The sequence below is a fragment of the Pseudomonas sp. AB39(2026) genome, from assembly GCF_059831485.1.
The window spans coordinates 1541416-1772101 of sequence record NZ_CP195212.1; the positions used below are offsets into that span (position 1 = coordinate 1541416).

A 230686-nucleotide genomic window follows, 5' to 3' on the forward strand; every position below is an offset into this window, starting at 1 on the left:
CAGCAGCAGGTCCCCGGTATGGCTGGTACCGCCGCCCCAGCCTACACGCGGTTTCTTGCCAGCGCGGTGGCGACCTTGCAGGTGAGCCCAGCGCTCGGGCGGTAACATGTTAGGAACCACCCGAATATCCTGGCTCATATCGCCCATCACCTCGGCCAGGGTCTGGGTCGAGACCACGAGCCGGTCGCACATCCCGATGCCGCGGCGTAGCGAGTCCTTGATTTCCTTGGCCACAAAGCGTTTGTGTTCGTTGGCGCCCGGCACATCCAGCAGGTAGTCGTCGATCTCGAACACGCGGTACGCCGAGGAGAACTGCTTGAAGGTAGTGATACCTTCTATGGCACGGGCGCTGAAGCGGCCCTGGAAAATCACGGCGTCAGGTTTGAACCGGCCTATTTCCGTCACGGAGGGCGCGCCATGGTAGATCAGGCCTGTTACCAGCTGCGCCCGCTCCAGCTCCTGGAACGGCTTGATCAGGCGGTAATGGCCCACCGCACCGGGGTTGATGGACAGCCCCAGAAGGTGGGGCCGCAAGCGCTGCTCGAATGGTTGCCAGGCCCCCTGTACACCTGCATCCAGCCCATAGCTGACGCTGTTAAGTGTCTGGTTGGGGTTGTAGGCGGGGTCTGCCAGCAGGCGCGGCAGCCAGCGTTGGCAAGCCTGGACGGCAGCGTCTTCGTAGCCAGGGCGTAGCTGAGGGATGTTCTCCAACGAGGCGCGATAGCCCACTATAGCCTCAGGGGTCCAAGCCACCAGCGAACCGGCATCCGCCGCACGCAGGCAGAAATCCACGTCGGCACAGTGCTCGCCAAACAGGCCGGTGGCCAGGCCACCCAGGCTGTCGAACAGGCTGCGGCGAACCATCATGCAGTTCAGGCTCACGGCACTGAAGTTCTGTGGCACCACCAGGCGTTGCAGGTAGCCGCGGGCCGTGGCGGACTCGCCAACAAAGGGCGAGCCGGCGATGCCACGCATGCCGAGTATCAGCCCGGCGTGCTCCACTCGACCATCCGCGCCCACCAGCTTGGCCCCGGTCACGCCAATTTCCGGTCGCTGTGCAATGGCCAGCATCTCGCCCAACCAGCGGTCCTCAAGGGCCTGGCAGTCCGCGCTCAGCAGTAGCACGTACTCCCCTCTCGCGTGCTCGGCCAGGGCATTGAAGCGTTCACCTTTCACACCACCCGCCGCGTGCTCCAGTACGCGAATGCGCCCTTGACCGATGTCGACCAAGGCCTGCAACCAGGCCCGGCTGCTGGCAGACTCGTTGGCCGTGGTGCCAATCAGAATTTCGTAATGGCTGTAATGGGTCTTGGCCAGCAGGCTGTCCAGGCAGGTTTGCAATTGCGTGGGGTTATCCAGGCTCAACAGCAGGATCGAGACCAGCGGCCGCTGCTCATGCAGGTAGTTCACGCGCAGAAAGCCGCCCACTTCGGCAGGTCGCCATTCGTAGGCCTGGCCCAGCCGGGCCAGGTGGTTGGCCACCATGGCCGTATGGCCTTGCACTACGCTGCTCTCGCTCAACCAGCCGGCATAAGGCAGTTGGGCATGCAGCAGCACTTCGGGAATGTGGTGCACGGCGGCCAAGCCAAAGTGTTCGGCCATGCGCAAGGCCAGGTCCGCGGCAGCCGTTTCCCCAGCTGAAGGGTCCAGCCCACCCACCTCGGCAAACCCCTGTCGGGAAAAGGCCACAGCCCGGCCTACGTAAGGGTAGGCGCGCAGCAGGTCCAGGTTGAAGTCGGGTTTGAACACAGGCTCTGGCGTGGCACGGTCGAGGCGGTCTTCGTCGGTGTAGCAGGCCTGAATGGCCTCGCGGGTAACGATGCGCTCAGCCAGCAGCAGCAATGCATGGGGCACAAGGGTGTCACCGGCTTCCAGCAGGTAGAACCAGTCAAAACCCTCCAGCTGCACCAGCAATTCGTTCAGCTGTACCGGCCAATCCTGGTGCAAGGGCGCGAACAGGTGCTCGCCCTGCATCTCCAAAGCTTGCTGTGTGCTGGACAATACCAGGCACCCGCACGCCCCATAGCGCTGGGCCGCCAGGCTGTCCAGGGTCGCCTGCACCCCGGTGTCGCCTTCACGCGCCAGGATCACCGGCAGGATCTGCGGCTTGTGGGCCCAGCCGTTCACTCGCTCCTCGACCAGTGCCTGACCCGCCTCCGAAAACGTTCGTTGGGCCAGCCACTCCTGGTACATGTGGGCAAAGCTGGTGGCATTGGCACCAATGTGTTCGGCCTGGGTCATCTTCTGCACCTGCAACAGGCGCATCATGGGTAGCTCGGCATACGGGCGCTTAGCCTCGGGAACAGGCGGCAGGGCCAGGTCCGCAATGCGTACAGACCCTGGCCATGGCGAACGCTCTCCGCCCAGCTGGCTGATGAGCTGGGCAATCACGGCATGCTCCAGCACCTGGCGTTTCTCCACGTCCAGGCCGCGGTACCGGGCGGGCTCCAGGCGCTCGGCGCACAGCTGCTGGTTGATGACCGCCAGGTGGCCGTGGCGCAGAATACTGATATACAACGCCAGGTCGAACGCCACTATCAGCTCGCTGTCGGGACTCGCGAGCATGGGGACTACACGCTTGAGGTACTCTCGCCGCAGCAGTGTTGTGCTAAGGCTGCCAATGAAATTGAGGGACCAGTCCTGGAAAAACGACAGCAGGTCCCCGCCTTTAAGCAAGGCATCGCCCGCCAGCAGGGATTGGTTTTCCACCCGGATCGGCAACATTACCCCATCCGGGTCTGCGAACCAGCGCAAGGCCGCGCAGATTCCGGCCTCCGGGTAGGCCTGCAGTACCTGGGCCTGGCGCGCCACCAATGACGGCAACAGCCAATCGTCCCCATGCAGAAACTTGACATAGGTGCCCTTCGCCTTGCCCAACGCCCATTCCACGTTCGCCGGGTAGGCCAGCTTCGTAGCATGAACCTGCACGCGCAAAGGGACGGTGGTACGGCCTTTGGCCTCTTCTACCAGGCGAGCCACTTCAGGGTCGCCCGAGCTGTCACTGACAATGATTTCCAGCGCAGGGTAGTTTTGCCCAAGGGCGCTATGAAGGGCACGGTAGAAATGGGTCGCACTGCTGACCAGGATGGCGATGGTGACCAGGGGTGTCGATTTCATGAGGAACTCGCCTGATGGCCACTGAAAACTGCGCGCGGCCAGAAAAATGACGGCATCGATGCCATTGGTCGCTTGTTGCAAAAGTGGTGCCGGTTAGGTGACGGAAAAACCGCCCCCATAAGAAAGCCGCCAGACCACGCCTGTTGAAACACAGGGCGATACTGGCGGCTCGGTAACGCGCATTAGGCCCCACACCAACAGGGCCACAGCGCAGCGAAGGTTACAACCGGTCGAACAGGTTCAGCTGCGAGATCTTGGCGAAGGACAGTTGGGCGGCCTGCAACATGGTCTGCTGCAAGGTCAACTGCGTGGTCGCTTCGGCCAGGTCGGTATCGCCGATCTGGGACTGGGTGGTGGCGTTGGCCGTGTGCAGGCTGGTGATCTGATCGCTCTGGATTTGCAGGGCGTTTTCCCGCGCACCAATGGAGCCACGCGTCACGTCCACACGGTTAGTGGCCGATTGCAGGTTGCCTACCGCAGACTCCAGCGAATTGCGCAGCTTGAGTTGCGCTGCCGGGTCGTTAGCGGTTGGCGTATTCAGGGCCACTTGCAGCTGGTTCAGCGTGTCCAGCACGTTCTGGGTGCTGTGGGTATTGGCACTGACCGTGAACTGGTCGCTGGTAGCTGGCGTGCCACTGATGTTGAAGGTCACGCCAGCGGTGGTCAGCGAACCGCTGCCGTCGTAGGCGCCGGTGGTAATGGGCTTGCTGCTATCGGTCACCGGCTGCGCGAACACCTGGTAGCTAGTGGCACTCGTGAACTTGATCAGCGCACCGTTGGTAGGGAAACCTGCCGTGTAGGTGGCAGCGTTCGTTACCGAACCGGCGGTCATCTGCGCCGTGGAGGTATTACCCGCCAGGCGGTTGGCCGTAATGGTGTCAGGCGTTGTCTTGAGGCTGAACGTACGGCCGGCCAGCACGGTGTCCGCGCTTTCAGTCTTGGCCACGTTGGTGTTCACCATGAAGTTCACGCCATACAGGCTGATGGTGTCACCGCCTTCCTTCGCAGAATTGTACGTACCCTTCCCGCCCGACTGCGCCGTGACGTCGTTGCCACTGGCATCCGTCAGCTTGTACTGGGTACCGCTGGTGAAGGTGAGCGAATAGGGTTCACCTTTGGCAAATTGAGTGTTGTAGCTGGTCAGCGAGGTCATTTGACCGGCCGATACCGTCAGTTTGCCATCCACGGTGGCAGGTGACACCTGAGTGGTCTGGGTACGGCTGGTATTGGTGGCCAGATCGAAGATGCTGAACCCCGAATCATTGGTCGCCACCGACAGGTTGTCAGACACCTGAAGGCTGAGCTGGGTCTCGTCGCCCTGGTAGGTGTAGCTGCCATCGCTGTTGAGCGAATACGGCTGCGTGGAAGTCTTGGACCCTGAGAACAGGTACTGGCCGTTGGAATCCTTGGTGTTGAGCAAGCCAAAGACGGTGTCCTTGATCTGGCCGATCTCACTGGCGATGGACGCACGGTCGTCGTCAGTCTGGGCACCGTTGCCGCCCTGGATCGCCAGTTCGTTGGCCCGCTGCAAAGCGGTGGTAATGTTGGCCAGCACACTTTCTTCAGACGACAGCGAGTTGGTAGCGCTGGTGATGTTGCCCTTGTACTGGTCCAGCACCGCGCTCTGCTGGCGAAGTTGCAGCAGCTTGGCCGCGCCCACTGGATCGTCCGCAGCCGTCTGGATACGTTGGCCGGAACTGATCTGGTTCTGCGTCTTGGCCGTGTCGGCAAAGTTCTTGGTGTAGGTGGCAGAGCTGTTGGCGAAGTACTGGCCAGTGGAAATACGCATGTCGTCCGCTCCCTTACAAGGCGTTGAGCAGGGTGGAGAAAACTTCCTGCGCAGTCTTGATGATCTGCGAGGACGCCGTGTAGTACTGCTGAAACTTGACCAGGTCCGCGGCTTCTTCGTCCAGGTTCACACCCGCCACCGAGTCCCGGCTGGAGGTGGCGGACTTGAGCACCGATGCGGTTGCCGTTGCATCACTGCTGGCCTGCGCGGCCTTGGCACCGACGTCTTCAACCAGCTTGGCGTAAGCGCCGGTCATGCTCACTCCGCCACCCGACTGGGTACCTACCGTCTTGGCATTCTGCAGGTTCAGTATGGCGGTGGCGTTGCGGTTGTCGGAGGCGCCATTGCTGTTGAAAGCAACGGTGTAACTGTCCTTGGCAGCCGGTGAGCCGCTGATGTTCATCTGGAAGCTGGCGGTCATGGCTTTGCCGTCAGCATCGAGCATGGCGGCGCCACTGTCGTCCAGCAAAGGAACAGCAACGTTCAGCGTGTTGGTCTGGTTGGGCACAATGGTGCCGCTGCCGATGCCCACGCCGCTAGCGTTGTACACCGTGTAGCCCTGGCTGCCATTGCTTGCGGCGTCGAACACCAGCTTCACAGGCAGGCCGTTCTGCAAGCCAGTCTGGGTCTTGGCCAGGCCCGTGCTGTCGTACACATCCAGCCGCGTGGTCAGCGTAGGCTGGGTCACGCTACCGGTACCGCTGTTGCCCGAACCACTGGTGGTGGCCAGCGGGGCTGCAAAGGCCAATTTGGATACGTCGGTCAACGTGGTGCTGATCTGGCCAGCGCCGTTACGCGTCGGGGTGATCGTGAAGCTATCGCCTTTGGTCAGGGCATTGCCTTTGAGCGCCAGGGTAAAGCCGTCGAAACTAGGTGCCGGGTCCTCATCCAACGTATGGCTACCCATGGAGGTGCCATCCGAACGGGTCACGGTGTACGTGTTGCTGTCAGAGAACTTCACACCGTAGTTATAGGCTGTGAGCTTGCTGGTATCGGTAATGGTGACATTCAGGTTGCCCGAGCCGTCGCTGTTCCTGGACGACGCCTGGCTACGGCCGGCAATGGCCGTGTCGGTGTTGATGCTGGAGAACAGGCTGGAGCCGAAGTTGCCATTGGCGTCCACGCCCTGCCCCAACTGGGTATTGACGGCGTCGCTGACCACTATGGCCAGGCGGCCGATTTCATTCTGGGCCGGTTGCAGCACATCGTTGCGATACCGCAGCAGGCCGCCGATCTGGCCGCCGCTGGCTACCGTGGTCACGTCGGTGCTGTAGCTGGCGTAGTTCACGGTCAAGCCATAGGCCGTGGGGTCGGCGACTGTGGGTTGAGCGGTCAGGGTATTGGCCGACGTACCTGACACCAACGCCTGGCCCGTACCCATGTACACGTCGTACTGACCGTCGCGCTGCTGTACGGTCACGCCTACAAGCTGGTTGAGCTGGCGTACGGCTTCGTCCCGGGAATCCAGCAGGCTGGTGGGGCTACCGGTGCCGCTGGCAGACACGATCTGCTGGTTCAGCGCCGCAATGGATTTGCTCAGCGTGTTCACCTGCCCCGACAGGGACGTGAGCTGGCTGTTCACGTCAGACATGGACGTGTTCATTTGCGTGGCGATGGTGTTGAAACGGTTGGTCAGGGTCGAAGCTGCAGTAGCCAGCAACTGGCGCGACGCCGTATCGCTAGGGGCCGCAGCGGCGGTCTGCAGCGAGGTAAAGAAGTCAGACAGCACCGACGTCACGCCGGTAGCCTTGTCCGACAAAAGCGAATCCAGGGTCGCGGCATTGGTAGACAGGGTGCTGGCTTCCGAATCCAGGGCGGTACTGCTTGATACCTGATTCTGCAGGTAGGAGCTGTAGATCCGACGCACTTCGGCCAGGGTGGTACCACTGCCCACGTAGCCTGCACCGCCAATGCTTTGCAGCGCGCCCGCCTGGGACACCGTGGACTGGCGCGAATAACCGGCCGTGTTCACGTTGGAGATGTTGTTACTGGTGGTGGTCAGTGCCGCCTGGCTGGTAGACAGCCCCGACAAGCCGATATTGATCAGATTCGCCATGGTTCAAGCCTTACAAAGTCGTGGATGAGCCGCTTGACGCGAAGTTCTCATAGCCCTGGAGCTGCTTGGCAATGGAGGCGATCTTGCTCGCGTAATGCGGGTCGGTCGCGTATCCGGCCTTCTGCAACTCTTTAACAAACTGTTCCGGGTTATCGGCCGACTTCACAACATCTTGATAGCGATCGTTGTTCTGCAGCAGATTGACCAGATCATGGAAGCTGTCGGCGAAAGAGTCATAGGCGCGGAACTGCGCCGATTCCTTGACTACCTTGCCACCTTCGTATTCGGCGGTAACCGCGCGCGTGGTATCGCCCTTCCAGCTGGAACCTGCCTTGATGTTGAACAGGTTGTGGGAGCTGCTGCCGTCGCCGTCACGCAGTACCGATTTACCCCAACCGGTTTCAAGCGCCGCTTGGGCCACCAATACTTTAGGGTCCACGCCAATGCGCGCGGCGGCTTCCTGGGCCATGGGCAACATGGTGTTGATAAAGTCGTCGTGGGAGGCGAACGCCGCCTTGCCCGGTGCCAATGGCACCTGTGCCAGCGTGCGGGTGCCAGTGTCGGCAGCCTTGGGCGCGGTGGCGTAATCCTTGGTCCAGTCGCCGTAGGCGCCTGCAGTCTCGGAAGCAACTGGGCTGTCCGCCGTGCTGGCGTTGGCATTGGCCACTGCCGTGGCGATGCTGCTAGGCGCAGTGGCGGGTACGTTGATACGGTTGTTCAGGTTCTGCGGGTGCAGCAGGTTCGCATGGGGCGCGTCGCCACGAACCAGCGTGTTGCGCGTGGTCGCTTCGGTCTCGCCCGGCACGATGCCCGCCAGCAGGCGGTCCACCGACTTGCTGGGCAAGGCCAGGCGACGCTGGTTAAGCATCGCCATGTCGTTGTGCGCTGACGCTGCAGCCGAATGGGCTTCGGCAGAGCCGTTGCGTACAGCGCCCATGGCGTGGGTGCTGCTGTCCGGGCGGGCGAAGGGGTTGGCGCCGGTATGGGAGGCATCCTTGGTCTTGGACAGCTGACGCATAAGCACGTCTTGCAGGCCGATGCCGTTGCCCGTATGGGACAGGCTGACCGACAACTGCTGGTCATACATGTCCTGGTACTGCTTCACGGCTTCGGTGTTCATGGGGTTGTCTTTGGCCAGCACATCGTTGGCCGAGCGCATGGATTTGAGCATCTGGCCCACGAATACCGATTCGAATTCCTGGGCCACCTTGCGCAGGTTGGCGTCGCTGTCGCGATCGCCCACCTTGAGCGAACTCAACCGGTTCAGGTCGGTATAGGCGCCGGAGTCTTTACCGGACGAAACACCCCCAGACGGCATGTCCATGCTGATTACCCTCAGATTACGATCAGGTCGGCTTGCAAGGCACCGGCCTGCTTCAAGGCTTCGAGAATAGCCATCAGGTCACTGGGCGCAGCGCCAACCTGGTTGACAGCGCGCACGATCTCATCAAGCGTGGTTCCGGGGCCGAACTTGAACATGGGCTTGGCCTCCTGTTCAGCGTTCACCTTCGAGCGTGGCACTACAGCGGTCTGGCCATTGGACAACGGTCCGGGCTGGCTGACGATCGGGTCTTCGGTGATCGTCACTGTCAAACTGCCGTGAGTCACTGCCGCTGGCGTAACCTTGACGTTCTGCCCGATCACGATAGTGCCGGTGCGAGAGTTGATAATGACCTTGGCCATGGCCTGGCCGGGGTCTACTTCAAGGTTTTCCAGTATCGACAGGTAGTCCACACGCTGGTTGGGATCAAGCGGCGCGGTCACCCGAACCGATCCCCCGTCCACTGCACTTGCAACTCCCGCGCCAAGTAATTCGTTGACCTTGTCCACAATGTGCTTGGCGGTGGTGAAGTCCGGCCGATTCAGGTTCAGGGTCAGGAAATTGCCTTGGTCGAAGCCACTGGGCACTGAACGCTCTACCGTTGCGCCGCCAGGAATCCGACCTGCCGAAGGCACGTTGACGGTGATTTTCGAGCCGTCCTTGCCTTCAGCGTCAAAACCACCCACGACCAGGTTGCCCTGGGCGATGGCGTACACGTTGCCGTCGATCCCCTTAAGGGGCGTCATCAGTAGGCTGCCACCGCGCAGGCTCTTGGAGTTACCGATGGACGACACGGTGATGTCAATGGTTTGCCCCGGCTTGGAGAAAGGCGGCAAGTCGGCATGGATCGCCACGGCCGCCACGTTCTTAAGCTGGGCAGAGCTGGTGCCGGCAGGTACTTTGATACCGAACTGGGCCAGCATGTTGTTGAACGTCTGCAGGGTGAACGGCGTTTGGGTGGTCTGGTCGCCGCTGCCGCTCAGGCCTACGACCAAACCGTAGCCGATCAGCTGGTTGCTACGTACGCCCTGAATGCTGGCGATGTCCTTGAGGCGTTCGGCGTGGGCACCGAGCGCGGTCAAGCACAACAGGGATGCCGCCACCAACTGCTTGAAATTCAACATGGTCATGCACACTCAGAAGGGGAAGTACGGGCTGGCGAAGAACCGATCCAACCACCCAGGCTGGCTGGCCTCTGCAAAGGAGCCGGTGCCGGAGTAGGTGATGCGCGCATCGGCCACACGGGTCGACGACACGGTATTGTCGGTTGCGATGTCATCTGCACGAATCAGGCCAGCAATACGTACCAGTTCCTGCCCGGTGTTGAGGGTGAGCCACTTCTCGCCACGGACCGAAATGATCCCGTTGGGCAACACATCGGCCACGGTCACGGTGATCGAACCGGTAAGGCTATTACCCTGGGCCGCCTTGGCGTCGCCGTTGGTGGTACGGTCCCCGCTGTAGCCGGCATCCAGGCCCAGGTCAGCACCACCCAAGGGGTTGTTGGTGGTGCCGCTCCCGCCAAACAGCGAGGTCAGGCCGATCTTGTTGCTGCTGCTCTTGGTCACCTTGGAGTTGGCGCTTTTGCTCGCCGACGTTCTCTCAGCCAAGGTGATGGTGATGATGTCGCCCACCCGGAACGCCTTGCGGTCGGTGTACAGGTTCTGGTCAAAGCCGGCCTGGTAGATCGAGCCGTTGTTGGACGCGGCTGGCAGCGGCGTACGCGGCAGCACAGGGGCGTAGTACGGGTCGTTCGCCTTGGGGGGCGGTGACATGCAGCCACTCAATGCGGCAGCACCGGCCAACAACAACACAGCAGACAGACGATTCATGACTCCAACCTCACGGTGTAACTGATCCTTCAGGCGTTTGAGCAAGCGTTTAGGAATGCGGCGATTACAGGTTCTGGGTGACGTACTGCAGCATCTGGTCTGCGGTGGAGATCACTTTGGAGTTCATTTCGTAGGCACGCTGGGTGGTAATCATGTTTACCAACTCTTCCACCGTGCTGACGTTGGAGTTTTCCAGGGTGTTCTGCAGTACGGTGCCAAAGCCGTTCAAACCTGGGGTACCCACGTTGGGCGCGCCGCTGGCTGCGGTTTCCAGGTACAGGTTGCCGCCGATGGATTGCAGGCCGGCCGGGTTGATGAAGTCGGCGGTTTGTACGTTGCCGATCACCTGAGCGGTGGCGCTGCCAGTGGTGGTGATGGACACCGTACCGTCAGTACCTACGGTGAAGGTCTGGGCTTCGGCAGGCACCGTAATGGCCGGCTGCAAGGCCAAACCGTTGGCGGTGACGATCTGGCCGTCCGAGTTCAGGTGGAACGTACCGTCACGGGTGTAGGAAATGGTGCCATCGGGCTGCATGACCTGGAAGAAACCACGGCCGTTTACAGCCATGTCCAGAGGCTGGTCGGTGGTTTGCAGGCTACCAGCGGTAAAGTTTTTCTGGGTGCCCACAATGCGCACACCGGTACCTACCTGCAGGCCTGACGGCAGTTCGCTGTCCTGGGTGGACTGGGCACCCGGCTGGCGTTTTACCTGGTAGAGCAGGTCCTGGAACTCGGCGCGGTCTTTCTTGAAACCGGTGGTGGACACGTTCGCGAGGTTGTTGGAGATGGTGGTCAGGTTGGTGTCCTGGGCAGCCAGGCCGGTCTTGCTGACATAGAGTGCTGGAAGCATGGGGTGTTCTCCTTCGGGCGGTGGCTAGGCCTGCGCCGGTGTGTCAAAAAAGGCAGCGTCAAGAAAGGTGTGGGTTACGACTAGCTTTGCAGGACCCGTGCCATTGCTTCATCGTCTTCCTTGGCAGTCGTCATCATTTTGATGTGCATCTCAAACTGCTTGGAAAGGGCCATCACCTGGGTCATCTCTTCAACCGCGTTCACGTTGCTGCCTTGCAGGAAGCCGGAGGTCATCTGTACCTGGCCATCCATGTCGGCCGGCTGGCCGCTTTTGGTATGGATCAAGCCGTCGGTGCCTTTGGTAAGGTCCGCAGCTTTAGGGTTCACGGTCTTGATACGGTCAACCACGGCCATCACCGAGGGCGCCTGGCCCAGGGAACGAATGCTGATGGTGCCGTCCTGGCCAACGTCGATCTGCTCCTCTGGCGGCACGGCAATCGGGCCGCCATTGCCCATCACGGCCATGCCGGTGCTGGTACGCAACACGCCCAAGGCATCCACGTTCAGGCTGGCACTCTTGGTGTAGGCTTCGGAACCGTCTGGGGCTTGCACGGCAATCCACCCTTCCCCGCCAATGGCTACGTCCAGGTCGCGACCGGTAGCGATCATCGGGCCGCCGCTCAGGTCAGTGGCCGGGCGCTCGGTCATGGCGTAGGCGCGCGAAGGCAAGGTGTCGCCGAACACCGGCATGGAGCGGGCTTGCTCCAGGTCCTTCTGGAAACCATTGGTGGACACGTTGGCCAGGTTGTTAGCGTGGGCCTTCTGCGCGAGGGCGTTCTGGCTGGCGCCGGACATGGCGACGTAAAGCATTTTATCCATGGTCGTCTCCTTGGCGGCAAAGGCCGCTGAGTAGCTGTGTACCAGAGATATAGCAATAGGCGGGCCAAGTTCTAAAAAAAGCCTTAGAAGGCTCTATTCAGGCACTTTCAGAGGTTCGACAGAATAATGGCGGAATAAAAATGGCGGGATCTCGACGGTGCCTGCTGTCGCTAACAGGCCGGCGACGTAGATTTACTGACAGCGAAACGGCGCCGCATGTGTTGGAGCTGGCGAAGTCGGCGAACCGGTTTGACGCTATTCCCGGGCTGTGCCCGGTCCTACAGGCGCTGCAAAAAGTGTGGGAGCTGGCGAAGCCTGCGAACGGGTTTACGCTATTCCCGGGCTGTGCCCGGTCCAACAAGAACCGCGCAGAGCTTTATCATGCCGCCCTACGGTCGGCACCCGGCGTTGTGGAACGGACCGGCAAACCGCTGGAAGGCTTCGCCTGGATTGTGCTGCAGGCAGACAAACTGCCCTGTGGCCAAGCTTTGGTATGTGAACCACGCTGCAGGCGCCGCCTCGGCAAGCCCACTGGTTAGGGTAAGAAACATCATGAACAGGTGAAGGCAGGTTTTCATGGCAACTCCAGACCAGGGGCGGCGGTGTTGCACGCCGCCCCCGTTGCATCAGGTCATTTGAATGATCGTCTGCATGATGGTGCTTTCGGTGGAGATGGTCTTGGCGTTCGCCTGGTAGTTGCTTTGCGCCTTGATCAGGTTTACCAGTTCGCTGGTCAGGTCCACGTTGGAGTCTTCCAGCGAGCCCGCTGTCAGGTTGCCCATGGTGCCTGTGCTCGGTGCGCCTACGATAGGCACGCCCGAAGCGGACGACTCGCGCCAGCCGGTAGCACCGTTGGGCGTCAGGCCTTGCACGTTAGCGAAGTTGGCCAGGGCCACCTGGCCGATGTTCTTGGACTGGCCATTGCTGTACGTACCGAAAATGTTACCGCTGTCGTCGATAGACAGGGACGACAGGCTGCCGGTGGCGTAGCCGTCCTGGGATTTGGCTGTAACAGCTGACGTCGTGTTGTAGGACGAGGTCTGGGTCATGTCCAGCGTTACGCCGCCAGTGGCTGCCACAGAACCGTTGCTCGCCATCACGCCAGCAGCGTTCTTGGCCGCAGGCACCCAGTTGGTCAGCGTGAACTTGCCGGTAGCATCTACCGTCATGTCGCTGCTGGTGGTACTTGCCAGGCTGCCATCAGAGTTGAACGTCATTTTGGCCGAAATAGGCGTAGTAGAGGCCGGGTTCGATGGGTTTACACCGTCGATATTGGCGTACATGGTCCAGGCGTTAGTGTCGTCCTTGGCAAAGTACTGAGTCATGGTGTGGGAGTTACCCTGACTGTCGTAGATGTCTGTGCTGAAGGTGTAGTTGTAGCTATTGGTGTCGCTGGCATCGAACGGCGTCACGGAAGGCACGCTGTTGCTGGAGTTCAGGTTCATGGTCTCGGTCACCGTGTCGGTGGCCTTGGGCGCCAGGGCAGAGGTGTCTACCTTGAGGGTGGTCAGCACGCCGTCAATCACCTGGCCATTGGAGTCGGTGCCATAGCCCATCAGCTTGTTCTGGCTGGCGTCAACGATGTTGCCATCCTTGTCGGTGCCGAAGGCGCCGGCGCGGGTGTAGACCTTGCTGCCGTTGTCGCTGACAACGAAGAAGCCATTGCCGTTGATGGCCATGTCCAGGCTGGCACCGGTGCTGCTGATGGTGCCTTGAGTGAACTGCTGGGAAATTGCAGCCGTGGTCACACCGGAACCCACGCCATTCTTGGAGCTGCCAAGGAACAGCGAGTTGGCGTACACGTCACCGAATTCGGCACGCGACTTCTTGAAGCCCGTGGTAGCCACGTTGGCAATGTTGTTGCCAGTAACGTTGAGGGCGGTGTTGGCTGCGTTGAGACCGCTAAGGCCGGTATTGAACGACATAGTGCTGACTCCAGTGCCGATAAGCCGGCTTACGATCCGATGGTTTTGACGTTGGCCAGCGATACGCTGGAGCCGTCCGACAGTTTGAGTTTCATGTCACCTGAGGTACTGCCGACCGTCACACTTGTGACGGTTGCCGGCAGGTACGTAGTCTGTGCAACTTCTTTGCCATCCACTGTGGCACTGGCGACAAATTTATAGGTGCCAGACGTAAGCGCCGTACCGTCGTTGCTCTTGCCGTCCCAAGTGAAACCGACGGTGCCTGCAGCCTGGCTGCCCAGATCGATGTTCTTCACCAGGTTGCCGTTGGCGTCATACACCTTCACAGTGGCGTCAGTGGTAGACGACGCCAAGTCAAACTGGCCGGACATCCCAGTGCTGGTATTCACGGTGGCCGTGCTGTTCTGGGCCAGTACCGAATGCCCCACCAGTGCCGAGGCTTGCAGTGACTGGGTAGAGGTGTAGTTGGTGGCGAGCCCGGACACCGTATCGTTCAGGTTGTTGATGCCTTCCACGCTACTGAACTGAGCCAACTGGGCGACGAATTCAGAGTTGTCCTGAGGGTCCAGCGGGTTCTGGTTCTTCATCTGGGTCACGAGCAACTGCAGGAACGTGTCCTTGCCCATGGTCTGGGTGCCGGTCTTGGACGTCGTGGACGTGTCGGCCTTGGTCTTGTCAGTGCCGGTAACTGCGTACTGCGAGAGTATCGAAGCGCTGGCGGCGTCAGAGGTAGTCGTCATGGTTTTTCCCTTACTGACCCAGCGTCAGTACTTTCTGCATCATGGTTTTTGCGGTGTTCATGATGTCGGCATTGGTCTGGAAAGACCGGCTTGCAGAAATCATGTCGGCCATTTCTTCAACAACGTTCACGTTGGGGTAGTACACATACCCGTCCTTGTTCGCCGCCGGGTTGTTCGGTTCGTAGCGGGGCTCCAGGTTGCTCTGGTCTTCAACGATGCCGGACACCTGAACGCCCTGCCCGCCATTGGCCTGGTCGTCGAACAGCGAGCTGCTGCCGCTGGTGCCGCCGGCCTGGTCGGCCAATACGGTGGCAAACACGGGATGGCGCGCACGGTAGGTCTGGTCGATGCTGGACGAGACGGTTTCGGCGTTGGCGATGTTGCTGGCGGTGGTGTTGAGGCGAGTGGTCTGAGCACTCATGCCGGTACCGGCAATGTTGAATACGCTGGAAAGCGACATGGGTTACTCCCCCTTGATGGCCGTGACCAGGCCACGGAATTTGTTGTTGAGCAGCGTGAAGCTGGCCTGGAAATCCACAGAGTTCTTGGCGTAGTTGGCTTGCTCGATCTGTGCGTCTACCGTGTTCTGGTCCAGCGATGGCTGGGTGGGTACGCGGTATTGCATGGTCCCGTCTTCGTCGCTCAACCCCTGGGCATCGATGTGCATGCTGTTGGTACGCTCAAGGCCAAAACTGCCGTGCTGAGCTTTGTCCGCCTGTGCAGCTAGCACAGACGAAAAATCTACGTCCCGTGCCTTGTAGTTAGGGGTGTCGGCGTTGGCCAGGTTGTTAGCCAATACTTCGGCACGCTGGGCGCGGAAGTTAAGCGCCTGCTCGTGTATGCCGAGTGCCTTGTCGAAACTGATGCCCATGATCGGTACCTCTGCGACGAAACTGTGTGTGCTGCAAGAGATATAGCAACTGCCGTGCCAAGTTTGTAAGCCCTTGTTTTAACTGGGCCTATGGCCCGAGGTAAAAATCTGTCGTCAGAAAATCGACTAGTTTTTTACGATGGCAAGCGGCAAACCCGCAACAGTGGCGCCAGAAAAAAATGTTTGGCAGAAAAGGGTGTGCAAAAGCTCGGCCAAGAGTGAGGCCGCTTGCCGCCGAAGGCAGAAGCCGGAAGCTTGCTTATGAGGGTGGCGGGGCATTCACAGAAAGCGCCCGCTCCCATAGAGGCTCCGCGGCAGGGAGCCTCTAATGTAGGAGGGTCAGATTGCCTGGTAGATGATGCCAGGGCTGCATTGGACCATCTTGTACTTCTCTGGCAGGCCATTAAGGGCCTCGGAGGCACCCAGGAACAGGTAGCCGCCCGGCTTTAGGGTGCTGTGGATACGGGACAGAATGTCCTTCTTCACTTCGGCCGAGAAGTAGATCAACACGTTGCGGCAGAACACCACATCGAACTTGCCCAGCGAAACGTAGCTTTCAAGCAAGTTGATAGGCCTGAAATCAATGCGGCTGCGAATAGGCGCCTTGACCGCCCACCGGTTGCCCGGTTTCACGTCAAAATAGCGTTGCAGGCGCTCCTGGGACAGGCCGCGACCGATGGCCAGGCTGTCGTACTCGCCGCTTTTGCAATTGAGCAGCATGGAAGGCGACAGGTCAGTGGCGGTGATCTGCACGCCGCCTTTGAGTGCCCCTGGGTTGGCCTGGGTGAACTCCTCGATCGTCATCGACAGCGAATATGGCTCTTGCCCAGACGAGCAGGCTGCCGACCAGATACGCAAGCGCTGGCCAGGGCTGGCCTTGATCATTTCAGGCAGCACCTTGTTCTTCATCACGTCGAAGGGGTAGGTGTCCCGAAACCACAAGGTCTCGTTGGTGGTCATGGCATCCACTACTTGCTCGCGCAGCCCGCCCCTGGGTTGAGTCTGAATGCGTTGCACCAGTTCGCCCAGGGTCTTGATACCTTGCTGTTCCATGAGCTTGTTGAGGCGGCTGGACACCAGGTATTGCTTGTTCTCGCCCAGCACAATGCCACAGGCCTTTTCCAGGAAGCCCCGGAACTGCTCAAAATCCAAATTTGCCGTAGCCAATGTCGCCGCCTCTGAAATTGTTCAATCTGCACCGTGCCGAAGCCCGGTCACCCTTTTGCATTGATGCGTTCGACCACGCGCGAGGCGAGATCGTCCGGCCGGAATTTGGCCAGGAAGTCATCGGCGCCCACTTTCTTCACCATCGCCTGGTTGAATACGCCGGACAGCGACGTGTGCAACACAATATGGAGCTTCTGCATGCGGGGGTCGCTGCGGATTTCGGCCGTCAGCGTATAGCCGTCCATTTCCGGCATTTCGATGTCGGAAATCAGCATCAGAAATTCTTCGTGCGGGTCCTTCCCTTCAGCCACCATGGCCTGGAGGTACTCCAGTGCCTGGCGCCCGTCATTAAGGGCGACCACCTCCACTCCGACCGTTTCCAGGCAACGGCTCACCTGCTTACGGGCCACTGAAGAGTCATCCACGGTCATCACACGCAGCGATACTGCTTTCTTGTGCACTTCTTCATTGACCACACCGCTACTGATCGCTTCGGACACTGGCGATACTTCGGCCAGAATCTTCTCCACGTCGATGATTTCCACCAACTGGTTGTCCACGCGTGCGACCGCTGTAAGGTAATGGTCACGGCCTGTGCCCTTGGGTGGCGGCTGTATGGCCTCCCAATTCATGTTCACGATGCGCTCGACCGAATGCACCAGGAAGCCCTGAATCTTGGTGTTGTATTCAGTGATGATCACAAAGGGGTCTTGTACCGCTTCCAGCGAGCGAGAGCCCGTAGCCATGGACAGGTCCAGGATCGGAATAGTCGCGCCACGAATATTGGCCACCCCACGCACCACCGGGTTGGACTTGGGCATCAACGTCAACTTGGGGCACTGCAGCACTTCGCGAACCTTAAAGACGTTAATGCCGTACAACTGCTTGCCGTTCAAACGGAACAACAACAGTTCAAGGCGGTTCTGCCCTACCAGTTGCGTGCGCTGGTTTACTGAGTCCATCACACCAGCCATATCAAACCTCCACCTTGTACTGTCGGCTCCTCGGCGTTTCGTTCAAGCCAGGCAAGCGCGCATTTTTGGCACGTCGCTTGCTCAAGCATAGCCATGAACGAGAAAACGCCATATTCACGACATCTGATTGCGACCCTGTACGGGTTGTTCGCCACCTTGTGTCTGTTAGCATCCGGGCGGCTGCTTGCCGACGACATCACAGCGCCCGAACAGCTTATCGGTGTGACACAAGGGTTTCTTGAGTTCACCGTGGAAGATTATTTAGCGACCAGCCAGACCGAAGGCCGTTATGAGATCGAAGTGGCGAACCTGGACCCCCGCCTGCGCATGCCCCAATGCGACCGGGAACTGACAGCCAAGCTCGAAACCCCTGCCATTCCGCTGGGCCGCGTGACGGTACGGGTACGCTGTGAGGGCGGCTCTCCCTGGACCATCTTCGTACCCGCTAGCGTCAAGCTTTATAGAGAGGTGGTGGTGGCCACACGCCCACTGAAGCGCGACACGGTGATTGCTGACGGCGATGTGGCCCTGCGGGAACGCGATGTCGGCCAGTTGAACCAAGGCTTTTTACCTAGCTTGGACCAAGCCATCGGCCAGCGGGTCGTCCGACCGACGGCCATGGACCAGGTGCTGGCCCCGGTGCAGGTGGAACAACCGGAGGTGATCCGCAAGGGGGACCAAGTGGTCATCACTGCACGCGCCGGCACCCTGGCTGTGAAAATGCCGGGCGAAGCATTGAGCAATGGCGGGATGAATGAGCAGATCCGCATCCGCAACCTGAACTCCCAACGCGTGATCAAGGCGCGCGTGACCGGGCCTGGACAGGTAGAGGCTGACATGTGACGCAAGGCCGAGCTAGCGGCCGGCCCCCGATTTTTCTACACTTGGCGCATGAACCTTGCCGTTGGGTTACTTTCGAAAAAAGGCCCTAAAGTTTTCCTATTCATGGTCGAAAACAAGGCAAGCGTCTTAATACCAAGGGGATTTATCATGGTTATCGATTTCCGGAGCGTCACAGGCTCCACTCAAGTCTCTAGCACTGCTCGCACGTCCGGCAGCAAGGCTGTAGGGGCTGTGGACGACGTCAAAAGCGTCCAGGGAACCAGCCAGGCAGGCGAATCCGTGCAGCTGAGCGATGTGGCACAGCATATGAAGAAAGTGACGGAAAGCCTGGGCACCGATGCACCCGTCAATGCCAGCCGCATTGCCGAGCTCAAGCAGAAAATCGCCGATGGCAGCTATCAGGTCGACAGCAAGCGCGTTGCCAGCAAGATGTTGTCCTTCGAGTCCTGAGACCCAATCCGGCTCACGCTTTGATACCCGAGATCCGCCATGCACGACACCACCTTGCTGCAGTTGATTGAAGATGACATCGCGCCGGCTGAACAGCTTCAAGCGCTGCTGCGCGAGGAGTACACGGCACTGCGCGGGCGGGACATGCAGTTGCTGGAAAATATCCTGGCACACAAGCAGTCCTTGATTGTGCAACTGGGCCAGCATGGCCGTCGCCGTAGCGAACTGCTGGCCTCTTTAGGCCTACCGCCGGATGCTGAAGGGTTGGCGCAGCTGGCAGAGACGTCGGTGTTGGGCAAGGTGCTGGTGGAGCGAGGCGAACACCTGGCGTCGATCCTGGCTGAATGCCAGGCAATCAACGAGCAGAACGGGCGCGCCATCCAGATGCAGCAGTTCGTGACCGCCAACCAGCTCAAGATTCTCAGCGGTGGCGAAACACCCTCCCTGTATACCGCCCGGGGTGCTACCGCCCGCCTTGCAACCGTGCGAGCCTTCAGCCAGGCATAGCGTCTGGTGACCCAGGCGCTGAATCGGTATACCTTGCCGTACGGCTGCCTGTTCCTTACTGCCTGGAGACCCGACTACTGTGTTCAATGCTTCGAGCGCAGATGATGCGCCGCAACCGCCCAAGGTGCTCACCACGCCACTGGAAATCCTGGCCAACCTCAAAGCGTTGATGGAGGGTCACGACCCTTTGATCGTGACCTTTACGGAGCATCAGCAGCGTTTCCAGAGCTATGTGGTAGAAGTGGACCGGGACAGCGGTACGTTAGCCCTCGATGAGCTGATCCCCCGCGATGGGGAACGTTTTCTGGCCAGTGGTGAGCCTTTCAAGGTGGAAGGGTTTCATGACGGCGTACGCATCGCCTGGGAGTCCGCTGGTATTTTCCAGGTGGTCGATAATAACCATGGCCGTTGTTATTGCGGGCCACTCCCCTCTCAGGTGGTCTATCACCAGCGGCGAAATGCCTTCCGTGCAGCGCTCAAACTGTCTCAACTGGTGGATATCGAGGTTGACGGCAGCAAGGCCCCTCAAGGGGTTCGGGGCAAGTTGCTCGACGTGTCTGCAACGGGGTGCAAGTTGCGCTTCGAGGGCAATGTCACCCAGCGGCTTCAGCTAGGCCAGGTGTACGAACGCTTCGCCGTCGCCCTGCCCTTTGGCGCCATCACTACCGCTGTGGAATTGCGTTACCTGCATTTTGAAGAGCGCCTGGATACAACGTTCGCTGGCGTGCGCTTCCATAACATGAGCGGGCTGGAGCAGCGCAATGTGGAGCGCTTCGTCAATCAGCTTCAGCGTGATGCGCGGCAATTCGACCGGGACGAATTCTAGGTACCGCGCGGCGCTGAGATGTGAGCTGCTTGCTGCGAGGGACCGCGCATAGCTCGGGAACCTGCTGCCTACGCCTACTCAATCCTTCATCTGATCATCCACAACCTGCTCATCCACCCGCGGGTCCAGCGCTGCCACCAGCGGTGAGCTGGTCATGTTGTCGGGCATGGGGATGTGATGCAGCGGTGCATCCTGCACCTGGTGCAGGTTGGTCACCGCGTTGGGCCGTACGCGCAGTACCAGTACCAATGCGAAGAAGGAAAAGAACAGGTACAGCGACTCGCTGCCAAAGAGCTTCATCAACACGCCGGCAGCCAATGGCCCGATACTCGCCCCCACGCCATAGGTAGCCAGCAGCATGGCCGTCAGCGACACACGGCGCTCGCCCTCTACGTGGTCATTGGCAAAGGCAACGGCCAATGGATACAAGCAGAATTGCAGCAGCGATACTACGAAGCCACCAAAAAAGAGTGCCTCCATGGGCAGGGTCACCAGCCGCGGTGCCAGGGCCATGACCAGTGCCAGCACGCATAGGGTGGTCGCAATGATACGAATGAGCTTACAGCGGTCATAACGGTCCGACAGCCAGCCCAACGGCCACTGCACCACCAGCCCGGCGAACACACAGCAGCCCATGAACAAGCCGACGGCTTCCGTGCTCAAGCCCTGCCCGGCCGCGTATAAAGGTGCCAGGCCATAGAAGGAGCCGATGATAAGGCCAGCCCCTAGCACGGTGGTAAGCGACTGCGGCACGCGCTTGATGAAAAAGCGCGGGTCCAAGGGCACCGAATGCAACGCTGCGGGGTGGATGCGCCGGGTAAGGGCCACAGGCACCAGGCACACGGCGAAGCACAGCGCGACCATCATGACCAGCTCCAGCCCCAGCTGTGGGTGCCAGACCAGTATCAACTGGCCCAGTACCAGGCCCAGGTAGGACGCAATCATGTAGCCGCTGAACACCAGCCCGCGCTGCTTTGCCTCAGCCTGCTCGTTGAGCCAGCTCTCGATCACCATGTATTGGCACATCATGCCCATGCCCACGATTAAACGCAGGAATACCCAGGCAGGGAGGTACTGCGTGAGGCCATGCCCCAGTACTGCAGCCGTCACGATACCGGCACAGGCGGTATAGGCCCGGATGTGGCCCACACGGGCGATCAGCCGGTGACCAACCTTTCCACCTAGCACCAATCCGAAATAGTACGCGGCCATGAGTGCACCAACCCAGAGGCCGTCCACCTTGTCCGCGGCCAGGTGTAGCGCAAGGTAAGTACTCAGCAATCCAGAGCCGATCAACATCATCAGCGCCGCGAAGTACAGGCCTCGAAAGTTTTTCCAGATCTGACGCATTGACCCTTGCAACTCCTGAAACAGATAAAGCGAAGCCTACCAACAGCCTTGGCCGGTCACGCCTGGGCGGCGAGAATACGTCGCTCCCAAGGGGTGATTTCATTCATGAAACTGATGAGTTCCAAGGTCTTGGTCGCGATGTAGCCTTCGATGAACGTCGCCCCGAACAGTTCCACTGCCAGCGCGCTCTGCTTCAGTCGCTTCAATGCGCTATCCAAGGTACAGGCCAGCGCTAGGTGTTCAGGTACCTGGAACTCGCCTTGAACCGCAGGCATAGGTTCCAGCTCATGCTCGATACCATGCAGGCCTGCGGCCAGGCTGGCCGCGATGGCGAGGTACGGGTTGGCATCAGCGCCTGGCAAACGGTTTTCCACACGCCGGGCTGCCGGTGCGCTGGCAGGAATACGCAAGCCAGCCGCACGGTTATCCTCGGACCAACAGGCGTTGTTAGGCGACGCGTAGGGGTGAAACAGCCGTTGGTAGGCATTGACGTTGGGGGCAAACAAGGCAGTAAGGTCGGCCAGTGCTGCTTGCTGGCCGCCAATGAAATGTCGGAACGTTGCTGTAGGCTGGCCCGCGTCATCGCTGAAGGCGTTGCGCCCTGTGTGGGTGTGAACCACGCTCTGGTGAATGTGCATGGAGCTGCCAGGCACATGAGCCAGAGGCTTGGCCATGCACACCGCGATCAGCCCGTGCTTGAGCGCCACTTCCTTGAGCAGGTGCTTGAACAGGAAGGTCTGGTCTGCCAACAGCAGGGGGTCGCCGTGCAACAGGTTGATCTCGAACTGGCTAACGCCCATCTCGTGCATAAAGGTGTCACGTGGCAGGCCGAGGGCGTCCATGCAGCGGTAGACCTCGTGCCAAAAGGGCCTCAACCCATTGTTCGAAGACACACTGAACGCTGAATGCCCGTCCTCCCGTCGCCCATCCAGCCCAACCGGCGGCACGAACGGTTGGGCGGGGTCCGGGTTGGGTGCGAATACATAGAACTCCAGCTCGGTGGCCACGACCGGCGCCAGCCCTTTGTCCGTATAGCGGCTGATCACGCGCTTGAGCTGGGCACGCGTGGACAGCGGTGAACCGCCCCCCTCTAGCTCTTGAGCATCACAGATGACCAAGGCCCGGGGCTGATCGCTCCACGGCAGGCGATACACGTGTGCCGGATCGGGGACCAAAGCCAGGTCGCCATCATCGCTGCCGTAGAAGCGCGCGGGCGGGTACCCGCCCATGATGCATTGCAGCAGCACGCCGCGGGCCAACTGCAAGCGGCGCCCCTCGGCAAAACCAGCAGCCGTCATCACCTTGCCACGCGGCACGCCATTGAGGTCTGGCGTGACGCACTCGATTTCATCCACGCCCGCTAGGGTGTCCTTGGCCAGCATCACGCACTCCTTGTAAGGTCGGGCGTTCAAAGCTCGCATCAGGCGTTAAAAATATCAAGCGCTGCACACCTGCGTTACAGCTGGCCTGCGAGGAAGGCCAGTAACGCGTGGTTGAACGTGCCGGGGTCGGTGATGTTATGGGCATGCCCCCCGTGAGCCACCGAATGCGCAACGCTGCCTTTGATCCCTTGCAGCAGATGCTGGGAACAGGTGGCAGGCACCAGCACATCATCCAGCGCAGCGGACACCAGAACCGGCACGGAAATGGCCCCCAGCCGGTCACTTACATCAAAGCGCCGCAGGGCACCAATGCGGGCTTTCATGGTGTCGGCGCCGGGAAAATGATCAAACGCGTGGTCCACTTCAGCCTGAACCCGTTGCGCGTGCTCGGCGGCCCAACTGGCGGGGTAGAGAAAAATCGGCTGGGCCTCCACATAGGCCCTGGGGCCGACATGGTCGAGCAGGGCCAGCCGTGCGTCAAAACACCGTGCCGAATGAGGGTTAGGGGCCGCCCAGGCGTTGATCAGTACAAGGCTGTTGACCCGCGCTGGCGCCTCCAGGGCCAACTGCAGCCCCACCAGCCCGCCCAAGGCGTGGCCTACCAGGTGACACCGCGCGATACCTAGCTCGTCCAGCACATGCTCCACGTCCTGTGCCATGTGCTTGATCTGGTAGTCGGGCGGCAGCGCTTGAAGGCTACGCCCTGTTCCGCGCTGGTCGTAGCAGATTACGCGGTAGCCGGCGCTCACCAAGGCCGGCACCTGTGCTGCCCAGTAACCGGCGGCGCCGCCCAGGCCCGAGGACAGCAGTACTGCCTCAGCAGCCGGGTCTCCGTGCACTTCGGTGTACAAGCGGCCTGTCATACTGGTTTACCGATATGGGCAACACTGGCAATTTCCACCAGGGCCTCGGGCTTCACCAGCCCCACCTGCACGCAATAGCGAGCAGGCTTTTCACCGGGGAAAAATTCGGCATACACCGCGTTAATGGCCGCGTAGTCTTCCCAATGTTTGAGAAACACATGGTTAAAGGTCACGTCCGCCAAGGTGCCGCCTGCCGTTTCCACGATACGCTGGATCGTTTCTAGCACATGACGTGTCTGGGCACCGGCATCGCCCACGTGAACCACGTTGTTCTGGCTATCGAAAGGCAGCGTGCCAGCCACGTAGAGAATGCCATCGGCCAAAGAGCCGGGAACGAAAGGCCCGATAGGGGCTGCGGTACCGGGCGGAATGATCGCTTGCTTGGGCATAGGGACTCCTGCGCTTATCGAGCGGCTTGAACAGTGCTCACAAAATCCTCGACGGTGGAGACCCACCCGAAGAAGCTTTCAATGTTATAGACAGCGCTGGCCTGAATAGCCGCACCGCCCAGTTCATGGGTGGCGTCCTCCAGCATTACCGCGAAGTACTCCAGGTGGAAGGCGTCACGCAGGGTGGATTCCACACACACATTGGTGGCGATGCCGGTAAACACCAGGTTCCTGATGCCGCGAGCGCGCAAGGTGCTGTCCAGCGTGCTGTTGAAAAAACCGCTGTAACGGGTCTTGGGCACTATCACGTCACCTGGCTGGGGAGCCAATTCCGGCACCAGCTCATAATCCCAGCCGCCCTTGGCCAGGAACTTGCCTTCCAGCTCGGGAAACTTGCGCATGGTTTTAAGCGCGTTGGATTTGTACCAGTTGGGCGACCCTGGCCCACCTGCTTCGGCATAGGCCGGGTCCCAACCGTTCTGCAGGTACACCACCGGCATGCCTGCACCACGCGCAGCCTCCAGCGCCGTCGCGATACGGACGATGACGCCTTGAGCGCCGGAAATGTCGAAGCCCGCCGAGTCCACATAGCCGCCAATGGACGCATAGGCATTTTGCATGTCCACCACAATCAGCGCGGTGTTGGAGGGATGCAGGTACAAGGGTTCGGGCCTTGCAGGGAGTGCCCAGGCCCCTTCCCCGGCAATTGTCGAGAGCCCAGCGGGTGTCGTGGACGTGAGGGTTGTGTTCAGGCGTACGGTCATGGTCATGCCCCCACGGCTTCAGTCAGGGGCTGCGCACTGGGTGCAACCTGCGAAGGCACCGGCGTGTCAGCGCTCAGCCGGCTTTTCATCAAGGGTTGAATGCGCGTGCCGAAGGCTTCCACACCTTCCACGAACTGGTCGAAGGTCAGCAGCACCCCCTCGGTGCCTTCCACCTGAGCCACCTCATCCAGCATGCGGGCCACACTGGCATAAGAGCCGACCAGGGTGCCCATGTTGATGTTGACTGCCGAGGTAGGGTCTGCCATTTGCCGCACGTTGGTGTCCTTGCCAGACGTCTTGTCTGCACCGCCCTGCACGCCTAGCCAGGCCACTGCTTCGGTGTCCACGCCGGCCTTGTAGTGCTCCCACTTGGCCCAGGCGGCTTCGTCGGTTTCGTCGGCAATGACCATCATCAGTACATACGTGCTGACGCAACGCCCGGTCACGGCGGTGGCCTCTATCAGCTTCTGGGCCGCTGGTGCGAAGGCCGTGGGTGTGTTCACACCCTTGCCGAAGCAGAAGTTGTAGTCTGCGTACTGAGCGGAAAAGGCCATGCCCGCATCGCTCTGGCCTGCACAGATCACTTTCATGTCTGCCTGCGGCCGAGGGCTCATGCGGCAATCATCCATGGCAAAATGATCGCCCTTGAAGTCGGACTGGCCGGTTTGCCACAGGTCTCGCAGCACCTGGATGTATTCGGACAAGTACTCATACCGCGTGCCGAAGAATTCATCACCGGGCCACAGGCCCATTTGTGCATATTCAGGCCGCTGCCACCCGGTCACCAGGTTCACGCCGAAACGGCCATTGGAAATCGAGTCGATAGTAGACGCCATGCGCGCGACGATAGCGGGCGGCATGGCCAGTGACGGCGCCGTGGCGAACAGCTTGATTTTATGGGTCACGGCGGCCAGGCCCGCCATCAGGGTAAACGACTCTAGGTTGTGGTCCCAGAACTCCGTTTTACCGCCAAAGCCACGCAGCTTGATCATCGACAACAGAAAGTCCAAGCCATAGGTTTCTGCCCGTTCGGCAATCTGCTTATTAAGTTCAAACGTGGGTTTGTATTGCGGTGCGTTTTCGGAAATCAACCAGCCGTTGTTACCAATGGGTATAAAGATACCAACTTTCATAGGTGCCTCCGGTTGAATCGCCTGCCCCCATGGCGCGACCCGAGATGAATAAAGCATAGGGCGGGCCAACTTTTAAAATCCTTTATTTATCAGTTTCTTACGAAAAACTGGATGATTAAATCAGACCATTTGGTCCGAAAAAGACCGTTTGAATCACTTTTCGCACTACGCTGAGGCGTCGACGCGCGTTTTCAGTGCGCATGGGGTTCATGGCCGGTTATTCACGGGTTAGGCAGCCTGTTACACTGCCGTACCTCTTGCGCACAGGACGGACTCGTGAACAGTGAAACGCCTCAGGAACCGGCCGCCGACCGTGGCAAGCCCACCCGAAAGATGAGCGAAAAGGCCCTTACGCGCCGCTTGCAGGTTGTTGAGAAAAAACGGGGCAGCATCATTCAGGCCGCCTTGGAACTGTTCTCGGTGTATGGGCTGCATGGCACTAGCCTTGATCAAGTGGCAAGCCTGGCAGATGTCTCCAAGACCAACTTGCTGTATTACTTCAGCAGCAAGGAAGACCTCTACGTGCATGTACTCGAACATGTGCTGGAGATATGGTTGGCCCCATTGCGGGGGTTCAGCGCCACGCAGAACCCCATTGAAGCCATTGGCAACTACATTCGGGTCAAGCTCGAACTGTCACGCGACCACCCTGCCGCCTCCAAGTTGTTCTGCATGGAAGTGATGCGGGGCGCCCCATTGATTGAGGCCCAATTGAGCCACCCTTTGCATGACCTGGTGGCCAGTAAGGTTGAAGTGATCTCAGCCTGGATCGAGGCTGGGCAGTTGGCTGCGGTTGATCCTTACCATGTGATATTCACCCTGTGGAGCACCACACAGCACTACGCAGATTTCGGCGCTCAGGTGCGCGCCGTCACTGGCAAGGACCTGAACGACCCGGCGTTCTTTGATCAAACCCTGGCCAGTATCCAGGCCCTCGTGTTCAACGGCCTAAGCCCTCGGAGGTAGGGAGCCTGCTGGAGAAGCCTCGGCTAGCGTATGCCCTGCCCCGCGCCGCTGCTTGAGCAACTGGTGCAACACGATGGCGCCAAACGTTGCCGTGCCTAGCCCGTTAAGGGCGAAACTGCCCACGTGCAGGGTGAAATCACCAGTCCCCAGCACCAACGGGATCGCTGCAACCAGCAAGTTGCGCGTATTGGAAAAATCAACTCGATTTTCGACCCAGATACGTGCCCCTGCAATGGCAATCAACCCAAACACCACAATAGAGGCGCCCCCCATCACCGGCACCGGGATGGCGTGCACCAGCGCGCCGAACTTGGGGGACAGCCCAAGCAGAATGGCGGCCACGCCTGCAACAATAAACAGTGCGGTGGAATACACCTTGGTGGCGGCCATTACGCCAATGTTCTCCGCATAGGTGGTCATGCCTGTTCCACCGACGCCGCCGCTGAGGACCGTGGCAATGCCATCACCTATAAACGCTTTGCCCACTGAGGCATCCAGGTTGCGCCCGGTGACCGAGGCAATGGCTTTGAGATGGCCGAGGTTTTCTGCAATAAGGATAACCACGACCGGTACGATCAACAGTGCCGCAGACCATGTGAACACTGGCGCCTGAAACGCGGGTATGCCGACCCAAGGGGCGGCACTTAGCCCCGACAGGTCTATGGGCTTGCCCAGGCCCATGCCATTGGCCAGCGCCCAATAGATCAACGAAGCCACAATAAGGCCGGCCAACAGGAGCATGCGTTGCAACAGCCCCCGGGTATAGACTGCAATAATCGCCACGCACACGAAGGTGACCAGTTGCATCCAACTGTCAAAGCTGGAGGCAGCCATGGTTTTGATGGGCACGCTGGCCAGGTTCAGGCCAATCACCGCCACAACCGTACCGGTGACGACTGGCGGGGTAATGTGCTCTATCCAGGCAACGCCTGCCGTCTGTACCACGATACCGATAGCCACATACACCAGGCCGCAGATCACTACACCACCGAGCGCTATGGGAATATTCAGGTTCGGGCCGCTCCCGGCATAGGCCGTAGCGGCGGATACGGCCCCAATGAACGCAAAGCTTGAGCCTAGAAAACTAGGGACCTTGCCTTGAGTTACCAGGAAAAACACAAGCGTGCCTACACCACTCATCATGATGGCCACATTGGGATCGAAGCCCATCAGCAAAGGCGCCAACAGCGTTGCCCCAAACATTGCAAACACATGCTGAATGCCTAACGCAATGGTTTGAGGCCAGGGCAGGCGCTCGTCAGGTGCAACGACAGTGCCGTGGTCTGCTTTTACAGACCATGAAAACGGATTGTTCATGCTGCGCCCACTCTGCAGTTGATTGTTCAAGCCGTTGAGCAGATTGCATGCCAGAACTCGAAATCGCTTAGCCGACAAGGACATGGAGGAGGCGCCGTCGCTGATTCAGACCTTCTGGTCCACGTTGGAGCACCTGCTCAGGGCAGTATGGAGCAGTGATGGTGCATGGTACGGCAGACGTCATTAGCCCCAGGCTATGCCCCGAGCGTTTGAAAACTGTGAAGGTGCAAGGCATAGCGGCTTGCAGAGGTGCACGCCTGAATAGCGTCCAGTGGAAAAGCGCTAGAAAAGGCGCAATCAAGAAAGGTAAATGCTGGTGTCCCCGGCAGGAATCGAACCTGCATCTGAGCCTTAGGAGGGCCCCGTTCTATCCGTTGAACTACAAGGACGCTGCCAGAACGCTTGTTGGCGGGCAATTCTGGAAAGGTGCCGGAGCGGGTACCGGCAAAGCGGGTGCAATTCTATCACCCCGGTCCGCTGGATGCAAACCCACAGGGCTGAGCAAGAAGAATAGATGAAGCGCTGCCACGAGCCGCCAGTGAAGGCACATTGCCTTAACCCAACTGGCTTTTTACCTCTTATTCGTGCAATCTGCACGGCAAAAGGCGTCAAACAATGCACATTGCACGGAAGCTTTTCGAGATAGAACGATTAAGTTATTGATTTATAACTAATTTACTAAATTTTACGGTTTGGCACATAGAGTGCTACTGAAGTGATGGCACCCGCCTTCGGTCAGCCAGCTATCACCTATTGGAGACATGGATGAACGCCGCCCTTTACCTCTTGAACGCTTTGGCCATGATTGCCGTACTTTCGTTTCATTTTTTAACCAGCTCTACAAGCGGCCAAGTGCATATCGATGTAAAGGACTGGGTGCAGCGCCCTGTGGCACAACGTGCCGGCATGCAGGACCATGGCAAGGCGCCCGCATTGATGACCCATGCGCCCGTGGACAGAGACCTGTTCCAAGGTGCTGGCAGCCGGCTTGATCGGTACACGTTCTGAGGCCCATTGCTATGTCCAGGTCTGCACTGCTGTTCCTAGCCTGTACGCTAGTATCCTTCCTTGCAGCGGCGGCTGTTCCTTATACCTTTCCTTCGGCAAGCAGCTTGTTGCTGATCGCAAGCCTTGGATGTGCCATATTGTTCGTGCTGGCGCTGGTGCGTGGGAAACGCATTCGGTTCAACCCTCAACTGCGTTGAGCTGCAGTCGGTCGATCAGTGCGATGAACGCCTCCACGGCTTCTCCTAACGTCGTAGAGTTGTCAACTTCATAGAGGGCCGCTGCGGTGCCTTGCCAAATGCTGTCTGTATTGGCTAACACGGCGTTTCGACTCAGCCTGTCGTCAATCTCGGCTTCGGTCTCCCGGCCTCGTACTACAAGCCGCTGCCGCAATACCGAGTCGCTTACGGTGACAAGCACAGGGAATAGCGTGGGATAACGGCCCAGCGCACTCTGCAGATGCCCCCTGGACCCGTTCATCAATACCCATCTACCTTTGGCCAAGGCCTGATCTATTTCGACGGGAATGCCGTACCGCAAACCGTTGGCCTCCCAATCCAGCGCGAAGCGCCCTTGGCACGCCATGTGCGCAAAAGCCTCCCGCGTCACGCCCAATGCCTGTTCGCCACTGGCTTCGGCAGACCGTGTGATCACTCTGCGTACCACGTCTATTCCACGCGCTGCGAGCTGAAGGCGTGCAGCATCGATCAGGCTGTCCTTGCCTGCTCCAGAGGCTCCCATCAGGTAGATAAGCCGACCTTGCCGCATTTCATCCGCCTTTCGTTCAAATACTCGCTAATAACCTAAATGCCACTATGCTGACAAGGGTATCCTATGCGCTAGCCTTTTATAGGGGTGTACTGCTGACAGGGCAGAAATGGCCAAGTGCCATTTTTCGGCGACTGGTCCACATTTCGGATTTTAGGTACTGGCGCCCGGTACACGCTAGGTTCAAAATTTGTCACAGAATTGGCGCCAAGGTTATGGCGAACTACAGGCATACTGCGCAACTAAACGGCTGTTTTGATGGAACGTTTGGTAAAAATGACTGTCGTACCCACATCCCGCGGCCCGCTCTAAGGAACCGCTCCCCTGAACTTAACCGGTTAACTATATGCGCCCAATGAAACAGGCAGTCTATTCCAGCCGCACGGCAGACAAATTCGTCGTTCGCCTTCCCGATGGGATGCGCGAGCGCATCGCCGAGGTCGCGCGCACTCACCATCGCAGCATGAATTCCGAAATCATTGCGCGACTGGAGCAAAGCCTCATTCAAGAGGGTGCGCTTGGCGACGAGCTAAGCATGCGCCTTGACAGCCCAGAGCTATCACTGCACGAGCGTGAGCTGCTGCAGCGCTTCCGTCAACTTGCCCACCGCCAGCAGAATGCGCTCATCGCGCTGATCGCACACGACGCTGAGCTGAGTGCTGACGCAGAAGCGTCCTGAGCAAACAATCCGGGCCACACAACAGGGTGCTGCACATGATGTGCACAAAAAAGCCAGCTTAACCGCTGGCTTTTTTTATGCTTGCGCCGACCCTCTCCTACATCAGGAATACGGTTGCCAAGCCCAGGAAGATAAAGAAGCCGCCGCTGTCTGTCATGGCTGTGATCATCACACTGGCCCCCATGGCCGGATCCTTGCCAAGCTTGGCCAACGACATGGGGATCATCACACCCATGAAAGCCGCCAGCAACAGGTTCAGGGTCATGGCAGCCGTCATCACCAGGCCCAATGACCAGCTGTGGTACAGCAGCCACGCCACCACCCCTATTACCCCACCCCACACCAACCCATTCAATACCGCTACGCTCAGCTCCTTTTTCAGCAACCGGCGGGTATTGCCTGTACTTACTTGGTCGAGCGCCATGGCCCGCACGATCATGGTGATGGTCTGGTTCCCTGAGTTGCCGCCAATCCCAGCTACGATCGGCATCAATGCAGCAAGGGCCACCAGGCGCTCTATGGACCCTTCGAACAGGCCAATGACACGCGATGCCACAAATGCAGTAATCAAGTTGATTGCTAGCCATGACCAGCGGTTTCGAAGAGAACGCCAGACTGACGCGAAGATGTCTTCTTCCTCGCGCAAACCTGCCATGTTCAGCACTTCGCTTTCGCTTTCCTCGCGGATAAGGTCCACCATTTCATCGATGGTCAACCGGCCGATCAGGCGCCGGTTCTTGTCCACTACAGGCGCTGATACCAAGTCGTAGCGCTCGAATGCCTGGGCAGCCTCATAGGCGTCCGCGTCCGGATGGAAGGTAACCGGGTCGTCAGCCATTACCTCGGACACACGCCTGTCTGGATCGTTGACCAGCAAGCGCTTGATAGGCAGCACACCCTTGAGGGCACCTTCCTGGTCGATAACGAAAACTTTGTCGGTATGGCCAGGCAGCTCACGCAACCGCCGCAGGTAACGCAGCACCACCTCAAGGGTGACATCCTCACGGATAGTCACCATTTCGAAGTCCATGAGGGCGCCGACCTGGTCTTCTTCGTAGCTAAGGGCAGAACGCACTCGCTCACGCTGCTGAGCGTCAAGGCTTTCCATCAGCTCGTGAACCACATCGCGGGGCAATTCCGGCGCCAGGTCCGCCAACTCATCGGCGTCCATTTCCTTGGCGGCCGCCAGCAGCTCATGGTCTTCCATGTCGGCGATAAGGGTTTCCCTTACGGCGTCCGACACTTCCAGAAGGATATCGCCATCGCGCTCGGCCTTGACCAACTGCCAGACCGTGAGGCGATCATCGAGTGGCAGTGCCTCCAGGATATAAGCGATGTCTGCAGAGTGGAGGTCGTCAAGCTTGCGCTGCAGCTCGACCACATTCTGCCGGTGGACGAGGTTTTCGACCAGGGCCTGGTGCTGCCCTTCCTGACGGTGCGTGAGGTCTTCCACGACACGCTGCTTGTGCAGCAGGTCGATAACCTGACCGAGGCGATCTTGCAGGCTTTCCTGCAGGTTTTTGACTTCGACTTCAGACATAGGTGTACTCCACTCCCAGTAGTGGACCACACCGGGAGATCAATCGAACAAGGCTATAGGGGCCAAACGCGTGTGTAAGGTTCTACTGGGTAAGTCCATGGAGGGAGTTCCGATGCCCCGGCGGGGCAGACGGCGGCAATGATACCTGCTCGCCAAGCGTTTTGGTTACTAAATTGTGGCTTTACAAAAGCTTGCCTGCGACGGAAAACGTTTATATCAGCTTTATGTGACGAAGCATCCCGCAACGCATGCCGCTGCCGAGCCTACGAAACCGCGCTACGCTTACGTTGCCAATCAGAAACAGGCGCCAGGGAGGCGACAATGGGCATACGGAGTACAGGCATCGGCTGGCTGACGCTTGCGCTGGTCGTGCAACAGGCACAGGCCAAAGTTACCGTACAGCGTTGTGCACACGAGCAAGGCGTGCCAACGTTCACACAGGGTGCCTGCCCTGGCGGCCAACCTGGCCAGCCTTATCGCGCCTGGAACGCACCGCCTGGAAGTGTGTTGCCCCCACAGCCAACCACACGTGCCAAGCCACACAAGCCAAGCCAGCCGGCTATCACGCCTGCCCGACCAGAACCCCAGGTGAAGGCGACCAAGCCTGCAACAGCCCCAAAAGCGCGAAAACGCAAGCCAGCCAAGTACACGCCATGGAAAAGCGTCAAACGCTAATACACACCGCTTAATTTAAAGCAAAAAAAACCCGCATCCGAGGATGCGGGTTTCGAAGATGGTGCACTCAGGAGGATTCGAACCTCCGACCGCTCGGTTCGTAGCCGAGTACTCTATCCAGCTGAGCTATGAGTGCAGGTTGGCGTTGTTGATCCAGTCTCCCCTGGATTCAGCGCTGCTGGAGCCGATGGCGCCAGCGCTTTCTGATATGGTGCACTCAGGAGGATTCGAACCTCCGACCGCTCGGTTCGTAGCCGAGTACTCTATCCAGCTGAGCTATGAGTGCAAGTTGGCGTTGTTGACCCAGCCTCCCCTGGGTTCAGCGCTGCTGGAACCAATGGCGCCAGCGCTTCTGAAATGGTGCACTCAGGAGGATTCGAACCTCCGACCGCTCGGTTCGTAGCCGAGTACTCTATCCAGCTGAGCTATGAGTGCATGTACTTTTCATGACGACCCGCCTTATGGCGAATCGCATTGAATAATGGCGGAGAAGGGGGGATTCGAACCCCCGACACCCTTGTGAGGTGTACTCCCTTAGCAGGGGAGCGCCTTCGGCCACTCGGCCACCTCTCCGCAACACGGGGCGTATATTAACCACGTTCTTTTCGGTTTGCAAACAAAAAAACGAAGAAAATTAAAGGCTTGGTTCTTTGGCTTTCTCCTTGTGTATTCGCTGGTAGATTTCTTCACGGTGAACGGTCACTTCCTTGGGCGCTTCTACGCCAAGGCGCACCTGGTTACCTTTGACGCCAAGCACGGTAATGGTGATTTCACCCTCACCGATCACCAGGCTTTCCGCACAGCGTCGAGTAAGAATAAGCATGCAAGCCTCCTATGGGCAGTACAGTTTGAAAAAAAGCGTCACAGGGGCATTGCCCTGTGCTTGCCAAGCACGGCACAGGTGTTGAAGGGCCTGCCCGCAAAATAAAAAAGGGCGCGGCCATGGCCGCGCCCTTTTTCCTGATGGCTTACTCGCCTTGGCGGGCAGACGCATCCAGATCGAATGCTGTGTGCAAGGCGCGCACTGCCAGTTCCAGGTATTTCTCGCCTATGACCACAGACACCTTGATTTCAGAAGTGGAGATCATCTGTATGTTGATGCTTTCCTTGGCGAGCGCCTCGAACATCTGGCTGGCAACCCCTGCATGGGACCGCATGCCCACCCCTACAATGGAAACCTTTGCGATGTGGGTGTCACCTACGACTTCGCGCGCACCGATCTCTGCGGCAGTGGCCTGCAGTACGCCCAAGGCCTTCTGGTAGTCATTGCGGTGCACGGTAAAAGTAAAGTCGGTGGTGTTATCGTGCGAAACGTTCTGCACGATCATGTCCACTTCGATGTTGGCAGCACTGACAGGGCCCAGGATCTTGAACGCCACGCCAGGGGTATCGGGCACGCCACGGATGGTCAGCTTGGCCTCGTCGCGGTTGAAGGCGATGCCGGAAATGATCGGCTGTTCCATGGTTTCCTCTTCGTCGATGGTGATCAGGGTCCCGGGACCCTCTTGGAAGCTGTGCAGCACGCGCAGCGGGACGTTGTATTTTCCAGCGAATTCCACGGCACGGATCTGCAGCACCTTGGACCCAAGGCTCGCCATTTCGAGCATTTCCTCGAACGTGATCTTGTCCAGCCGTTGCGCCTGGGCTACGACTCGAGGGTCCGTGGTGTACACCCCGTCCACATCGGTGTAGATCTGGCACTCATCAGCCTTGAGGGCCGCCGCAAGGGCTACCCCAGTGGTGTCGGAACCCCCGCGGCCCAGCGTTGTGATGTTGCCCTTCTCATCCACGCCCTGGAAGCCGGCAACCACCACCACACGCCCTGCTTTCAAGTCCTGGCGAATGCGCTGGTCGTCGATCTGCAGAATCCGCGCCTTGTTGTACGCATCGTCTGTAAGGATGCGCACCTGGTTGCCGGTATAGGATACCGCCGGCACGCCCCGCTTGATCAACGCCATGGCCAGCAGGCCAATAGTGACCTGCTCCCCGGTAGACACCACCACGTCAAGCTCGCGTGGCTCAGGCTGATCGGAGATCTGCCTGGCCAGCTCGATCAACCGGTTGGTTTCCCCGCTCATGGCCGACAGCACTACGACCAGATCGTGGCCTTGCTCACGGAATTTGCGGACCTTTTCGGCCACCTGTTCGATGCGCTCGATGGACCCCACCGACGTGCCGCCAAACTTTTGTACGATCAAAGCCATTTCAACGCCGCCTCACGCCCCACCAGGGCACCCATTAAACGTCCCGTGACCCCACGCCACGGCACACTGCCGTGGCGGCTCATCGGGTTTACACACCCTGTTCTGCGAACGGGGCTGCCAAGGCCAACGCCTGGTCCAGAGCGGCGATATCCACGCCGCCGCCCTGAGCCATGTCCGGCCGACCGCCCCCCTTGCCACCCACTGCAGCGGCGGCCTGTTTCATCAGGTCGCCTGCCTTGAGCCTGGCCGACAACGTTTTGGTCACACCGGCAACCAGCACTACTTTTTCCTCGTGCACGCCGCCCAGCAGGATCACGCCCTCGCCCAGCTTGTTTTTCAACTGATCTACCAGCGCCAGCAAGCCTTTGCCGTCTACACCGTCCAGGCGCGTAGCAAGCACCTTCACGCCCTTGACGTCCACCGCGCTGGCCAGCAGGTCGTCACCCGCTGCGCTGGCGGCCTTGGCTTGCAGTTGCTCCAGCTGCTTTTCCAGCTGGCGGTTGCGTTCGATCACGGCCTGAAGCTTGTCCAGCACATTCTCACGGCTGGCCTTGAGCAGAGAAGCGGCCTCTTTGACCTGCTCCTCAGCCGCGTCCAGCGCCTTGAGCGCCGCTGCGCCGGTCACGGCTTCGATGCGCCGCACGCCAGAGGCCACGCCGCTTTCGCTGATGATCTTGAACACAGCGATATCGCCCGTGCGCTTGGCATGAATACCGCCGCACAGCTCTACCGAGAAGTCCCCGCCCATGGTGAGCACGCGTACCCGGTCACCATATTTTTCGCCAAACAGGGCCATGGCGCCCTTCTGCTTGGCACTTTCGATGTCCATTTCCTCGATCTGCACAGGCGTATTGCGACGGATCTCGCGGTTGACGATATCCTCCAGCGCCTTAATCTGCTCGGGCTTTATTGCTTCGAAATGGCTGAAGTCGAAGCGCAGGCGCTGGCTATCCACCAACGAGCCTTTCTGCTGCACGTGGTCGCCCAGGATCTCGCGCAGGGCTGCATGCAGCAGGTGCGTGGCGGAGTGGTTCAGGGACGTCGCCTGCTGCAGGTCGCCCTCGACCTGGGCCTGCACGGTTTCCCCTACTTTCAGGCTACCCAGGGCGATGATGCCGTGGTGCAGGAACGCGCCCCGGGATTTGGTGGTGTCACTGACCTGGAAACGGCTGTTACTACCTTGCAAGGTGCCTCGGTCACCCACCTGGCCGCCGGATTCCGCATAGAAAGGCGTCTGGTTGAGGATGACGACACCCTCCTCCCCTTCAGCCAGTTCCTGCACGGCCTGGCCCGCCTTGTACAGGCCGATCACCCGGCCTTCGCCGTCGTGGGTGGTGTAACCCAGGAACTGGGTGTCTTCCTCAACCTTCACCAGGCTGTTGTAATCCAGGCCAAAGGCACTGGCCGAGCGAGCGCGTTCGCGCTGGGCACTCATTTCGCGCTCGAAGCCGGCTTCGTCCAGGGTGAGGTTGCGCTCACGGGCGATGTCACCGGTGAGGTCCATGGGGAAACCATAGGTATCGTACAGTTTAAAGATGACATTGCCCGGCACCACATCGCCCTTGAGCTCAGCCAGGTCCTGCTCCAGGATCTTCAGGCCCTGCTCCAGGGTTTTAGCAAACTGCTCTTCCTCGCCTTTGAGCACGCGCTCGATGTGCGCCTGCTGGGTGGCCAATTCGGGGAAGGCCTGGCCCATTTCAGTGACCAGCGCCGCCACGATACGGTGGAAGAAGGCGCCCGTGGCGCCCAGCTTGTTCCCATGACGGCACGCACGACGGATGATACGGCGCAGCACGTAGCCACGGCCTTCGTTGGACGGGAGTACACCGTCAGCGATCAGGAAACCGCAGGAGCGGATATGGTCGGCCACCACCTTGAGGGACGGCTGGGCCTCGTTGGCGCAACCGATAGCCTGCGCTGCCGCTTCCAGCAAGTGCTGGAACAGGTCGATTTCATAGTTGGAGTGCACGTGTTGCAGCACCGCACTCACCCGCTCCAGGCCCATGCCGGTGTCCACCGAGGGCGCTGGAAGCGGATGCAACACGCCATCGGCGGTGCGGTTGAACTGCATGAACACGTTGTTCCAGATTTCGATGTAACGGTCGCCGTCTTCCTCGGGCGAGCCAGGTGGGCCGCCCCAGATGTCCGGACCGTGGTCGTAGAAGATCTCGGTGCAGGGGCCGCACGGGCCGGTATCACCCATGGTCCAGAAGTTGTCCGAGGCGTAGGGTGCGCCCTTGTTGTCACCGATGCGTACCATGCGCTCGGCAGGCACGCCTATTTCCTGGGTCCAGATGTCATAGGCTTCATCGTCGGTGGCATAGACCGTTACCCAGAGTTTTTCCTTGGGCAGGTTCAGCCACTGCGCAGAGGTAAGGAAGGTCCAGGCGAAGGTGATGGCATCGCGCTTGAAGTAGTCGCCGAAGCTGAAGTTGCCCAGCATTTCGAAGAAGGTATGGTGACGCGCGGTGTAGCCTACGTTTTCCAGGTCGTTGTGCTTACCGCCTGCACGTACGCACTTCTGGCTGCTCACTGCACGGGTATAGGCGCGCTTTTCCTGCCCCAGAAAGCAGTCCTTGAACTGGTTCATGCCTGCGTTGGTAAACAGCAGGGTGGGATCGTTGGCGGGGATCAGAGAGCTTGAGGCAACACGGGTGTGGCCTTGCTGTTCGAAGAAGCGGAGGAAGGCTTCACGGATTTCTGCGCTTTTCATAGGTTCTTCCACGGAGACGGCGGCCTGGGGCTCACGGCTTGGCGTCGAAACGACGGCAAAGGGCCGCATTATATCGGGCCAGCGGCCAGGGTACAGTGTGTTTGTACGATTGAGTCCATCAATTGGACGATTCCCGAGGGTTTTGCTGGGCGAAGGCGGCAAATACGCCAATCACCTTGTCTATCTGGCTGGCGTCCACGTCAAGATGCGTCACCAGCCTGAGGCGCGCGCTGGCCGTCAGGCGCACGCCATGGGCGGCGGCGACGTCACGCAGCAGCGCTGCCCGCGAACCAATGTCCACGTACACCATGTTCGTGTGTACGGGTTCCACGGTATAGCCTAGCTCAACCAGGCCTTCGGCCAGGCGTTCGGCATTGGCGTGATCGTCTGCCAGGCGCGCCACATGATGGTCCAGGGCGTACAGGCCGGCCGCCGCCAGGATGCCCGCCTGGCGCATGCCGCCGCCTACCATTTTACGTAGCCGGTTTGCCCGGGCAATGAACTCACGGCTACCGCATAGCACTGAACCTACCGGCGCACCCAGCCCTTTGGACAGGCACACCGATACGGAGTCGAAATGGCGGCTGATCACGCCTGCTGCAACATCTTGCTTTACCGCTGCATTGAACAGACGCGCCCCGTCCAGATGATGGCCAAGGTTGTGCTCAGCGCAGAAGGCGCTGGCTTGGGCCAGGTAGTCGAGGGACAGCACCTTTCCTTGCATGGTGTTTTCCAGGGCCAGCAGGCGGGTGCGTGCAAAGTGGAAATCATCGGGTTTGATTGCGGCGGCCACCTGGGCCAGGTCCAGTGACCCGTCGGCCTGGTTCTCCAAGGGCTGCGGCTGAATGGAGCCCAGCACGGCAGCTCCGCCGCCTTCGTACTTGTAGGTATGGGCCTGCTGCCCAACGATGTACTCATCGCCCCGCTCGCAGTGAGCCATCAACCCCAGCAAGTTACTCATGGTGCCACTGGGCACGAACAGCCCGGCCTCGAACCCCAGTTCCTCAGCCAGCCGGGCCTGCAAATGGGCCACAGTAGGGTCTTCGCCGTACACATCATCGCCTGTCTGGGCACGGACCATAGCCTGGAGCATGCCAGCGGTTGGACGGGTGACAGTATCGCTACGCAGGTCGATCAGGCTCATCAGCCTCTCCTTGTGGGTGCACCAAGGGTTATAGGCACCTTTCGAAAAAATCTAGCACGGGTGGCTCTAAAGATTCCCCTGCTACATTCAAGCGTGTTAAAAATGCCGCGCCGCCTTATGCGGCAACGTTCTCAGGGCGGGGTGCAATTCCCCACCGGCGGTAATGGCTTGACGGTAAAGGTTGGTGGCGCCACTCGCCACTCCTTATGCTTGTTAAGCCTAGCCCGCGAGCGCTCGTGTATACGAGGTCAGCAGACCCGGTGTGATTCCGGGGCCGACGGTTATAGTCCGGATGAGGAGAGAACGGGATGTTTGCCGGCGGCCCTTGCGGCTGCCTGTCCCTTCGCTCGCGTGCCCTGTTTATTACCATGAACAGGAGAGTCACTTCGTGCAATCAACTGCTTTTTCCCGTATCGCGTTCATCCAGGCCAGTTGGCACAAGGATATCGTTGACCAGAGCCGCCTGGGCTTTCTTGAAGGCCTGGCCGCGCTGGGTGTCGATGCCAGCCAGGTAGATGTCTTCGAAGTCGCCGGGGCCTATGAAATTCCCTTGCATGCAAAACTGCTGGCCAAGTCTGGCCGCTACGGCGGCATCGTGGGCGCTGGCCTGGTGGTGGATGGTGGGATCTACCGTCACGACTTCGTCGCACCGGCGGTCATTGACGGCCTGATGCGCGTGCAACTGGACACCGAAGTGCCCGTGTTTTCGGTCGTGCTCACGCCCCATCATTTCCACGAAGGCAAGGAACACCATGACTACTTCTTCCGCCACTTCCATCTAAAAGGCCAGGAAGCCGCCCGAGCGTGTGTGGATACCCTGACCAAGCTGCGAGACCTGCGCGGCATGGTTGCCGAGTAAGGGGAAGCGCCAGCCTTGGTTGCTGTGGGACTGGCCGCAGCCGAAGGCGGAGGCCGGAAACCTGTGGCATAAAGCGCTTCGCCCAGTTCGCAAGCTTCGCCAGCTCCCACACAATATGTGTATACCTGCAGGTTGCTGTGGGACTGGCCGCAGCCAAAGGCGGAGGCCGGGAACCTGTGGCATAAAGCGCTTCGCCCAGTTCGCAAGCTTCGCCAGCTCCCACACAATATGTGTATACCTGCAGGTTGCTGTGGGACTGGCCGCAGCCAAAGGCGGAGGCCGGGAACCTGTGGCATAAAGCGCTTCGCCCAGTTCGCAGGCTTCGCCAGCTCCCACACAATATGTGTATACCTGCAGGTTGGTGTGGGACTGGCCGCAGCCAAAGGCGGAGGCCGGGAACCTGGGGCATAAAGCGCTTCGCCCAGTTCGCAGGCTTCGCCAGCTCCCACACAATATGTGTATACCTGCAGGTTGCTGTGGGACTGGCCGCAGCCGAAGGCGGAGGCCGGGAACCTGTGGCATAAAGCGCTTCGCCCAGTTCGCAGGCTTCGCCAGCTCCCACACAATATGTGTATACCTGCAGGTTGCTGTGGGACTGGCCGCAGCCAAAGGCGGAGGCCGGGAACCTGCCGGCTGCAGGCGCCTACAGGCCTGAAGCGTCAGTGCACGGCACAATCACAAGCCCGGCCCTCAAGCCGTTCTGCACCTTGGGGTTGGGAAAAATGATACGTGCGCCCTGCTCTTCAATCACAAAGCGGGCGCCTTGATCTTCAGCCAGCACGTACCCCTCGGGCAGTTCCGAAAAATTCTCCACATCTGCGGGCAGGTTCATGCTGAACCCGTCGCTGTGCTTGATCACTTCCCGAGAGACCGTAAACAGCGACAGCCCTTCCAGGCTTCCCGCTTCGCTGCCCGGCTTGCGCCCTTCGATCAGCCCACGCAGGCAGGCGTCCAGCCGTGAAAGGTTCACACTGGCGTTCTGCCCGAATGGCCGCGCTTTGCCCAACTCCAGGGTGAAGGCCTCTGCCCCCAGGGTTTCGTAGGTGTAGGCGCTGAAGGTGATGCCTCGTTTGCGCTGTAGCAGCACAGCCTGCATACCCGCCTCACGAAGCGTTACCAGCTCGTCACGGGAGTGCTCGCGGCCTTCCTGCCAAGGGTAGAGCGCAAATTGTTCGATACGCGAGCCACGGATGGCCGTGTGCAGATCGTAGTGCAGGCGGCGGCGCCCTTCCTTGTTGAAAAAGCCCGCCGCCAGACGCTCCAGCTCGCAGGCGCGCAGGGCCTCGAAGCCACTGGACTGTTCATGGCGGCCATTGAACAGGCGGTTGATGTCCTGCTCGAGATAGCGCTCACCTCGGCGCATAGCCTCGGGGTTGCCAAACAAAAACAGTACCCGGGCGCGAGGCCTGAGCTGGTCCCGGGCGATGGCGTGAATCAGTTCGTCCAACAGCTCCATGGGCGCGGTTTCGTTGCCGTGGATGCCTGCCGACAGCAACAGGTCAAGGCTACTGTCACGGTCCTCGGCCGGGCGGACCTCCAGCGCTCCAGGGCCTAGCCAGCGCAGGCAAGTGCCGTTGACCGTCATCTGGGTTTTCTGTGTCGGCTCCCGGTCAGCCAGTGTCAGTTCCAGCAATTTGCCAAGCGACAGCATAGGCAGGCTCCCTCGCAGGGGTCAGTGGTGGCTGCAGTCCGGGCCATGGACATGGCCGTCGTCATCGCCCTCCTCGCCCTGCTCCGCCGGCTCCATTTCCAATTGCAGGCTCACCAGGTTGGTGGCCATGGGGCGTAGCAGCAGGTTGGCGTATTCAGTGGCACCGTCTTCCACATCCACGCCAATGAGCAATTGGTCGTTGCCCCCGATTTGAATCCATAGCTCCTTACCTTGCCACATGACGGCCAGGCGGGTGCAGGAGGTTTCCAATTGGGTGCCGTCGTTGTCTTCGAGAATCAGCCGGAGGGCATCTGACATGGTTAGGCTTTCCTGTTAGTTAAGTTGGAACGGGTAAACCGAGCCGAGCTGCAACAGCCGGGTCAGTTCATCCAGTGCGGTACGGCACTCTACCAGCAATTGAGGATCGGCCAGGTCGGCTTCGCTCAGGCGATCCCGGTAGTGGCGATCTACCCACCCCGTCAGCTGCTCATACAAGCTGTTTGTCATGATCACGCCTGGGTTCACCGCGCCCAGCTCCTGTTCGCTGAGGGCCACGCGCAGGCGCAGGCAGGCCGGCCCACCCCCGTTCTGCATGCTTTGCTTGAGGTCGAATACTTTCACCTCGGCAATGGCCGCATCGCTAGCCAGTAACGCCTCCAGGTACTGCCACACACGGGGGTTAGCGCGGCACTCCTCGGGCACAATCAGCAGCATTCGCCCATCAGCCCGGGTCAGCAACTGGCTGTTGAACAGGTACGAGCGCACGGCATCTTCGACAGCCACCTGGTCACGGGGCACCATGATTGCCTGGAATCGGCCGCCGCGGCCGGCCAGCTTGGCTTCCAGCTCCGCCATCACCTGATCGCTGTCGAGAAACGCATCCTGGTGGTGGAACAGCACCTCGCCATTGCCTACCGCGATCACATCGTTATGGAAGACGCCTTGGTCAATCACCGCTGGGTTCTGCTGTGCGTACACCGTACCTTCTTCGCTCAAGCCGTGCAGGCGCGCCACAGCCTGGGACGCTTCGAGGGTCTGCCGAGCCGGGTACCGCTGTGGTGCCGGACGCCGGCTATCGAACGCCGCGCGGCCGTAAACAAAGAACTCCACACCTGGCTTGCCATAGCCCTGGCAGAAGCGCGTATGGTTCGCTGCACCCTCATCACCGAACTGTGCCACCGCCGGCAAGGCCGCGTGATGGGCGAAATGCTGCGGGTTGGCGAACATGGCCGCCAGCACTCGGCTAGTGGTGGGGTGCTCGATACTGCGATGGTATTTGCAGTTGAGATTGGCGGCGGTGAAGTGTACCCGGCCATCGGCAGTGTCCGCGCTAGGGCTTACGGTGGCGGCATTGGCCACCCACATACTGGACGCTGAACAGCTGGCCGCCAGAAGCGGCATGGCCTGGTGGGCAGCCGCGGCTATCACGTCCGCATCGCTTCCGCTGAACCCCAGGCGGCGCAGCCCCGCGACGTCCGGGCGCTCCTGGGGCGCCAGCACCCCTTGCACAAACCCCATGTCGCTCAGGGCTTTCATCTTGGCCAGGCCCTGGCGCGCCGCTTCGCGCGGGTTGGACTGCGCCTGGCTGTTACTCTGGGAAGCAACGTTGCCGTAAGACAAGCCGCCATAGTTGTGGGTAGGCCCCACCAGCCCGTCAAAATTGACTTCAAACGCATTCATTTGGCTTGGCTCCAGCATGTGTGTCATGGCGTTACAGGGTGATGCCTGGGGTCAGGGACGATGGCAGGCTGACGCGCTCTGCCTCAAGGGAGGCAACGGGGAACGCACAGTAGTCCGCCGCATAGTAAGCGCTGGCACGGTGGTTACCTGACGCACCGACACCGCCAAAAGGCGCACTGCTGGCAGCGCCCGTAAGCTGTTTATTCCAGTTCACGATCCCGGCGCGGCTGTGCAGCCAGAACTGCTGGTAGCGCTCGGCGGAATCGGACAACAGGCCTGCTGCCAAGCCATAGCGGGTGTTATTGGCGTGCGCAATGGCCTCTTCAAAGCCCTGGTAGCGCACCACTTGCAACAAAGGCCCGAAGAGCTCTTCGTCCGGCCGATCTGCCACAGCAGTCACGTCCAGCAGGCCGGGCGTCAGCAAGGCTGCAGTTGTATCGGGCTGGGTCATGGGCAACAAGGGCGTGGCACCTTGGCTCAGCAATGCCGCTTGTGCAGCCATCAAGGCCTGGGCAGCGGCCAGCGATACCACGGCGCCCATGAAGGGCGCTGGCTGTGCATCGAAGGCGCCCACTTCAATGCGGCCTGCCACTTCCACCAACAGCGCCAGCAAGCGATCGCCCCATGGCCCCGCCGGCACCAGCAAGCGACGCGCACAGGTGCAACGCTGGCCGGCAGAAATATAGGCGGACTGAATGATGGTGTAGACGGCAGCGTCCAGGTCTTCCACCTCATCGACCACCAAGGGGTTGTTACCGCCCATTTCCAGCGCGAGGATTTTTTCCGGGCGGCCAGCAAACTGCATGTGCAAATGATTACCCGTGCGGCTGGACCCCGTGAAAAACACCCCATCGATATCGGCGTTGGCCAACGCCACACCCGTATCACGCGCGCCCTGAACCAGGTTGAGCACGCCCGCTGGCAAACCGGCGGCCTCCCAGCACTCTGCCGTCAGCGCGGCCACGGCTGGCGTAAGCTCACTGGGCTTGAACACCACGGTGTTACCCGCTAACAGGGCTGGCACGATATGGCCATTAGGCAGGTGCCCTGGGAAGTTATAGGGGCCGAACACTGCGACTACACCGTGGGGCTTGTGACGCAACACAGCATTGGCGTCGCCCAGCACGCTGTGCTTTTCACCCGTGCGTTCTTGGTAGGCTTGAACAGAGATGGCAACTTTGTTCACCATGCTGGTAACTTCGGTCGTTGCTTCCCACAGCGGCTTGCCTGTTTCCTCGCCAATGCAATGGGCCAATTGAGTAGCGCGGGCTTTCAACTGTTCAGCGAACGCCTGCAAGTAGCCCACGCGTGCGTCCAGCGATAGCAGCGCCCAGGCCGGGAATGCACGGCGCGCGGCAGCAACGGCCTGCGTCACCTGGCCGGCCGACGCCGCCTGGCCTTGCCAGAGCACGCGCTGGCCTACAGGGTCCAAGGATTGGAAAGTATCGCCTTCGCCGTCAAGCCATTGCCCCTCGATAAACAACGTATTCATGGCCGGGCCTCCGGGACCGTAGCAGGTGACAACGATACGGCGCGCACCTGGTCGCCTGCATGCAGGCGCAACCGGCGCGCGGTGAGCGGATCGACCACCAGGGTGCCCGCCGCCAGCCGCGCTGGCGCGGCGGTAATGCGGCAGTGCTCGAGCTCACGGTTGTGAATGAGATAGACCGGCGCGTCATCGCCTGGGGTGCCCACCGCCAGTACCAGCGCCTTGCTGTCTTGGACAGCGCGGATTTTCGTGGCTTCGCACTCCACGGCTGGGCCGGCATCGAAAATGTCCACGTAACCCTGATAGTTGAAGCCCTCGCCTCGCAGCATGGCCAGCGCCGGCTCGGTATCGGGATGAACCTTGCCGATCACGTCCCTGGCCGCTTCGGACAGGAAACAGCTGTACAGCGGAAACTTGGGCATCAGCTCGGCAATGAACGCCCGGTTGCCGACCCCGGTGAGGTAGTCGGCCTGGCTGAACTCCATCTTGAAGAAGTACCGCCCCAGGCTTTCCCAGAACGGCGACTTACCGGCCGCGTCCGAAATACCCCTCAGCTCTGCAATTACTTTGGCACCGAACAGCCCTGTGAACTCTGCCATGAACAGCAGGCGCGCCTTGGCCAGCAGGCGCCCGTGCAAGCCGGTACGCATGTCCTCGCGCAGGAACAGCGAGCACAGTTCGGAATTGCCGGTCAGGTCGTTAGCCAGAAACAGGGTGGGGACTTCCCGGTAGATATTCAGCTCTTTTGACGCACTGACGGTCAGGCCCACCCGGTAGTTATACCAGGGCTCGCGCTGGCCTACAGCGCCTGCAATGGCGGAGGTGCCGACTACGGTGCCGTCGTCGGTTTCAAGCACGAACAGGTAATCGGTATCACCCCGCTCCGCCTCGCCACGGAACGTTTTTTCCGCCCACGCGACACGCTGGGCCAGGCGTTCCTCATTGGCCGGCAATGTGGTCAGGCCGGGGCCCGTGCCGCGTGCCAGGTCGATCAGCGCGCTCAGGTCGCTGCTGCGTACGGGACGAACAATCATGCTATCTCCTCGGGCGGCTGCCTCATGGCGCCGCGTTCCGCAATCCTGTACCCGGCGTTACCCGCCGGGCCGACACGTGCCCTAAACGGCGACCACTCGCACGCTTGCATCCTCGCCCACCCCCAGACGATCAGCCACGGCCTGTGGCAGGCTCACGGGCTTGCCAGGCGCCCAGTCCAGCTCCAGCAAGGCAGCGCGATAGTCCTGCAACTGGCCGTTGGCAATCAGGTACGGGCGCCCGCCCGAAGCGGCTTCGTCGATGCGCACGGGCACCATACGGCTACTGGCAATGGACCTGATGTTCGACACCCGGGCATGCAAAGTGGGCCCCCCGTCGAAAATGTCGATGTAGTGCTCGGTCTCGAAACCCTCGCGCATCAGGATGTCGAAGGTGATCTGTGCCCGAGGGTGCACCTGCCCCATGGCCTCCTGGGCTGCGTCTGGCAGCAGAGGAACGTAAATAGGGTAATGGGGCATCAGTTCAGCCAGGAACGTGCGGCTTTTGAGCCCGCACAACCGTTCGGCAGCGGCGTAGTTGATATCGAAGAAATTACGCCCAATGGCATCCCAGAATGGTGAGTCCCCGTGCTCGTCGCTGTAGCCTACGATTTCCGTGACCACAGACTCGGCAAACCGCTCCGGGTGATTGGCCATGAACAGCAGCCGCGCCCTGGAGTTGAGTTCTGCCCAAGGGGTAGCCACCAGTTCGGGAATCACATAGAAGCTGGTGAGCAGGCTGTTACCGGTCAGGTCGTGGCACTGGCTGAGCACATGGATCTTGTTGTGTATCTTCAGCTCGCGGGAGGCATGTACAAAGGTTTCGTTGCGGAAACTGTAAAACGGCTCGGAATACCCAGCGGACGCTACGATTGCGGAGCACCCCACCAGGCAGCTGCGGGCAGTGTCTTCCAGCACAAAGAAATAGCTCTCTTCGCCATTGAAGCTGACCTCGGCGGCAAAGGAGGCTTCGGACGCCACGATCTTGTCGCGCAGGCGCTCCAGGTCATCTGGCAACGAAGTGACACCGATCGGGCTGTCCGCGGCAAGCCGTTGTACCTCGTCCAGGTCGGCCATTTGCGCAGGGCGCATCACGAGCATGGTGCCACTCCTTGAATAGAATAAATAAGGCGAGGCCATAGCCTCGCCGGTCAACCCCGAGGGATCAGGCCTTGCACAATTCAGCGACGGCCCGCTCGAAGCGATCGAGACCTTCGTTGATGTCCTCCAGCGCCACTACCAGGCTTGGGGCGAAACGCACCACATCCGGGCCAGCCTGAAGAATCATGAGGTTCTGGCGCTCGGCGGCGTTGAAGAAGTCCTTTGCCTTGCCCTTCCAAGGCTCGCTCAGCACGCAGCCGATCAACAGGCCCATGCCACGCACCTCGCTGAACACGCCGTACTGCTCGCCTATGGCACGCAGCCGCGTGGCAAAGTGCTCGTGGCGCACTTGAACGCCTTCAAGCACCTGCGGCGTATTGATCACGTCCACCACAGCCTCGGCCACCGCACAGGCCAGCGGGTTGCCCCCGTACGTGGTGCCGTGCACGCCAACGCTCAAGTGCTTGGCCAGCTCGTGGGTGGTCAGCATGGCGCCAATGGGGAAACCGCCACCCAAGCTCTTGGCACTGGACAGTACGTCGGGCGTCACACCGTATTGCATATAGGCGAACAGTTTCCCGCTCCGGCCCATACCGCTCTGCACTTCGTCGAACACCAGCAGGGCGTTGTGCTGGTCGCACAGGGCGCGGGCGCCTTCCAGGTAAGCTTTGTCGGCTGGTAACACGCCGCCTTCGCCCTGAATGGGCTCCAGCACCACTGCGCAGGTCTTGTCCGAAATGGCAGCCTTCAGTGCGTCCAGGTCGTTGTAGGGCACATGGGTAATGCCTTCGATCTTGGGCCCGAAGCCGTCAGAATACTTGGGCTGGCCCCCTACGCTGACGGTGAACAGGGTGCGGCCATGGAAGCTGTTGACGGCGGCGATGATCTCGTACTTTTCAGGGCCGAACCGATCATGGGCCACTCGGCGCGCCAGCTTGAAACAAGCTTCATTGGCTTCGGCGCCGGAATTGCAGAAGAACACACGGTCGGCGAAGGTCGCGGCTACCAACTTGGTAGCCAGGCGCAGTGCCGGCTCGTTAGTGAATACGTTGGAGACATGCCACAGCTTGGCAGCCTGCTCGGTGAGTGCACCGACCAGCGCCGGGTGCGCATGGCCCAGCACGTTCACGGCGATGCCGCCTGAAAAATCGATCAGCTCTCGGCCTGCCTGATCCCAGACGCGCGACCCATCCCCGCGCACAGGAATGAAGCCTGCCGGCGCATAGTTAGGGACCATCACCTGGTCGAAATCGGTGCGTTGCACCTGAGCGTGATCAGCGGACATCAGTGTCTCCTGAAGCGAAGCAGGCCGAGAGTGGCCAGCGTTGGGGGATTGTAAGGAGTGGCCGAGGCCTGGCCTTGTCGCCATGCGACAACTTGTTACAGCTGCATACCCCTTAATCAAGGGGTTTTCAGCAATGCGACATATAGCGTCACAAAGGCGCAGTCTAAAGGGCCGGGGGGGTTGGAGGAAGGGTTGGCGCTAAGTAGCGCCTGATCCTGCTGGTTGCCTTGGGTGAGGTCTGAGGCGGTGCAGATACCGGTAGGTTCCCGACCTCCGCCTTCGGCTGCGACCGGTCCCACAGCAAACAGCGTATGGCCTAGCCTCGCTCTGCCGAGACCGGGGCCAGCTCGAAAGGGCTGCCCGTGCGCCGCTGGTTACGGTCTTCGCGGGGCGTAGCGCCAAAGAAGTTGCGATAGGCACTGGAGAAGTGCGGCCCGGATGAAAACCCGCACGACAGCCCGATCTGAATGATCGACTTGCTAGTCTGCATCAGCATCTGCCGCGCCTTATTCAAGCGGAGCTCCAGGTAATACTGGCTAGGCACGCGGTTGAGGTACTGCTTGAAAATACGCTCCAGCTGGCGGCGGGATACGCACACGTGCTGGGCGATCTCATCGGTGGTCAGCGGCTCCTCGATGTTGGCTTCCATCAACAACACTGCCTGGGTGAGCTTAGGGTGGCTGGAACCCAGGCGGTTCTGCAGCGGAATCCGCTGGCGCTCGCCTCCTTCACGAATCCGCTCCACCACCAGCTCTTCGGATACCGCCCCAGCCAGTTCTGCACCATGGTCGCGCGCCAGCAGCGCCAGCATCAGGTCTAGCACGGCCAGCCCGCCGCAGGCGGTCAACCGGTCGCGATCACAATCGAACAAGTGGCTGGTGGCGATCACCTTAGGGTAGCGCTCGCTGAAGTCATCCTGCCAGCGCCAGTGCACCGAGGCGCGGTAGCCATCGAGCAGGCCCAGGTGCGCCAGCGGGTAGATGCCCGCCGACAAACCACCCACCACGCACCCACTGCGCACCAGTTGCTTGATAGCGCTGGCCAGGGCCGGCGGCGGATTGGCCGGGGGTTCATCGGCGACCAGGAACAGCTTGTCACAGCCCTCCAGGCGACCGGCCCATGGCACTCCCGGAAGTTGCCAGCTCTCCGGCGTATTACCGGGCGCTTCTGCATGGAGGAATACCCGCTCGTACAGCACATCGGGATGTACTTTGCCCGCGACAACGAGGGCTTCCTCGGCCAGGGCCAGGGTCAGCGCCTTGGTGCCGGGCCATATGAGAAAACCGATTCGCTGGGCGGTCATGTGAGCACTCGTGTTTGAAGGGGACGTCGCCTGCCCAGCTGAGGCAGGCACAACTGGGCGGCTTATTTGAGGCTACCTGACAGGAACTGGCGCAGCCGCTCGGACTGGGGGTTGGCGAGCACTTCACGGGGGTTACCCTGCTCTTCCACGCGCCCCTGATGCAGGAACACCACCTGGTTGGACACTTCTCGGGCAAAACCCATTTCGTGAGTCACGACTACCATGGTCCGGCCTTCCTGGGCCAGGGACTGCATCACCTTCAACACGTCACCCACCAGCTCCGGGTCCAGCGCAGACGTAGGCTCGTCGAACAGCATCACCTCGGGCTCCATGGCCAGCGCGCGGGCAATCGCCACACGCTGCTGCTCGCCACCGGACATATGCCCTGGGTAGGCGTCCTTGCGATGGTTCACGCCCACCTTGGTCAGGTAATGTTCAGCCTTAGCCTGGGCCTCTTTCTTGTCCATGCCCAGTACGTGCACAGGGGCTTCCATCACGTTCTGCAAGGCCGTCATATGGGACCACAGGTTAAAGTGCTGGAATACCATGGCCAGGCGCGAACGCAGGCGCTGCAGCTGCTTGGGGTCGCCGGCCTTGAGGCCGCCGCCTTTATTGGGCACCAGGGTCAAGGCTTCGTTGTTGAGCAGGATGCGGCCCGACCACGGTTGCTCAAGCAAATTGATGCAGCGCAGGAAGGTACTTTTGCCCGACCCGCTGGAGCCGATGATGCTGATCACATCGCCCGCCTTGGCTGCCAGGCTCACACCCTTGAGCACCTCATGGCTGCCATAGCGCTTGTGCAGGTCCTGTACTTCGAGTTTGTTCATGGTCGTTTCTCTGGAATAAGGCCGGGCGACAGCTGGGCCGCCCGGGATCGCGATCAGCCTTTGCGTGGTGACAGGTAAGCCAGCCAGCGGCGCTCGGCCAGCTTGAACAGGCGTACGAACACCAGGGTGATGCACAGGTAGATGACCCCCGCCGTGATATAGGCTTCGAAGGGCAGGTAGTACTGGGCATTGACGGTGCGGGCCGCGCCGGTGAGGTCCATCAGGGTAACGATGGACGCCAGGCTGGTGGTTTGCAGCATCATGATCACTTCGTTGCTGTACTGGGGCAGCGCGCGCCGAAGGGCCGACGGCAACAGGATGCGCCGGTACATCAGCGACCTGGACATGCCCATGGCCCGCGCCGCTTCGATCTCGCCGTGGGGCGTTGACCTCAGGCTGCCAGCAATGATTTCAGCGGTGTAGGCGCTGGTGTTGATCGCAAAGGCCAGGCAGGCACAGAAGGTGGCATTGGACAGCATCGGCCACAAGACGCTTTCGCGCACGGCCGCGAACTGTGCCAGCCCGTAGTAGATCAGAAACAGCTGCACCAGCATGGGGGTACCGCGGATCACGTAAGTGTAGAGCCATGCCAGCCCGCTGACCCAACGCCGGCTGGACACACGCATCAGCGCCAGTGGTAACGCCGCCAGCAAGCCCAGCAGCAACGAAATGCCCAGCAGCTTGAGGGTTTCCAGCAGGCCGCTGAGGTACAAGGGCAGGTTGGCCTGGATCACCGTGTAGTCGAAGATCATAGCTCTACCGCCCTCACGCCTACGGAATAGCGACGCTCCAGCCACTTGAGCAGCAGCAGCGACACGCTGGTGATGACCAGGTAAAGCACAGCCACAGCCAAGTAAAAGGTAAAGGGCTGACGGGTGGCGTCTGCCGCCTGCTTGGCCTTGAACATCATGTCCTGCAGGCCCACCACTGAAATAAGGGCGGTGGCCTTGGTCAGCACCAGCCAGTTATTGGTAAACCCTGGAATGGCCAGGCGAATCATCTGGGGCACCAGCACCCGGAAGAAGATCTGAACGCTGCTCATGCCATACGCCAGCCCTGCTTCCATCTGCCCCTTGGGAATGCCCATGAAGGCGCCCCGGAAGGTTTCGGACAAGTAAGCCCCGAAGATGAAGCCCAAGGTAAACACACCGGTCAGCAAGGGGTTGAGGTCGATGTAATCGTCATAGCCCAGCAGGGGCGCTACCCGATTGATCACGTCCTGACCACCGTAGAAGATGAGCAGGATCAGGACCAGGTCCGGAATGCCTCGGATGACCGTGGAATATAATTCGCCCAGCCAGGCCAGCGGCCGGATGGGCGACAGGCGGAACGCAGCACCCAACAGGCCGAGCACGATGGCCAGGGCCATGGACGAGAGCGCCAGTTGCAGGGTGAGGCCAACCCCTTCGAGGATGACGTCGCCGTAGCCGTTCAACATGCTCGCAAGCCTTCACTGTGAGCGCAGAGGCTCGGGCGGATAGAAACGAAACGGGGCCGCGCGCGGCCCCTTTCCAAGGACACGGCGGTATTACTGGCCGTAGATATCGAAATCGAAGTACTTGTCCTGGATTTTCTTGTATTCGCCATTGGCGCGAATGGCCGCGATGGCCGCATTGAGCTTGTCCAGGTCGGCTTTGTCGCCCTTGCGCACGGCGATGCCCACGCCATCACCGAAATAGTTGACGTCGGTAAAGGCCGGGCCTGCAAAAGCAAAACCCTTGCCCGAATCGGTTTTCAGGAAGCCGTCCTGCAGCAGGGTGGCGTCGGCCAGGGTGCCGTCCAGGCGGCCTGCTGCCAGGTCCAGGTAGATCTCGTTCTGGGAGCCGTAGGGTTTGACTTCCACGCCCTTGGGCGCCAGCACTTCACGGGCGAAGCGTTCATGGATAGAGCCGCGCTGCACGCCGATATTCTTGCCCTTGAGCGGGCTCAGGGAATCGTCCAGTGCAAAGCCTTCCTTCATCACCAGGCGGGCCGGGGTGTTGTAGTACTTATTGGTGAAGTCGACGGATTTTTTACGGTCTTCCGTGATGGACATGGACGACAGGATGGCGTCGATCTTGCGTACCTTCAGGGCCGGGATAAGGCCGTCGAATTCCTGCTCCACCCACACACACTTGACCTTCATTTCGGCACACAGGGCGTTGCCGATGTCGTAGTCGAAGCCCACGATGCTGCCGTCCGGTGCCTTGGACGCGAACGGCGGGTACGCGGCCTCGATGCCTATCTTCATAGGCTTTTCGTCCGCGGCGGCCGTGAACGACAGCACAGACAGCGCCAAGGCACCCATCAGGGCAAGCTTCTTCATGGGACTACTCCATCAGGGGCGAAGCGCGACAGCGGGGCAGGCGCGTTGCCAAGGACCAATTATGCTTCCAAAAGGGAAACGAGAGGGGGGCATTCTAGCGGTGAGCGAAGGCGGGAAATTTCTGAAATGCGACAACATGTTACAGAGGAGCCAAGCATGACCGCACGCCCTATTGACAGCAGGCACCTGAGATGCTTAGCGGCATTGTACAAAAACCAGAGGCTGTTGCAAGTTTCCTGCCTGGGAATCGAAATACCTGCAGCAGAGCACTCGCTTCGTTTAGCCGTTCCCTTCGGCTTTCCCTAGCCATACAGAAGTGTTTCCTACGGTTTCATTGGGGGCATTATCCAGTAACACCTGAACAGAGGCCACACAGCAAAAGCCCCGCCGTAGCGGGGCTGGATAAACGGCAGCAGCCAACCGTACCTAAGCGGCAGACATTTCCCGATGGGTATCGATCAAGTGCTGCACTACACCCGGGTCTGCTAGCGTGGAAATATCACCCAGCGCACCGTACTCGGCCGTGGCAATCTTGCGCAGTATGCGCCTCATGATCTTGCCTGAACGTGTTTTTGGCAAACCTGGCGCCCACTGAATCACGTCTGGAGAGGCGATCGGGCCGATTTCCTTGCGCACCCAGTTTTTCAACTCCTGGCGCAGGGCCTCGCTGGGTTGTTCACCATGGTTGAGCGTCACATACACGTAGATCCCCTGCCCTTTGATGTCATGGGGCACCCCCACCACGGCGGCTTCGGCGACCTTGGGATGGGCCACCATGGCACTTTCGATTTCTGCAGTGCCCATGCGATGGCCACTGACGTTCAACACGTCATCCACGCGCCCGGTGATCCAGTAGTAGCCATCCTCGTCGCGCCGAGCACCGTCGCCGGTGAAGTACATGCCACGGAACGTCTTGAAATAGGTGTCCACAAAGCGGTCGTGGTCGCCGTAGAGCGAACGTGCCTGGCCTGGCCAAGAATCCAGAATCACCAGGTTGCCTTCGGCAGCGCCTTCGATCAGGTTGCCCAGGTTGTCCACCAGCGCCGGTATCACGCCAAAGAAGGGCTTGGTCGCTGAGCCTGGTTTCAAGCCAATAGCGCCCGGAAGGGGGCTGATCAGCACACCACCGGTCTCGGTTTGCCACCAGGTGTCGACGATCGGGCAACGTTCCTTGCCCACGGTCTTGTAATACCAGTTCCAGGCTTCAGGGTTGATAGGCTCCCCTACGGAACCCAGCAGTCGCAGGCTGGAGCCGTCCGCCCCTTCAACGGCAGCGGTACCCTCGGCCATCATGGCGCGAATGGCGGTGGGTGCGGTGTAGAGAATGTTCACCTTGTGCTTGTCCACAATCTTGGACACGCGCGTGATGTCGGGATAGTTGGGCACGCCTTCGAACAGCAGTGTGGTGGCGCCATTGGCCAGTGGGCCGTAGACGATGTAGCTGTGGCCAGTGACCCAGCCTACGTCAGCGGTGCACCAGTAGATTTCGCCTGGGCGGTAATCGAATACCCGTTCGTGAGTGAGCGCTGCATACAGCAAATAACCCGCCGTGGTATGCAACACGCCTTTGGGTTTGCCGGTAGAGCCGGAGGTATACAGGATGAACAGCGCCTCTTCGGCACCCATCTCCTTGGGTGCGCAGGTACTGGAGGCCACTTCAAGCAGGGCGTGGTACCAGATGTCCCGGTGGCGGTTCCACTCGATGTCGCCGCCTGTGCGCTTGCACACGATCACCTTCTGCACGCTGCTGGTTTCAGGGTTGGTGAGCGCCCTGTCCACATTGGCTTTCAAGGAGGTCTTCTTGCCGCCGCGCAAGCCTTCATCCGCGGTGATCACCACCTTGGACTTGCAGTCGATAATGCGTCCCGCCAGTGCTTCAGGCGAAAACCCGCCAAACACGACCGAATGGATAGCACCAATGCGGGCACAGGCCAGCATGGCAACCACGGCCTCTGGAATCATCGGCATGTACAGGGTGACCACATCGCCCCGGTGCACATCCTGACCACGCAAGGCGTTGGCAAACTTGCACACTTCTTCATGCAGTTCGCGATAAGTAATCGTTCGGCTTTCGGAGGGGTCGTCGCCCTCCCAGATGATCGCCGGCTGGTCGCCGCGGGCTTCGAGGTGGCGGTCAAGGCAGTTGTACGCCACGTTGAGGGTGCCGTCAGCGAACCATTTGATGTCAACGCGGTGGTCATCAAAAGAGGTTTGCTTGACCTTTTCGAACGGCTTGATCCAGTCCAGACGCTGGGCTTGCTCGCGCCAGAAGCCGTCAGGGTTAACCACGGACTGCTGGTACATGGCCTTGTAGGTTGCCTCATCGGTGAGGGTGTTTGCCTTCACGTCAGGGCGAACGGGGTACAGGGAAGCCGCACTCATCTTTACGTTCCTCAGGGCAATCGTTGTTCTTGTTAGGGGGGTTGTACGCCAAAGCGCTGCCCTACAGCCATTCGACAATGGTAGTAAAAGGTTCGGACAGCAGCGTTGCGGCTTTATTGTTACGTATTTGGATAATACTGTTTCTTCAAAGCCTGCCTGTTATCACCACTTGGCGCGCGCCTAGAATGCACCCCGCCAGCAATGGCAAACCCGCTGAACAGCCCCCACGAAGGTCTGCTTTCACCCCTCCCTGACGAGACGCCCGCGATCCGGAAAACGGTCGCGCGGGCACGCTCGACCTTAAAAAAGGTAAGCCGAAATGACTCGCTTCACGTTCACCCTGTCCACCTGCATCGCGACCTTTGCCTTAGGCACAGTGTTGCCGGCCTTTGCCAAGGCGGACTCGGAAGAACCCGTGGTTGAACACTACACCTACGCTACCCCATTGGATGTCGCGCATGTGGTAAGCGTGGACCCAGTGCCCAACGTGTGCCAGGCAGTACCGGTGCGCATGACCTACGACGACAGCCAGGGCAAGCGGCATGTGATGGAATACGAGGTGATGGGCAACGGGTGTACGGACTAAAACACAGCCTTGTACCGTAAGGCCCTATAACGGCTCATCCGCATGCCGAGGGGCATTCAGGGCCTGCTTGTACAGCCGCAGGCTGAGCAACAGGCCGGCCGCCGCCGCCAGGGCCGCCATGAGGAAGATCGACGCAAACCCGAAGCCGGACGCCACTGCACCTGCGACCGGGCCGGTAAGGCCCAGCGACAAGTCGATGAACAGCGAATAGGCACCTACCGCCGCACCACGGCTGGCTGCGGGCACCAGGTTCACGGCCTCTACGCCCAGTGCTGGGAACACCAGGGAGAACCCGAAGCCGCTCAGGGCTGCGCCCGCCATGGCCCACTCCATGCTGGGGGCCACCCAGAGCAGCAGCAGCCCTAGGGTTTCCACTCCGAGGCATGCGATGGCCACACGAAAGCCACCCAGGCGGTTGATCATGCCGCCAAACAGTAGGCGAGCAAAAATGAAGCAGCTGCCGAAGATGGACAGGCACAGCGCGGCATCCCCCCAGTGCTGAGTCGCGAAATACAGGGTGATAAAGGTCGCGATGGTGCCAAAACCGATACCGCCCAAGGCCAGGCCACAACCGTGGGGCAATACCCGCCCCAGCACATGGATAAAGGGCAGGCGTTCGCCGCTCACGATAGGGGCCGGGACTTTGCGCCAGGCCAGGGCGATGCCCAAGGCTGACAGCAGCATCACGGCAACCCCCATGCTCCACAACCCCAACTGCCCCACCAGCCATACCCCGCCGGGCGCACCGATGGCCAGCGCCCCATAGCTGGCAATGCCATTCCAGGAAATGACCTTGGCAGTATGGGCCGAGCCCACGCGCCCAATGCCCCAGCCAATGGAACCGGAGCCCACCAGGCTTTCGGCCGAGCCCAGCACGACCCGGCCGATGAACAGGCATGCCAGGCTCAACCCCGGCATGGCCTGGAACCAGGCCGCCAGCAGCATGAATACACCACTGAGCCCACAGCCACCCAAGCCGATGATCACGGCTTTCTTGCTGCCTCGGTTGTCGATGAGGCGGCTGGCATAGGGCCGGCTAAGCAAGGTGGCCAGGTACTGAACGCTAATCACCAACCCGGCCAGCACCGCGCCGTAGCCCAGGTCGGTATGCACGAACCCGGGCAGAACAGCCAGTGGAATGCCAATGTTCAGGTAGCCGATGAACGTGAACAGTACGATGGAAACCACTTGCAGCGTGATTGCCAGGGGGTGCGGCGTAGAAGACATGAGCGGTGCCGTGGAAGCCATGAATGGGAAAGAGCCTAGCTGGCCGGACGCGTACCGGCATGGGCCGATTTCAGCCGGTACAGCACCAGTGATAGCGCGACCCACACCGGTATCATCAACACGGGCACGTGCATCCCCATGGCCCACATCACACCCAGGATCAATACCACAAAGGCCAGGCACAGGTAGTTGCCCGTCGGATACCATACAGCCTTGAACAGCGGTGCCTGGCCAATACGGTTCAAATGCTGGCGGAAGCGCAGGTGCGACCAGCTGATCATGGCCCAGTTGATCACCAGAGTGGCCACCACCAAGGCCATCAGCACCTCCAGCGCATCGTGAGGCATCAGGTAATTGAGCAGCACGGTAATGGCTGTCACCACTGCCGAGGCCAGCACCGCCACTACCGGCACGCCGCGACGGTCCAGGCGGGCCAGGGCGGCAGGCGCATCGCCCTGCTCTGCCATGCCAACCAGCATACGCCCATTGCAGTAGGCTCCGCTGTTGTAGACCGATACGGCTGCCGTCAGCACCACAAAATTGAGCACATGGGCGGCGGTGTCACTGCCTAGCAAGGCAAATACCTGAACGAAGGGGCTGGCGCTGTAGCCGTCCCCGCCCGCCCCCAGGGTAACCAGCAGGCTGTCCCAGGGAATAAGGGACAACAGCACAACCAGGGCGCCCACATAAAAGATCAGGATGCGCCATATCACCTGGTTGATCGCCTTGGGGATGACCTCACGGGGTTTGTCGGCCTCAGCCGCCGTGAAACCGAGCATTTCCAGCCCGCCGAACGAAAACATGATCAGCGCCAGTGCCATCACCAGCCCGTGCACGCCATTGGGGAAAAACCCGCCGTGTGCCCAGAGGTTCGTGACGCTGGCCTGCGGGCCACCGTGGCCGGAGACCAGCAACCAGGTGCCCAGGCCTATCATGCCCACCACTGCCACAACCTTGATGATGGCAAAGCAGAATTCAGCCTCCCCGAACACCCGTACGTTGGTCAGGTTTACTATCGTGACCAGGGCAAAGAAGCCTGCCGCCGAGACCCAGGTAGGGATCTCTGGCCACCAGTACTGGATGTACTTGCCCACTGCCGTGAGTTCGGACATGCCCACCAGCGTATACAGCAACCAGCAGTTCCACCCGGAGAGAAAGCCGGCAAACCCGCCCCAGTAGCGGTGGGCGAAGTGGCTGAAGGAGCCGGCCACCGGTTCTTCGACGATCATTTCCCCCAACTGGCGCATGATGAGAAAGGCAATGAACCCACACAGGGCATAACCCAGGATCATGGACGGGCCGGCAGACTTGAGCACACCGGCAGAGCCCAGGAACAGGCCGGTGCCAATGGCGCCGCCCAAAGCGATAAGCTGGATGTGACGGTTTTTCAGGCCGCGCTGGAAAGCGCCTGTGTCGCGAGGGTGGGAAGCGGTCAAAAGCGGTTACCTTGAAAACGATTACGCACCTTGCCCCGATCACGAATAGCAGGGTGCCATTTCACTACCGGTAGGCTGAAACACACTGCCCGGCCAAGGCCGGGCAGCGGGGGTTCAACGCTTGGCCGGACCTTTCGGAGCGCCAGCGGGCTTACCAGAAGGCTTGCCGGACTGACGACTGCTTGGCTTGCCGCCGGGTGCAGCGGAAGGCTTGCCTTCCGATGGGCGACGGCCATTGCCACGCACTTCGCTGGGGCGTTCGGCCACTACCGAACCCCGCGCAGGTGCTGGCCGTGGGCGCTGTTCTTCACGTGCCGCACGGGGTGCGCGCTCATCGGCGTCCGCTGCAGGGCGCACCTGGCGTACGCGCTCGTTACGGCCCAGCGGGCGCGCCGACTTGCGTTGCATACGTTCCAGCTTGTCCTTGGCCTTGGCGGTTTGCACCGGCATGGCCACCGACGCCAGCCCTACTTCAGCGGCCAGGATGTCCACTTCGTGTTGGCCCAGCTCACGCCAGCGGCCCATGGGCAGGTCCGAATTCAGGAACACCGGGCCAAAGCGCACGCGCTTCAAGCGGCTCACCACCAGCCCTTGGGACTCCCACAACCGGCGCACTTCGCGGTTGCGGCCCTCCATGACCACACAGTGGTACCAGTGGTTGAAACCTTCGCCGCCCGGCGCTTCCTGAATATCGGTGAATTTGGCCGGGCCATCTTCGAGCACCACGCCCTCCTTCAACCGGGCGATCATGTCGTCGTCCACTTCACCGCGTACGCGCACCGCGTATTCGCGGTCCATTTCATACGACGGGTGCATCAGGCGGTTGGCCAGTTCACCGTCGGTGGTAAACATCAGCAGGCCCGTGGTGTTGATGTCCAGCCGGCCGATGTTGATCCAGCGGCCTTCACGTGGGCGCGGCAGGCGATCGAATACGGTGGGGCGGCCTTCCGGGTCGTCGCGGGTGCAGATTTCACCATCGGGCTTGTTGTAGATGATCACGCGGCGCACGGTTTCGGCCGCTTCTTCGCGCTTGATCAACTTGCCGTCAACGGTAATGGCATCGTGCAGGTCTACCCGCAGGCCCAAGGGGGCCACCTTGCCGTTGACCTTGATGCGGCCTTCGCCGATCCAGGCTTCCACGTCGCGGCGCGAGCCTACGCCAATGCGGGCCAGTACTTTCTGGAGTTTTTCCCCGGCTGGGGGCAACGGCGCGTCAGCGGCGTCGATAACGTGTTCATTCATGGTTGGCACCTCCCGGTGGGTGGACGACACGGCGGCTTTCGCCGAAAAGGGCGCGCATGATACGCCCAAATGACGCTGCGGCGTAGCCGAGGTTACAAAGTTTCAGACCAGTGCCTTAGCGAGGCCTCTCGCTGTTGGCGTTGCTGTCGGCTTCAGGCGCCGCTTCGTCGGCCTCCGTGCCTGGTGGTTCAAGGCCTGGCATTGGCCCCGTATCTGGTGCCGAACCGAGTTCAGTATCCGGCAGTGGCTCAGTTAACCGCAGGTCATCGAAGTCTGTCTTCAAGCCTGCCTCCATGTCATCAAGTTCCAGCAACAGGCTGCGGAAGCTGGTTTCTTCGGCAGGCGCAGCCGCTCCACCCTCTACCACGCCCCCACTGGCATCGGCCAGTGCCTGGAGGTGCGCCGGCACGGGCGCGTCTTCGTCGTCCAGCAAGGGGGCAGGTTCAAGCTCGCGCAAGTCAGCCAGTGGTGGCAGCTCGTCGAGGTTTTTCAAATTGAAATGATCCAGGAATGCCTTGGTGGTCGCAAACATGGCGGGCCGGCCGGGCACTTCTCGGTGCCCTACCACGCGAATCCACTCTCGCTCCAGCAGGGTCTTGACGATGTTGCTGTTGACCGCCACGCCTCGTACGTCTTCGATCTCGCCACGGGTGATGGGTTGGCGATAGGCGATAAGCGCCAGGGTCTCCAGCATGGCACGCGAGTACCGCTGGGGGCGCTCTTCCCACAACCGCCCCACCCAGGGCGCATATCGCTCACGGATCTGCAGGCGGTAGCCGGAGGCCACTTCCACCAGTTCAAACGCCCGGTTGTCGCAGGATTTGCGCAGCAGGTCCAGCGCCTTGCGAAACACCGAAGGGCCTGGCCGCTCGGCCTCTTCAAACAGCTCGTAGAGCCTGTCCAGACCCTGGGGTTTACCGGAGGCGAGTAAAAAGGCTTCGAGCAGAGGCGCCAGCTCGCGAGGTTCATTCAGGTTCATGGGGGGCTCAGGTAGGTACGTTCAGTCTGCTCGCACCCGTACATGGATGGCAGCAAAGGCCTCATTTTGCACCAACTCAATCAAAGATTCCTTCACAAGTTCGAGAATGGCCATGAACGTCACCACCACACCCAGCTTGCCCTCGTGCGCCGCGAACAGGTCGATAAAGGGTACAAAGGCACCCCCTTTGAGCTTTTCCAACACCTCACTCATACGCTCTCGGGTAGACAGCGCCTCACGGCTTACCTGATGGCTTTCGAACATGTCGTTGCGCCGCATCACCTCGGCCATGGCCAGCAGCACTTCCTCCAGGGCAACGTCCGGTAACAGGCGCCTGGCCTTGGCCTGGGGCGCGTCCAGTTGTGGCACCTGAATCTCCCGGCCCACCCGAGGCAGCGCCTCGATACCCTCGGCCGCGGCCTTGAAGCGTTCGTATTCCTGCAGACGGCGAATCAGTTCGGCTCGGGGGTCGCCCTCCTCTTCCTCGACGTCTGCCGAACGAGGCAACAGCATGCGGGACTTGATCTCTGCCAGCATGGCCGCCATCACCAGGTACTCGGCCGCCAGCTCCAGCCGAATGGTTTTCATCAGCTCCACATAGGCCATGTATTGCCGGGTGATATCGGCCACCGGTATATCCAGCACGTCGATGTTCTGCTTGCGAATCAGATACAGCAGCAGGTCGAAGGGCCCCTCGAAGGCTTCAAGGAAGACTTCCAGCGCATCCGGCGGGATGTAGAGGTCCTGGGGCAGGTCGGTAAACGCTGCGCCATATACCCTGGCCGGCTGTGGCGTGTCTGTGGCCGCTACCGCCTCGGCGGCTGACGTCATGCGCCCGCCTCGAAAGGCGTGGGGTCGCCACACCCCACCCGCACGACCTGCGGGTCATTGCTGGAGAGGTCGACCACGGTAGAGGCCGCACCGCCGCCAGGGCCGCCGTCGATGATCAGGTCCACCTGGTGCTTGAGCCTTTCACGCATCTCGTCGATGTCACTCATGGGTTCTGTGTCACCGGGCAGAATCAGGCTCACGCTCATCAACGGCTCACCCAGCGCCTCCAATAGCGCTTGGGCAATGGGATGCTGCGGCACCCGTAGGCCAATGGTACGGCGCTTGGGGTGCAGCAGCAGCCGCGGCACTTCACGGGTAGCGCTGAGGATAAACGTGTACGGGCCGGGCGTATGAGCCTTCAGCAACCGGAAAGCGGCGGTGTCCACCTTGGCGAACAGGCCCAGCTGCGACAGGTCGCTGCACAGCAGCGTGAAATTGTGGCGATCATCCAGCTGGCGCAAGCGCCGAACACGCTCGATGGCCGATTTTTCGCCAATGCGGCAGCCGACTGCGTAGGACGAGTCAGTGGGGTACACCACCACACCGCCTGCGCGAATGATATCCACGGCCTGCTTGATCAGCCGTGCCTGGGGTGTTTGCGGGTGAATCTGAAAGAACTGGCTCACGTGATAGTCCTGATCATAGGCCTGCGCGCTCATTTCCAAAACGCTCCCACAGCAACGGCAGGTCTTGCGGAAGCGCGCGGTAGCTGCCGATTTCTCCCCAGTTGCCGGGCCCATGGAAATCGCTGCCTCCACTGGCCAGCAGCTTGAATTCCCGAGCCAGGATGGCGAGGGTTCCTGTTTGTTCGTCCGCCTGCTGACCATTAACCACTTCCAAGGCATGGCCCCCGGCCTGCTGATAGTCGGTGATCAGGCGCCGACGCTTGCTTCGATTGAAATCATAGTGCATCGGGTGAGCAAGGCTTACCCAGGCGCCTGCACGGCGCAGGGTGCGAACGGTGTCTTCGAGGGTGGGCCAATGCTGCTTCACGTCCCCGATCTTGCCGGCACCCAGCCAACGCTTGAACGCGGCCTGCCTGTCCGGTACCCACCCTTTTTGCACCAGGTAGTCGGCAAAGTGCGGTCGCGCCGGTGCATTTCGGCTGTCGCCCAAAGCCGCCTGAAGCGCACGCGCGCCCTCCAGCGCACCGGGCATGCCCTTAGCCGCAAGCCGACGGTCGATTTCCTCGGCCCGTAGCCAGCGACCGGTATGCAACGCCTCCAGCGCTTCGGATAGCTCAGGCGCATCCAGTTCAAACCCGTACCCCAGCACATGGATGGTGGCCCCGCCCCATGTGCAGGACATTTCAACGCCGCTGACCCACTGCATACCCAGGTCGGTGGCGGCTGCATGGGCTTCGCTCAAGCCATCCAGGGTGTCGTGGTCAGTGAGCGCAATCAGCTTCACGCCCTGCGCATGGGCCCGGGCGACTACGCTGGCCGGGGCCAGGGCGCCATCGGAGGCCGTGCTGTGACAGTGCAGGTCAACATTCATGGGCGACACTTTCGAGTTCAGGAAGGTTTGCTATTATGCCGCCACATCCTGCGCCTGGCTGCCATTGTGAAACAACTGATCGACTTTATTCCGTTGCTGCTGTTCTTCGTGGTCTACAAAACCGACCCCCGCACCCTGGACATCGCCGGGCACAGCATTGCCTTTGGCGGTATCTTCAGTGCGACCGCCGTGCTCATCGGCAGTTCGCTGCTGGTGTATGGCATTCTCTTCCTTCGCCAACGCCGGCTGGAAAAAGGCCAATGGCTCACCCTGCTAGGGTGCCTTGTGTTTGGCGGCATGACCCTGGCCTTCCACAGCGAAACCGTCCTCAAATGGAAAGCGCCCGTGGTGAACTGGCTGTTTGCCCTAGCGTTCCTGGGCAGCCACTTCATCGGGGACCGTGTGTTGGTTCAACGTATCATGGGCCACGCACTTACCTTGCCAGAGCCGGTGTGGAAACGCCTGAACGTGGCCTGGATCGTTTTCTTCGTGGTGTGCGGCGCGGCCAACCTGTTCGTGGCCTTTACCTTCGAACGGTTCTGGGTCGACTTCAAAGTATTTGGCAGCCTGGGCATGACCCTGCTGTTCCTGGTAGGCCAAGGCATTTACCTGTCGCGCCACCTCCATGACCAAGCCCCTACCCCCAAGACCAAGGACTGACATGCTCTACGCAATCATTGCCACAGATGTAGAAGGGTCACTGGACAAACGCCTGGCCGTACGCCCGGCACACCTGGAGCGGCTGCAGGCGCTGCAGGCCGAAGGCCGCCTTGTGCTGGCAGGCCCTCACCCGGCCATCGACAGCATCGACCCTGGCAGCGCCGGCTTCAGCGGTAGCCTGGTGGTGGCTGAGTTCGACTCACTGATCGTTGCTCGGGAGTGGGCCGAAGCGGACCCCTACAGCACGGCAGGCGTGTATGCGGACGTGACGGTAAAGCCGTTCAAACAAGTTTTCCCAAGCGCCTGATTGACCATGAGCGATCTGCTGCTAATAGACGACGATGTGGAGCTGTGCGAGCTGCTGGGCAGTTGGCTGACCCATGAAGGTTTCCAGGTACGCGCCTGCCATGATGGGCGCAGCGCGCGCCTGGCCCTTGCCCAATCAGCACCCGCTGCGGTTGTGCTTGATGTGATGCTGCCCGATGGCAGTGGGCTGGAGCTGCTCAAGCAGTTACGTGCCGAGCATGCCGAGCTGCCGGTCGTGATGCTTTCGGCACGAGGAGAGCCCCTGGACCGCATTCTTGGCCTGGAGCTGGGCGCAGACGACTATGTGGCCAAGCCGTGCGACCCGCGTGAACTGACTGCGCGCGTTCGTGCTGTACTACGGCGTACGCACCCCACAGCCACCACCACCCAGATCGAGCTGGGCGACCTGACCTTCAGCCCAGCTCGCGGCGTAGCTAACATCGACCAGCACGCCATCTCCCTTACCCTGTCGGAAAGCCGGATCCTGGAGGCACTTCTTCGCCAACCCGGTGAGCCACTGGACAAGCAGGAGCTGGCGCAACTGGCCCTGGGCCGCAAGCTGACCCTTTACGACCGCAGCCTGGACATGCACGTAAGCAACCTGCGCAAAAAAATCGGCCCCCACCCCGATGGCCGCCCGCGCATTGTAGCCCTGCGTAGCCGAGGCTATTTCTATGCCAGCTGACTGTCAGCAGGCTGCTTACGGTGTTTACCGAGTCTTTACCCAGGCCTGACTGCCCTTGACGCTGCCGCCCGTACACTGAGCCCATCCGGTAAACGACCGGCAACGAACAAGGAGCTACACCATGCGCAAGACACTGACCGCCCTGCTGTTCGCAGCCACCCTGCCCACCCTGGCCATGGCCGCCCCTGAAGGCCCACTGCCAGGCCCTGAAGATGGCCCGCGTGAAGGCCCAATGATGATGCATCACCGTGGCCCAGGCCCGCTCGAACGCCTGGACCTGACCCGTGACCAACGCGACCAGGTACGGCAACTGATGGACGAGCAGATGCAGCACCGCCGCGAAATCACTGACACGTACCTGGACAAGCTGTCGGCCAGTGATAAAAAGGCCATGCAGGACGCAATCGCCACCAATGAAACCAAAACGCGCACCAGCATCCGCGCCCTGCTCAAGCCTGAACAGCAGAAAACCTTCGACGACCTGAACAAGGTGCAAGACCAGCGCCGCGCCGAGTGGGCCGAGTTCCAGGCCTGGAAAGCACAGAAAGCCCAGAAAACCCAGTAACACCAAGTTCCGCCAGACCCGGCCACTGTGCCGGGTTCTGTCTTTTCCGGGCGTGTATCAACACACATGAGGTCCCCCCTTGCGTTCACTGTTCTGGCGAATCCTGGCGAGTTTCTGGCTGGCAATCACGTTGGTGGCCGGCTTGTCTGTGCTGATGGGGCATATACTGAACCAGGATGCCTGGATTCTCAGCCGGCACCCGGCCCTCAAGCATTTTTCTCAGACGTGGACCAAGCGCTACGAAGCCCAAGGCGCCGACGCCGCCGAGCAACTGCTAGAGGACCACAAACGCGAGTTTCATGTGGACACCCAGGTGCTGAACGAGGCTGGAGAGGCTGTGGTGCCTGGCACCTTCCCCCGCCGTGCCCAAGACTTCGAGGCCCGTCAGAGCCACGATGACCGGCAACTGCCCTGGCGGCGGCTTACCACGGAGTACACCAGCCCTACCACAGGCGATACCTACCTTTTCATCTACCGGATACCCCATCCGGAATTGGATGCCTGGCACCGGGACAGCCTGTTCTGGCCCATTGGGGCTCTGGGTATAGCGCTGGTGGTGCTTACCGTATTCAGCCTGCTGGTGACACTGTCCATCACCCGCCCCCTGCAGCGCCTGCGTGGTGCTGTCCATGACCTGGGCCAGGCGACCTACCAGCAGCATACCCTGGCGCAATTGGCCGGGCGGCATGATGAATTCGGCGTGCTGGCCAATGACTTCAATCGCATGGGCGCACGCTTGCAAAGCCTGATCAACAGTCAGCGTCAGTTGCTGCGGGATGTGTCCCATGAGCTGCGCTCCCCGCTGGCGCGCCTGCGTATCGCCCTGGCCCTGGCCGAGCGCGCCGACCCTGCAGAGCGTGAGCGCCTCTGGCCGCGGCTGACCCGCGAGTGCGACCGCCTGGAAGCGCTGATCAGCGAAATTCTGGTGTTGGCCAGGGTGGACGCCGAGCAGACCAGCGCAGAGCAGGTTGCACTGGAGCCACTGGTAGCAGGCCTTGTTCATGACGCTCAGGTCAGTTCGCCGGAGCAATCCATCACCTTGGCCATTGCGCCTGGGCTGACCCTGCGCAGCTGGCCCATCCTGCTGGAACGTGCCATCGACAACCTGGTGCGCAATGCCGTGCGCTTCAACCCGGCCGGTGAGCCTATCGAAGTCAGCGCTGCAGTAAGCGGGAGCGAAGTGGTTATCACAGTGCGTGACCATGGCCCAGGGTGCCCGCCAGAACATCTGGAGCAATTAGGGGAACCGTTCTACCGTGCACCAGGCCAACCTGCGCCCGGCCATGGCCTAGGCCTGGCTATCGCCCGCCGCGCTGCCGAGCGCCAGGGTGGCCGGCTTGTGCTCGGCAACCACGACGCCGGCGGCTTTGTGGCACGCCTTGAATTACCCTTGGTACCGCCCTCGGCGGCGTGACTAGCCGCTTATTGGGGGCTGGCAGGGCCAGGCCACGACGCCACGAACCCTTGGGCTGAGCTACGGCTGGCTGGCCGTATGTCATGGGCGGGAGTACCCAGGTAGATGAAACCGATGATCTGTTCATGCTCGGCCAGCCCCAGGCCTGCGGCAACAGACGGCGCAAAGGACAGCTCACCGCTGCGCCACATGGCGCCGAGGCCTTGGGCATAAGCCGCCAATAGCAGGCCATGCACAGCGCACCCGGCAGTGAGCACCTGCTCGGAAGCCGGCACCTTGGGGTGAGGCTGTACGACGGCAACGGCCACCACCACCAAGGGCGCGCGCAAGGGCCCCTTGCGAGCTTTTTCGATGGCAGCCTCATTGGCGACGTCCTTGGCCGCTGCGGCCTGTGCAAGCAGCTCACCCAGAGCATAACGGGCATCACCTTCCACCGTAAGGAAACGCCAGGGGCGCAACTGGCCATGGTCCGGTGCCCGCATGGCCGCCTCGAACATAAGTTCACGCTGCGCAGCGCTGGGTGCGGGGTCGATAAGGCGGCTGACAGAGACACGCTCAAGCAGGGCTTGAAGAGCTTGCATGGGGCACTCCTGTAGGTAACGGTAAACCAGTCTACCGTTTACACCACACTGCTCGCAGGTAAAATATCCGGCCCTTTTCCCCCAGCGTGCGCTTAATGTCACTGTCGACCCTTCGCGTTATCGGCTTCATCATTGGCATCTTTCTGCTCACGCTGGCGGTCGCCATGGTCATTCCCATGCTCACCCTGGTGCTGGCCGACCGTACCGAAGACCTGCACAGCTTTCTGTGGGCCAGCCTGTTGACCTTCTTGTGCGGCCTGGCGCTGGTGATCCGAGGCCGCCCTGATCAAAGCAACCTGCGCCCACGCGACATGTACTTACTGACCGTCAGCAGTTGGGTACTGGTAGCCGTCTTCGCCGCGCTACCCTTTCATTTCACTACCCACATCAGCTACACCGATGCCTTCTTTGAAAGCATGTCGGGCATCACCGCCACGGGGTCAACGGTGCTGAGCGGGCTGGACACCCTGTCGCCAGGGATTCTGATGTGGCGCTCGCTTTTGCATTGGCTCGGCGGCATCGGCTTTATCGCCATGGCCGTGGCCATCCTGCCACTGCTGCGCATTGGCGGTATGCGTCTGTTCCAGACCGAGTCCTCGGACCGCTCGGAAAAACTGATGCCCCGTTCTCATATGGTGGCCAAGTCCATTGTGTTGGTATACGTAGGTATCACTGTGCTGGGTACGCTCGGGTTGTGGGCGGCGGGGATGGGCCTGTTCGACGCCGTCAACCATGCCATGTCGGCCATTTCCACCGGTGGGTTCTCCACCTCCGATCAATCCCTGGCCAAGTGGCAGCAGCCTGCTGTGCACTGGGTGGCGATCGTGTTGATGATCCTGGGTAGCCTGCCCTTCACCCTGTATGTGGCCACCGTGCGCGGCAATTACCTGGCACTGGTACGGGATGCGCAGGTGCAAGGCTTTTTGTCGCTGCTGTTGGCGTGCTGGCTGGTGCTTGGCGCCTGGTACTGGTACGCCACCGGCCTGCCTTGGTACGACGCCTTGCGCCATGTAGCATTCAATGTCACATCGGTGGTAACCACCACAGGGTTTGCATTGGGGGACTACAGCCTGTGGGGCAACTTCGCGCTCATGTTCTTCTTCTACCTAGGCTTCATTGGCGGGTGCTCGGGCTCTACGGCAGGTGGTATCAAGATTTTCCGGTTCCAGGTCGCCTACATTTTGCTCAAGGCCAGCCTGAACCAACTGATTCACCCGCGCGCTGTCATCAGCCAGCGTTACAACCGCCACCGGCTGGACGAAGATATCGTGCGGTCGATCCTGACGTTTTCCTTCTTCTTCGGCGCAACCATCGGGTTGATTGCCTTGGCGCTGGGCCTGCTGGGCCTGGACTGGATGACCGCCCTGACTGGCGCCGCCAGTACCGTGTCGGGTGTGGGCCCTGGGTTGGGAGACACCATCGGGCCAGCAGGCAATTTTGCCCCGCTGCCTGATACCGCCAAGTGGCTGCTGTCGTTTGGCATGTTGCTGGGGCGCCTGGAGATCATCACCGTGCTGGTACTGTGCATGCCCGCGTTCTGGCGGCATTGAGCACTGCCTTGGCATTGGCTATGCTCCGTGCAGCACACAGGAGCAACAGCGAGAAGCCTTATGCGCAATGCCAGCGATTTCGCCAGTTTTTCCGAGTTCTACCCTCACTACCTGGCCGAACACAGCAATGCCACCAGCCGGCGCCTGCACTTTGTAGGCACTAGCCTTGCCATTGTGTTTGTAACGTACGCGTTCGCGACCCTTAACCCCTGGCTGCTGCTAGCGGTGCCCGTGGTCGGCTATGGGTTCGCTTGGGTGGGGCACTTCTTTTTCGAACGCAACCGCCCCGCCACCTTCAAGCACCCGTTGTACAGCCTGATGGGCGACTTTGCCATGTTCCGCGACCTGATCACTGGAAAGCTCGCTTTCTAGATAGTATCCAGCAATGCCCGTGCAGCCACCCGCGCCGCCTCGTCACCCTCTTGCAACACCTCATGCAGCAGCCAGCTGGCCTCCTGAGGCTGGCCCTGGGCGATAAGGGCGCGCGCCTGGTCCAGGCGATCTGCACCCAATGCCTGGCTCTCGATGGCATCGAAGTCGATACTCAACTCGTCCAGGTCCGGCAGGTCGTCTATCTGAAGGTCATGCTCGCTCAACGCTGGCAGGTCCGACGGCTCATCCGCGAAACGTTCGAGAAACGCGGCATCGAGGCCGTCGTCTACGCTGCCCGCCGGGGCCAGAGGGTCCTCAGCAAAATCACTGAGAAACTCCTCTTCCGGTAACTCCATCACCTCAGGCAGCTCACGCAGGTTGGAGAAGAACAGGCTTTCATCCATAGCAGGCGTATCAGCCACGGGAGGCTGAGCACGGACTGCCGCAGGGGTAGGCTCGAACGGGTCCATGGAAGACCAGTCTGCATCCATGGCAAGGTCTTCCAGGTTTAGCTGAAACTCGTTGTCCTGCCCCTCTACAGGCTTTGACTCGGGCCGGGTGGCCTCGATTGGGCCGTCCAGGTCGCCAAGGGCATCGAAGTCAATGTCCAAGTCGGATGCAGAGGCCTGCGCCGGCAATGCATCCACTGTCTCGGCCTCAAAAAGCGGAATGTCTTCGGCTACGTCCTGAGCGGGAGGCTCGGATCGGCGATCAGCTAGGGCGTTGGCAACCAGCGCGCCGCCTGCCGCGCCCGCTGCCAATGCCACGGCGGCGGAAGCCAGTTTCGGGAAACGGGAACGGGTTTGGTCCAGCACCGCATCCTGCTCTCCACTGGCCCGAAGCGCGGCCTCTTCCTCTGCGTAGGCATGGGCATTGCCTTGCAATCCCAGCACTTCCAGTATGCGCAGGCGCAGGTCACGCCGCTCCGGCTGGCGCTGCAGCCCCTCGCGCAGCACACCCAACGCCTCGTTGAAACGGCCATAAGCGATGTAGATACTGGCGGCGTCCAGCGCATCGGTGGTGGGCGGCTGCTCCCGACGCGCCACAGCAGGCGGAGCAGACGGCCTGTCGGCAACAGGTTCCAGGGGCGCGGCGGTACTGGCTGCAACCGTTGCGGGTAACACTGGCGCCTCAATCACCGGGGTGCGCTGCCGGCGCCGTTGCAGCCACCAGGCAACGATCAGCAGCAGCAAGGCCAGCAGTGCGCCGAGCTGAAGCAGCCAGGTAAGGTCGTCCGTTTGGGGCGCAACCACCATCGGTGCAGGCGTTACAGCTTGCGTGTTGGGAGGCGAGGTATTGGCGGTAGTGACCGCAGCAGGCGTAGTGACAGAAGCCGCTGCGGGCGCGGGCGCGGGCGCTTCAGTCACCGGGTTGGCTGGGGCAGAGGCTGGAGGCAGGGCTTGTGCTGTACTGGCTGCCGCCGGGGCAGACGACGCTGCACGTGCTGCCGCGATGGCTTGCGCCTCGGCCAGCCGAGATTGCAATTCGGCCAGCTGCTGGTCTTTGCTCTTGCGGTCTTCTTCAAGCCCTTGAAGCTGGGTTTCCAGGTCGTCTACCGATTGTTGCAACTGTTTGTTCTGGGCCGCCGTCGCCGTGAGCTGCTCCCCCGCAGAGGCCGCGTCAGGCGAGCGATCACCGCTGCTGGACGCCTTGCGCGCTGCAGCAGGGGGCACCGCCGGCGCCGAGGCCTGGGTTGGCATGGGCGCAACAGAAGACACAGGCTCGGGACGTGCATTGGTAGGCACCAGGGGCGGCGCCAGGGCCACCGTGCCGGGCGGGTCCAGTAGCACGGTATACGTTCGCAGCAATTGGCCGCTGGGTTGGGTGACCTGAACAATGAAGCTCAGGTAAGGCTCCACTACCACTTTGCTGGACGTGACGTGAATGACCTTGTGCCCGTTGCGAAACAGCGGGGTGAACCGCAGGTCTGTCAACAGAAAGGTGCGCTCGATACCTGCGCGGGCAAATTCTTCTGGCGTGCCGAGGCTGACGGAAATGTCACCCTCGTCCAGCCCCTGGGTATCGGACAGCAGGATGTCTGCATTGAACGGCTGGTTCAAGGCCGAGTGAAGGCTGATTTCACCCAGGCCCAGTGCGCTCGCCAGCCCGGACCACGCCAGCGCGCACCCGCCTAGCAGTGAGTAGAGCGCCAGGCGGTTGGCCGAACAGGGCGCGGATCGAGTAACAGGGGTAAAACGCTTGCGCATGAGCATCCCTTGGGAACGACTTCCACAGCCTTCCTTATAGCCTGAGGCCAGCGAAACTCAAAGCCCGACGGCAGTGCCGCCCTCAGGAACGTTTTTCAAGATTATCCAGTACCCGGGCATGAACGGCCATGGCGGTGGCCAGATCCTGTTCGCTGATCCCCGTAAACAGTTCAGCCCTGAGTGCATTGGCAATGGTTTCGATCTGCTTGATCAAGGGCAATGCAGACTCGCTCAGGCTGATCTGCTTGGCCCTGCGATCTTCGACCACGGCCTGACGTCGAACCAGCCCCTGAGCCTCTAGGCTGTCGAGCAACCGTGCCAGGGTGGGCCCTTCCACCCCTACGCTGGTAGCGAGTTCGCGCTGTGTGGGGGAGGTGTCGAAGCGGGCCAGGTGCAGCAACACAAGCCAACGGGCTTGCGACAACCCAAGGCCGGCCAGCCGGCGATCGAGCTCGCCACGCCATCCTCGGGACAGCTGCGCCAACTGCATGCCAAATCGGTGTTGGTCAGTCAAAGACATAAGTGACTCATAACGAAAACACAATTATTAGCGAGCTAAGCATGGCCGATAGGCCTTGGCAAGCACCGACCCCAGTCAAATCCATCCTGAACGTTTCTGCCTCGCCCGTTGAATGAAGGCGCACTTATAACTCGAACTCCGACTGCAGGGCGGCACGTACGCAGTACAGCACACCCTCCGGTACGCGCCCTTGGAAATGGGGAGCGATTTCACTAACTGCAGGCAACTCGCCTTCCCCGTCCAGAAAGGCGTCCTGGACTTCACTCAGTAACGCTTCGGGCAAGTCCAGCGCTTGCTCTAGTGACAACTGCTGGGCCGTAATCGCCTCGGCCAGCAGGGCATAGACATTCTTCTCTGTGCATTTGAGCTGCCCAGCAATCTGCGCAGGCGTCATACCTGCACGGGCCAGGCTCACCAGTTCATGGCGTATGTCCATTGCAGGTTCTGGGGCGGATGCGCTTGCGCCGCCAGCCAATACGTCCAAGAAGGCTGCGCCGTAGCGTTCGAGTTTGCGTGCGCCTACACCGCTGACACGGCCCATGTCCGCAAGGGTGGTGGGCTGGCTGCGCAGCATTTCCAACAGGGTTGAATCCGGGAAGATGACATAGGGCGGTACACCGTGCTCTTCGGCCAGGCGCCGGCGCAAGGCACGCAAGGCCTCCCATTGTTCGCGCTCTTCGCCACGGACCAGTTGGCTGGCAGGGCTGCCGCCGCTGGTACGGGTAGCCGCTTGAGGTTTAAGCTCCTTGCGCAGTTCAAGGGTCACTTCGCCACGCAGCAGCGGCCGGCAGGCATCGGTGAGGCGCAGGCCGCCAAAGCCTTCAAGGTCCATATCAGCCAGGCCACGCGCCACCAGTTGGCGGTAAAGCGAGCGCCACTCACTCTCGGAGCGACCCTTGCCTACGCCGAACACCGCCAGGCGTTCATGACCGGCGTTTCGCACTTTCTCGTTGTCGCGGCCCAATAGCACGTCTACCAAGTACCCTACCCCATAGCGCTGGCCGGTACGGAAGATCGCGGACAGCGCCTGCCGGGCCGGCTCCGTCGCGTCCCAGGTCTGCACACCGTCCACGCAATTGTCGCAATGGCCACAGGGCTGGGGCAGGTCTTCGTCGAAATAGGCAAGCAGGGCCTGGCGGCGGCAGCGGGTTTCCTCACACAACGCCAGCATGGCATCAAGCTTGTGTTGCTCTACTCGCTTATGACGTTCATCGCCCTCGGAGTTCTGCATCATCTGCTTGAGCATCAGCACGTCTTGCAGGCCATAGGCCATCCAGGCATCGGCGGGCAAGCCGTCGCGGCCACCGCGGCCCGTTTCCTGGTAATAGGCCTCCAGGGACTTGGGCAAATCCAGGTGAGCCACGAACCGGACGTTAGGCTTGTCGATACCCATGCCGAACGCGATGGTGGCGACCATGATCAGCCCTTCTTCGTTGAGAAAGCGCTTCTGGTTGGCGGCGCGCGTCTCGGACGGCAAACCTGCATGATAGGGCAAGGCTGGAAAGCCCTGCTCAACGAGCTGCGCCGCCACCTCGTCCACCTTCTTTCGTGAAAGGCAGTAGACGATACCCGCATCCCCTTTGTGATCGCCGAGGAACGCCAGCAACTGCTTGCGCGGCTGCTCCTTGGGCACGATCCGGTAAAAAATGTTGGGGCGGTCGAAACTGGACAGGAAACGCTCGGCGTCATGCAGCTCTAGGCGATTGACGATTTCTTCTCGGGTACGCTTGTCTGCCGTGGCCGTGAGGGCAATGCGGGGTACATCGGGGAAGAGGTGGGCCAACTGGCCCAGCTGAAGGTATTCAGGGCGGAAGTCGTGCCCCCATTGTGAAACGCAGTGGGCCTCATCGATGGCGAACAGCGCGACGTTCAATTGCTGGAGAAAGCTGAGCATACGCGGCTGTACCAGCCGCTCGGGCGCCAAGTACAGCAATTTGATTTCACCCTGGCGCAAGCGCACCGCCAGCTCCCGTTGCTGGTCGTTGTCCAGGGTTGAGTTCAATGCAGCGGCGGGCACGCCCAATTCATCCAGGGTGGCGACTTGGTCGTCCATCAGGGCAATCAAGGGCGAGACCACAATGGTCAGGCCGTCGCGCAACAACGCTGGCACCTGAAAACACAGGGACTTGCCGCCCCCGGTAGGCATGAGGACCAACGCATCGCCACCACGGGCGACGCGCTCGATAATCGCGCCCTGGCGCCCTCGGAAGCTGTCGTAGCCGAAAACGTCCTTGAGAACACGTTGTGCCTGTTCGAGCATGCATCACTCCAGAAATCGCGGAAACAGCCGCCCGCGGGTCGCAAAAATGTCGGGCAGTATACCAAACCCCCAGTGCCCAGCGCTTTTCCCTGGCCGGTGGTGGCGCTCACCCCGGTTCAGCGCCTAGAATTGCGCATAGTCATTTATCCCAAGGTAGCCCTACATGTCTTTCGCCGAGCAACTTACCCGCCTGCAAGTGTTTCTGGATGCTGACGAGCTCCATGAAGAGGCGCTGGACTACGTCGCGGCGCAGGGCTATCTGACCGCGCTGTCCATGCTGACCAAACCGGTACCGGAGCGCGAGTGGATCGACGCGTTGTTTGCCGAGGAGCCCCAGTACGCCGATGCTGCCGAACGCGAGGCCATCGAGGGCACGCTGGTGCAACTGCAGGCGCACATTGCCCGCCAGCTGGCCAGCGATGAAGAATTCGAGCTGCCGTGCGACCTGGACCTGGGTGAAGACCCGGATGACTCTGAGCTGCGTGGCTGGTGCATCGGCTTTATGGAAGGCGTATTTCTGCGCGAGGAAGCCTGGTTCGAGACGGCGGAAGACGAAGTGAGCGAAATGCTGCTTCCGATCATGGTGGGTTCAGGGTTGTTCGATGAGCAGCCGGAATTTGCCGACATCGCTAGCGACGCCGACCTGCAACAGGACATGGTGGTACAGATCCCTGAGGCCCTCACTGCCCTCTTCCTTCTGCACCAGGCGCCGGATGAGAAGCCTGCGCTGTTGAAGCCGCGTACGCACTGACCTGACTCGCTCCAGCCAGGTACCGCAGAGTAAGCGGTACCGTAGGCGCTAGGTTGTGCCTGCACTTGGTTGGAAGGGTTGGTGGGACGTGGAGGATCGGCTATTACGAAGGCAATATTGCTCCACTGAGCTAAGCGTTGAGGCCACCTAGGGACAATGCGTTAGGCCATACGCGACACCCTTGGTAGTGCGAACTCCGGGGGTTGCCCTTGAGCGGTTTTGACTTGCTACTGGTGACACCATGTCATTTACGCTCCTCAGCCCCCTTGCGTCCTCTACCATTCCCCTCTCGGTGTGTGTGATGCGCCAGACGGCTTCCTGAAATCGGCGGTTTCTTCAGGTAGCGGCCCAAGTAATTCACCGTCTTTCGCCCGTTTTCCGTCTTCTTCGACAGATAAATGTGCCAGTGCTGGCCGCCCGCGGTGCGCACCAAGTGTCGCCAGTCACTTTCACAGGTGATATGCGCCAGCAGGTGTTGCACAGGTATTTGACGTGGGGAAAGCGGTCGCTGCCGCAGGTGTACTGCTTCAGTCCCAGGATCAAGGTGCCACAGGCCAGCATCTTGCTCACCGACTCCCCTTCGATCACGCGCAGACCGCCGGCCTCCAGCAAATCTGCCTATCAGCCATTGGCTGTGAACAGGCTTTTCAAAAGGTGGGGCTTGAAACTTGCGCGCATGGGCATGTTAAGCAATAGGCGCTATATGTTTTCTGCTTCGGTAACTTTGATCTTATCAATCGCTCGGGCTTCACTTTACTCCTGCCTTAGCCTTGTTGAGGTTCAAGTAGTGCGGCTTCATCGGCTTGCGCCATCGAATCTCGAAGGGAGCGTGCCCCGGCGTAGCTGCACCGGAATTGCTCATACGCCCCCAGCGGTATTTGCACTGGCTGCATTCATTCTCTTTCTTTCATTTTCATGTGACACTATATTTTTAAGTTGAGACGTAGTTAGATCCGAAAATTGCATAGCTATGTGCAGGTATGAATAACCCTGTTCACGTAACGCGGTTACCTGATCTTTAACGTCTTGGCTTATCTTCGTGCGTTTACGCCGTGCTGTATCCTGCGCAAGGTCAGCTGGAATGGTTTCACCTGCCGGTGCACTTATCGGCAAGGGGACGGGCCTATGTCTGACAAGGCTACCCGCATGCGCAAAGATCGGCCCTTGTTGGGGTGGCATATCAGCTGCGTGTCTATCTAAAGCATCATCCCGTTCAGTACGCTGGTTATCAAATAGAACCTGGGCCTGCAGTAACGCGTTTTTACGCGCGGCATCATGCACAGGTGCTTCGGGCCTCTGAGCCTGTTGTGCTTTGGCGGCACGCAGATCAGCAGCTATCCTGGACCATGGTTGCCCAAGTAAGTGCCTTTGAGCTATTTGGTTAACAGTATGTTGACGGTTTCTCTCAGGCGTTTGCGGTTGGCTAGGGGCGATGGAGCCAGCGTTAACCGCCTGTGACGCTAAGTCATGCTGTGGAATCGGCTCAGCCATAGGGCCTTTAGCAGTGACAGCGGCGGTGGTTGTGTTGGTTTGCAGGGAGGGAACGTGGCGTCCATCGCTGCCTGAAAAGGCCTGCGAATTACGGCGTTTTGTGCCTTTGCTAATGCCTGGATTACTCACGTACAACGACAGGTTGGTGGGCTGACTGGAGTGCTCTCCAGGTACCTGTAACTCAGTAGGCACCGCGGTAATGGCACCCTTTGGCTGCTCCTCTCGAGGTTTGTGCGTTTGCAGGGCAGGAGGCTCGAAATAGGCCTTGCAATAACTGTGGCTACCCTTTTCGCCACTGATCACTATAGCGGCTAAAGTACGCGACGGGGTCAGCGCGCAGGTGACCATCATCCGCTCAGGAAGGTTAAGATTTTGGGGCAAATGCGTCGACGTCAAGTAATCCGTTGCACCTATAAGGTAGGAGTAGAGGCCGTTCTTATCTGGGGCCTCTGCCAGGGGGTCTTTCGGCATGTCTGCATGAAGTGCAGCGTGCAGGAGCACCGCTTCGGTTTCAGAGAGTGACGACATGACCTTACCGATGTGGTAGTCAGCATCTCCGACCCGTAAGTGAGTGGCTAAAGAAGACAGCAGGCCCTGCGTCGACGATGTTACCTGCGTAACCGCTTCAGCCGGGTGCTTGCCCCCTGCCGCTGAGGCTACTTGATGAAGGGGAGAAGAAAGTAAATGTATAGGTGTCATGGCTGCCTTTTCATGTTGAGGGTAACGCATCCGGAATAGGCGGACCGATGCTGTTGGGTGGCTCAACAGCGCTAGTTGGTTCCGTCATACCTAGTACCCGTGGCGCGTTGAACGCAGTCACACGTGTCAGCCCTGCAGCGCCCTACCTTGATGGCAGGAACCAGGCAGGCGATCGACTTCTTCAATACTCAACACAAACCCATAGGCGCGTTCAGCCACTCGTCCAGTGGCGTGCGGGTAGGCGCTTGCACGCAGTGAAAGCCCCAGCCTTTCGCACATGAAGCGGATAAGGGCTTACACGAGATTCAGCCCTTCCAACATGGACCTTACCGTGAGAGGCAGCTCGGGGAGCAAATGCATGGAAATCTCCTTCGGATACTCCGTTTAGTGGTGGATAGAGAAAACGAAAAAAACCGTACGCTAAGCGCTCGGTCTGTGAGGTTGAGGCCATAGAGAGTGACGCTGAGGCGTCAAAAAATGCAAAAAGCGGCCCTACCCTGACGCAAAGCGCTTAACCCGCCTGACGCCCGGTTGATGTGTACTCCAATTGGACACAGCCCAGGCGGTGTAAGGGATTGTCTTACTATCACAACGCTTAACGTACGGTTTTTCCGTTTTCTGCAGGCTCACCTTGATGACCAACGCGGCCACCTATGCCGTGGAGCGAGTCTTTCGTGAGGGCTACCGTTACAGCAAGGCTGAGGTGCTGCTGCTGGACCTGCTGCAACCTAATGCGTACACCAAACTAAATTATTTGTTAGCCCGTAGCCTTGCCGCTCTTGTCAATCTGGGGTACACCTCAAACCGGCGTTAGGATTCTCACTGGCACGGCGTCAGATTAAGGCCGCTCTTAGTCGGGCGCGCTTGCCGCCCTATGGGCTGATTACCCGAGGCACCGCCTCCAATGCTCGGCGATGCAGGCGTTCATGCAGTCGGTGAAGGTGCAACAGTTAGGCTGATACGTAAGGGTGGTAAAAGCGAGTTGTTGGTTGCTAACCAAGCACCTCATGGAACCTTCTACAAGTCAGGCCCACTTAGCGAGTCTATTCACTCGTCAGGTGCGGTCTAATGACCTCCATCAATCGATCCAACAGCATTCCCTGCACGCCCTTATCAACGGCCGAAGAGCCTACTACCGCCCTCCTTCAGGCTCCGCGCGCACGTTCGCAATCAGCGCCTCCCCAAACTACACGGCCAGATGCGCCTCCCGCCAGGCCTAGGGCTAATTCGTTCCAGGGGCTCACAGCCGCCCGCCTAATAAACGGCTCGGCCCAGCAAGCTACCCCAGGTAGCGCTCCCCGGTTGTTGACAGGCGCGTGGAAAGATGCCAACGCCGATGTCCTAAACGTTGTAAGCAGCCACTTGCCTACGCAGGATAAACTGGCACTTTCCCGCACTGGCGCTCAGATAAATAACATGCTGCATAGGGATCTGAACAAGGTTCCTGAAGATATACGCAAGGCATGGACGGCTTTTAGCAAAGGTACAAACAACACCCAAGACCTTGAGATATTGCTTGACCACTTGTTCGGACCAAGTGCTAGCGAACCCAATAAGCCGACACCCACCGCCCTGGACAAACAGGCTATTCTTGCCCAATTCAACACGCATATGGACGCACTAAAAAAGCCCGGCTCGCCAAATATAAAACCTCTCCAAAAACTATACGACTCGCTTGAAAATCCGAGCACGCACGATGCTCAGACCACCTTGGATTTAATCGACTGCCTGTTCAAATATGGCTTTGGCAAGCTACCAAAAACGGACCACTTACCCGAAATTTCAAACATAATTAACGCGCTCTTGAAAGTTGCTGAAGAAAACTCTACCCCACAGGCTTTAAAGCATCCGGATCATCAACAGGCCAGGCAGGCTACTATTTATAAGCTTCAGGCTGAAGCTGCGGAATCACTCGAACAAGTTAAGCACCAGAGCGAGTTAACGGTCCGTGACGTTTTGCCTCTACTCCTGGCGTTGAAAAAAATTGAAAAAATCAGCGCTTCGGCCCTTTAGTCGTCACAGCGTGGGCAAGGCTTATTAAACATTAGCCCGCTGGGCCTACAGCTCGGTGGGCCGCAGCCGATAGCGCGACATACCCTCTCATGAGTATCCGCGCATGTTGCTACGTCCGCCATTGCTGATGCGCTCAACCTAGTAAACGTCGTTCTTGATGATGTGAATATGGCGTATCCGGGATTTGATATACGCTTCGAGATCGAGGGTACGTCATGACAAAGAGAATAGGGCAGCGGCCACTGAAGAGTCTGAATAGCTGCGGCCTAACCAGAGCCGCCAGACTATAGTTTGCAAGCCCCCTGTCCGCTTTTGGCCGTTAGCTGCACTGCGCGAACCTGGCAGCCTGCGGCTGCAAATTGATCTATGCCCGCTCCAGGGCGTTTACGTCAGCTGCCTGTTAGCCAGGCATGTGGTAGACATACACCGGCCCAGCGATATTCCACAAGACATTCTCTAAATATCTGGGTTTGATCTTAGGCTTTGCAGTATCGCGCCTAGTTGCTCAAAAGCCGTTCATCCAATGCCTTCATCTCATCCTGCTCCCATTGACGGGATGGAGTACTTGGCCTTGGGTTAGGGCCGCGTTTCGCTCATTAGCAGAACAGCGCGCCAATTCATTTTTGGCTTCACCGTCATAACCTAAGGAATGGACAAGCGCGATAACGTGTAACCCCACCAAAGCAGTTATAGAGCAGGTCATTTCCAATACCATTTGAATGCTTAGCCGAATGGAATAATCTAGACTTGGCATTGGCCTTATTTTATCTATCCATTATGCTGCTGAGCGGCTTATTATCAATACAAGCCAAGCGAACGTCGCTCCAAAATAGGTTGGCGCTTAGCCCGAACTTTTCCTCTCTAGCAAGTAGACTCATATTCACTTGCCCATTTTTGTGATCTTCTAAAAGCCTGTCCATTTTCTCCATATCAAGATTTAAATAGCTGTGATAGCCCCCGACCTGCAGGCCTATATCATTCAGATATTCATCTTTCACACCCTCCCAATCCACTTCCACACCCATCCGACTAGCGATCGCACTAACAGATTGCCAATTTCTTTCTATCGCAACCATTGCCCTATGGTAGTCTCCTCGGGCCGAAAGATTTGAAAAATGACCAGCTTCTTCGGGCTGAACAGGATCCCCCACTACTGCCGAACGCATATTCCCAAGCAGATGTGTAGAGAATTCGTGCACTAGGCGAGTTATGCTCTCGGCCAAGCTTTGACTACCAACCAATGATACTTGCGCCTGCGTTTCTGTATAGGGATTAAGGTTTTTGTCCTCAAAGTTAGGATGTATCACAATAGTTTGTCCATTCACTCCCTCTTCAAGATCTGGATCTTTGAGCAGGTTAACAGCATCGAAGTCGGAATAAACTTCACTACGTATAAGGCTGGCACAGTGCTTTAAAACTTCAAATTCTCCATGATCAAAACTGTCGTCGCAATTTTCGACCTTTAGCGGCACAAGGCTTAATGGCTTATTGAAAGCCGATCTGATTTGTGACATCGCACTTTTAAAATGCATACGTGCTTGGACCAATTCATTATTCAACGCCCAAGATCCAGACGGATTTCGCAGATAGGCAGCTTTGCGAGCAGCCGAGAACTGCTGCTGCAACAGTTCAATTTGGCCATCTGCAGAATGATTAAATGTTGGGTTTGATGAACCATACACAGCAGAGCTTGATGTACTGGGTATTCTGTTGAACATTTAAAACCTTTTTAAAATTTCATTTTTGCATTTAAAATAAACCATCCTATCCAACCGGGCCCAGTATGAATAACGCACGATGCTTGGCACAGGTCAATTCGCTCGGATGTTGGCCATGTTAGTGGCAACAGGGTGAGGCTGGTTCCAATCATGAAAAATTAGTCTAGCAGGCGTGAATCTCACCTCGTTTCTTGATAGATAGGGGCAATGGCCTACTCGAGTAAAAAAATCGGGCTAGAATGCTTGGTATCCCAATAATAAAGACACTAAGCTTTGCAAGATAAAAGGGATTGCGCCATTCATCGTTGATTATCGATGTTGTAACCCTGTAGCACTCAAGCCTCGCCCCCCTCAAAAACCTGTTCACGGCTAAGCGTTGCTGGGCAGGTTTACGTGAGGCCGGCGGTCTGCGCCAGATCGAAATGGAGTCGGTGAGCAAAATGCTCGCCTGCAGTACCTCGAACCTGGGCATGAAGCATTACACCTGCGGCAGTGAGCGCTGCCTGCATGTCAAATACCTGTGCAATATCTGCCACTGCCGGGCCTGTCCGTCGTTTGGCAAAAAGGCCACCGATCAGTGGATCGCTGTCCAAAACAACCGATTGATCTTGCCCACGTCCAGTGGATACCCCGTTAAGCGATACACTGCAACGAGGTGAACCATGGCAAGCCAGGCTAAAACGATGAAGCACACCCGTACTCGTGCATAACGACCGTGGCAGCCAGTATTGCTCGGCGGCCTACCAGCACTTGATCGTCGCCCACCAACTCAGATGCAGCATGCGCCAAGGGCAACTGCTACGACAACGCCTGTGCAGAGAGCTTCTTCCACAGTTTGAAGGTCGAATGCATTCATGGCGAGCGATTCAGCAGTCGTGCTGAAATGCGTGAAGCCGTGTTTGAATACATCGAAATCGACTACAACCGCCAGCGTCGTCATAGTACGCTGGGGCACATCAGCCCGCATGCCTACGAGGCTCGGATGAGTGCTTAAATCCGTGTCCACTGATGCTGGGCAGGATCAGACAAACCCTGGAATTGCAAATGTCACCTGTAAGCGCGGGGCTGTGCTGCTCGCCTATAGCAGGTTTGGGTGATCTAGAGGTTTGTCAGCAATTTGTTATGAATGTTTGGAGGAAAGACCCAGCCTCACGTGCGGGGTAGCTCACCCTTTAATAAATTGGAAGCTAATTAGGGGTATGTACTAAGTGCACTGGCGGGATAGGGCCCTCTTCACCAAAAGGCTTTTTAAAAGGCCCGTAAAACTTGGCCACTGCAAAAGGCGAGTTTGGATTTTGATTTGGGAAATTTTTCAATAGCGTCTTAAGTTTGTCAGGCGAATCACAGCGTGACGCTAGCCAATTGATGTAGCCCCCGTTTTTCACCACACCGCGACCATAGTCTGCTTCTATCAAAAAGCGTGATTGATATTTCTTAACAAAATCTCTTTTTTCAGCCGACAGGCTAGCGAGGCTGATTAAACTTTCAGGCGTATAAGCATCATTCAAGAGGTGCAGATGAGCTGCGACAAAATTCATTCCCATTGGAGACAAGGCCAGGAATTTAGCTTCATGAGTGTTATATACTTCCTCAGTAAATGTCGACCTGATGCGGCTACCATGTTTTTCCAAAATGGCATGTTTTTTAAAGTTGTCAACCTGCTCTTCTATCTTCTTGTCGCTCAGCTTTTCTGCCAGCCACCGCTTTTTATTATCTTCAATGAATTTAGCGACCGGCGACGCGCCCGAACCTATTGACTTTTGCAGCGAATCGCTCGTGACCTCTCTCGTTTGCCGGCTGGAGGCCAACAAGGCCAAATTGGTTTCTTCCTCTTCTCCTTTGAAGTACGCCTCTTCGGCGATGATTTTCTGCAATTCATTGGGCAAATCGATTAGGGTTTTTCTCGGCTCATGGAAACGCCTAAAAATGTGAAGCGACTTTTCTTCGTCGCGCTTTTTCGGCACGGTATAAACTTCTACGCTGTCGACGTATTTGGAGGCTTCACGATTTTTCTTCGCTTTTACGCATACCTCGAACGTCTTATCTTTCCCATTTTTCTTGAGGGTTTTCAAGTACGTATGGCATTGAATTTCCGAACTCCCCTCACCATGCACTTCACTTTTAATATTCTTCAGCTCTTCCGGCTCGAGCGTGAGCAATCGGTTCACCGTGTCATTTTCTTTTTCAGTGATTTTTCTGTTTTTATCATGGGCCGTTGCCGCCATGGGCCCGAGCCTGATGAACGCCCCTCCGTTGAGTAGGAACCTATTAGGCTGCCTGACTCGCGGCATCTCGCCGGTTCCGTTGGGTTGAGAAGGGGGGGACGACTGGCTGACTTCAGGAAGCGAGGTCGATATGGAGTTTATGAATGATTTGAAGGATAGTTTCATAACGTGACGTTCCTGGTCGTGAACGTGTTGGGTGAATTATTACCATTTAAAGGGCCTAGGCTCTTCACGAACGGTCAGCGAACGATGATCGAGCTCAGGCTGGCGGGTGTAGTGCGATAGGGTGAGGATGCTGGGGCTTGCAGGCTTGCCACCACCACTGGTTGGCCGTTATTAACTGGCGCGGTGTAGTTTCGGGCAAAGCTACCTAATGGGAGTGGACTCATCGCTGGCTGAGCCTGTTCTGGGAATGTTAGCGGTCGAGATGGACGACCTGGATCCGGGTAGGTGGTCAGAAGGGCTTAGGAGGTTCCGAAAGCAGTCCAGGCACATGGGCAGGCATACGGCTCTAAAGCGGACATAGACCGATTTGCAGCCGCAGGCTGCCAGGTTCATCTGCAGCGACATTGGCGTATAAATGCCAAGCGCCGCCAGCAGGCACTTGGCATCCTCCTTCAATCGCTGGCTTTTCCCTTCCCTTTTGAACGAGTTATGATGTTCGCCAGGTCGGTCGTAGCAAGCTGATAATCGAGAAATTCTTCTGCTCGCCTTTTGTTTCGTTGCTCATCCAAACCTGTCTGGTCCTGTAAATTCAATGATTCATATAGCGACCCGAGCATATCTGTTTTTAATGCCGCGACTGTTTTTTCCGTGCATAGAATTTCTCCGTCTTCGTCCGGCTCATGGAAATCGGCCAGTGACAGTTCCCCATCAGCAAGCTTGTCACCTATTACGTTCTTGATGAGCGCAGCAGCCTTGAGTTTGATGACGTCCTCGGTGATGTAGATAGTTTCCGCGTCACGGAGGATTTCACTCATCACGTTGGTAATTTTGTTAAAGGCACCAGCATTGCAAATGGCAAGATCACGCGGGTCGCCATCATCCTCTAAGTGATCGTGAGTGCCTTTCAAATTGTATCCGCGCTGTATCTCATAAAGTGCCTGCACGAACTTTTCGCGGGCTGTCTCATCGGTCACCTGCTCATGGCGGTTTTCCGGATCGCGTGTGACATGCCAGCACGCCGTTAAGTAATCCTTGGTAGAAATGCCGGAGTGCGGGTCTTTGACGTCCATGGTGAGAGCTGCACCACTCAATCCCCGCTTGGCCGCATTCACTGGAGCTGTGAAGTACTGCCGGTGGGGATGCTCTTTGCCGAGAGCTTGCACATACTGCACTAGGCCTCCCAAGGGGGCGTCCAGCCTTGCCTGTAAACCGTCAGGAACTGGCACAGAAGGTAGCGCCATGATGTAGTCACTCAACCGTTCGAACTCTTCGGGGAACTTTGCACCGGCCGCTTTGGCGATAATCCGCTGGGCGCTTTTTGATGAAGAAAGATGCACTGACTGCTGATGAGTAGTTTGCTGACCATCAATCCGCCCGTTGCCTTCACCTGCTGGGCGAATATCGATATAGATATCGCGGTTTTCGCGGATATGCTGTGGCAAGTCGCGATAGCGGGCAGCAGTGCCACGCAGCTCAAGCGACCTTAAATTCGGCATATGGTCAAGGAAACCCGCAGGAAATCCGCGGAAACGTCCCGCACCGATCAGATCAAGGGTTACCAGTGACGGAAGGCGCATATCGCCCGGAAATTTTTCAAAACTTGTTGCGCCACGCAACGACAGGCCAATCAGATTGGGCGCTTTGAACTGGCGACCGAATTCCGTAAAGTGTTCTTGGTAGTGCAGATTCAATTGCTGGAGGCTCGGAGCAGAGAAGTTATTACCGATACGTCGCAGGCCGCCGACAACCTTTCGCGAGCCGTCTCCTGCCACCAAGTTATCGAGCGACAAATCAAGTCGGCTCAGTTTTTCCGCAACAATGTAATCGCCTAGCTCAGTGAAATGTCGAGGTGTTCCTAGCCACTTCAGATTATTGCAGGTCAAATTATTTCCCAGGCCGCGCGCACCCGCGAATAATTCTTTGGTGAAAGACTCGCCATGTATCCACTCGGACTCCCGTAATATCTCGTCTTTGTCCAGGTGGCCTGCGCGGGTCATATCGGCAGGCTTACGCTGATGAAAATCTTGGAAGAAATCTACATATTCGAACGGCTGGTCAGGGCTGGCGACTAAGTCTTTTTTGATTAGACCTTGCTGGTCGAAAGCTTCTCTTATCATGTTTTGCTGCTGTAGCCACTGTTGTCGCAAATTTGCGATGTTCAGCGGCACATTTGATGAGGACGTCATAACGCGTCGAGGCTGCTCGAAGCGACCCAGAAACCGGGGAAAATGCGTGCGCGGATTCTTCAACTCACACCGTAATGCCTGTCCATTTAGAGAAACATGAAGTAGGACTAATACATCCTCAGGGTGCCCATGGGTAGGCGATTTGGAAGGCGTTTCGAACGTAATCAATTGGGAAGGGTTGTTCGCAGTACCCGCTGGTCGGACGGTCAGATTTGTACGTTGCTCAGCATTCAGCACGTGAGCAATTTGCGCAGCCGCGTTGGGAGTCGCAACTAACGGGTCAAATGTCACATCAACGTTACGGTTGGCAATAGTAAAGGTAAGCCGGCGCGGCATATCTGACGCTTCTTCCTGGTCAAACTCAGAAACATTACTACCGTGGGTACTGATCGATGGAGCATTTAAGTGGGTGGGGATGGGGCGAAGCATATTGATTATAACCCTGCTTTATGAAATGGAGCACTAGAGAGCATGTTCAATGCATCCTGCATGACGCCTAATAAGTGGTCGGGCTCCAGCTAAGGTCCAGAGCATGGCTGATTGGTCGCCAGGACCTATGTTCCTTAGGGCGCGCAGGTACAGATGCATATGCGCACTTTGCTTAATTCTGCCGATTGGCGACCTAAGGATGGTCTGAATTAGCGGCGTTTTGCTGAGGAAAGATCGGGCATTCCATCGCATTCCCCTGAAAACCGCCCGAAAATGTCAAAACGCCTCGATTTCAAGGCATCTAGCGGGCTTTTCAGCCCGGTTTGCCCTGTTACGGGCGTACCTCACCCAAACCCATCAGCCGCTTTCGCACCATCCACAGGTTCGACAGCGCGAACAGCGTGGTCAGTTGAGCCGTGTTTTTCATCAGCCCACGAGACTGCGTTTTCACATAGCCAAACTAGCGTTTGATCACTCGAAACGGATGTTCGACCTTGGCCCGGGTTTGCGCCTTAGCCCGCTCGATACGCCGCTTGCCTTTGTGAATCAGACTACGTTTGCTCAGCTTTGAATAGGTGCTGCGCCGCGCTGCTACCTGCCAGATCACCGGCCGATCAGCATGCTCATCGCGCTTTTCGACCCCGGTATAGCCGGCATCGGCGTACACCGCGTTCTTTTCACCGTGCAGCAGCTCGGCCACCTGGGTGACGTCAGGCACATTGGCAGGGGTGCCGTGCACGTGATGCACCAGGCCCGACTCGACATCGGCGCCGATGTGCGCCTTCATCCCGAAGTAGTACTGATTGCCCTTCTTGGTCTGGTGCATCTGGGGATCGCGCTTGCCGTCCTTGTTCTTCGTCGAGCTGGGGGCGTGGATGATCGTGACATCCACAATGGTGCCCTGGCGTAACGATAGGCCTTTGTCCTGCAGATAGCCGTTGATGACTTGGAGGATGCCAGCCGCCAACTGGTGCTTCTCCAGCAGGCGACGGAAGTTGAGGATCGTGGTTTCATCGGAAATGCGCTTCAGCGCCAAACCGGCAAACTGAGGCAGGATCGTGGTCTCGCACAGCGCTTCCTCCATTGCCGGATCACTGTACCCAAACCAGTTCTGCAACAGATGGACCCGCAGCATTGCCTGCAAGGGATAAGCCGGCCGTCCACCTTCGCCCCTGGGATAATGGGGCTCGATCAGCTTGAGCAAGCTCTTCCCAGGCACCACCTGATCCATCTCGATCAGAAACAACTCCTTACGCGTCTGCTTGCGTTTGCCAGCGTACTCAGCGTCGGCGAAGGCCACCTGCCGATCCAACTGAGTTCTTTGCAGCAGACGTGCTGATGCGTTACATGAGTGCCACGCGTAATAGCCACTACGCGCAATGCGCAGCACGCGACACATGGCCTTGATCGAGAACTCCAGGGTATGAGCCTGCATGAAGGCGTACTTTACTTGAGGTTCCTGGCAAAGTACGCGGCGGCCTTTTTTACGATGGCCAGCTCCTCCGCCTGCTCAGCCAACTGCCGCTTGAGCCGTGCATTCTCGTCGGCAGGCGATTGCTCGCGCTCGTTACTGTCCTTGGCTTGATGCTTCCTGTTTTTCCAGCCGTAGAGCTGCGACGCATGAAGGCCGAGCTGCTCGGCAGCCTGTTTGACGCCGACCCGGCCAGCCAAGGCCAGCGCTTACATCTTTGTAGGTTTGGGAATGACGAGTACGGGTGTGTTTCATCGTTTTTGCCTGGCTTGCCATGGTTCACCTCGTTGCAGTGTATCGCTTAACGGGGTGTCCACTGGAAGTGGGCAAGATCAGTGCAAGATTGGGCCGAAAGCCTGGACACCGAAGCACTGCTGCCGGTACCGCGCTGATGGAGCTGCAGTGGACCAGTAAGGCGGTGTCGGATCTGGCGATGCTGTATGAGTTTCTGGCCCTAGTGAACCGCCCTGCTGCAGCGCACACCGTGCAGCAGCTAACGGCGGTCCCGCTTACATTGCTCACGCACCCACGTATTGGCGAGCGGCTGGACGAGTTCGCGCCGCGTGACGTGCGTCGCCTGCTGGTAGGAGGGTATGAAATTCTGTATGAGATCTCAGGTGCCACTATCTACTTGCTACAACTATGGTATAGCCTAAAACACCGCTGAGGGGGCGTTACGTTCGATCTGTCGTCGATATTTACCGTTACAGTAATAGCTATAGAGTATCTTTCACCTGGAAGGCTGTTTCAAAGTTGTAGTGATGGTGACCAATAAGCGCAAAACACGAAATTATTCGAATCATTATGCAAATCAACTAGCTACTTAAGATCATAAGGATTTTTGGTTAGAACTATAGATGTATAATTTCTGATTTATTCTAGCTGGAGATATCGATAGCAAGCTAATTATAATAAATTATCGAAAATCTGAAATTTGCGTATCAATTTTTAAAAAAAAGTGTGAGATTACCTCATGTGCGTCACGTTTTGTGTCATAACCGATGCCGCACTGGCATTTTGATTTCATGCGCCTTTGGAATCAGTCCGGGCAAGAATATGTTAATTTCGGTTATTATACTGTGCGGTAAAAGTGAAAAAGCTAGATTTATCAAAGAAATGGACAATTCTGAAAAAAATTGGACAATAATTTTCTTTACTCGTCCTGCGCAGGTTGTTAGCTATTTAAAAAAATTCCAAGCCGATCTGATTATCATCAGCATGGCTCGAGGACGATTCAAAAAAATAGAAAATTTCTCTATTTTTTATGACGCTGTTTCCCTTGTACCTATTCTTATGAATGGCAAGGAGCAGCAAAGAGAGTATGCCGACGCCTTCATCGCCACCGGAGCGCAGGGTTTTTTCTGTTCTAGTTCGAACAACCGGGCAGTTAATGCCCAAATAGTTAATGACTTAATCACTCGTTTTCGTTTGCATAGTAAAATTTATAGGAAAAGCGCCCGAGCGGAGGTTATGCTTAACGCCATCAGTGACGGAGTCATTGGTGCGGATTTGGAAGGTAATGTTGATTACATCAACCCTGCGGCAGAGGTTTTAACTGGTTGGCCAAAAAATCTTGCTAAAGGGAAACCAATCACACAGGTAATGCCTATTAAAGTCGATGATTCCTTAGGATATGAACCCCATCCAGTACAACTGTCGTTGCAAACCCATTCTCCGGCCGGGCTAAGTGCAGGAGCAATTTTAGTTACGCGTGATGGGCATCAAAGGGATATTGAAGATTCTGTGGCTCCCATCTTCGATTATCGAGGCAACATAGCAGGTGCGGTGGTCGTATTTCACGACGTTTCAATAGAACGTGCTATGAAGGTAAAAATGACCTATTTAGCAGAGCACGACTATCTTACCCAGCTTCCCAACCGATTACTATTTCAAGATCGTCTGTTGCAAGCAATACGCGTTGCGAAGCGATACCATCAACGGTTGGCAGTTTTATTTCTTGATTTAGACAATTTTAAACACATCAACGATTCTCTAGGGCACGCAGTAGGGGACCAACTGTTAGTCGCTGTATCTTTGGCCATTAGTAGGAGTATTCGTGCTTCGGATACAGTAAGTCGCCAAGGTGGCGATGAGTTTATGGTGCTATTATCTTCGCTGCAAAAAGAGGATGATGTTGGAATAATTGCCCAAAAAATTCTCGAAGCAGTCTCGCAGGAGCATCAGTTAAACGAATATATGCTTTACATCTCGGCGAGTATCGGGATAAGCTTTTTCCCTTCAGATGCTAGCGATGCTGAAAGCCTTATAAAACATGCGGATACGGCACTTTATGAAGCCAAACTGAAGGGGCGCAATTGCTACCAATTCTTCTTGCCTAGAATGAATGAAAAAGTCGTAGAACGTCAAGTTATTGAGGCCGATCTACGCGGAGCACTAGAGCGTAAAGAATTCATCCTGCATTACCAGCCCAAGGTGGATTTACGTACTGGAAAAGTGACTGGTGTCGAAGCATTGCTGCGCTGGTTTCATTCAGGTAAAGGGATAATTCCGCCTTCGCGATTCATTGGAATTGCTGAAGACAGTAAATTAATTATCCCACTTGGCGAATGGGTCTTACGCAGTGCCTGCCAGCAGATCCATCGATGGAGCGAGCAAGGCATTAATAATATTTGTGTGGCTGTTAATGTATCTGTTATCGAACTATCACAACCAGATTACATAGAAAAAGTTTTGGCAATTATAAAAGAGACTGGTATTTCACCAAGCTCCCTACAGCTTGAGCTAACTGAAAGTGTATTGATGTCCGACCTTACGTATAACCGTGAAATTCTCTCAAATCTTAAGAGGGTAGGATTAACTTTGGTGCTCGACGACTTCGGCACTGGATATTCCAGCCTCTCTTATTTGGCACAGTTGCCATTCGAAATTCTGAAGATCGATCAATCATTTATTCGGGACCTTCACGCGCGTGAAGATAGCTTGACAGTAGTTACTGCAATATTGGCAATGGGTAAAAGCTTACACCACACTGTGGTCGCCGAAGGGATCGAAAAATATTTAGAATTAGAATTTTTACAAAGAATCGGTTGTCAAGAGGGGCAAGGGTATTTATTTAGTCAGCCTTTGAGCGAGAGTCAAATTACCAAATTACTTCTTCAAGGTAGCTTGAATTTTTCAATAGTATCTTCGCCTAAATGACGCGTTGCCAGGGTTTTCAAGGCAGGTGGGCCGCATAAACTGAGTACAACACCTGTGTCTCCGTAAGGTGCCGCGATGCCTTATACCGAACTCAGCATCGAAGAACTTGTGGCCATCCAGTATCAACGCCTTATTCAGCGCGAAATTGCTCGCCTGATCGAATGTAGTCCCTCGACCATCAGCCATAAGCTGAGGCGGAATAAATCTCTTCTTCGAGGCTATGCGGCTTGTGTAGTGGTCAATTGATCCCGGACACTGCGTTAAGTTTTCCTCGGCGACCGCAGGTGCTAACCCGTCATTGAACTGATGTGGTCTCGCCAGTTGTACTACTGCATTAGGTACCGGCCGATGGGCGGTCTCAATGACCAAGTGCAATACCCAAAAGGTAAGGTGCCGCATTACCACTCATTACACCTATCTGACCGTCAAGAGCGTGTCAATCTTATAATCATGCGCCTTGCAGGGCTCCTTGCTGCGTGCAATAGCCGCCGTGCCAAGACCCCATCCAAGTATGCTAGCGAGAAGTGCGTCGCCAGCCTGATCCAGGCTATTACGATGCTACCGTTGCCGGGCCAAGAGCTTGCACCTTGAAGCATGTACCGTGGCGCAGGAAAATCCTCGAGCCCGATTCTGAGTTTGTTTCAGGTGCTACACAGCCTTTTGGCCAAAGGCTGGTCTCCACAACAGATTGCTGCCAAACTCAAATATTAGTGGCCTGATAATCCCAGGGGCATGTGACTCACGAAACCATTTGCCTGACGATTTATGCGTACCCGCGCGGCGAACTCAAATGACAGCAGCGCCCTTTGGCGTGTCTTCTGCCGCTGTCTTGGCGCTTGCCCTTAAAGCAGCAAATACAGCTTTGTAGGACTAAGCAGAACGCAAGAACGGGGCCCAGCCTGCTTTCATGACTGATCGGGCTCGGTATTCAAGTACCAAGGCGACAGGTCGATAATGCAGTATTGATCCCATTGAATCTGTGACCCCAATGAAAGTAGCCCACCGCCTCTTTATCATCGCCGCGTGCGCCTGCGCCGGTCTGATCGCCATTGCGTTATTTGCGCTCAATACCCTGCATAACACCATGCTGGAAGATCGCCGCCGCGAGATCCATACCGTTTTGAACCTGGCCAGCAAACAGGTTGAATACTTTCAGGGGCTTGAAAAAGCTGGCACGCTGACAACCGCTGCGGCCCAGGCACGTGCTGTGGAGGCGCTGAGCGCCTTGCGCGATGGCAGGAACGCTTATATCTGGGCCAGGACGGAAGGGGCCTTGAGCTTGGTCCATCCCAACCCGGACCTCATTGGCAAGATTGACGTAGGCGCCACGCTGCCCAGCGGCAAGACCGCCTGGCAGAACTACCTGGATCACCTGCGCAGTGACCGTTTCGCCTTTTTTGACGACAAGGTGGCACGGCCAGGCCAGACCCAGCCTGTAGACAAGATCAATGGCGTAACCCAGGTCCCGGGTTGGAACTGGGTAATGGGCTTTGGGGTATATGCCGATGACATCAGTGAAGCGTACTGGCAGCTGGTGTACAAGTTCCTCTCTATCGGAGTACTGGTGCTGCTGGGCGTAGTCGCTATTGCCTGGCGCATGTCTCGCAGCATCTACAGCGCCTTAGGCGGCGAGCCGCAGCAGGTAGCCGAAGTCACAGGGTCGATTGCCAACGGCGACCTGCGCCAGGTGATGGGGGACAGTTACCCGGCTGGCAGCCTGATGGCCGCCGTGGCCCGCATGCAAACCGGCTTGCGCGGCATGATCGTGGACATCAAGCAGGTGGCAGAGGAACTTAAAGGCACGTCGTCTAGCCTGGGCGAGCAGATGCAGCATATCGACGATGCCTCTCAGCATACCTCAGAGGCCACGACGCTTACGGCAGCCGCCGTGGAACAGATGTCAGTCACCATCGACCAGATTTCCAGCAATGCCCGCATGACTCAGACCAACTCTGAACGCTCCACGTCGTTGGCTATCGAGGGCGAGCGTCTGGTCAGCGAAGTCACAGGGGCTATCGCTGAAGTGTCACAACAGATCACAGCTGCATCAGGCCAGATCAGCGGGCTGGTTGCGCGCGCCGACGAGATCGACAGCATCACCAGCGCCATTCGCAACATTGCCAGCCAGACCAACCTGCTGGCGCTCAACGCGGCCATTGAAGCGGCACGCGCTGGTGAACAGGGCCGTGGGTTTGCCGTCGTCGCCGATGAAGTACGCCACCTTGCCCAGCGCACCGCCCAGGCGACCGAGGAAATCACGGTCATGGTGGCCGACATCCAGAACGATACGGGCTTGGCCGTGAAAGAAATGCAGGCCATCGAACCCAAGATGAACGCTGCAGCGGGGCTGGCCAAGGAAGCGGCAGCCGCCTTGCGCGACATCAGCACCGAAGCGGCTGCCACCTTGGCTCAGGTTCGGGAGATGGCCTCGGCCACATCAGAGCAAAGCCAGGCCAGCAGCAGCGTGGCCCAGAACGTGGAACGCATTGCGGCCATGGTCAGTGCCTCGGCCGAATCAGTAACCATCGCCAACGTGGACGTGAATGCGGTGGTGTCTTCCAGCCGCACATTGAATGACTCCACTGCGCGCTTCAAGCTTTAGCATGAAGTGATCTGGATTTTGTGAATTTTTAAGTGAGTCATTTTAACTGGTTGCTGCCCTCACGGAGGGCAGCTATGGGTCCGATTGTTGCCGGTCACGACCTAGAAGGAGACTTAAAGCCGAAGCCTGGCAAAGTTTCCGAATCGGAACCTCCCCTACAGCTCCACGGCAAAGCCCTTAACACCCAGGCCTTCGGCAAAGCGTCCGACCGCTGTCAAACTCGCCCAGGTGCGCAATGCCTCGCGCCTGGAGCGCACGGGCAGCCAGCGGCTGCCGGCACCGCCTAAGCGAATAGCCAGGGTCCATTTCTCGTCGTGCCGACTGACGAGCACCTCACGCACGGCCCCGGCCTCTAGCATGGCTTGCAGGGCGTCCTCATGAATTCCAGAGCGCATCACGTTAGTCTTTCCATCTGCTTTAATCTGAATGCATTGATTCGTTTGAAGCGCGGCGCGTGCACTGCTGCAGAATCAACGCCAGTGTTTGCCAAGGGTATTTGGTAAGTGTGGTGGAGGGGCTTTGACAGGACGCCCTATGGGGAAACGGCTCGTCAGCTGAAACCAGCCGTTGCTTATGCTGGCATTCGCGGCAGACCACGTCATGCTCACTGATTTGCCAGCACAGCATCCATTGCTCATAGGCGCGCTCAGTCTCAATCTCGCTACCTTGATTCGTCATGACCCAGCCCCCGAATGATCCTACAAGAGCGGTTAACGGTAGACCACAACCGGGGGTACTGGCGGCCAAAGGTCAGCAAAAAGCCCGCCGGAGCGGGCTTTTGTGCGGGGGTCGATTTACCAATCTACCGATTATGTGAAGCCTTAGACCTGTTGTGTCTATATAACAGCCCCGGTACGCTGCTGCGCCTTCTTAGGGACATACTTGGCGGGTGAGCCGTCTGTTTCAAGGCAGAAACTACGCTAGCGTGCTTTATTTTCCGTTGTCTGAGCCGACCCCGATTACTGAGTAAGCCAATTAGATTGGCTTACTCTACGAAGGAACCAAAAAAATCAAAAAACCACTAAGTCGGTTGAATTAACCTCAAACTGGTACATATATGAGTGGAATAAATAACATTTCGGGTTCTTCTACTACCCCTATCCAACGAAGCCCAAGCCAGGAATCTGAGCCGGCGCGATTAGTCATAAGAACTACTGATGAAGCTAGAAATCATTGGAATATGATCACAACCCCGTCATAAGCGACAGATGCGATGGCACACCTTTCGGAGCAAGCAGAAGGGGGCCACATAGACGAGCAGAGCTATCGGGTATTAGCGAATACACTGCAGGATATCTATAACAGCCTTAAGACTAGCGAAGCTGCTCAGGCACAAAGAGCACACCTCCCAGTACGCCCCCCACCGTCTCTAGCGCTGAATACCCAGACCCTGGCTGCACTACAACAATCTGGCGTCACTGCCCAGGACCTGGACCGTATAGCAGCAGGCGCTAATAGCCCACCCAGTGCCTTAACACAGTTACTTCAACGATTTCAACAAGATCAAGAAAGACGTGAATAAAACTGTTAATTGGGCAGCAACAGTACAGCCGCCAGTAGCCCCTGCTCAAGCTCGAGCCTGTTTCGATCCAGTTATCGGAGGCGGTTGAGTAACCAAAATTGGCTTCAACGGCTGAGTGAGTTCTAATAATTATAACTCACTCAGACAAGCTACGCGTTATTTCAGCATATGACGTAGCTACTTGGGGCCGTACCACCCTGCCACGAGGTAAACCACATAACGTGCGTTATATTTTGGAGATGCGCAACGCTGGCAAGAACGTCTGAAAGCAAAAAACCTCAGGGCTTTCGCACCTGGGGCTTTTGCTGAATCTCTATATCGGCCTGTCCTTTCGCTTTCGCTTTCGCTTATCCCGCTCACTGGCTAGGAGAGGTTTTCACCTCCGAACTGGCTAGGCGCCTAGGGATCCTCCGATTAAGTCAGGTTTTTTTTGCCTGGAAAGCCTACGGGAGCCCTGTATATGCTGGGGATGGACTATATTCTCCTGATATAGGGGTCGTCTCAGAATTCGGAAAATAAAGCACGCTAGCGTAGTTCCTGCCTTGAAACAGCCGCCTCTTCCGCCAAGCATGTTTAGTTGAAGTACACCTCAACTAAACGTCAGAAGAGACACCAAAAAGCGTCAGATTAAGGCCGCTTTTGGCCATGTCTGACGCTCCTGACCCAGGTTCTTAGGCTTCAACCTGACAGGTTTGCTCTTAAAGTGCTTTATTTTCCGAATTCTGAGGCGACCCCTTTTTGCCGCACGAGGGACAGGCCCGGCAGTGACACGTGTGGCACAGGTATTTGACGTGCGGACATTGGTCACTCCCACAGCGGTAATGCTTCACGCCCAGGATCGAGGTGCCACAGGCCAGCATTTTGCTGACCGACTCCACTTCGATATCCCGCAGACCGCCGGTCTCCAGCAAACCTGCCCAACAGCCGTTGGCCGTGAACAGGTTTTTCAAAGGGCGAGGTTTTAAATATACTGACATATAGACGCTAGACAACAACTATTATATAACTTAAATATTCCAAAAAGGTGAGTTTGGATTTTGAAGATGAGAGATTAGTTCTTGATGCCATTGATCAGTAGGGATGGGATTATCGCTATCACTGCCACTATCGCTATCATTTATGTTTTTTTCATCTTCTACCTCATCCACATAGCTATCTAAAAAATATTGCTTTAAATTATCAGGAACTTTCGATAGCGCAGTTTTTATAGCTTTATGGAAAAGATTATCCTCGTTAGGTGGTGAAACTATAATATTGTGATCTTGGTCTTCGCTGGTAGATTCAATATTAGTGCTAGCAGTACGAAGATCAGTTAAAGCATGTAAAAACAACTCATGAAAAGCAGTATATGCGATCATGCCATGCATTTCAAAGTCATGTTCCCATTCGATTTCAGAAATGAGACCAACTGAAATCTTTGATTTGTTAGCGTTGGATAATGTATGTCCACGATCCATTCCTGTTTCTCGAACGTAAAAATCAAATTCAACTTTGTTAAAATTACAAGGAAACGAATTACCTATTGCTTTAATAGCTAACATGCACATTTGTTTTACTTCTTTGGGCGGATTTCCTAGGAAGCTTACCTCTGCTTCAACACCGTCATTGTGCAAGCCATAAAGTGCCTTACCACTTATAGAATGAAATTTTGAGATTGACGGGTTTTCTAAATTTTTAAATTTTTTTTGTAGTTTCATTTCATGTTCGGTATGACCAAATAATTGTTGGCCCCGCATGTTTATCTCTTGCTGTGAAAGCGGCCTTGCGCTAGCGGAGGCCGATGCGCTGGCTTGAGCGCCTTGAGCAGCTGTAAGGTAGGTCTGAGTTGATGATAGGCCCATATGTTGCCCAGGCCTGCTGGGCGGGAAATGCGATGCTGGCTGTTGCGCAGCACTCGAAACATGGCCCTGATCTTGGTGTGCTGAAGCTTGTGCGGCGCCCCCAGTTGTTCGAGTAGCGGCCTCTTCAGTGGGTGCCGGGTTATTCCACCACGCGTGGTTTACCATAGATGGTGGTAAATTGATGCCTGACATGTTCAAATTCCATCGATAATTTGATCAACTGAGTGGTGAAAAAGCAGACGTGGTTCCGAGTATTAGAATTTCGACGCCAAGTAAAAACCCTGCTTATGCTCGCCCCTGGCGACCGTACATTGATACGGTCGAGGCTAACGGCTAGCCACTTGCGAGGGCGGGACAGGCAGCATGGGCCTGAAGTAGGCATGGACCGATTTGCAGCCGTAGGCTGCCAAGTTCGCCATCGCTGGGTAGCCTGCACCGATGCGTTTCCCTGGAGCGATTGTTTTGGCAGGTTGCGCTATGTGGTGTACAGCCCCAGCTACAGCGGTGACCTGCTGGTCTGTTCTTTTGACCTGGAAAAGCCGCACTGGTGGAGTGAATCCCTGGAAATGGGCGTCAGTGGGGTTACGCATTGGCGCCTGGCCAGGCCGGATGAACATGAGTCCAATGTACTAGAAGGGCCAGCGCCCGTAGCATCAGAGGTTGATGTCCTTGACCTGGTGCCATTGCGCAACTGGTGGAACTGGTATCGTCAGAACAAGCGTATAACGGCTGAACACTGCGACGTATTGTGTGACTGACACTCTCCAAAAGGAACGAGTACATGAAAGCGTGGATCGGTTTGATTACAATATTGGGCTTGATAGCGGGCTGTGCAAATCATGAACAGAAAGCAGCGGAGTTGGCTGCGAGTGATGATGCCCAATGTCAGTCTTATGGGGCAAAGCCAGGTACGGATGGCTATCTTCATTGTCGGCTTACGTTGAGTGAGCAACATGCGCAGGCCGATCAAGCTAAGAAACTGCGTGCAGTACAAATGCTACAGAATTATCAAGCGCCTCGAACAGCTCAGCCGCTGCCGGTCAACACTTATCAGTTACCCACTCCAGTAAACTGTACTTCTACTGCCTTTGGCCAAACCGTAAATACTACTTGCCGATGAGCGTATTAACTTAGGATGGTTAGCATGAATCCTGATTTCAGGCTCAATTTCTATGGCGAATAACACGGCTGATGTACGCATCCAACGCTGGAAGCGCTGGTGGGACGTTGACGACCCTTATGTGCGTTGCACGCGATGTGATGCCCAGCAGCTGATCGAGGACGCCGGACAGCCTTTCAATCCGCTGCACTCCATTGATTGTCCCCTACGCAGTGACCTGCCCCAGCACCCTTGGCTTGCGCTCAGGGCGCTTCTACAAGAATGGCAGCAAGAGACTTCAGACGAGGCCGGTCCTCGCTACTGAGCAGCCAGCGAGCCGCTAGCAGTAGTGTCAGATTCAGGAATCCAAGGCGATGACCGGCAAGGAAAAATCTTGCCGAACCTCAGTCCGTGCAATACTGTAAAAATGTACAGTATAAAACCTGAATCAACCTGACGCCGCCTCCGAGCGGTTTTGACCGGCTACTTGCGGTGACACTATGTCCTTGACCATCCTCGGCTCGCTTGCGTCCTCTACGATCCCCCTACCGTTATTTGCCTGCCGCGTCCCTGCAGGTTTCCCCTCGCCTGCTGCGGATCACCTGGAAAAGCACATTTCCCTGGACGAACTGTTCGACATTCGTGCCCCGCACATCTACCTGGTGAAGATCGAAGGCGACAGCATGAACGGCGCCGGCATGTTTAGCGGCGACCTGGTGATTGTGGATCGAGGCCGCGAGGCCAGGCATGGCGATATCGTGATTGCGGCTCTGAACGGCGAGCCGGTGTGCAAGCGATTGCACCACAGGGGCCGTGAGCTAATCCTCCAGTCAGAGAACGCGGCCTACCCGGCGCGCTACGTCCTGGAGAGCGACGAAATGACGATTTGGGGAGTGGTTCGCTACAGCGTGCGCGACCATGCCTACGCCTAAGCCCACCTTTGCTCTGGTGGACTGCAATTCGTTCTATGCATCGTGTGAAAGGGTTTTCAGGCCTGACCTGGCCAAGACACCGATAGTCGTTCTTTCGAACAACGATGGCTGTGTGATTGCCCGCAGTTACGATGCCAAACCCTTCGTGAAAATGGGTGCGCCTTATTTTCAGATCAAAGACACGCTACGGCGGCACGGCATCAAAGCTTTCAGCAGCAATTATGCCCTGTATGGTCAAATTTCTGAGCGCGTAATGACCTTAATAGAATCAATGGCTTACGCGTCAGAAATCTATAGTATCGACGAAATTTTCTGTGACCTGACCGGCCAGCCTGGTGACCTCACGGTGCTGGGCCGCTCGATCCGCGAGCGCGTGTTGAGGTCTACGGGCATTCCAGTCGGTGTAGGCATCGCACACACCAAGACTCTGGCCAAGCTGGCCAATCACACGGCAAAACGCCTGCAGCAGCACATAGGCGGTGTGGTGGATATCTGCGACCCGTTCAAGCGTGATTGGGTACTGCGCAATACAGCGGTATCGGAAGTGTGGGGAGTCGGTCGCCGTCTAACCACTCACCTGCAGACAATGGGTATCCAGTCGGCCATGGACCTGGCCAAGGCTGATCCTGTAATGCTCCGGGCCAAATTCAGCGTTGTCCTGGAGCGCACTGCACGCGAGCTGGCCGGCGTATCCTGTCTTGGCCTGGACGATCCCGACCCACCCAAGCAGGAAATCTGCTGCAGCCGCATGTTCGGCAAACGGCTCACCGAGCTGGCCCCGATCAAGGAAGCCGTGGCCACCTACACAGCGCGTGCAGCTGAGAAGCTGCGCGCTCAGGGTTCGATGTGCAAGAAGATGCGCATCAGCATCAAGACCGGCATGTTCAACCCGGATGAGGCCAGGTATGCGAATGGTGCTCTTGTGGAGCTGCCCTACCCTACGCACGATACGTTGTTGATGACCAACGCAGCCACCTATGCCGTGGAGCGAATCTTTCGTGAGGGCTACCGCTATAGTAAGGCAGAGGTGCTGTTGCTGGACCTGCGACAACCTGGCGAGTACACCGACGACCTGTTTGCCATAACCCAGCCGAAAAAATGCCAGCAGCTGATGGACACTGTGGACAGCATCAATGCTCGCTGGGGCCGGGGTACCTTGCGGGTTGCCACGGTACCTGCCGAACCGGATTGGGGCATGCGCCGCGAATTCATGAGCCAGAGCTACACCACGCGCATCGACCAGTTGTGGAGCGTGAGCGCGCACTAGCTCTATTTCGTATATGGCTAGATGGGCTATTCCCCACGGACGCTGGGTTGCAGCTGCGGCAATCGACTATGCGCTGCCTGAGCTAGCCAACCGCTACAACGTGGCCCCTATGACGAAATGCCCGGTGACCCGTGCCGATGCTGTGGGTGTCCACTTGAACGCCGTTAAATGGTGTGGAGGCCTTTCTGGGCAAAGGTAAGCGGCCTGATTCGATCAATGCCAGGATCGAGACGGTGGCTATCAGCAACCTTTTCTAACAGATGTAGCCATAGGAGCGGGCCCTTTCCCACGATTGACTTGGGTGCACACAGGGCTGGATATCGCATGATAAGACGCCTGGATATTACCCGCGTGCAGATGCCAGCGGCATCACCTCGCTGCTAAAATGCGATAGTTTTGAGTGGTCTATGCTGGATGCTTCTGTTTACTCGCTTCTTCTAAAGCGGACTCAATGTGCAGCTAGACAATAGACCGCTTTTCCTTCGCCATTAGACAGGCCATGACAACTTTTTCAGCCAGTGGCTGAAGGGAATTTAGATTGCTTCAGAATGAAGTGAGTCTGCTTTCACGCGAGGCGCTTGAGGCAGAGGTACGGCAATGGCGGGCAGAGGCCAGTCAATTGACTCAGGATAAAGCTCGGGAAATCGCCGTTTTTGACAGCGCAATCGAGTTTGCCATGGTGGTGATGGATCGCGACGGAGTCATCACAGCCTGGAACAGCGGCGCAGAGCGCATCATGGGCTGGACGGCCGAGGATATGCGCGGCCAAGACGCTTCACGCTTTTTTACGCCTGAGGACAGAGCCGCTGGACGTGCTGCCTACGAGATGGAGATGGCGCTGCGCGACGGCCGAGCCACGGATGAACGCTGGCATGTGGGAAAAGACAATACACAGTTCTGGGCTTCCGGCGAGATGATGGTGCTGCGCGATGCCAGTGAGGCACATATCGGCTTCATCAAGATTTTCCGCGACCGAACGGACGAGCACCTGGCTGGTACAGCCCTTGAAGACAGCAAGCGATTAGTACAACTGGCTCAGGAAGCCGGCGGTGTTGGCCTGTTCTCCGTAGATTTGGCCAGCAACGTGCTTACCGGTACCCCGGAGTTTTTTCGTCTGTATGGCCTTGAACCCAATGACTGCTATCCGGCAGAGCAGGTTGAAGCACTGATCATTCCCGAAGATGCCGGCCTTGTTTCAACTGCTGAGGGTAGGTTCAAGGGGGAATACATCCCCGATGTCGAGTACCGCATACGACGGCCTGACACGGGCGAACTGCGTTGGCTCAACCGTACTGGAAAAATGGAACATGACGCGCAGGGACGTCCGGTGCAGTTCGTGGGAGCGGCCCGTGATATCACCGTGCAGCGCAAAGCCGATGAAGCGCGTCAGGCCAGCGATGCACGTTACCGGACGTTGTTTGATGCCATTGACGACGGGTTTTGTGTCATTGAGTTCCTGGATGGCCCTCACGGCCCCTTGAGTGACTATACCCATGTCGAGGCCAATCCTGGCTATGAGCGGCAGACGGGTATTGCAGGCATTGTTGGCCAAACCATCCGAGGCCTGGCCCCGGACGAAGCACAGGGCTGGATCGATCTCTACCGGCAAGTCCTAGACCATGGGCAACCGCTTCGTTTCGAGCGTTATTTTGCCGCTGCAGACCGTGATATCGAAGTGTCGGCCACTCGTGTAGAACCCGGCACTAAAAAGCAGGTTTCACTGGTATTTCGCGACATTACAGGCCGGAAAAAGGCTGAAAAAAAAGCTCAGGAAAATATCGAACGTGTACAGCTTGCGTTAGCGGCCGGAGCTATTGTCGGCACCTGGTTCTGGGACCTGCAGGCCGATAAATTCACCGTGGACAATGCGTTTGCAGAGGCTTTTGGTCTGGACCCTGCGTTGGGCAAGGCCGGTATTCCGCTTGCCCTAATTATCGAAACCGTCCACCCCGACGATAAAGAAGGGTTGCTGGCCGCTATCAACGAAGTCGTGACACGGGGAGGACATTATGCCCATCAATACCGTACACGTCGTGCGGACGGTCGCTACTATTGGCTGGAAGCCAACGGCCATGTGAATCATAGCTCAGACGGCACGCCGCTGACGTTCCCAGGCGTCTTGCTCGATATCAGCGAGCGCCGAGCTGTAGAAGCAGAGCGGGACCGTGCGCTCACGGCCCTGCGCGCACTTGCCGATACCCTTGAGGAGCGTGTGGAGGAGCGCACACAAGAGTTGCAGAAGTCCGAAGAACAATTGCGTCAGTCGCAGAAGATGGAGGCCGTAGGGCAGCTTACCGGTGGGCTGGCTCACGACTTCAACAACCTGCTGGCAGGTATCATCGGTAGCCTTGAGATGATGAATACCCGCTTCGGTCAGGGCCGACTCAAGGACATCGACAAGTACATGGTAGCGGCCCAGGGGGCTGCGAAACGTGCAGCGGCTCTAACCCACCGTCTATTGGCCTTCTCACGTCGTCAGACACTTGATCCGAAAACGACTGATGTCAATGTGCTGGTCGATGGCATGCTTGAGCTCATCCAGCGTACGGTGGGGCCTAGCGTGGACATCAAGGTGGTCGGTGCTGCTAATTTGTGGCTGGCTCAGGTCGACCCGCCACAACTGGAAAATGCCCTGCTGAACCTCTGCATCAATGCGCGCGATGCCATGCCGACCGGTGGTTTGATTACCATCGAAACGTCCAATCGCATCATTGATGAACAAGGTGCTCTACGCCAAGGTATGCCCAAGGGGCAGTATCTGGCATTGAGCGTTTCTGACACTGGTACCGGCATGTCACCGGCGGTGCTCGCCAAAGCCTTCGATCCTTTCTTCACAACCAAGCCTATCGGCCAGGGCACAGGCCTTGGGCTTTCGATGATCTACGGGTTCGCAAACCAGTCCAATGGCCAGGTGCGAATCCATTCAATCGTAGGCGAAGGTACGATAGTGTCGATCTTCCTTCCTCGGCATCACGGGAGTCTTGAAACCGAGGAAGAGACGTCCAGCCTGCACCAGGTGGGCCATGCCCAGGTCGGTGAAACTGTTCTTGTCGTCGAAGATGAGCCGACAGTGCGTCTGCTTGTTACCGACGTATTGGAAGACCTTGGTTACACAGTCATTGAAGCAGGCGACAGTGTCGGTGGTTTGCGTGTACTGCAATCGAATGCAAAGATTGATTTACTGGTTACCGACGTAGGGCTTCCAGGAGGCCTGAACGGTCGTCAGGTAGCTGACGCAGGCCGCATCAAGCGGCCAGGGCTTAAGGTACTGTTCATCACAGGCTACGCTGAGAATGCCTTACTCAGCCAGGGCCAACTTGAGCCTGGCATGTCCGTGCTGACCAAGCCGTTTGCGGTAGATGCCCTGGCAGCGCGGATTCAGCAATTGTTGGGAACTGGGGCCTGATATCGGCTTGGGAGAGGCGGCTAACGCGTTTCTCAAGCCCTCCCACGCGTTTTAAGGAAGGCGGTCTTGTACTGTGGCCAATAGGACCTCGAGCGTCCAGGGCTTGGGTATAAAGACAGAGTAAGCGGGAATTCGCGTATTTCCAGTCTTTTGATACCCTGAGGTCAAGACGACAGGCACCTTTGGCCAACGGCTCCAAACGATGCTGGCCAGATCCCATCCATCCAAATGCCCAGGCATACGCACGTCTGTCAAGATCAGATCAACCTGCTCGGTGTGCTCCAATAGACACAGGGCAACATCCGCACAGGAGCAGGCGAAGACCTCAACGGGTAGTTCAGCCAGGGCATCGGTAATTACCATGCGCAGGGTCGCATCGTCCTCCACCACAACGACATTCGTCATCGTTTCTATCTCTGGAACACAATTAAGCTAGAGCCAATTTGGACGAAAATAGTTTCAAAAAAAAAGGAAGTTACCGACAGACAACAGATAGGATAAAGTCCGAAATATATTTTACTAAGATGAGCTCGCAAAATGCTGTCGTGCAAAATATTTAGTCGTAGTGTCTAGATTAAGCTAGGTCATTAGCTCCCCATCCTTTGTGAGGTAGACTTGTCGTCTTAGGATTAACGCTACCCGCAGCAACGAGTGATATTCATGATCAAGGATGGCTTGCCTTCCCCTAAAACGATTGTAGTTGTCGAAGACGATGATCTGCTGCGCAGCCTGATGGTCGATGCCATGGAAGAGCTGGGCTACAGGGCTGCAGAGTTTAGCTGTGCAGATGATGCCTTGATGTTCATGCTCGGCCGCGCACGCGAGGTCGCGTTAGTGTTGACCGATTTGACCCTACCCGGCCAGCTGAATGGATGTGAATTGGCGGAGATGGTGCACCAGCGCCACCCTGCTCTCCCTGTGATTGTCACCACCGGCTATCTGGATGCGGACCAACACTTGAGTCAATGGATAACATTTTTACCTAAACCCTGGTCGATGGAAAGTTTGGTGACCACGGTTACCCGACTATGCGCTGTACCGGTTCTGCATGAAGAAAAATTCGCTTCGCTGTGAAGAAAATGGCTAGCCTGTGTAAGGCTACTCCACCTTTCTGTAATAAATGGCTTTCAGACGCTAGTCGCATAGCGTCATAAAAAATAATGCTGCAATCGCCTTTGGGGTTTCTCGCATTTATCCCTATTCCAGGCTATACATTCAACCTTCGAAGGAATGCGCATGACCTCACTTACTGAGGCACTGGATAGCCTGGACCCTCCTGTTAAACATGAGCTTATAATCGAAGCTGATAGCGCGTCACTGCTGCTGTATGATCCATTGGTACCAGCGTTTGTGCAGAGGAACCTGCATGGTTACGAATTTCATAACCCTGCACAATTTCGTATTATTGTGCTTTATGCCGTAAATGAACTGCGTCGAAAGGGCTCCCATGCTGAACTAACGATTCTGCCACCTTGGGATTCACTTTAAATTAGTGGGTCGGTTGCCTTATACTTGCCACCTCATACACCAGTCAGGAAACTTTATGTCTCGTCTTGCTGAATACCGCGCTTTAGAACAGAAATTGGCTGCTCAACTCGCCGAGCTTGAGAGCATGAAAAACGATGAAGGGTTAAAGCGCGAAGTCGAGTTTGAGCGCAAGCTACGCGAGCTGCTGGGTGAGTACAGCTACAGCCTCAGGCACATCACCGCAATTCTCGATCCCCAATCAACAAAACGCACGGTGGTAGAACCTGCAAAAAAAAGCCGTAAGGCCCGTACTGTAAAGCGCTATAAAAATCCTGATACCGACGAAGTCGTAGAAACCAAAGGCGGTAATCACAAGATCATCAAGGCGTGGAAAAGTGAATACGGTGCCGAGACGGTGGAAGGTTGGCTCGTATAAAGAGGCTGAGGGTAAGCTAGTAAGCAGAGGGGGGCCAATGCGTCGTTTCCTGATTGAAGAATACGAGACGATTAGCGTGGAAGTATTACGCGCCAATCGCGATCAGATATACGTCGTTGATTTGACACTAGATGGCCAGGTCTGCACCGGTACCGGATGCGTCCTGGATGAGCCAAACACGTGTGGCATCCCTGTGCGCAAGGCTATTGTGAAAGACACTCACGTGCCTTTTTCTGATCAGGAAATAGAACGGGAAGCCTTGCTTCAGGCCCTCCGTAAGCTCTACCGCATGGCCTCTGGTCGCACGCTACGGGTACCTCAAGCGGGTATTGGAGCAGGCCCACAGGGGCTTGCAGCCCATAGCCCTCGTATCTATCGCGACCTCTGTCAGATACTGGCAGACCATTTTGGATATAGCCACCCGCCGAGTACGCATACACCTGCCACCTCAATTAGCGGCAGCTGTGGGGCATCCCATCACGAGCTTTTTACAGAAGTGTGTAAGCGGGGCGGGTTTTACATGACCCACCTGGTTGCTGAGAAGTACGGCCTGACCCTGGAGCAGCTGAAGGCGCACTGTCTGATGGCTGGAAGGGAGCTGGATGCTCAAGGCAAGCTATTTCCTTTCCACTTGCCGATCTATCGGTGGGCGAATGGTGAATAACTGGATTTGACAACGTCGCGCGACGTTTCCATGGCCCACCTGAATCAATAGGCCAGGAGTTATGGTAAACCTACCATCCCGAACATCGTTGCAGGTGAGCAGTTACCGTGCCTGGTGATAGGCCGTTGTCGACCCGTAGCTGCCGTTCGGTGCAGACGCCCATCAGCTAAAAACAGACCTTAAGCATGTCTACAACTGACTGAGCACGTCCAGGACGCCTTAAGGGAAAATACTGGCACATCCCCAACCTTGACGTTTTTATCTGCACCCAGGAAGCTCAGAGCGCGAATAGATCAGAAGGGTGTTTGCAAGTCAGAATTCGTATATTTGGTCAGTGGAGCATTGCATGCAGGAACGGGAATTTGCTGTGGTTCGGATAGATCAAATCCATGAAATCGTATTGCCAATTATAAGAGATCGACTACATGCGTTCGGGTTTGAGGTTCAGAAACCATTGCATTGGCTACGTAGCTCAGACGCTCCTATTCGCCAGGTTTTCTGCCTGAAGCAATGGAAAGGCGGCGCGCTGACACCAGCATGGGGGCTGTCATTGGATTTCGTACCCCACGTTTCCGGCAACAACGTCAAATGGCACAAAACGCTGAAGTCCGCGCAGCTTGATTTGACTTGGGATGAGCGAAATCCGGCCTTTGATATCCCCTATTGTTATGGACCTAAAATCATTGCCAGCAAGGCTCCTGAGGTGCTGAGCACTGCCATTACAGAGGCCGAATCGTTCTGGGAAAAAACTCATCTGATTTCCGATCTGCCGAGTGCCTTCGAGCGAGTCAAAAAACACCTGTCTTCGGGAGGGCTTGGCTTCTACAACTATGTCCAACACCCTCTCGCCTACGCATTTGTCTTGGCCATGAACGGCAATCCGCAAGCCGCTGAGCAAGAGTTTCAACGCTACCCTTCGCATGCTGCCGAATCGGTCAGGCAAAAACTGCACACACTGCTTACGGAGGCAGGGCAGCAGCGTGTGTAATAGCGAAATAGCTCGTTGTGCTATCGCACTCTGCGCTCCCCTGATTGCGGTCCAGGCTGTCCGCTATGGGTCGGTTGCGGCCTGTCGCCACCGGTTAGAACCGACCCTTAGCTGCCCTTCGGAACTGTTATTTTCTGGCTGTGGATTCGACGTGCTCACTCAGCGATCCGCCCACGACATAGAGTGCGCCGCCCACGACCAGAAACGCCGCCAGTACATAGAACATCGCTGCCGGCGGCAAGGTAGCCAGTGCAACCCCACATATTACGGGGCCCAAGGCACCACCGAGGTTGGAGAGGTTCTGGGCCGCGTAATACATCCCGCGTAGATGGGCCGGCGCGATGCGATCAATGAACATGTACTCGACGGGAAACACGATGATTTCACCTAGGGTAAATAGCAGCATGGCAAACGCCCAGACTGCCAGGCTCCCTGCTAGAGAGAAACCGACCAGCCCAGTGAAGAAGAGCGCCAGTCCGCCGACGAGCCACAAGGTCAGACGCCGTGGGTCGATGCATTTGCCTACCCAGTATTGCAGACCAATCACCGTGCAGGCATTCACCGCAAGCAGTGTCGTAATCGTCGAGTACACCTCCTGTGGGGCAGCGGTCACTACCAGGTACTGAGACAGGTAAGCTGTGAATTGGCCGAACACGACCGCACTGAGTACGCCTCCCAGTGTAAAGCACACCAAGCGGCGATCCTTAAGCAGCACCCTGCTGACCTGGGTAAAGGAAAAACGAGGTGCGCTCGAGGGCTCGCACGGCATTCCTCGGTCACCCTGGCTGGTATACAGGCAGAAGAAGGCAACACCCAGAGCTGCAGATACTAGGAACGGCAACTGCAGGCTGAAGGCCGCTAACCCTGCACCTATGAACGGCCCGACCGCATAGGCAATGTTGATCAGGGTATAACGCAGGGAAAATACACGGCTTTGGTCGTGAGCCGGTAGCAGCCTTCCAAAAGTTGCCTTGGAGGCAACGTCGATGACCGAATAGGCGAAATTGAACACGACCAAGGACAGGAAGAACAAGGCCAGGTTTGGCGCCAGGCACATGCCAATGAGCCCCGCTATAAAGCACCCGGTAAACGACAGGATCAGACGAAACGGCGCCAATAGATCGGTCAGGTAACCGCCATATAAGCTCAGCATCGACCCTGCGATGAGTGCGCAGCCGATCACTGTCCCTACCTCGGATACGCCCAGGCCGTAGTGGGAGGTCAGGTAGATGACGAGATAAGGCAGGATAATCGCTCGCCCCAGGGTTAGCAGCAGCGCGCTGGCCAAGAGCAGGTTTACGCTAACGGGATATTGCCGGAGAGTAGCAAACACTTATTGGATCCTTTCTAAATTTGATCCAGATGCTACAGCAGGTCAGCTCCTTAGAAAAGGGAGCTGCCAGCGGCAGGCTATCGTTCAATTAGTTATGACGGAACACCCCTTTCCGTTCGCGCAGCTACCAACGGCGTATCTGGTTGAATGGGACCTTTGCCACTGGCCGCAATGGGTCGGTTCTAACCGGTGGCGACAGGCCGCAACCGACCCAAAGCTGACGTTGACGAATACCGGCAATCGGACAGGTAGCCCGACAACCGAAGCAAAATATCCCATTGGCCCATGACCGCAAACTGATGCGGATACCGATTACATCGCTATTACGACCAGCTAGGCTTGAGGGCTAACTGCAAGGATGATTGAAAATGAATTGCGAACGAAGGACTCACACGAACATTTTAAGAAGTAATGGAATCGCCGCAGGCATCACGTTCATCCTCTGCGCCGTCTTTCTACTTTCCTTAGCGGATGCGTCTGTAAAATACTTCAGCCACTGGATGCCAATCTGGCAGTTATTTTTTGGAGTCTCATTCCTCTCGGTGCCCATACTCGGCGTATGGATGGTCAACGGAATAAGGGGTGGGACCTTAGTGGTTGGGTCCCTACGTTGGATCACGGCAAGGAGCCTGCTGCTGTTGATGATGTGGGTCGCCTACTACGCGGCGTTGCCACTTATCCCGCTATCTGTCGCCGCCGTGGCCATCTACACCACGCCTCTGTTCATCGCCCTTTTTGCGGCCTGTTTTGGCAATGAACGGCTCACTTTTCTTGGATGGTTGGCTGTTTGCCTCGGATTCGTCGGTGTGGCGACAGTGCTTCAGCCGGGTACAGACTTGTTCACAACAGCTGTGCTGTTACCTGTGCTCGGAGCGGTTTTCTATGCAATTGCCATGGTGGTCACACGGCAGCGCTGTCGCGAGGAACATCCCCTGGTCTTGGCATTCGCGCTCAACGTCGTGTTTCTCATTGCCGCTTGCGGTGGCGGAATAGTGTCGGTTTTATTTGAGGATTTTGCCGCTCAGGCGCCGTTTTTACTTTCTTCATGGCAACCTCTCGGCTGGCATGAGATTGGTTTTATTACCTGCTACGCGATAGCGTTGGTCACGATCAATACCGCGACCGCCAGAGCTTACCAATTAGCGCCCGCAGCACTAATAGGGACGTTCGACTATGCCTATCTCATTTTTGCCTGTTTTTGGGGCTACTGGTTCTTTAATGAGGTCCCCAGCGCGAGTACTTGGGGTGGCATGCTGTTGATACTGGTTGCCGGGTTGATGGTCTCGCGAAACTCGGCGTCTTAAGGGAGTCGGAGCACATCCTATTCCATGTGCCTAAATCCGGCCGGTCCTCCAAGGGCGGCATTGGGTCGGTTATGGACTGTCGTGACCGGCAGCATCCGACCCAGGCTGTGTGAAAACGCTGACCGAAAAATAGGAAACGCGTTCCTACGCAAAATCTGAGGCTAAGTGACAGGTGAGCAGACTCGAATTTCGAGTGGGAGCACGGTTTTGAGGCCAGTTTTCGACTGTCTGTACGTTCAAAAACGTTTTCACACAGCCTGGACCCATAGCGGACATTGGCTGCCGGTGGAGAGAGATCATCACCTTGTTTGTAATTGATAGCTCTAGGTAGCTATTAGTGATCCATGCTCTACTGCGAAACCTCTCTATGAAGCGAAGCCGTATGAAAGATATGGATATCTGCGTTGCCCAATACTGCTCAGTAGCTGGCGACCTCAACGCCAATATTGCTCGCCATGGACAGCTGATGCGCCAGGCTGCCGATCATGGTGTCGAGTTTCTGTTGTTTCCGGAATTATCGCTCACTGGCTACGAACCGACACTCGCGCGCAAACTGGCGCAGACGCCAAACTCACCGCTTTTGCAACCCTTGCGAGAGCTGGCGAAACAGTTAGAAATGACCACAGTGGTAGGCCTACCAGTGCTTCAGTCTGATAACGGCGCGATCATGATTGGAGCTATTGTACTGCGCAGCGATGGCTCTCAAGCCTTGTATACCAAGCAGCACCTTCATTCGGGCGAGGACGTCGTATTTAGTCCCGGCAATGGTGGAGCGTTGGTAAAGATTGGTGATGAGCATGTAGCGTTGTCCGTCTGTGCTGATTTTACCCATGCCAGCCATGCACATGCCGCTGCGCAAGCAGGAGCTGTCGTGTATGCCGCCAGTGTTTTGATCAGCGATAGCGGTTATACACACGATAGTGATGTGCTTCAAAGCTACGCTAGGGAACATTCATTTGGTGTGCTGATGGCCAACCATGGCAGTCCTTCTGGAGGCTGGTCCTGCGCGGGCCGTAGCGCGTTTTGGTCTCCAGATGGCAATTTGGTAGTGAGCGCAGCGGGCAAGGGCGACTGCCTGGTCATTGCCCGCCGAAGGGGAGGCGTCTGGCAGGGCCAGACTCAGGAGTGTTCTGAATCGGGTTAAGCCAATTCGACCTTTCGGACCACGACGGGTGGTGCGGTTCTAGCAGATTTTCGCATGCTGCTAATGTCCGCTCTGGGTCGGTTGCGGCCTATCGCCACCGGCAGCAGCGACCCGAAGCGGACGATCGCAACAAGCGCTTTTCGGCTAGAAGCAGACACCGAGTGCCTACGAATTCAGGGCCGACTCACTGTGCACCAGACTGTAGCGGCCAAATACCCTCCCGCTGTATCTGCTTCTATCTGAACATTGCCGGTTAGCATGCCTCCCTATCCGATGAGGTATTGCGCGATGCCAGACGCTACTAATCTCTTCCTATTCATTTTTTCTGCCTTGCTGCTGCTTATTGTGCCAGGCCCTAACATGGCAATCGTCACCAGCCATGCAGTCGCCCACGGCTGGCGAGCCGGCCTCGCGGCAGCACTTGGAATAACCCTGGCCGATATGCTCATGACCATCCTGGTTAGCGCGGGTCTAGGCGCGCTGGTGATGAGCTGGGCACCGGCGTTCGACTTGCTGCGGTGGACAGGCGCTTGTTATCTGATGTGGCTGGCTTGGCAAGCGTTGAAAGCTTCCTCTTCGGGTACTGACACTCAACCTACACAGGCTTCACTGCGGAAAATCTTTACCCGAGCCACGCTCAATAGCCTGTTAAACCCAAAAGCGCTGTTGTTCTTCATGGTATTTCTACCGCAGTTCGTCACCGTAGGCAGCAGCAGCGTCACGTTGCAATTGATGTTCTTAGGTCTACTGCTTGCGCTGATCGCTTTGATGTTTCATTCCCTCCTCGGATTCTGCGCCGGACGGCTTCATGGGCGCCTGCGCAAAGGCTTGATCTCCAAACGCCTGGGCTCTTATGGCTTCGCTGCGGTAATGGCTGCTATGGCAGCGCGATTGGTCTTTCTAAACCGGCCGGTCTAAAGACGCCAAGTCCGTCCGGGACCCTGAGTGGGCCATGAGGCGTGACTGACTGAGCCAGAAATACGCCACCCGGATCCTGATACCGATCCGGTGCGTGTGACCGACGTTTTCTCGTCAAAACTGACTTGGTCAATCAGGGCTTCGACGGTGCTGTTTCTAACGTATCTGCGTCACGACACCGACCGCTTTGGGTCGGTTGCGGCCGCTCCAAGCACTGCGGTCCGCTAGGAACGCGATGGGTGACAATGCAGTGACCGGCAAAGTGAGGTCTTACTGCCGGTCGGGCTGCCACTGAGGATATTTTGGCAGGTCTTCACCGTCGAGACACGCTACATCGTGCTCGGTCCAAATATGGTAAGCAGCTCTACCGCAAGGCATCTCATCAAGCGTAGCTACACGAACGATGATTACAGATGATCCTCGACGCTCGGCTGCCAAGTGAGCCCCACAGAGAGAACAGAAGTGACGGACCTTTCCTGGAGAAGATTCGAAAGCTCTTAGCGCTTCGATGCCCTGAGTCCACCTAAAATGCGGTTTGAGCACGCCGGCGGTAGAGACATAGGCAGCAGCATGAGTCTTGCGGCAGGTATTGCAGTGACAATGGCTTATCGGGGTATCGAGGCGATCGATCTCGTATGCCACCGTTTTACAGGCACAGCTTCCTTTCATGTCATTCCTTAGAGCACGAAAACCAAGCCCATAGTACGCCGTATGGTCCCTGCATCTGTGGAGCTTTGTGATGGGCAGCTTTGGGTCGATTTCTGCCTTTCACTACCGGCGAAAATCAACTCCTAGCAAGCGTCAGTCGCTGAGAAAGACTTTGGAACTCGTGGGAGTTGAAATGCGAGCAAGGCCTCAAGTGGCGATGTGAGAGCTAATCCCGAGGCGATGACCTCACCAGTTCGCGCAATCACATCAAGAGTCTCGTCTTTAAACGTAACTACCCAATGTCTAGCACTTGAGTATGGGCGGCTGAGGGTTTCTTCTGAGCCAATAATTTCGTTGAACGAGTAAGGCTGAAGGCCTGCAAGCACATAGGGGTGGCGTCCTAACCCCTCGTCCCCGATAGGCATAAGACGATGATCAATGAGTCCGGAAAAACGCACAATCGCAAGGCTTTCGTTCAAAGCCTGGAAGTAAGCGAGCCAAAGGTTGCCCGACTCTACCAGAAGAGCTGGTGATTCAGGGATGCCTAACTCGGGAGCAACGGCCCAGATTAAGGACTTAGCTCTATTCATGATTCCTCAGAAGCGTCAGAAAAGGAGTAGACGATACCATTGTGGTGCAATGACCGCTTCCGGCCGTTCGCTGCCTTCCATAAGAGGCAGCTTCTGGCCGGTTTCTGCCGGTGGCGAACGACAGCTATGGGTCGGTAGCGGCCTGTCGCCGCTGGCTGCTACCAGCCCAGAGTGAAGCTCGTCGTTGGGCGGCACCAATGGCCCGCCTCCAAAGAGGTGCATCTTCACGCTCCGCTTGAACCGACCCAGGTGCTTTGGATTTCGTAAACCAAGCTTGATGGCTCCCCTGGTACATCATCTAGCTCGCCACACCGATGCATTCCAGCCTTTTTCAAGACCTTGATCGATGCTGTGTGGTCGGGCCTGACGATGGCCCAGATATGCTCTAAACCATGCGTAGTGAAAGCAAAACTCAGCGCGTACCGCCCCGTCTCCGTAGCATACCCTCTCCCCCATACCTCGCTGGCAAAGCGGTAGCCAAGATTCAGTCTCAAATCACTTAAATAGCTGTAGTAGCCTACACCGCCGAAGCCTATAAGGTGATCCGGTGATGCTTTTTCAGCGATAGCCCACCATCCAAATCCATGTGTAGCCCAGTGCTCAATCCAAGTAGATAAGAGCACTTTTGCCTGAGCGTGGGTCTTCATCGGGCCTGCCGGGTTGAAACGTTGGGTCTGAGGATCGCTATAGATCTCGAAAAGACGATCAAAGTCGCTCACTTCGGGCTTTCTGTAGGTCAAGCGCGCACTAGAGGTAAGCATGTTGTATGGCTCATATCTGATGTGGGACATGCATATCATCACCAAGGAGGCTGCCTGTAAAAGCTGGTAGTAACCGAGGGTAGTGAAGGACAGCTACGGGTCGTTTGCAGCCGCTGGTGGACAGGCTCGTATAGTGACATTTCAACGTCAGATGGGCTAAATGTCGTGAAAAGCGTTAGTAATAAATAATCAAATAAAATCAATTAGTTACAAGTTGCTAACTGTTAGCATCATTCAGATACAATGATGGGTGCGTGATTGCCCGCAGTTACGATGCCAAACCCTTCGTGAAAATGGGTGCGCCTTATTTTCAGATCAAAGACACGCTACGGCGGCACGGCATCAAAGCTTTCAGCAGTAATTATGCCCTGTATGGTCAAATTTCTGAACGCGTAATGACCTTAATAGAATCAATGACTTACGCTTCAGAAGTTTACAGCATAGACGAAATCTTCTGTGACCTCACTGGCCAGCCTGGCGACCTCACAGTGCTGGGCCGGTCGATTCGCGAGCGTGTATTGAGGTGTACGGGCATTCCAGTCGGCGTAGGCATCGCACACACCAAGACTCTGGCCAAGCTGGCCAATCACACGGCAAAACGCCTGCAGCAGCACATAGGCGGTGTGGTGGATATCTGCGACCCGTTCAAGCGTGATTGGGTACTGCGCAATACAGCGGTATCGGAAGTGTGGGGAGTCGGTCGCCGTCTAACCACTCACCTGCAGACAATGGGTATCCAGTCGGCCATGGACCTGGCCAAGGCTGATCCTGTAATGCTCCGGGCCAAATTCAGCGTTGTCCTGGAGCGCACTGCACGCGAGCTGGCCGGCGTATCCTGTCTTGGCCTGGACGATCCCGACCCACCCAAGCAGGAAATCTGCTGCAGCCGCATGTTCGGCAAACGGCTCACCGAGCTGGCCCCGATCAAGGAAGCCGTGGCCACCTACACAGCGCGTGCAGCTGAGAAGCTGCGCGCTCAGGGTTCGATGTGCAAGAAGATGCGCATCAGCATCAAGACCGGCATGTTCAACCCGGATGAGGCCAGGTATGCGAATGGTGCTCTTGTGGAGCTGCCCTACCCTACGCACGATACGTTGTTGATGACCAACGCAGCCACCTATGCCGTGGAGCGAATCTTTCGTGAGGGCTACCGCTATAGTAAGGCAGAGGTGCTGTTGCTGGACCTGCGACAACCTGGCGAGTACACCGACGACCTGTTTGCCATAACCCAGCCGAAAAAATGCCAGCAGCTGATGGACACTGTGGACAGCATCAATGCTCGCTGGGGCCGGGGCACCTTGCGGGCTGCTACGGTGCCAATAGAGCCGGACTGGGGCATGCGTCGTGAGTTCATGAGCCAGAGCTACACGACGCGAATTGACCAGCTATGGACGGTTAAAGCTTGGTAAAGACCACAACAGCGTCAAAGCATTACGGCGTGATGGGAAGGCTCATATCGCTATCGACTGCTTGACCCTCATCGTTATAGGTTTATCAACCTCAAGCTTTTTCAACCCTGGCTGACCATCAGGACCCAACAGCTCAATCGAAAAATTGGAAACCTCTTTTTTGTCACAGGCTAATGCTGCCATTTTTGCTTCAAAAAGCTGTGTTTTGGAGTTGAAAGGAGCCGAAAAAGCGACTTCACACTTCATTGCTCTGAGCGCAATTTCAGCATCTTTATTAGAGTTCAGCGCCAAATCTTTGGCAAAAATCGTATCTGTTATTTGCCAAGTAGTAGCAGTAATGAGGGTTCCGGAATCGATCTTGGTCTTAGGTCCACAGCCTATGAGGGTGAAGGAGCAGACAGCTAGAAAAGCGGCTTTTTTAAAATGCATTGCCTGATAATCCATGTGCTGAAACGTTAGTCGTTAGGAGTGCAGAGCAGGTTGTTGACTTCAAGCTAGGACCATTCCCATAGCTCGCTAAAGTTAGTTAGTTATCTGGATGGATTGGAGTGCATCTGAGTCTAATACATTTTCAAGCATATAAAAATCTAAAAATAACTCTTGTTCGCCTTCTGCGTAGCTGGCTATTCTGTATTCTGGAAAAGTAAAATGTATGCCATAATTTCCAATGTTGAATAAGGAAAAGTATTCAAGCTCTGGTTTCGTACCGTTTGCCAGCCACTCCGCATTATAGCGCCCAGTTTTATTTAGGGCATCGCGGATAAAATCTGCAAATTTTGGTAAATTTTTAGAATCCCCTAGAAGGTATTCTAGGGTTACAGGACGGAAAGGCTTCAATATGTAATTTAAGACACGCGATTCCTTGTAACCATGTGGTTTACCTGTATGGTAAGCGTCTATGGTATATTTTATGCTGATTATCTTTTCGTCACGTCGTATTATACGATAATCGCCAAATAAACTAGCCCTGTTATTCATGATAACCTTGGACAATTCATCAGGATTTGAGTCCCAGTATTCTTGAGTTGCCTGAAAATTAGCTAGTAACTCCAGTCCCCAGGCTTCAATATTTCGGGATACAATCCGCTCGGTTGTATTAGGAAAGTCTGGGAAGTCAAAGTGGAAGGTAAAACCAGGTTGGCTGTCGTTATCTTCTTTCAACTGTCTCTTGTACTCGACAACTTCTGCTTGGAACATACCGTTATCATGCTTAAAAAATTCTTTGGCTAAATTATCTTTATAAATTTGCAGTGACTTGCGATCAATATCACCATTGTGGGCGCGACGGTGGCACAGCGGACATAACGCTATGAGGTTAGAGTACTCATGTTTTTTGCAGGTCTCCCAGGGCACAATGTGATGAATATCCAAATTCTTTTCTTTGCACCTTGGGATCGCGCATTGGTGGCTAGCCTCTACTAGTACTGCTCTTCTAATTTCAGCAGGAATGGAAGGTCTAGCCATATATTTTTCTCACCTTTAAATGGTTTTCTATTTATTCGCAGAATTCTAAATGCGTTTCTGTTTTTTTAATAAAAATAAAATTCAAAGCATAGCATTGATGATTATATAGAAAAACCTACGCATTTCTCCATCATTTGTTCACCGATTGGCTGCACCGTTTCTTCACGCCGAAGCCCTAGCACGGCTATATGGCTCAATAGCACTATCAGCAGCACCCCTAGCGTGGTCAGGCCAAGTGCGCTATAACAATACCCTTGCCTAGTGGTTGGTAAAATGCGCTGAAATCGCTGCTTAGGCTAGGAAACGCTTTTTCAGGTGACACGCCAACGCAGCGAGCGTACCACCAGACGAGACTCATTTTAGTAATCGAAATTACAAAAGTCGTGGATAGATTAAATCTAAATTTTGCGCCACTATAAATTTTCCCTAAAGCTGGTTCATATTATTTTAATTTATATGGAAAACCATGAGTACTCAAACAAAAAAGATAGCAATCGATAAAAAAATAGCAGAGTTACGTTCTAGGTTAGAATTTGGACATGCTGAAGGTGGCGACATTGAGGCCACCATGAGACTATTGACACTGCACAAAGCTTTGCTAAAGTTCAAGGAGGGTGATAATAGTGAGATGCTTAGGTACTTTCCGGTTGCTGCTATCGCTACTCTTGAATCCCATTTTAGGGCTACAGTCGCAACTATAGTAAATGAAGGAGGTTTGTATTTAGAAAGAGCTTTAGGCTTAATTGGCGACAAGATAAAGACCAGTGATGTATTGCTTATGATTCACAACAAAAGCCTTACCGTAGGGGATCTTTTAGGATACTCTTTACCCTTTAGTATGCTGTCTCATCTAGTTTCTGTATACGACTCCCTTTTAAATGAGGATTTTAAAAAATTGGCTGTCACCGTGGAGGATCCTTACCTCTCCCGTGTTGAAGGTCACGATTCGGAACCATTAGTTAAAGACGTTAATCTTCTCTGGCGCAATCTAGTGGAGATTTTTGAAGCAAGACATATTATTGCTCACGAGTCAGCTTCCCAATATAAATTCGACTATACACAAGCTTTTAAAGCGGTAGAAAGCGTTAAGCTGCTTATCTCGCTCGTGGATGCTGTGTTGTGGAGTACTGTTTGGAAGGATAAACCGCTTACTCAGCGCGAAATGAATATTGCTTCATTTGAAAATTATAAATCTGTTAGGATTGAGCTAGCCAGAGAAATAAGGATATTTCGATCAAAATATGATGATAAGAATTCTAGAGTTAATTTCAATAGGCTTCATCTGATGTGGAAAAGGTTTTCTTTTGAATGGGGTAATTTTAATGCAGATAGATTCCAAGGCGGCTCAATAAGACCACTTATATATTGTGATTGCATGTACACTTTGTTTAAACATAGAATTTATCAGATCCAAGATTTATTACCGTATTAATAATTTTAAGTTAGTTTTATATCACTTAAATAAGATGCGCTGTTAAAATTTCACAATTTTAATACTTCACCTTATAAGTAGGAGAATCCTCCGGCCGGTTCTGCCGCCGATCATAGATCCTGGTCGTACTGATGTTCGCATGGCCCAGCCAGGCCTGGACCTTGGCAATGTCTGCCTCATGCTCCAGGGCATTGGTGGCTGCTGTTGCCCGCAGGCCATGCACACCTAGACCGGCGACCTCGATACCGGCCTTTTTGGCATAGGCTTCGACTACTTTATAGACGCCATCAGCAGTAATGCCACCTCGATCTATGGGGCCGCGTAGCGGCAGGAATAGCGGGCCTTTCGGCGTGACCAGGTGATGCCCCGAGCGCTCCAGATAATCATGAATCCTGTCTGCCGCGACTGGATGCAAGGGTAGGTAGCGCACCTTGCCGCCTTTGCCGTGAATCAATAAATGCTTGATCCCGCGCCGCTCCAGCATATCGCTCACCCCCAGCTGCGCTGCCTCTTCACGCCGAAGGCCGTGGTAGAGCAGCACGGCCAGAATGGCCCGATCCCGCAGCCCTTTTAGGGTGGCCACGTCCGGTGCGTCCAGGAGCGCCTTGGCCTGGTGATCGCCCAGGGCCGGGGTCTTGCCTTCGTTGCTCTCGATCTTCGGCCGTTTGACCCCGTGCACCGGGTTGCCACCGGCCACCGCGTTGCATTCCAGCAGGTGGTCGAACAGGCTGGCCAGCGCCGCGAGTTTGCGCCGGATGGTGGCCCCGGCCAGGCCCCGGTGCTCCAGCTGGGCACGCCAGGCCAGAACATGGGAGCGTGTCACCACGCGAAACTCGTCTGCAGTGGCCAACCCTATAAAGGAACAGAAGTCTTCCAGGTCGTTTTGGTAGGCACGACGCGTTCGTGGGTTATCGATGTTGGCAAACCATTCGACGGCAGCCGGTACCGCGGCCAGGTGTTGGAACTCGGCCGCAGTCAATCGACGCTCGCTGTCCTCCTGGTGCACCGTTAGCGTGCGCATGACCCCTCTCCTCCCCCAAAACGCTTTTTTGACGCAGCCGAGTGAAAACTCTTGATAACCTATATTTTGCGCTTTTTCATCGGTACAGCCGGTAATCCATGAGAGGCTGACTGAACCTTGACAGGTACTTGGGGGATGCGTCGAGAGTTTATGAGTCAGAGCGATACCACACGCCTTGACCAGCTGTGGACGGTGAGCGCGCACTGACGTGACTCGCCTACACGAGTGAAATGTGAGAAAGTCGTTTTCTAAAGTAGGGGCGTACCACGCGGGTCTCGACCGACAGCTAACGGCTGGTTATTGCCATGATGGTAGGAAACCGCTAGTACCTGGCAAGTCTGCACTGGTCATATCTCTCGCGGAATGCCTTCACGAAGTAGTAAAGATTTGATCACTGATCGACTGCTCAACGATAAATAGGCAAGTGAAGCGCGTAGAGCTTGCCCTGCGCTTCCAACGTTCGTCCAGCCGCTGAGCAGTGAGCTTTCAATTGCTCAACCGTCAACCCATGCTTCTGCGCCACCTGATGAATCATGTAAGACCCTCGGCGACAAACTTCGGAAAAGAGGGTGTAGCTGTAAGCAGCATTGGCGCAGGTGCCTTCAGAGAGCGAGCTCGACCCAGGGGCCGGTTGCTGATAGCCAAAGTGGTCAGCCAATATCCCGCACAGTTCATGATGGATACGAGGGCTATGGGCTGCCAGGCCGTGTGGACCCGCGCCGATGCCTGCCTGAGGGATTCGCAGCTTACGACCAGAGGCCAATCGGTAAAGCGTACGAAGCGCTGCAAGCAAAGCTTCACGCTCCTCCGCCTGGTCCGAAAAAGGTACATGAGTACCCTTGAAAATCGCTTTACGCACCGGGATGCCCAGGACGTTCGGTTCTACCAGGACGTGTCCAAGATCAGCGCAGGCTTTGCCATCCAGTGCCAGATCAATAGCGTATAGCTGGTCACGGTCGGCGCGTACCACGTCTGCGTCAATCGTCTCGTAGGGTTCAATTATGAAACGACGCATTGGCATCCCCATGTCCCTCAGTAAGCTTCAGTTATGACTCTAACCAGGCCTCAACCATCTCTGAGCCATGCTCTTGCTTCCAGGCTTTGAGGGTACGGTTGTTACCGCCTTTTGTTTCAACGACTTCGCCAGTATCGGGATGTTTGTAACGCTTCACTTCACGCGCTTTGCGTGTCTTCTTGACTGGCTGGGCAGTAGCAGTACCCCTGGCGGCTTGAGGATCAAGGATCGCCACAACGTTGCGAAGGCTATAGCCATATTCGGCCAGTAGGTCGCGGAGCTTTTGCTCAAATTCGACTTCGCGCTGCAAACCTTCATCGTTTTTCAGGTTTTCGAGTTCGGCAAGTTGGGCGGCCAACTTCTTCTCTAAGGCGCGGAATTCAGCAAGACGTGACATAGTGCCACCTATATTGATAAGGGGACCACAGTTTAATATATAAACTGTGGCATGACTATACACAAATACCATTTGTAACCGTTGCGAGGTTTCAGATATCAGTGCCCACAGGAGCCTCTAGTTCCACGCAAGCCGCGCCAAGTAGCCATTGGCTGGCTCTCGAACATTATCGATCTTGTCAGCGCACGATAACAACACGATACCCAGGTAGTGGAATTCAGTTTTCAATATTCTCGAGCGATGGCCGATAACCTTTCACCAAAAGCTAAAAAATGGAGCTGTCGTGATTCCAGGGTACCGTCTTCGCTTTTATTGCCTCTTCGGCGCACTGTTCTGCTTGGGTGGTGCCTGGTTGGGGGGGCCACGGATTGAGCGAAGCCCTTGCAACCGCGCAATTCGAAACTATAACCGGTCCTCGTGGGCATAGAGTCACGGAGAACCTGGTTTTCGCAGATCCCCCGTGGCTTGCTTCCATAGGGATCAAGGCACCGGTTTATCTTCAGCTAAAATACTGATTTAAATAACGATTACGAATATCTGCAAAAATCTTATCCTGTTCATTAATAGGCTCACCACTCAGAAGTGGCGAGCTATTATTTTTCACATCAATACACTCTAGCGCTCTAGCATAGTTAGTAGAGCAGCCACGAAAATCCTGGCATCACTAAGCTCGATGTTTTCATCATCTGCTAAATTGCTGTGTTTTTCGATAAGACCTGCAATATTTGAGTGTATTTCATCGCTATCCTTTAAGTATTGATTAACCAGCCCTTGGGACTCTGCGGAGGGAAGCTTCTTGAATGGAGGAAGCTTTGGAATCGGATAGGATATATCCTTTTCTGCCGCACGTGCAATCATCCACGCTTCAACCTGTTGATTGACGCCCTCAGTATAAGCAGGCGCTTGATCAGTATCTATAACAGCCTGCGCATTTGAACGACCGAAACCAAGTACGGTCGCCAAAAACTCTTGATCATTATTGAATTCGCTACTACCTAACCGCTGCAGGTGTGGAATAACGCACTCGTCCAGCATTGCAGTGGAACTGCTCAGGTCAGAGACGCCAAACTTTTGAGCAAAAAAAGCTTTTTCCTGCTCTATAACACGTAGTAAGTTGCCCCTGTTAACTAAATATCCTTCTTGCTCTTCAGGAGGTTTCTGCGAGTTGCTAGAAATTGGCAGCAAATGGAAATTATCTTTTAATTGACTGCCTTGGGCAAGTAAGCTCATATCATGCCATATACCCTCCTCATCTACCCCTTCTAAAAGTTGTACTGGCTTCGACCCCCATACAACATGTCCAACGCCTTCGTTATCGAGCTGATGTGCTATATTGGTCACAATAGACTCATCGAGGTGATTAATTTTGTTCCATGCATTTGAAGAAATGCTCATTATTGGGGTAGATCCGGAGCTCGTTGGTGCGCCTCCAGAGATTGAAGCATGCTTAGGAAGCATCCAGACCTGCTCACCATTATCGAGATGAGTCCGCTTGAGCACGGCACATGTATCACCGGCTCTATTTTTTACCTCAAAACGCAAACTGTCACCCTTCATATATTCGCCCACGACTTTAGCTTTTTGGCCATCTGCTGTGAAGAACGGCACTGTATATAAATTTTTTTGCCAAGCCGCATCGGGGTCATGTCGAGAACTTTTCAATATTTCTTGATTTTCTCTGCGATTACTTACTTTCTTACCACCTTCATTTTTTTCAATTTTCATTGACAAGCTACTGGCTAGCAGAGAATTGGCGTGCGGCACTGAGCGTGGAGCGTCTGGCCTAGGAGGAACCAGCGGTTCAGATTTTTTTTCAAACTGAACATTTTTATTATTTTCAGGCTCCCCTACAAGGGCGTGACTCAGTAAAGTAGAAAATGTGTTGTTAATAGGATTCATTGAAAGTGCCTGTAGAGCCTAGTGAGCTCATTGTGTGTCCAGTAACGGCAAACGGTTCCATCATCGATATATTTTGTTAGCGGCAAAAACTGAGTGCAACACCTGGCCTTTCAGGTACGGTATACGCATGTCTTACCAAAAGCTCAGCATTGAAGAACGCATCACGATCCAGATTGGCCAACTCCAGGGCCTGCGCCAGCGAGCGACTGCTCGAATGCTTGATGCGCCGGTTCTTTATTGATGTCGAGCTGTGGGGTTGGGGGCGTTTGCAGTTCCGGCCACGGCATCACCTGGCCACGCCCCGGACTGTGTCGTTCGCCAGCGGCGTCAATCCGCGGGTAATCGATGATGCCATCTGGCTGAAGCTGGTTTGGGCCAGCCTGAACCTGACCCGTGCGGACCTGCTGTGCGAGATCCATTATCCGTTGGTCATGATCCAGGCCATCGCTGTCCTCTGGACCCATGCAGGGCTGCGCAAGAATGAGATTGCGCGTCTTTCCATCGACTGTGCGCAAGCACAGATACAGGACGTTGTTGAGGAGGGCCAGACCGTTCCGGCCGGCACCCTGTGCTACTTGCAGGTTCCCCCAAGCAAAACCTTCAAGGCTTATGTCAAACCCGTGGCTGCGGTGGTCAAAGACAAGATCGATGCCTGGTTACAACAGCGGCCTACTGAACAGGCGGCGTTGTGGGATGAGCGCACCGGCGAGAAGGTCCGCTACCTGTTCCAATACCGTGGCAAGCGTCTAGGTACCAGTGTGATCAACGACACCATCATTCCCATCCTCTGCACTAAGGCTGGTGTTCCGATTGCCGACATCCGAGGTCGCATCACCAGCCATCGCGGTCGCGCCAGCGCTGTAACGGCCCTGGCCAGCGTGCCGCAAGGCATGTCCCTGGTGGAACTCATGCAATGGTCTGGGCATAGCTCACCGACGTCGACCCTGCACTACCTGCGCATCCGCCCAACGCAGCTGGCCGCCGCCTTCGTCAAGGCCGACCAGATGGCCCACATGATTTCGTTGCTGGTCGACCATGATGTTATCGCCCGGCAGAGTGGTGATCCGTACCTCTATTACGACCTGGGCAATTCGTATTGCACTAACCCGTTCTGGAGCACCTGCGCGCATCGCATGGCTTGCATCGGCTGCGACTTCAACCTGCCCAAAGCCAGCGCACAGGGCCAGGCTTTGGAGAGCAAGGCGTCGGTCCGTCGGTACCTGGAAGAGGTGCCGCTGACAGCCGACGAGCGCGCCATCGTCGAGGGTGATCAGAAAAAGATCGAGGGCTTTATCCGCAAGCTGGAAGGGGTAACGGCGCTGGATGGGCATACCTCGCGGGGATAATGGCTCCCACCTCCAGCCCGAATTGAAACTGTTAGCAAAGAGTCGTCGGTGCATTGCCGCCCAGAAAAGGTACCCGCTGATCGCTCATGAAGATTTACATTCATGGGCGATCAGCAATAATCGGCAGCATCTGTAAGTTAGGATTAGTCTTTAATGCACAGGATGCTGAATAGAACAGTGAGGATTGAGCACCTGGGCTGCTGAGCTGACTGCTAATTTAGATCTAATGCTGCTATATATTTCAAAAGTTGCTGCGCGCGATTTCTATCTAAGTCAAAGAAAAACGGATTCTCCAAAGCTTGCTGGGCGGTGGGACGGTACAGTCTTGATGGAGACTGCATCTGGTCTATAAATGCAAAATACTGCATAGATTTTTCCGAGTTCACATCGATCCAGCGTGTCGGAAATTTCTTTGGTGCTGCAGGATCAGGGGAAATATCGCCTCCGACCATTTCCTCCAAGATTCTGCCTATGGAGAAAATATCGCTCTTCTCATCGAGTCTGGAGGGAATTTCCTCAACTCGACGCTCCTGCGTGCGCTCTATCCGAGTTCTCGAGTGATACCGAGTAGTAGGCGTTCTGAACTGATGTCGCTCGTTGAATTCCCACGTTGTAATCGGCACGTACTCTTCGATGGTCCGCTCTACCGGCACAACCGTTTCCACGCGCTCGGCTTCTACTTCTGGCGGTGCATACAAGGCAGTCGACATACCTGCTGGTGTGTTAACGGGTGTCCATCCCCCCCAGTCATACACCTTCAGACTGCCAGTAGCTTTCTCAATTGAAAAATTTCCCGGTTTGAAATCGCTATTTACCACACCTCGGTTTTTTGCATGCCGAGCCGTGAATAGCAGCTCAGAGGCTAATAGCATGTTTATTTGCCAAGCATCGTTTTCGGAGATAAGCCGTAGCGCGAGCGCGTGGTGTAGTTTGAATTTTACTTCGTTACCGTTCGGCCCGTTGATGTGATCCATGATCAATAATCGCCTGACGTCGCCAGGCGCGAACTCAAGGCTGGCAACACCATAGTGGGTACAGGTCCCTGTATCCTGGGTTGGATTGGAAATGCGGCGCAACCCTTCGCACTCGTGCATTAGGTTGTTATTCAGACCACCCGCTACGTGGGCGAATATCTCTTTCCCTACGAACTTCCGACCACCAGGAGTAGTGAGAAGGTGTACCGCTGCCGTGCTTCCCCGCGCTATTCCTTCCTGAAGCACGCCCAATTGGCGAATGCTGCAACGGTCCATGACCGGGTCAGGTAGGATGGGTGAAATAATGTCACTCCGCTCGAAAACAACGGGTGTATAACGAAGTTACTGCCGACGTTGCAGCTCATGCACAGCGTTCGGGTCAGTGTTAGTCCGCTGCCGCTGGTTACGGTAAAACTGTTGAAACTCTCCTGATTCGATAACATCCGAGTCTGTATACGAAGGTCGGCGGCGTGTAATTGGCGAGTCTGGCAGGTCACGAGACTCAATATATGAATTGGACAAAGAGGCCCGGCCGGATCTTCGGGAGAGCGGAGAGTCTGGATAATCGCTTCGTACCGAGCCTTCCGGAATTTCCGGGAATTCTGTAATCAGTCGCTGTAAACTCGCACTTGATGAATGGCGGCTGCTGCCGAAGGGTCTAGCGTCGCCAGTCCGGTTCGCATGGAACGAACCTGTTCCACTCCTCGGATAGGGAGCATACCTGTTGTGATTAATTTCTCGCGGATGAGAAAAAATTCGATTATTTACTGGTGTATTACCTCTGCTAGGCTCTCCTGAAATGCTTTCAGGCTCCTCTGTTAAAAACGAGCCTGAGGTAAACATTGGTGGCCTATTAGGGGGAATTCGGTTTCCAGACATTTTTTCTCCCGGGAAAACAGTCCAGCTATATTTCGCGCTGCGATCAGTTACCTATTAGGTCCGGCACTCGCAGTGCCGGATTGTTCGAATCGTACGCGTACGCTAGGAATAGGTATTAAATATACCTGCGTCGATAAGGTTAGTGGTGCCTATGTAAATCCGGTTCCAGATGCATTGAAAGTACCCGTAACACAGCTGGTTATAGCTTGGCCTCGGAGTGAAAGCCATGTTTGTATCGGTCAGCATCAGGCGGGGTTGTCAAGGGTTTAGCAGATCTAAAGATAGACTCCGAGCCCGCGAGGGACGGAGGAAAGGGATCGATAGCTAAGGCAATTGATGATGCTTTCGTGCTTAAGAACGGCTTCTCAACCAACACGGTCGTGGGCACACTGAGGTGGTGCAATTCACAAAATATGCGATGCAAGCGAAGCGTTGACGGAAGCACGCGGCAATTTGTTGCCTATTGCTTTTCCATTCCACATAAACGGCCAGATGTCAGAGCGCGTCATGACGATTATCGAAGGCATGGTCGCGGGCTCCGAGGTGTACAGCATTGACGAAATATTCTGTGACCTCACCGGCCAACCCGGTGACCTGACGGCCTTGGGCCGCTCGATCAGACAACGGGTGATGGCCTGTACCGGCATCCCGGTGGGTGTGGGCATTGCCAGGACGAAGACCCTGGCCAAGCTGGCCAACCACACGGCCAAGCGCTTACAGCAGCACACAGGCGGCGTTGTGGATATCTGCGACCCCTTCAAGCGTGACTGGGTGCTGCGCAATACCGCAGTGTCGGAGGTGTGGGGTGTCGGCCGGCGTTTGACTGCCCACCTGCAGGGCATGGGCATCCAGTCGGCCATGGACCTGGCCCAGGCCGACCCCGTGACCCTACGGGCCAAATTCAGCGTGGTCCTGGAGCGCACGGCCCGCGAGTTGGCCGGTGTGTCCTGCATGGAGCTGGATGAGCCCGACCCGCCCAAGCAGGAGATTTGCTGTAGCCGCATGTTCGGTAAGCGGTTAACGGACCTGCCCTCGATCAAGGAAGCGGTGGCCACCTACACGGCACGGGCCGCCGAGAAGCTGCGCGCCCAAGGCTCCATGTGCAAAAAAATGCGAATCAGCATACGCACCGGCATGTTCAACCCGGACGAGCTCAAATACGCAAACGGCGTCTTGGTCGAACTGCCCTACCCTACACACGACACGTTATTGATGACCAACGCGGCTACACAGGCCGTGGAGCGCATCTTTCGCGAGGGCTACCGCTACAGTAAGGCCGAGGTGCTGTTGTTGGACCTGCGGCAACCTGGCGAGTACACGGGGGATTTGTTTGCTGTGACGCAGCCTGAGAAGTGCGAGCAGCTGATGAAAACCCTAGATTCGATCAATGCGCGGTGGGGCCGGGGCACACTCCGCTCCGCTACCGTGCCGGTGGAACCGGACTGGGGCATGCGTCGTGAGTTTATGAGCCAGAGCTATACCACGCGGCTCGATCAGTTATGGACCGTCAAAGCGCAGTAGCGCGTCAGTAGAACAATGACAAAGGCAGGTACAGCATGTGCGGACGTTATTCGGTGTACGAGGCGATGGGCCACTACCTGCGCGAACTGGGGCCGGGCCAGCAGGTGATTGACTACGTGCCGCCTGAGCCGATCAACCGCTACAACGTGGCCCCTACCACGAAATCACCGCTGATCCATGCTGACGCCGAGGGCATCCGTCTGCAGGCGGTTAAATGGGGCTGGGCGCCCTTTTGGGCCAAGGGTAAACGGCCCGACCCTATTAATGCCCGGATCGAGACGGTGGCCACCGGCAAGTTCTTCAAGTCACTATGGCCGGCAGGCCGTGTCCTGGTACCGGCCAATAACTGGTTTGAATGGGTTAAAGACCCTGACGACCCCAAGAAAAAGCAGCCGTATTGCATCCGGCTCAAGAGCCAGGCACCGATGTTCTTTGCAGGCCTCGCCCAGGTGCATCCAGGCCTTGAGCCCCACGACGAGGACGGCTTTGTCATTATCACCGACGCAAGCGATGCCGGCATGGTGGACATTCATGATCGCCGCCCGGTTGTGCTGGGGCCTGACGCTGCCAGAGCCTGGCTTGAGCCTGACCTGGAAGCTGATGCAGCCTTGCACATCGTGCAGCAGCAAAGCCGGCCGGTGGCTGATTTTGAGTGGTACCAGGTAGACAGGGCCGTGGGTAATGTCAGGAATCACGGCAGCGACCTGATCGAACCTCTTACGTAATGACTAGAGCAGACTACTGGCAATAGCGTGTCCCTTTTTCTTGCCCTTCATCCAGTTCGACAGAAAGGCCCAAAAAATCGACAGAGAGTAGCCAGTAGGCTACAATTCAAGCCATGACGGATATCATCGAAAACACGATAAACACCACGCCTGAGTTTGATGATTGGCTTGATGGTGTGAGGGATGCCCAGGGCAAAGCGGCTCTATTAGCCCGTTTGGATCGAGCCAAGGCAGGCAATTTCGGTGATTGTGAGCCAGTGGGCGATGGTGTCAGTGAAATGCGGGTTTTTGTGGGGCCAGGGTATCGAGCTTACTTCGTTCGCACCGGCCGGACCGCTTACCTGATGCTTTCGGGTAGTAACAAAACGGACCAAAAACGCGCGATCAAGGAAGCAAAAGCGATCCTTGATGCACTGACGGGTAAAATGAAATGACTGAAGCGACATTCAACCCCGAGGATATGCCTATCCTCGATCTGAACACCTCCGGTACCAGCCGTTATGAAGCATCGCGCTTTCTTGACAGCCCAGAAGCAATCAGCGCTTACCTTTCGGAAAGCATGAAGGCAGATGACCCGAAATTGCTCATGCAGGCGCTTGCAGAAGTCGCAAAAGCGCAAGGTGTGAACAAGGTTGCTAAGGACGCTGGAGTCAACCGCGAAAGCCTTTATAAAACGCTCAAGGGTGGCGTTAAAACGCGATACAGCACGATTCGAAAGCTGATGGAGGCCGTAGGGGTAGAACTCACCGTTCGACCAATTGCCGCAAGGGCTCAGGCGGTTAACGGGTCGAGCGCGCAACCGCGAATGGCATCTAAAGCAGCCGCTGCAGAGTCTGCCGCTAAGCCAGCGGCTAAGATCCCTGTTAAGGGGGGTACGAAGGCTGCAACCAAGCTAAAGGCAACTACAAGACGGGCAGAAGGCAAAGTGCGTAAAACCCCACGTAAAGCCGAAGATCAAGCCCAAGACGTTGGCGCTACCGCGTAAAAAGCTCTACGCAAGCGCTAGCAGAACTAGAAAAAACGCACGCTAGGGGTGCCAATGAGCCGGTTCCTAATTGAAGAATACGAGACGATTGACGTAGACGTGGTACGCGCCAATTGCGACCAGGTGTACGCAGTTGAATTGACGCTGGACGGGCACGTCTGCACCGGTACCCTGTGCGTCCTGTCGGAGCCGAACACGTGTGGTATCCCTGTGCGCAAGGCCATCGTCAACGACACGCATGTGCCTTTTTCAGATCAGGAGACGGAGCGCGAAGCCCTGCTTCACGCCCTACGCAAGCTTTACAAACTCGCCTCTGGCCGAACGCTGCGGGTGCCTAAAGCGGGTATTGGAGCGGGCCCCTATGGGCTTGCAGCCCATAGCCCTCGTATTTATTGCGACCTTTGCCAAATACTGGCTGACCACTTTGGTTATCACCAACCGTCCAGCACGCCTACCCATCCCATGACAGGCAACTACGTCAGTGGGACATACCACCACGAGCTTTTCAAAGAGGTGTGCATGCGAGGCGGGTATTACATGATCTCCTTCGTTGCAGAGAAGCATGGTCTGACCCTAGAACAGCTGAAAGCACATTGCCTGATTGCCGGGAGAGAGCTTGATGCCCAGGGCAAGCTGTTCCCTTCCCACCTGCCGACCTATCGGTGGGCAAGTGACGAGTAGGTGAACCCGCAGTTCACATAAAAAAATCAAGGGGAATACTAAGGGGCGGCAAGCTAAACCCGAGCTGGAGGACGTTACGTGCGAGACGGCTTAGCGCCGTGACCCTATACGTCGTTTGGCAGGTACTTACCAAACTCTGCGTTCGATCAACGCTAGCCCTAAAGATATCTCTTGTAATAGAGAGTATTTTACCTTGTTTACCAGCCTGTCAAAAACCTGAGAATGCGTCGAGGAGGCGGATTGGAGCCTGATAACCGTGATAAAACTGCGAGCCCACCAGAGCAAGGAGGTAATGCCGCTGAGGAGCTAGCATATCGGCTCAGGCAACAAAAGCTGACCGCAGAATTTGGTCTGTTCGCCTTGAAAACTCATGTGACCGGCGCGTTATTGCAGGAAGCGACACGGGTATGCGCCGAAGGCATGTATACCCGGCTATGTAAGGTTATGGAATTCCAGCCAGAGCATGGGGACTTTTTGATGGTGGCAGGCGTAGGCTGGAAGCCTGGGTATGTAGGACACGCCAGGGTTGGTGCCGATCTCGACAGCCCTGCAGGTTATGCTTTTCAGACAGGCAAGTCTGTGATTTCCAACCATCTGGAAAATGAAAAGCGTTTCCGGACGCCAAAGGTCATGGCCGATCATGGTGTGAAGCGGGCCATCAACGTATTGATCCGCGTGGGCAACGAGCCGTTTGGCGTGCTCGAAGTTGATAGTCCGGTTGAGGGGCGTTTTACCGAAGCAGACGTGGTGTTCATCCAGGGCTTTGCAAATTTGCTTGGGGTCGCACTAGATCGTCACCACGCCGAAGGCGTTTTGCGAGCACATCAAGAACACTTAGGTCAGGCACTTGAACACCAGAACGTGTTAACCCAAGAAGTGAGCCACCGGGTCAAGAACAGCCTTGCGCTTGTAGCCGGATTGCTGCAATTACAAAGTCGTGCTTCCTCGAATCCAGAGGTGCGTACTGCACTGAGTGATGCTGAAGGCCGGGTCATGGCTATTGCCCAGTTGCACGATCGGCTATGGCGTACCAGCGACGTGCATAACCTGGATTTGAAAGAATTTCTTGGCAGTGTGGCTGAGAAACTAATGGACAGCGGGCCCTCCGGTGTTCTGATTTTTGACGTGCCGGCTGTAATGGTGCCTACCGATGATGCAATTCCGCTCGGCCTTTTGGTCAACGAGCTGCTGACGAATGCCCTGAAGTATGCGACGCCTCAAGAGCCGGGAGACATACGCCTTACGATAACCGCAATTGGCCCAGTTCTACGTCTTGAGGTGAGGGATCGCGGACCCGGCCTACCCTCAGGTTGGGCCGCTGAATCATCCAAGAGCCTCGGGATGAAACTGATTTTGCGACTCGGTCGCCAGTTGGGAGGCAAACCAGAATGGCAGAATGCTCTACCAGGTACGCGGTTTGTGTTGGAGTTCGCCCTCTAGGAACGTATAGCCGCTAGGCTCGGACCAACCGTGTATTAGACGCTAAAATTCCTGCAATTGCCCTTATCTTCGTTGAGCAGGCCCTTGCGCAAAGATAGATTATCCAGTGCGTGCCCAAGCGGGCATGCTCAACGTTCGGGCTATAGAGCATTTCAAGAGGCATATCAATGACTGGCACTACCTCAACGCGAGCTGTGAACCAGGCGGATAAAACGCATTTCGAAGCAGAGGTAGCCAGCCGCTTTGGCTTGGTGCCCAATTTCTTCCAAACTGCTCAAGACGCACCAGGTTTAATTCGGGAGCTGTGGGCTTTTGCCAAGGCAGGTTACCTTGATAATCCACTTCCTTCGGTGTTCAAGGAGCGCCTGTTTGTTCACCTTTCGCGGTTTTGTGAGGTGCGTTATTGCATTGTCAGGCATCTGGGGTTTTTGATCGGTCAGGGCAATCCATCCGGTGACCCCCAGGCTGTACCCAACACGATAGAGCAGGCCTTAACACTGCTTAGGCAACCTGCCATATTGACCGATACGCAGTTGGAGGGGGTCTACGCTCGCCTGGCGTCTTGGGACGCTTCCATGATTCCTTCAATGGAGTCTCAAGCAGAGCAGGATGTATTTGCTGCCGCAGGTGTCATGTTCGCCCATCCTGCAAAATCAGCCTCGGCTGCCAAGGCTTTACGTAAAGCCCTGGGCAGCGCTGAATTTGAGATCTTGACAGCCTTTCTAGCGTTCATCCGAACGGCTCATTATTGGACGTTGACGCACCCAAATCTCAACTTCGAAAGTGATATGGTCACGTTCCTGGACACCCATGAACAGCTATCGAGCCTCCTTCTGAGCACCTCGGATGCTGATCGATCCAGTATCGGCGTTCGTCTACATGAGGAACTCGTAGCGCTACGGCAGGAGCACGATGATAGAGCTGCGTTGCGTGAAGCACTAGAAGACCGTGAAACCGCTCAACGTCATCAACAATTGCTAATCAATGAGCTTAATCATCGCGTCAAGAATACGCTGGCGATTGTTCAATCCCTGGCCTATCAAACGTTGCGTGGAGCGGATATCCCTCAAGGGGTACGAGACGCCTTTACAGGTCGTCTCGTTGCGCTTGCTGAAGCCCATGACTTGCTGAACACCGAGAGATGGGAAAGTGCTTCGTTAAAAGACGTTTTGCTGCAGGCGATTGGGGCACAACTCCCCAATATTGATCCCCGCGTTCGGCTAAGTGGGCCTTCTCTCAAGCTTAACCCGAAGCAGGCGCTTTCCATTGCAATGGCTACTCACGAGCTAACGACGAACGCCCTCAAATACGGGGCATTATCCGTTGCAGGAGGGCACGTTGACATCGCTTGGCAGGTCTATCCCACCCCTGGTGAGCAATGGATGGAATTGACCTGGAAAGAATCGGGAGGACCGATTGTTACCTCGCCGGAACGTATGGGGTTTGGTTCCCGTCTGATTCAACGTGGGCTGGCCGACGAGCTTGATGGCGAGGCTAGCTTGCGGTTTGAGGAGAAAGGGCTTGAATGTACCGTTCGGGCACCCCTGAGGTTGGAATAACAGCGTGGCTCGCATTTACATCGTAGAAGACGAAATGTTACTGGCGATGCTGGTAGAAGACATGGTGAGCGATCTGGGCCACGAGGTTGTGGGCATCAGCCAGACCCTTGCTGCTGGGCTGTTAGCAGCCGAAGGCATCCAGTGTGATATGGCCATCCTGGATATCAACCTCAACGGAGAGTTGTCGTTTCCCGTGGCTAGAAAACTGATCGGCCGATCCATCCCCATCATGTTTGCAAGCGGGTACGGTGCTGCGGCACTCGAGCAAGACTTTCGTCATTTGACGATCATCAGCAAGCCATTTTCAATAGCTCAACTGGACAGTGCGATACAACAAAGCTTAGCGTAAGCTTGCTGCGGCCTTGATGGCTCGCCTACTGGTCAAGCCAGCCCTTCCCCTCAACGCGCCTTTGGACAGTGATCAAAGAACCGTGACTGATTCCCCGCGCAGCGCACAACACGAAGTACCGGATTTCGCCGAAGTCATAGAAGCGGTTGCAAAAATCGAAGCTGTGCCTTTAATCCTGGAAATGGTGAAACAGGCAACGGGCATGCGTTTTGCGGCCATTGCACTGGTGACAGATAAGCATTGGGTCGCCTGTGCTGTTGACGATTCGATAGATTTTGGCCTCATACCCGGTGCGCAGCTTGATTTGAAGTCAACGATTTGCCATGAAATCAGGCAACATCGAAAACCGGTCATCTTTACCCACGCCAGTAGTCATCCCATCTATTCACTGCATCACACCCCCAAGCTCTATCAACTGGAGAGCTACGTCTCTGTTCCCATCATTACCGCCGATGGAGAATTTTTTGGGACGCTGTGTGCAATAGACCCACTCCCTGCAAGCTTTGATGAGGCCACCATTCTGAAAACAATGGGGCTCTATGCTCAGCTCATTGCCATGAACCTCGATCTGTATAAAGGGCTTTTGGCCTCCGCAACAGCGTTAGCTATTGCTACAGAGGCAGGTGTGCAGCGTGAACAGTTTGTCGCAGTGCTAGGGCATGACCTGCGTACCCTATTGAGCGCTGTGCGTCTAAGCGCCGAGCTATTGGAAACGAGGGTTACTCATCCACGAAGTATCAAAATGGTTCGGGCCATACGCCAGAGCGCAAAGCGGATGGGCAGCCTTATCGAAGATGTGCTTGATTTCGCCCGTGGCAAATTGGGCGGAGGAATTCCCGTCAAGCCTTTGCTGACCGACGATCTCCAGGACCAGTTCGAGGCGGTGCTGATGGAGCTGAGGGTAGTGCATCCTGAAGCGCTGATCACAGAAGCGATGGACGTGCCCACAGGGCTCTACTGTGACCCCAATCGGTTGGGGCAGCTACTGTCGAACCTGGTAGGCAATGCCATCACACACGGTGCCAAGGGCTTGCCTGTCCAGGTTCGCATCACTACGGATGGCGTGAACCTGGTGCTCTCCGTTCATAACTCAGGTGTTGCGATCCCTGAGGAAGTGCTTCCTTCGCTCTTTGAGGCATTCAGGCGGCCCGAGGTGGGTCACCGGGAAGAGGGCTTAGGCTTAGGGCTCTATATATCAAATCAGATATGCATTGGCCACCATGGAGCGCTCGAGGTCACTTCGAACGATGTGCAAGGTACTGAGTTCGTTGCAACCATTCCCTGTTTGCTGAAATGGACCTAACTCGTCATTGCCACCTAGGCTTCGTCGTTCGACAACGATCCACGAATCCCCTTGGCGTCAGATCTCAGGCCGCATCGTCTAATCAACGATGCGCATAACGGGTGCTATGTTAAATCCAGGCAAAGACACCGCTTTGCAGAAATGAGTGTCTTTGTGGGCGTATTCGACGCGCTGGCCTGTTGCGGTGGTTCTAGGGGAGTAGCGATCACCGGAGGTTAAATTTCGTGCTTGTAATCAGCTCTGTAGATGACGGCCGGTATGCTGCGCGGTTGCTCATTTTTGAACGTAGGGCTAGGATTGTACCAGCCCAAGCCCCGTGGAAATCCAACGATGCACCAGCCTTTTCAGCTTGATAGCAACTATCCAGAAATCTTGGGAGGCAAAAGTGCGCGCCGCGACAGCCTTATGAGCGCTGTCAAACTGGCCAGTGCCGAAACCCTGGATGCTGCTTCTGAGCGCCTTAAAAACGCGATGAGGATTTCTGCAGGCGCACCACGTCGGCAACGTATAGCCCCACCAGCTTTTGCTAGATGAATCCTAACAATAATACGGAATACGTAACTTCCTTGCTTGATCCTTTTGAACGCTCAGAGCTCTTCTTATATTTCAAAGAGCGTCTTAAAGATGTGTACCGCTCCCCCGAGCGCGAAGCTATCGACACATATGGGTTAATTGTAGTGGGCGGTCAAGCTCTCTCCCTGTGGGCCCGACAGTATTTATTGGATGAATTAACAGGGGAAGAAATCCAATACGCTACCAGTGATGATCTAGATTTTATAGGAACTAACGAAGCCGCTAATTTTTGCGAAGAGCGAATGAAAGTTTCTTTCAGGCGGGCTTCACTTGATGATCACACACCTAACTTAGCCATCGCAGAAATTTCTTGGGATGACGATACAAAAATTGTCATTGATATATTGGATAGGATTGCGGGAGTAGATACGAAGGATATCTACCGTCACCTGGAATCAGTAGTTCTAGATAATGTTAGAATTGCAATTATTGATCCAATATCTTGCTTGCAGTCAAGACTTTTCAATTTGTACGCTCCTTGGTGTACAGACAGTAAACGTGAGTCAATTCGCGTTAACTTGGCAATTAGAGCTTCCCGTGCGTATCTAATCGAAATCTTACAGGAAGAGGGCTATTCTGGCATTAGGTTTTTGCTAAAACGCCTCTATAGGTTAGCGATCTCTATTCATGGGCGTAATGCTTTTTATGATTATGGTATAGATATACTTTTGGCGATACCTAGCGAATCTGAATCAATGCCGTCAGGGTTTATTTCCAAAGAGTGGCCACGACTAAAAAATGAGTTGCACGATAGACGCTTGCGAAAATCCACACATTGTCACCGCTTCGGTTTAGAGCCTCGCGGCAACGTGTTTTCTGGTAACTGAAAGAAAAAATTAGCCGTATGCATACGGCGACCTAATTACCGTGATCGTTGCGGGTTGTGATGGAGCGATAAGTTTTATTAATTTTTTGCCCTCGATGACTTTACAGGGAAAAAGTGGCTGGTGTGTTGGTGAGTCGACAGTTAACGGTTGGTTGATTTTGGTTTGCTTAATTAGAGAGAATTATTAATTCTATAATGAAACTGCAAGGAGAGTTGTGTGATAAAAGGCTTAGATAAGCTTCAGCGCGACTTGAAAGACGCTCAGATCGCGCTCCAAGAGCTAGACGGGGAGCTCTGTACTGTAAATTTTGACCCCTTCGATCCTGGCAGTATCGAACAAGCTGTCCAGCTTATAAATAATTCTATAGATGAGAGGTTAGGTGGATATGAATCCAACCCCCTTATTCAACCTCTCATTGATGAGATTAAAGAATCTTACCGGGCTCAACTACTTGAGCAGGCGGCAGAAAAGCGATTGATTGGAGATGGCGAATGAGCAACGCTGATATTTTTACTAAAATCAATAGCTGCATTTTAGATCTTCAGAACTCACAGCAACAGACGTTTGATGTGCCCCTTAAGAGACTCGGCCGTGTGCTTACCAGCCCAGAACTAGAATCAGTAAATTTTAATTTGATTCAAGGTGTTGATTTAGAAGGATTTTTATCGGATAGCGCCGAGACGGGAGGGGGGTTTGTTGGCAGTCACCGCTTGGCTTGGCCCGATGACGACTCAGTTAGGCTTGGTCTTACAATACTGCTAATTCAAAAGCTCGCAGCAGACCCTAGTTATGCTCTAAACTTTGGATTCCACTATTTCAGCACAGGCAGTAAAAAAATCATTGCTGGTTTTCATGCTTTTGTTTCTCAAGTGCTGATTCCCTTTGCTAGAGACTATAAAGCACATGTTCAAATAGGAGGCGCTGCACCAATGGAATATCTAACACCATCGAATAGAGTATTTATTGTTCATGGGCATGATGACGCTGCTCGCCATATGCTCGCAAGGTTTTTGGATAAGTTAGGTCTCGAGTCGATTGTGCTGCAGGAGCAACCAGACCGTGGCAGAACGATCATAGAAAAATTCGAGCAGGCAGCGCAGGTCGGATATGCTGTTGTCCTTCTGACTCCAGACGATGTCGGTTCGACGGCAAAAGGAGACTCACCATTTGCGAGAGCCCGTCAAAATGTAATCTTCGAATTGGGATATTTTGCAGGGAAACTAGGAAGGGGGCGGGTGTGCCTGCTTAGAAAAGGAGATGTTGAAATTCCATCGGATCTTTTTGGGGTAGTTTATACTGAGCTAGACTCCCACGGTGGATGGCAGATGAGGCTTGTACGAGAGATGAAGGAGGCAGGACTTGAGTTTGATGCATCAAAGCTATATTCATGATAGTGAACTTCACCGATTATCGAATGCGCAGTTATTGTTTTACTGTGTAGAGCGAATATTTATTCATTCGTTTTTTATATATGCCTCTCTGAGACTGTTCATTAGCGAAACGCTATCGGAACTTTCCGCAAGTCCAATGAAGGCCATATAAGATATTTGGATTGAGATTTTTAATAGATTTAGTACATCCCTTGTTTGAAAATTTGTTTCAATCCCCCTTTCGCTTATTCTTGAAAAAAACTGCTGGTTACCTCCGTGCGTGAAATTATGTAATTTTTTTATATTTCTATTAGAAAATTCGGTTAGTTCGCCAGATTTGAAATCTTCATTTTTTTCGATGTCATCTAGCATTTTATAGATTTTTGGTGGTTCTTTTCCTCTAGTAAATGCTTCTTTGTCTTTCTTCGATGCACAATGATATAGCCATGTGCCCCTCACGTAGCCTTCGAATTGAGGACGGAGCAGCGCGTATGCGGAACCGAATAGACCGTTATCAACCAATGTGTGTATAGCTTGATAGTGTTCAATAGAAAGATGCCATAAGGCTCTGCCAATTAAATTTTTATTTTTTGTATCTAACGCACCTGTGCCCGCTAACCTGTAAGATTCAATCATCCAGTTCTCAGATCTATCTATGATAGCTTGTAAATCTGGATGATGCCTGTAATCACTTGTTTGCATATTATTTCTCTTAGTTTTCTAGTATCGAACTTTATATGTTGGAGAATCCTCCGGCCTATTCTGCCGACGATCATAAATCCTGGTCGTACTGATGTTCGCATGACCCAGCCAGGCTTGCACCTTGGCAATATCCGCCTCATGCTCAAGGGCATTAGTTGCGGCTGTTGCCCGCAGGCCATGCACACCCAAACCAGCGACCTCGATGCCGGCCTTTTTTGCATAGGCTTCCACTACTTTATAGATGCCGTCGGCAGTAATGCCACCTCGATCTATGTGGCCGCGTAGCGGCAGGAACAGCGGGCCTTTAGGCGTGACCAGGTGGTGCCCCGAGCGCTCCAGGTAATCGTGGATGCGGTCAGCGGCCACCGGATGCAGAGGCAGGTAACGCACCTTGCCGCCTTTGCCGTGAATCAATAGATGCTTGATGCCGCGCCGCTCCAGCATATCGCTCACCCCTAGCTGCGCCGCTTCTTCGCGCCGTAGCCCGTGGTAGAGCAGCACGGCCAGAATGGCCCGGTCTCTCAGCCCTTTTAGGGTGGCCACGTCCGGTGCATCCAGCAGCGCCTTGGCTTGGTGATCGCCCAGGGCCGGGGTCTTACCCTCGTTGCTCTCGATCTTGGGCCGTTTGACCCCGTGCACCGGGTTGCCACCGGCCACCGCGTTGCATTCCAGCAGGTGGTCGAACAGGCTGGCCAGCGCGGCGAGTTTGCGCCGGATGGTGGCCCCGGCCAGGCCCCGGTGCTCCAGCTGGGCACGCCAGGCCAAGACGTGAGAACGCGTCACCACGAGAAACTCATCTGCAGTGGCCAACCCTATAAAGGAACAGAAGTCTTCCAGGTCGTTTTGATAGGCACGACGTGTGCGTGGGTTATCAATGTTGGCAAACCATTCGACGGCAGCCGGTACCGCGGCCAGGTGTTGAAATTCGACCGCGGTCAATCGACGCTCGCCGTCCTCCTGGTGCACCGTTAGCGTGCGCATGACCCCTCTCCTCCCCCAAAACGCTTTTTTGACGCGTGCAGGCTAAAACTCTTGATAACATATTTTATCACTAGTAATGGAAAACGCGTAGATTTTGCTCAAAAACGATTCAGAATGATCGCTTGTTAATCGTATAGAATCGGATTGATGCATTATGATTAAAAATGATTCACGCCGATTAGAAATGGAGAGCAATCAATCATGGTCACTGTCGCAAAAACACGTTCGGTCACCGCGCACGTTCCGGTCGAGCTGGCTGAACGCGTCGATGAAATTGCCGAGCGCCTGGAACGTTCGAAAAACTGGATCGTTAAACAAGCCTTGTACGCCTGGCTGGATCAGGAAGAAGAACGCAGCCGGCTCACCCGTGACGCGCTGCTCGATGTCGATGCCGGTCGTGTCATCGATCACCAGGCAGTGCAAGATTGGGCCGCGAGCCTGCAGACCGAAATCCCCCTGCCGGTACCGCGTTGATGGAACTGCAATGGACCAGCAAGGCCGTCTCGGACTTGGCGCGGTTGTATGAATGTCTGGCCCTAGTGAATCGTCCGGCTGCAGCGCGCACGGTGCAACAGCTCACCGCTGGGCCAGCTACCCTGCTGACCAATCCGCACCTTGGTGAGCGCCTGGACGAGTTCGGGCCGCGTGATGTGCGTCGGTTATTGGTAGGAGGGTATGAGACGCGGTATGAGCTCGCAGGGGGGACTATCTACCTACTGCGACTGTGGAATAGCGGTGAAGACCGCTAATTGCATACTGCAGGCGTTTAGAAGGCCGTATCAGAACTACCCTGTGCGGGCTTTTGGTTGGCAGCACGTCGTCGATTGCTACCCGGTTTGGCTACAGCTACAAACGACCCAGGATCTTGCTGGGTGCTAGGATGTTGCCCACATAGTGAATAACCCGCACATCCTGCCAGTTCACGAACAAACGGTCGCCATAGGCAGAATTGACGGACATCAGGCTAACGCCGTCGTCGTTCTCGAACAGTAGCTCCTTGACCATGCTCTGCCCATCCCTGGTACTCACCATTACATACTCACCCGGCACTAACCGATGATTTGGTTCGCAGATAGCCACCCAGCCGCTGCGTATGGCCGGCGCCATTGAATCGCCTTTTAGCCGGAGAGCATAGGCGTCTTCGTCCCTGGACCAGGTTTCCACGTGGCCATCACCACCGTCCAGTTCGAACCAAAAACCATCGGGGCCCAGCTGTGCAGTTCCCACAATCCCAATCCTTCGAGCTATAGAGGTGATCGGAGGGCCTGGCTCCACGTTCGGTTCCAGAGCGAGTGCCGAGGACTCTCCGCCGACCATCAGCCAAGCGACTGACACTCCAAGGCAGTCGGCAAGTGCAGCGAGACGGCTGCCCCGTGGGCCTGATTTACCCGCTTCCCACCCCTGTACGGCCTGAGGTGACACCCCAAGCGACCTGGCGAGTTCTGATTGATTCAGGCCTTTGTGTTCGCGCGCCTTGGCGATACGGCTATGCAATGTGTTCATGGCATCACTATACAACCTGTGGTTGTAGAACTCATTACAAAAAAATCTTGTATGTGACAATAATTTCTTGTAGCCTAAAGCAACTGAATAGAAACGTAAGCAAGCCACAGGGGGTTGCACATAGGTGATGACGGAAGACTCAGCACAAAACCTTGATCGTGAGCTAGCCGTAGTGCGAGGGCTGCGATACCGCAACCAAGCCTTAGAGCCGCTTCAATGAATAAGGGCTGCACGTCCCTGGATGCCATCTAGGCAAAGCCTGCTATCGCCGAGAGCCTTTTCATATGTTGAAAGAATGCAGATGTGGTCAGTGCAAACGATTGCTTGCCCGGATGGGCGAGTACTCCGAGCTCCAGATCAAGTGCTCCCGGTGTGGGACGCTGAATCATGTGAAGGCCTTGAGCCTCGAGCTATCGCCTTTGAGCGACAGCGGTGCCGTGTCCGTTACACGGTCAACTCAATCGACTCAAGGTAATCAACATGTCCAATAGCAGCTCTGCAATTGCCCAGCTTACCAACATTCCCTTGCTGGGGATCAACCTGGGCTCCGTGGCCAACGCCGGTCAGATCCTTCCCGGGCAGGCGGGTACCCATTACCGGTGGCCAAACCGCGACACCATCACTCATTGGGTCAAGAACCTGGGCGTGCGGCTGATTCGTTTTCCCTTCGAACTGCAGCGTGCCATCGACCTGTCAACGATTGACGGCCTGCCTGGCCAAGGTGCGAACCTGAATCAGGAATTCGTCAAGCGCTGGAAAGAAATGCTTGGCTGGATCTCCGAAGATTCGGGCGGCCAGGCCAAGATCATTCCTGACCCTCACCACTACATGCGCCTGCATCGCTATCAGACGGACGCCAACGGTCAACTGACCGGCAACCTCTATAGAAAAGAGGACGCTGGTAATCAGGAAGGCTGGAAAGTGACCGAGTCGGTCCTGATCAAGGACGGTAATTCTGTGGGGGGCGGCTCCTGGAGCGCCGTTCACTTGGCCAACTTCCACCAGAAGCTAGTGTCGGGTTGCGATGACCCGATGGTGCTGGGCTGGGGTCTGGGCAACGAGCCCTATTCTAATGGCGATACCACGGCAAAGGACTACATCACCTTGCCAGACCTGGAAACCCTGTACATCAACACCATGAACACGGTGCTCCAGGCGCTGCGCAACAGCTCCAAAAAACCGGTGTTCATCTGTGGGCTAGAGTACGCGACGGCCCAGGGCTGGGCCACGAAGTCGGCGAACCTGCAATCGAAGATAGTAGACCCCGCCAATGCCATTGTCTGGGAAGCCCATGCCTATGCAGACGTGGACGGCGGCTCGAGCGGTGCCTACAACGGGGACAACACCAAAATCTCGCCGACTGCACTGCGCGATACCATCGTAGGGCCGTTCCTCAACTATGCCAAAACCAACAAGATGGCGGCCTTTATCGGTGAGACCGGCATTCCCCCCACCGATGCAGGCCGTACTGCCCTCAAAAACCTGCTGGATAAAGCAAAAGCGGAAAAGGTACCGCTTACCCTCTGGGTAACCGGGCCAGGCACCGACGGTGAAAAAATGAGCCTCGAAGCCAGCAATCAGGCCGCAACGGTCACCATGGTGACGCCGTACTTTGCTGAGCGGCTGAGCCATTGGAACTACTCTGCTAGCTGAGTACTGACTTGCCCAGCAATCGTCCGCCCCCCTAAACCCCGTTAGCCTGCAAAGGCTTCCGGGGTTCTTGGTCATTAGGCCAAGCAATGCTTGCCACACACGCGCTTACGAAGCTTGCCTTGGCGTCCCGACTCTTCGTCGAGCGCCAAGTGCGAGTTTGAGCGTCACCCCACCACGTGGGTATCGGCCGGTGCAACGCCTACCAGTTCAACGGGCGTATCAGAGGTGTGCTCGGCCGTAGAGGGCGTGCTCGCAACGATCAGGTTGTCGGCGGTAAAGGTTTTGGTGAAAGTACCGACCAGGCCGATCTCGAAGCGTTGCCCGTCGGCATTCAACTCGTAGTCCTTGAGGTAGGTCTGGTCCAGTGTCTTGTCGTACACCAGCTTCAGAGTGCCATTGGTGCCGTCACCCAAGCCCGTGTAGCCCAAGGCCGCCACGTCGATCTTGTCATGGGCCACATCGAAACCCTTGATCAGGTCGGCGGCACCATGAACACTATCGCTGCTGTCCAGGTAACGGAAGGTGTCTACCCCAGCACCACCGGTCAGCGTATCGCCAGCACCGCCGCCAATAAGAATTCCTCCATCCTTAGGTGTATGCAGCGAATCCCAACTCGGCTTCCCGGTCAGGGTCTGTTCGGCATCGTTATGACTGTTATCACCGGCGAAGATAAAACCATCAGCATCTTGGTAAGCGATGCTACCGTGCCGGTTAGCCTGGTCTATGTCCACCTTGAAGCGGTTGCCCTGGGCATCGGCTTCAAAAGACTGCACCACGATATGCCCTACGGTTTTGTCATAGGCGTAATTCAGCGTGCCGTTATAGCCATCGCCCAGGCCAGTGAAGCCTAGTGCGGAAACGTCCAACACGTCCCCGCGGAACAGGTTGAAATTGCTGATAAGGTCAACGCTGGCCACACCCGAGGCGTCATTGACGAAACTGTCGCTGATCTGGTGATAGAGGAAGGTTTCGGTGTTGGTATTGCCGATCAGGTGATCAGCACCCGCGCCGCCGTCCAGTACGCTATCGATCTTGCCGGCGTACAGCGTATCGTCCCCGTCCAGGCCATTGAGCACGTATTGCTTGGTGCTGAAGCTGTAGTTTAGGGTGTCGTTGCCGGCCGTGCCGTCGTGGCGCAGTACAAAATTGTCGGTGCTTAGCTTGCCTTGATAATCGCCCGCCAGGCGTACCTCGAAGAAATTACCGCTGGCGTCTTTGTCCAGCGAGCGCAGGTAGGTGATATTCGAGGCGGCGTCATAGCTTACGGCCAGGTCGCCATTATGGCCGTTACCGATCCGCTCCAGGCCCAGGGCGGTCAGGTCCAATACGTCGTATTCGCTGAAGCTGGTAATCAGGTCGGAGTGGGAACCCTGGGCATTGGCGTAACTATCGGTAAGCGACGAGAATACGAATTTCACCCCGTATCCGTAGGTTTCTCCGCCGGTGAGAGTATCTACCCCAGCGCCGCCTATCAATGTGTCGCTGCCACTGTGGCCATCCAGGGTGTCATCCCCGGCGCCGCCGAGCAGGTGATCGTCCCAATACGTACCGGCAATTGCGTCGTCGCTTGACGTACCCGTGTAGGTATTGAACGAAGGCCGTTGGTGAAAATTAATTTGCTCATCCATCGCAGCTAGCAGCGCAGATTTAACGGTAGACATGACAGTTCGCCTGAACAGAAAGGAAATTGCCCATGGATGGACTTCTCGGCCCTTTCAGATGTAAGGGCTCACATCAATGAGCGCGCTTTATTAAAGCACCCTTCAGACGCCAGTAGGGTCCGAGATTTCCCATCAGTAGATCAGGTTTTTTCGATGCGGTGCCTTAGCCAGCTCACGGAATGCGCGCATTAGCTCCGAGGTGACTACTCCCCTTCCTGATTCACCTCTCAAAGCTAGAGCCTTCCTTCGCTTGATCTTTTTCGATAAGTCCACCAAGTGACCGGTTCTATGTTTGATAATGTCCTTTATCATACATAGGCCCCGGGAGCCGAGCATGGGACATCCTAGTAGCCTTCAAGTGATTGTTGGTTCCAGGGCCTGTGACACCCGTGCTTGAGCCGAGCGAAGCACGCCAAGTGCTGTACAGCACTGCTATCAGCGCGCCTACGGGATCAAACTTTAATTGGACTCACGGCGTTTTCATCTACACGTATCAATGCAGCGCTGGCCATGAAAGTTGAGGGTGTATATACGCAGAAGCGGCGGCTATGAGTACCTGCGCTTGGCCGGAAGCGTTGCGCTATCCGTACCCTTACTGCGCGAGAAGAACGTCGCGCCTACCGCCTAATTAGAGCCTTGCGACTAGAGCACCAAAAACAACACAGGCCTTGGCGAGCAATGCTCCCCAAGGCCTGCCTGTCTTACACCGTGCTGTCGACCTTCAGCGAATGATCGCCCAACAGCCCGTTGATGATCGCGGAGTTGTTCTGCAGGCCCACCACCGCACCGCTGGAATCGGTGCTGACGTTGTAGGCCTGCGCCACGTTCACGTGCTGCAGGTTGATGCTTTGAACCGTATCGCCACCCGGCGTGGTACTCACGTCAATGGTGCTGACCAGGCTGCTGCCGGTGCCGCTGACCTTGAAGCTCAACAGGCTTTCCAGCGAACCTTTGGCTGCATCGCCTAGCAACGAACCCAAGTCCAGCGTATCGGTCCCCAGTTGGAAGTCCGTTACGGTATCGGTCCCTTTGTCGCCAGCTTGCCATACGAAGGTATCAGCCCCTGCGCCCCCGGTGAGAACGTCGTTGCCAGAGCCCCCGACCAGAGTGTCTGCACCGCTGCCGCCGTACAGTTGGTCATTGCCAGCGCCGCCATTGAGCACCATGCCGCTGTCATTGGCGTGGAACACATCATCGTGTGCCGAGCCAATCAGCTGTTCGATACCGGTCAGGGTTTCGCCTGCCGCCCATCCGCCGGTAGTCCCGCCTTCGCGCAGGTCCACCGTGACACCACTAGTGGCAGCGGCGTAGCTAACCGTGTCGAACCCTGCACCGCCATCCAGCACTACCGTGTGGGCGCCAGGCAGCAGCAGGTCATTACCGTCACCCCCCTGAAGCACCACGCCGTCGTCACCTGCTACCAGCGTGTCATCACCGCTGGTGCCGGTAATGGTCTGCTCGGCATGCTCGGCCACAGCAACAGTGCTGGCATGAGCCACCTGAGTGTCTTGGGCTACGGCTACGGTTGCTACTGCAGCATCAGTTTGAGCGTGGCTGTAATCCACGGTCATCCCCAGCTGGTAAGCCTCGGTAGACGCCGAGGGCTCCACGTTGGTGACTTTCAGGTGGTAGGTGCCATCCGTAGCAGCAGTGAAGGCATTGCCTGTTACGGCGGTGTAGCTACCGTCATCCACGGCATAGCTGAGGCTTACAGCCCCGCTGGTGACAGCCGCAGAGTTGAGGGTGACCGACTCGCCCTGTCGCAGGTTAACGGTGATGGTGTCGCTGGCATCGGCCGTACCCGCTGCAGCCAGGGTCCCAGTGACCAGCAACATGGCCGTCAGGGCCAGGCTGTTGGCATAGAACTGGGACCGGTCCACTTCCAATGCACGCGCCGCCACGTTCAACGACTGCTGAGCCGTGGCCGTGAAGTCGGCGCCTGATGCGCTCAGCACGGTGCTGGACTGAGCTGTGGTGAACTGTGCCGCGGTGGCAGAAGCAGTAGCGCCTGGTGCGATATTGAAGGTAATGGTGGAGCCTGCCACGTCACCGTCACCGTCTATCACGGTGTACCCAACCGTTTGGGTAGCTGTGTCTCGGCTGCCTTCGGCGGTGGTGTATTTGTAGGCGCCTGTTTCCACGTTGATGGTGAAGGTGCCACCTTCCTGGGTTACTACGCTCAGGTTGCTGCTGGTGCTGTCGAAGCTCCAAGTTGCACCGGTGCCACTGGCGGCCACGGCACCTTTGCCGTCATAGCTGTAGGTGACGCCGTCTACTGTGATGCTTTGCAGATGGCCACCGTCCACACCGTATTTCACAGCATCGGCCAGGGTGCCAGCGGTGGAGCCGCTGCCCACAGTGCCATTGAGCACGCCTGACAGTTGCGACAGGTCCGTTACCACCACCGGCGGGATGTTAGCCCCCGTGGTGCCGTCATACGCGATCGGTGCCAGGTACACAGCCTTGGCGCTAGGGCCTACACCGATAGCGTGGGAGTAGATCTGGTTCTCGTTCAGGAACGATTGCCAGGCTGCCTGCTCTTTGGCGTCGATGCCGTCGCCCAGGTTCACATCGGTCTTGTTGCCCGACTGGCCGTTACCTGTTTTAGGGCGCTCGCTGGAGAGCGTGGGGTTGCCGTCAGACAGGAAATAACTCACGTTCTGTGCGTCGGCCAGCTTACCGGCAGTCGCCCAGGCCTTCTGTGCAGCATCCAGCGCGTAGTCGTAGTTGGTACCGCCGCCGGCGGTCAGGCTGTTAACGAAGGCACGCGCTTCGCTGACGCTCATCCACTCGCTGGCCACGTTTTCCTTGTTGTTGAAGGCTGCAACTTGCACCCTTACATCACCGCGCTCGCCATACTGGTTCAGCAGCTCACCCACGGCTTGCTTTTCCAGCTCCAACCGAGACAGGCCGTTCACGCGGGAGGACTGGTTCATGCTGTTGGACACGTCCAGCACCAGCAGAATGTTGGTGTTGAGCGCGCCGGAAGTCACACTTTCTGCCACAGGGGTGGCAATAGGTGCATCATCCTCGATGCGCACGTTCAGCCAGGCCCCACCAGTGTCACCGTCCGAGTCGGTGGCGATCAGATGGAAGTCTTCAGAGAGCTCGCTCTGCCCTACGTTGTGCTGCTGGGCTTCGCTCAGGGTATAGCTGTAGTTCACAACGCCGGTAGCCGCGTTGTAACCCGTGATGGTCAACGCGTTGCCCAGCTGGCCGATGATGGTTACCGGCAGGCCGGTAGCGTTGCCACCGATCACGTCTACGCCATCAATGGTCAAGGTGGCCAGGCCATCCTTGGCTTCGAGTGTGAAGCTGCCGGTGCGGGTCAGGGCGGCGGCATCGGGGTCGGTGCCCCCTGGCAGGTTGGCCTCGAACACGCGCTGTTCGCCACCGTCCACGCCCAGGTTGAAGAACCTGACTGGGTCGTCCAGGTTGGTGACGTTCACGGTCAGGTTGGTGCTTGAGGTATCACCGTCGCGGTCGATGACTTGGTAACCGAAGGTATCGGTCGCCGTCCCCACGGCCACGCCGCTGGCCAGCAGTGCCTTGTAAGCGGCGCTATTGGTGTCCAGGGTGTAGGTGTAGGTGCCGTCGGCGGCCAGTACCAGCGTACCGTAGGTACCTTGATAGGTGCCAGGATTGGTCACTGGGGAGGCAATGGCATCAGCGCCCAGCTTATCGTTGTCCAGCACATTGCCAGTGACGACGGTAGTAGTGTCGTTCACGGCCGTGGTGTCGGCGACGGCAATCGGGTTGTCGTCCTCGATGCGCACGTTCAGCCAGGCACCACCGGTGTCGCCGTCCGAGTCGGTGGCGATCAGGTGGAAGTCTTCGGACAGTTCGCTCTGCCCCACGTTGTGCTGCTGGGCTTCACTGAGCGTATAGCTGTAGGTGATCACGCCGGTAGTGGCGTCATAGCCGGTGATGGTCAGGGCGTTACCCAACTGCCCGGTAATGGTCACTGGCAGGCCCGTGGCATTGCCGCCAATCACGTCCACCCCATCAATGGTCAAGGTGGCCAGGCCATCCTTGGCTTCGAGCGTGAAGCTACCGGTGCGGGTCAGCGCCGCCGCATTGGGGTCGGTGCCTCCTGGCAGGTTGGCCTCGAACACACGCTGCTCGCCCCCGTCCACGCCCAGGCTGAAGAACCTGACCGGGTCGTCCGGGTTGGTGATGTTGATGGTGAGCGTGGTTTGCGAGGTGTCACCGTCGCTGTCGACGATCGAATAGCCGAAGGTTTCAGTAGCAAGGCCAACGGCTACACCACCGGCCAGCAACGCCTTGTAGGCGGCGCTTGTGGTATCGAGGGTATAGGTGTAGGCGCCATCGGCGGCCAATACCAATGTTCCGTAGGTGCCCTGATAGGTGCCGGGGTTGGTCAACGGCGAAGCGATGCCATCGGCACCTTGAACATCATTGGCCAGTACGTTGCCGGTGACCACAGTGTTGTCATCGCCCGCCGCCTGCGTGTCGGCCACAGCGGTAGGTACGTCATCCTGGATGGTGACATCCAAGGTGCCCGTAGCCGTAGACCCATCATTGTCCACGGCCGTTACGGTGATGCTTTCACCCAGGGCGTTGGCGCCGTTACCTGCTGGGTGTTCGGCATTCCCGGTGAGGGTGTAGGTGTAGTTCAGCACACCGGTGGTGGCGTTGTAGCCAGTAACCGTCAGCAGGTTGCCATCGGCGGTGGTGTAGGACTGCCCTACCCCTACCACCTGGCCGGCCCGTACCACTTCCAGCGTACCAATGACCAGGCTGGCAAGCCCGTCGGCTGCGGTGACGGTAAAGGTACCAGCCTGAACAAGCGCTGCAGCGTTCGGGCTGGAACCGTTGGCCAGGTTGGCCTCGTTCACGGTGATTTCGCCACCGCTCACGTCCAGGCCTGTCAGCACAACAGGGTTATTGGGCGGCGTAGGTATCGGCGTGTCTACAATGGGCGGTACATCCACGGGCGGCACGGTTACGGGCGGCGCACCAGCGCCTGCGTCCACGTCAACCAGCGGGGGCAACGTCGGGTCCGGAAACTCCGGGACAGCCATAAGACCTTCGGTCGGAAAACCGATCGTTGGATCTACCGCGCCGCCTACCTCAGTAAGCAGTACGAAGGAGTGGCTCCCACCACCGCTGGGCACGCCCGTGGCGCCGGTAGGCCCGGCAGCCGTTGGCTCAGATACTTGGGTAGGGTCCTGGCCCGCAGCGATAGCCTGCTGTAACGCATTTACGTCGTCCAGCGCAGTGACGCCCACGCGCTCATCGAGCACCTGAATATCGGGCGCTGCGTGGTGCAGCAAGCCTTCATTAAGGGCCAGGCTGCTGCCACGGCCGAGCGCAAGGTCTTGACCATTCTGCAAATGTACAGAAATCGCCCCCCCAACACCGGTGTCCAGTTGCTCGCCTGCGAACACGCGATCCCCTTCCACGAGGAGACGGCGGGTGCCATCGCCAGCAACTGCAAATACCTGCCCTACTACTTTACTGACGACACCGATCAAGGTTGCCATTGCCCACTCCTCCATTGCTTTTCAGCACCAGGCTGCTGCGCACAGGAGACAGAGGATGTACCCGGGAGTTCACAAGAAGATGGCAACTTGCTATCTTTTTGCGTGTCAAAGCCGCTGCAACCGGTAGACTGGCTGAACCTTATCAACCAGCTATGGTTCATAGCTGCCTCGTATCGAACATGTGAGCAATGTCACACTGTGAGTTACGGCGACAGAAAAATGTCACCTTCACGACTGCTCAAAAATCCTTATGGAGTACGCCCTACTAGCCCCTTGCCACACTAAATACCGACGCCCTAAAAATCGTCCCAAAGGCCCCGAATGTGGTCCTTTGCGCGAAAAAGGCGAGTGTACGATGGACTGGATCTGGTACGTCAACATAAGTTTTTTTGGGAATAAGCGTTATTCCAAAAGGTTCTTAGTTTCAGACAATTTTCACATCTGATCTGATGTTAGCATCCGCGAATTGGAATGATAAGAATATGCGCCAATAATTTGGCGACTGCCAACCTTCATAGGGACAGGGAGAAGTACATCGATGCGCATCTTAACCCCCATCTGCAGCGCCGTGTTATTGGCGATCGGGGCCATGCAGGCCCATGCCATGACGCTACAGGAGGCCATTCAGAGCACCGTGGATACGCACCCGGAGCTGCAGTCGAACATTAATAGCCGCCTCGCCGCCGATGAAGACGTTAAGGTTGCACGCGGTGCCTACCTGCCTAGCGTTGATTTTGTAGGTGGGTATGGCCGTGAAAACTCGGACACGCCTACCACACGTGCCCAGGGCGGCCACCACAAGGAACTGCTGACTTACACCACATCCGAACTGCGCCTGCGCCAGATGCTGTTCGACGGCTCCAGCGCCACGCGGGAAATTTCCCGTACCTTGGCGGTGTCCACGTCCCGTGCCTTCTATGTTCAAGGCGTGGCACAGGACCTGGCCCTGCGTGCCGTAGAAGTGTATCTGGAAGTGCTCAAGCGCCGGGAGCTGGTAGACCTGGCCAAGAACAACCTGCAAGCTCACTTGCGTGTGAACGACCAGATTGGCCTGCGTACCGAGCGCGGCATTGGCAGCACGGCGGACGCCGACCAATCCCGTGCACGTCGGGCATTGGCTGAGAACAACTACCAAACCGCCATGGTGGACCTGGCCGACGCCGAAGCTAACTTCTTCAGCGCAACCGGTCGCAACCCGGACGAACTGGACGCGCCTGCGACCATTCGTGGTGAATTGCCACCAGAAATCACCGACGCCCGCCAGTCGATGATCGACAACAACCCCTACCTGAAGTCGGCCCAGGCTGACGTACAGGCCGCGGAGCAACAATACGAAGGGGCGAAGTCACAGTTCTACCCTCGTGTAGATGCTGAAGTGGCTGTAGGCGCCAACGACAACATTTCAGGCGAAGAAGGCCATGCCAATGACTGGCGTGCCGGCGTTGCGGTCAGCTACAACCTGTTCCGTGGTGGCAGTGACAAGGCCCGCCTGCAGGCAGACGCACACCGTATCAACCAGGCCATGGACATTCGCAACAATGCCCTGCGCAGTTTGAACGAAAACATGTCGCTGGCCTGGAACGCCATGCTCAACGCTCGCCAGCAAGCCCCGAGCGCGCGTGAGTATGCCGAAACCACCACCCGTGTACGTTCGGCCTACCAGAACCAGTTTGGCCTGGGCCAGCGTACGCTGCTGGACTTGCTGGACAGCGAGAACGAACTGTACAACGCCAACCGCCGCTACACCGAAGTACGCTACACCGAGGAATACTCGATGTACCGCGTACTGGCGAACATGGGCATGCTGTTGCCGAAGGCCAAGATCGTGCTTCCAGCCGAGGCCATTGCGGGCTCAGATGTGAAAAGCGAAGCTCGCCTGCCGGACATGCGCTAAGCACGTATCCCATGCCTAGCCTTAGCATGCGCTGGCCAGTGAACCTGTGGTAACAGGGTTCGCTGGCTGCGCCAGCTCCCACAAAGCCATGTCAAATTGGCACTGTGGGACTGGTCGCAGCCAACGGCGGAGGCCGGGAACCTGCACGCAATGCTACTGGTAGACTCCTTCTGTAGAGCCCTCCCCTCTACACCAGCGTTTCATCCACCACCAGTACCACCTTGCCTGTTATCTGGTTTGTGGCCAGTTCAGCAAACGCTTCTTCCGCCTCGGCGATGGGGAAAGTTGCCGCAATTTGCGGGTTGAGGCGCTTTTCGGTAAACAGCGGCAATACTTCCTGCCCCAGCTCTCTGAGCAGTTCAGCTTTGAAGGCATCATCGCGGCTACGCAACGTTGAGCCGATCAGCTGTACGCGCTTGCCCAGCACTAACCCCATGTCCAGCTTCGCGTCACGCCCACCCATGGTGCCGATCAGCACCCACCTGGCGTCCTGAGCCGCTACTTGCAGGTTGAGTTCAGCATAGTTGCCGCCGACCGGGTCCAGGATCACGTCGAACGGCCCCAGGTCCTTCAGCGCGGCCAGGCCATCGCCTCGCAGCACCCCGCCCTGTGCGCCCAACGTTTCGCAGTAGGCCAGGCGGTCTGCCGAACCCACTGTGACCCACGTAGGGTTGCCGAACGCCTTGCACAGTTGGATGGCAGCCGAGCCAATGCCACTGGCGCCTGCATGCAGCAGCACCTTCTGGCCTGGCTGCAACGCCGCCAACTGGAACAGGTTCAGCCACACCGTGGCATATACCTCAAGAATACCGGCCGCTTCGATAAGCGTGAGGCCCTCAGGCACAGGCAGCACATGACGCGCATCGACCACGACCTCTTCTGCCATGCCACCCCCGGCCAGCAGGGTGCACACGCGATCCCCTACAGCGAGGGATACCACCCCTGCACCTACTTCACTGATAATGCCTGCGCACTCAAGCCCCAGGATTTCGCTGGCGCCAGGCGGTGGCGGGTAGTGCCCCGCCCGTTGCAGCAGGTCGGCCCGATTGAGCCCTGCTGCTGCTACCCGTATACGCACTTGCCCTGCATCGCAGGCCGGTGCCGGGTAGTCGGCCCACTCTACATGTCCTTCAACGCCTTGCAATGCTTTCACGCTACCTCCATAGTTGGCTCGAACTCAGCCCCGCGTGATGACGTGGGGTTTTTTGCATAATGTGACTCAAGTACCCTGCCCTTGCATGAACAGGATTTAATGTAGCGGCGCCGGAACCGGTCCATTCAAAGACGGCCTAATATGCGTGATCAACTGTCCCCTCGTCGAATGAGCATGAAGCAACTATTCCCCGTAACCGCCCTGGCGTTAGGCTTGAGCCTGAGCCTGCTGTCAGCCCCAGGCTTTGCGGCCAATAGCTGGAACTCGCTTCAGCCCGACCGTGACGAGGTGATCGCCAGCCTCAACGTCGTCGAATTGCTTAAACGCCATCACTACAGCAAGCCGCCGTTGAACGACGCCCGTTCGGCTATCATCTATGACAGCTATATCAAACTCCTCGATCCCTCGCGCAGTTATTTTCTCGCCAGTGACATCGCCGAGTTTGATAAGTGGAAAACCCAGTTCGACGACTTCCTTAAAAGTGGAAATCTTGACCCCGGCTTTACCATCTACAAACGCTACCTGGATCGCGTGAAGGCGCGCCTGGACTACGCCCTGGACCTGTTAGGCGATGGCGTGGACAAGCTGGACTTCACCACCAACGAAACGCTGGAAGTGGACCGCAAGGATGCCCCCTGGCTGGCCAGCACGGCCGACCTGGACAACCTGTGGCACAAGCGCGTGATGGATGAAGTGCTGCGCATGAAGCTGGCCGGCAAGGACGCCAAGCAGATCCAGGAAACCCTGACCAAGCGTTACAAGAACCAACTCGCACGGCTGGACCAGACCCGTGCCGAAGATATTTTCCAGGCGTACATCAACACCTTCGCCCAGTCCTACGACCCGCATACCAACTACCTGTCGCCGGATAACGCCGAGAACTTTGACATCAACATGAGCCTGTCCCTGGAAGGGATCGGCGCAGTGCTTCAAAGCGACAATGACCAGGTGAAAATTGTGCGCCTGGTTCCGGCAGGCCCTGCAGACAAGACAAAGCAGGTCGCTCCGTCGGACAAGATCATTGGTGTAGCCCAGGGCGACAAGGAAATGGTCGACGTGGTCGGCTGGCGACTGGACGAAGTGGTTAAGCTGATTCGTGGTGCCAAGGGGTCTGTGGTGCGCCTTGAAATCATTCCTCACACCAATGCGCCAAACGACCAGACCAGCAAAATCGTTGCCATTACCCGCGAAGCGGTGAAGCTCGAAGAGCAGGCAGCGAAGAAGTCAGTGCTCCATCTGAACCAGAACGGTCACGACTACAAGCTGGGTGTAATCGAAATTCCCGCCTTCTATCTTGATTTCAAGGCCTTCCGTGCCGGTGACCCGGACTACAAGTCCACTACCCGTGACGTGAAAAAGCTGCTGAGCGAACTCCAGAAAGAAAAAGTGGACGGTGTAGTGATCGACCTGCGCAACAACGGAGGCGGGTCGCTGCAGGAAGCTACAGAGCTCACCAGCCTGTTCATCGAAAAGGGCCCTACCGTGCTGGTGCGTAACAGCGACGGTAAGGTGGACGTACTTGAGGATGAGAACCCAGGTGCCTTCTACAAAGGGCCACTGGCCCTGCTGGTCAATCGCTTGTCTGCTTCAGCCTCGGAGATTTTCGCAGGGGCCATGCAGGACTACCACCGCGCCTTGATCATTGGCGGCCAGACCTTTGGCAAAGGGACCGTTCAGACCATTCAGCCGCTTAACCACGGTGAATTGAAACTGACCTTGGCCAAGTTCTACCGTGTTTCCGGCCAGAGCACTCAACACCAGGGTGTACTACCGGACATCGCCTACCCTTCCATCATCGACACCAAGGAAATCGGCGAAAGCGCCCTCCCTGAGGCCATGCCGTGGGACACGATCAAGCCTGCCATCAAGCCGGAAACGGACCCGTTCAAACCCTTCCTCGCCCAACTCAAGCTGCTGCATGACAAGCGTGCCGAGGGTGATGCCGAGTTCGCCTACATTCGTGACCGCCTGGCATTGAGCCAGAAGCTGGCGGAAGAGAAAACCGTGAGCCTGAACGAAGCCACCCGGCGCGCCGAGCACACGGACATCGAAGCCAAGCAGTTGGCCTTGGAAAATGCCCGTCGCAAAGCCAAGGGCGAAGAGCCGCTCAAGGAACTCAAGAAAGAAGACGAAGACCCTCTGGCCGGTGCACCGGATGATACAAAGCCCGAGGACGACGCCTACCTGAGTGAAACAGGGCGTATCTTGATCGACTACCTGCGCTTGAACACCCAGGTTGCGAAACACTAAGGCTCTGCCCTTTCTCTACGCTATGCGTTGTGAAGCACCAAAAGACCGGCCCTGAAAAGGCCGGTCTTTTGCTGTCGGCTACACCAAGCACAAGCGTGCAGCGTAGCTTCGCTAAGGCAGACCTTTCGCCAGACTTTTAGAAAAGCAGATTCTTAATCAAGGGCCGCCTGAGTGGTAGCCCGGTAGTCGTACTCGAACACTCGAGCCACCTCCGACGCGTGCCAGGAAGCGGCGGCCGTGCCATCGGCCGGGCCACAAAAGCGCCCCAGGCGTTCCACACATTCAAAAAAACCAGGGCGAGGCAGGCGGCTGGCACCTTGGCTGATGACCAAGGAGCTGCGCAAGGGTTGGTCAGCACGCGCGTCCAGCATCGCCAGGTGCTCCAAGGCGGCAGTCAGCGTCTGCATGGCGGGGGTATTCAATTGGAGCCTTTCGACCAGGGCACGGTAAGTCAGCAAGTGACGCTGCCTGCGTGCCATGTCCAGTTCCTCTAGTAGGTCCTCCCAGTGTTGTCGGCTGATTTTCATGTTCACTCACCGCCCTCCTGTGCTGATAGTCATTGCCACGCTACTGAGTAGCTTAGCAGCGCAGCTGACAGCATACCCTGAGGCCAGCGGCTCATGACGTGTTGCACCCTGTCATTGGCGGCGCAGGTACTCCCCTTCCAGCGGTACGCTTTGCTCAGGCACCCTTTCCACAACGCTCAGCACTTCCGGGGACTGCTCTGAGCGCCAGGCGCGAAAGGCGTTGAGCTCTGTCTGGAGTACTTTCATGACCCAACCCAGTACGGCAATATCGTCCAGCATCCCCACACCTAGCAACCAGTCTGGAATAAGGTCGACGGGGCTGACAAAGTACAGCAGGCCTGCCACTACCGAAAGAATGGCCTTGCCGCTGATAGCACGGTATTCACCCCGCCAGTAAGCCAGGCACAGCGCCTGTAGCAGGGCGATGTCTTCCTTTACTTGCCCCAGCCGCTTTCCCCTGACCTTGCGTGCCACAGCAAGGGCCAAAGCCGGTAGCCGGCCCCGTGCAATCAGGCGCTCAGCCAGTGGAAGAAATTGAGTAAAGCCCAAGGGTGCCTTCATGTAGCCTCCGTGTAGAGCATGGGAAGGATATCCACAATATTTGTGGATAACCATGTGAACAGCCGAGCAAAACCGAGCTGTGGGCCCCAGTACAAAAGGGCTGAAGTCGAATCGGCGTTTTTTCGTTCACTTGCAAGGTTGAAACACGTACCTATCAAGGCTCACGCCCTAATGCAAGCGCTCTGTATAGGACTTGGCGCCTGCTCCAGGGTTCGTTTCTGTAGCAGCGCCACACAAACGACAACGCCCCGACGAGGCGGGGCGCTGGCTGGGTGAAACCCGGTATTACTTCTTGGCAGGTGCCTTGGCGGGCGCCTCTTCAGCCGGTGCGGCTGGCTCGGCGTCATCCGCGTCTGCCGGAGCAGCCTTGGAAGGATCCTTAATGCCCAGCAGTTCCAGGTCGAACACCAGCACCGAGTTGGCTGGAATGGTTGGGCTTGGGCTTTGAGCACCGTAAGCCAGGTCGCTAGGAATGAACAACTTCACTTTTTCGCCCACATGCATCAACTGCAGGCCTTCCACCCAACCGGGGATCACGCCGCTGACAGGCAGGTCGATGGGGCTACCACGGTCCACGGAACTGTCGAAGGTTTTGCCGTCGATCAGCTTGCCCGTGTAATGCACAGTGACCACATCGCTAGGCTTGGGCTGCGGGCCGTCGCCCTTCTGGACAACCTGGTACTGCAAGCCGGACGCTGTAGTGACCACGCCGTCCTTTTTGCCGTTTTCTTCAAGGAATTTCTTGCCCGCTGCCAGCGAGTCTTCGCTCATCTTGGTCATGCGCTCTTCTGCGCGCTTTTGCAGCGCTGCGAAGGCCTCGACCAGTTCGTCATCCTTGAGCTTCTGCTCTTTCTTGCCAACGGCGTCTTCGATACCCAAGGCCACGGCCTTGGAATCCAGGTCGTCCATACCTTCCTGAGCCAGGCTCTTGCCCATGTTCAGGCCGATCCCGTAGGAGGCTTTCTGGGCGGGGGTTTTCAGCTCGACGCTGCTGGTCTGCTTGTCGCAACCGGCGAGAACCAAACCTACCAGGGCGATCGCAGCCGCCAACCGATGCTGTTTCATGCTGTTTCCTTGTGAAGGGCGCCACGTGAGGGGCGGTCAAGTCAAGCCGCGAGCTTAGCAGGCGGCCCCGACCAATGGCTATGCCATAGGAGAGGGAAAGATCGGATAAGTTCACGTTACCAAAGGCATTTTACGGTTGCAGGTGAAAGTTCGTTTACGTAGCGGCAACTGCTCAGGCCGACCGATACTGGGAGGCCACTTCGCGCACCACCGCACACAGCCATTGGCTTGGAAGCGACGAGGGCAGTGCGGCGTTGGTGCAGATACCCACGGAACCGCCCGGTTCATCCACGCCCAGCGCTAACTCGCAGAGGGCGCCTTGTTCAATATCCAGATGAACAGCATCACGGGGCGCCACCCACACCGCATCGTTGCTTTGAACGTAGCGCCGGCTCAATGCAGGCGACAGGGTTTCCAACCGCTGCACCGAAGGCGGAATGCCGCATTGCACGAACAGGCTGTCGGCATGTTTGCGAATAGTGGTGCCGGCCAGCGGGAGTACCCAGGGGTACAGTGCCAGGCGTGCCTTGTCCACAGTGCCCAGGGCAAGCAACGGGTGGCCAGGGCGAACGGCAAGGGTCATGGCCTCGCTGTACAGGTGCTCGAAGGCCAACCCGTGGATTTGCGGATTATCCGCCATGCGCCCGATCACCACATCCAGCTCACCCACGTGCAGCTGGCCCAACAGGTAAGCCCCTGGGCCGGTAGCCACGCTTACTACCAAGGCGTGATGGCGCTCGTGTAGCAGGCTGACCACCTGCGCCATGAACTGGCTTTCCACCGTCGACAAGGCGCCCACCCGTACCTGAGGTGGCTCGTGGTCGTTATCCCGAAGGCTGACTACCCCTTCGCGCAGCGCCTGCACACAAGGCCCAGCGTGCCGCATGAACCGCACCCCGGCAGCAGTGAGGGCGACCCCGGCCTTGTTGCGTTCGAACAGGCGGGCTTGGAGCAGCTCTTCAAGCTCCTTCAAGGTCTTGGAAATAGCCGGCTGGCTCACCGCCATGGCTTCGGCCGCCTTGGCGAACGAGCCTTGGCGAGCTATTTCCAGGAAGCACAGCAGGTGGCGAAACTTGATGCGGGTATCGAGGTTCATGGCGCTTTAGCGTACCGGCGCGGCTGGTAACGCGCGCCCGTTGAAATCACATTGAGGCTCAAGCCTTCTCCTGTGCCCAGTCCGTCACCAGGCGGTACCCGACCGCCAGCAAGGTGGGGCCCAGGAACAGGCCTATGAACCCGAAAGCCAGCAAGCCGCCAAACACGCCTAGCAGCACGATCACAAGGGGCAGGTCGCCGCCTCGGCTGATCAGGTAGGGTTTGAGAACGTTGTCCACACCGCTGATCACGAAGGTGCCCCACAGGCCGAGGAACACGGCCATCCCATAGTGCTCCTGCCATACCAGCCACCCTACGGCCGGTACCCAGGCCAAGGGTGGCCCCATGGGGATCAGGCTAAGCAGGAACGTACAGAAGCCCAGCACCAACGCACCTGGAATGCCGGCGATCATGAAACCGATCAGCGCCAGCGCCGCCTGGGCCGCCGCTGTGCCGATCACGCCATTGACCACGCGCTGAACAGTGTCGGCCACCAGGTCCAGATAGTAGTGGCCGCGCTCGCCCATCAGGCGCTCCAGCAAGCGGAGCACGAAGGCCGAGAGGCGAGGCCCGTCCCGATAGAAGAAAAAGGTGAACACCAGCGCCAGTGAGACCTCAATCAAGCCGCTGCCCAACCGGGCGCTGCGCGCCAGCAGCCAGTTGCCCATCTGGCCCAGGTAGGGCCTCAGCCCTTGGAAAAACGCAGCGCCCTGGGCATCCATGGTGGCCCACAGGCGTGACAGCCGGTCCCCGAACAGCGGCACGTTTGCCAGCCAGGCCGGGGGCGGAGGCAGGCCCTCCAGTTGAACGTCCCGGACAAAGGCCGTAGCGTCTCGCACATGGTCGGCCAGGTTGAAACCCAGCCATACCAGCGGCAGCAGCACCAGCAGTACCCACACACCTGTGAGGATGGCAGCCGCCAAGGTGGCACGGCCACCCAGCACGCGCGTCAACCAGCGCATCAGCGGCCAACTGGCATAGGCCAGAATGGCGCCCCACAGCAACGCCGAAACAAACGGCAGCATCACCCACGTGCAGGCCACCAGCAGCAGTAGCAAGGCAAGTTGCATCAGCAACCGGTCCGTGCTGATCATCGAACCACCTCCATGTGCAAGCCCTCGCCGTCCGGGGTGCCCAAGCTCAATCGGTTTGCCCGCACGCCAGCGGCCACCAGCGCAGCCAGCCATTGGTTGGCATCAGGCCCGGCCAGCCGTACGCGCAAGGTGCTGTCCAGGTTAAGGGTGCGGCCCAGCAAAGTCACCCAGTCCGGAGTGGGCGGAATAGCCAGGTCCGGGAAGGCCAGCTCGCCAGCATCACGCAGCTCTCGAAGCAGGGTGCCGGAGGTAGGCAGTATCGGCCCTAGTGGAGCCTGTGGCGTAAGGATCTCGGCATGCAGGGCCACGCGGCGATTGCCCCGCAGCACGCAATAGACAGCCACCAGGGTATCGGTATCGCCTTGCGCTTCGCGCACCAGCAAGAAGGCCTGCTGGTCATCACTGCCCAGCAGGCGGGTATTGGCGAAGATGTCATTGGACCACAGGTTGCTTTCGCCGCAGTCGCGCCCCTCGCACCAGAACAGCACCTGCGTGGTGGGGCTGCGCAGGGCCTGACGCGCGACCTTGAATACGTCACGGGCATTGCGCTCCGGGGGCAGTTCCCAGGTGCTGGACACACGTTCGCCGTGCACCTGCAGCCGGGCATCCAGCCGCAATGCACCGCCAATACGGCGCAGTGGCCCCAGCGGGTACAGGCGCTCGCTGGCCTGGGCCGGCTGGTGGTCCAGCAGTAAGGCGCCTTCAGGTTCCAATGCGGCTAATGGCGCAAGGTCCAGCTCAGCGGCCGTGGCGTGACTGGTCAGCCCGATTGCGCTAGACAGGAACATAAGGCAAAACCGTTGGCGGACGCATCGCCAAGCGAGTGTGAAGCATGGATACGGCATCGGGGACTCCCTGGTAACCGGCCAAGCGTCGGCAGTCCCCGCCCCTAAGTCAAGGCAGAGAAAAGAAACTATTGATACAGGCTGCTACAAGCGCAGCGCCTTGCTCATCGTCCAGGTGCAAATGATGGCGCCCCGGCAAGCGCACCTGCGTGAACGGCAAGCCTTCGAATAGGTGGCTACGCTCTACAAGCAGGCCTTGTTCAGCCAGTATCAGAAGCGTGGGGCATTGCACGTGCCGAACCGCCTCCAGTGCCTGGGCCGTCTCAAGCCGCACGGGAGAGGTCAACGTCAGCCGGTTGTCACTGCGCCAGGTAAAACCGCCTTCCACCGGCATCAGGCCGCGCTCGGCCAGTAGGCTGGCCGCGCTGTGCGTGACTGAAAGACGGCTGGTGGCGCGAGCACGCACGGCCTGCGCGCGATCAGCATACAGGGGCTTGCGACGCGTGCCCTGTACCAATTGCTCACGCAAGGCCTTGCCCAGTCGCTCGGCGGGGTTGTGCGGAGGTGCGTCGGGCGACACCACCCCTTCGATCAAGGCCAATTGTTCCAGGCGCTCAGGCAAGGCCGCCGCCAGTTGCGCCGCGACAATGGCGCCCATGGAGTGCCCTATCAGGGAAAAACGTGCCCACCCCAACTGCTCGGCCACCTGCAGCACGTCACGGGCGTATTCCCAATGAGGGTAGCCACTGCCGCCCGGGCGGTGCTCAGACAGCCCATGGCCGGCAAAGTCCAAGGCCAGAATGCGCAGGCCTTCCAGGTGAGGAGCCAGCCGAGCGAAGGTGTTGGCGTTGTCCAGCCAACCGTGCAAGGCAATGACCGGCCTGCCGTCCATAGGGCCATAAAACCAGCCGGCCAGTTCGATAGTCTCCAGGCACAAGCGCACCTGTTCAAAGGCTTCAGCCATGGTGAGAGGCCCCTTCCTGCCAGCGGTGTAATACGGTAAGCACATGCTCGGCTGTTTCGAGCGGATGCTCCATGGGAAACAGATGCCCACCGGGCACTGAGTGAAATTCGCCACGCGCCAGGCGGCTGACATAGCGGGCATGATGGCGCCGAACCACGGCGCTGGCTTCGCCACCTAGTAAAGCCAGGGGCAGTGTGAGCAGGTGCGGCGGGCTGGGGCTCACATGAGGCACGCTACGGTAGATGCTCAGCTCGGTATCTGGTTCGAACGCCAGGCGCCACGCCTGCCCTTCCGCCACCAGGCCATGCTCAAGGTAGGCTTCCAGGCATTGCGGGGCAAAATGCCGGAACAGGGCTTTATGTGCAAAATAGTCGCGGGCCGCTTCACGGCTTGCAAAGCGTTCACGGCGCCCCTGAGTACGCCCTGCCGGGGTGATGTGGTCAATAAGCCCCAGGCGCTTGGCAGACTGGATCAGCCACCGATCGCGCCGGGTCAGCAACGGCGAATCCAGCAACACGAGCCCCTTGTACAGCTCAGGGTGGCGTAATGCAGCGTGTAGGTGCAGCAGCCCGCCCAGGGAATGGCCCACCCCCCACACAGGCGTAGGCTGGGCGCGTATGGCCTGTAGCAATTCGTCAACCAGCAGTGCCCAGTTGTCCTCTACCGGAAAACAGGGATCATGCCCGTGCTGCGGGAGGTACTGCACGCAGAACGCCGTCGCCAGCTTTGCCAACAGCGGCGCATAGGTGCCCGAGGGAAAACCATTGGCATGGGCGAAGAACAAGGTATCGGGCATGAAAGCAGCTCGCTAAACGGCTCAGGCCTTGGGTGGCTTCTGCCCCAGTGGCATTACCGCTACGGTGAGCCGGGAGATGCAGCTGGGCTTGCCTTGGTCGTCTACCAGGCGGATATCCCACACGTGGGTGCTGCGCCCTATGTGAACCGGCCTTGCTGTGGCGGTCACGCGCCCGCTGCGTATGCCCCGCAGGTGGTTGGCGTTCACCTCCAGCCCCACACAATAAAAACGTGCGGGATCAAGGCACAGCACGCTGGCCGTAGAGCCCACACTCTCGGCCAGGACCACAGAGGCGCCTCCGTGGAGCAAGCCGAACGGCTGATGGGTACGGGAATCCACGGCCATGCTGGCTGTAATGAAGTCCTCGCCGAACGCTTCGAAACGAATATCCAGCAGTTCGCCAATGCTCCCTTTCTGGCTGGCGTTGATAGCTGCAAGGTCCGGCAAGGTATGCCACAAGCTCATGGGTTAACGCTCCTTTAGTGGCTGTGCTGCAGGCTGCGCAGCGTCATAAGCCCGGCAAGCGGCGCGGCGCCCTCAAAGCGTGCCAGGCTGGCAGTGCCCATGGCATAAGGTGACACACGCTCTCCTCTGTCCAGCAATCCCAGCAGCATGCCTACCAACGGCTGATGGCTGACCAGCAGCACGTTGTGCAACCCCAACCGGTTCAGCTCAGTGATCACATCATCCGGATCGCTGTCCGGGGTGAGCCAGCTTACCGTGTGCAGCTCTGCTGGCACCTCAAGGGTTGCTTGCACCAGTTGGGCAGTTTGTTGTGCACGGGTATAGGGGCTTGCCAGTATTCGCTGAACAGGCTCCCCCGCCAGGTTCGCAGCGCTGCGCAATACCTGCTCTCGCCCACCTGCGGTCAGGGCTCGGGCCGAATCAGGCGCTGTATTGGCCGCTTCACCATGGCGTAGTATCCATACGGTGGTAGTGCCTTGGCTCATACCGGCGGTTCCTGGTCATGTACGGTCCCTGCCGGGCCAGGGGCGGGGGTAACGGCAACTGGCGCAACAGGTGCCTGTGACGCTGCAGGGCGGTCCTCTGAAGGGGCGGACGTAGGCCAGCTCGAAAACGGCCAGGGCTTGGTTTCGGTATGAAAGCTGCCGAATTGGCCAATCTGTGCCAGGTAGCGGCTGAGGCTGTCGCCGAAGCTCATGAGCGCGGCATTGGGGGCCCCATAAACCAGGCGACATATCAACTGCAGTAGTACCAGTGCGCCCAGTATGAACTGCGCGATGTACCAGACCAGGGCGAACAGCAGCATCCAGAGAATGCGCAGCACGATGGATTCCTGATCTGGGCTGAAGCGGGGCGGAGTGTTCATGACGGGTTCCTCAAATGAAGCCGGTAGCAGGGATGAAATCCACATCTGTCTTGGGCTCGCCAGCCATCAACAGCTCGATGACCTGCTCAAGGGTGCGCCCCTCGAACAGAATGGCGTGCAACCCGGCGACAAGAGGCATATAGACACTCAGCTGCGCGGCCCGGGCCTTGAGCACCTTGAGCGTATTCACACCCTCTGCCACCTCGCCCAGACGTGTCACGGCTTCGTCCAGGCTCAGGCCCTGCCCAAGGGCAAAGCCCACTTGATAGTTTCGGCTCTTGGGAGACGAGCAGGTCACAATCAGGTCCCCTACCCCAGCCAGCCCCAGGAACGTCATGGGGTTCGCGCCCTGACTTACGGCAAACCGGGTCATTTCTGCCAGCGCGCGTGTAATGAGCATGCTGCGGGTGTTTTCACCCATGCTCAACGCCGCGGCCAGGCCAGCGATGATGGCATAGACGTTTTTCAACGCGCCGCCCAACTCGACACCAAAACGGTCGCTGCTGGCGTACACCCGGAAGCGGCGACCGTGAAGCGCGTGCTGCACAGCCGTGCACAGCGCCTCATCAGCACTGGCCACGACCGTGGCCGTCAATTCGTGCTCGGCGATTTCGCGCGCCAGGTTAGGGCCTGAGATCACCCCCAGCCGCGCCTGAGGTACGATTTCTTCAAGGATTTCGCTCATCAGCTTGAAGGTGCCCGCTTCGATGCCTTTGGTAAGGCTTACCAGCATTTTGCCGGCCAGCACAGGCGCGTGGGGCGCCAGCACCGTGCGCAGCGCGCTGGAAGGCAAGGCAACGAACAGCAGCTCAGTACCCGCCAGCACCTGAGCCAGGTCGGTGACGGGCTCTACCAACGGGTGCAACGGCACGCCCTTGAGGTAGCGGGGGTTCTCCCGCCGGGTTCGCATGGCCTCGGCCTGCACCGGATCGCGCATCCATTGCCATACCCTGTGGCCGTTTTCACCTAGCAGGTTCGCCACTGCGGTGCCAAAGCTGCCGCCACCGAGTACGGCGATCGGTTGCTGTTCAGACATAAGACCTTCCATTGGAACCTTGATAAGCAGGCGTTCATTATACGGAGCGCCCGTGCCAGGGCCAGCCCTGGTGTGACTGATCCGGCAACACCGATTATCGCCCGATACCTGCAAGATAGCTGGCAGTTCTGGAAATGTTACAGATCCCGCGTAATATGCCCGCTTCCCTGTGATGCCAATAAAAAGCGATCAGCATGCCGCACGCCGCCGCCGAGTATTCTTGCCAGTGAACCTCCGATGGACGGGGGACATTCATGCCAGGACGCAACTCATCAGCCTGGGCCCCGCCCTGCTGTTGACGCTGCTGCTCATTTTCTTCTTTACCTTTGTACGGATCCAGGACCTGCGTCAGGAAATGACGCATACCGGCCAACTGATTGCCAACCAATTGGCCCCTGCGGCCGAGTACGGTGTGCTTTCGGGCAAGACCGAGGTGCTTGATGGGTTGCTGCGCGCCACGTTGAACAATGCTCACGTGCGCTTCCTGGAGATCCAGGGGCGTGACGACAGCGTTGTGATCTACCTGGAACAACGCTCGGACGGCCGCACGTCCACACGGCCTGCCCAGGTATTTCAAGCCCCCATTCGTCTTCAACACTACCTGGGCGCTGATGACGCTCACGATACTTCAACCCTGCATACGGACGACTACTTGGGCCGGGTGGTCGTGGGCATGTCCGATGATGTGTTCAACCAGCGCCAGCAAGAGATCCTGCTCAAGGCAGGCGTGCTGGCGCTGTTTACGCTGGTGGTGACTTTTCTGCTGGCCCGGCGCCTTTCACGCGGGCTATCCCAGCCGATCCGAGACATGGGGGCTGCGGTAAAAGCTATACGCCAAGGCGACTTCAAAGCCACGTTGCCTGTAGAGGTCAACAGTGAGCTGGGCGCACTGTCGCAGCACATCAACGACCTGGCTCAAGGGCTTGAGCAAGCCAGCCGCGAGCAACGCGAGGCCATGCAGCAGTTGATCCAGACACGAGAGGAGGCCGAGCGGGCCAACAATGCCAAGACGGAGTTCCTGGCCATGATGAGCCACGAACTGCGTACGCCCATGAACGGCGTACTGGGCATGCTTCAGTTGCTGGAAACCACCCGGCTCAACGACGAGCAGCATGAATATGCCGCGCTGGCTACGCAGTCCACTGAGCATTTGCTCAAAGTGATCAATGACATTCTCGATTTTTCCCGTATCGAGCGCACAGGCCTGGAGTTGGAACACATACCCTTCAACCTGGCCGAGCTGTTTACAGAGTGCGTTCACTCTTTCCAGCACAGCGCCCAGCAGAGTGGGCTGGCGCTCACCCTTGACGCCGACTCGGAATTCGCTGAATGGGAGGTGTCCGGGGACCCTACCCGCATTCGCCAGGTACTGGTCAACCTGATCGGCAATGCCCTGAAATTCACTGAGCACGGCAGCATATGCCTCCAAGCCCGCTGCCAGGTGCTGGACGAGCGGTTGATATGGCTCAGTTGCAAGGTGATCGATACCGGCATTGGTATCGATCCCGAAGAAATCGAACGCATGTTCGTGGCCTTCCAGCAAGCTGACAGCTCTATTTCAAGGCGCTATGGCGGTACCGGCCTAGGCTTGCCGATCGCACGCAACCTGGCCGAACGCATGGGTGGTAGCTTGCGCGCCAGCAGCAATGGCGGGCACGGCTCGGTATTTGCACTTGAAATGCCGCTAGCATTGAGCCAGACACCGAAGCAGGCCAAGGAGAAGCCAGCCCCTGCGTCCCGAACCAACGGCGCAGCCAATGGTCAGAATCATCACGTTTTGCTGGTCGAGGACAACCCTGTCAACCAGACCGTCATTGAGGCCATGCTCAGAAGCCTGGGGTATGAAGTGAGTGTAGTGGCCGATGGCGAGCAAGCGGTGGACAGTGTCCGGGCACAGCGCTTCGATGCCGTTCTGATGGACTGCCGGCTGCCGGTGGTGGATGGCTACGAAAGTACCCGGCGCATTCGTCGCTTGCCAGAGCGCCATGGCCTGCCCATCATTGCCTTGACGGCCAACGCCTTGCTGGGTGATCGAGAGGCCTGCCTGGAAGCTGGCATGGATGACTACCTTGCCAAGCCGTTCAAACGCACCGACCTGCAGCAGTTGCTTCAACAATGGCTGGCATGAGGGGCGGCTGCCCAAGCCTGCCAAGCAGCAGGCAACGGTGTTACAGTGCAGCGGCTTGCGGTATGCGCCTTTCAATGTAGCGTGCCCCAAGCCACATATTACTGAACGGGCGGTGGGCAACCCTTTGCCGCCCTGTGACTTTAACCACGACGCATTAGTCTATGACTAGGCTGCCGGCCTGGGAACCTGCCCTTTTTTGCCGGCCGGGATGATTTGCCCCCTGCCAAGGCAGGGACCACTGAGGAGCTCGCATGACCAAACAACACGCCTTTACTCGGGAAGACCTGCTGCGCTGCAGTCGCGGCGAGCTGTTCGGCCCAGGTAACGCGCAATTGCCCGCCCCTAACATGCTGATGGTAGACCGCATTGCCCTCATCAGCGAGGAAGGCGGCAAATATGGCAAGGGTGAATTGGTCGCTGAGCTGGATATCAACCCTGACTTGTGGTTCTTCGCGTGCCATTTCGAGGGGGATCCGGTCATGCCCGGTTGCCTGGGCCTGGATGCCATGTGGCAGCTGGTCGGCTTCTTCCTCGGCTGGCAAGGCTTGCCAGGGCGCGGGCGCGCGCTGGGTTCAGGCGAGGTCAAGTTCTTTGGCCAGGTACTGCCTACTGCGAAAAAGGTGACCTACAACATTCATATCAAGCGCGTCCTCAAGGGCAAGCTGAACATGGCCATCGCCGATGGTTCGGTCAGCGTCGACGGTCGCGAGATCTATACCGCCGAAGGCCTTCGGGTCGGCGTTTTCACGTCCACTGACAACTTCTAAGGGTTATTTGCATGCGCCGCGTCGTTATCACGGGTCTAGGCATCGTTTCATGCCTGGGCAATGACAAAGACACCGTTTCCGCCAACTTGCGCGCAAACCGTCCCGGCATCCGCTTCAACCCGGAATACGCCGAAATGGGACTGCGCAGCCATGTTTCCGGCTCGGTAGACCTCAACCTTGAAGAGCTGATCGACCGCAAGGTCTTTCGCTTTGTAGGCCATGCTGCCGCCTATGCCTACCTGGCCATGCAGCAGGCCATCAAAGATTCCGGCCTTTCCGAAGACCAGGTGTCCAACCCGCGCACCGGCCTGATTGCCGGTTCTGGTGGGGCTTCAACCCTCAACCAGATGGAAGCTTTGGATATCCTTCGCGAGAAGGGCGTGAAACGTGTAGGGCCGTACCGGGTTACCCGCACTATGAGCAGCACGGTGTCTGCCTGCCTGGCTACGCCTTTCAAGATCAAGGGCCTGAACTATTCCATCGCCTCTGCGTGTGCCACCAGTGCGCACTGCATTGGCGCGGCCATGGAGCAGATCCAGCTGGGCAAGCAGGACGTAGTATTCGCGGGGGGCGGTGAGGAAGAGCACTGGAGCCAGTCGTTCCTGTTCGACGCCATGGGCGCATTGTCGTCTCAATACAATGACACCCCTGAAAAAGCCTCCCGCGCCTACGACGCCAAGCGTGACGGCTTCGTCATCGCCGGCGGTGGCGGTATGGTAGTAGTCGAAGAGTTGGAGCATGCCTTGGCCCGCGGCGCGAAGATCTATGCCGAAGTTGTAGGTTATGGCGCCACGTCCGATGGCTACGACATGGTTGCGCCAAGTGGCGAAGGTGCCATCCGCTGCATGCAGCAGGCCCTGGCGACCGTCGACACGCCGATCGACTACCTCAATACTCACGGCACGTCCACGCCGGTTGGGGATGTGGCGGAAATCCGCGGTGTTCGTGAAGTTTTCAAGGACAAGGCGCCTGCCATCAGCTCCACCAAAAGCCTGTCGGGTCACTCTTTGGGCGCTGCAGGCGTTCATGAGGCGATCTACTGCATGCTGATGATGGAAGGCAACTTCATCGCCGGTTCTGCCAACATCGAAGAGCTGGACTCTGAGGTGGCCGACATGCCGATCCTGCGTGAAACGCGCGAGAACGTGCAGCTCAACACGGTGATGAGCAACAGCTTCGGCTTTGGCGGCACCAACGCCACCTTGGTGCTCAAGCGCTGGGAAGGTAAGTAAGGCGCTGCAAGCTGCAAGCTGCAAATGGACCCTCGCTTCGGCGGGGGTTCGTTGTTTTAGGGCCTGATCACTAGCAGCCTAGGCCAGGGGCCGTGAGCCTAATGAATTGGGGGTAGACTGGGGTTTCTTCTTTATCGGAGCTTCCCATGGCCATCGCCCAGGTGATTACCCCCCGGCAGGAAAACGTTGGAGGCCAGCCTATTCTGCGCCCGCTACCTTCCCCGGGATGCCGCAGCGTCGGCCCCTTTGTCTTCTTCGATTACATCCTCCCCCATGACTACCCGCCCGGGCAGGGCATGAACATTCACCAGCACCCCCATATAGGCCTTTCTACGCTCACCTACCTGTTCGAGGGTGAATTGCTGCACAGGGACAGCCTGGGTTCCGAGGAGCGTGTACGCCCTGGCGATGTGAGCTGGATGACGGCTGGCAATGGCATTGCCCATATCGAACGCACACCCGATGACCTGCGGGGCGCTGGAAGCCGCCTGCATGGCCTGCAAGTGTGGCTCGCGATGCCCAGGGGCAAGGAACAGGATGCTCCCACCTACTACTACTTCGAAGCGGATGAGCTGCCCTCCAGAACCGAGCATGGGGCGCAGATCACCGTGGTAGCCGGGCACGGGTTTCGGCTGATATCACCCGTACCGGTTCACAGCCCTACCCTCTATGCCATCGTCGAGATGCAACCGGGTAGCACCCTGCTGATCCCGGACGAGCACACTGAACGTGCCGCGTTTCTGCTGGAAGGCGATGCACGGCTAGGGGCAGACGCGTTGGGCGCACACACGCTAGTGGTGCTGCAAGAAGGCCTGGAATCGAGCCTGACCACAACCCACGGGGCCCGGCTGGTACTGGCAGGAGGTGCAGCACTGGATGGGCCACGGCGCATGAATTGGAACTTCGTGGCCAGCGACCCCGCCCTCATCGAACGCGCCCGCGCCCGGTGGGCAGTCGGCGATTGGCCAGAAGTGCCAGGGGAAGCCGGGCGAGTTGAATTACCTGGCCCGGCGAAGCGCGATTAAAGTGCTGGCTTGAACACTTCGTTGAACAGGTTGTACATGGTCTGGAACGCGCGGTCAGAGACCTTTTTATCGTACATCTGTTTGCCTGGGGTGTTGGCTTCAGGGTCAGTGAACGAGTGGTAGGCCCCACCGTAGCTGATCAGTTGCCAATCGACCTTGGCAGCATTCATTTCTTCAATGAACGCAGGCAACTGTTCAGAGGGCACCAGCGGATCAGCATCGCCATGCATGGCCAGTACTGCACCCTTGATGTTGTTGGCATCGGCCGGGTTCGGCGTGTCCAGAGTGCCATGGAAGGATACGGCTGCCTTGAGCGGCGCACCATCACGGGCCAGGTCCAGCGCACAGCAGCCGCCGAAGCAGAACCCGAAGCTGCCCAAGTTGGCAGTGTCCACGGAGGCAAGGCTTTGGGAGGTCAGTTCGGCCAGCGCCGCTTGCATGCGGGTGCGCAGCAGGCCACGGTCGTTCTTGATCGGCATCATGGCAGCCAGGGCTTCATCGGCATTTTGCGGGCGCACAGCCTGCCCATACAGGTCAGCCAGCAACACTACGTAGCCTTGGGAGGCTACCGCTTGGGCAATGCGCTCGGCGCCCGCGGAAACACCCATCCAGTTAGGGGCCATGACCAGCCCGGGGCGTGGCGACTTGATGTCTGCATCAAACACCAGCCGGCTTTCGAAGGCGGTGCCATCTATGTCGTAGCTCAACGACTCAACAGTAATGGTGCTCATGGAGTGCTCCTGGATATCCCCAAAAAAAGAAGCCCGCCAAACCGGGTGGCAAGGCGGGCTTTACCTACGCAAGCGTTAAGCTGACAACTCGATCAGCAGCTTGTTCAAGCGCCGGACGTAGGCCGCTGGATCTTTCAGGCTGTCCCCTGCCGCCAACGCGGCCTGGTCAAACAGGATATGGGCAAAGTCCGCAAAGCGATCTTCATCCTGTTCGTGGTCCAGCTTGTCCAGCAGCGGGTGCGCCGGGTTGAACTCGAAGATAGGCTTGGTATCTGGCACCTTCTGGCCACTGGCTTCGAGGATCTGGCGCATCTGCAGGCCCATGTCATGCTCGCCAATGGCCAGGATAGCAGGCGAATCAGTGAGGCGATGGGACACCCGCACTTCGCTAACGCTGTCTCCCAATGCACCCTTGAGGCGCTCGACCAACCCTTCTTTGTCCTTGGCAACGGCCTCTTGGGCCTGCTTGTCTTCTTCGCTGTCCAGCGTACCCAGGTCAAGGTCGCCACGGGCCACGTCGGTCAGGGTTTTGCCGTCGAACTCGGTGAGGTAGCTCATCAGCCACTCGTCGATCCGGTCGGTGAGCAGCAACACCTCAATGCCTTTTTTGCGGAAGACTTCCAGGTGCGGGCTGTTCTTGACCTGTGCGTAGCTGTCACCGGTAAGGTAATAGACCTTGCTCTGCCCTTCCTTGGCGCGTGCCAGGTAGTCTGCCAGGGAAACGCTTTGCTCGCCGCTGTCATCATGGGTAGACGAGAAGCGCAGCAGGCCTGCGATTTTTTCCTTGTTGGCGAAGTCTTCGGCCGGGCCTTCCTTGAGCACCTGGCCAAAATTCTTCCAGAAGCCTTTGTATTGCTCGGGTTCGTTTTTCGCGAGCTTTTCAAGCATGTCCAGCACACGCTTGGTAAGGGCCGTTTTCATCGAATCGATGATGGGGTCTTTCTGCAGAATTTCACGGGAGACGTTCAACGACAGGTCGTTGGAATCCACAACGCCTTTGATGAAACGCAGGTACAGCGGCAGGAAGGACTCGGCCTGATCCATGATGAACACACGCTGCACATACAGCTTCAAGCCGCGCGGGGCCTCACGGTGGTACAGGTCGAACGGTGCACGTGCCGGGACGTACAGCAGCGAGTTGTACTCCAGCTTGCCTTCAACCTTGTTATGGCTCCAGCTCAGCGGGTTCTCGAAGTCGTGACCGATGTGCTTGTAGAACTCCTGGTATTCCTCGTCCTTGATCTCGGTACGTGGGCGGGTCCACAAGGCGCTAGCGCGGTTGACCGTTTCCCAGGCTGGCTCTGCGGGCGCTTCTTCGCCTTCGGCGGCCGCTTGCTCCTTGGGCAGTTCGATCGGCAGGGCGATGTGATCGGAGTATTTCTTGATCACGTTGCGCAGGCGCCAGCCATCAGCAAACTCAGCTTCATCGGCTTTCAGGTGCAACACAATGCGCGTGCCGCGCTCGGCCTTCTCGACAGTGGCCACTTCAAAGTCGCCTTCACCTCGCGAAGACCAGTGCACGCCCTCATTGGCGGGCGCACCTGCACGGCGGCTGAACACGTCTACCTGGTCTGCAACGATAAAGGCCGAATAAAAGCCCACGCCGAACTGGCCAATCAGGTGCGAATCTTTTTTCTGGTCGCCTGTAAGGTTCTTCATGAAGTCGGCTGTGCCGGACTTGGCAATCGTGCCCAGATGCGCGATCACATCCTCACGGCTCATACCGATGCCGTTGTCATCGATCGTGACAGTGTTCGCGTCCTTATCGAAGGTCACACGAATTTTCAGCTCGGCACCGCCTTCCAGAAGCTCAGGCTTGGCCAGTGCCTCGAAACGCAGCTTGTCCACCGCGTCCGACGCGTTGGAGATCAATTCGCGAAGGAAGATCTCCTTGTTCGAGTACAGCGAATGAATCATGAGGTGCAACAGTTGCTTCACCTCGGTCTGGAAGCCCAGGGTTTCCTTTTGAGTTTCCACACTCATCGATCTAACTCCAATGCTGGTTGGCACAAGCCGCGAAGGCGGCACGGACGGCCCGGCTTAAGGGCGGGATGAGCAACAGATGGGGATGGGGGCTGAGGGTTTCAAGGCCTGGGCCTTAGCAGAACATGCAGACTGCAAAGGTTGAACTTAACGAAGCCCGTTGCGCTCGAAGCCACGTGATGATCATCCATAAGGAGAAACACCCCATGCAAAAGACTTTCGCTTACGCCCTCATGCTGGCTGCAACCTTGGGCTTGGCCGCTTGCGACAACGCTTCGGACAAAGCTAAAGACGCTCAAGACCATAAAGAAAATGCTCAAGAGCAAATGAATAAAGCTCAAGACCATGCCAACGACGCAGCTAAGGAAAACGCCAAGGCCAACGCTGACGCTGCTGAAGCCCAGAAGAAAGCCATGCAGGAAAGCACCCCGGCCAACGGGAATGCGCCAGCTCCGGAAGCTGCTCCAAAACAATAATTAGTACCCGGCCTGCCCTGCGACCTGGCTCCCTGCGCTATACAGGGGCCAGGTTCAACTCAATGCCTGCTCCACCGCGGTGACCAACCGCACCATGTGCTCCGGGCCATATCGCTGGTCGATGGGCAACGGCAACATGCACCGGGCCCATGCCCTGGCTACCTCACACTTACCGCCCGCCTCCAACACATCCTTCCAGTATGTTGCCAAGTAGATGCGCTGGCGTGCCAGCTCGCTGCGTACTCGATCTGCCTGCTCGCCCTGCTCCAGCAGCAGCGGGTAACACATGGGCGCCAGCCCAGCGTGTACCGGTACCTCAAACTGATTCAAACCCTTCAGTGCGCTGTGCACCTGCGCCAGGTTCGCTGATCGACGCTGTGCGGTAGTGGTGTAATCAATACTGCTGAGCCACCGTGCTGTCAGTGACGACATGCCCTGCGGCCCTTGCTCACGGATGCCTGCTTCTACTTGCGCGTAGGCCGCATACCACGCCTCGGGGCCATCTTCGAGCCGCCCCAGCAACGCAGCAAAACGCCCTTTGCTTGGCGTGGAGGGCAATGGCTGCAAACCTGCGGGCGCGTTGAGCAGCCACCCGCCATCAGGTACACCCAGGAATTTGCGCGGTGAATAGAGGGTAGGAACGCCGGTATGGGGCTTGGAGAACAGGGCCTGAGCGTGGTCGGCAATCAGCTTTCCTGGGAAGCGCGGCAACAGCTCCTGCTCAATGAAGCCTGCCTTGTAGCCAAAATAGTTGACATACAGCAGGCGCTCGGCTTCGCTCAACTCCGGCAGGCCAACAGGTTCCAGGTGCTCATCCAAGCAATAGCGCTCAATACCCACGCCGCTACGCTGTGCGGCTTCGACCATGGTGCCGCAGGTGTACCAAGGGATGTACACGCGCCGCACACCGCCTTCCCCCAACAGGGCTTCGAACGCATAGCGTGCGCTGTTGTAGCCTAGGGCCGAGGGGTAGAGCTGACCTCGAAAAGGGGTTTCCAGCTCGAAGTAACCACCTATTGCGTCGTTCATGGGGCTCACTGATATATAGGCCAACTGGCCGCAGCAGCCTAGCATTGGCGACTGCGGCCAGTAAGGCCTTTTACAACACAAAGCCCTTGAGGATCAGCCCCGCGAGCGCGCCTCTTGGCCCGCCATCAGGCGATCGCAGAACACTGCAATGCCCAGAGCAACCACAGAGGGTATCAACCAGGCCAGGTTCTGCTGGCTCAAGGGCAGGTCGGCCAGTGCCGCCGGCAGATGCTGCGCCCAGGGCGTGGCTTTGAACGCATCAATGCAGCCGAACAGCAGCGCCACCAGGGTTACAGGTGCCACCACCGCCTTGGGCGAGCGCCATAGGCTTTGAGCGAAGCTCAGGGCAACCAGTACGATGCAGGGCGGGTAGATGGCGGTAAGAATGGGAATCGAGACCGCAATCAGCTTGGTGAGCCCCAGGTTGGATACCAGCAGCGAAAACGCAGCGAGTATCAGCACCAGAGTGCGGTAGGACCACGGCAGCAAGCCACTGAAATATTCTGCACAGGCGCAGGTAAGGCCCACAGCAGTCACCAGGCAGGCCAGTGAAATAAGCACCGCCAGGAACACGCTGCCCGTATCGCCAAAGGTGTGCTGCACATAGGCATGCAATACCTGTGCGCCATTGCCTGCACCGGAGGCGATAACGTGGCTGCCTGCCCCAAGACGGAACAGGCTGACATACACAAGCACCAGGCCAACCCCTGCAATCAGGCCGGCGATTACCGCATAACGGGTCACCAGGCGTGGGGATTCGATCCCCCGCGAGCGAATGGCGTTTACGATCACGATGCCGAACACCAGTGCGCCTAAGGTATCCATGGTGAGGTAGCCATTGATGAAGCCTAGGGAAAACGGCGCGGCCTGGTACTCAGCGGTCGCATCACCCACTGGCCCTGCCGGCGACAGGAAAGCGGCAACGCCCAGCGCCGCCAGGGCCAGGATTTTCAAAGGCGCCAGGAAACGCCCGACGGTGTCCAGCAGCCGGCCGGGATACAAAGACACCAGGGCGACTACGGCGAAATAGACCACGCTGTAGACCAGCAGCGGCATCGGGCCATCGCCGGTGAGGGGCGCCAGGCCCACGGTGAAAGACACCGTAGCAGTTCGCGGGGTAGCGAACAGCGGCCCAACGGCCAGGTAGCACACAACGGCGAGCAACGTGCCTGCAGCACGCCCAAGCGGGCTGCTCAAGGCATCGATGCTTCCGCCTACCTTGGCCAGGGCTACCACGGTTAGCACGGGCAGGCCGACCGCAGTAATCAGGAAACCAATAGCGGCAAGCCACACGTCTGGCCCTGATTGCAGGCCAACGATTGGGGGGAAGATGATATTGCCAGCGCCGACGAACAGCGCGAATGTCATAAAACCAAGCGCCAGGATGTCCTGGCCTTTAAGCACTTTCATGTTTACGGGACCATGCTGCAGGCGAACGAATAGAGGAGGAATATTCCCTGGGTTGCGGGAAAAGAAGCCACCGGGTTCGGCAGGCATATTCGAACAACCCTTGTGGGGTTGCCGGAAAGGAGCGCAGGATAGCGAATAAGGCTTGGGAATGCACCCATTCAGGGCAGGCGCGCGACCAGCGCCTCGCCGTTGGGCAGTACATGAAACCCGTAAATTTTTACCAGATGTAAACTAGACGGCGAAATGAAGGTCTATGATCGCAGATACTTGCGCCGCACCGTTTGGAGGATGTAACCATGGCAGCAGAAATAGTGGACCGGTTTCACGCACGGGACGCTGAAGGGCGGGTGTACCCAGTACATGCCTTCCAGAACGCAACGGTGCTGCCTGATGGCACTGTTCAAGAACCCCTGCTGACTTACAAGCTAGCCATTGGTGACCGAGTTAACCACTTGGGTGACGACCGATTCATGCTGGTGCAGAGCGGTGTAGAGATCACTCGCATTCCCTAAAGGCGGCTTAGCTCAAGCGCCTCCATGGTATACGCACTTATGTAAAGCCCCAGCTTAGGCCGGGGCTTTTTCATTGGGGCTGACTGCTTCCAACGTGCTGTTGAACATACTTAGGTTCTACCAACAGCGGATATAGCAGGCTTATGCCGGGTTACCTTCCTGTGCCCACAATGCCGGCGCACCCGCTGCCTTGGCAATGCGGGCAAGGTGTTCCACATGAGACGCCAATTCTGCTTCATTGGCTGCGATCACCCGCCCGGCAGGCCGGCTGAGCAACGGCCGGCGTACTTCGCTGCCGTGCCCACTGTCACCCTCTTCTCCTTCGCCGCTTCCGGCCAGTGACAAGGTGGTTTGGCCACCTGTCATGGTCAGGTAAACGTCGGCGAGCAGCTCGGCATCCAGCAACGCGCCGTGCAGCGTACGCTCGCTCAAGTCGATCCCGTACCTTTTGCACAGGGCGTCCAGGCTATTACGCTGGCCAGGGTGACGCGCGCGCGCTAATGCCAGGGAATCGATAACAGTGCAGTACTGGGTGAGGTCTGCCCGGTCTGCCTGGCCTAGCAAGGCGAATTCGTTGTTGATGAAGCCTACGTCGAACGCGGCGTTGTGGGCCACGAGCGTGGCCCCCTGAATGTACTCGAAGAATTCGTCCGCCACTTCGGCGAACCGGGGCTTACCCCTCAGAAACTCCGACGTTATGCCGTGAACACCTATGGCCCCTTCGTCGCTTTCCCGGTCTGGCTGCAGGTAGATATGGAAATTGCGCCCGGTAAGCCGCCGGCCTACCACCTCAACACAGCCGATTTCCAGCACACGGTGGCCGTCGGTCACCGGCATGCCTGTGGTTTCAGTGTCGAACACCACGATACGCTGAGCCGTCATTGGTGTTGTCATGACCTCACCCCCTGTTGACCCTGACGAAGCTGGCGCACCTCGCTGACACCGCGGTTGGCCAGGTCATCGGCCCGCTCGTTGCCATGGTGGCCGGTATGCCCGCGTACCCATTGCCAGCTGACCTGGTGCCTGGCCACCTGAGCATCCAGCAACTGCCAGAGGTCGGCGTTTTTCACAGGCTCGCGGGCCGCTGTTTTCCAACCGCGCTTCTTCCAGTTGGGCATCCACTGCTGAATCCCTTTCATCACGTATTCGGAATCCGTGACGAGGTTGACCTGGCAAGAACGTTTAAGCGCTTCGAGCCCGCGGATGGCGGCCATCAGCTCCATACGGTTGTTGGTAGTGGAAGGCTCTCCCCCCCACAGCTCTTTTTCCACGCCCGCACACACCAGCAGCGCACCCCAGCCGCCGACGCCCGGGTTGCCCTTGCAGGCCCCATCCGTGAAAATTTCTACGACATCGCTCATTGTTCAGCCTGTATCGAAACGTGAACCGCTTATTGACCGCCTTCACGCCTGTTGAGCTTGGCCAATGGCAGGGGCAGCAACTTGCCCATGGGCTCGCGGCGTGGCGGGCGCAAAGGACGCAAACCCACCACCAGCTTGCGCGCGACCAGCACGTAAAAACCGCCACCCACGCTCTGCCAACGACCCGCGACACGCTCCCAGCCCGCCATGCGGGCTTGCCAGGCAGGCGAGGCAAGCGGCGGACAATAGCACCCGAAACGCCTTTTCTCCAGTGCGAAACCCAGCAGGTTCAACCAGTCCGCGACCCGGGACGCCGAGATGCAGCGGGCCTTGCGTAATGCACCTTGGGAGAACGCACGGCGCGCGCCCCACGGGCTCCAGGGATTGATGCCAACGATCACCAGGTGCCCACCGGGGCGCACTGCCCGTGCGGCCTCGCGCAGCAAACCATGAGGGGATAGGGAAAAGTCCAGCCCATGCTGAAGCACCACCAGGTCTGCGGCGTGCTCCCCCAGCGGCCAGGCCTGCTCTTCGCAGGCGATCTGCACACCTGGCAATGGCGCACCCAGCCTTACATGGTGCTGGATGCGTGCCGCCACAGGGGGCGCTTCGGCGTGGGGGCCATAGTGCACAAGATAACCGCCGAAGAACTTTTCCAGCTCCGTGCATAGCACGGCCTGCTCCTCGCGCAGCAGCAACTGGCCCAACGGCCCTTCGAACCACTCCCTGGCCTGGCCGATGAGTTCGACCCATTGCTGATCCGCCTGTGCGAATGGCTTGACTGACATGGCTGCTCCCTCCGGGTTTCCCCTGTGCCCCTCCGGCCCTACTATGTGCAATCTACTTCAAAGCGTAGCGAACCCCGCCATGATACAGATCAATGCCCTGAGCGCATTCACCGATAACTACATCTGGCTGTTACAGGATGATTCGACACGCCGCTGCGCGGTGGTGGACCCTGGTGACGCCGCCCCTGTAATGCATTGGCTCGACGCACACCCTCAATGGACATTGACGGATATTCTGGTCACCCATCACCACCACGACCATACCGGTGGTGTGGTCGCGCTCAAACAGCGCACGGGCGCGATCGTGTCCGGCCCCGCCGGTGAACATATTCCTTCACTGGACCGGCGCCTGGAAGACAACGCTCGGCTGCAGGTGCTGGGCTTGGACCTGCGAGCCGTGCTGGTGCCAGGGCACACCGCTGGGCATATTGCCTTTATCCACGAAAGCCCAACCCAGCCACTGGTGTTCAGTGGCGACACGTTGTTTGCCGGAGGCTGCGGCAGGCTGTTCGAAGGCACTGCCGCACAGATGCATACGGCCCTCGGCAGGCTGTCGACCCTGCCAGACGAAACGCTGGTGTATTGCGCCCATGAGTACACCTTGAGCAACCTGCGCTTTGCGCACGCCGTCGAGCCTGGCAATACGGTGCTTGCCCAGCGCCTGGCCCAAGTGACCGAACAGCGGGCACGCCATGAAATCACTCTGCCCAGTACCCTGGCCATAGAGAAAGCGACCAACCCCTTCCTTCGAGCTGGAGAAACATCCGTTAAAGAAATAATGGAGCGCCGTGCGGGCACTCCGCTGGAGAGCGAGGCCGCTGTCTTCGCCGCTATCCGTGCCTGGAAGGATGTGTTCTGACACCCCCCTCCACACCAGGGGATTGTTTTGAAAGGTTGACCATCCACCACCCCCTTTCTAGAATCCCCGCACATTTTTGCCCGGACATCCCTGCCGCCAATGTCGCTTCTCACGCCTGCCTCCTCGTCTTCCCGTGCCCTTACACGGCTTGCCCAAGCCATAGCGCTGACTGCATCCGCTGCACTGGCGGGGTGCCAGAGCGCGGCCACGGTAGACGAGGCCCCCACTGCAAAGCCTGCCTCTGCGTTGATGAAGCGGGCCAGGCCAAAGCCGGTGTTCCAGGCGGCACGCGACACGCACCAGGCACCCTTGGACCTATGGACCCGCATGCGGGACGGCTTCCAGTTGCAGGACGGCGTGGACGTCAACCCGCGCGTAGAACAGCAACGGCTTTGGTTCGTGAGCAACCCCCAGTTCCTGCTGGGCTCCGCCGACCGCGGCAGCCTCTATCTGCACTACATCGTAGAGCGCCTCGAAGAGCGCAACATGCCCTTGGAGCTTGCGCTGCTTCCGGTGATCGAAAGCGCCTACAACCCTTTGGCACTGTCCCGCGCCAATGCAGTGGGGCTATGGCAGTTCATTCCGTCCACAGGCCGCTACTTCAACCTGCGCCAGACCAACCTCTATGACGGTCGCCAGGACGTTACCGCGTCCACCACGGCCGCCCTGGATTACCTCACCAAGCTGCACGACATGTTCAACGGTGACTGGCTGCTGGCCCTGGCGGCCTACAACGCAGGCGAAGGCACCGTCAGCCGTGCCATCGAGCGCAATGAAAAGCTGGGCCTGCCCACCGATTACTGGAACCTGCCCTTGCCGCAGGAAACCCGCGACTACGTCCCCAAGTTGCTGGCGTTGTCCGAAGTGGTTTCCTCGCCCCAGGCTTATGGCGTGGACCTGGAACCCATTGCCAACCAGCCCTATTTCAAGGTGGTCGAGGTCAACACCCGGCTAGACCTGGCACGGGTTGCCGCGTTGGCGGACATCGACGAAGACGAGCTCTACCAGCTCAACCCTGCTTTCAAGAAACGCATGACCCTGGACCGCCCGCAACACCTTCTAGTGCCCACGGCCAAGGCCCAACTGCTGGCCGACAGCCTGTCTGCCATGAAACCCGAACAATTGATGTCCCTGAGGCCTCGCGACAAGGTCTTCGAGCAAGTCGCCAGTATTGCACCGGCACCGCGGCGTAATTATCGCGTGCGCTCCGGGGACAACCTCTCCTCCATCGCCAAGGCCAACAAGGTCAGCGTGAGCGAGCTCCAGCGCTGGAACAAGCTCAGTGGCAAACGCCTCAAGGCCGGGCAGATGCTGGTGATGCAAGGCGGCGCAAAGCCCAGCAAGGCGGTTCAAGCCGCGCAGGCCCGCCGCACTACCCAGTACACCGTGCGCAAAGGGGATTCCTACTCCTTGGTGGCCAAGCGGTTCAATGTGCCTGCACAGCACCTCAAGCGCTGGAACCCTCGGGTGGGCAAAGCCCTGCGCCCTGGGCAAACACTGACTGTCTACGTGGACCGGTAACAACGCAGCCTTGGTGAGGCCGCCGCCTGCGCGGACTTCCCCGTCCGTGGTAAGGTAGCGCCTGGCCACTTCGAAGCTGTGACCTGATGCGCGCTCTTCTTCTCCTGCTGCTGGGCTTGGCCCTCTCTGGCCCTGCCCTGGCCACGCGCATCGAAAGCCATGGCTACGCGCAATTTGGTACCCTCAAATACCCTGCCGGCTTTACCCACTTTGGCTGGGCCAACCCCAATGCGCCCAAGGGTGGCACGCTGCGGATCATGGCAGCGGGCACGTTCGATACCCTGAACCCCTACACCCTCAAAGGCACAAGCCCCACCGCCACCGCCAATTTCCTCCAATATGGCGTTAGCGAGCTAAGCGAGCCGCTGATGGTAGGCACAGGGCAGTATGATCCGTCGGGCGACGAGCCTACCGCCAGCTATGGCCTGATTGCACGCACGGTGGAATACGCCGATGACCGCAGTTGGGTTGTTTTCAATCTGCGCCCTGAGGCGCGCTTCAACGATGGCCGGCCGGTTACAGCGGCCGACGTTGTGTTTTCCTACCAGACGCTGCTCAAGCAAGGGCACCCCCAATACCGCACCAGCCTTCAGGAAGTACAGCGCGTGGACCTGCTCGGCCCGCACCGCGTGCGCTTTGTGTTCAAGCGGGCCGGCAACCCACTGCTCATCCTGCGCCTGGGGGAAATGCCCGTGCTCGCTCGCCATTACTGGCATGGACGGGACTTCCAGGCGACTACCTTCGACCCCCCTGTTACCAGCGGGCCCTACCGCATCACCCAGGTGGTTCCCGGTCGGCGGCTGGTGTTTGAGCGTAACAGGCAGTGGTGGGGCAAAGACCTGCCCGTGAACCAGGGCAAATACAATTTCGACCGTGTAGAGGTTGAGTTCTACCGCGACAGCAATGTGGCGTTCGAAGCGTTCAAGGCGGGCGAATTCGATATTTACATCGAGCACCAGGCCAAGAACTGGGCCAGTGGGTACAGTTTCCCAGCGGTGGCCGAAGGACGAGTGATCCGGCAGGACATCGCACACCGTATACCCACGCAAACCCAAGGGCTGTTCATCAACACGCGCCGGGCGCGCTTCAGTGATGTTCGGGTGCGCCAAGCCCTGGGGCTGCTGTTCGATTTCGAATGGACCAACCGCACGCTGTTCAGCGACGCCTACCAGCGGGCAGCGAGCTACTTCCCCAACAGCGATTTCACCGCCAAAGGCATACCCGCTGACCAAGAGGCGCTGCTGCTTTCCCCTTGGCGCGAGCAGTTGCCTCCCAGCCTGTTCACCGAGCCCTTCACGGTGCCGCATACCGATGGCAACGGCCTGCCACGGGACGCCCTGCGCACCGCCATGGGGTTATTGACCGATGCAGGTTGGGTATACCGTGATGGGCAATGGCGCAACCGCCTGGGCCAGCCGTTGCAAGTGGAATTGCTGCTGGTGAACCCCTCGCTGGAGCGCATTCTGGAGCCCTACGTGGAAAACCTGGCACGCATGGGCATCAACGCGCAGTTGCGCACGGTGGACCGGGCACAATACAAGCAACGCCTGGACCAGTTCGACTTTGACATGGTTCTCATGACCTTGCCGCAGACCCTCAGCCCAGGCCTGGAGCAATGGCAATACTTCCACTCCAGCCAAGTAGGCATCAAGGGGAGCAAGAACTACGCCGGCATTGCAAACCCTGTAGTGGACCGCTTGCTGGAGCAGTTGCTGGCTGCCCATAGTCGAGAAGACCAGGTGGCTGCGGCGCGGGCGCTGGATCGGGTACTGCTGTGGCAGCATTACATGATTCCCAACTGGTACCTGGCTTATCATCGCCTGGCGTACCGAAACCGTTTCGCCTTTCTGCCTACACCGCCTTATGCGCTGGCCTTGAACACCTGGTGGCTCAAGCCCGTGGAGATCGACCGATGACGCTTCACTCTGCCCTACCCCGGCTAGCCTGTACCCTGTTGCTGGTGGCAACCGGAATAGCACGCGCGGGCAACGAACATGCCATTACGCTATACGACGAGCCGCCTCGTTACCCGGCTACGTTTACGCACTTCGATTATGTGAACCCGGATGCCCCCAAAGGCGGCACCTTCCGGCAAGCTGCCATCGGCGGGTTCGATAGCCTTAACCCTTACATCACCAAGGGCATCCCGGCCGATGGCCTGGGCCAGTTGTACGACACCCTGGCAGTGCAAGGCCTGGATGAACCCATGACCGAATACGGCCTGGTAGCCTCCCGCATCGAGAAGGCCCCGGACCACACGTGGGTACGCTTCTACCTGCGCCCGGAAGCGCGCTTCCATGACGGTCACCCGCTGCGTGCCGAAGACGTGGCCTTCAGCTTTACCGCACTCACGACCCAAGGCGCGCCGTTCTACCGTACCTACTATGCCGACGTTGCCCAAGTGGTCGTAGAAAACCCGTTGCAGGTGCTGTTCAAGTTCAAAAGCAATGGCAACCGTGAGCTTCCACTCATCCTTGGCCAACTGCCCATATTGCCTAAACACTATTGGGAAGGCCGGGACTTCGAACGGGGCAACCTGGATATTCCGCTTGGGGGCGGCCCCTACCGTATTGCTTCTGTGCAGGCGGGCCGTTCCATACGGTATGAGCGCGTGAAAGACTACTGGGCCAAGGACCTGCCGGTGAACCGCGGGCAGTACAATTTCGACGCCTTGGTTTACGACTATTACCGCGACTCCACTGTTGCCCTGGAAGGCCTGAAGGCTGGCCAGTTCGATTATTGGCAGGAAATGATCGCCAAGAACTGGGCCACGGCCTATGACGTGCCCGCTGTGAAGGAAGGCCGCCTGGTGCGCGAAGAACTGCCCAATGGCAGCCCTACGGGCATGCAAGGGTTCGTGTTCAACCAGCGGCGCCCTCTGTTTACGGACATAAGGGTGCGCCGGGCCTTGGCGTTGATGCTGGATTTTGAATGGACCAACAAGCAGTTGTTCAATGGTGCCTACAAACGCAACACCAGCTTCTTCGAAAATTCTGAAATGGCCGCCAAGGGGCTACCAGACGCGGCAGAGCTCAAGTTGCTGGAACCCTTGCGTGGGCAAGTCCCCGCTGAAGTGTTTACCCAGCCGTGGGAGAACCCGGTAACCGATGGCAGTGGCATGATCCGCGAGCAGCAGCGCGAAGCCTACCGGCTGTTGCAGGAAGCCGGCTGGCGAATTCAGGACGACCGAATGCTAGACGCTCAGGGCCAGCCTGTGGTGATTGAATTCCTCGTTGCCCAGCCTGACTTCGAGCGCGTGCTGTTGCCCTACAAGCGCAACCTCAAGGACCTGGGTATCGACCTTGTATTGCGCCGGGTAGACATGTCCCAATATGTGAACCGCCTTCGTTCCAGGGATTTCGACATGATCGTTGCCAGCTTTCCTCAATCAGCGTCTCCAGGCAACGAACAACGCGGCTATTGGTCCAGCGCCGCCGCCGACAACCCCGGCAGCCGGAACTTCATGGGCTTGAAGGACCCGGCCGTGGATACCTTAGTGGACGGCTTGATCAACGCCGATTCACGGGCCAGCCTGGTCACCCACGCCAAGGCACTGGACCGGGTGCTGTCCTGGAATGCGATCCTGATCCCCAACTGGCACCTGGATACCTGGCGGGTCGCATACTGGAACCGCTTTGGCCACCCTGCCCGGCCACCGCGCTATGACATTGGCTTGAACACCTGGTGGGCCAAGCCGGCCCCGGAGGCGCACTGATGCTCGCCTACCTGATACGGCGCCTGCTGCTGATCGTACCCACGCTGTTTGGCATCCTGATCATCAATTTCGTGATCATTCAGGCGGCGCCGGGCGGGCCGGTCGAGCAAATGATCGCCAAGCTCGAAGGCTTCGAGGGGGCTACCAGCCGCATCGGCGGGGGTAGCGCCGAAGTGGCCATGGCCGGCTCCAACTACCGGGGGGCACAAGGCCTGGACCCTGCGCTGATCTCGGAAATCGAGCACCTGTATGGGTTTGACAAGCCTGCGCCCGAGCGGCTCTGGATCATGATCAAGAACTATGCCCGGCTGGACTTCGGCGACAGTTTCTTCCGAGACGCCAAAGTGACTGACCTGATTCTGGAAAAAATGCCGGTCTCTATTTCGCTGGGGCTGTGGAGCACCCTGATCATGTACCTGGTGTCCATCCCCTTGGGGATAGCCAAAGCTACCCGCCATGGGTCTGCCTTTGATGTATGGACCAGTTCAGCCATTGTCATCGGTTATGCCGTACCGGCGTTCCTGTTTGCCATCCTGCTTATCGTGCTGTTCGCTGGCGGCAGCTACCTGAACTGGTTCCCGTTGCGTGGGTTGACCTCCAATGACTTCGACCAGCTCAGCGTGGGTGGCAAAGTACTGGACTACTTCTGGCATTTGGTACTGCCGGTCACTGCGCTGGTCATCGGCAACTTTGCGACCATGACCCTGCTGACCAAAAACAGCTTCCTGGACGAGATCGGCAAACAATATGTGGTCACAGCTCGGGCAAAGGGCCTTACCCGTCGCAAGGTGCTGTATGGGCATGTGTTTCGCAACGCCATGCTGCTGGTAGTGGCCGGTTTTCCATCCGCCTTCATTGGCATTTTCTTCACAGGCTCGCTGTTGATCGAGGTCATCTTTTCCTTGGACGGGCTTGGCTTGATGAGCTTCGAGGCCGCGATCAACCGGGATTACCCTGTGGTGTTCGGCACACTGTTCATCTTCACACTGGTGGGCCTGCTGGTGAAACTGATCGGCGACCTGACCTATACCCTCGTAGACCCCCGCATCGACTTTGAAGGCAGGAAGCACTGATGGCCCTTTCCCCTCTCAACCGGCGAAGGCTGCAGCGGTTCAAGGCCCACAAACGAGGCTGGTGGTCGCTATGGCTGTTTGGCATCTTGTTTGTACTGAGCCTGGGTGCCGAACTGATCGCAAACGACAAGCCGCTGCTGATTCACCTCAACGACGCCTGGTATTTTCCAGCGTTTGAGCGCTATCCAGAAACCGCCTTTGGCGGCGAGTTTCCTTTGGAAGCCAACTACAAAAGCCCCTATGTGCGTGACCTGCTGGAACGCCAGGTTGCGAGGGTACTATGGGCACCTATCCCCTTTAGCTACCAGAGCATCAACTACGAGCTGAAAGTGCCTGCCCCCGCGCCGCCCTCCCGGCAAAACTGGCTAGGCACCGACGATCAAGGCCGCGACGTGCTGGCGCGGGTGATCTACGGTTTTCGCATTTCCGTGCTATTTGCCCTTACTCTCACGCTGCTCAGCTCGGTGGTGGGTGTTTTGGCGGGGGCGCTGCAGGGGTTCTACGGAGGGTGGGTAGACCTGGCAGGCCAGCGTTTCCTGGAGGTATGGTCCGGCCTGCCCGTACTGTACTTGTTGATCATTCTGGCCAGCTTCGTGCAGCCCAACTTCTGGTGGCTGCTGGGGATCATGCTGCTGTTTTCCTGGATGAGCCTGGTGGACGTGGTACGGGCCGAGTTCCTGCGCGGGCGCAACCTGGAGTATGTCCGCGCTGCGCGCGCCTTGGGCATGCGTGACGGGCCCATCATGTTTCACCACATACTGCCCAACGCCATGGTGTCTACTATGACGTTCCTGCCGTTCATTCTTACGGGGGCCATCGGCACGCTGACAGCGCTGGATTTCCTGGGTTTTGGCTTACCCGCCGGCTCGCCCTCGCTAGGTGAACTGGTGAGCCAGGCCAAAGGCAACCTTCAGGCGCCCTGGCTGGGCCTGAGTGCATTTACTGTGCTGGCGCTGATGCTCAGCCTGCTGGTGTTTATCGGGGAGGCCGCCCGCGATGCGTTCGACCCAAGGAAATGACATGAGCCACGAGACCTTGATCGAAGTTCGAAACCTTGCGGTTGAGTTTCAGGGCGACCATCAGGTGCAGCGTGCGGTGTCCAATGTCAGCTTCGACATTCGTCGCGGGGAAACCTTGGCCTTGGTGGGTGAAAGCGGCTCAGGGAAATCGGTCACCGCCCACTCGATCCTCCGGCTGCTGCCCTACCCCTTGGCTCGCCACCCTAGCGGGGAAATCCGCTACGGCGGACAGGACCTGCTACAGGCTAATGAGCGTACGCTTCAGAAGATCCGTGGCAATCGTATTGCGATGATTTTCCAGGAGCCCATGACGTCGTTGAACCCGTTGCAGCCTATTGAAAAGCAGATCGGCGAGGTGCTGGCCTTGCACAAAGGGCTGCAAGGCGCAGCTGCGCGTGAACGCATTCTTGAGTTGCTGGCCTTGGTGGGTATTGCGGAACCGGCTCGACGGCTCAAAGCCCTGCCCCATGAACTGTCGGGCGGCCAGCGTCAGCGCGTAATGATTGCCATGGCCCTGGCCAACGAGCCTGAACTGCTGATTGCAGACGAGCCTACAACCGCTCTGGATGTGACTGTACAGCTGCGCATTCTCGACTTGCTCAAGGACCTCCAGGCGCGCCTGGGCATGGCGATGCTGCTCATCAGCCATGATTTGAACCTGGTACGACGAATTGCCCACCGCGTATGTGTCATGCAGCGCGGTTGCATCGTCGAACAGGCTACGTGCGAGCAGTTGTTCAAGCAGCCAGCGCACCCCTACACCCGAGAGTTGCTGGCGGCAGAGCCAGCAGGCGCACCGGCCCACAACCCGCCCGCCGAGCCTTTGCTGGACGTGCAGCACCTAAAGGTCTGGTTCCCGATACGCAAAGGGGTGCTGCGCCGCACCACAGACCACATAAAGGCCGTGGATGGCATAGGCTTTACCCTGCAGCGGGGACAAACCCTTGGTGTTGTAGGTGAGAGTGGATCGGGCAAGTCTACCTTGGGGCTGGCCATCCTTCGGCTGATCCATAGCCAAGGCGTTATTCGGTTCCAAGGCAAGGAGCTGCAGGGGTTGGACCGGGCCCAGGTACGGCCCTTGCGGCGAGAGTTACAGGTGGTGTTTCAGGACCCTTTTGGCAGCCTCAGCCCGCGCATGAGCGTGGAGCAGATCGTCGCCGAAGGGCTGCGCATCCATGGCATCGGTACGCCAGAGGAGCAACAGGCGGCGGTTATTGCCGTATTGAAAGAGGTAGGCCTGGACCCGGACACCCGGCACCGCTACCCTCACGAGTTTTCCGGGGGCCAGCGGCAACGTGTGGCCATCGCCAGGGCCTTGGTGCTACAGCCGGCACTGATGGTGCTGGATGAACCCACCTCTGCGCTGGACCGAACGGTGCAACGCCAGGTGGTGGAATTATTGCGTTCGTTGCAGGCCAGGCATGGCCTGACATATGTGTTCATCAGCCATGACCTGGCAGTGGTCAAGGCGCTGAGCCACCAGTTGGTGGTCATGAAGCAGGGCCAGGTCGTAGAACAAGGGGAGGCCGCAGCCATTTTTGCCGCGCCGCAACACCCCTACACACAACAGCTACTGGAAGCAGCCTTTCTGGCCCCGGTCGCTGTCGATTAATTAGAAGAGGAACAAACACATGGGTTTTCTCGCCGGTAAGCGCGTACTGATCGTTGGTGTAGCCAGCAAATTGTCCATCGCTTCGGGTATCGCAGCAGCGATGCATCGCGAAGGTGCAGAGCTGGCCTTCACCTACCAGAACGATAAGCTGAAGGGGCGCGTAGAGGAATTCGCCGCTGGCTGGGGCTCCAGCCCAGCGCTATGCTTCCCTTGCGACGTGGCCAATGACGAAGAAATCGCCAAGGTGTTCGAAGCGCTGGCCAAACAATGGGATGGCCTGGATTGCATCGTTCACTCTGTAGGGTTCGCCCCAGGCGACCAACTGGACGGTGATTTCACCTCCGCGACCACGCGTGACGGGTTCCGTATCGCTCACGACATCAGTGCCTACAGCTTCGTTGCCTTGGCCAAAGCAGGTCGTGAGTTGATGCAAGGGCGCAATGGCAGCCTGCTGACCCTGTCGTACCTGGGCGCAGAGCGCACCATGCCCAACTACAACGTGATGGGCATGGCCAAGGCCAGCCTGGAAGCAGGCGTACGTTACCTGGCGCGCAGCCTTGGTGCCGACGGCATTCGGGTAAACGCCATTTCTGCCGGCCCCATCCGTACCCTGGCCGCTTCGGGTATCAAGAACTTCCGCAAGATGCTGGATGCCAACGAGGCCCAGACCCCCTTGCGCCGTAACGTGACCATCGACGAAGTCGGCAATGCCGGCGCGTTCCTGTGTTCGGACCTGGCGTCTGGTATCAGCGGCGAAATCATGTATGTGGACGGCGGTTTCAATACTACCGCCATGGGTGACCTGACCGAATAACCGGTTTTTTTGCCCACAAAAAGGCCGCTTGAAAAAGCGGCCTTTTTGCATTCTGTGCAGAGCGTGAAGCCCTTGCCCCCCTACCACAGGCTAAGCCTGGGTGTGAGGGGCAATGGCTAGCAAGCGGGTAACGTATCAGTACCGCTTCACCTCAGCCTTTTCTTCCAGCATTTTGCGGAACGCGGCGAAGTCCATCTGGCCCTGGCGCGAAGCCAATGCCTGACGATAGCTGGCCTTCTCGGCGTCCGTAGGTACTGCCCCTTCATTCACGCCGTTCAAGCGCAACACAACCAGGCTACCGTCGCGCAAGGCAATGGTGTCGTACGTCGGCTTACCTTTTTCGGTAGGTTTGGGCATCTTGAATACGGCATTCAACACCGCAGCATCGAAACCTTCCTGCGAGCGGCTGGCAGCTTCCACGGTTTTCCAGGTTTGGCCGTCCTGGGCCGCCGTTGGCGATACCTTGCCATCGCGCAGCCCTGCGACAAGGGCTTCACCCTTGGCCTTGGCTGCAGCAGCGGCGCGCTCACGGGCCAGTTCACGGCGAATCGGATCAGCCACCGCTTCCAGGGTTAGCTGAGTGGGTTTGCGGTGCTCTTTGGCATGGACTACCACGGTAGTGTCCGGGTCCAGCTCGATAGCGCTGCTGTTGGCGCCCTCTTCTAGCACTTCCTGGCTAAAGGCTGCCTGAATCACAGCACGGTTGGCCGTGATGCCCTGCGCGCCGCCATCCCGCCCGAAGGGCTCGGAGGTTTGCACCTTCAGGTTCAAGTCCTGGGCAGGCTGAACCAGGTCTGACGCTTCGAAGGCAGCGTCTTCCAGTTTCTTGGTAGCGTCCACATAATGCTGCTCGACCTGGGCGGTCTTCAGCTCGCGGGTGAGCTTGTCTTTCACACTGGCGAACGAAGGCACCTGTGGCGCCTCAACGCCCAACAGCTTGATCAGGTGATAGCCAAACTGGGTGCGCACTGGCTCGGAGACTTGATCCGGCTTGAGTGCATACAACGCCGCCTCAAAGGCTTCGTCATAGACGCCCTTGCCTGCGTACCCCAGGTCACCACCACTGGCAGCGGAACCCGGATCCTGAGACGTTTCCTTTGCCACTTTGGCGAAGTCTTCGCCCTTGGCCAGCCGGGCCTGGATTTCAGTAATCCGGGCCTTGGCCTGCTCGTCACTGACCTTGTCGTTCACTTCCACAAGAATGTGGGCGGCGCGGCGTTGCTCAGCCAGGTTGGCGATTTCTTTCTGGTACTGAGCCTGCAGGTCCTCGTCGCTGACCTTGACCTGATCGAAGAAGCCGGACTTCTTCAGCTCGATATAGTCGATCACGACCTGGTCCGGGCTCATGAACTCCTTGGCGTGGGCATCGTAGTACGCCTTCACGTCTTCGTCGCTGACTTTGATGGCCGAAGCATCGGCCTTTAACGTAAGGCTGGCAAAATCACGGGTCTGCTTGTTCAGCCGGGCATAAGCCGTCACTTCGTCGTCGGTTACGAAGCTGGTGCCCCCCAGGCCTGCACGCAATTGGCCGATCAGCATTTCTTCGGCAAGTACCTGCCTGAACTGCAGGCGAGACAGGCCCAGTTGGCCGATGAACTGATCAAAGCGCTCGGCGCTGAACTGGCCGTTTTGCTGGAACTGCGGGGTACGGAGAATTTCCTGGTCAACCGCTGCATCAGAGAAGGCAAAGCCCGCATTGTGAGCGCCTTGAACCAGCAGCTTGCGGTCGATAAGCCCTTTGAGGGCCGCTTCACGCAACATTTTGTCGTCCAGCAGTGAGGGGTCGAATTCACGCCCCAACTGTTGCATCAGCTGGCGCCGCTGGCGTTCCACGGCCTGGCCAAGCTCGGCCTGGCTGATGGTATCGCCGTTTACCTTGGCAGCGTCCTGGCTATGGCTGGTGGCGCGGAAGATCGCGTCAAAGCCCGTGAGTGCCATCAGCACCACGATAACGCCAATGATTGTCTTGGCAATCCACCCTTGTGAATTGTCCCTGATGTTTTGAAGCATGCTTCCCCCAGCAACGGCCATCTACATCCATGACCGCCCAGAACCGATATGAAAAAGGCGCATCCGAGGATGCGCCTTCTCGTCACTTGCCCATCTGCGCCTACGTGACTGGCCGACCCAGGCCGATTTGGCCAGGTCGCACCCGCCTGTTATTCAGTTGGCCGCTTTTTTTGTACTTTTGGCTGGTTTGCTAGCCGCGGCCTTGGAGCCCTTCTCCAACTTATTAACCGCTTCTTTCAGATTCTTGCCGGGCTTGAAACCAGGGATCTTGGCGGCGCTGATTTTGATGGCTTCGCCCGACTGCGGGTTGCGGCCTGTACGCTCGGCACGCTCCTTGACCTGGAATGTACCGAAACCGACCAGGACCACGGAGTCACCAGACTTCAGTGCACCAGTAACGGATTCGATCACGGCGTCCAGCGCGCGACCAGCAACGGCTTTCGGGATATCAGCAGATGTTGCGATGGCATCGATCAGTTCCGACTTGTTCACTCTAAGTCCCCTTATCTCTATCTTGAGTTATTTCTAAGTTTTTTAGGCGGTAACAGGTGCCGGACAAATGGTTCCGACAAAACAAGCCGCCTGTTACAGCGGCTTGGGAATTCTGCGAGTGAGCTGTCAGTGCGTGCTGACCCTTTCCTTGGCATCACCTTCGCGCTTGTCATCCTTGGCCACAATGTCCGAAGCGACGTCGGGCAAGGGCTCCGGCGCGTATTGCAGCGCAATTTGGAGGACCTCGTCAATCCATTTGACAGGCTTGATCTGCAGATCCTGCTTGATGTTGTCCGGGATTTCCTTGAGGTCGCGCACGTTTTCCTCTGGAATCACCACCGTCTTGATGCCACCCCGGTGTGCTGCCAGCAGTTTTTCCTTCAGCCCTCCAATAGCCAGCACTTGGCCACGCAGGGTGATTTCACCGGTCATGGCCACATCAGCGCGCACAGGGATCTGGGTCAAGGCCGACACCACGGCCGTACACATGCCTATACCCGCACTTGGGCCATCCTTGGGCGTGGCCCCTTCGGGCATGTGAATGTGGGTATCGCGCTTCTCGTGGAAGTCCAGAGCAATGCCCAGGCTTTTCGCACGGCTGCGAACCACGGTCATGGCCGCCGTGATGGATTCGCCCATCACATCGCCCAACGAACCGGTCTTGATCAAGTTGCCTTTACCCGGCACTACCGCAGCCTCGATGGTCAGCAGCTCACCGCCTACCTGCGTCCACGCCAGACCGGTGACCTGGCCGACCTGGTCCTGCTGCTCTGCCAGGCCATAACGGAACTTGCGTACGCCCAGCAAATGCTCCAGCGACTCGGGTGAAACGGTCACAGACAGGTGCTTGGCCTGGGCATGCTCCTTGACCACCTTGCGGCAGATCTTGGCAATTTGACGCTCCAGGCTGCGGACCCCGGCTTCCCGGGTGTAGTAACGAATGATGTCGCGGATCGCAGCTGTTTCGATATTCAACTCGGCCGTTTTCAGGCCATTGGTCGCCACCTGTTTGGGCGTGAGATAGCGCTGGGCAATGTTGATCTTTTCGTCTTCCGTGTACCCCGGCAGCCGAATGACTTCCATCCGGTCCAGCAGGGCCGGCGGAATGTTCATGGAGTTGGAGGTACACAGGAACATCACGTCCGACAGGTCGTAATCGACCTCTAGGTAGTGATCGTTGAAATTGTGGTTCTGCTCCGGGTCCAGCACTTCCAGCAAGGCAGACGCCGGGTCGCCACGCATGTCGCTCCCCATCTTGTCGATTTCATCGAGCAGGAACAATGGGTTGCGCACGCCTACCTTGGTCATTTTCTGGATCAGCCGGCCCGGCATGGAGCCGATGTAGGTGCGACGATGACCACGGATCTCCGCTTCATCACGCACACCGCCCAAGGCCATACGCACGAACTTACGGTTAGTGGCATTGGCAATGGACTCAGCCAAGGAGGTTTTACCCACACCAGGCGGGCCGACCAAGCAGAGCACCGGGCCGCGTATTTTCTTCACCCGCTTCTGAACCGCGAGATACTCGAGGATGCGTTCTTTGACTTCTTCAAGGCCATAATGGTCGGCATCGAGAATCTGCTCGGCACGCGCCAGGTCCAGGCGTACCTTGCTTTGGGCCTTCCAAGGTACCTGCGCAAGCCAGTCGATATAGGAGCGCACAACGGTAGCCTCAGCCGACATGGGCGACATCTGCTTGAGCTTGTTTAACTCGGCATTGGCCTTGGCCAGCGCATCTTTAGGCAGGCCGGCCGCTTCAATGCGCTTTTTCAGCTCCTCGACTTCGTTGTGGCCTTCATCCCCGTCACCCAGTTCTTTCTGGATGGCCTTCATCTGTTCGTTGAGGTAATACTCGCGCTGGCTGCGCTCCATCTGCTTTTTAACGCGACCGCGGATGCGTTTCTCAACCTGCAGCAGGTCGATTTCTGCATCAAGCAGCGCCAGCACACGCTCTACCCGCGTAGACAGCTCGATGATTTCGAGAATGTCCTGCTTTTGCTCTATCTTCAGCGCCATATGCGCTGCCATGGTATCTACCAGGCGGCCTGGCTCATCAATGCTATTGAGTGAAGACAGCACTTCCGCAGGCACTTTCTTGCCCAGCTGCACATACTGCTCGAACTGAGACAACAGGCTGCGTACGAACACTTCGGATTCGCGGTCTGGGGCAGGCTTTTCTTCAATAAGGCTGACCTTGGCGCGTATGTGCCCGTCCACCTCGATGAACGTGTCTACAGAACCCCGTTGCTCGCCTTCAACCAGCACCTTTACCGTGCCATCCGGCAGCTTCAGCAACTGAAGCACAGTGGCCACCGTACCTACCCGGTAGAGCGCGTCTTCACCTGGATCATCGTCGCCCGGGTTGCGCTGGGCCAGCAGCAGGATCTGTTTTTCCCCTGCCATAGCCGCTTCTAGGGCTTCAATGGATTTTTCGCGACCCACGAACAGTGGGATAACCATATGCGGGTAAACCACCACATCACGTAGTGGCAATAGAGGCAATTCGATGGTCGTCTTCATGGTTTCGCCTCTTCAGCAGCGCAGCGCCGCTCACAGATAAAAATAAACATGAGGCTAATCTGGGGGTAGCCTCGGAAAAAAACAAGCGTGGCGCTTGAACAAAAAAAGGGCCCGAAGGCCCTTTCTGCTATCGCTCAGCCCAAAAAGCCGGCAATGCGTACATCACGCATCAGGTGCTGCCTTTGCAGGCGGCTCGCTGTTCTCGTAAATCAACAGCGGCTTGGACGTACCTTCAATGACGCTTTCGTCGATGACCACCTTGCTGACATCCTTCTGGGAAGGAATTTCATACATGGTGTCGAGCAACACGCCTTCAAGGATCGAACGCAACCCACGAGCGCCGGTTTTGCGCTCCAGAGCCTTGCGAGCGACGGATTTCAGTGCGTCGTTGCGGAACTCAAGGTCCACACCCTCCATTTCGAACAGCTTGCCGTATTGCTTGGACAAGGCGTTCTTCGGCTCGGTGAGGATCTGTACCAGCGCCGCTTCGTCCAGTTCGTCGAGGGTTGCCAATACTGGCAAGCGGCCTACGAACTCAGGAATCAGGCCAAACTTGACCAGATCGTCTGGCTCGACTTCACGCAGCGACTCACCCACCTTTTTGCCTTCTTCGCGGCTACGTACTTCCGCGTTGAAGCCAATGCCACCCTTGGCGGAACGGTTCTGGATGACTTTCTCCAGCCCCGAGAAAGCACCGCCGCAGATGAACAGGATGTTGCGGGTGTCCACCTGCAGGAATTCCTGCTGGGGGTGCTTGCGGCCACCCTGGGGAGGCACGGACGCCACGGTACCCTCGATCAGCTTGAGCAGCGCCTGCTGCACACCCTCACCCGACACGTCGCGCGTGATGGAAGGGTTGTCCGACTTGCGCGAAATCTTGTCGATCTCGTCGATGTAGACAATACCCATCTGGGCTTTTTCTACGTCGTAGTCGCACTTCTGCAACAGCTTTTGAATGATGTTTTCAACGTCCTCGCCCACATAGCCAGCTTCGGTCAACGTGGTGGCGTCTGCGATGGTGAAGGGCACATTGAGCAGGCGGGCCAAGGTTTCGGCCAGCAGCGTTTTACCCGAGCCAGTCGGCCCAATGAGCAAAATGTTGCTTTTGCCCAGCTCTACGTCATCGCCTTTCTTGTCGCGCTGGTTTAGCCGCTTGTAGTGGTTGTACACGGCGACCGCAAGGACCTTCTTGGCACGCTGCTGACCAATCACATATTGGTCCAGAATGCCGCTGATTTCCTTGGGCGAAGGCAACTTGTGAGAGCTGCTTTCTGCCTGGGCTTCCTGCACCTCCTCGCGGATGATGTCATTGCACAGGTCAACGCATTCGTCACAGATGAAGACCGAGGGGCCGGCAATCAACTTGCGTACTTCATGCTGGCTTTTGCCGCAGAAGGAGCAATAAAGCAGTTTGCCGTTGTCCTCGCCGTTGCGGGTGTCAGTCATTCGATCTATCCAATCCTGTAGGCTTGAAACACAAGATGAAGGCAATTGCGGGCTTTTTCAAGCCCGCGAATGGCGGGAAAGCCCGCCAAGCTGGATTCACGCCTGTGAAGCGGGCATCTGCCGCTTATCGAGCACTGAGTCCACGAGGCCGTATTCGGCCGCACGTGCCGCGCTCATGAAGTTGTCACGGTTGGTGTCTTGCTCGATGGTTTCGATGTTCTGGCCGGTGTGGTAAGCCAGCAATTCGTTCAGCCGAGCACGAATGGAGAGAATTTCCCGGGCATGGATGTCGATGTCCGAAGCCTGGCCCTGGAAACCGCCCAGTGGCTGGTGAATCATCATGCGCGAGTTCGGCAGGCAGTAACGCTTGCCTTTCGCCCCACCGGCCAACAGGAACGCACCCATGCTGCAGGCTTGGCCAATGCAGATAGTGGACACGTCTGGCTTGATGAACTGCATGGTGTCGTAGATCGACATGCCTGCAGTCACCGAGCCACCGGGCGAGTTGATGTAGAGATGGATGTCCTTATCGGGGTTTTCTGCCTCCAGGAACAGCAGCTGGGCGGCTACGAGGTTGGCCATGTAGTCTTCGACCGGGCCGATCAGGAAGATTACCCGCTCCTTGAGGAGGCGAGAGTAGATGTCGTAGGCGCGTTCGCCACGGGCAGACTGCTCGATAACCATCGGGACCAGGCCACCGGCGGCCTGGATGTCAGCGTTCTGAATATAAGAATTGCGGGACATGCCTGCACTCACTCCCAATTAGTGATGACTTAGATACGCATAAGCCAGCGCGAAGGCTGGCTTATGGTTGTTCCGAAGCTGGGCCGTCTTACTCGGCTTCAGGCGCCGCCTGGGCCGGTTTTACTGCTTCTTCGTAGGAGACCGCTTTGTCAGTCACACTAGCTTTCTGCAAGACAGTATCCACAACTTGTTCTTCGAGCACAACTGAACGGACTTCGTTCATTTGCTCGTCGTTCTTGTAGTACCAGCTCACCACCTGCTCTGGCTCCTGGTAGGCCGAGGCCATTTCCTGGATCAGCTCGCGCACGCGGGCGTCGTCTGGCTTGAGTTCGAACTGCTTGACCACTTCAGCCACGATCAGGCCCAGCACTACACGGCGGCGAGCCTGCTCTTCGAACAGCTCAGCTGGCAGTTGGTCTGGCTTGATGTTGCCACCGAACTGCTGCACGGCCTGAACCCGCAGGCGGTCCACTTCATTGGACAGCAGGGCCTTCGGCGCTTCGATCGGGTTGGTGGCCAGCAAGCCATCCATGACCTGGTTCTTGACCTTGGACTTGATAGCCTGGCGCAGCTCACGCTCCATGTTCTTGCGAACTTCGGTACGGAAGCCGTCGATGCCGCCTTCCTTGATACCGAACTGGGCGAAGAACTCGTCGGTCAGCTCTGGCAGCGTAGGCGCGGCAACGCTGTTGACGGTGACGGTGAACTCAGCGGCCTTGCCGGCCAGGTCCAGGTTCTGGTAGTCCTCGGGGAAGGTCACGTTCAATACGCGCTCTTCACCAGCCTTGGCGCCTACCAGGCCATCTTCGAAGCCTGGAATCATGCGACCGGAACCCAGCACCAGCTGAGTGCCAGTGGCCGAGCCACCGGAGAAGGCTTCACCGTCGATCTTGCCTACGAAATCGATGGTCACCTGGTCATCGGTTTGCGCTTCGCGCTCGACCGCTTCATAACGCACATTCTGCTTGCGCAGGATATCCAGCATGTTGTCGACGTCGGCGTCATTCACATCGGCACTCTGGCGCTCGACGCTGATGCCTTCGAAACCGGCCACGGTGAATTCGGGGAACACTTCGAACGTCGCGACGTACTCCAGGCCCTTGCCCTTCTCGAAGGCTTTAGGCTCTACGGAGGGGTTGCCGGCCGGGTTCAGCTTCTGCTCGACCACAGCTTCGTAGAAGGTCGCCTGGATCAGGTCGCTCAGGGCTTCCTGACGCGCTGCGCCTTCGTAACGCTGGCGGATGACGCTCATCGGTACCTTGCCAGGGCGGAAACCCGGTACCTTGGCATTACGGGCAGTCTGTTGCAGACGCTTGTTGACTTCGGTTTCGATGCGCTCGGGAGGAACGGCGATGGTCATGCGACGCTCGAGCGCCGAAGTGTTTTCAACAGAAACTTGCATGGATATTCCTCGTTGCACAGACGATAGCCGGCGATTCCGACCCCAGATCAAGGGCAAGCATTCTAGTGATTCGATTGACAGAAGTCACCCCGTGCGAAGCGCCTGAAATTCAAGGGGCGCTGGCCACTTTCTATACCTGTGTCGCAGAGGGGCTAGGCAGGGAGGTCGATGGCGGTAGGCCAGCGCGTACGGGACTGGTATTCTCCAGCGATTCTTTTTCCAGCGGAGCGCGCCATCATCGCCTCGGACACCTCCCCCGCTCTGGCCGCCCTGCGCGATGCCACCCGAGAATTGCATGCCACACTCGATGCAGCCTCACCCTTGACCTCGCCCGATTTCTCCAAGGCGGATTACCTGGCCTACGCCGCACGGGTAGCGGGCTGGATGCGGCCCGTGGAACAGCAGCTGTATGGCACCGGCCTACGGTGGCCGGCTGACCTGGCAACCGCTGCACGTGGGCAGAAAAGCGCCTGGCTGGTGGAAGACTTGGGCGAAACGCCCTCGCAACCGGATTGCCCTTATGTGCCCCAGCCTTCCAGCCTGGCGGCCGCCTATGGCCTGGCCTACGTGTGCGAGGGCGCTACGCTAGGCGGCGCTTACCTCTACAAGCGGTTGTCCGCACAACTGGCGCCTTTGCCATTAGCGTGGCTACGTGGGTACGGGCCAGATACCGGAACGATGTGGAAAGGTTTTCTCGCTCATTTGTCGCAGGATGTGACTACGCCCGAAGACATCGAAGCCGCTGCCGAGGCGGCCCGCAATGGGTTTATGACGTTCGAGCGGTGGATGCGGGAGGGGCAGTAGCGCGCCCTGACAGGCAAACAACCTGCTGGTGCTTGGGGCTTCTAGCACCGCCTAATAAAGATCCGGTTCGCCCGCTGCGCCCGCGCTGCGCCCGCGCTGCGCCCGCACTGCGCAGGCTCCCACATGAACGCAGAGCGCCTGAGATTTACAAAACTTGTTTTGGGCCAAGCCTTTACAAGGGGCGCTTATCCCTATCCTGCCGCAGAATGCCCGAACTGAACGCAATGAAGTCGCTCAAGTGCTTCGTGATAATGGACACCACGATAGGCAACTGCAGCGATTGGTATTCGTGCACCGCTATATTCCTGAACCCCACCATGTTTTTCATGGAGGGCAACAATGACGCCTCCAACCAGCCACCACGCGCCAATAGCTCAAACACATCACGGCTGCTCTGAGGCACGCCTAGCCGTTCCCGGCGAATCAGGTGCTGCCCCATATCCAAGGCTGCCTCACAGGCGCGTTGCAGGTTGAGGACAACCGAGTCCTGGCGAGTAACATCCAGCGCAAAGGTCTCTGGCCCCTTTTCGTATTCTTCGCGGACCCTGGCGACACAGCGTTCGATAGTGGCCGCTTTGTTGAGCAGGACATCATCGACCATACACCACTCCGCTCTGGTAGATATCGTTGAGAAGGCCAGCCCGCGCGGTATCGAGCTCGGTTTTCCGGCCGAGGATAAAGGTTTCGTAAATACCCGGCTCAACCCCCTCAGACCACAGGCGCCGCCCGGTTGTGATGATCTGATATTGCATGACCGTGCTGGCGCTGCGCAGGTCCACAAGGTCTACAGGGCGATGCACAAGGTCTGAAAGCTCGCCCGCCAGCATCCAGCGCAGCGATGGGTCTACATAACCTGCCACCAGGACGGCAATGTCCACGTCACTGGTTTCGGTAGCGCACCCTTTAGCTTGGCTGCCGAAGAGGTAGATCGCCATCAGCCCCGGAAGGCGCGCCTGCAGATGCGCTTGAACGCTCGCAAGGTCCATTGGTTGCTTCCTCCCTAGGCCTGAACACTTCATGGAACAAGGCTAAACCCAGGCACGTGCAATGGAAACAAAAAAGCCGCCCCAGAGGACGGCTTTTTCATTACATGGTGCGGACGAAGAGACTCGAACTCTTACAGCTTGCGCCGCTGGAACCTAAATCCAGTGTGTCTACCAATTTCACCACGTCCGCAAAACGCTTAAAGCAAAGGCGCCACACTTGCGTAAGGCGCCTTCCTACAAATATGGGGTGGACGATGGGAATCGAACCCACGACAACTGGAATCACAATCCAGCGCTCTACCAACTGAGCTACGCCCACCATATTGCATCACTTGTACCGAAGCTGCCTGAATGGCGCACCCGGCAGGACTCGAACCTGCGACCATCCGCTTAGAAGGCGGATGCTCTATCCAGCTGAGCTACGGGCGCTCGGTATTTCGACTTCAGGCTGAAGCGAAAAAGCCGTTACCGCGTCAATGCCTTCCAACCAATTGATGAACAAGAGGTTTTCTGCGACCACTTGCGCTAGCGTTAGGCCCTGCCCGACAAGTGCGACGAATCTTATAGACCCCCCTTTAGGTCGTCAACTGTTTTTTGGAAAAAAATGCATTGAATTAAAGGGGTTAGCGGATTCCCAGGCGGCGATGCCTTTGACCTGACTGCCTGGCGTGCGAGAATAGCAGTACTTCTTCTTCCCCTTCGAGGGTTTACCACGCGTCATGACAGCACAACTTATCGACGGCAAGGGCATTGCCGCCAGCCTGCGCCAGCGGATCGCTCAGCACGTGGCAACACGTCGGGAACAAGGGCTGCGCGTTCCCGGCCTGGCGGTCATTCTGGTGGGTACCGATCCTGCGTCTCAGGTCTACGTTTCCCATAAGCGCAAAGACTGCGAAGAAGTGGGGTTCCTGTCCCAGGCGTATGACTTGCCCAGCACCACTGGCCAGGCCGAACTGGAAGCGCTGATCGACCGCTTGAATGCCGACCCGGCCATCGACGGTATCCTGCTGCAATTGCCCTTGCCGGAAGGCCTGGACGCCTCCGGGCTGCTGGAGCGTATTCGCCCCGACAAGGACGTGGATGGTTTCCATCCCTACAACGTAGGCCGCTTGGCACAACGCATCCCCTTGCTGCGCCCTTGCACGCCCAAGGGCATCATGGCGCTGCTGGAAAGCACAGGCCAGGACCTGTACGGCATGAATGCCGTGGTGGTAGGTGCGTCCAATATCGTGGGCCGCCCCATGGCCATGGAGCTGCTGCTGGGCGGCTGCACCGTGACCGTCACCCACCGCTTTACCCGTGACCTGGCCGACCATGTAAGCCGCGCTGACCTTGTTGTGGTGGCGGCTGGGAAGCCAGGGCTGGTGAAGGGTGAGTGGATCAAGCCAGGCGCCATCGTGATCGATGTGGGCATTAACCGTCAGGACGATGGCAAACTGGTAGGCGATGTGGTGTATGAGACTGCCCTGCCCCGCGCGGGCTGGATCACCCCTGTGCCGGGTGGCGTAGGCCCCATGACCCGGGCCTGCCTGCTGGAAAACACGCTGTACGCGGCTGAGGCATTGCACAACTGACAGCAGGTAGCCTGCAAACATGCTTCAACGCGTTCGCGGGCTACCCCCGCTCCTACACAACCCAGGCCAGGCGCCTGTTATGTTGGAGCGGGTATGTTGGAGCGGGGGTAGCCCGCGAACGGCTTATACGCCTTGCCCACTACTTCTTGGCCGCCTCCCACGACTTCAGCAGCTCGTTGTAGCCCACTGTCTGGCCTTGGGGCTTTTCATTGGCCAGTTTCGGTTTGGGGGCACCTGGTTGATCGAACCAGTACTGCGCGGTTTTTTCCTCGTTCAGCTTAGGCCCGCAGCTTGAGCTGGATTGAGCCCGTTCGAGGCGCTTGAGCATGGCGTCCTGGTCCGCCGCCAGCCCGTCCAGTGCCTGCTGGGCTGTCTTCTCGCCGCTGACGGCATCCGACACATGTTTCCACCACAGCTGTGCCAGCTTCGGGTAGTCCGGCACGTTGGTACCGGTTGGCGTCCACTGTACCCGTGCCGGGCTGCGATAGAACTCCACCAGCCCGCCCAGTTTGGGTGCAAGGTCGGTCATGGCTTGGGAGTTGATGTCCGACTCGCGAATCGGCGTAAGCCCAACGATGGTCTTTTTCAACGAAACGGTCTTGGCCGTTACGAACTGCGCATACAGCCAGGCCGCCAGGCGTTGCTTCTCGGGGGTGGACTTGAAGAACGTCCAGGAACCGGTGTCCTGGTAGCCTAGCTTCATGCCCTCTTCCCAGTAAGGCCCTTTAGGTGAAGGGGCCATCCGCCATTTCGGCGTGCCGTCGCTGTTGACCACCGGCAGGCCGGGCTTGGTCATGTCTGCCGTGAACGCGGTGTACCAGAAAATCTGCTGGGCCACTTCGCCTTGGGCGGGTACTGGCCCGGCTTCGGAGAACGTCATGCCTGCAGCTTGGGGTGGTGCATAAGCTTTAAGCCAGTCGATGTATTTCTGGGTAGCAAACACCGCTGCCGGGCCGTTGGTATCACCACCGCGCGTGACACTGGAGCCTACTGGGCGGCAGTCCTCTACGCGAATGCCCCACTCATCCACCGGCAGCCCATTGGGCAGCCCTTTGTCGCCGCCACCGGCCATGGAGAACCAGGCATCGGTGAAGCGCCAGCCCAGGGACGGGTCTTTCTTGCCGTAATCCATATGCCCGTAGACCCGCTTGCCGTCGATTTCCTTCACGTCTTCGCTGAAAAACTTGGCGATGTCTTCATACGCGGACCAGTTCACTGGCACACCCAGCTCATAGCCGTACTTGGCCTTGAACTTCGCTTTCAGGTCTGGCCGCTCGAACCAGTCGGCGCGGAACCAGTACAGGTTCGCGAACTGCTGGTCGGGTAGCTGGTAGATTTTCTTGTCCGGGGCCGTGGTGAAGGAAATGCCGATGAAGTCGTTAAGGTCCAGGGTGGGCGAGGTAAAGTTCTTACCCTCATTAGCCATCAGGTCGGTCAAGGACTCTACCTTGCCATAACGGAAATGAGTGCCGATCAGGTCCGAGTCGTTCACCCAGCCATCGTAAATGTTCTGGTCTGACTGCATTTGCGTCTGCAGTTTCTCGATCACATCCCCTTCCTGGATCAGGTCGTGGGTCAGCTTGATGCCGGTGATCTCGGTGAAGGCCTTGGCCAGCACCTTGGATTCGTATTCATGGGTGGTAAGCGTTTCGGACACCACCTTGATGTCCATGCCCCGGAACGGTTTGGCCGCCTCAATAAACCATTTCAACTCCGCCATTTGCTGCTCGGGTGTCAGCGTGGAGGGTGTGAATTCACTACCGATCCACTTTTTGGCGGCATCTTCGTACTGGTCCGCGAGGGCAAGCGAGCCGTAGGCACTGAACACTAGCAAGGCCGCCAGCGTGATGCCCTGTCGCCTGTTGTTTTTATTCTCGAACATGGGGAACCTCCAAGAGGGATGTAAGCGCCGGCCGGGGTCGGCGCCGTTCTAGCAAGGGCGTGTGTACAAATGCCTCAGCCCCAACGCATCACTACTGCCAACCACACCAGGGACAGCGCCGAAGCGACCCAGATGCTCCAATCAGTAGCCCCTACGATCACCAGGTGAAGATAGGCACTACCTAGAAGGCCAATAAACAGGCGGTCACCGCGCGTGGTGGCGATCGGCAGAAAACCTCGCCGCTCAGTGCCAGGCCAGCGCAGTTCAATGGTCGTCATTGCCGCCAGTAGCACCCCTACGGCAATGAAGAACAGCGCGGTAGGCAGGGTCCAGGCCATCCAGCTCATGTGTGGCTCCTTTAAACACGGCCCAAGGCAAAGCCTTTGGCCACATGGTTGCGAACGAACCAGATCACCAGCACACCTGGCAGGATGGTCAGCACCCCTGCCGCCGCCAGCACACCCCAGTCGATACCTGCGGCCGAGACCGTGCGCGTCATGACGGCGGCGATAGGTTTGGCGTTCACACTGGTAAGCGTGCGCGCCAGCAGCAGCTCCACCCACGAGAACATGAAGCAGAAGAACGCCGTCACACCAATGCCTGAACCGATCAATGGGATAAAGATGCGCAGGAAAAACTTCCAGAACCCGTAACCGTCGATGTACGCCGTTTCGTCGATTTCCTTGGGCACGCCCGACATGAAGCCCTCAAGAATCCACACCGCCAACGGTACGTTGAACAAGCAGTGGGCCAGGGCTACTGCATAGGGTGTGTCAAATAGGCCGATGGAGGAATACAGCTGGAAAAACGGCAACAGGAATACAGCCGGAGGTGCCATTCGGTTAGTAAGCAGCCAGAAGAACAAATGCTTGTCGCCCAGAAAGCGGTACCGGGAGAACGCATAGGCGGCAGGCAACGCCACCAACAGCGAAATCAGTGTGTTCAGGCTCACGTAAGACAGCGAATTCAGGTAGCCCTCGTACCAACTGGGGTCTGTGAAGATCACCTGGTAGTTTTGCAGAGTGAAATCCTTTGGCCACAGCGTCAGGCCTCCAAGGATTTCGGTGTTGGTCTTGAACGACATGTTCACCAGCCAGTAGATCGGCACCAACAGGAAGGTAAGGAACGCCAGCAATCCGATTCGTTTGCGCATGTGGCTGCTCCCTAGTTCCGGTCGGTGTGGGTCATGGCGGTGTAGAACACCCAGGACACCAGCAGAATGATCAGGAAATACACCAGCGAAAAGGCGGCTGCTGGCCCCAGGTCGAACTGGCCCACCGCCATCTGGGTCAATGTCTGGCTCAGGAAGGTAGTCGCGTTACCGGGCCCTCCCCCGGTCAGCACGAACGGCTCGGTATAAATCATGAAGCTGTCCATGAACCGCAGCATCACCGCGATCAGCAGCACGCTTTTGAGCTTTGGCAACTGGATGTGCCGAAACACAGCCCACGGCGAGGCCCGGTCAATGCGGGCGGCCTGGTAGTACACATCCGGAATGGCGCGCAGGCCGGAGTAGCACAGCAAGGCCACCAGGGAGGTCCAGTGCCACACGTCCATGACCAGCACCGTGCCCCAGGCATCACGGGTATGAGCGGCATAGTTGTAATCCACACCCATGGCATTCAGGCCCCAGCCCATCAACCCGATATCGCCCCGGCCAAAGATCTGCCAGATAGTCCCCACCACGTTCCATGGAATCAGGAGCGGAATGGCCATCACGATGAGCACCAAGGAGGCGCGCTTGCCTTTGGCAGGCATGGTGAGAGCAATGGCGATACCCAGGGGGATCTCGATGGCCAGCACACAGGCCGAGTAGATGAATTGGCGCAGCAAGGAGTCATGCAGGCGCGGGTCCTGCAACACCTGCCGGTACCAGTCTGCCCCTACGAAAAAGCGGCTGCTGCTGTCGAAAATGTCCTGCACTGAATAGTTGACCACGGTCATCATCGGCACGATGGCGCTGAACGCCACCAGGATGAACACCGGCATCACCAGCCACCAGGCTTTGTTGTTAGGCACCTTGTTCATTGTTGGCCTCCACCAGCAGGTCATTGGCATAGAGCATCAGCCAGGGCGCCGGAAAACTTACGGGAATCTCGCCTTCAGGCAACTGACGGTCTTCGGGCAAGCGCGCCATCAGCCGCTGCCCGCCCAGGTCCAGGGTCACAATACGGTAGGTGCCCAGGTCCTCCACGTGGCGCAAGGTTGCAGCCAGCGTATGCTCCGAAGGCGTGTCCCAGATGCGTACGAATTCAGGGCGAATGCCTAGTTGCAAGCGCTGGCCCTTGAGTTCACCCAGCCGCCCTGCCAGGCCTGCCGGCGGCGCAACCGTAATATCGCCAAAGCGCAGCCTGCCTTCGTGTTCGGTCACTTCGATCAGGTTCATGCCGGGGCTACCGATGAAGTAACCCACAAAGCTGTGCCGCGGTTTCTCGAACAGCTCGCGTGGGGTGCCGAATTGCACGATCTGCCCGCCATACATCACGGCAATCTTGTCGGCAAAGGTAGAAGCCTCCAACTGATCGTGTGTGACGTACACCATGGTGATATTGAACTGCTCATGGATCTGCTTGAGCTTGCGCCGCAGTTTCCATTTCAGGTGCGGGTCGATCACGGTAAGGGGTTCATCGAACAGGATGGCGGACACGTCATCCCTTACCAGGCCACGGCCCATGGACACCTTTTGCTTTTCGTCGGCGCTCAGGTTTCGGGCCTTCTTGGCCAGCACCGGCGTGAGCTCCAGCACCTCAGCAATTTCCTCCACTTTCTGCCGCACACGGTCAGGGGCCATGCCCTGGTTGCGCAGCGGAAACGCCAAATTGTCGAATACCGTCATGGTGTCGTACACCACCGGGAACTGAAACACCTGGGCGATGTTGCGCTGCTCAGGGGTCATTTCGTTCACACGCGTGCCGTCGAACAGCACCTGCCCTTCGGAAGGAATGAGCAAACCGGAAATGATATTGAGCAGGGTGGACTTCCCGCACCCAGACGGCCCCAGCAAGGCATAGGCACCGCCCTGTTCCCAGATATGGTCCAGTTGGCGCAGGGCGTAATCCTCCGGGCCCGAGGGCTGGCGGGCGTAACTATGGGCCAGTTGCTGCAAACGGATCTCGGCCATCAGGCAACCCTCGCCACGCGTCGGCCGGGGGCCTGCACCAGGCGCCCCCCTGGCTCGAACACGAACAGTTTATGAGTGGGGATGTACACCTTGATGGGCGCATCCACCGCGAACTCGTGCACGCCGGGCAAGTGGGCTACCAGGCGCCACTGGTCATTGCGCACATGCAGGAAGGTTTCCGAACCGCTGATTTCCGCCAGCTCTACCGTAACGGCCAGCTCCAGGTCGTCATCATTGGAAGGCACCAGGCTGATATGGCTGGGCCGCACGCCGAAGCGGAACTCGCCTTCGCCAATGCTTTGCAAATCTGCGTTAAGTGGAAAGTGGGCAAAGTCGGCGAAGCTGGTTTCACCGTCGCTGATGCGCCCCGGCAGCAGGTTCAGAGGAGGTTCGGAGAACAGTTCCGCCGCCAGCACCTCAGTGGGCCGCTGGTACACCTGTGAGGTGTCGCCGCTCTGGATGATCCGCCCCTCGTGAACAATGGTGGTAGTGCCACCCAAGGCGAGCGCTTCGTTAGGTTCCGTGGTGGCATAGACCGCAATCGTATGCCGCGCCGCGAACAGCTCACGCATTTCCAGGCGCAGTTCTTCACGCAGCTTGTAGTCCAGGTTCACCAAAGGCTCATCGAACAGGATGAGCTCGGCGTCTTTCACCAGGGCCCGGGCCATCGCGGTTCGCTGCTGCTGGCCACCGGAAAGCTCAAGGGGATGGCGTGCCAGAAAGCGCTCGATGCGCAGCATCTTGGCCGTGTTGCGCACCCGCTGATCGATCTCGTCCGCCGCCAACCGCGCCTGGCGCAGTGGCGAGGCGATGTTCTCGTACACCGTCAGGTTGGGGTAGTTGATGAACTGCTGATACACCATCGACACCCTGCGGTCCCGTACAGGCACGCCAGTCACGTCCTTGCCGTGCATCAGCACCTGCCCACCGTCAGGCTTGTCCAGGCCCGCCATCAGCCGCATCAGGCTGGTTTTGCCGGACAGCGTACGGCCCAGCAGCACGTTGAATGAACCTGCCTCGAAGCGCAGGTTGGCGTTGTCGATCCAGCGCTGCCCATCCACGATGCGGCAGACATTGCGCAATTCCAGTGCCATGGCCGGCAACCTTGTTGTTGTAATGCGCAAGCTGTAGCCACAAGCGTGCCAACCCTCACAAAAGCCCATGCCAGGGCCTGCCGCTGCGCTGGAAGGCCAGAAACTGAACAAAAGTGAACAGTTGGCGCTGAACAATTGAACAGCTGAGCTGTTGACAATGTTCAGGTTTGAACAACACTGGTGGAACAAAAAAAACCATAAAGGGCCTGGCCATGTCCCCAAACAGCAGTGGCATCGTTCACGAACACGCTATCCGCGACGCTTGGGCCCGTTCCACGGCTGCGGGGCTGAAAAGCCAGGCCTTACCCAACCACGGCTCGCCGGCGCCTCACCTGGTGGCTCAATGGCAGGCACGGCGTAGCGCGTTGCTAAGCCTTGCGCAACAGCACGTATTACCGGCCTATGCTCAGGTACTTGAACCCATCCAGGCGTTGCTGGTACTGGCTGACGAGCACGGGCGGCTACTCCAGCGGTGGGGAACACCTCGCTTCGACACTGCACACGCGCAGGCTTTCCAGCCGGGGGCCGACTGGAGCGAAGCTCAGGTAGGCTGCAATGCGCTGGGCACCGCTTTGGTATGTGGCCAAGCGGTGCATGTGGAGCACGACGAGCATTTTCTGGCGGCCAACCGGTTCATGAGCGGGTCTGCCGCACCACTCTATAACGCCGACCGCCATTTGGTGGGAGTGCTGGGCCTGTCCAGTGACAGCTTCCTGCCGCCGTCCCATACCTTGGGCACCGTAAAAATGATGGCCCAGGCGCTAGAGAACGCGCTGTTGGAGGCCCGGTTCAGTGACGCTCATTACCGCCTGGTGTTCAATACGGCCCGCAACAACCTGGACAGCCCCTGGGCGGGCATTGTGGTGGTCGATGCCGACGGCCGGGTGACTGGCGCAAACCGCCGGGCCGACACCCTGCTGGGCAAAGACCCCCGCGGGCTGCACATTGAGGGGTTGTTTAGGGTAGGCCTGGGGGAGCTGCTCAAGCGCCCGGCAGGTGTGCCGTTCCCCTTGTTAGCGGCCGGGCGTAGCCGGCTGCAATGCTTGCTTCAGCCGCCACGCTGCCCTGCTTCGCTCAAGCCGGCAGCCGTCAGCGAGCAGCAGGCGTTGATCAGCAAAGGCCTGCGGTTGCTGGAGCGGGACATTCCGCTGCTGATCTGTGGCGAAACCGGTGCAGGCAAAGACGTACTGGTCAAAGCCCTTCATGGGGCCAGCTCCCGTGCCAGCCAGCCGTTGGTCGCGGTGAACTGTGCAGCCATTCCTACCGAGCTAGTGGAGTCAGAGCTGTTCGGCTATGAAAAAGGGGCGTTCACTGGCGCCAGCCAGAAAGGCAACATCGGGCTGATCCGCAAAGCCGACAAAGGCGTGCTGTTTTTCGATGAAATTGGTGACATGCCGCTGACCACCCAGGCCCGGTTACTACGGGTGCTGCAGGAACGGGCCATACAGCCACTGGGGAGCGGCGACCCGGTCGCGGTAGATATCAGGGTTATCTGCGCCACCCATAGGCACCTGGCGGAAGCCGTGGCCGAAGGCCGGTTCCGTGAGGACCTCTACTACCGGATTGCGGGATACACCTTGCGCCTTCCCCCTCTGCGCGAACGCAGTGATCGGCGGGAGCTGATTCAAGCGATCTGGCAGCACCACCGCCAGCCCGAACAAACCGCTGGCTTCAGCGAAGCGGCCTTCGAGGCCCTGATGAATCATTCATGGCCGGGCAACCTGCGGCAATTGAGCAGTGTGGTGCAAGTAGCCTTGGCCATGGCCGATGACGGGCTGATCGAACTGGAGCACTTACCTGAGGCACTGCTGGCGCCGTTGCCCACGTCGCTTCCACCCCGTGTCGTCGAAGTCCCGGCACAAGACATCAATGCGCTGCTGCGCGCCACGGATGGCAACATCTCGCAGGTGGCACGGCGGTTGGGTGTCAGCCGCAATACCGTGTACAAGCGGCTACGGGAGTTGAATGCGGGTGCATGGCCGGCGGAGGGCGTGGCGGAGGGTTAAGCAGGGCGCCTTTTGTTCCCGGGCTTTGCCCGGTCCCACAGGGTACAACTCACGAGCGCGTACCACTGTGGGAGCTGGCGAGAGCCAGCGAAAGTCCCTTTACCTAAAAAGCCGGGCAATCAGTCCGCCAACCGCCAGGTAGTAGTACCTTTGCTGTCTTCCAGCATTACGCCCATGGCCGTGAGCTGATCGCGAATCCGGTCGGACTCGCTCCAGTTCCGGTCAGCCCGCGCCTGCAAGCGCGCCTGTACCAGCGCGTCCACTTCAGCGGCATCTACGCGCCCCTCGGCGCCTGCCCGAAGGAAGGCCTCGGCGTCCAATTGCAATACGCCCAACAGCCCACCCAGCTCACGCAGGCGACCTGCCAAGCCAGCAGCAGCGGCCGGAGCGGTGTCACGCAGGCGATTGATATCGCGCACCAGATCAAACAGCACCGCACAGGCCTCGGCGGTATTGAAGTCGTCATTCATAGCAGCAGCGAACCGCTCGACAAACGCTTCACCACCGGCAGGCGCCGCCACTGGCAAGCCCTTGAGGGCATGATAGAAGCGGTCCAGAGCACTTTTGGCATCACGCAGGCTGTCTTCGGAGTAGTTGATCGCGCTGCGATAATGGCTGGCCACCAGCAGGTAGCGCACCACTTCAGGGTGGTACTTTTCCAGCACGTCACGGATCGTGAAGAAGTTGTTCAACGACTTGGACATCTTTTCGCCGTTGATACGGATCATGCCGCAATGCATCCAGGCCTTGGCATAGGGCTTGCCCGTGGCGGCCTCGCTCTGGGCGATCTCGTTCTCATGGTGCGGGAACTCCAGGTCGCTGCCGCCCCCATGAATGTCGAAGCTGTCACCCAGGCAGCAGGTGGACATCACCGAGCATTCGATATGCCAGCCTGGCCGGCCAGGGCCCCAAGGGGAGGCCCAGCTGGGTTCACCCGGCTTGGCGGCCTTCCAGAGCACGAAGTCCAGCGGGTCCTGCTTGGCCTCTTCCACCTCGATGCGTGCACCAATGCGCAGGTCTTCGATGCGCTTGCGCGACAGCTTGCCGTAGCCTTCAAACTTGCCTACGCGGTAATACACGTCGCCGTTGCCTGGCGCATAGGCGTAGCCTTTCTCGATAAGCGTCTGGATCATGGCCTGCATGCCAGGGATGTGGTCCGTAGCACGGGGCTCCTGGTCCGGCGGCAAGATGTTCAGCCGGCGCTCGTCTTCGTGCATCGCATCGATCATGCGCGCGGTGAGGGTATCGTAGGGCTCGCCATTCTTGTGAGCGCGGTTGATGATCTTGTCTTCGATGTCCGTGATATTGCGCACGTACGTCAGGTCATAGCCGCTGTAGCGCAACCAGCGGGTGACCAGGTCGAAGGCCACCATGCTGCGGCCATGGCCCAGGTGGCAGTAGTCGTACACGGTCATGCCGCACACGTACATGCGTACCTTATTGCCCTCCAGCGGCTTGAAGGGCTCCTTGGCCTTGGTCAGCGTGTTATAGATGTTCAGCACGGCGGCATCAGCTCCAGGAGTCACGCAGGGTCACGGTACGGTTGAACACGGGCTTGCCCGGCTGGGTGTCCTTCAGGTCGGCACAGAAGTAGCCTTCGCGCTCGAACTGGAAACGGTCCTCTGGCGCGGCCTGGGCCAGGGAAGGTTCAGCACGGCAACCGGTGAGCACTTGCAGCGAGTCGGGGTTGATGTTGTCCAGGAAGGTGCCGCCTTCCTCGGATTTTTCCGGGTTGGCGGAGCGGAACAGGCGATCGTACAGGCGCACTTCACATTCCACACTCTCCTGCGCCGGCACCCAGTGGATCACGCCCTTTACCTTGCGGCCTTCAGGGTTCTTGCCCAATGTGTCCGGGTCGTAGGAGCACAGCAGCTCCACGATGTTGCCCTCGGCGTCTTTCACCGCCTCATCGGCACGAATCACGTAAGCACCGCGCAGGCGTACTTCGCCACCGGGCTCCAGGCGCTTGTAGCCCTTGGGCGGGGTTTCCATGAAGTCATCGCGGTCGATGTACAGCTCGCGTGCAAAGGGCAACTGGCGAACACCCATGTCTTCCTTCGGGTGGCGTGCCAGCTCCAGCACCTGCTGCTGGCCTTCGGGGTAGTTGGTAATGGTCACTTTCAAGGGGCGTAGTACGCACATGGCACGTGGTACGGTGCGGTCCAGGTCCTCGCGAATGCTGAATTCGAGCATGCCCATGTCCACCACGCCATCGGAACGGTTGGTACCGATCATCTCGCAGAAGTTGCGGATAGCCTGGGCGGTATAGCCGCGGCGGCGGAAGCCTTGCAGCGTGGACATGCGAGGATCGTCCCAGCCGCGCACATGCTGCTCGTCCACCAACTGCTTGAGCTTGCGCTTGCTGGTGATGGTGTAGTTAAGGTTGAGCCGGGAGAACTCGTACTGGCGCGGCTTGGCCGGGACCGGTAGGTTGTCCAGGAACCACTCGTACAGCGGGCGGTGCCCCTCGAACTCCAGGGTGCAGATGGAGTGCGTGATCCCTTCCAGCGCGTCCGACTGGCCATGGGTGAAATCGTAGTTGGGGTAGATGCACCAGGCGTCGCCGGTCTGGTGGTGATGCGCATGGCGAATGCGGTACAGAATAGGGTCGCGCAGGTTCATGTTAGGCGAGGCCATGTCGATCTTGGCCCGCAATACGCGCTCGCCGTCCTTGAATTCACCCGCCTTCATGCGGGCGAACAGGTCCAGGTTCTCTTCAACCGACCGGTCACGGAACGGGCTGTTCTTGCCCGGTTCGGTAAGGCTGCCCCGGTATTCACGGGCCTGCTCGGGCGTAAGGTCATCCACATAGGCTTTGCCCGCCTCGATCAATGTGACCGCCCAGGCATGCAACTGGTCGAAATAGCTGGAGGCATAGCGCACCTCGCCGGCCCACTCGAAACCCAACCATTGCACATCAGACTTTATGGCGTCGATGTACTCCTGGTCTTCCTTGGCAGGGTTGGTGTCGTCGAAACGCAGGTGGCAACTACCCCCGAACTCCTTGGCCAGGCCGAAGTTCACGCAAATGGACTTGGCATGACCAATGTGCAGGTAGCCGTTGGGCTCTGGTGGAAAGCGCGTCACGATGGCCGTGTGCTTGCCGGCGTCGAGATCGGCCTGCATGATTGGCCGCAGGAAGTTGGCCGGAACCACAGGCTCGGCCTTGGCGGCGGCGTTCGAAGCGTTGTCGGCGGTGGGCTTGGTCATGGAATCCTTCGAATACGATAAGGCCGGCCAATTGAGTGTAGGCCGGCTAAAACAAAGCCCGTATCATAGCCCAACCAGTCAAGGCACTGACAGGGCGTCGCGGTAAAACGCGGGTGCCATCTGATTTTTTGAAAAGAGTGAATAGTTATGTCCAAGGTTAAGCTGACTACCAATCATGGCGACATCGTGCTGCAACTTAACGCAGACAAGGCGCCTGGCACTGTTGCCAACTTTGTCGAGTACGTGAAAGCCGGCCATTACGAGAACACAGTGTTCCACCGCGTGATTGGCAACTTCATGATCCAGGGCGGCGGTTTCGAACCGGGCATGAAAGAAAAAACCGACAAGCGCGCACCTATCAAAAACGAAGCCAACAACGGCCTGCCCAACAAGAAATACAGCGTGGCCATGGCCCGTACCATGGAGCCGCATTCGGCGTCCGCACAGTTCTTCATCAACGTGGCCGACAACAGCTTCCTGAACCATACCGCACCGACCACTCAGGGCTGGGGCTACGCTGTGTTCGGCGAAGTGATCGAAGGCCAGGACGTGGTCGACAAGATCAAAGGCGTCAAGACAGGTTCCAAGGCCGGCCATCAGGACGTGCCCACCGACGATGTGATCATCGAGAAAGCCGAGATCATCGAGTGATACTGCTGATCTCCGATCTGCATTTGCAAGAACAGCGCCCGGACATTACCCGGGCGTTTTTGCACTTCCTCGAAGGCCGGGCGCGCAATGCCGAAGCCCTGTACATTCTGGGGGACTTTTTCGAGGCCTGGATTGGTGACGACGCCATGTCGCCGTACCAGGCCCACATCTGCCAGGCGTTGCGGGCATTGTCCGACAGTGGCACCCGGGTGTTCCTGATGCATGGAAACCGGGACTTTCTTATCGGCGAAGCCTTCTGCCGCGCAGCGGGCTGCACATTGCTGAGCGACCCGTGTGTGATCGACCTGGACGGGGAAAACGTACTGCTGATGCACGGTGACCTGCTGTGCACGCGAGACGAGCACTACCTCAAGTTGCGCCGGGTGCTGCGCCACCCGCTCACCCTGTGGACACTACGGCATCTGCCTGTGGGCTGGCGGCAGAAGCTTGCCCGGCGCCTTCGCAGCCAGAGCCGTGCCCAAACCCGAATGAAGGCCAGCGATATCGTCGACGTGACCCCTGCGCAAGTCCCTCAGGTGCTCAGCCAGGCGGGTGTCACCACGCTGATTCATGGCCATACCCATCGCCCTGCCGTGCACAAGCTGCAAGTTGGCCAGGCGCCGGCACGCAGAATCGTACTAGGGGACTGGGATCGCCAAGGCTGGGTGCTGGAGTGGGACAGGCAAGGCGCAAGGCTGGAGGCTTTCGAGCTTACCTAGCAGTATTGTCGATCACCGCCTTCCCTTCTGTGGGTGCTACCACGTCAATATGATGAGGCGCGAACAGCCTCAGCATGTCGCCATTGGCATGAAGCTGCTCAAAGTAGCCGGCCAGCTCTGGACCTGTGATCGGTGCCCGTGGCCGCACCAGCGCGTAGTGATGGTAGCGTTGGTCTGTACGCTGGGACACCAGCAACGCGCTTCGTAGCTGAGGGTAATGGCTATAGAAGTCCACCAGGTAGGAGCGTGTCACCAGGGCGATATCAGCGCGGTCACGGGCCACCATTAGCAAGTTGCTGTCGTGGGAGTACGTCAGGCTGGCTCGGTAGTGCGCCATGAGAAACTCCGGTGAGGCTTCGAAACCCGCGAACGCATAGTGATAGCCGCTGTAGAGCGCCAATCGCTTCCCGCTCAGGTTTGTGAAGTACCCCTCATCACGGCCCTCAATATTGCGTGCAACGAACACCTCAGCATCCTCCAGCCCCATGTCCACGGCGGTATGGGAGATGGCTTGCCACCCCCACTGGGGGTTCTCGAAAATGGTGATGTCTACCCTGCCCTGGCGAAAGTCCTGGAACCGCCTAGGCAGCGCGGTGGGCACCAGAACGAAGGTGAACCGGTCCTGGACCTTGTTCAACTTTGCGAGCAGCTCCGGCAGCAGCCCAGTGTCAGCGCCGGTTTCGGGGTGCACGGCATAAGGCGGAAAGTGTGCGGCAGCAACGCGGACCGTTTCACGCGCCTGGGCCAGTAAAGGGGCGCACACGGCGCCGAGCAATGTCACACATACGAGGGCAGCACGCCAAGGCTTGGTGAACACAGGGTAGGCTCCGGCCTGGGTGATCGTCATAAATTAGGCGTTTTTATAGCATCAGACAACATGGGTGCGTCGCCTGCCTTTAAGCCCAGGGCCATTCTGTCGCCTTCGGTTGCAATCGGCAGGTACCGGAACCTTACGAGGTTGGCTAGGCTCTGTGTCAAGGATGTTTATGGAAGGGGCGACACATGCCGCACTGGCTGGTCATTGACCTGGAAGCCACCACCGATGAAGGCGGTTGGCCGGTCGAAGAAATGGAAATCATCGAAATCGGCGCCTGCCTTGTCAACCGTGACGGGCGGGAGCTGGACCACTTTCAACGGTTCGTTCGCCCACAACGGCGGCCTTTGCTGACACCGTTCTGCAGGGCGCTGACCCACATTACCCAGGCCGACATTGATGCCGCCCATGGCCTGGTGCAGGTATGGGAGCAATTCGAACGCTGGCTGGTGCATTTACCCACGCCATTGGCAGGCTGGGTGAGCTGGGGCGATTACGACCGTCAGCAATTTCTACTGGCGTGGCGTGAGTATGGCCTGGCCACAGAACTGGCGGGCATTCCTCACGTGAACCTCAAGCAGCGGTTTGCCAAGGCTCGCCAATTGCCACGGCCTACTGGCCTCAACAGCGCGCTGCAACTGGCAGGCTTGCACTTTCAGGGTAGCCAGCACAGAGCATTGGAAGACGCACGAAATACGGCCAGGCTGCTGCCTTTGGCGTTACCTGAACAGTACAAAAGCGGGTGACGCCCCTAACCCGCTTGGGCATACTGGCCCACTGTCTTCAGCCCAAGCGATAGGAGTCGCCCCATGTTCAAGGTCAATGAGTACTTCGACGGCACCGTCAAATCCATTGCGTTCGAAAACGCCGAAGGCGCCGCTACCGTTGGCGTGATGGCGGCAGGTGAATACGAGTTCGGCACCGCTGCCCGCGAAATCATGCACGTGTTGTCCGGGGCCCTGGAAGTGAAGCTGCCTGACAGCACCGACTGGGAAACCTTCGAAGCCGGTACCCAGTTCAATGTACCTGCCAACAGCAAGTTCCAGCTCAGGGTAGCCTCAGACACCGCCTACCTGTGCGAATACCGCTAAGCGTGGCGCCTGCCGCACGCCACGCCTGATGCCTCACTCACACCCGTGAGGCAAACAGCGCCTGGTGATCACGGCACTGGCGCGCTGTAAGCCCAAACACACCATGGCCACCGTGCTCGAACTCGAACCAGATGAAATCCACCTCCGGGTATAGGGCTTCCACGTGGCATTGGCTGTTGCCCACCTCAACCACCAGCAGGCCCTGCTCGGTCAGGTGATCCGCCGCCTCGGCCAACATGCGCCGCACAAGGTCCAGGCCATCGGCGCCACAGGCCAGGCCCAGCGCAGGCTCGTGGTGGTACTCTGCCGGCATATCGGCGAAGTCCTCGGCGTCCACGTAGGGCGGGTTGGACACGATCAGGTCGAAGCGCTGTTCTGGCAGGCTCTGGAACCCATCCCCTTGCACCGTAAACACCCGCAATTCGAGGTCATGCTGCTCGATATTGTGGTTGGCCACTTCCAGGGCTTCGAACGAGAGATCGGCCAGCACCACCTCGGCTGCCGGGAACGCTTGGGCGCAGGCGATGCCGATGCAGCCGCTGCCGGTGCACAGGTCCAGAATGCGCTCAGGTGCCCCTGCCAGCCACGGTGCAAAACGCTGGCCTATCAGCTCGGCAATGGGCGAGCGCGGGATCAGCACACGCTCGTCCACGATGAAGGGCAGGCCGCAGAACCACGCCTCGCCCAGCAGATAGGCAGCAGGAATGCGCTCTTTGATACGGCGGCGCAGCAGGTGCTGCACATGGCTGAGCTCATCCTCTTCAAGGCGGCAATCCAGGTAGCTGTCAGCGATGTCCCAAGGCAGATGAAGTGCACCCACCACCAATTGCCGGGCTTCGTCCCAGGCGTTGTCTGTGCCATGGCCGAAGTACAGCCCTTCGGCGTGGAAGCGGCTGACGGCCCAACGGATGTGGTCGCGCAGGGTGCGCAGGCGGGTAGTGATCACGACAGGCTCCTAGAAAATTCTGCTGCCGATTCTAGCAGCCTGAGGCCATGCAGGCGTGACTTCGCATCACGGTTATTCCCATATGGGCTGCGGAAGTGGAGAATATGCAAAAGCCCTATTCAAAGGAGCCCCTGATGTCCGATGTCAAGACGATGTTTCAACTCAGCGGTCGCGGTTACCCACCGTTTACCCTGAGCAATGCCACGCTGATCATTATCGACGCCCAAAGGGAGTACCTCAGCGGCCCCTTGGCGCTGTCCGGCATTGACGAAGCTGTCGATCACATCGCCCTGCTCCTGGAGGCAGCACGCAAGGCCCATCGGCCTATCGTGCACGTCAAGCATCTGGGCATTCCCGGGGGGCTTTTCGACCCGCAGGGTGAACGTGGCCGGTTCATCGACAAGGCCGCCCCGCTCGACGGCGAACACATCATCGAAAAGCGCATGCCCAATGCGTTCAACAACACCGGCCTGCATGACCTGCTCCAGAGCCTGGGGCATGTGGACCTCATCGTCTGCGGTTTCATGACCCACTCCAGCATCAGCACGACCGTACGGGCTTCCAAGGACTACGGTTATCGCTGCACCCTGGTCGAGGATGCCTGCGCAACCCGTGACCTGCCGTACAAGGGGGGTGTGTTGAGTGCTGAACAGGTGAAACAGGTGGGTATGGCGACCATGGCAGACAACTTCGCTGCGGTGGCCATGACCGCCGATGTGATCTAGCCGCCCCGCCATACGTAGTACGTCCCGCACGCTAATTGCCAGGCACCTTGGAACCCTTGACCAACCAGGGGGTCGAAGGGCCGATATTCACCTGAGGAACACCTGATGAAGCGATCCCACGACGGTTTTGATGCCCGCAGGCTTCGCCCTCGCGGTCCAAACCGGTGGCGGGTGCGCTTGGGCGCGACCTTCGCGGCGGTGCTGGCCACCCTGGGCATTCTGCTTGGCATGGCAGGCGCTGCCAGCCTGCTGGGCCGGCCTCCCGCCTTGGAAGGGCTGGATACCAGCACCACTGGGGCGATCATTCAGGTGGCGTTCGGGCTGCTGTTTGTGTACCTGGGTATTACGGTATGGCGCCGCTGCCGGCGCCGACTGCGCCGCACGCAGGACCTGAACATGGCGCCACACCTGATGAAAAAGCACGACTGACTCGCGTAAACTGGCCCCCTTGAGTGGAGGCCACGATGCAAGACGACGATTTTTCTCTGTTCCAGTCGGAAGTGAAGGGCGTGAAACCCCTTCGCAATGACCGTGCGGATATCGGCAAGCCCAAACCAGATCGCCAGCAAGTCCAGGCGTTGCGCCAGGCAGCCACCGTGCGCCATGACGTGAAGGTGGTGGATGGGCTGTCTGACCAGTTCGTGATCGATGTTGGCCCTGAAGACCCTCTCAATTGGGCGCGGGACGGGGTTCAAGAAAGCCAGACACGCAAGCTCAAGCTAGGGCAGATTCCTTTTGAAGGCAGCCTGGACCTGCACGGCATGGCCGTAGAGAAGGCTCGGGAAATCCTCTGGGAATTCCTGGCCGAGGCCACCCGGCTGGAAATTCGCTGTGTACGTGTGACCCATGGCAAGGCCTCACGCCTGGACGGTAAGCGACCCATGATTAAAAGCCACGTGAATACCTGGCTGCGCCAGCACCCCCAGGTGCTGGGTTTCACGTCCTGCCAGGCCAAGCATGGGGGCACTGGCGCGGTTTACGTGATGCTGCGCAGAACCATGCTGGAAGGGCGGGACGAATGACCGCACGCTCTCGCCCTGCCTCGCACTTGCGACACGCCCTTGCGAGCCTTAACCTACGCGCTTGCTTAAAATCTTCTTACAGGTAAATCCATGTCCCTGGAACAGCAATACAGCGCCATCCTTGGCCAGATCGGCGAGGACGTTTCCCGCGAAGGCCTGATTGACACGCCAAAGCGCGCTGCCAAAGCCATGAAGTACCTCTGCCGCGGTTACGAACAAACCCTGGAAGAGGTCATCAACGGTGCCCTGTTCAGTTCCGACGCCAGTGAAATCGTGCTGGTGAAAGACATCGAGCTGTATTCCCTGTGCGAACACCACATGCTGCCGTTCATTGGCAAGGCGCATGTGGCCTACCTTCCTAACGGCAAGGTGCTGGGCCTGTCAAAGGTGGCGCGGATCGTGGACATGTATGCACGTCGCCTTCAGATCCAGGAAAACCTCAGCCGCCAGATTGCCGAAGCCGTGCTTCAGGTGACAGAGGCGTCAGGTGTTGCCGTGGTTATCGAGGCCAGGCACATGTGCATGATGATGCGCGGCGTCGAAAAACAGAACTCAAGCATGATCACGTCTGTAATGCTGGGCCAGTTCCGAGACAACGCCGCTACCCGTAGCGAGTTCCTGAGCCTGATCAAGTAAGCCACCCACGCCACAGAGGCCGCGCCATGCCCGGCCCCTGTGGGAACGGGCATGCAAGGGAATAAGTTTTGAGGCCACAGCAGGCCCGACTGTATCCCCCAATCCGCCTCCCGCTGTACGGCTTCAACCTCTCCCTGTGGCGGTAACCTGCGTGAACATCACGCAAGGATTCGCCCGTCATGTCCAGTGCCGCCCCGCCTCGCCTTCGCCCTCTGGCGGACAGTTCAGCTTCGGCTATTGTCGCCGGCTTCATCGCAATGATGACCGGCTATACCAGCTCGCTTATCCTGATGTACCAGGCCGGCCAGGCTGCTGGCCTGAGCGGGGGGCAGATTGCGTCGTGGATCTGGGCGCTGTCCATCGGCATGGCCCTGTGCAGCATCGGCCTGTCGTTGCGCTACCGCACACCGGTAACCGTCGCCTGGTCCACGCCCGGCGCGGCCTTGCTGGTCACCAGCCTGGGCGGCGTGAGCTATCCCGAAGCCATCGGCGCTTATATTACGTGTGCACTGCTGGTGACCGTGTGCGGTATCACAGGCACGTTCGAGCGCCTGGTGCGGCGGCTCCCCGGCTCGTTGGCGGCCGCACTACTGGCCGGCATCCTGTTTCGGATCGGCAGTGAGATTTTTATTGCCGCCCAACACCAGACGCTGCTGGTGCTAGCCATGTTCTTCGGCTACTTGCTGTGCAAGCGTGCTTCCCCTCGGTATGCGGTGCTGTGCGCACTGCTGGTAGGAGTAGCCGTGTCAGCCAGCCTGGGCCTACTGGATTTCAGTGGCGTGCGTCTGCAATTGGCAGTACCCGTCTGGACGTCACCCGCGTTCTCGCTGGCAGCGACCATCAGCATTGCCATCCCGTTGTTTGTGGTGTGCATGACCTCCCAGAACATGCCAGGCATGGCGGTGCTACGCGCCGATGGGTACCAGGTACCCGCCTCCCCGCTGGTGTCAGTGACCGGCTTCGCATCGCTGCTACTGGCACCCTTCGGCTCCCACGGCATCAACCTGGCGGCTATCAGCGCGGCCATTTGCACAGGGCCGCAGGCGCACGAGGACCCCACCAAACGCTACACTGCCGCCGTGTGGTGCGGGCTGTTCTACGGCGTGGCAGGCACCTTCGGGGCTACGCTGGCCGCACTGTTTGCCGCCTTCCCGCGGGAACTGGTGCTGTCCATTGCTGCATTGGCCCTGCTCGGCTCCATCATGAACGGGCTGACTCAGGCGATGGCAGAACCGCAGGAGCGTGAGGCCGCACTGATCACGTTTATGGTGACGGCCTCGGGGATGACGCTGTTTTCGGTGGGGTCAGCGTTCTGGGGGATTGTGGCGGGGGTTGTGACGCTGGTGATACTAAACGCCCGTCGCCCCGCTCTATGACCTGCGCTGATTAGCCGTTCAATTGGGCCACAATCTGTTCCAGCGCTTGGGCAGGGTTGGCGGCCTGGCTGATAGGGCGACCGATCACTAGGTAATCAGACCCCGCCTCCAACGCCTGGCGCGGGGTCAGAATGCGGCGCTGATCGTCCTGTGCACTGCCCGCTGGGCGAATACCTGGCGTGACCAGTTGCAAGCCTGGATAGCCGGCTTTCAAAGCAGGCGCCTCCAGGGCAGAACACACCAGCCCGTCCATACCCGCCTTCTGTGCCAGGCCGGCCAAGCGAAGCACCTGCTCCTGTGGGTCCACGTCCAGGCCGATACCGGCCAGGTCTTCGCGCTCCATGCTGGTGAGCACGGTTACGCCGATCAACAAGGGCTTGTGCCCGCCCTGCTGCTCCAGCACTTCACGGCAGGCACTCATCATGCGCAGCCCACCGGAGCAGTGCACGTTGACCATCCACACGCCCATATCTGCCGCTGCCTTGACAGCCATGGCCGTGGTATTGGGAATGTCGTGGAATTTCAAGTCCAGGAACACTTCGAAGCCCCGGGCATTCAGGGCTTCGACGATGCCCGAGGCACTGCTGGTAAACAGCTCTTTGCCTACCTTTACCCGGCACAGCGATGGGTCCAGGCGGTCTGCCAGCGCCAAAGCGGCTTCGCGAGTGGAAAAGTCCAGGGCGACGATGATGGGCGACTGGCAAGCGGGCATGTGAACTCTCGGCGGGTAACTGGAAAACGGCGCGCATTGTATCGAATTTAGCCTGTGGAAGCAGGCCATTTGGAAAGGTCACGTGTCTGCCGGTGGCTATACTGGAACCAACACGAAGCGGGCCCACTCGAAGCCGTAAAGGAGAACTGTATGCCCTGGTACGCATGGTTGATTTTGTTGGTGGCGATCGGCTCTATCGTCGGTGGCTTGATGATGTTGCGCCAAAGTGCGCAGAAAGTGGACATGACCGAAGAGCAGCTCAAGCGTGTGCACGAGCGCAACGCCGAGATGGATGCCAAGGACGCGCGCGACCGCTAATGGCTGAAGACTGGGGTGGGGTGATAGCATGTTGCCTAACATTTGATCACCTGGCGGCCCCTCTTGCGATACTCTCAGGACCACAAAGCCCAAACCTATCGGCGCATCGTTGATGAGGCCAGCTTGCGTTTTAGGCGCGATGGCATCGCTGCGACCGGCCTGCAGCCGTTGATGAAGGCACTGGGCCTGACCCATGGCGGCTTCTACGCGCATTTCGATTCGAAACAGGCACTGGTTAAAACAGTGTTGCAAGAAGCCACATCGGACATGGACAAGGTTGTGGCCCAGGCCGTGGCCTCACCCTCACCTATCGACACCCTGATCGATCATTACCTCAGTGTCGCTCACCGGGACCATCCCGAACACGGCTGCCCCTTGCCCACGCTCGCAGCGGAGATGGGCCAGCGAGGTGAAGCGAGCGAGCTTGTGGACGAAGCCATTGAGCACCGGCTCTCCCTTATCGCGCAAAGGCTTTGCGGCCACGACGCTGAAGGCCGCGCTGTGGCCTTGTGGTCAGGGATGGTTGGTGCGCTGATGCTGTCACGTAGCGTCAAAAACCCAGACCTCTCCAACCGAATACTCGAAGACGCCAGGCGCACACTGAAGGCCAGTGCTCGAGTAACAGAAGGTTATCCCGAAAAAGCTTGAGCATAGGTGTGGACAACCTGGGGAGACCACGCTGTACGCCCCGGAATACGTGGCCTGCAGCCGGGTGAGCAAATAATAACCAGAGGCGGAAGGTTGTGCACACTCCAAGGGGATGGGTATGTGGATAACCCTTGAATACTCTGCTGTAGGCCACGCCAGCCAAGGGCTACAGCCTGCTGATCAAAAAATAGCCAGCCTTTTCAGGCCTGCCAACGGCGGAAAATCACACTTGCGTTTACCCCGCCAAAACCAAACCCGTTGGACAACGCATAATCTGTCGCCAGCGACGCTGGGCCGTCAGGGCCTGTAACGTTCAGCGCGCCAACAGCGGCGTCTGGCGAGCAGAAGTTGAGGGTGGGTGGTGCCACCTGTGCCTGCAGTGCCAGTATCGTGAAAATGGATTCCAGGCCACCCGCGGCGCCCAGCAAGTGACCGGTGGCCGACTTGGTGGCGGAAATCGCCAGGTGAGGTGCCTTGCCAAACACCGCCTTGATAGCCTCCAGTTCAGCCCGGTCGCCTACCGGCGTAGAGGTAGCGTGGGCATTGATGTGACCTACCTGCTCGGGTGTAATACCTGCCTGCGATAGCGCGACGCGCATGGCCTGCTGCGCACCTCGGCCATCCTCCGGTGCTGCCGTAAGGTGGTAGGAATCTGCAGACGTGCCGTAGCCCACCAGCTCCGCCAACGGCGTTGCACCGCGGGCCTGTGCGTGTTCAAGGGTTTCGATCACCAGCAACCCTGCGCCCTCCCCCATCACAAAGCCATCCCGCGCCTGGTCGAACGGCCTCGATGCTTCGGCAGGCCGCTCATTAGGGGACACGGCCCTGGCTGCCGCAAAGCCTGCCAGGCTCACCCGGTCGATACATGCCTCCGCACCCCCACACAGTGCGATGTCGGCCTCCCCTGAACGCAGCAAGCGGGCCGCATCGCCAATGGCCTGCACGCCTGCCGCACAGGCGGTGACAGGCGCACCCAACGGGCCACGAAAGCCATGGCGGATGGAGACGTTGCCGGCAGCAAGGTTCACCAGAAATGAGGGAATGGTAAACGGTGACAAACGCTTGGGGCCACGCGAGTCCGTAGTACGCACGGCGTCGGCGATCGTACCGAACCCTCCGATGCCAGAGCCTATGACTGTGGCTGTCCGCAGTTGCGCGTGAGGCTCAACGGGCGCCCACCCTGCCTGCTGCAAGGCTTCTTGTGCCGCGGCCATTGCATACAGGATAAAGGGCGCCATTTTTTTCAGGTCCTTGCTGTCCACCACTGTGCCCGGGTCGAAACCAGCGATTGGGTCCTCGTTGATGCCTGGCACATGACCGGCAACCCACACACCCAGCCCTTCCGCGATTGCGGCATCAAGCAAGCGTATGCCGGAGTGGCCGGACAGCAGGCGTGACCAGTTCATGGCTACGCCTACGCCCAATGGCGACACTGCGCCCATACCGGTAACAACGATTCGGGGACTGCTCATAGGGTGGCTCCGCACGCATTGGATGTTAGTCATCATCCAATAAGCGTGAAGGGCGATTCTTTATATGTCAATCAACATTTAAAAAGGCTTGGCCGGTGGAGGCATGCGATGCATGGGGGCGCTCTGCCCGCGATCCCACGCCTCCAACAAGGGCGAAGGCCTATTGCACCGCCAGCCGATTGCGGTTGCGATCCACCAGTGCCTGGCCAATACCCTGCACTTCCAGCAACTCATCTACCGAGGCGAAGGGGCCATTGGCCTCTCTGAAGGCGACGATAGCGTTTGCCTTGGCGGCACCTATCCCTGCCAGTTCCTTTTGCAAGGTGGCAGCATCGGCTGTATTCAGGTTGACCATGGCGCCCGCCATGGGCTTGGCCACACTGTCAGCCATGGGCGGTGCGGCAGGCGTGGGTGGCGCACCATGGGCGGTGAGGGAGGAGAAAGCCAGAGCGGCCAGCAGAACGGAGGGCAAAAGGGTCTTGCGCATGGAGTGCTCCTTGACAGGTTGCACGGCCCCTCATGGGCCGTGCGCCTACCTTAACGGAGCGACAGACGAATACCAGTGTACGGCTGTTACCTAAGTTTTCTGTGCTAGGCACGTACCTCAATCCACAGGGCACCCTGCCCCGAAACCGCCTGGCCGACCCGCTCCAGCGAACCGTCCTGGTGTATGCGGTAGCTACCTACGGTGTCACTCAGCTCACCACACGCTAATAGCCAGCGCCCGTTGGGAGAAATAGCAATGTTGCGTGGCTGTTTTTCTTCGAGCTTATGGTTGTCGAGGTATTTCAGCGTACCGTCCCCCGCTACCTGAAACACGCTTACAGAACTGGTGGTGCGCTCAGTGGTGTATAGCAGCGTGCCGTCTGGTACCAATCGGATGTCAGCGCACCAGATACGTGGGGTGGGGTCATCGCTAAGGTTGTTGTTGCGGCTGTCTCGAACCAGGCCTTCGTGGAGGCCAAGGTGCTGGGGAATGCCGTGCTCCACGCCCTTTTGAGTCAGTGCGCCGCTTTGTGCATCAATGGCGAAGGTTGTGACCGTACCGCTCATCTCACCCAACACAAACATCACACTGCCGTCTTCAGAGAACACCATGTGCCGTGGCCCAGTATTGCCTGGGACGCTTACAAAGCCTTCGCCGATGGGTTTCAGCTCACCGGCCTGTGCATCCAGCCGGTATTGCAAAACACGGTCCGCGCCCAGCACACAGGCGTATACGAAGCGGTTGCTAGGGTCGGAGCGCACTGAGTGGGCGTGCAGGCCGCTGGGGTATTTACGGGCGGCTTCCTGCACCTGCAGTTCATCATCGATAGACTGAAGGGTGACCAGATCTTCCCCATAGGACGCACCTAGCAGGAACCGGCCCTCGCGGTCAGTGGCCATGTAGGAAAACCCGGCGCCTGCCGGTGCCTCGGCCCGTGGCGTGAGGGTGCCCGTGGCCACATCCACGCTGAAACTCACCACCTTGGGAGGCTGGCCGCGCAAAGCGCCATACAGGGTACTGCCATCAGGCGACAACGCCAGCGCATTCACCTTCTCGCCCGCTGGCAGCTGCTCCACCATACGGAGCTCGCCGGTGTCGTCGTTGAGGTGGTAATGCGAAACCAACCCATCGTTGGGGCTGGAAATATAGGCATAGCTCATGGAGGTCCCTCAAGAGGCAGTCAGGTCAGGCAACCATCCTAGGGCGAGCACGCACTGTACTCAACCTCTGCCGCTGATCAGAGGTCGTTCAAAGGTGACGGTATTTCGGGCGTACTCATTTGCCAAGAGGTGTCTACAGTGAAAGAAAGCCAGGCACTACTTTAGCGGTGGCACGGCGGCTGTGACGCGTGCATGCCTCCGCTGACAGAGGGAGAACCCCATGAATAATGACATTTACCTACTGATCGAACATGGCCGAGAGTATGGCGAGGCCTACGTATTAGGCTGGTTCGACAACGAAGCCACTGCCAGGGAAGCGGCGCTGAAGATGGAGTGGGATGCCTACCGTGCGGAACTGAAACGCCCCTCAGGCTGGCTTAACGAGAAGCCCGTGCCCCCGAGTGAGGCTGAGTACAAACGGTATTGGGTCAAGCCGCTGAGCAGGTTTGATTATGGGCCTGCAAGGCCAGAGGTGGTGCATTGACCGCTGCTTTGTGAGGACCGGCCATGTACTGTGAGCCGGTCGCTTGAGCGTCAAGGATCGCGGCGCTGCTGAAGGTGCTTCCAATCCACTATGTCATCAGCCGGCGCATACCCGTTTACCAGCTCTCGCAGCACATAACGCACGCGAACGTAGTCATCGGTCTCTAGCGCGTCGAGCAGCGATTGCAGCCCGCTCTTCAGCGCATCCCAGCCCATGGCGTCTTCCAGCGCACTCATGATCATGGGGTGGTCTGTAGCGGCCACATTGTCCCCAATCAGCAGCTCTTCGTAGAGCTTTTCTCCAGGCCGCAACCCTGTGAATTCGATAGCGATGTCGCCCTGGGGGTTTCTCTCAGACCTGACGGACAACCCCGACAAACGCACCATTTTCTCGGCCAGTTCCACGATGCGCACGGGCTCGCCCATGTCAAGTACGAAGACATCGCCCCCCTTGCCCATGGAGCCTGCCTGGATAACCAGTTGGGCTGCTTCAGGGATGGTCATGAAATAACGTGTCACCTTGGGATGCGTGACCGTCAGGGGCCCGCCCCCTCGGATCTGTTTGTGGAACAGCGGTATCACAGAACCAGACGACCCCAGCACATTGCCGAAACGGACCATGGTGAAGCGCGTGCGGTTCACATGAGAAACGCGGTGCGAGTCTTGGAACAGCACCGGCGCTACTTCTCGGCTCAGCGCCTGCAACATCATCTCCGCCAGCCGTTTGGTACTCCCCATCACATTGGTGGGGCGCACGGCCTTGTCAGTCGATACCAGTACGAAGTTGGACACATTGGTACGCATAGCGGCCTGGGCCGCGTACAACGTTCCTAGAACATTGTTGAACACGCCTTCGGCCACATTGTGTTCCACGATAGGTACGTGTTTGTAGGCCGCCGCGTGATACACCGTGTCTACGTTCCAGGTCCGCATCACGTCAAACAGCTTCTCCTGGTTGCGGACCGAACCAAGAATCGGCAACACCTGCACCGACACCCCTACCCGCTCAACCAGGGCAGCCAGCTCCTGGTGGATGGCATACAGGTTGAATTCGCTGTGTTCGAACAGGATAAGCAGCGTAGGTTTGAGGGCTACGATCTGCCGGCATAACTCGCTACCGATAGAGCCACCTGCCCCTGTCACCATAACGGCACGGTCTTCGATGCAACGAGCCAGCAGCGCCTCTTGAGCCGGTACGGTATCGCGGCCGAGCAAGTCAGCGATGTCTACCTCCTGAAGGTCCTGAACGCTTACCCGCCCAGCCGCCAGGTCCGAAAAATTGGGCACGCTGCGCACATGGAGGGGGAAGCCTTCCAGGTACTCAAGGATTTCGCGACGCCGCGAGCGGCTGACGGAAGGCAATGCGAGCAGTACCTCTGTAGCGCCGGTTTCCCGAAGCATTTGCTCAAGGTGCTTGGGTTTGTATACCGCAAGGCCCGAAATCACACGGTTGGCGATGGTTGAATCGTCATCCAGAAAAGCTACAGGGCGCATGCGTTGGCCAAGGCGCAGGGCGGCAACCAATTGGTTACCGGCTACGCCTGCACCGTAGATAGCAACCCGTGTAAGCCCCTGCTCACGGCGCATCATTGGCACACCTTGCATACCAATGAACCAGTCCCCATGGAAGAACTGGCGCATGGCCAGGCGCAGGCCACCTATGAGTACAAGGCTGAGCCACCAGTAGTTGAAAATGATCGAGCGCGGCACCAGAACCTTGTGGTCGCTGTACCAGTAGACCGCCAGGGCCAGCACCAAGGATGAGAGAGACACGGCCTTGGCAATGGCAGCCAGGGCATCGTTGCCAAAATACCGCATGACGGCACGGTACATGCCGGAGCGTATGAAGATAGGAATCGAGAAAAGGGGGGCGGCGATAAATAGCCACGTATGCCTTGCAAAGGGATTGCCAGCCTCCTCAAACCCCAGCCGCACCACAAACGCTAGGTAGAGCGACAGCCAGACAAGGAAGATGTCTGCAACGACCTGCATCAGGCGCTTCTGGCGACGTGGCAGGTTGATAAGGCGGGATCGGACCGCAGTGATCAGCATGCGGGCTGGCATAGGGACATCAATGGACGCTCTTGGCTAGGTATATTCGTAGCCCTAAGGATAATGCCTGCCTGCCCTGCACCGCCAGCATGGTTGGGTAAAGTCTTGATCCAGGGGGACAATAGCCTATCGCCACCTATCGAAGCGGAGGTGTCAATTCTGTTAAGGTCCACACCCCAGTGTGTCGGCCGCCAACCGGCACCGTTGTGTAACACCTGTACGCTAGATAGCGGGAAACGCCTAAGCATGACGCTCGACAATCAGAGCCTGAATTCCTGCACCGGGCTGCCACTCGTTGCCATCCTGATGTGCACCTACAATGGGGCGGCCTTTCTCTCCGAGCAGCTGCAGTCGATCGTTGATCAGACCTACACCAATTGGTACCTAGTCGTTTCCGACGACGGCTCGGCCGACGAAACCTTGCAGGTGCTTCAAAAATACCAGAGCGTGCTCGGGGCTCGATTACGCCTGCAAGCCGGTCCTGGCCAGGGGTTTGCTGCAAACTTCATGTCACTGGCAGCCAACACCGCCATAGAAGCCGATTACTTCGCCTTTGCTGATCAAGATGATGTGTGGCATCCCAACAAGCTCCAGCACTCCCTCGAAGCACTGAGCGGCATAGCAAATAGGGAACAACCGGCTGTTTATTGCGGCCGCTGCCGGCTCGTAGATGAGCACGGTGCCTACATCGGCCTTTCTCCTTTGTTTGCGCGCCCTCCCTCATTCGGTAATGCGTTGGTACAAAGCCTCGCCGGGGCCAATACCATGCTGCTCAATCAACCCGCTCGACAGTTGTTGGTAGGGTTGCCCGCGGGCACACAGGTTATCGCGCATGATTGGCTGACCTACCTGCTTGTGACCGCCTACGGGGGAACAGTCATCTATGACCCAGAGCCCTCGTTGGATTACCGGCAGCACTCGCGTAACGTTATCGGCGCCAGTACCAGCCTGTTTGCTCGTGTAAAACGCATAGGGATGTTGCTCAAGGGCCGCTTCAGCCACTGGAGCCAGGCAAACCTGGCCCTGCTCGAGCGAGTAAGGCCGCCACTGTCAAAAAGGGATGCAGCAGCGTTGCGACTGTTTCAGCAAAGCCATAAAGCCAAAGGCTTCAAAGCCTTGATAGCCCTTTACCGATCTGGGGTATACAGGCAGACCAGGCTGGGGCAATGCAGCTTGTTACTAGGGGCATTTCTAGGAAAGATCTGAATCCTTGATCAAACGTTGCAAGTGATCCTTGCCGATATAGGCAGCAGCTTCAAACGCAGGGCCGCGGCTGGACGCCGGCAGGAGCCTTTTGTGGTAACGTTGGCGGCTAATTTTACGAGCCGGATGGCGGTTTCAGTACAGCACCGGCGACCCCTGAAATGTTCCAAAACGTTGTGAAACGCAATGAAGCCATGGGTTAACGAAACACAGGATAGCCAAGCCGGCACGCGCACTTTTCAGCCTGGCATCTTCACAAGCAGAGCGACAAGGAATGGATTTTAAGGTGACTCAAACAACTACCTGTGTGTGTGGAGCCAGAAGCCTCGACAGCACTACGCCGCAGGCAAATGCCTCGTCCCTCCACCTCCCCCGCTGGTGCAGCTTGCTTGAAGCAATACGCCCCCATGCACGCGCTATCGATACCTCTCGTCCCGCAGCCTGTTGACCGAGGCTCACGCCTGCACTGCATTCTCGGTCAGGTCCCTCATTTCGCATTTATCGTGGAGACTACGCGTTAATGAATACAACACCTCTTGGCATACCCGGAGTCGACTTGTTTAGACCAAAGGTGTTTGGCGGTAGGTTCTTCTGCGAAAACTGCTGGAGCGCAGAATCGCTAGGCGAAACAGAGGTGTCCGACCTGTGAATCCTCATTTGGCCCCCGCTGCCGGCCCACTAAGCATGGTCCGTAGCCTTTGGCACAACAAGCAACTGATCGTGCAGATGACCAAGCGCGAGGTGATAGGGCGGTACCGCGGCTCCGTGATGGGCCTGGCATGGTCCTTCTTCAATCCAGTGCTGATGCTTGCCGTCTACACCTTTGTGTTCTCGGAAATTTTTAAAGCGCGCTGGGCAGGCCAAGATCCTGGCAAAGGTGGGTTTGCCATCCTGTTGTTCGTGGGGATGATTGTCCACGGAATTTTCGCCGAATGCGCTAACCGAGCGCCCTCGCTGATCATGACCAATAGCAATTATGTAAAGAAGGTGTTGTTCCCGATTGAAATCCTGCCTGTGATCTCGCTGGGCTCAGCCATTTTCCATGGCGGTATCAGCCTGATTGTGCTGCTGTGTGCGCAACTGCTCCTTACACACACCCTGTATTGGTCAGCCGTGCTTTTTCCGTTGGTGCTCATCCCCCTTATCATCGGCACATTAGGGGTTAGCTGGATATTTGCTTCGCTAGGTGTTTACCTTCGGGATGTAGGCCAAATCATTGGCGTACTGACGACTGTACTGATGTTCCTCTCACCTGTGCTGTACCCGATTGAGGCGTTGCCGGAGGTTTATCGGCCGTGGATGCTGCTCAACCCTTTGACCTACATCATTGAAGAAAGCCGCAATGTGTTGCTGATGGGGCATATGCCGCAATGGGATCATTTGGCAATTGCCCTTTTGGTAGGCGCCCTGATAGCGGCCGTGGGCTTCTGGCTGTTCCAGAAAACGCGTAAGGGGTTCGCCGATGTCCTCTGATGAATTTGCGATCAGCGTTCAGAACGTTTCCAAGTGTTTTTACACTTACGAGAAGCCCTCAGATCGCCTGAAACAATCGTTCGTACCACGCTTACAGCGCATGGTAGGGGATAAAGTCTCCACGTATGGCAAGGCGTTTTGGGCGCTCAACGACGTCAGTTTCCACGTTGCCAAAGGCGAAACGGTTGGCATCGTCGGCCGTAACGGCTCTGGCAAATCCACCTTGCTCCAAATCATCTGCGGTACGTTGATGCCTACTTCCGGGTTGATCGAAACCCAGGGGCGCATTGCTGCACTGCTGGAATTGGGCTCGGGCTTCAATCCCGAGTTCACCGGCCGGGAAAACATCTACCTAAACGGTGCCGTACTGGGTTTAAGCAAAGACGAAATTGACCAGCGCTTTGACGCTATTGCAGGCTTTGCCGATATCGGCGAATTCATCGATCAACCGGTCAAGGCTTATTCCAGTGGTATGGCCGTGCGCCTAGCGTTCGCTGTGCAAGCACAAGTCGAACCCGACATACTCATAGTCGATGAGGCGCTTTCAGTAGGCGATGCACGGTTCCAGGCCAAATGCTTTGAGCGGCTTCGGCAGCTAAAGGAAAATGGCACCAGTATTTTGCTAGTCACTCATGCCAGCGAGCAGGTAGTGACGCACTGCAACCGTGCCATTTTACTGGATCGCAGCCGAGTCGAGATGATCGGTGCCTCACGGCCCGTAGTGAACCGCTATCTGGATATTCTGTTTGGCCGTGAAAAGCGCCCAGATGAAGGGGCTGCCCCTGATGCGGCACATTTATCTGAAAACACAGCAGCGCCATTGGCCGACGATTTGCTGGATTTCAGTACAGACGTATTCAACACCCGCATTGGTTATAACCCTCACGAATATCGCTGGGGCGACGGAGGCGCAACGCTGCTCGACTACCACTTAGCCGTAGGAGGCAGAGCGTTCCCCAACACCATCGAGTGTGGCGAAGAAGTAGTCCTTAACCTTGCGGTACGATTTAACCGAACAATCATCAATCCTATTCTTGGCTTCACCATCAAAACCAAGGAAGGCGTGACTGTCTACGGTACCAACTCTTATATGCTGGAATGTGAAGGCATGCAGAATATTGGTGCCGCTGGTACGTTCGCCCGGGCCAGCCTGAAATTTGTGGCGCGCCTTGCTACCGGCGACTACTTCGTATCACTAGGCATTGCTTCTCGGGAAAATGAAGAAATAATTCCACACGACCGTCGCTATGACTCGTTGCACTTTGTTGTGGCGCCTACTCCCAAACTGCTCGGCCTGATTGATCTGGCTGTATCAATGGAAATTGATCGGGTAAATGAAAATGTTTGATCTCGAACAACAAGGTTATACGCTGAACAATGCCAGCAAGGTATGGAGCCGGCCGGGTTACAAAGGCATCGCTTACAGTGATGGCGACACCACAGAAATCAAACTGGCCAAGATCATCCGTGAAGCCAGTGATTTATCGGTTCTGTCCCAGGAGCTTGGTCAATATTGCACAGACTGGCCAACGCTGTACCACCTGAGCTCGGCCCGTGGCAACATCCTTCGCCCATTCGAGTCTTACTTAGGCGGCAGCACGCTAGAGATCGGCGCCGGTTGCGGTGCTATCAGCCGCTACCTTGGTGAATGCGGCGGGCAAGTATTGAGCCTGGAGGGCAGCCCTCGTCGAGCAGAAATGGCCGCGAGCAGAACACGTGACCTGAAAAATGTCACCGTTCTGACTGAGCGGTTCGACGATTTCACTACAACTCAAAAATTTGACGTTATCACCCTGATCGGCGTGCTTGAATACGCCAGCATGTTCAGCAATACCGAAGACCCAGCGCTTGGCATGTTAGAGCGTATCCGGAGCATGCTCAAACCTGATGGCCACTTGTTTATCGCTATCGAGAACCAGTTAGGCCTCAAGTATTTCGCTGGTGCGCCTGAAGATCACCTTGGCGTGCCAATGTATGGCATCGAAGGGCGTTACCTTAAAGGCCAGCCTAAAACCTTCGGCCGTAAGGAGCTTGCGGCGCTGATCCAAAAGGCCGGCTTCCGACAATCAGAGTTTCTGTCGCCCAGCCCCGATTACAAGCTACCGAATTCGATCACTACGGAACGCGGGTTTGATTCGAAAACCTTCGATGCCTCGGCGCTTGCTTGGCAGAACGTCAAAAAAGACCCGCAACTTCCTGCTGAGACATATTTTGATCTCGGACAGGCCTGGCCGGTCATTATTGACAACGGGTTGGGCATGGAAATGGCCAACTCTTTCCTGATCTCGGCCTCCCTCGACGATAAGCCCACCGTCCCTACTAACGTGCTCGCGTTCCACTTCAGCACTGGGCGCAAGACTGCTTACTGCAAAGAATCCCGATTCGTAGAAACACAAGCCGGCATAGAAGTACAGTACCGTCGGCTTGGTGAGCATATTACGGATTCCGAAGCGAGCGAATTCCTCTACATACTGCCCGAGCGCGACCCCTATATTCGGGGCCGCGTACTCAGCGAAGCATTCCTTGAGCTTGCTGCCACACCAAGTTGGACAGTCGAAGATTTTGGCGCCTTCCTGAAACGGTAC

207 protein-coding genes, 8 tRNA genes, 10 pseudogenes and 1 riboswitch (2 of these 226 running past the window's edge) are annotated in these 230686 nt (G+C 57.8%); of the genes and pseudogenes, 96 read left to right on the plus strand and 129 right to left on the minus strand.

From position 1 onward, the window contains the following. The 14 genes from ACSAMW_RS06750 to ACSAMW_RS06815 form a co-directional block, all read right to left on the minus strand. On the minus strand, positions 1-3117 hold the 5' portion of the coding sequence (locus ACSAMW_RS06750) for a glycosyltransferase (protein WP_500593257.1). The gene continues 456 nt to the left of window position 1, outside the view; only the first 3117 of its 3573 coding nucleotides appear in the window; it begins with the start codon at positions 3115-3117; the stop codon falls past the left edge of the window. Positions 3118-3337: 220 nt separating this feature from the next. Beyond that, positions 3338-4906, minus strand: coding sequence for a flagellar hook-associated protein 3 (locus ACSAMW_RS06755; RefSeq protein WP_500593258.1), 1569 nt, complete (start codon positions 4904-4906; stop codon positions 3338-3340). A gap of 13 nt (positions 4907-4919) precedes the next feature. After that, positions 4920-6962 (minus strand): flagellar hook-associated protein FlgK, encoded by a 2043-nt coding sequence (gene flgK, locus ACSAMW_RS06760; protein WP_500593259.1) that lies wholly within the window; start codon positions 6960-6962, stop codon positions 4920-4922. Positions 6963-6972: 10 nt separating this feature from the next. Then, complete coding sequence (gene flgJ / locus ACSAMW_RS06765) at positions 6973-8286, minus strand: flagellar assembly peptidoglycan hydrolase FlgJ (RefSeq protein WP_500593260.1); 1314 nt, start codon at positions 8284-8286, stop codon at positions 6973-6975. Between the two features lie 11 nt (positions 8287-8297). Then, positions 8298-9407, minus strand: coding sequence for a flagellar basal body P-ring protein FlgI (locus ACSAMW_RS06770; protein ID WP_500593989.1), 1110 nt, complete (start codon positions 9405-9407; stop codon positions 8298-8300). Between the two features lie 12 nt (positions 9408-9419). Continuing rightward, on the minus strand, positions 9420-10115 hold the full coding sequence (gene flgH / locus ACSAMW_RS06775) for a flagellar basal body L-ring protein FlgH (protein WP_168085704.1): 696 nt from the start codon (positions 10113-10115) through the stop codon (positions 9420-9422). 64 nt (positions 10116-10179) lie between these two features. Then, positions 10180-10965, minus strand: a complete 786-nt coding sequence (gene flgG, locus ACSAMW_RS06780) for a flagellar basal-body rod protein FlgG (protein ID WP_168085705.1) — start codon at positions 10963-10965, stop codon at positions 10180-10182. Positions 10966-11045: 80 nt separating this feature from the next. Next, the gene (locus ACSAMW_RS06785) at positions 11046-11783 is read right to left on the minus strand and encodes a flagellar basal body rod protein FlgF (RefSeq protein ID WP_168085706.1); all 738 of its coding nucleotides are present in this window, start codon (positions 11781-11783) and stop codon (positions 11046-11048) included. Between the two features lie 626 nt (positions 11784-12409). Further along, positions 12410-13708: a flagellar hook protein FlgE gene (flgE, locus tag ACSAMW_RS06790; protein WP_500593261.1), complete on the minus strand. Its 1299-nt coding sequence runs from the start codon at positions 13706-13708 to the stop codon at positions 12410-12412. 29 nt (positions 13709-13737) lie between these two features. Then, positions 13738-14448, minus strand: a complete 711-nt coding sequence (locus ACSAMW_RS06795; RefSeq protein ID WP_500593262.1) for a flagellar hook assembly protein FlgD — start codon at positions 14446-14448, stop codon at positions 13738-13740. 10 nt (positions 14449-14458) lie between these two features. After that, on the minus strand, positions 14459-14908 hold the full coding sequence (flgC, locus tag ACSAMW_RS06800) for a flagellar basal body rod protein FlgC (RefSeq protein ID WP_500593263.1): 450 nt from the start codon (positions 14906-14908) through the stop codon (positions 14459-14461). A gap of 3 nt (positions 14909-14911) precedes the next feature. Next, positions 14912-15319 carry a flagellar basal body rod protein FlgB gene (flgB, locus tag ACSAMW_RS06805; RefSeq protein WP_500593264.1) on the minus strand — a complete coding sequence of 136 codons (408 nt, stop codon included), beginning with the start codon at positions 15317-15319 and terminating at the stop codon, positions 14912-14914. Positions 15320-15658: 339 nt separating this feature from the next. Then, complete coding sequence (cheR, locus tag ACSAMW_RS06810) at positions 15659-16486, minus strand: protein-glutamate O-methyltransferase CheR (protein ID WP_500593265.1); 828 nt, start codon at positions 16484-16486, stop codon at positions 15659-15661. A gap of 47 nt (positions 16487-16533) precedes the next feature. After that, positions 16534-17460, minus strand: a complete 927-nt coding sequence (locus tag ACSAMW_RS06815; protein WP_500593266.1) for a chemotaxis protein CheV — start codon at positions 17458-17460, stop codon at positions 16534-16536. Between the two features lie 93 nt (positions 17461-17553). Between ACSAMW_RS06815 and flgA the strand changes: the two genes are divergently transcribed. The 4 genes from flgA (at position 17554) to ACSAMW_RS06835 (ending at position 20086) form a co-directional block, all read left to right on the plus strand. Next, positions 17554-18303, plus strand: coding sequence for a flagellar basal body P-ring formation chaperone FlgA (gene flgA / locus ACSAMW_RS06820; RefSeq protein WP_500593267.1), 750 nt, complete (start codon positions 17554-17556; stop codon positions 18301-18303). Positions 18304-18450: 147 nt separating this feature from the next. Next, on the plus strand, positions 18451-18753 hold the full coding sequence (gene flgM, locus ACSAMW_RS06825; RefSeq protein ID WP_500593268.1) for a flagellar biosynthesis anti-sigma factor FlgM: 303 nt from the start codon (positions 18451-18453) through the stop codon (positions 18751-18753). Between the two features lie 39 nt (positions 18754-18792). Then, positions 18793-19260 (plus strand): flagella synthesis protein FlgN, encoded by a 468-nt coding sequence (locus ACSAMW_RS06830; protein ID WP_500593269.1) that lies wholly within the window; start codon positions 18793-18795, stop codon positions 19258-19260. A gap of 79 nt (positions 19261-19339) precedes the next feature. Next, the gene (locus tag ACSAMW_RS06835; protein ID WP_500593270.1) at positions 19340-20086 is read left to right on the plus strand and encodes a flagellar brake protein; all 747 of its coding nucleotides are present in this window, start codon (positions 19340-19342) and stop codon (positions 20084-20086) included. Positions 20087-20164: 78 nt separating this feature from the next. Here the strand turns inward: ACSAMW_RS06835 and ACSAMW_RS06840 are convergent, their stop codons facing one another. The 6 genes from ACSAMW_RS06840 to rutA all read right to left on the minus strand — a co-directional run bounded on the left by ACSAMW_RS06840 (position 20165) and on the right by rutA (position 25967). Beyond that, on the minus strand, positions 20165-21436 hold the full coding sequence (locus ACSAMW_RS06840; RefSeq protein WP_500593271.1) for an MFS transporter: 1272 nt from the start codon (positions 21434-21436) through the stop codon (positions 20165-20167). A gap of 56 nt (positions 21437-21492) precedes the next feature. After that, positions 21493-22734, minus strand: coding sequence for a glutamine synthetase family protein (locus tag ACSAMW_RS06845; RefSeq protein ID WP_500593990.1), 1242 nt, complete (start codon positions 22732-22734; stop codon positions 21493-21495). A 158-nt stretch (positions 22735-22892) separates the two neighbouring features. Continuing rightward, positions 22893-23669, minus strand: coding sequence for a pyrimidine utilization protein D (rutD, locus tag ACSAMW_RS06850; RefSeq protein WP_500593991.1), 777 nt, complete (start codon positions 23667-23669; stop codon positions 22893-22895). A gap of 8 nt (positions 23670-23677) precedes the next feature. Then, positions 23678-24070, minus strand: a complete 393-nt coding sequence (gene rutC, locus ACSAMW_RS06855) for a pyrimidine utilization protein C (RefSeq protein ID WP_500593272.1) — start codon at positions 24068-24070, stop codon at positions 23678-23680. Positions 24071-24084: 14 nt separating this feature from the next. Next, positions 24085-24840 carry a pyrimidine utilization protein B gene (gene rutB, locus ACSAMW_RS06860; RefSeq protein WP_500593273.1) on the minus strand — a complete coding sequence of 252 codons (756 nt, stop codon included), beginning with the start codon at positions 24838-24840 and terminating at the stop codon, positions 24085-24087. After that, a complete protein-coding gene (gene rutA / locus ACSAMW_RS06865) occupies positions 24837-25967 on the minus strand; it encodes a pyrimidine utilization protein A (protein ID WP_500593274.1) in 1131 nt (376 codons plus the stop codon). Before rutA ends, rutB begins: the two co-directional genes overlap by 4 nt. 333 nt (positions 25968-26300) lie before the next feature. On the opposite strand from rutA, the gene rutR reads away from it, so the two are divergent. After that, on the plus strand, positions 26301-26933 hold the full coding sequence (rutR, locus tag ACSAMW_RS06870) for an HTH-type transcriptional regulator RutR (protein ID WP_500593992.1): 633 nt from the start codon (positions 26301-26303) through the stop codon (positions 26931-26933). Here the strand turns inward: rutR and ACSAMW_RS06875 are convergent. Together ACSAMW_RS06875 and ACSAMW_RS06880 are read right to left on the minus strand one after the other, a co-directional pair. Further along, positions 26916-28250 carry a solute carrier family 23 protein gene (locus tag ACSAMW_RS06875; protein WP_500593275.1) on the minus strand — a complete coding sequence of 445 codons (1335 nt, stop codon included), beginning with the start codon at positions 28248-28250 and terminating at the stop codon, positions 26916-26918. The genes rutR and ACSAMW_RS06875 overlap by 18 nt on opposite strands. Positions 28251-28564: 314 nt before the next feature. Continuing rightward, a tRNA-Arg gene (locus tag ACSAMW_RS06880) sits at positions 28565-28639 on the minus strand. Positions 28640-29015: 376 nt separating this feature from the next. Here ACSAMW_RS06880 and ACSAMW_RS06885 point away from each other — a divergent pair. Further along, positions 29016-29258 carry a hypothetical protein gene (locus ACSAMW_RS06885; RefSeq protein WP_500593276.1) on the plus strand — a complete coding sequence of 81 codons (243 nt, stop codon included), beginning with the start codon at positions 29016-29018 and terminating at the stop codon, positions 29256-29258. Positions 29259-29269: 11 nt separating this feature from the next. Next, positions 29270-29455, plus strand: coding sequence for a PA3371 family protein (locus ACSAMW_RS06890; RefSeq protein ID WP_500593277.1), 186 nt, complete (start codon positions 29270-29272; stop codon positions 29453-29455). Here ACSAMW_RS06890 and phnN read toward each other — a convergent pair. Then, complete coding sequence (gene phnN / locus ACSAMW_RS06895) at positions 29436-30023, minus strand: phosphonate metabolism protein/1,5-bisphosphokinase (PRPP-forming) PhnN (protein ID WP_500593278.1); 588 nt, start codon at positions 30021-30023, stop codon at positions 29436-29438. The two genes, ACSAMW_RS06890 and phnN, sit on opposite strands and share 20 nt — an antisense overlap. A 346-nt stretch (positions 30024-30369) precedes the next feature. Here phnN and ACSAMW_RS06900 point away from each other — a divergent pair, with 346 nt between their 5' ends. Beyond that, on the plus strand, positions 30370-30702 hold the full coding sequence (locus tag ACSAMW_RS06900; protein WP_500593279.1) for an Arc family DNA-binding protein: 333 nt from the start codon (positions 30370-30372) through the stop codon (positions 30700-30702). Between the two features lie 97 nt (positions 30703-30799). Here ACSAMW_RS06900 and mgtE read toward each other — a convergent pair whose 3' ends face one another. The 9 genes from mgtE to ltaE all read right to left on the minus strand — a co-directional run bounded on the left by mgtE (position 30800) and on the right by ltaE (position 38978). Then, positions 30800-32242 (minus strand): magnesium transporter, encoded by a 1443-nt coding sequence (gene mgtE, locus ACSAMW_RS06905; RefSeq protein WP_500593280.1) that lies wholly within the window; start codon positions 32240-32242, stop codon positions 30800-30802. A gap of 734 nt (positions 32243-32976) precedes the next feature. Further along, positions 32977-33053 (minus strand) — tRNA-Arg (locus ACSAMW_RS06910). Positions 33054-33126: 73 nt separating this feature from the next. Next, positions 33127-33203, minus strand: a tRNA-Arg gene (locus ACSAMW_RS06915). Positions 33204-33275: 72 nt separating this feature from the next. Further along, positions 33276-33352 (minus strand) — tRNA-Arg (locus tag ACSAMW_RS06920). A gap of 47 nt (positions 33353-33399) precedes the next feature. After that, positions 33400-33490: transfer RNA gene (locus ACSAMW_RS06925), tRNA-Ser, on the minus strand. A gap of 61 nt (positions 33491-33551) precedes the next feature. Next, positions 33552-33740, minus strand: coding sequence for a carbon storage regulator CsrA (gene csrA / locus ACSAMW_RS06930; RefSeq protein WP_500593281.1), 189 nt, complete (start codon positions 33738-33740; stop codon positions 33552-33554). 145 nt (positions 33741-33885) lie between these two features. Then, the gene (locus ACSAMW_RS06935; protein WP_500593282.1) at positions 33886-35121 is read right to left on the minus strand and encodes an aspartate kinase; all 1236 of its coding nucleotides are present in this window, start codon (positions 35119-35121) and stop codon (positions 33886-33888) included. 88 nt (positions 35122-35209) lie between these two features. Continuing rightward, the gene (gene alaS, locus ACSAMW_RS06940; protein WP_500593283.1) at positions 35210-37834 is read right to left on the minus strand and encodes an alanine--tRNA ligase; all 2625 of its coding nucleotides are present in this window, start codon (positions 37832-37834) and stop codon (positions 35210-35212) included. A gap of 118 nt (positions 37835-37952) precedes the next feature. Beyond that, positions 37953-38978 (minus strand): low-specificity L-threonine aldolase, encoded by a 1026-nt coding sequence (ltaE, locus tag ACSAMW_RS06945; protein WP_500593284.1) that lies wholly within the window; start codon positions 38976-38978, stop codon positions 37953-37955. A 123-nt stretch (positions 38979-39101) separates the two neighbouring features. Further along, positions 39102-39287, plus strand: a riboswitch (FMN riboswitch). Positions 39288-39366: 79 nt separating this feature from the next. On the opposite strand from ltaE, the gene ACSAMW_RS06950 reads away from it, so the two are divergent. Further along, positions 39367-39837 carry a 6,7-dimethyl-8-ribityllumazine synthase gene (locus ACSAMW_RS06950; protein ID WP_500593285.1) on the plus strand — a complete coding sequence of 157 codons (471 nt, stop codon included), beginning with the start codon at positions 39367-39369 and terminating at the stop codon, positions 39835-39837. Positions 39838-40480: 643 nt separating this feature from the next. On the opposite strand, the gene astE is transcribed toward ACSAMW_RS06950, so the two are convergent. From astE to acs, 13 genes are all read right to left on the minus strand, one after another. After that, positions 40481-41488, minus strand: a complete 1008-nt coding sequence (gene astE, locus ACSAMW_RS06955) for a succinylglutamate desuccinylase (protein WP_500593286.1) — start codon at positions 41486-41488, stop codon at positions 40481-40483. A 21-nt stretch (positions 41489-41509) separates the two neighbouring features. After that, positions 41510-41806, minus strand: a complete 297-nt coding sequence (locus ACSAMW_RS06960; RefSeq protein WP_500593287.1) for a topoisomerase II — start codon at positions 41804-41806, stop codon at positions 41510-41512. 15 nt (positions 41807-41821) lie between these two features. Continuing rightward, positions 41822-43168, minus strand: a complete 1347-nt coding sequence (astB, locus tag ACSAMW_RS06965; RefSeq protein WP_500593288.1) for an N-succinylarginine dihydrolase — start codon at positions 43166-43168, stop codon at positions 41822-41824. Positions 43169-43199: 31 nt separating this feature from the next. Further along, complete coding sequence (gene astD, locus ACSAMW_RS06970; protein ID WP_500593289.1) at positions 43200-44660, minus strand: succinylglutamate-semialdehyde dehydrogenase; 1461 nt, start codon at positions 44658-44660, stop codon at positions 43200-43202. Beyond that, the gene (gene astA / locus ACSAMW_RS06975; RefSeq protein WP_500593290.1) at positions 44657-45691 is read right to left on the minus strand and encodes an arginine N-succinyltransferase; all 1035 of its coding nucleotides are present in this window, start codon (positions 45689-45691) and stop codon (positions 44657-44659) included. Before astA ends, astD begins: the two co-directional genes overlap by 4 nt. An 81-nt stretch (positions 45692-45772) precedes the next feature. Then, positions 45773-46789, minus strand: coding sequence for an arginine/ornithine succinyltransferase subunit alpha (aruF, locus tag ACSAMW_RS06980; RefSeq protein ID WP_500593291.1), 1017 nt, complete (start codon positions 46787-46789; stop codon positions 45773-45775). Between the two features lie 64 nt (positions 46790-46853). Beyond that, positions 46854-48074 carry an aspartate aminotransferase family protein gene (locus ACSAMW_RS06985; RefSeq protein ID WP_500593292.1) on the minus strand — a complete coding sequence of 407 codons (1221 nt, stop codon included), beginning with the start codon at positions 48072-48074 and terminating at the stop codon, positions 46854-46856. A 316-nt stretch (positions 48075-48390) separates the two neighbouring features. Beyond that, positions 48391-49377, minus strand: a complete 987-nt coding sequence (gene argR, locus ACSAMW_RS06990; RefSeq protein ID WP_500593293.1) for a transcriptional regulator ArgR — start codon at positions 49375-49377, stop codon at positions 48391-48393. A 62-nt stretch (positions 49378-49439) separates the two neighbouring features. Next, complete coding sequence (locus ACSAMW_RS06995) at positions 49440-50204, minus strand: ABC transporter ATP-binding protein (protein ID WP_500593294.1); 765 nt, start codon at positions 50202-50204, stop codon at positions 49440-49442. Positions 50205-50257: 53 nt separating this feature from the next. Next, on the minus strand, positions 50258-50956 hold the full coding sequence (locus ACSAMW_RS07000) for an ABC transporter permease (protein ID WP_500593295.1): 699 nt from the start codon (positions 50954-50956) through the stop codon (positions 50258-50260). Then, positions 50953-51642, minus strand: coding sequence for an ABC transporter permease (locus ACSAMW_RS07005; RefSeq protein ID WP_500593296.1), 690 nt, complete (start codon positions 51640-51642; stop codon positions 50953-50955). The genes ACSAMW_RS07000 and ACSAMW_RS07005 overlap by 4 nt, the downstream gene beginning before the upstream one ends. 90 nt (positions 51643-51732) lie before the next feature. After that, on the minus strand, positions 51733-52509 hold the full coding sequence (locus ACSAMW_RS07010) for an ABC transporter substrate-binding protein (RefSeq protein WP_500593297.1): 777 nt from the start codon (positions 52507-52509) through the stop codon (positions 51733-51735). Between the two features lie 426 nt (positions 52510-52935). Next, complete coding sequence (gene acs / locus ACSAMW_RS07015) at positions 52936-54891, minus strand: acetate--CoA ligase (protein ID WP_500593298.1); 1956 nt, start codon at positions 54889-54891, stop codon at positions 52936-52938. 319 nt (positions 54892-55210) lie between these two features. Here acs and ACSAMW_RS07020 point away from each other — a divergent pair, with 319 nt between their 5' ends. After that, positions 55211-55477 (plus strand): DUF2790 domain-containing protein, encoded by a 267-nt coding sequence (locus ACSAMW_RS07020; RefSeq protein WP_500593299.1) that lies wholly within the window; start codon positions 55211-55213, stop codon positions 55475-55477. A gap of 24 nt (positions 55478-55501) precedes the next feature. On the opposite strand, the gene ACSAMW_RS07025 is transcribed toward ACSAMW_RS07020, so the two are convergent. The 7 genes from ACSAMW_RS07025 to ACSAMW_RS07055 form a co-directional block, all read right to left on the minus strand. Further along, positions 55502-56704, minus strand: a complete 1203-nt coding sequence (locus ACSAMW_RS07025) for an MFS transporter (protein ID WP_500593300.1) — start codon at positions 56702-56704, stop codon at positions 55502-55504. Positions 56705-56739: 35 nt separating this feature from the next. Continuing rightward, positions 56740-58140: an amino acid permease gene (locus ACSAMW_RS07030; protein ID WP_500593301.1), complete on the minus strand. Its 1401-nt coding sequence runs from the start codon at positions 58138-58140 to the stop codon at positions 56740-56742. 114 nt (positions 58141-58254) lie between these two features. Next, positions 58255-59382, minus strand: a complete 1128-nt coding sequence (gene rluB / locus ACSAMW_RS07035) for a 23S rRNA pseudouridine(2605) synthase RluB (protein ID WP_500593302.1) — start codon at positions 59380-59382, stop codon at positions 58255-58257. 115 nt (positions 59383-59497) lie between these two features. Beyond that, a complete protein-coding gene (gene scpB, locus ACSAMW_RS07040; RefSeq protein ID WP_500593303.1) occupies positions 59498-60361 on the minus strand; it encodes an SMC-Scp complex subunit ScpB in 864 nt (287 codons plus the stop codon). Positions 60362-60382: 21 nt separating this feature from the next. After that, a complete protein-coding gene (locus ACSAMW_RS07045) occupies positions 60383-61192 on the minus strand; it encodes a segregation and condensation protein A (RefSeq protein ID WP_500593304.1) in 810 nt (269 codons plus the stop codon). After that, on the minus strand, positions 61189-61818 hold the full coding sequence (locus ACSAMW_RS07050) for an L-threonylcarbamoyladenylate synthase (protein ID WP_168085751.1): 630 nt from the start codon (positions 61816-61818) through the stop codon (positions 61189-61191). The genes ACSAMW_RS07045 and ACSAMW_RS07050 overlap by 4 nt, the downstream gene beginning before the upstream one ends. 13 nt (positions 61819-61831) lie before the next feature. Continuing rightward, on the minus strand, positions 61832-62689 hold the full coding sequence (locus ACSAMW_RS07055; RefSeq protein WP_500593305.1) for a PHP domain-containing protein: 858 nt from the start codon (positions 62687-62689) through the stop codon (positions 61832-61834). 66 nt (positions 62690-62755) lie between these two features. Here ACSAMW_RS07055 and ACSAMW_RS07060 point away from each other — a divergent pair, with 66 nt between their 5' ends. The 5 genes from ACSAMW_RS07060 to ACSAMW_RS07080 all read left to right on the plus strand — a co-directional run bounded on the left by ACSAMW_RS07060 (position 62756) and on the right by ACSAMW_RS07080 (position 66319). Next, complete coding sequence (locus ACSAMW_RS07060; protein WP_500593306.1) at positions 62756-63349, plus strand: septation protein A; 594 nt, start codon at positions 62756-62758, stop codon at positions 63347-63349. A 1-nt stretch (position 63350) separates the two neighbouring features. Continuing rightward, positions 63351-63656, plus strand: coding sequence for a YciI family protein (locus ACSAMW_RS07065; RefSeq protein ID WP_500593307.1), 306 nt, complete (start codon positions 63351-63353; stop codon positions 63654-63656). Positions 63657-63662: 6 nt separating this feature from the next. After that, positions 63663-64340 (plus strand): response regulator transcription factor, encoded by a 678-nt coding sequence (locus ACSAMW_RS07070; protein ID WP_500593308.1) that lies wholly within the window; start codon positions 63663-63665, stop codon positions 64338-64340. A gap of 121 nt (positions 64341-64461) precedes the next feature. Further along, positions 64462-64905 (plus strand): LTXXQ domain protein, encoded by a 444-nt coding sequence (locus tag ACSAMW_RS07075; protein ID WP_500593309.1) that lies wholly within the window; start codon positions 64462-64464, stop codon positions 64903-64905. Positions 64906-64984: 79 nt separating this feature from the next. Continuing rightward, positions 64985-66319: a sensor histidine kinase gene (locus tag ACSAMW_RS07080; protein WP_500593310.1), complete on the plus strand. Its 1335-nt coding sequence runs from the start codon at positions 64985-64987 to the stop codon at positions 66317-66319. A gap of 8 nt (positions 66320-66327) precedes the next feature. Here ACSAMW_RS07080 and ACSAMW_RS07085 read toward each other — a convergent pair whose 3' ends face one another. Next, the gene (locus ACSAMW_RS07085) at positions 66328-66900 is read right to left on the minus strand and encodes an NAD(P)H nitroreductase (RefSeq protein ID WP_500593311.1); all 573 of its coding nucleotides are present in this window, start codon (positions 66898-66900) and stop codon (positions 66328-66330) included. A gap of 95 nt (positions 66901-66995) precedes the next feature. On the opposite strand from ACSAMW_RS07085, the gene ACSAMW_RS07090 reads away from it, so the two are divergent. Further along, the gene (locus tag ACSAMW_RS07090) at positions 66996-68450 is read left to right on the plus strand and encodes a TrkH family potassium uptake protein (protein WP_500593312.1); all 1455 of its coding nucleotides are present in this window, start codon (positions 66996-66998) and stop codon (positions 68448-68450) included. Positions 68451-68510: 60 nt separating this feature from the next. Next, complete coding sequence (locus tag ACSAMW_RS07095; protein WP_500593313.1) at positions 68511-68822, plus strand: Mpo1-like protein; 312 nt, start codon at positions 68511-68513, stop codon at positions 68820-68822. Here the strand turns inward: ACSAMW_RS07095 and ACSAMW_RS07100 are convergent. The 3 genes from ACSAMW_RS07100 to recQ all read right to left on the minus strand — a co-directional run bounded on the left by ACSAMW_RS07100 (position 68819) and on the right by recQ (position 73809). Further along, entirely contained in the window at positions 68819-71029 is a 2211-nt protein-coding gene (locus ACSAMW_RS07100; RefSeq protein WP_500593314.1) for a type IV pilus assembly protein FimV, read from the minus strand. The two genes, ACSAMW_RS07095 and ACSAMW_RS07100, sit on opposite strands and share 4 nt — an antisense overlap. Before the next feature lie 82 nt (positions 71030-71111). Further along, complete coding sequence (locus tag ACSAMW_RS07105; protein ID WP_168085761.1) at positions 71112-71549, minus strand: MarR family transcriptional regulator; 438 nt, start codon at positions 71547-71549, stop codon at positions 71112-71114. 124 nt (positions 71550-71673) lie between these two features. Continuing rightward, a complete protein-coding gene (gene recQ, locus ACSAMW_RS07110; RefSeq protein WP_500593315.1) occupies positions 71674-73809 on the minus strand; it encodes a DNA helicase RecQ in 2136 nt (711 codons plus the stop codon). Positions 73810-73972: 163 nt separating this feature from the next. On the opposite strand from recQ, the gene ACSAMW_RS07115 reads away from it, so the two are divergent. Continuing rightward, positions 73973-74560 (plus strand): UPF0149 family protein, encoded by a 588-nt coding sequence (locus tag ACSAMW_RS07115; protein ID WP_500593316.1) that lies wholly within the window; start codon positions 73973-73975, stop codon positions 74558-74560. A 298-nt stretch (positions 74561-74858) separates the two neighbouring features. On the opposite strand, the pseudogene ACSAMW_RS07120 reads toward ACSAMW_RS07115, so the two are convergent. Beyond that, a pseudogene (locus ACSAMW_RS07120) lies at positions 74859-75029 on the minus strand (transposase); the annotation flags it as partial. A gap of 389 nt (positions 75030-75418) precedes the next feature. Further along, the gene (locus tag ACSAMW_RS07125) at positions 75419-76750 is read right to left on the minus strand and encodes a hypothetical protein (RefSeq protein WP_500593317.1); all 1332 of its coding nucleotides are present in this window, start codon (positions 76748-76750) and stop codon (positions 75419-75421) included. A 634-nt stretch (positions 76751-77384) separates the two neighbouring features. Between ACSAMW_RS07125 and ACSAMW_RS07130 the strand changes: the two genes are divergently transcribed. Next, positions 77385-77564: a hypothetical protein gene (locus ACSAMW_RS07130; protein ID WP_500593318.1), complete on the plus strand. Its 180-nt coding sequence runs from the start codon at positions 77385-77387 to the stop codon at positions 77562-77564. 254 nt (positions 77565-77818) lie between these two features. Continuing rightward, positions 77819-78763 (plus strand): hypothetical protein, encoded by a 945-nt coding sequence (locus tag ACSAMW_RS07135; protein WP_500593319.1) that lies wholly within the window; start codon positions 77819-77821, stop codon positions 78761-78763. A 764-nt stretch (positions 78764-79527) separates the two neighbouring features. On the opposite strand, the gene ACSAMW_RS07140 is transcribed toward ACSAMW_RS07135, so the two are convergent. Beyond that, positions 79528-80481 (minus strand): hypothetical protein, encoded by a 954-nt coding sequence (locus ACSAMW_RS07140; RefSeq protein ID WP_500593320.1) that lies wholly within the window; start codon positions 80479-80481, stop codon positions 79528-79530. 301 nt (positions 80482-80782) lie between these two features. Between ACSAMW_RS07140 and ACSAMW_RS07145 the strand changes: the two are divergent. Then, positions 80783-81086 (plus strand): annotated as a pseudogene (locus ACSAMW_RS07145) (transposase zinc-binding domain-containing protein); the annotation flags it as partial. A 91-nt stretch (positions 81087-81177) separates the two neighbouring features. After that, positions 81178-81475 (plus strand): annotated as a pseudogene (locus tag ACSAMW_RS07150) (IS3 family transposase); the annotation flags it as partial. A 193-nt stretch (positions 81476-81668) separates the two neighbouring features. Here ACSAMW_RS07150 and ACSAMW_RS07155 read toward each other — a convergent pair. The 4 genes and pseudogenes from ACSAMW_RS07155 to ACSAMW_RS07170 all read right to left on the minus strand — a co-directional run bounded on the left by ACSAMW_RS07155 (position 81669) and on the right by ACSAMW_RS07170 (position 87157). Beyond that, complete coding sequence (locus ACSAMW_RS07155; RefSeq protein ID WP_500593321.1) at positions 81669-82871, minus strand: hypothetical protein; 1203 nt, start codon at positions 82869-82871, stop codon at positions 81669-81671. A gap of 452 nt (positions 82872-83323) precedes the next feature. Next, positions 83324-85486 (minus strand): hypothetical protein, encoded by a 2163-nt coding sequence (locus tag ACSAMW_RS07160; RefSeq protein ID WP_500593322.1) that lies wholly within the window; start codon positions 85484-85486, stop codon positions 83324-83326. Positions 85487-85817: 331 nt separating this feature from the next. Next, positions 85818-86786, minus strand: a pseudogene (locus tag ACSAMW_RS07165) (IS5 family transposase). A gap of 146 nt (positions 86787-86932) precedes the next feature. After that, on the minus strand, positions 86933-87157 hold the full coding sequence (locus ACSAMW_RS07170) for a transposase (protein ID WP_500593323.1): 225 nt from the start codon (positions 87155-87157) through the stop codon (positions 86933-86935). Positions 87158-87348: 191 nt separating this feature from the next. Here ACSAMW_RS07170 and ACSAMW_RS07175 point away from each other — a divergent pair, with 191 nt between their 5' ends. The 5 genes and pseudogenes from ACSAMW_RS07175 to ACSAMW_RS07195 all read left to right on the plus strand — a co-directional run bounded on the left by ACSAMW_RS07175 (position 87349) and on the right by ACSAMW_RS07195 (position 92718). Next, positions 87349-87624 (plus strand): type II toxin-antitoxin system RelE/ParE family toxin, encoded by a 276-nt coding sequence (locus ACSAMW_RS07175; protein WP_500593324.1) that lies wholly within the window; start codon positions 87349-87351, stop codon positions 87622-87624. Positions 87625-88013: 389 nt separating this feature from the next. Continuing rightward, positions 88014-90116: a putative bifunctional diguanylate cyclase/phosphodiesterase gene (locus ACSAMW_RS07180; protein WP_500593325.1), complete on the plus strand. Its 2103-nt coding sequence runs from the start codon at positions 88014-88016 to the stop codon at positions 90114-90116. Between the two features lie 75 nt (positions 90117-90191). Further along, positions 90192-90362 (plus strand): hypothetical protein, encoded by a 171-nt coding sequence (locus ACSAMW_RS07185; RefSeq protein WP_500593326.1) that lies wholly within the window; start codon positions 90192-90194, stop codon positions 90360-90362. A gap of 151 nt (positions 90363-90513) precedes the next feature. Further along, a pseudogene (locus ACSAMW_RS07190) lies at positions 90514-90907 on the plus strand (helix-turn-helix domain-containing protein); the annotation flags it as partial. A gap of 197 nt (positions 90908-91104) precedes the next feature. Then, positions 91105-92718 (plus strand): methyl-accepting chemotaxis protein, encoded by a 1614-nt coding sequence (locus ACSAMW_RS07195; RefSeq protein ID WP_500593327.1) that lies wholly within the window; start codon positions 91105-91107, stop codon positions 92716-92718. 155 nt (positions 92719-92873) lie between these two features. Here the strand turns inward: ACSAMW_RS07195 and ACSAMW_RS07200 are convergent, their stop codons facing one another. From ACSAMW_RS07200 to ACSAMW_RS07210, 3 genes and pseudogenes are all read right to left on the minus strand, one after another. Then, the gene (locus tag ACSAMW_RS07200) at positions 92874-93113 is read right to left on the minus strand and encodes a hypothetical protein (protein ID WP_500593993.1); all 240 of its coding nucleotides are present in this window, start codon (positions 93111-93113) and stop codon (positions 92874-92876) included. Positions 93114-94962: 1849 nt separating this feature from the next. Further along, positions 94963-95217: pseudogene (locus tag ACSAMW_RS07205) on the minus strand (transposase zinc-binding domain-containing protein); the annotation flags it as partial. Between the two features lie 30 nt (positions 95218-95247). Beyond that, positions 95248-96273 (minus strand): hypothetical protein, encoded by a 1026-nt coding sequence (locus tag ACSAMW_RS07210; RefSeq protein ID WP_500593328.1) that lies wholly within the window; start codon positions 96271-96273, stop codon positions 95248-95250. Between the two features lie 188 nt (positions 96274-96461). On the opposite strand from ACSAMW_RS07210, the gene ACSAMW_RS07215 reads away from it, so the two are divergent. From ACSAMW_RS07215 to ACSAMW_RS07240, 6 genes are all read left to right on the plus strand, one after another. Next, positions 96462-96839 (plus strand): hypothetical protein, encoded by a 378-nt coding sequence (locus tag ACSAMW_RS07215; RefSeq protein ID WP_500593329.1) that lies wholly within the window; start codon positions 96462-96464, stop codon positions 96837-96839. A 23-nt stretch (positions 96840-96862) separates the two neighbouring features. Then, entirely contained in the window at positions 96863-97201 is a 339-nt protein-coding gene (locus ACSAMW_RS07220; protein WP_500593330.1) for a hypothetical protein, read from the plus strand. A 52-nt stretch (positions 97202-97253) separates the two neighbouring features. Further along, positions 97254-97505 carry a hypothetical protein gene (locus ACSAMW_RS07225; protein ID WP_500593331.1) on the plus strand — a complete coding sequence of 84 codons (252 nt, stop codon included), beginning with the start codon at positions 97254-97256 and terminating at the stop codon, positions 97503-97505. A 175-nt stretch (positions 97506-97680) separates the two neighbouring features. After that, entirely contained in the window at positions 97681-98112 is a 432-nt protein-coding gene (locus ACSAMW_RS07230) for a LexA family protein (protein ID WP_500593332.1), read from the plus strand. Continuing rightward, positions 98099-99379: a translesion error-prone DNA polymerase V subunit UmuC gene (gene umuC / locus ACSAMW_RS07235; protein ID WP_500593333.1), complete on the plus strand. Its 1281-nt coding sequence runs from the start codon at positions 98099-98101 to the stop codon at positions 99377-99379. The genes ACSAMW_RS07230 and umuC overlap by 14 nt, the downstream gene beginning before the upstream one ends. A gap of 538 nt (positions 99380-99917) precedes the next feature. Beyond that, on the plus strand, positions 99918-102785 hold the full coding sequence (locus ACSAMW_RS07240) for a PAS domain-containing hybrid sensor histidine kinase/response regulator (protein WP_500593334.1): 2868 nt from the start codon (positions 99918-99920) through the stop codon (positions 102783-102785). A gap of 51 nt (positions 102786-102836) precedes the next feature. Here the strand turns inward: ACSAMW_RS07240 and ACSAMW_RS07245 are convergent, their stop codons facing one another. Then, positions 102837-103190 (minus strand): response regulator, encoded by a 354-nt coding sequence (locus ACSAMW_RS07245; RefSeq protein ID WP_500593335.1) that lies wholly within the window; start codon positions 103188-103190, stop codon positions 102837-102839. A gap of 255 nt (positions 103191-103445) precedes the next feature. Between ACSAMW_RS07245 and ACSAMW_RS07250 the strand changes: the two genes are divergently transcribed. The 5 genes from ACSAMW_RS07250 to ACSAMW_RS07270 all read left to right on the plus strand — a co-directional run bounded on the left by ACSAMW_RS07250 (position 103446) and on the right by ACSAMW_RS07270 (position 106340). Next, positions 103446-103859: a response regulator gene (locus ACSAMW_RS07250; RefSeq protein ID WP_500593336.1), complete on the plus strand. Its 414-nt coding sequence runs from the start codon at positions 103446-103448 to the stop codon at positions 103857-103859. Between the two features lie 162 nt (positions 103860-104021). Further along, entirely contained in the window at positions 104022-104273 is a 252-nt protein-coding gene (locus tag ACSAMW_RS07255; protein ID WP_500593337.1) for a hypothetical protein, read from the plus strand. A gap of 55 nt (positions 104274-104328) precedes the next feature. Beyond that, a complete protein-coding gene (locus ACSAMW_RS07260) occupies positions 104329-104688 on the plus strand; it encodes a histone-like nucleoid-structuring protein, MvaT/MvaU family (RefSeq protein ID WP_500593338.1) in 360 nt (119 codons plus the stop codon). A gap of 37 nt (positions 104689-104725) precedes the next feature. After that, positions 104726-105352, plus strand: a complete 627-nt coding sequence (locus tag ACSAMW_RS07265; protein WP_500593339.1) for a DUF7831 domain-containing protein — start codon at positions 104726-104728, stop codon at positions 105350-105352. A gap of 346 nt (positions 105353-105698) precedes the next feature. Continuing rightward, entirely contained in the window at positions 105699-106340 is a 642-nt protein-coding gene (locus ACSAMW_RS07270; RefSeq protein WP_500593340.1) for a hypothetical protein, read from the plus strand. Between the two features lie 127 nt (positions 106341-106467). On the opposite strand, the gene ACSAMW_RS07275 is transcribed toward ACSAMW_RS07270, so the two are convergent. After that, positions 106468-107673: an MFS transporter gene (locus tag ACSAMW_RS07275; protein ID WP_500593341.1), complete on the minus strand. Its 1206-nt coding sequence runs from the start codon at positions 107671-107673 to the stop codon at positions 106468-106470. 368 nt (positions 107674-108041) lie between these two features. Here ACSAMW_RS07275 and ACSAMW_RS07280 point away from each other — a divergent pair, with 368 nt between their 5' ends. The 3 genes from ACSAMW_RS07280 to ACSAMW_RS07290 all read left to right on the plus strand — a co-directional run bounded on the left by ACSAMW_RS07280 (position 108042) and on the right by ACSAMW_RS07290 (position 111039). Next, the gene (locus ACSAMW_RS07280) at positions 108042-108977 is read left to right on the plus strand and encodes a DMT family transporter (RefSeq protein WP_500593342.1); all 936 of its coding nucleotides are present in this window, start codon (positions 108042-108044) and stop codon (positions 108975-108977) included. A gap of 382 nt (positions 108978-109359) precedes the next feature. Next, positions 109360-110121, plus strand: a complete 762-nt coding sequence (locus ACSAMW_RS07285; protein ID WP_500593343.1) for a carbon-nitrogen hydrolase family protein — start codon at positions 109360-109362, stop codon at positions 110119-110121. Positions 110122-110409: 288 nt separating this feature from the next. Next, positions 110410-111039, plus strand: coding sequence for a LysE family translocator (locus tag ACSAMW_RS07290; RefSeq protein WP_500593994.1), 630 nt, complete (start codon positions 110410-110412; stop codon positions 111037-111039). A gap of 270 nt (positions 111040-111309) precedes the next feature. Here the strand turns inward: ACSAMW_RS07290 and ACSAMW_RS07295 are convergent, their stop codons facing one another. Then, entirely contained in the window at positions 111310-111708 is a 399-nt protein-coding gene (locus tag ACSAMW_RS07295) for a GFA family protein (protein ID WP_500593344.1), read from the minus strand. A gap of 793 nt (positions 111709-112501) precedes the next feature. Continuing rightward, positions 112502-113077, minus strand: coding sequence for a GNAT family N-acetyltransferase (locus ACSAMW_RS07300; RefSeq protein WP_500593995.1), 576 nt, complete (start codon positions 113075-113077; stop codon positions 112502-112504). 203 nt (positions 113078-113280) lie between these two features. Between ACSAMW_RS07300 and ACSAMW_RS07305 the strand changes: the two are divergent. Next, positions 113281-114447: pseudogene (locus ACSAMW_RS07305) on the plus strand (DUF4113 domain-containing protein); the annotation flags it as partial. Positions 114448-114489: 42 nt separating this feature from the next. Here ACSAMW_RS07305 and ACSAMW_RS07310 read toward each other — a convergent pair. Then, positions 114490-114891, minus strand: a complete 402-nt coding sequence (locus ACSAMW_RS07310; protein ID WP_500593345.1) for a hypothetical protein — start codon at positions 114889-114891, stop codon at positions 114490-114492. A 78-nt stretch (positions 114892-114969) separates the two neighbouring features. Then, positions 114970-115911, minus strand: coding sequence for an HNH endonuclease (locus tag ACSAMW_RS07315; RefSeq protein ID WP_500593346.1), 942 nt, complete (start codon positions 115909-115911; stop codon positions 114970-114972). Between the two features lie 466 nt (positions 115912-116377). Between ACSAMW_RS07315 and ACSAMW_RS07320 the strand changes: the two genes are divergently transcribed. Further along, positions 116378-117343: a lysozyme inhibitor LprI family protein gene (locus ACSAMW_RS07320; RefSeq protein ID WP_500593347.1), complete on the plus strand. Its 966-nt coding sequence runs from the start codon at positions 116378-116380 to the stop codon at positions 117341-117343. Positions 117344-117401: 58 nt separating this feature from the next. Here ACSAMW_RS07320 and ACSAMW_RS07325 read toward each other — a convergent pair whose 3' ends face one another. Beyond that, positions 117402-118364, minus strand: coding sequence for a tyrosine-type recombinase/integrase (locus tag ACSAMW_RS07325; RefSeq protein WP_500593348.1), 963 nt, complete (start codon positions 118362-118364; stop codon positions 117402-117404). A gap of 117 nt (positions 118365-118481) precedes the next feature. Between ACSAMW_RS07325 and ACSAMW_RS07330 the strand changes: the two genes are divergently transcribed. Next, positions 118482-118571, plus strand: coding sequence for a DUF4113 domain-containing protein (locus ACSAMW_RS07330; protein ID WP_500593349.1), 90 nt, complete (start codon positions 118482-118484; stop codon positions 118569-118571). 199 nt (positions 118572-118770) lie between these two features. Here ACSAMW_RS07330 and ACSAMW_RS07335 read toward each other — a convergent pair whose 3' ends face one another. The 3 genes from ACSAMW_RS07335 to ACSAMW_RS07345 all read right to left on the minus strand — a co-directional run bounded on the left by ACSAMW_RS07335 (position 118771) and on the right by ACSAMW_RS07345 (position 121675). Continuing rightward, the gene (locus ACSAMW_RS07335; RefSeq protein ID WP_500593350.1) at positions 118771-119385 is read right to left on the minus strand and encodes a hypothetical protein; all 615 of its coding nucleotides are present in this window, start codon (positions 119383-119385) and stop codon (positions 118771-118773) included. Between the two features lie 25 nt (positions 119386-119410). Further along, a complete protein-coding gene (locus tag ACSAMW_RS07340; RefSeq protein WP_500593351.1) occupies positions 119411-119776 on the minus strand; it encodes a histone-like nucleoid-structuring protein, MvaT/MvaU family in 366 nt (121 codons plus the stop codon). A gap of 615 nt (positions 119777-120391) precedes the next feature. Next, positions 120392-121675 carry a hypothetical protein gene (locus ACSAMW_RS07345; protein ID WP_500593352.1) on the minus strand — a complete coding sequence of 428 codons (1284 nt, stop codon included), beginning with the start codon at positions 121673-121675 and terminating at the stop codon, positions 120392-120394. A 221-nt stretch (positions 121676-121896) separates the two neighbouring features. On the opposite strand from ACSAMW_RS07345, the pseudogene ACSAMW_RS07350 reads away from it, so the two are divergent. Further along, a pseudogene (locus ACSAMW_RS07350) lies at positions 121897-123021 on the plus strand (tyrosine-type recombinase/integrase); the annotation flags it as partial. A 212-nt stretch (positions 123022-123233) separates the two neighbouring features. On the opposite strand, the gene ACSAMW_RS07355 reads toward ACSAMW_RS07350, so the two are convergent. Beyond that, the gene (locus tag ACSAMW_RS07355; protein WP_500593353.1) at positions 123234-124271 is read right to left on the minus strand and encodes a hypothetical protein; all 1038 of its coding nucleotides are present in this window, start codon (positions 124269-124271) and stop codon (positions 123234-123236) included. Positions 124272-125306: 1035 nt separating this feature from the next. Between ACSAMW_RS07355 and ACSAMW_RS07360 the strand changes: the two genes are divergently transcribed. The 12 genes and pseudogenes from ACSAMW_RS07360 to ACSAMW_RS07415 all read left to right on the plus strand — a co-directional run bounded on the left by ACSAMW_RS07360 (position 125307) and on the right by ACSAMW_RS07415 (position 136228). Continuing rightward, a complete protein-coding gene (locus ACSAMW_RS07360) occupies positions 125307-126395 on the plus strand; it encodes a DUF4113 domain-containing protein (protein WP_500593354.1) in 1089 nt (362 codons plus the stop codon). A gap of 35 nt (positions 126396-126430) precedes the next feature. After that, entirely contained in the window at positions 126431-127120 is a 690-nt protein-coding gene (locus ACSAMW_RS07365) for an SOS response-associated peptidase (protein WP_500593355.1), read from the plus strand. 113 nt (positions 127121-127233) lie between these two features. Then, positions 127234-127554: a type II toxin-antitoxin system RelE/ParE family toxin gene (locus ACSAMW_RS07370; RefSeq protein ID WP_500593356.1), complete on the plus strand. Its 321-nt coding sequence runs from the start codon at positions 127234-127236 to the stop codon at positions 127552-127554. Next, positions 127551-127904: pseudogene (locus ACSAMW_RS07375) on the plus strand (addiction module antidote protein); the annotation flags it as partial. The gene ACSAMW_RS07370 and the pseudogene ACSAMW_RS07375, both read left to right, overlap by 4 nt. Before the next feature lie 255 nt (positions 127905-128159). Then, positions 128160-128786, plus strand: coding sequence for a hypothetical protein (locus ACSAMW_RS07380; RefSeq protein ID WP_500593357.1), 627 nt, complete (start codon positions 128160-128162; stop codon positions 128784-128786). Between the two features lie 240 nt (positions 128787-129026). Further along, the gene (locus ACSAMW_RS07385) at positions 129027-130226 is read left to right on the plus strand and encodes a sensor histidine kinase (RefSeq protein WP_500593358.1); all 1200 of its coding nucleotides are present in this window, start codon (positions 129027-129029) and stop codon (positions 130224-130226) included. 167 nt (positions 130227-130393) lie between these two features. Next, the gene (locus ACSAMW_RS07390; protein ID WP_500593359.1) at positions 130394-131785 is read left to right on the plus strand and encodes a sensor histidine kinase; all 1392 of its coding nucleotides are present in this window, start codon (positions 130394-130396) and stop codon (positions 131783-131785) included. Positions 131786-131789: 4 nt separating this feature from the next. Continuing rightward, entirely contained in the window at positions 131790-132134 is a 345-nt protein-coding gene (locus tag ACSAMW_RS07395; protein ID WP_500593360.1) for a response regulator, read from the plus strand. A 16-nt stretch (positions 132135-132150) separates the two neighbouring features. Next, the gene (locus ACSAMW_RS07400; RefSeq protein WP_500593361.1) at positions 132151-133437 is read left to right on the plus strand and encodes a sensor histidine kinase; all 1287 of its coding nucleotides are present in this window, start codon (positions 132151-132153) and stop codon (positions 133435-133437) included. A 566-nt stretch (positions 133438-134003) separates the two neighbouring features. Further along, complete coding sequence (locus tag ACSAMW_RS07405) at positions 134004-134837, plus strand: hypothetical protein (RefSeq protein WP_500593362.1); 834 nt, start codon at positions 134004-134006, stop codon at positions 134835-134837. A 216-nt stretch (positions 134838-135053) separates the two neighbouring features. Continuing rightward, positions 135054-135332 carry a YuaX family protein gene (locus ACSAMW_RS07410; RefSeq protein ID WP_500593363.1) on the plus strand — a complete coding sequence of 93 codons (279 nt, stop codon included), beginning with the start codon at positions 135054-135056 and terminating at the stop codon, positions 135330-135332. Beyond that, positions 135329-136228, plus strand: a complete 900-nt coding sequence (locus tag ACSAMW_RS07415) for a TIR domain-containing protein (protein ID WP_500593364.1) — start codon at positions 135329-135331, stop codon at positions 136226-136228. The genes ACSAMW_RS07410 and ACSAMW_RS07415 overlap by 4 nt, the downstream gene beginning before the upstream one ends. Before the next feature lie 63 nt (positions 136229-136291). On the opposite strand, the gene ACSAMW_RS07420 is transcribed toward ACSAMW_RS07415, so the two are convergent. Both ACSAMW_RS07420 and ACSAMW_RS07425 read right to left on the minus strand, forming a co-directional pair. Beyond that, positions 136292-136909 carry a DUF6988 family protein gene (locus ACSAMW_RS07420; protein WP_500593365.1) on the minus strand — a complete coding sequence of 206 codons (618 nt, stop codon included), beginning with the start codon at positions 136907-136909 and terminating at the stop codon, positions 136292-136294. An 18-nt stretch (positions 136910-136927) separates the two neighbouring features. Continuing rightward, positions 136928-137890 carry a tyrosine-type recombinase/integrase gene (locus ACSAMW_RS07425; RefSeq protein WP_500593366.1) on the minus strand — a complete coding sequence of 321 codons (963 nt, stop codon included), beginning with the start codon at positions 137888-137890 and terminating at the stop codon, positions 136928-136930. 201 nt (positions 137891-138091) lie between these two features. On the opposite strand from ACSAMW_RS07425, the gene ACSAMW_RS07430 reads away from it, so the two are divergent. Together ACSAMW_RS07430 and ACSAMW_RS07435 are read left to right on the plus strand one after the other, a co-directional pair. After that, on the plus strand, positions 138092-138364 hold the full coding sequence (locus ACSAMW_RS07430) for a CopG family ribbon-helix-helix protein (RefSeq protein ID WP_500593367.1): 273 nt from the start codon (positions 138092-138094) through the stop codon (positions 138362-138364). Beyond that, positions 138364-138639 carry a type II toxin-antitoxin system RelE/ParE family toxin gene (locus ACSAMW_RS07435; protein ID WP_500593368.1) on the plus strand — a complete coding sequence of 92 codons (276 nt, stop codon included), beginning with the start codon at positions 138364-138366 and terminating at the stop codon, positions 138637-138639. Before ACSAMW_RS07430 ends, ACSAMW_RS07435 begins: the two co-directional genes overlap by 1 nt. A 97-nt stretch (positions 138640-138736) precedes the next feature. Here the strand turns inward: ACSAMW_RS07435 and ACSAMW_RS07440 are convergent, their stop codons facing one another. Together ACSAMW_RS07440 and ACSAMW_RS07445 are read right to left on the minus strand one after the other, a co-directional pair. Then, complete coding sequence (locus tag ACSAMW_RS07440; protein WP_500593996.1) at positions 138737-139117, minus strand: S24 family peptidase; 381 nt, start codon at positions 139115-139117, stop codon at positions 138737-138739. A 102-nt stretch (positions 139118-139219) separates the two neighbouring features. Beyond that, positions 139220-139393 (minus strand): annotated as a pseudogene (locus ACSAMW_RS07445) (helix-turn-helix domain-containing protein); the annotation flags it as partial. A gap of 284 nt (positions 139394-139677) precedes the next feature. Here ACSAMW_RS07445 and ACSAMW_RS07450 point away from each other — a divergent pair. Together ACSAMW_RS07450 and ACSAMW_RS07455 are read left to right on the plus strand one after the other, a co-directional pair. Next, a complete protein-coding gene (locus ACSAMW_RS07450; RefSeq protein WP_500593369.1) occupies positions 139678-139884 on the plus strand; it encodes a Com family DNA-binding transcriptional regulator in 207 nt (68 codons plus the stop codon). After that, on the plus strand, positions 139874-141046 hold the full coding sequence (locus ACSAMW_RS07455) for a cellulase family glycosylhydrolase (protein ID WP_500593370.1): 1173 nt from the start codon (positions 139874-139876) through the stop codon (positions 141044-141046). The genes ACSAMW_RS07450 and ACSAMW_RS07455 overlap by 11 nt, the downstream gene beginning before the upstream one ends. A 164-nt stretch (positions 141047-141210) precedes the next feature. On the opposite strand, the gene ACSAMW_RS07460 is transcribed toward ACSAMW_RS07455, so the two are convergent. Together ACSAMW_RS07460 and ACSAMW_RS07465 are read right to left on the minus strand one after the other, a co-directional pair. Then, entirely contained in the window at positions 141211-142707 is a 1497-nt protein-coding gene (locus ACSAMW_RS07460; RefSeq protein ID WP_500593371.1) for a M10 family metallopeptidase C-terminal domain-containing protein, read from the minus strand. A 701-nt stretch (positions 142708-143408) separates the two neighbouring features. Next, on the minus strand, positions 143409-148214 hold the full coding sequence (locus ACSAMW_RS07465; protein WP_500593372.1) for a retention module-containing protein: 4806 nt from the start codon (positions 148212-148214) through the stop codon (positions 143409-143411). Between the two features lie 538 nt (positions 148215-148752). On the opposite strand from ACSAMW_RS07465, the gene ACSAMW_RS07470 reads away from it, so the two are divergent. Next, positions 148753-150108, plus strand: a complete 1356-nt coding sequence (locus ACSAMW_RS07470; RefSeq protein WP_500593373.1) for a TolC family outer membrane protein — start codon at positions 148753-148755, stop codon at positions 150106-150108. Positions 150109-150295: 187 nt separating this feature from the next. Here ACSAMW_RS07470 and ACSAMW_RS07475 read toward each other — a convergent pair whose 3' ends face one another. Further along, positions 150296-151261 carry an alcohol dehydrogenase catalytic domain-containing protein gene (locus ACSAMW_RS07475; RefSeq protein ID WP_500593374.1) on the minus strand — a complete coding sequence of 322 codons (966 nt, stop codon included), beginning with the start codon at positions 151259-151261 and terminating at the stop codon, positions 150296-150298. A gap of 174 nt (positions 151262-151435) precedes the next feature. On the opposite strand from ACSAMW_RS07475, the gene ACSAMW_RS07480 reads away from it, so the two are divergent. Continuing rightward, entirely contained in the window at positions 151436-153511 is a 2076-nt protein-coding gene (locus tag ACSAMW_RS07480; RefSeq protein ID WP_500593997.1) for a carboxy terminal-processing peptidase, read from the plus strand. A 152-nt stretch (positions 153512-153663) separates the two neighbouring features. Here the strand turns inward: ACSAMW_RS07480 and ACSAMW_RS07485 are convergent, their stop codons facing one another. The 12 genes from ACSAMW_RS07485 to ACSAMW_RS07540 form a co-directional block, all read right to left on the minus strand. Continuing rightward, the gene (locus ACSAMW_RS07485) at positions 153664-154044 is read right to left on the minus strand and encodes a hypothetical protein (RefSeq protein WP_500593375.1); all 381 of its coding nucleotides are present in this window, start codon (positions 154042-154044) and stop codon (positions 153664-153666) included. A gap of 105 nt (positions 154045-154149) precedes the next feature. Continuing rightward, the gene (locus tag ACSAMW_RS07490; protein ID WP_168086013.1) at positions 154150-154599 is read right to left on the minus strand and encodes a YkvA family protein; all 450 of its coding nucleotides are present in this window, start codon (positions 154597-154599) and stop codon (positions 154150-154152) included. Positions 154600-154884: 285 nt separating this feature from the next. Next, positions 154885-155664, minus strand: coding sequence for a BamJ family beta-barrel-assembly machinery protein (bamJ, locus tag ACSAMW_RS07495; RefSeq protein WP_168086014.1), 780 nt, complete (start codon positions 155662-155664; stop codon positions 154885-154887). Between the two features lie 172 nt (positions 155665-155836). After that, the gene (gene pcaQ / locus ACSAMW_RS07500; protein WP_500593376.1) at positions 155837-156760 is read right to left on the minus strand and encodes a pca operon transcription factor PcaQ; all 924 of its coding nucleotides are present in this window, start codon (positions 156758-156760) and stop codon (positions 155837-155839) included. Between the two features lie 58 nt (positions 156761-156818). Next, on the minus strand, positions 156819-157853 hold the full coding sequence (locus ACSAMW_RS07505) for an AI-2E family transporter (RefSeq protein ID WP_500593377.1): 1035 nt from the start codon (positions 157851-157853) through the stop codon (positions 156819-156821). Beyond that, positions 157850-158641 (minus strand): DUF4892 domain-containing protein, encoded by a 792-nt coding sequence (locus tag ACSAMW_RS07510; protein ID WP_500593378.1) that lies wholly within the window; start codon positions 158639-158641, stop codon positions 157850-157852. The genes ACSAMW_RS07505 and ACSAMW_RS07510 overlap by 4 nt, the downstream gene beginning before the upstream one ends. A 106-nt stretch (positions 158642-158747) precedes the next feature. Further along, entirely contained in the window at positions 158748-159602 is an 855-nt protein-coding gene (locus ACSAMW_RS07515; protein WP_500593379.1) for an alpha/beta hydrolase, read from the minus strand. Beyond that, positions 159595-160398: an alpha/beta fold hydrolase gene (locus ACSAMW_RS07520; protein ID WP_500593380.1), complete on the minus strand. Its 804-nt coding sequence runs from the start codon at positions 160396-160398 to the stop codon at positions 159595-159597. Before ACSAMW_RS07520 ends, ACSAMW_RS07515 begins: the two co-directional genes overlap by 8 nt. 21 nt (positions 160399-160419) lie before the next feature. Next, complete coding sequence (locus ACSAMW_RS07525; RefSeq protein ID WP_500593381.1) at positions 160420-160863, minus strand: hotdog fold thioesterase; 444 nt, start codon at positions 160861-160863, stop codon at positions 160420-160422. A 14-nt stretch (positions 160864-160877) separates the two neighbouring features. Beyond that, positions 160878-161348: a phosphohistidine phosphatase SixA gene (gene sixA, locus ACSAMW_RS07530; protein WP_500593382.1), complete on the minus strand. Its 471-nt coding sequence runs from the start codon at positions 161346-161348 to the stop codon at positions 160878-160880. Then, positions 161345-161728: a DUF4389 domain-containing protein gene (locus ACSAMW_RS07535; RefSeq protein ID WP_500593383.1), complete on the minus strand. Its 384-nt coding sequence runs from the start codon at positions 161726-161728 to the stop codon at positions 161345-161347. Before ACSAMW_RS07535 ends, sixA begins: the two co-directional genes overlap by 4 nt. A 10-nt stretch (positions 161729-161738) precedes the next feature. Further along, a complete protein-coding gene (locus ACSAMW_RS07540) occupies positions 161739-162764 on the minus strand; it encodes an NAD(P)H-dependent glycerol-3-phosphate dehydrogenase (protein ID WP_500593384.1) in 1026 nt (341 codons plus the stop codon). A 226-nt stretch (positions 162765-162990) separates the two neighbouring features. On the opposite strand from ACSAMW_RS07540, the gene ACSAMW_RS07545 reads away from it, so the two are divergent. The 4 genes from ACSAMW_RS07545 (at position 162991) to ACSAMW_RS07560 (ending at position 167916) form a co-directional block, all read left to right on the plus strand. Next, on the plus strand, positions 162991-164892 hold the full coding sequence (locus ACSAMW_RS07545; RefSeq protein WP_500593385.1) for a response regulator: 1902 nt from the start codon (positions 162991-162993) through the stop codon (positions 164890-164892). A gap of 251 nt (positions 164893-165143) precedes the next feature. Then, positions 165144-165659 carry a 3-hydroxyacyl-[acyl-carrier-protein] dehydratase FabA gene (gene fabA / locus ACSAMW_RS07550; RefSeq protein ID WP_500593387.1) on the plus strand — a complete coding sequence of 172 codons (516 nt, stop codon included), beginning with the start codon at positions 165144-165146 and terminating at the stop codon, positions 165657-165659. Between the two features lie 11 nt (positions 165660-165670). Beyond that, positions 165671-166891, plus strand: coding sequence for a beta-ketoacyl-ACP synthase I (gene fabB / locus ACSAMW_RS07555; RefSeq protein WP_500593388.1), 1221 nt, complete (start codon positions 165671-165673; stop codon positions 166889-166891). A gap of 146 nt (positions 166892-167037) precedes the next feature. Then, positions 167038-167916 (plus strand): pirin family protein, encoded by an 879-nt coding sequence (locus ACSAMW_RS07560; protein ID WP_500593389.1) that lies wholly within the window; start codon positions 167038-167040, stop codon positions 167914-167916. On the opposite strand, the gene ACSAMW_RS07565 is transcribed toward ACSAMW_RS07560, so the two are convergent. Both ACSAMW_RS07565 and htpG read right to left on the minus strand, forming a co-directional pair. Then, entirely contained in the window at positions 167913-168647 is a 735-nt protein-coding gene (locus ACSAMW_RS07565; RefSeq protein WP_500593390.1) for a dienelactone hydrolase family protein, read from the minus strand. The two genes, ACSAMW_RS07560 and ACSAMW_RS07565, sit on opposite strands and share 4 nt — an antisense overlap. A 75-nt stretch (positions 168648-168722) precedes the next feature. Next, the gene (gene htpG, locus ACSAMW_RS07570) at positions 168723-170630 is read right to left on the minus strand and encodes a molecular chaperone HtpG (RefSeq protein ID WP_500593391.1); all 1908 of its coding nucleotides are present in this window, start codon (positions 170628-170630) and stop codon (positions 168723-168725) included. A 206-nt stretch (positions 170631-170836) separates the two neighbouring features. Here htpG and ACSAMW_RS07575 point away from each other — a divergent pair, with 206 nt between their 5' ends. Beyond that, positions 170837-171106, plus strand: a complete 270-nt coding sequence (locus ACSAMW_RS07575; RefSeq protein WP_168086036.1) for a hypothetical protein — start codon at positions 170837-170839, stop codon at positions 171104-171106. A gap of 54 nt (positions 171107-171160) precedes the next feature. Here ACSAMW_RS07575 and ACSAMW_RS07580 read toward each other — a convergent pair whose 3' ends face one another. After that, positions 171161-172135, minus strand: coding sequence for a hypothetical protein (locus tag ACSAMW_RS07580; RefSeq protein WP_500593392.1), 975 nt, complete (start codon positions 172133-172135; stop codon positions 171161-171163). A 93-nt stretch (positions 172136-172228) separates the two neighbouring features. Then, entirely contained in the window at positions 172229-173545 is a 1317-nt protein-coding gene (brnQ, locus tag ACSAMW_RS07585) for a branched-chain amino acid transport system II carrier protein (RefSeq protein ID WP_500593393.1), read from the minus strand. 296 nt (positions 173546-173841) lie between these two features. Here brnQ and ACSAMW_RS07590 point away from each other — a divergent pair, with 296 nt between their 5' ends. Continuing rightward, positions 173842-174057, plus strand: a complete 216-nt coding sequence (locus ACSAMW_RS07590) for a hypothetical protein (protein WP_168086039.1) — start codon at positions 173842-173844, stop codon at positions 174055-174057. Between the two features lie 141 nt (positions 174058-174198). Here ACSAMW_RS07590 and dnaQ read toward each other — a convergent pair whose 3' ends face one another. From dnaQ to ACSAMW_RS07605, 3 genes are read right to left on the minus strand one after another with little or no spacing between them, the layout of a single operon-like run. After that, positions 174199-174939 (minus strand): DNA polymerase III subunit epsilon, encoded by a 741-nt coding sequence (gene dnaQ / locus ACSAMW_RS07595; protein WP_168086113.1) that lies wholly within the window; start codon positions 174937-174939, stop codon positions 174199-174201. An 8-nt stretch (positions 174940-174947) separates the two neighbouring features. Further along, the gene (gene rnhA / locus ACSAMW_RS07600; protein WP_500593394.1) at positions 174948-175418 is read right to left on the minus strand and encodes a ribonuclease HI; all 471 of its coding nucleotides are present in this window, start codon (positions 175416-175418) and stop codon (positions 174948-174950) included. 29 nt (positions 175419-175447) lie between these two features. After that, entirely contained in the window at positions 175448-176206 is a 759-nt protein-coding gene (locus ACSAMW_RS07605; protein ID WP_500593395.1) for a methyltransferase domain-containing protein, read from the minus strand. A 79-nt stretch (positions 176207-176285) separates the two neighbouring features. Here ACSAMW_RS07605 and gloB point away from each other — a divergent pair, with 79 nt between their 5' ends. From gloB to fabI, 8 genes are all read left to right on the plus strand, one after another. Next, positions 176286-177065: a hydroxyacylglutathione hydrolase gene (gene gloB, locus ACSAMW_RS07610; protein WP_500593396.1), complete on the plus strand. Its 780-nt coding sequence runs from the start codon at positions 176286-176288 to the stop codon at positions 177063-177065. Positions 177066-177164: 99 nt separating this feature from the next. Beyond that, positions 177165-178586 carry a transglycosylase SLT domain-containing protein gene (locus ACSAMW_RS07615; protein ID WP_500593397.1) on the plus strand — a complete coding sequence of 474 codons (1422 nt, stop codon included), beginning with the start codon at positions 177165-177167 and terminating at the stop codon, positions 178584-178586. A gap of 86 nt (positions 178587-178672) precedes the next feature. Then, positions 178673-180502: an extracellular solute-binding protein gene (locus ACSAMW_RS07620; protein WP_500593398.1), complete on the plus strand. Its 1830-nt coding sequence runs from the start codon at positions 178673-178675 to the stop codon at positions 180500-180502. Further along, entirely contained in the window at positions 180499-182301 is a 1803-nt protein-coding gene (locus tag ACSAMW_RS07625) for an extracellular solute-binding protein (protein WP_500593399.1), read from the plus strand. The genes ACSAMW_RS07620 and ACSAMW_RS07625 overlap by 4 nt, the downstream gene beginning before the upstream one ends. Beyond that, a complete protein-coding gene (locus tag ACSAMW_RS07630; protein ID WP_500593400.1) occupies positions 182301-183374 on the plus strand; it encodes a microcin C ABC transporter permease YejB in 1074 nt (357 codons plus the stop codon). The genes ACSAMW_RS07625 and ACSAMW_RS07630 overlap by 1 nt, the downstream gene beginning before the upstream one ends. Beyond that, the gene (locus ACSAMW_RS07635; RefSeq protein WP_500593401.1) at positions 183374-184393 is read left to right on the plus strand and encodes an ABC transporter permease; all 1020 of its coding nucleotides are present in this window, start codon (positions 183374-183376) and stop codon (positions 184391-184393) included. Before ACSAMW_RS07630 ends, ACSAMW_RS07635 begins: the two co-directional genes overlap by 1 nt. Position 184394: 1 nt before the next feature. After that, complete coding sequence (locus tag ACSAMW_RS07640; RefSeq protein WP_500593402.1) at positions 184395-186005, plus strand: ABC transporter ATP-binding protein; 1611 nt, start codon at positions 184395-184397, stop codon at positions 186003-186005. A gap of 19 nt (positions 186006-186024) precedes the next feature. After that, positions 186025-186819, plus strand: a complete 795-nt coding sequence (gene fabI / locus ACSAMW_RS07645) for an enoyl-ACP reductase FabI (RefSeq protein ID WP_500593403.1) — start codon at positions 186025-186027, stop codon at positions 186817-186819. Positions 186820-186954: 135 nt separating this feature from the next. Here the strand turns inward: fabI and ACSAMW_RS07650 are convergent, their stop codons facing one another. The 6 genes from ACSAMW_RS07650 to tig form a co-directional block, all read right to left on the minus strand. Further along, positions 186955-188829 carry a SurA N-terminal domain-containing protein gene (locus tag ACSAMW_RS07650; protein WP_500593404.1) on the minus strand — a complete coding sequence of 625 codons (1875 nt, stop codon included), beginning with the start codon at positions 188827-188829 and terminating at the stop codon, positions 186955-186957. Positions 188830-188982: 153 nt separating this feature from the next. After that, on the minus strand, positions 188983-189321 hold the full coding sequence (locus ACSAMW_RS07655; protein ID WP_500593405.1) for an HU family DNA-binding protein: 339 nt from the start codon (positions 189319-189321) through the stop codon (positions 188983-188985). A 126-nt stretch (positions 189322-189447) separates the two neighbouring features. Further along, the gene (gene lon / locus ACSAMW_RS07660) at positions 189448-191844 is read right to left on the minus strand and encodes an endopeptidase La (protein WP_500593406.1); all 2397 of its coding nucleotides are present in this window, start codon (positions 191842-191844) and stop codon (positions 189448-189450) included. Between the two features lie 162 nt (positions 191845-192006). Continuing rightward, positions 192007-193290, minus strand: a complete 1284-nt coding sequence (clpX, locus tag ACSAMW_RS07665; RefSeq protein WP_500593407.1) for an ATP-dependent Clp protease ATP-binding subunit ClpX — start codon at positions 193288-193290, stop codon at positions 192007-192009. Positions 193291-193386: 96 nt separating this feature from the next. After that, complete coding sequence (gene clpP, locus ACSAMW_RS07670; RefSeq protein WP_168086100.1) at positions 193387-194034, minus strand: ATP-dependent Clp endopeptidase proteolytic subunit ClpP; 648 nt, start codon at positions 194032-194034, stop codon at positions 193387-193389. Positions 194035-194122: 88 nt separating this feature from the next. Further along, a complete protein-coding gene (gene tig, locus ACSAMW_RS07675; protein ID WP_500593408.1) occupies positions 194123-195436 on the minus strand; it encodes a trigger factor in 1314 nt (437 codons plus the stop codon). A gap of 168 nt (positions 195437-195604) precedes the next feature. Between tig and ACSAMW_RS07680 the strand changes: the two genes are divergently transcribed. Continuing rightward, entirely contained in the window at positions 195605-196240 is a 636-nt protein-coding gene (locus ACSAMW_RS07680) for a biliverdin-producing heme oxygenase (RefSeq protein WP_500593409.1), read from the plus strand. Between the two features lie 172 nt (positions 196241-196412). Here ACSAMW_RS07680 and hepT read toward each other — a convergent pair whose 3' ends face one another. The 5 genes from hepT to ACSAMW_RS07705 form a co-directional block, all read right to left on the minus strand. Further along, positions 196413-196841, minus strand: a complete 429-nt coding sequence (gene hepT / locus ACSAMW_RS07685; RefSeq protein ID WP_500593410.1) for a type VII toxin-antitoxin system HepT family RNase toxin — start codon at positions 196839-196841, stop codon at positions 196413-196415. After that, positions 196831-197226 (minus strand): type VII toxin-antitoxin system MntA family adenylyltransferase antitoxin, encoded by a 396-nt coding sequence (gene mntA, locus ACSAMW_RS07690; RefSeq protein ID WP_500593411.1) that lies wholly within the window; start codon positions 197224-197226, stop codon positions 196831-196833. The genes hepT and mntA overlap by 11 nt, the downstream gene beginning before the upstream one ends. A 105-nt stretch (positions 197227-197331) precedes the next feature. Then, positions 197332-197416 (minus strand) — tRNA-Leu (locus ACSAMW_RS07695). Positions 197417-197469: 53 nt separating this feature from the next. After that, positions 197470-197545, minus strand: a tRNA-His gene (locus ACSAMW_RS07700). A gap of 33 nt (positions 197546-197578) precedes the next feature. Further along, positions 197579-197655, minus strand: a tRNA-Arg gene (locus tag ACSAMW_RS07705). 290 nt (positions 197656-197945) lie between these two features. On the opposite strand from ACSAMW_RS07705, the gene folD reads away from it, so the two are divergent. Continuing rightward, a complete protein-coding gene (gene folD, locus ACSAMW_RS07710; RefSeq protein WP_500593412.1) occupies positions 197946-198800 on the plus strand; it encodes a bifunctional methylenetetrahydrofolate dehydrogenase/methenyltetrahydrofolate cyclohydrolase FolD in 855 nt (284 codons plus the stop codon). A 139-nt stretch (positions 198801-198939) separates the two neighbouring features. On the opposite strand, the gene ACSAMW_RS07715 is transcribed toward folD, so the two are convergent. The 6 genes from ACSAMW_RS07715 to ACSAMW_RS07740 form a co-directional block, all read right to left on the minus strand. Continuing rightward, the gene (locus ACSAMW_RS07715) at positions 198940-200682 is read right to left on the minus strand and encodes an ABC transporter substrate-binding protein (RefSeq protein WP_168086106.1); all 1743 of its coding nucleotides are present in this window, start codon (positions 200680-200682) and stop codon (positions 198940-198942) included. A gap of 74 nt (positions 200683-200756) precedes the next feature. Next, on the minus strand, positions 200757-201029 hold the full coding sequence (locus ACSAMW_RS07720) for a DUF2160 domain-containing protein (RefSeq protein WP_500593413.1): 273 nt from the start codon (positions 201027-201029) through the stop codon (positions 200757-200759). A gap of 11 nt (positions 201030-201040) precedes the next feature. Beyond that, on the minus strand, positions 201041-201835 hold the full coding sequence (locus ACSAMW_RS07725) for a carbohydrate ABC transporter permease (protein ID WP_168086108.1): 795 nt from the start codon (positions 201833-201835) through the stop codon (positions 201041-201043). A gap of 11 nt (positions 201836-201846) precedes the next feature. Beyond that, on the minus strand, positions 201847-202710 hold the full coding sequence (locus ACSAMW_RS07730) for a carbohydrate ABC transporter permease (RefSeq protein ID WP_168086109.1): 864 nt from the start codon (positions 202708-202710) through the stop codon (positions 201847-201849). Then, on the minus strand, positions 202694-203803 hold the full coding sequence (locus ACSAMW_RS07735) for an ABC transporter ATP-binding protein (RefSeq protein ID WP_500593414.1): 1110 nt from the start codon (positions 203801-203803) through the stop codon (positions 202694-202696). The genes ACSAMW_RS07730 and ACSAMW_RS07735 overlap by 17 nt, the downstream gene beginning before the upstream one ends. After that, a complete protein-coding gene (locus tag ACSAMW_RS07740) occupies positions 203803-204897 on the minus strand; it encodes an ABC transporter ATP-binding protein (protein WP_500593415.1) in 1095 nt (364 codons plus the stop codon). Before ACSAMW_RS07740 ends, ACSAMW_RS07735 begins: the two co-directional genes overlap by 1 nt. A 212-nt stretch (positions 204898-205109) precedes the next feature. On the opposite strand from ACSAMW_RS07740, the gene ACSAMW_RS07745 reads away from it, so the two are divergent. Further along, complete coding sequence (locus ACSAMW_RS07745) at positions 205110-206903, plus strand: sigma-54-dependent Fis family transcriptional regulator (protein WP_500593416.1); 1794 nt, start codon at positions 205110-205112, stop codon at positions 206901-206903. A 119-nt stretch (positions 206904-207022) separates the two neighbouring features. Here the strand turns inward: ACSAMW_RS07745 and cysS are convergent, their stop codons facing one another. Together cysS and ACSAMW_RS07755 are read right to left on the minus strand one after the other, a co-directional pair. Further along, positions 207023-208405 (minus strand): cysteine--tRNA ligase, encoded by a 1383-nt coding sequence (gene cysS / locus ACSAMW_RS07750; protein ID WP_500593998.1) that lies wholly within the window; start codon positions 208403-208405, stop codon positions 207023-207025. A gap of 7 nt (positions 208406-208412) precedes the next feature. After that, positions 208413-210113, minus strand: a complete 1701-nt coding sequence (locus ACSAMW_RS07755) for a glutamine--tRNA ligase/YqeY domain fusion protein (protein ID WP_500593417.1) — start codon at positions 210111-210113, stop codon at positions 208413-208415. A gap of 147 nt (positions 210114-210260) precedes the next feature. Here ACSAMW_RS07755 and ACSAMW_RS07760 point away from each other — a divergent pair, with 147 nt between their 5' ends. Both ACSAMW_RS07760 and ACSAMW_RS07765 read left to right on the plus strand, forming a co-directional pair. Continuing rightward, positions 210261-210764 carry a peptidylprolyl isomerase gene (locus ACSAMW_RS07760; RefSeq protein WP_168084695.1) on the plus strand — a complete coding sequence of 168 codons (504 nt, stop codon included), beginning with the start codon at positions 210261-210263 and terminating at the stop codon, positions 210762-210764. Next, entirely contained in the window at positions 210761-211483 is a 723-nt protein-coding gene (locus tag ACSAMW_RS07765; RefSeq protein WP_500593418.1) for a UDP-2,3-diacylglucosamine diphosphatase, read from the plus strand. Before ACSAMW_RS07760 ends, ACSAMW_RS07765 begins: the two co-directional genes overlap by 4 nt. Here the strand turns inward: ACSAMW_RS07765 and ACSAMW_RS07770 are convergent. Next, the gene (locus ACSAMW_RS07770; RefSeq protein ID WP_500593419.1) at positions 211476-212330 is read right to left on the minus strand and encodes a transporter substrate-binding domain-containing protein; all 855 of its coding nucleotides are present in this window, start codon (positions 212328-212330) and stop codon (positions 211476-211478) included. The two genes, ACSAMW_RS07765 and ACSAMW_RS07770, sit on opposite strands and share 8 nt — an antisense overlap. 155 nt (positions 212331-212485) lie before the next feature. On the opposite strand from ACSAMW_RS07770, the gene ACSAMW_RS07775 reads away from it, so the two are divergent. Continuing rightward, entirely contained in the window at positions 212486-213043 is a 558-nt protein-coding gene (locus ACSAMW_RS07775) for a 3'-5' exonuclease (protein WP_168084698.1), read from the plus strand. Positions 213044-213106: 63 nt separating this feature from the next. Next, entirely contained in the window at positions 213107-213388 is a 282-nt protein-coding gene (gene ppnP / locus ACSAMW_RS07780; RefSeq protein ID WP_500593420.1) for a pyrimidine/purine nucleoside phosphorylase, read from the plus strand. 37 nt (positions 213389-213425) lie between these two features. On the opposite strand, the gene prmB is transcribed toward ppnP, so the two are convergent. Then, complete coding sequence (prmB, locus tag ACSAMW_RS07785; protein ID WP_500593421.1) at positions 213426-214334, minus strand: 50S ribosomal protein L3 N(5)-glutamine methyltransferase; 909 nt, start codon at positions 214332-214334, stop codon at positions 213426-213428. A gap of 134 nt (positions 214335-214468) precedes the next feature. Between prmB and ACSAMW_RS07790 the strand changes: the two genes are divergently transcribed. The 5 genes from ACSAMW_RS07790 (at position 214469) to ACSAMW_RS07810 (ending at position 218093) form a co-directional block, all read left to right on the plus strand. After that, entirely contained in the window at positions 214469-215059 is a 591-nt protein-coding gene (locus ACSAMW_RS07790) for a cysteine hydrolase family protein (protein ID WP_168084701.1), read from the plus strand. Positions 215060-215164: 105 nt separating this feature from the next. Continuing rightward, entirely contained in the window at positions 215165-215488 is a 324-nt protein-coding gene (locus tag ACSAMW_RS07795) for a hypothetical protein (protein WP_168084702.1), read from the plus strand. A 35-nt stretch (positions 215489-215523) separates the two neighbouring features. Beyond that, positions 215524-216081 (plus strand): Smr/MutS family protein, encoded by a 558-nt coding sequence (locus ACSAMW_RS07800; protein WP_168084703.1) that lies wholly within the window; start codon positions 215524-215526, stop codon positions 216079-216081. A gap of 90 nt (positions 216082-216171) precedes the next feature. Further along, positions 216172-216717: a GTP cyclohydrolase I FolE gene (gene folE / locus ACSAMW_RS07805; protein ID WP_168084704.1), complete on the plus strand. Its 546-nt coding sequence runs from the start codon at positions 216172-216174 to the stop codon at positions 216715-216717. Positions 216718-216896: 179 nt separating this feature from the next. Next, entirely contained in the window at positions 216897-218093 is a 1197-nt protein-coding gene (locus ACSAMW_RS07810) for a benzoate/H(+) symporter BenE family transporter (RefSeq protein ID WP_500593422.1), read from the plus strand. 10 nt (positions 218094-218103) lie between these two features. On the opposite strand, the gene pyrF is transcribed toward ACSAMW_RS07810, so the two are convergent. Continuing rightward, positions 218104-218805: an orotidine-5'-phosphate decarboxylase gene (pyrF, locus tag ACSAMW_RS07815; protein ID WP_500593423.1), complete on the minus strand. Its 702-nt coding sequence runs from the start codon at positions 218803-218805 to the stop codon at positions 218104-218106. Between the two features lie 150 nt (positions 218806-218955). Between pyrF and ACSAMW_RS07820 the strand changes: the two genes are divergently transcribed. Both ACSAMW_RS07820 and ACSAMW_RS07825 read left to right on the plus strand, forming a co-directional pair. After that, positions 218956-219123, plus strand: coding sequence for a DUF2897 family protein (locus ACSAMW_RS07820; RefSeq protein WP_168084707.1), 168 nt, complete (start codon positions 218956-218958; stop codon positions 219121-219123). Positions 219124-219186: 63 nt separating this feature from the next. Then, positions 219187-219771, plus strand: coding sequence for a TetR/AcrR family transcriptional regulator (locus ACSAMW_RS07825; protein WP_500593424.1), 585 nt, complete (start codon positions 219187-219189; stop codon positions 219769-219771). Positions 219772-219971: 200 nt separating this feature from the next. Here the strand turns inward: ACSAMW_RS07825 and fabF are convergent, their stop codons facing one another. The 3 genes from fabF to ACSAMW_RS07840 form a co-directional block, all read right to left on the minus strand. Next, entirely contained in the window at positions 219972-221243 is a 1272-nt protein-coding gene (gene fabF, locus ACSAMW_RS07830; protein ID WP_500593425.1) for a beta-ketoacyl-ACP synthase II, read from the minus strand. A gap of 160 nt (positions 221244-221403) precedes the next feature. After that, a complete protein-coding gene (locus ACSAMW_RS07835; protein ID WP_500593426.1) occupies positions 221404-221730 on the minus strand; it encodes a ComEA family DNA-binding protein in 327 nt (108 codons plus the stop codon). A gap of 104 nt (positions 221731-221834) precedes the next feature. Then, positions 221835-222890 carry a lactonase family protein gene (locus tag ACSAMW_RS07840; protein ID WP_500593427.1) on the minus strand — a complete coding sequence of 352 codons (1056 nt, stop codon included), beginning with the start codon at positions 222888-222890 and terminating at the stop codon, positions 221835-221837. A 220-nt stretch (positions 222891-223110) separates the two neighbouring features. On the opposite strand from ACSAMW_RS07840, the gene ACSAMW_RS07845 reads away from it, so the two are divergent. After that, complete coding sequence (locus ACSAMW_RS07845) at positions 223111-223374, plus strand: hypothetical protein (protein WP_500593428.1); 264 nt, start codon at positions 223111-223113, stop codon at positions 223372-223374. Between the two features lie 50 nt (positions 223375-223424). Here the strand turns inward: ACSAMW_RS07845 and ACSAMW_RS07850 are convergent, their stop codons facing one another. After that, on the minus strand, positions 223425-225437 hold the full coding sequence (locus tag ACSAMW_RS07850; protein ID WP_500593429.1) for a polysaccharide biosynthesis protein: 2013 nt from the start codon (positions 225435-225437) through the stop codon (positions 223425-223427). Between the two features lie 234 nt (positions 225438-225671). Between ACSAMW_RS07850 and ACSAMW_RS07855 the strand changes: the two genes are divergently transcribed. The 4 genes from ACSAMW_RS07855 to ACSAMW_RS07870 all read left to right on the plus strand — a co-directional run. Continuing rightward, positions 225672-226631 carry a glycosyltransferase family 2 protein gene (locus ACSAMW_RS07855; RefSeq protein WP_500593430.1) on the plus strand — a complete coding sequence of 320 codons (960 nt, stop codon included), beginning with the start codon at positions 225672-225674 and terminating at the stop codon, positions 226629-226631. 642 nt (positions 226632-227273) lie between these two features. After that, the gene (locus ACSAMW_RS07860) at positions 227274-228101 is read left to right on the plus strand and encodes an ABC transporter permease (protein WP_500593431.1); all 828 of its coding nucleotides are present in this window, start codon (positions 227274-227276) and stop codon (positions 228099-228101) included. After that, positions 228091-229449, plus strand: coding sequence for an ABC transporter ATP-binding protein (locus ACSAMW_RS07865; protein WP_500593432.1), 1359 nt, complete (start codon positions 228091-228093; stop codon positions 229447-229449). The genes ACSAMW_RS07860 and ACSAMW_RS07865 overlap by 11 nt, the downstream gene beginning before the upstream one ends. Further along, on the plus strand, positions 229442-230686 hold the 5' end (the start) of the coding sequence (locus tag ACSAMW_RS07870; protein WP_500593999.1) for a glycosyltransferase. The gene runs 3120 nt beyond the window's last position; 1245 of the gene's 4365 nt are visible here — the first part of the coding sequence; its start codon is at positions 229442-229444; the stop codon falls past the right edge of the window. Before ACSAMW_RS07865 ends, ACSAMW_RS07870 begins: the two co-directional genes overlap by 8 nt.

Excerpts from the sequence above, each read along its gene's own strand:
- ACSAMW_RS07630 (WP_500593400.1), top strand. The coding sequence starts at position 182,301 with ATGCTCGCCTACCTGATACGGCGCCTGCTGCTGATCGTACCCACGCTG.
- ACSAMW_RS07510 (WP_500593378.1), bottom strand. The coding sequence starts at position 158,641 with ATGTTCCTGTCTAGCGCAATCGGGCTGACCAGTCACGCCACGGCCGCT.
- ACSAMW_RS07175 (WP_500593324.1), top strand. The coding sequence starts at position 87,349 with ATGGAGCTGCAGTGGACCAGTAAGGCGGTGTCGGATCTGGCGATGCTG.
- ACSAMW_RS07535 (WP_500593383.1), bottom strand. The coding sequence starts at position 161,728 with ATGAACACTCCGCCCCGCTTCAGCCCAGATCAGGAATCCATCGTGCTG.
- flgG (WP_168085705.1), bottom strand. The coding sequence starts at position 10,965 with ATGCTTCCAGCACTCTATGTCAGCAAGACCGGCCTGGCTGCCCAGGAC.
- astE (WP_500593286.1), bottom strand. The coding sequence starts at position 41,488 with ATGCTGTCGCTTGGCAAATTGCTGGAACTGACACTGGCTGACCGGGAG.
- ACSAMW_RS07000 (WP_500593295.1), bottom strand. The coding sequence starts at position 50,956 with ATGATCTTCGACTACACGGTGATCCAGGCCAACCTGCCCTTGTACCTC.
- ACSAMW_RS07180 (WP_500593325.1), top strand. The coding sequence starts at position 88,014 with ATGTTAATTTCGGTTATTATACTGTGCGGTAAAAGTGAAAAAGCTAGA.
- clpX (WP_500593407.1), bottom strand. The coding sequence starts at position 193,290 with ATGACTGACACCCGCAACGGCGAGGACAACGGCAAACTGCTTTATTGC.
- ACSAMW_RS07390 (WP_500593359.1), top strand. The coding sequence starts at position 130,394 with ATGACTGGCACTACCTCAACGCGAGCTGTGAACCAGGCGGATAAAACG.
- ACSAMW_RS07845 (WP_500593428.1), top strand. The coding sequence starts at position 223,111 with ATGAATAATGACATTTACCTACTGATCGAACATGGCCGAGAGTATGGC.
- flgB (WP_500593264.1), bottom strand. The coding sequence starts at position 15,319 with ATGGGCATCAGTTTCGACAAGGCACTCGGCATACACGAGCAGGCGCTT.
- ACSAMW_RS07010 (WP_500593297.1), bottom strand. The coding sequence starts at position 52,509 with ATGAAGAAGCTTGCCCTGATGGGTGCCTTGGCGCTGTCTGTGCTGTCG.
- ACSAMW_RS07505 (WP_500593377.1), bottom strand. The coding sequence starts at position 157,853 with ATGATCAGCACGGACCGGTTGCTGATGCAACTTGCCTTGCTACTGCTG.
- flgA (WP_500593267.1), top strand. The coding sequence starts at position 17,554 with ATGAACGAGAAAACGCCATATTCACGACATCTGATTGCGACCCTGTAC.
- ACSAMW_RS07540 (WP_500593384.1), bottom strand. The coding sequence starts at position 162,764 with ATGTCTGAACAGCAACCGATCGCCGTACTCGGTGGCGGCAGCTTTGGC.
- ACSAMW_RS07840 (WP_500593427.1), bottom strand. The coding sequence starts at position 222,890 with ATGAGCTATGCCTATATTTCCAGCCCCAACGATGGGTTGGTTTCGCAT.
- fabF (WP_500593425.1), bottom strand. The coding sequence starts at position 221,243 with ATGAGCAGTCCCCGAATCGTTGTTACCGGTATGGGCGCAGTGTCGCCA.
- ACSAMW_RS07640 (WP_500593402.1), top strand. The coding sequence starts at position 184,395 with ATGAGCCACGAGACCTTGATCGAAGTTCGAAACCTTGCGGTTGAGTTT.
- ACSAMW_RS07460 (WP_500593371.1), bottom strand. The coding sequence starts at position 142,707 with ATGTCTACCGTTAAATCTGCGCTGCTAGCTGCGATGGATGAGCAAATT.
- ACSAMW_RS07320 (WP_500593347.1), top strand. The coding sequence starts at position 116,378 with ATGAGTACTCAAACAAAAAAGATAGCAATCGATAAAAAAATAGCAGAG.
- fabI (WP_500593403.1), top strand. The coding sequence starts at position 186,025 with ATGGGTTTTCTCGCCGGTAAGCGCGTACTGATCGTTGGTGTAGCCAGC.
- ACSAMW_RS07850 (WP_500593429.1), bottom strand. The coding sequence starts at position 225,437 with ATGCCAGCCCGCATGCTGATCACTGCGGTCCGATCCCGCCTTATCAAC.
- ACSAMW_RS07800 (WP_168084703.1), top strand. The coding sequence starts at position 215,524 with ATGCAAGACGACGATTTTTCTCTGTTCCAGTCGGAAGTGAAGGGCGTG.
- ACSAMW_RS07480 (WP_500593997.1), top strand. The coding sequence starts at position 151,436 with ATGAAGCAACTATTCCCCGTAACCGCCCTGGCGTTAGGCTTGAGCCTG.
- ACSAMW_RS07575 (WP_168086036.1), top strand. The coding sequence starts at position 170,837 with ATGCAAAAGACTTTCGCTTACGCCCTCATGCTGGCTGCAACCTTGGGC.
- ACSAMW_RS06785 (WP_168085706.1), bottom strand. The coding sequence starts at position 11,783 with ATGGATAAAATGCTTTACGTCGCCATGTCCGGCGCCAGCCAGAACGCC.
- ACSAMW_RS07195 (WP_500593327.1), top strand. The coding sequence starts at position 91,105 with ATGAAAGTAGCCCACCGCCTCTTTATCATCGCCGCGTGCGCCTGCGCC.
- ACSAMW_RS07315 (WP_500593346.1), bottom strand. The coding sequence starts at position 115,911 with ATGGCTAGACCTTCCATTCCTGCTGAAATTAGAAGAGCAGTACTAGTA.
- ACSAMW_RS07260 (WP_500593338.1), top strand. The coding sequence starts at position 104,329 with ATGTCTCGTCTTGCTGAATACCGCGCTTTAGAACAGAAATTGGCTGCT.
- ACSAMW_RS07590 (WP_168086039.1), top strand. The coding sequence starts at position 173,842 with ATGGCAGCAGAAATAGTGGACCGGTTTCACGCACGGGACGCTGAAGGG.
- ACSAMW_RS07755 (WP_500593417.1), bottom strand. The coding sequence starts at position 210,113 with ATGACCAAGCCCACCGCCGACAACGCTTCGAACGCCGCCGCCAAGGCC.
- ACSAMW_RS07210 (WP_500593328.1), bottom strand. The coding sequence starts at position 96,273 with ATGTCAGGCATCAATTTACCACCATCTATGGTAAACCACGCGTGGTGG.
- ACSAMW_RS07735 (WP_500593414.1), bottom strand. The coding sequence starts at position 203,803 with ATGGCCGAGATCCGTTTGCAGCAACTGGCCCATAGTTACGCCCGCCAG.
- ACSAMW_RS06960 (WP_500593287.1), bottom strand. The coding sequence starts at position 41,806 with ATGTCAGATGCCCTCCGGCTGATTCTCGAAGACAACGACGGCACCCAA.
- ACSAMW_RS07720 (WP_500593413.1), bottom strand. The coding sequence starts at position 201,029 with ATGAGCTGGATGGCCTGGACCCTGCCTACCGCGCTGTTCTTCATTGCC.
- ACSAMW_RS07095 (WP_500593313.1), top strand. The coding sequence starts at position 68,511 with ATGCGCAATGCCAGCGATTTCGCCAGTTTTTCCGAGTTCTACCCTCAC.
- ACSAMW_RS07515 (WP_500593379.1), bottom strand. The coding sequence starts at position 159,602 with ATGGCTGAAGCCTTTGAACAGGTGCGCTTGTGCCTGGAGACTATCGAA.
- ACSAMW_RS07565 (WP_500593390.1), bottom strand. The coding sequence starts at position 168,647 with ATGAGCACCATTACTGTTGAGTCGTTGAGCTACGACATAGATGGCACC.
- flgJ (WP_500593260.1), bottom strand. The coding sequence starts at position 8,286 with ATGGACATGCCGTCTGGGGGTGTTTCGTCCGGTAAAGACTCCGGCGCC.
- ACSAMW_RS07105 (WP_168085761.1), bottom strand. The coding sequence starts at position 71,549 with ATGTCTTTGACTGACCAACACCGATTTGGCATGCAGTTGGCGCAGCTG.
- ACSAMW_RS07560 (WP_500593389.1), top strand. The coding sequence starts at position 167,038 with ATGGCCATCGCCCAGGTGATTACCCCCCGGCAGGAAAACGTTGGAGGC.
- ACSAMW_RS07250 (WP_500593336.1), top strand. The coding sequence starts at position 103,446 with ATGATCAAGGATGGCTTGCCTTCCCCTAAAACGATTGTAGTTGTCGAA.
- flgM (WP_500593268.1), top strand. The coding sequence starts at position 18,451 with ATGGTTATCGATTTCCGGAGCGTCACAGGCTCCACTCAAGTCTCTAGC.
- ACSAMW_RS07760 (WP_168084695.1), top strand. The coding sequence starts at position 210,261 with ATGTCCAAGGTTAAGCTGACTACCAATCATGGCGACATCGTGCTGCAA.
- folE (WP_168084704.1), top strand. The coding sequence starts at position 216,172 with ATGTCCCTGGAACAGCAATACAGCGCCATCCTTGGCCAGATCGGCGAG.
- ACSAMW_RS06900 (WP_500593279.1), top strand. The coding sequence starts at position 30,370 with ATGCGCCCAATGAAACAGGCAGTCTATTCCAGCCGCACGGCAGACAAA.
- ACSAMW_RS07365 (WP_500593355.1), top strand. The coding sequence starts at position 126,431 with ATGTGCGGACGTTATTCGGTGTACGAGGCGATGGGCCACTACCTGCGC.
- ACSAMW_RS07140 (WP_500593320.1), bottom strand. The coding sequence starts at position 80,481 with ATGTTCAACAGAATACCCAGTACATCAAGCTCTGCTGTGTATGGTTCA.
- astD (WP_500593289.1), bottom strand. The coding sequence starts at position 44,660 with ATGAATACGTTGTTTATCGAGGGGCAATGGCTTGACGGCGAAGGCGAT.
- ACSAMW_RS06755 (WP_500593258.1), bottom strand. The coding sequence starts at position 4,906 with ATGCGTATTTCCACTGGCCAGTACTTCGCCAACAGCTCTGCCACCTAC.
- rutC (WP_500593272.1), bottom strand. The coding sequence starts at position 24,070 with ATGCCCAAGCAAGCGATCATTCCGCCCGGTACCGCAGCCCCTATCGGG.
- ACSAMW_RS06890 (WP_500593277.1), top strand. The coding sequence starts at position 29,270 with ATGTCCAGGTCTGCACTGCTGTTCCTAGCCTGTACGCTAGTATCCTTC.
- fabA (WP_500593387.1), top strand. The coding sequence starts at position 165,144 with ATGACCAAACAACACGCCTTTACTCGGGAAGACCTGCTGCGCTGCAGT.
- ACSAMW_RS07025 (WP_500593300.1), bottom strand. The coding sequence starts at position 56,704 with ATGTCTTCTACGCCGCACCCCCTGGCAATCACGCTGCAAGTGGTTTCC.
- brnQ (WP_500593393.1), bottom strand. The coding sequence starts at position 173,545 with ATGAAAGTGCTTAAAGGCCAGGACATCCTGGCGCTTGGTTTTATGACA.
- ACSAMW_RS07070 (WP_500593308.1), top strand. The coding sequence starts at position 63,663 with ATGAGCGATCTGCTGCTAATAGACGACGATGTGGAGCTGTGCGAGCTG.
- ACSAMW_RS07775 (WP_168084698.1), top strand. The coding sequence starts at position 212,486 with ATGCCGCACTGGCTGGTCATTGACCTGGAAGCCACCACCGATGAAGGC.
- ACSAMW_RS06995 (WP_500593294.1), bottom strand. The coding sequence starts at position 50,204 with ATGAACAAACTCGAAGTACAGGACCTGCACAAGCGCTATGGCAGCCAT.
- ACSAMW_RS07380 (WP_500593357.1), top strand. The coding sequence starts at position 128,160 with ATGAGCCGGTTCCTAATTGAAGAATACGAGACGATTGACGTAGACGTG.
- mgtE (WP_500593280.1), bottom strand. The coding sequence starts at position 32,242 with ATGTCTGAAGTCGAAGTCAAAAACCTGCAGGAAAGCCTGCAAGATCGC.
- ACSAMW_RS07450 (WP_500593369.1), top strand. The coding sequence starts at position 139,678 with ATGTTGAAAGAATGCAGATGTGGTCAGTGCAAACGATTGCTTGCCCGG.
- ACSAMW_RS07400 (WP_500593361.1), top strand. The coding sequence starts at position 132,151 with ATGGCTCGCCTACTGGTCAAGCCAGCCCTTCCCCTCAACGCGCCTTTG.
- ACSAMW_RS07425 (WP_500593366.1), bottom strand. The coding sequence starts at position 137,890 with ATGCGCACGCTAACGGTGCACCAGGAGGACGGCGAGCGTCGATTGACC.
- ACSAMW_RS07295 (WP_500593344.1), bottom strand. The coding sequence starts at position 111,708 with ATGAAAGGAAGCTGTGCCTGTAAAACGGTGGCATACGAGATCGATCGC.
- ACSAMW_RS07835 (WP_500593426.1), bottom strand. The coding sequence starts at position 221,730 with ATGCGCAAGACCCTTTTGCCCTCCGTTCTGCTGGCCGCTCTGGCTTTC.
- flgH (WP_168085704.1), bottom strand. The coding sequence starts at position 10,115 with ATGAATCGTCTGTCTGCTGTGTTGTTGTTGGCCGGTGCTGCCGCATTG.
- ACSAMW_RS06885 (WP_500593276.1), top strand. The coding sequence starts at position 29,016 with ATGAACGCCGCCCTTTACCTCTTGAACGCTTTGGCCATGATTGCCGTA.
- ACSAMW_RS07615 (WP_500593397.1), top strand. The coding sequence starts at position 177,165 with ATGTCGCTTCTCACGCCTGCCTCCTCGTCTTCCCGTGCCCTTACACGG.
- ACSAMW_RS07470 (WP_500593373.1), top strand. The coding sequence starts at position 148,753 with ATGCGCATCTTAACCCCCATCTGCAGCGCCGTGTTATTGGCGATCGGG.
- rluB (WP_500593302.1), bottom strand. The coding sequence starts at position 59,382 with ATGAATGAACACGTTATCGACGCCGCTGACGCGCCGTTGCCCCCAGCC.
- ACSAMW_RS07820 (WP_168084707.1), top strand. The coding sequence starts at position 218,956 with ATGCCCTGGTACGCATGGTTGATTTTGTTGGTGGCGATCGGCTCTATC.
- ACSAMW_RS07605 (WP_500593395.1), bottom strand. The coding sequence starts at position 176,206 with ATGTCAGTCAAGCCATTCGCACAGGCGGATCAGCAATGGGTCGAACTC.
- flgC (WP_500593263.1), bottom strand. The coding sequence starts at position 14,908 with ATGTCGCTTTCCAGCGTATTCAACATTGCCGGTACCGGCATGAGTGCT.
- rutB (WP_500593273.1), bottom strand. The coding sequence starts at position 24,840 with ATGACCATGACCGTACGCCTGAACACAACCCTCACGTCCACGACACCC.
- phnN (WP_500593278.1), bottom strand. The coding sequence starts at position 30,023 with ATGCGGCAAGGTCGGCTTATCTACCTGATGGGAGCCTCTGGAGCAGGC.
- ACSAMW_RS07155 (WP_500593321.1), bottom strand. The coding sequence starts at position 82,871 with ATGAAACTATCCTTCAAATCATTCATAAACTCCATATCGACCTCGCTT.
- ACSAMW_RS07290 (WP_500593994.1), top strand. The coding sequence starts at position 110,410 with ATGCCAGACGCTACTAATCTCTTCCTATTCATTTTTTCTGCCTTGCTG.
- ACSAMW_RS07355 (WP_500593353.1), bottom strand. The coding sequence starts at position 124,271 with ATGGACCGTTGCAGCATTCGCCAATTGGGCGTGCTTCAGGAAGGAATA.
- flgK (WP_500593259.1), bottom strand. The coding sequence starts at position 6,962 with ATGGCGAATCTGATCAATATCGGCTTGTCGGGGCTGTCTACCAGCCAG.
- ACSAMW_RS07285 (WP_500593343.1), top strand. The coding sequence starts at position 109,360 with ATGAAAGATATGGATATCTGCGTTGCCCAATACTGCTCAGTAGCTGGC.
- ACSAMW_RS07420 (WP_500593365.1), bottom strand. The coding sequence starts at position 136,909 with ATGCAAACAAGTGATTACAGGCATCATCCAGATTTACAAGCTATCATA.
- dnaQ (WP_168086113.1), bottom strand. The coding sequence starts at position 174,939 with ATGACGGCTCAGCGTATCGTGGTGTTCGACACTGAAACCACAGGCATG.
- ACSAMW_RS07680 (WP_500593409.1), top strand. The coding sequence starts at position 195,605 with ATGGCGGTAGGCCAGCGCGTACGGGACTGGTATTCTCCAGCGATTCTT.
- ACSAMW_RS07130 (WP_500593318.1), top strand. The coding sequence starts at position 77,385 with ATGACCAACGCGGCCACCTATGCCGTGGAGCGAGTCTTTCGTGAGGGC.
- sixA (WP_500593382.1), bottom strand. The coding sequence starts at position 161,348 with ATGAGCCAAGGCACTACCACCGTATGGATACTACGCCATGGTGAAGCG.
- ACSAMW_RS07075 (WP_500593309.1), top strand. The coding sequence starts at position 64,462 with ATGCGCAAGACACTGACCGCCCTGCTGTTCGCAGCCACCCTGCCCACC.
- gloB (WP_500593396.1), top strand. The coding sequence starts at position 176,286 with ATGATACAGATCAATGCCCTGAGCGCATTCACCGATAACTACATCTGG.
- ACSAMW_RS06815 (WP_500593266.1), bottom strand. The coding sequence starts at position 17,460 with ATGGCTGGTGTGATGGACTCAGTAAACCAGCGCACGCAACTGGTAGGG.
- ACSAMW_RS07115 (WP_500593316.1), top strand. The coding sequence starts at position 73,973 with ATGTCTTTCGCCGAGCAACTTACCCGCCTGCAAGTGTTTCTGGATGCT.
- ACSAMW_RS06840 (WP_500593271.1), bottom strand. The coding sequence starts at position 21,436 with ATGCGTCAGATCTGGAAAAACTTTCGAGGCCTGTACTTCGCGGCGCTG.
- ACSAMW_RS07345 (WP_500593352.1), bottom strand. The coding sequence starts at position 121,675 with ATGAATCCTATTAACAACACATTTTCTACTTTACTGAGTCACGCCCTT.
- ACSAMW_RS06830 (WP_500593269.1), top strand. The coding sequence starts at position 18,793 with ATGCACGACACCACCTTGCTGCAGTTGATTGAAGATGACATCGCGCCG.
- clpP (WP_168086100.1), bottom strand. The coding sequence starts at position 194,034 with ATGTCCCGCAATTCTTATATTCAGAACGCTGACATCCAGGCCGCCGGT.
- ACSAMW_RS07020 (WP_500593299.1), top strand. The coding sequence starts at position 55,211 with ATGACTCGCTTCACGTTCACCCTGTCCACCTGCATCGCGACCTTTGCC.
- ACSAMW_RS06935 (WP_500593282.1), bottom strand. The coding sequence starts at position 35,121 with ATGGCTTTGATCGTACAAAAGTTTGGCGGCACGTCGGTGGGGTCCATC.
- astA (WP_500593290.1), bottom strand. The coding sequence starts at position 45,691 with ATGATTGTTCGTCCCGTACGCAGCAGCGACCTGAGCGCGCTGATCGAC.
- ACSAMW_RS07465 (WP_500593372.1), bottom strand. The coding sequence starts at position 148,214 with ATGGCAACCTTGATCGGTGTCGTCAGTAAAGTAGTAGGGCAGGTATTT.
- csrA (WP_500593281.1), bottom strand. The coding sequence starts at position 33,740 with ATGCTTATTCTTACTCGACGCTGTGCGGAAAGCCTGGTGATCGGTGAG.
- ACSAMW_RS07045 (WP_500593304.1), bottom strand. The coding sequence starts at position 61,192 with ATGACGTCAGCCGCCGAGGCGGTAGCGGCCACAGACACGCCACAGCCG.
- ACSAMW_RS07455 (WP_500593370.1), top strand. The coding sequence starts at position 139,874 with ATGTCCAATAGCAGCTCTGCAATTGCCCAGCTTACCAACATTCCCTTG.
- rutA (WP_500593274.1), bottom strand. The coding sequence starts at position 25,967 with ATGAAAGTTGGTATCTTTATACCCATTGGTAACAACGGCTGGTTGATT.
- acs (WP_500593298.1), bottom strand. The coding sequence starts at position 54,891 with ATGAGTGCGGCTTCCCTGTACCCCGTTCGCCCTGACGTGAAGGCAAAC.
- ACSAMW_RS07790 (WP_168084701.1), top strand. The coding sequence starts at position 214,469 with ATGTCCGATGTCAAGACGATGTTTCAACTCAGCGGTCGCGGTTACCCA.
- ACSAMW_RS07005 (WP_500593296.1), bottom strand. The coding sequence starts at position 51,642 with ATGTTGAACGGCTACGGCGACGTCATCCTCGAAGGGGTTGGCCTCACC.
- ACSAMW_RS07230 (WP_500593332.1), top strand. The coding sequence starts at position 97,681 with ATGTCCTTGACCATCCTCGGCTCGCTTGCGTCCTCTACGATCCCCCTA.
- ACSAMW_RS07855 (WP_500593430.1), top strand. The coding sequence starts at position 225,672 with ATGACGCTCGACAATCAGAGCCTGAATTCCTGCACCGGGCTGCCACTC.
- ltaE (WP_500593284.1), bottom strand. The coding sequence starts at position 38,978 with ATGAGCCTGATCGACCTGCGTAGCGATACTGTCACCCGTCCAACCGCT.
- ACSAMW_RS07255 (WP_500593337.1), top strand. The coding sequence starts at position 104,022 with ATGACCTCACTTACTGAGGCACTGGATAGCCTGGACCCTCCTGTTAAA.
- ACSAMW_RS07245 (WP_500593335.1), bottom strand. The coding sequence starts at position 103,190 with ATGACGAATGTCGTTGTGGTGGAGGACGATGCGACCCTGCGCATGGTA.
- ACSAMW_RS07325 (WP_500593348.1), bottom strand. The coding sequence starts at position 118,364 with ATGCGCACGCTAACGGTGCACCAGGAGGACAGCGAGCGTCGATTGACT.
- ACSAMW_RS06845 (WP_500593990.1), bottom strand. The coding sequence starts at position 22,734 with ATGACGGCTGCTGGTTTTGCCGAGGGGCGCCGCTTGCAGTTGGCCCGC.
- alaS (WP_500593283.1), bottom strand. The coding sequence starts at position 37,834 with ATGAAAAGCGCAGAAATCCGTGAAGCCTTCCTCCGCTTCTTCGAACAG.
- ACSAMW_RS07435 (WP_500593368.1), top strand. The coding sequence starts at position 138,364 with ATGGAACTGCAATGGACCAGCAAGGCCGTCTCGGACTTGGCGCGGTTG.
- ACSAMW_RS07085 (WP_500593311.1), bottom strand. The coding sequence starts at position 66,900 with ATGCAAGCTCTTCAAGCCCTGCTTGAGCGTGTCTCTGTCAGCCGCCTT.
- scpB (WP_500593303.1), bottom strand. The coding sequence starts at position 60,361 with ATGAACCTGAATGAACCTCGCGAGCTGGCGCCTCTGCTCGAAGCCTTT.
- pcaQ (WP_500593376.1), bottom strand. The coding sequence starts at position 156,760 with ATGAACCTCGATACCCGCATCAAGTTTCGCCACCTGCTGTGCTTCCTG.
- astB (WP_500593288.1), bottom strand. The coding sequence starts at position 43,168 with ATGAATGCGTTTGAAGTCAATTTTGACGGGCTGGTGGGGCCTACCCAC.
- ACSAMW_RS07340 (WP_500593351.1), bottom strand. The coding sequence starts at position 119,776 with ATGTCACGTCTTGCTGAATTCCGCGCCTTAGAGAAGAAGTTGGCCGCC.
- umuC (WP_500593333.1), top strand. The coding sequence starts at position 98,099 with ATGCCTACGCCTAAGCCCACCTTTGCTCTGGTGGACTGCAATTCGTTC.
- ppnP (WP_500593420.1), top strand. The coding sequence starts at position 213,107 with ATGTTCAAGGTCAATGAGTACTTCGACGGCACCGTCAAATCCATTGCG.
- rutR (WP_500593992.1), top strand. The coding sequence starts at position 26,301 with ATGAGCGAAAAGGCCCTTACGCGCCGCTTGCAGGTTGTTGAGAAAAAA.
- ACSAMW_RS07370 (WP_500593356.1), top strand. The coding sequence starts at position 127,234 with ATGACGGATATCATCGAAAACACGATAAACACCACGCCTGAGTTTGAT.
- ACSAMW_RS07310 (WP_500593345.1), bottom strand. The coding sequence starts at position 114,891 with ATGGATTATCAGGCAATGCATTTTAAAAAAGCCGCTTTTCTAGCTGTC.
- ACSAMW_RS07100 (WP_500593314.1), bottom strand. The coding sequence starts at position 71,029 with ATGCGCAAGCGTTTTACCCCTGTTACTCGATCCGCGCCCTGTTCGGCC.
- ACSAMW_RS07225 (WP_500593331.1), top strand. The coding sequence starts at position 97,254 with ATGGCGAATAACACGGCTGATGTACGCATCCAACGCTGGAAGCGCTGG.
- ACSAMW_RS07795 (WP_168084702.1), top strand. The coding sequence starts at position 215,165 with ATGAAGCGATCCCACGACGGTTTTGATGCCCGCAGGCTTCGCCCTCGC.
- ACSAMW_RS07300 (WP_500593995.1), bottom strand. The coding sequence starts at position 113,077 with ATGATATGCATGTCCCACATCAGATATGAGCCATACAACATGCTTACC.
- argR (WP_500593293.1), bottom strand. The coding sequence starts at position 49,377 with ATGACCGCCCAGCGAATCGGTTTTCTCATATGGCCCGGCACCAAGGCG.
- mntA (WP_500593411.1), bottom strand. The coding sequence starts at position 197,226 with ATGGACCTTGCGAGCGTTCAAGCGCATCTGCAGGCGCGCCTTCCGGGG.
- ACSAMW_RS07490 (WP_168086013.1), bottom strand. The coding sequence starts at position 154,599 with ATGAAGGCACCCTTGGGCTTTACTCAATTTCTTCCACTGGCTGAGCGC.
- ACSAMW_RS06875 (WP_500593275.1), bottom strand. The coding sequence starts at position 28,250 with ATGAACAATCCGTTTTCATGGTCTGTAAAAGCAGACCACGGCACTGTC.
- ACSAMW_RS06795 (WP_500593262.1), bottom strand. The coding sequence starts at position 14,448 with ATGACGACTACCTCTGACGCCGCCAGCGCTTCGATACTCTCGCAGTAC.
- ACSAMW_RS07635 (WP_500593401.1), top strand. The coding sequence starts at position 183,374 with ATGGCCCTTTCCCCTCTCAACCGGCGAAGGCTGCAGCGGTTCAAGGCC.
- tig (WP_500593408.1), bottom strand. The coding sequence starts at position 195,436 with ATGCAAGTTTCTGTTGAAAACACTTCGGCGCTCGAGCGTCGCATGACC.
- ACSAMW_RS07200 (WP_500593993.1), bottom strand. The coding sequence starts at position 93,113 with ATGCGCTCTGGAATTCATGAGGACGCCCTGCAAGCCATGCTAGAGGCC.
- ACSAMW_RS07580 (WP_500593392.1), bottom strand. The coding sequence starts at position 172,135 with ATGAACGACGCAATAGGTGGTTACTTCGAGCTGGAAACCCCTTTTCGA.
- ACSAMW_RS07215 (WP_500593329.1), top strand. The coding sequence starts at position 96,462 with ATGGACCGATTTGCAGCCGTAGGCTGCCAAGTTCGCCATCGCTGGGTA.
- ACSAMW_RS07730 (WP_168086109.1), bottom strand. The coding sequence starts at position 202,710 with ATGAACAAGGTGCCTAACAACAAAGCCTGGTGGCTGGTGATGCCGGTG.
- ACSAMW_RS07335 (WP_500593350.1), bottom strand. The coding sequence starts at position 119,385 with ATGCCAATGCGTCGTTTCATAATTGAACCCTACGAGACGATTGACGCA.
- ACSAMW_RS07740 (WP_500593415.1), bottom strand. The coding sequence starts at position 204,897 with ATGGCACTGGAATTGCGCAATGTCTGCCGCATCGTGGATGGGCAGCGC.
- ACSAMW_RS07520 (WP_500593380.1), bottom strand. The coding sequence starts at position 160,398 with ATGCCCGATACCTTGTTCTTCGCCCATGCCAATGGTTTTCCCTCGGGC.
- htpG (WP_500593391.1), bottom strand. The coding sequence starts at position 170,630 with ATGAGTGTGGAAACTCAAAAGGAAACCCTGGGCTTCCAGACCGAGGTG.
- ACSAMW_RS07430 (WP_500593367.1), top strand. The coding sequence starts at position 138,092 with ATGGTCACTGTCGCAAAAACACGTTCGGTCACCGCGCACGTTCCGGTC.
- ACSAMW_RS07160 (WP_500593322.1), bottom strand. The coding sequence starts at position 85,486 with ATGCTTCGCCCCATCCCCACCCACTTAAATGCTCCATCGATCAGTACC.
- fabB (WP_500593388.1), top strand. The coding sequence starts at position 165,671 with ATGCGCCGCGTCGTTATCACGGGTCTAGGCATCGTTTCATGCCTGGGC.
- ACSAMW_RS07650 (WP_500593404.1), bottom strand. The coding sequence starts at position 188,829 with ATGCTTCAAAACATCAGGGACAATTCACAAGGGTGGATTGCCAAGACA.
- ACSAMW_RS07265 (WP_500593339.1), top strand. The coding sequence starts at position 104,726 with ATGCGTCGTTTCCTGATTGAAGAATACGAGACGATTAGCGTGGAAGTA.
- ACSAMW_RS07415 (WP_500593364.1), top strand. The coding sequence starts at position 135,329 with ATGAGCAACGCTGATATTTTTACTAAAATCAATAGCTGCATTTTAGAT.
- ACSAMW_RS07270 (WP_500593340.1), top strand. The coding sequence starts at position 105,699 with ATGCAGGAACGGGAATTTGCTGTGGTTCGGATAGATCAAATCCATGAA.
- pyrF (WP_500593423.1), bottom strand. The coding sequence starts at position 218,805 with ATGCCCGCTTGCCAGTCGCCCATCATCGTCGCCCTGGACTTTTCCACT.
- ACSAMW_RS07620 (WP_500593398.1), top strand. The coding sequence starts at position 178,673 with ATGCGCGCTCTTCTTCTCCTGCTGCTGGGCTTGGCCCTCTCTGGCCCT.
- ACSAMW_RS07865 (WP_500593432.1), top strand. The coding sequence starts at position 228,091 with ATGTCCTCTGATGAATTTGCGATCAGCGTTCAGAACGTTTCCAAGTGT.
- ACSAMW_RS07220 (WP_500593330.1), top strand. The coding sequence starts at position 96,863 with ATGAAAGCGTGGATCGGTTTGATTACAATATTGGGCTTGATAGCGGGC.
- ACSAMW_RS07065 (WP_500593307.1), top strand. The coding sequence starts at position 63,351 with ATGCTCTACGCAATCATTGCCACAGATGTAGAAGGGTCACTGGACAAA.
- ACSAMW_RS07625 (WP_500593399.1), top strand. The coding sequence starts at position 180,499 with ATGACGCTTCACTCTGCCCTACCCCGGCTAGCCTGTACCCTGTTGCTG.
- lon (WP_500593406.1), bottom strand. The coding sequence starts at position 191,844 with ATGAAGACGACCATCGAATTGCCTCTATTGCCACTACGTGATGTGGTG.
- ACSAMW_RS07525 (WP_500593381.1), bottom strand. The coding sequence starts at position 160,863 with ATGAGCTTGTGGCATACCTTGCCGGACCTTGCAGCTATCAACGCCAGC.
- ACSAMW_RS07725 (WP_168086108.1), bottom strand. The coding sequence starts at position 201,835 with ATGCGCAAACGAATCGGATTGCTGGCGTTCCTTACCTTCCTGTTGGTG.
- ACSAMW_RS07185 (WP_500593326.1), top strand. The coding sequence starts at position 90,192 with ATGCCTTATACCGAACTCAGCATCGAAGAACTTGTGGCCATCCAGTAT.
- folD (WP_500593412.1), top strand. The coding sequence starts at position 197,946 with ATGACAGCACAACTTATCGACGGCAAGGGCATTGCCGCCAGCCTGCGC.
- aruF (WP_500593291.1), bottom strand. The coding sequence starts at position 46,789 with ATGCTCGTGATGCGCCCTGCGCAAATGGCCGACCTGGACGAGGTACAA.
- bamJ (WP_168086014.1), bottom strand. The coding sequence starts at position 155,664 with ATGAAACAGCATCGGTTGGCGGCTGCGATCGCCCTGGTAGGTTTGGTT.
- hepT (WP_500593410.1), bottom strand. The coding sequence starts at position 196,841 with ATGGTCGATGATGTCCTGCTCAACAAAGCGGCCACTATCGAACGCTGT.
- ACSAMW_RS07770 (WP_500593419.1), bottom strand. The coding sequence starts at position 212,330 with ATGACGATCACCCAGGCCGGAGCCTACCCTGTGTTCACCAAGCCTTGG.
- ACSAMW_RS06770 (WP_500593989.1), bottom strand. The coding sequence starts at position 9,407 with ATGTTGAATTTCAAGCAGTTGGTGGCGGCATCCCTGTTGTGCTTGACC.
- ACSAMW_RS07810 (WP_500593422.1), top strand. The coding sequence starts at position 216,897 with ATGTCCAGTGCCGCCCCGCCTCGCCTTCGCCCTCTGGCGGACAGTTCA.
- flgE (WP_500593261.1), bottom strand. The coding sequence starts at position 13,708 with ATGTCGTTCAATACCGGCCTTAGCGGTCTCAACGCAGCCAACACCGCC.
- ACSAMW_RS06985 (WP_500593292.1), bottom strand. The coding sequence starts at position 48,074 with ATGTCCGCTGATCACGCTCAGGTGCAACGCACCGATTTCGACCAGGTG.
- ACSAMW_RS07125 (WP_500593317.1), bottom strand. The coding sequence starts at position 76,750 with ATGACACCTATACATTTACTTTCTTCTCCCCTTCATCAAGTAGCCTCA.
- ACSAMW_RS07745 (WP_500593416.1), top strand. The coding sequence starts at position 205,110 with ATGTCCCCAAACAGCAGTGGCATCGTTCACGAACACGCTATCCGCGAC.
- ACSAMW_RS07715 (WP_168086106.1), bottom strand. The coding sequence starts at position 200,682 with ATGTTCGAGAATAAAAACAACAGGCGACAGGGCATCACGCTGGCGGCC.
- ACSAMW_RS07280 (WP_500593342.1), top strand. The coding sequence starts at position 108,042 with ATGAATTGCGAACGAAGGACTCACACGAACATTTTAAGAAGTAATGGA.
- recQ (WP_500593315.1), bottom strand. The coding sequence starts at position 73,809 with ATGCTCGAACAGGCACAACGTGTTCTCAAGGACGTTTTCGGCTACGAC.
- ACSAMW_RS07135 (WP_500593319.1), top strand. The coding sequence starts at position 77,819 with ATGACCTCCATCAATCGATCCAACAGCATTCCCTGCACGCCCTTATCA.
- rnhA (WP_500593394.1), bottom strand. The coding sequence starts at position 175,418 with ATGAGCGATGTCGTAGAAATTTTCACGGATGGGGCCTGCAAGGGCAAC.
- ACSAMW_RS07090 (WP_500593312.1), top strand. The coding sequence starts at position 66,996 with ATGTCACTGTCGACCCTTCGCGTTATCGGCTTCATCATTGGCATCTTT.
- ACSAMW_RS07055 (WP_500593305.1), bottom strand. The coding sequence starts at position 62,689 with ATGAATGTTGACCTGCACTGTCACAGCACGGCCTCCGATGGCGCCCTG.